Here is a 230,686-nt window from a genome sequence, read left to right as displayed (position 1 = left end):
GCGTGCGAATATTCTCCAACAGGCGGGTACTTCTATGCTGGCACAGGCTAACCAGACGCCGCAGTCTGTATTGTCTCTACTGGGCTAATCCTTTAGCCAGTAATGTCAAAAGAAAGTAACGACGGGGCCAGTAGGCCCCGTTTTTATTTAAGGCAGATATCCAAAATTCGATGTTAATAAGCAGTTGTCGCATCAATCAGATGAGTTACAGTAGTTTACATAAAAAAGAACGGTTTTTTCTAAAGAAGTTGGTGGGGAGGCCGTTAATTATAATAACGGCAACGCAAGTGCCGCTAAGCAGGCCACAAGGCCAGTTAAATTTCGAGGAGCACTCACATGTCTGTAATCAACACCAACATTACGGCCCTGATTGGCCAGAACAACCTGTCTAACTCTCAGTCTATGCTGGCCAAAGCGCAAGAGCGTTTGTCTTCTGGCCTGCGCATTAACAGCGCCTCTGACGACGCTGCTGGCCAAGCCATCGCCAACAAAATGACTGCCCAAATCAAAGGTATGGATCAGGCTAGCCGTAATGCTAGCGACGGTATCTCTCTGGTACAGACCATGGAAGGCGGTCTTGATCAAATCAACGACAACCTGCAGCGTATTCGTGAGCTAGCGGTACAGGGCGCCAACGACACCAACGCTACAGAAGACCGTGATGCGATCGTTACCGAGATCAACGAGCGCCTAGCTGAAATTGATCGCGTAGCTGGCAGCAACAACTTTAACGGTACTAACCTGCTAAACGTAGCAAGTGGTGCCGGCGCTACCCTTAATATTCAGGTTGGCTCCAATACTGAAGCTGAGGACGTTATTAGCGTTTCTAGACTTGATGCCACAGTTGATGGCCTGGATCTAGATACCGCCAGCGGCGGTGTAATTGCTGATGCGGGTAACGGAATGGAGTTTACGCTCCAAAGTGGTGGTAGTGTTGCACATACTGACTTCAAGGCTTTAGTAGATGCAGTTGATACTGCCACTGAAGCGCTAGACACCAATCGTGCGACTCTTGGTGCTACGCTTAACCGTTTTGACTCAGTGATCGATAATCTGGCGACCACTTCTACCAACCTTTCTGAAGCCCGCTCGCGCATCGAAGATGCGGACTATGCGGTGGAAGTGTCTAACATGACACGCGCCAACATCCTTCAGCAGGCCGGTACCTCCATGCTGGCACAGGCTAATCAGACGCCACAGTCTGTATTGTCTCTGCTGGGCTAATACCTTAGTCGGTATGATGCAAGAGAAAGTATCGCGGGGCCAACAGGCCCCGTTTTTTTGCCTGTAGACTCAGTAATTACATTGTAGTTAAGTCATGAAAAAATAGAAATTGTTAGCCATCGATAATTAAGCCCCTTTTTCTTGCTTGCCCCACCTTTAAGTTAGTGCTGATCGAGAGAACACCTACCTAAATACTGGCGGATTCGCGCCTTTGCTCACTGCCCTAGCACAGTAAGCTAGGCACATTGCCATTTTTCCTGTGAGCCGCTTCATGGTTAAGCAAACTCAAGCATCCGCTACTCAAAAACGCAGGCCCCGCATACTTTGGGCCAATCCCTTTTGCTTGTTGGATACCTCCAGCGGCGCCAGCATGACCGTGCGTCAAATGTTGCTGCAACTGGTGTCTCGTGGTTATGACGTTCAAGTGCTGGGCGCGACCGTATTCGATAACCCAAAGGGAATGGGGCGGCTTAAAGAAAAATTCTCTGACCTGAGCGCTCATCTACACCAATTGATAGAAGCTGAAGATGGCGCGCTCACGCATAAGTTGGTGGTGAGTTATAGTCACAATCGAAATCATTTGACGACGCATGAAGAAGGGCTTTGGTATAGTCAGTACCTCTACATGCTGGATTCTTTTAAGCCGGATGTTGTGTGGTTCTACGGCGGCCAAACGCTTGACATGCTAATTGCCGATGAGGCACGAGATCGCGGTATACCTGTTGCTTTCTACCTAGCGAACGGCAACTATAAATCACCACGCTGGTGTCGTGATGTGGATCTGATTCTCACCGATAGCCAAGCTACGGCTGATATGTACCGCAAAAAGGTTGGTTATACCGCCAATCCGGTAGGCAAGTTTATCGCTCCAGAAAACTTCATTGCCGAACACCATGAACGTAAGCGACTATTGTTTGTTAACCCTAGTTGGCAAAAGGGCGCGAGCGTATTTGTGCAACTGGCCGAAAAGCTGGAGCGAGAAAGACCCGATATTGAGCTTGAAGTGGTAGAAGCCCGGGCTGACTGGCCCGCCGTGCTGCGTGAAACCACTCGTCGAATGGGGGAGCAGCGTATCGCGTTAAGTAATGTTGTAGTGACCCCCAACACCAGCGATATGCGCGGCCCTTACAGTCGAGCTCGTGTGGTTGTTGCGCCTAGCCTATGGTGGGAAAGCTCTGGGCGTATGCTGGCCGAGGCGATGCTCAACGGTATTCCAGCGCTAATCACCAACCGCGGTGGCATGCCCGAAATGATTGGCGATGCTGGCCTCTCTTATGATTTTCCGGATGAGTGCTATAAAGAGCCCTACCAACATCTGCTCAGCGATGACGAGCTTCAACCGTTAGTGGATGCAGTCATCAGTCTATTCGACGATGAAGATATGTATCAGGATTTGGTGGCGCGCGCTTGGCAAGTGGGGAAAGAGAAGCACCATCTCGACCGCGCCACGGAGCGGCTAATTACTGCTTTAACTCCGCTGGTAAACTTGCGCGCTGGAAATAAAGACTTTGCCATTATTCAGAAGAAACGCCATCGTCAGCGCTTAGCCTATCTGGCAACTAAACCTGAATTCAAGGTTGATAACTCACTTAAAGAGTTGGTTGGTGCTATCTCTGGAGCCAAGCAGGGCAACGAACCACAAGTTAACCGTTTGTGGCTTACCGATGATTTTACCTGGCAAATAAAAGGTAAAATCATGGTACTCGACAACCGCGCTAGCTTGATCAAAAGCGGCCTTGCTGACCAAATGGCGGCGACGGAAGCCTTTGGTATTGTCGCCTTTGACCCCGCCAGTGAAATAAAGGAGGCCAAGCAATACGAAGGTAGTGAGTATATACAGTTATTTCAGCACGCACTGCTAGGAGATGGAAAGCCGAAAACGCTGTACGCCTGTGTAGCCCCTGAAATGACCAGTATTCTTTCACCGCTACCGCTCGAAAAACTTCCCAAGCGGCACCATCTAGGCGCCAAGCCTTTGGCAGAGCTGCCCATTACTACCGTGGCGTTGGATAGTATCGACGGATTGGGCAATCTTGACTGGCTGATTCTCGATGAGCTAAGCGATACTATGCTTGTGCTCGAGCATGGCAAAAAAACGCTCGCCAATACACTGTTAATTCAGGCGCGTGTCGCGTTTCAACTGACTCATGAAAAACAGCCCAATTTGGCAGAGCTACAGCATTGGGCGAGTCGCAATGGCTTCCGCTTTTACCGCTTTCATAATATTAGCCACTACAGTCATTTGCCAGAAAAGCTAAGCGCCCAAACAGCCTGCGCCACAGAGCAAGAGAGCGGCGATGTGCTCTTTCTACCCAGTCACGAACGCATGGCTACCCTAAGCGAGAAAGAAAGGATGAAGCTCGCCTTTATTCTCAGTTCAGGCTTCGCAGCACATGATGTTGCTTTTGAGTTGATAGCCGATGTTAGCCAGGAAAAAGCGCTGGAATTTTTAGAGGCACAGGAGCTGCTTCCACCTGCGATTGAGAAAGATAATAATGAATTAAATTCAAAATTCGCTGCAAATGAAACCGCCTTCTTGGGGCAAGATGATAATCTTTTTGCATTGCTTGATTGAAGCTTTTAAGGGAACAAATTTCTATGTTTGCTTATGAAAAATTTGATGTTTATGACGAAATTGTTTCCAGCCTACCGGATGGCCACTCATTAACTTATTCTCCACTTATAAGGGAAAGTTTTCAGTTTTGCCTTCAAGAGATAAGCCGAAAAAATATGGCCATCACGAAAGGAAGGCTAACGCTGGTTGGCGTAGGGTCTAGTAGCTACCCAGAGAAAAGAAAAATAAAGATAGTTGGTTATTTTTTTGATGAGGATTTTTTGAAACATATAATTGAAGGGTTTGAGGAAAAGGGAGTTGAGGCAAAAAAACTAGAGCTTCTGTCGCCGCAGTTTAAAAGGGAGTTGAGTAATAAGCAAAAAGAGGAAGTAGATTTTTTTGATTCCAAGTTGAAAGAGAATTTTGGTGTTAGTATTCGAGCTAATATGGAAGAAAGGTTTTATCTTTTAAACGGAATGGTGGCTAAATACTATCAGTTGCTGAAGAATTCAGAAGTTGATGCTCTTGTTGTTAGAGTTTATTATGGTTTGTATTATTTTCCTATTATTCTTGCTTGTAAGATGTTGGGTATTACTGTTATCGACGTTCAGCATGGGATTAATGGTTTCAAACATCCATGTTACTCAAAGTTTAAGAGAAATGAAGTTTGCAGTCCGTTACTGCCAGATGTGTTCTGGACGTGGAGCGGCATGGCAACCAAGATGCTGTTGAATGATAGTGCTTTGGCTGACTCTTGCTTAATCGTTGAAGGTGGTAACCCGGTCTTTAAAGAGGCTGAGGAAGCTGATGCATCTGGCACAGCGCTAGTGTCAGAGAAGGGGAATCGAATTCTCTATACGCATCAGCCTCAGTCAAAAGGTATTCCTGTGCCGGTTGATGAGATAAAAAAAGTTTATCGCATTAAAGGCCAGAAGGTCGTTATCAGGCCGCATCCACTGCATTTGGATGAGGCTAAAAAAGTGCTGGCGCTGTTAAAGAAAGCGGGAGTGAAGTGCGGCCTTGAAGACTCCACCAAAATTTCAATCAATGAGTCACTCGCCAAGGCGAGCGTCCATATCACATATTCATCGACCTGCGCTCTGGATGCGTTGAATTTCGGTATTCCTTCGGTTTATTGCTCTGATTATATTGGTGACGTTGAGGCAGAATTCGCTACAGGTCTTCTTTTTAAAATAAAAGAAGTTGAAAAGGAAAATATTTTGAGAATGCCTGAAAAGGCTATAGATTACAGTTTGGGTTCTAAAGATAAAGTCGCTTATGCTGTCTCTAAACTGCTATCCCAATCCAAGCGAGTGGAGTCTTAAGTGTTTAATGATCAGACAGTACTCATCACTGGTGGCACTGGCTCCTTCGGTCATACGTTTATACCTATGCTTCTGGCACGCTATAATCCCAAGAAAATTATAATTTTCTCCCGTGATGAGATGAAACAATGGGAGATGGCAAAGAAATTTGAAGGTGACTCTCGGGTACGTTTTTTCATTGGCGATGTGCGTGACCGTGATCGCCTTTATCGTGCACTGGATGGCGTGGATTATGTTGTTCATGCAGCGGCTACAAAGATTGTTCCCACGGCTGAGTACAACCCATTCGAGTGCATAAAAACAAATGTTATTGGAGCGATGAACCTTGTAGATGCTTGTATTGATAAAGGCGTAAAAAAACTGGTGGCGCTTTCAACCGATAAAGCCAGTAGCCCGATTAATTTGTATGGCGCGACTAAATTAACGTCAGATAAGTTGTTCGTCGCGGGCAATCATTATGCCGGTCACAGCTCCACTCGGTTTTCTGTGGTTCGCTACGGTAACGTTATGGGCTCACGCGGCTCGGTGATCCCATTCTTTATGTCTATTCGAGATAGAGGCATACTGCCGATTACTGATGCACGCATGACCCGCTTTATGATTTCGCTAGAGGAAGGGGTTGAACTCGTTTGGCACGCCTTCGAGGATATGGAAGGTGGCGAGATCTATGTCAAGAAAATCCCTTCAATGAAGGTGACCGACTTGGCGCGGGTGATCGCTCCCGAAGCCAAGCAGAAGATTGTAGGTATCCGCCCTGGTGAAAAGCTACATGAGCAGATGATCAGTGCTGAAGATGCTTACTATACTTACGAATATCTCGAACATTTTAAGATTCTACCCCAGATCAACAACTGGGACAAAGATGCTAACCGAATTAAAGACGGCAAGCTTGTTCCAGATGGCTTTGTTTACTCAAGTAATAATAATAGTGAATGGATGACAGACGATGATCTTCAGGCCTGGATCAGTCAAAATCGTGAGAAAATCGGAGCTATTTAATGATCCCTTACGGTCGCCAAGAGATTACTCAAGCTGATATAGATGCAGTGGTCTCTGTGCTGAAGTCCGACTTCCTCACCCAGGGGCCGCAAGTGCCTAGCTTCGAGCAGGCAGTAGCCACGCATGTAGGAGCAAAGCATGCCCTGGCTGTTAATAGTGCCACCTCTGCACTACACCTAGCCTGCTTAGCGCTACGGCTTGGTAAAGGTGATTGGCTGTGGACTTCTCCAATCACCTTTGTTGCTTCAGCCAACTGCGGGTTGTACTGCGGTGCCCAGGTAGACTTTGTTGATATCGATCCTCGCACCTATAACCTCTGCCCTAAAGCGTTAGCAGCTAAGCTACAAAAAGCGGAAAAAGAAGGGCGCGTACCCAAGGTCGTTGTTGCTGTGCATCTATGTGGACAACCGTGCGACATGCAGGCGATTAGTGCGCTCAGCCAGCGCTATGGCTTTCACCTAATAGAAGATGCTTCCCATGCCATTGGTGGTAAATACCAAGGAGAGTTCATAGGCAGTGGTCGCTACAGTGACATCACGGTGTTTAGCTTTCACCCCGTGAAAATTATTACTACCGCTGAAGGTGGCATAGCGGTTACTAACAGTGACGAGTTAGCCAACAAAATGGCCTTGCTTCGCAGCCATGGCATTACCCGTGAACCTGCACAGATGACTCATGAAACCGATGGGCCTTGGTATTATCAGCAGATTGACCTTGGCTTTAACTATCGTATGACCGAACTGCAAGCGGCGCTGGGACTGAGCCAGTTAGAGCGCCTTGATCAATACGTTGCTCGTCGCCACGAGTTAGCTATACGCTATGATCAATCACTGGTGAATCTGCCTTTAATTACGCCTTGGCAGCATAAAGATAGCTATTCAGGGTTGCATTTGTATGTGGTTCGCCTTGAAATTGAAAAACTTGCCATTAGTCATCGGAAAGTATTTGAGTCATTACGACAGCAAAATATAGGTGTTAATTTACATTACATTCCAGTTCATATGCAGCCTTATTATCAGAATATGGGGTTTGCTAATGGTGACTTTCCTGAGGCAGAACGCTATTACACTGAAGCGATCAGCTTGCCACTCTATCCAACGGTATGTGAAAAGCAGCAGGATAATATAATCAGGGTGCTGAGCAGTATTCTTCTCAAAGCTTTACGGCGGAAATGAATGTTATGAAAAATTACTTGATTATTGGAACATATCCAGAAAAAGGTTCTAAAAACATAGGGGATAAGTTAATAACTGAATCCGTAATTAAAGGTATGTCAAGTGTAGATCCCGGCTGTAAGTGTGAGGTTGTTTTTAGAGCGGACTCATGGAGTAATGTACAAGCAAAAGTTAAGAAGGCAGATCATATAATATTTGCGTGTTTAGCAGTTAGGTATGATTTAGAGAAAGTTGTGTATCCATTTATACGAAATGTTGTTGATTCAAAAACTCCTTATTCAGTGATTTCATCTGGAACTAGTCTGTTAGTCTCCGAAAGTGAGGATATATATGCTGGGTTAGATAAGGCAACAATAAAGTTGTTGTTAAAGATGGACGAAGAGGCTTTTCTATTTAGCTCACGCGGTGTTTTGACTCAGTTTCTTTTTAGTTACCTTGGTATGAAAAATGCTATGTTAGATGGTGATGTGGCATTTTATTCTCCTGAGAGGCAAGGGCTATCTTTTAGGGTGGGCGATAAGAAGGTAAGGAAAATAATAATTTCGGATCCACATTATGCATCTTCTTATATTGAATCATTCATAGTTTTGTATAGCGGTGTTGTAAGTATATTTCCCATGGCTGATGTTGAGGTGTGTTTGCATGGTATTAATCCGGATGTGGAAAATTTTTGTATCGAGAATGGTCTTAAGTGCAATAAGATATATGAATTAAATAATGGGTTAAATGTCTATGATTCGTGCGATTTACATATTGGATATCGTGTTCATGCACATGTAAGTGCTTTATCAAGAAGAAAGTTTTCTTACCTCATTGAGCAAGATGGCCGCGGTGCTGACTATGGCGCTACAATTACTAGAAAGATAAGCCAGCCATGCTATGTAGGAAATGGAGGAAATGGAGGAAATGGAGGAAAGGGAGTAAATGTAAGTGCTATATACCAATTGCTAGCGATACTCTATAAAGATAAAGAAAGTGGCTTTATTCAGTTTTCAGGGCTTGAGAAGCAGATCGACAAATTTAGTATGGCTGCGCATGATGCTTTTTGTAAGATTGCTTCGGCTTAAATGCTAATGACTATTTGCATAATACCCGCGCGAGGTGGCAGTAAGAGAATTCCGCGCAAAAATGTCAAATTTTTTTGTGGGAAACCCATGATTGCTTGGTCAATTGAGGCTGCCCTTGAGAGTCAATGTTTTGAGCGTGTTATTGTCTCGACAGATGATGGTGAAATTGCTTCAGTTGCGCGTCAATGGGGCGCAGAAGTTCCTTTTATTCGTCCTGAAATATTGTCTGATGATTACACTGGCACTATCCCTGTCATTGCGCATGCGATTGAATGGCTCATTAAGAACGAACAATCTCCTGAAACCGTTTGCTGCTTATATGCCACTGCTCCGTTCGTGCAGCCAAGTGACCTTCAATATGCTCGGCAAGAATTAGCCAATGACTCCATAGCCGATTATGCCGTAACTGTGACTAGCTATGCGTTCCCTATTCAAAGGGCTCTACGCTTGACCCGATCAGGGGGTGTGGCAATGTTTCAGCCCGAGCATTTTACTACTCGTTCTCAGGATTTAGAGGAAGCGTGGCATGATGCTGGACAGTTCTATTGGGGGCGTGCGAAAGCATGGTCAGAAGGGCGTGCTCTTTTTAGCAAGTACACTATACCGATTCGGCTACCACGCCACCGCGTACAGGATATAGATACTCCAGAGGACTGGCAGCGTGCTGAATGGTTGTTCAAAGCATTTTTGACAGAATCATCATGAAACTTATCGCTTTTCGGGTTGATGCGTCGCTTGAAATTGGTACTGGCCATGTGATGCGCTGCCTAACGCTGGCTAACGCGCTACGCGAACATGGCGCTGAGTGTTACTTCCTTTGCCGTGAACATAAAGGCCATTTGATTGAACAAATTGAGATGCAAGGCTTTCAGGTATTTCGGCTTAATTACATTCGGCAGACGGAGATAAAAAAATTCGTTTTGACAGAAGACTTCGCATTGCCTTATCACGCCCACTGGCTGGGAGCTCCATGGCAAACCGATGCAGGTGCCTGCCGGTCCATTTATGAAGATCATGTACCTGACTGGCTAGTCGTTGATCACTACGCGTTGGATGCTCGTTGGGAAGAAGATGTTTGCCCAGCTAAAACTCGACTACTTGTTATCGATGATCTCGCTGATCGGGAACATCTTGCAGATGTATTGCTAGATCAAAATCTTGGACGAGAGGCCGGGGACTATACTGCCTTGGTACCCACGTACTGCCACTGTCTTATCGGCCCAGAGTTTGCTTTGCTGCGCCCAGAGTTTGCCCAATGGAGAGAAGTTAGTCTTGCTCGCCGTCGGAAACAACCCAGATTTAAGCGTTTGCTAGTTAGTCTTGGTGGTGTCGATAAAAACAATGTAACGGGGCAGGTATTGAAAGCTCTCAAGCAGTGTGATCTGCCTGACGGTTGTGAGATTAGCGTAATTATGGGCGCAACGGCGCCCTGGTTGAATGAGGTCAAAGTACAGGCAAACGCATTGCCTTGGCCGACTGAGGTGGTGGTTAACGTCAGTGATATGGCGCGACGTATGTCGGAGGCGGATCTAGCTATCGGTGCAGCGGGTAGCACTTCCTGGGAGCGCTGCTGTCTGGGGTTGCCTACCCTACTGTTGGTGTTAGCGGATAACCAGCGAGCGATTGCCGAGGCTTTTAATAGTGCTGGTGCGGCAGTTTTTCTTGATAGTGTAAATACAAGTGACTTGTCGAGGAAGATGAATAGCCTGTTAGAGAGGGGGATTTTGTGGCAAATGAGCGAGGCTGCTGCCAGTCTCACTACAGGTCAAGGTATTGATTTTCTTTGCCATGTCTTGTTACAAAAAAGTAGAATTGCATGACATACTCAACGAACTTAAGACCCCTGACAGAAGCGGATCTTGCCATGCTGTTGCAGTGGCGCAACGCACCTGAAGTGCGTTGCAATATGTATACGCAGCACGAAATAAGTGAGAGTGAGCACCGTCAGTGGTTTCTACGTTCACAACAAAACCCTAACCGCCACTTACTGATAGCTGAGCAAGATGGTCAACCGTTTGGCTTCGTTAATATCCAACTTATAGACCCAAGGGCGAAGAGAGGGGAGTGGGGGTTTTACCTTTCCCCAAAGGTACCAAAAGGCAGAGGCCATTCATTAGGTATTGCCGCCTTAGAATACGCTTTCATTGAACTGGAATTGCATAAGCTATGTGGCGAAGCGCTCGCAAATAATACGCGCTCAAGAAAATTTCATGAACGTTTAGGTTTTAAACAAGAGTCTTGTCTACGCGATCATCACTTTGATGGTCAGGCCTATCATGATGTCATTGGCTATGCACTTCTCTACAACGAATGGCAAGCATTTTAAGGAGTTAACTTTTATATGATGATAAAAATTGCTGGGCGTGTAATTGGCCCCTCTTGTTTGCCCTATATTATCGCTGAGCTGTCAGCCAACCATAATGGTAGTATTGAGAATGCCAAGAGAATAATTGAAGAGGCAAAGAAAGCGGGCGCCGATGCGGTTAAAATACAGACCTACCGACCTGACACAATCACGCTGGATTGTGCTAACGAAGAGTTCAAGATCAAAGGTGGCCTTTGGGACGGTCGTACACTATACGAACTCTACCAAGAGGCACACATGCCCTGGGAATGGCATGCTCCGCTGTTTGAGCATGCCCGCAAGCTAGGGATAACCATCTTCAGCTCTCCTTTCGACAATACAGCGGTTGATCTTCTAGAGGATCTCAACGCACCAGCCTACAAAATTGCTTCGTTCGAAGCAGTGGATTTACCCCTAATCAAATACGTGGCCAGCACCGGCAAGCCGATGATTATTTCCACTGGCATGGCCAATGTAGAGGAGATTTCTGAGGCCATCGAAGCGGCCCGAGAAGGCGGCTGTAAAGAATTGGCGGTTTTGCACTGCGTCAGTGGCTACCCAGCTCCCGCCTCTGACTACAATCTGCGTACCATACCCGATATGATCGCGCGGCATGGTTTAGTAACGGGGTTGTCTGACCATACTCTTGATAATACTACTGCGGTCACTAGTGTGGCACTTGGTGCTTCAATCATCGAAAAGCATTTCACTCTCAATCGAAATGGTGGTGGCCCGGATGATAGCTTTTCGCTCGAACCTCGTGAACTTGCAGACTTATGCCGTGATACCAAGACGGCCTGGCAAGCACTGGGTGATGTGGATTACGGCCGTAAATCTAGTGAACAAGGTAACGTTCAATTCCGCCGGTCTTTATATTTTGTTAAGGATCTAAAATCGGGTGATGTAATAACAGGGGATTCCGTAAGAAGCGTAAGACCAGGATATGGACTGCCGCCCAAGATGCTTAAAGACATTATCGGAAAGACAGTTGTAATAGATGTGAAAGCTAACACGCCAGTGAAGGAGGCCGTGTTGGGATCTGGGTAATACGTGCCTTCATGATTCTTTTGTGTTCACTGTATTTCATGCCAAGCAGGAGATAGGTGGATAAAAGTGGAGGTCACGGTATTACCTCATTTTCAAGAGAGCACATTCCGACGGTCACCTTGATACTACTGGTTTACGGAAAGTATTGCTCCGGAATTCCATGAAATTTAAGTATTTTCTCTATCAAGCCTTAAAGTTTCGACCACTCCTGCCGTTACTCAATTTAACGAACTGTATACAAGGATGTCCTGAATGGCGGTGATTAATACGAATCTGCTCTCTTTAAACGGTCAGAACCAGCTCAAGCGCTCACACTCTGCCATGGAGACTGCAATCGAGCGCCTTTCTTCGGGGTTGCGTATCAATGGGGCGAAGGATGATGCTGCCGGGCAGGCTATTGCTAACCGCATGGAGTCCAATCTTCAAGCTGGAAAGACGTTAACTCAAGGCATTAACGATGGCATCTCACTGATGCAAACTGCCGAAGGTGGTCTTGATAGTATTAACGATATTTTGCAACGAGCTCGTGAGCTCGCCATTCAATCCGCCAATGGCACCCTCTCTGATGCTGACCGTTCCTCAATCAATGCCGAGTATCAGCAGCTCGCAGAGGAGGTCGACCGACTCGCTTTCATTACAGAGGCGTTTGGTAAGACGCCGCTCGCACCCGCGGAACCACGGCCATTGCCGGTTAAACTAGGCGACGCAGCTCATATTACTGAGCTTCTTGGGCCTGGTTTTGAGAGTTTTACCTCCGGTACAGTTTCATTGGCTTACGTACCTGCGGGTGCGACTAACGTCACGCTGGAGATAAACTCTTTAGGTTTGGATGACGACATTCAGATATTCACTCAAGATGGGAAGCACCTGATAGGGACGCCCATTGATGGGGCTCATCCTGACCATGTATGGCAGTCACAAGACGTTACGGATATTAATGCTTCACTACTCACGGCTGAAAATGGGTTTGAGCCTGGGGCCAGCTACGATGCTAGCCTGCTTCAAGATGCAGCGGGGAGCTATGACCTAAACTCGCCGCCTGTTGAGCTTGATTATAACGACATGAAAATTACCTATAGCGGCGACGGTGATCGGCTTGATGAGGCATCGGCTGATGATGACGGTACCGAGTTTAACAACGGCAATCTATCGGAAAATATGCTGGAGCGAGTAACTTTCGACAAAGTAACGGAAAACCTGATTGTTTTCGTGGTAGGCCAAGGTTCATTTAATGCCAGGGCTACTTGGGACGACATGCCGATTGAATACGACGACCCAGAACCGGTGTCGACCCCCGTTAGCACCCCTACAAACATAGTGGTTAGTGCTGGTGTTGGTCAGAAAATGGATTCCATCACGATCGCTCCCACGCCTTCTGACACTCAATCGTTGGGACTTGAAGGGGTGGCACTGGATCCTATAGAAAAGGCTTTAGAAGCAATGCAGAAGCTTGAGCAGGCAATGGGGCAGGTTGATGGCTATCGAAGTCAGTACGGGGCGCTCAACAACCGCTTTGAATCTGCCATTGGCACCTTGAGCCAGGAGCAAGTGAACTTGGGAGCTGCTAAGTCGAGAATTGAGGATGCTGACTATGCTGTAGAGGCATCTAATATGATGCGTACACAGATTTTGCAGCAAGCTGGCACCTCGATGCTAGCTCAGGCCAACCAGAATCCACAAAGCGTGCTTTCTCTGCTGGATTAATTAACTAGCCGATCGGTGTGTTAATTGTGGGAGCCCCAACACCTACTGGACTTGCTTCTTCTAAAATCTCTACCACTAATGACTTAGCCCGCAAAAATTGATCTTCCCAGCGTTTGCTCGATAATGAGTCGTTATCTTGGCACTCGTCGGCTTGCGGGTGCCCAAATTTTACGTTCGTCATTGGGCAGGAAAACACCCCATGGATCCGCAAAAACTGGCGGTAACCTTAGCGATTGCTGCAGGCTGGTTGAGTTTCAACAGCCTGGTCGTTGGCATGTATTTCTTACTAAGCGGTAGAGGCGTACTCGAAGGCGGAATGTGGCGTGGCGGAGAGTGGCTAAGACTTGGGCAGCCAGCGCCAGCCGATGAGAGCAATGAAACCCCCGTTGAGTCCCCAGCTGTTGCTAAACAGATGAATACCTCCTCTACGTTACCCGAGAGTGAAGATAGCGTAGAGGAGGTGGCACCTGTGGCGGTAGAGGAGAGCACTCATGTACTGTTTGTGATGTTTGATCAACCGGATATCGCACTCAACAAAAAGCTGTTCTCGAGCCTGCAAAAGTGGGAGGCCCACTATGATGCGGCCTTTCAGGTTTACAGCGTGCCAGGCGTTACCCCGCAAAATCCATTGCGGATTGCTAATGCCTATCCACCAGGAGTGATGCCCTCTCCAGAGGCCTTCCTGCAAGAAGAGCACTTAATCGGTGGCGTAAGTGTGATCCTCAAAAAGCCCAAGCGTAGGCGCGGTTTTGATAAGGTGCAGTTGGAGAAGCTGGTTGCGTTTACCCAGGAGTTGGCAGCGTTAGGCGGAAGCGTGTTGGATGCAGAACGCCAAGTTGCTACCCCTAAAACGTTCCTGGCTATCAAACAAAAGTAGCCATGAAGCCCTTTGTGACAGCATATTCAATAAGAGAATAAAAATTAATTTTAATATTCTTTTGTATGCTTTTGTCGTAGGGGTAAAATAGCCGACATTAATGTTTCATGACTATTTGTTTGGCTATTCGCATCGTCGCACTATCGACCAACGAGGAAACAGACTCATGCCACTACCCCGTAAGCTCAATCTCACCCTGGCCGCGCTTTCGTTGAGTGTTGCCAGCGGGTTGTTTGCCGCCGCTGCTCATGCAGATTCGCTCCGTGTGGGCATGTCCGGTGGTTATTTTCCTTTTACTTTCGTTGAGCAGGACGAGCTGCAAGGCTTTGAAGTTGATGTAATGAACGCCGTGGGTGAGATCACCGGTGATGACATTGAGTTCGTTACGGCTAGCTTCTCGGGCTTGGCAGGTATGCTGGAGTCTGGGCGTATTGACACCATCGCTAACCAGATTACGATCACCCCGGAGCGTGAAGCGAAGTATGTGTTCACTTCGCCTTACGTGTATGACGGCGCGCAGGTGGTAGTGCGGGCTGGTAATGATGCCATTCAAGGTGTGGAAGATTTATCCGGCAAAAGTGTTGCGGTTAATCTGGGCTCGAACTACGAGCAGCTACTGCGTGAGCAGCCGAACGCCGATGAAATCGATATTCGCACCTATGAGTCCAACATTGAGCAAGATGTGGCACTAGGCCGTGTTGAGGCGTTTGTCATGGATCGCGTGAGTGCTACGCAGGTCATTAAAGAGAAAGGCTTACCATTAGAACTGGCTGGCCAGCCGTTCTCGACCATTGAGAATGCGCTGCCGTTTCGTGATGACGAGGCGGGTCGTGAGCAACGTGACCGCGTTGACGCAGCCCTTGCTGAGCTTCGCGAAAGTGGTGAACTGCGCGAGATATCCGAAAAGTGGTTTGATACTGATATCACCCAGCCGTAACCGCTGGATTTATCCGTTCTACGCGGCCGTGGCAATGCCACGGCCGTTTGCTGATACGCGATGCGGCGATTGTTAATGGCTATTTTGAATGGCGGTGTTTAATAACTGTGTTTCATAACTGTGTTTCATAACCGTGTTGAATGACTATGTTGAATAACCATGCTTAACCTTGAGTATATGTGGGGGCTGCTGCCGGTTCTGCTGCGCTACTTGCCGCTCACGCTGGAAATGGCGACGATTGCCATGGTGTTTGCGCTGATTCTGGCGTGCTTGCTGGCGGTGGTTCGCGTGTCAAAAGTGCCATTCTTAAACGGCTTTGCGCTGTTGTTTATCTCGTTTTTCCGTGGCACGCCGCTGCTGGTTCAGCTGTTCCTTTTCTACTATGGCTTGCCGCAGCTAATAAGTGCATTGATCTCTATTACCGGCGTTACCGCCGCGGTGCTGGGGCTAACGTTGCACTTTTCTGCTTATATGGCCGAATCCATTCGCGCTGCCATTGTGGGGATTGACCGCAGCCAGACCGAGGCTGCGCTCTCCATCGGCATGACCCAGTCGCAGCTTATGCGGCGTATTATTCTGCCCCAGGCCACCCGCGTGGCAACGCCGACGCTAATGAACTACTTCATCGATATGATTAAAGCGACCTCGTTGGCCTTTACGCTGGGGGTTACCGAATTAATGGGCGCCACGCAAAAAGAGGCCGCGGGCAGCTTCCTCTATTTAGAAGCGTTCTTGCTGGTGGCGCTGATCTATTGGGCGATTGTGGAAGTGCTTTCCTGGGGGCAGCGTCGGCTGGAAATTTACCTGAATAAGGCCTACCAACGATGATCTCGCTGCAAGGCATTACCAAGCGTTTTAGCGGCCACACGGTGTTTAAAGATATCGACTTGAGCCTTTCTCGGGGCGAAATCATTGTGATCATTGGCCCTTCTGGTACGGGTAAGTCAACGCTGCTGCGCTGTATTAACTTTTTAGAGCGCCCGGACGCGGGGCGCTTAACCGTCGGAGATTTAAGTGTCGATACCCAGCGCGCCAGTCGGGCGGATATTTTGGCGCTGCGTCGGCGTACGGCTTTTGTGTTTCAGAACTATGGCCTGTTCGCCAACAAAACCGCGCTGGAGAATATCAGTGAGGGCATGATCGTGGTGGACAAGCTGCCCAAAGCTAAAGCCCATGCGCGGGCGAGGGAGATTCTGGAACGCATTGGCCTGGCGGATAAGGCGGATGCTTACCCGGCTTCGCTCTCGGGCGGCCAGCAGCAGCGGGTGGGAATTGGCCGAGCGATGGCGGCCAACGCCGATGTGATTCTGTTTGACGAGCCGACTTCATCCCTTGACCCCCAATGGGTAGAGGAGGTGTTGAGCTTGATGAAACAGTTAGCGTTAGAGCGCCAGACGATGATCGTGGTCACCCACGAAATGCAGTTCGCCCGGGAAGTAGCTGATCAAGTGGTCTTTATGGATGACGGCGGCATCGTCGAGCAAGCACCACCAGAGGAGCTGTTCACTGCTCCCAAAGATGAGCGAACACGCCACTTTTTACGCAAAATTTTAGCGCCTATGGGGCAGGAGGCACCGTGAGTGAGGTTGCCTGCTGGCTCTATGTTCACATTGACAACAGCTAGCAAGCGCGCCTAGCGCGTGATAGACTACGCCATCCTCTCAGACAAGTCCCGTGAATGGGCAGCTAATTTCGACTGCCTGTTACACACTTTGGTAGGGTGATATCCCAGCCAAAACAATTGGTTGTTGCGGAAACGTCGTGCTGTGACAGCGCAGCCGGCGAACACATATTTAATTTCGTTGCCGTTTTGTCGGCAACCTTTATTCTCCAAGGAGATACCCTGTGGCGAACAGCAAGCAAGCTCGCAAGCGCGCCCGCCAGGCCGAGAACCGTCGCGTCCTGAAATCCAGCCAGCGCAGCATGGTCCGCACCTACATCAAGCGTGTAGTGAAAGCGATCGGCACCGGCGACCACGCCAAGGCAATGGAAGAGTTCAAGGCAATGCAGCCGGTCGTTGACCGTATTGCAGACAAAGACGTGCTGTCTAAGAAGAAAGCAGCTCGCCTGAAGAGCCGTTTGAACAAGCGTATTAAGGCACTGGCGGCGTAAGCCGGCTGGCGCCATAAAAAAAACCGGCTGCGGCCGGTTTTTTTGTGTCTGGATGATTTTTCTAGGTGGTCTTTTTTAGGTGATCTTTCCTAGAGAGTCTCTTCTGGATGGTGTGTTCTAGATGGTTTCTTCTGGATAGCTTATGACGGTGAATAAAGCACCCAATACGTCCCCTAACACCGCGATAGCCCGCCGTGGGCTAATGCGTTCTGGTCTTGTGGTTAGTGCCATGACCATGCTGTCGCGGGTGATGGGGCTGGCACGCGATGTGGTCATCGCTACCTTATTGGGGGCGGGGGATGGCGCCGATGCGTTTTTTGTGGCGTTTAAGATCCCTAACTTTCTGCGCCGTCTGTTTGCCGAAGGGGCGTTTAACCAAGCCTTTGTGCCGGTGCTTTCAGAGTACTCCACCCAGCGTAGCCGTGAAGAGATCCGCGTGCTGCTAAATGCTACTGCGGGTAGTTTAACAGCAGTGCTGGCGTTGATTACCGCTGTGGCTATGCTCTGTGCGCCGTGGCTGATTTGGGTGTTTGCCCCCGGGTTTGGCAGCGAGCCCGAAAAGCTGGCACTGACCGCAGATATGCTGCGCTTAACGTTTCCCTATTTATTGCTGATTTCGCTTACCGCGTTTTCAGGCAGCGTGCTGAATACCTGGAACCGCTTCGCGGTGCCTGCGTTTACCCCGGTGCTGCTGAATCTTTCGCTGATTGGTGCGGCGCTGTTTTTAATGCCGCTAATGGAAGAGCCCGCCATGGCGCTGGCCTGGGGCGTGCTGATTGCTGGGGCGGCGCAGTTGGTTTTTCAGGTGCCGTTTTTACTGCGCTTGGGGTTGATGCCCACGCCATGGCCAAATTTTGCCCATGAGGGCGTGCGACGCATTCTGAAATTGATGGGGCCAGCGCTGTTTGGGGTATCGGTATCGCAAATTAACCTGTTGTTGGATACCGTTTTGGCTTCATTGCTGGCGGCGGGCAGCGTGTCGTGGCTCTACTATTCGGATCGTTTGGTAGAGCTACCGCTGGGCGTGTTTGGGGTGGCGATTGGTACGGTGATTCTGCCCGCGCTGTCTAAACGCCATGCTGACCAGTCCAAAGAGCACTTTGCGGCCATGCTCGATTGGGCTATCCGCATTGTATTGCTGTTAGGCTTGCCTGCGGCGCTGGCGCTGGCGGTGCTGGCCGAACCGTTGTTGATTACGCTGTTCCATTACGGGGCGATGACCGATAACGACATCCAAATGGCGGCCATGAGTCTGCGCGCGTATGCCTTTGGCTTGGTGGCCTTTATGCTGATCAAAGTATTGGCGCCGGGCTTTTTTGCCCGCCAAGACACCAAAACACCGGTAAAGGTAGGTATTATCGCCATGGTCGCTAATATGGTGTTAAACCTACTGCTGATTTGGCCGCTAGCCCATGCCGGGTTAGCGTTAGCCACCGCGCTTTCTGCGTTCTTAAATGCTGGCCTGCTGGGCTATTTGCTGCATAAGCAAGGCGTTTTGGTCTTTCAGCCGGGCTGGAAGCGGTATTCGGTGCAGTTAATAGGTGGCAGTGGGTTAATGTGTGCGGCGCTCTACTTTGTTGCGCCCGACTGGCAGGCGTGGCTTACCTTTGGCCTTTGGCAGCGGGTAAGCTGGGTCACCGGCTTAGTGGTATTGGGCGGATCGCTTTATTTTGCTTGGCTGGCTGCACTGGGTTTGCGCATTCGTCATTTTAAAATGCAATCGTAACTGCACCCCGCCGGGCGTGTTCGTTATAATCAGGGGCTTTATATCCTCCAACGGCTGAGGTGCCATGCGCGTCATTCGAGGTCTGCACAACTTGAAAGCGGCTCATCGTGGCTGCGTTGCGACCATTGGTAATTTCGATGGGGTGCATCGCGGCCATCAAGCCATCCTGCAGCAGTGCCGTGAGCATGCGGCGCGCTGGAGTGTGCCGCTGACAGTGGTGGTGTTCGAGCCCCAGCCGCGGGAGTTTTTTGCCGGTGACCAAGCGCCGCCGCGGTTAACCCGGCTGCGCGAAAAAGTGCGGCTACTGCGCGATTTTGGCGCTGAACAAGTGCTGGTTCTGCCGTTTAACGATGCGCTGCGCAGCCTTACCGGGCGTGAGTTTATCGACCAGGTATTGATCGACGGGCTCGGTGTTAAACATTTGGTGGTGGGCGATGATTTCCGCTTTGGCTGTGATCGCCGTGGCGATTTTGCCTTACTGGCAGAGGTGGGGCGTGAACAGGGCTTTGGCGTAGAGCACACCCGCACCTTTACCGTGGATGACGAACGCGTTTCCAGTTCACGAGTGCGGACGCTGCTTGCCAGCGGCAATTTTTCTGCTGCCGCGCGCTTGCTGGGTCGTGCCTATTCGTTACATGGCCGCGTGGTTCGCGACCAGCAGCTAGGGCGCACCATTGGTGTACCGACTGCCAACCTGCCGCTGATGCCCCAGCCGTTAACGCTGCGTGGGGTCTATGCGGTAGTGGCTGAACTGGAAAATGGAGAGCGCTACCCGGCGGTGGCGAATGTCGGCTTCCGCCCCACGGTGGGCTCAGACCGGCCAACGCTTGAGGTGCACCTGCTGGATTTTAACGCTGATCTTTACGGCCAACGCATGACGGTGTTTCCCTGCGCGCGGCTACGGGGTGAGGTGAAGTTTGACGGCCTTGAAGCGCTTAAAGCGCAAATTGAACGTGACCAGGCCCGCGCTCGCCACTATTTAAGCGCGATGGTGGGTAAGCAAGACTATTCTCTTCCGCTGGCCTCGGCCCCGCTTGGGCGTGAGTCGATGTCTTCAGATACTGGGTCTTCAAATACGATTTCTTCTGATTCTTCTTCGGCGGATGATGCCGCCGATGCTAACAACGGCTGACGAGACCATGGATTATAAGCACACGCTGAATTTGCCTGAAACTGATTTCCCCATGCGCGGCATGCTGCCGAAGCAGGAGCCTGGGCGAGTTTCCCAGTGGCAGGATATGAACATTTACCAGCGCCTGCGTGAAGCGCGTGCGGGGGCGCCGCTGTTTGTGCTGCACGATGGCCCTCCCTACGCCAATGGCAGCATCCATATTGGTCACGCCGTTAATAAAATTCTTAAAGATATTATCGTTAAGTCAAAAAACTTAGCCGGTTTTGATGCGCCCTATGTACCGGGGTGGGACTGCCACGGCTTGCCCATTGAGCACAAAGTTGAAACGACTCATGGCAAACACCTGGCACCAGATCACGCCCGTGAGCTTTGCCGGGAGTACGCTGGTGCGCAAGTAGAAACACAGCTGGCCGACTTTGTGCGTCTCGGTATTATCGGTGACTGGGATCATCCCTACCGCACCATGAACTTCGCCAACGAAGCGGGTGAAATGCGTGCGTTAGCCGAGATGGTCGACGCGGGTTACGTGTTTAAAGGCTTGAAACCGGTTAACTGGTGCTTTGACTGTGGCTCGGCGCTGGCGGAAGCCGAAGTTGAGTATGCCGATAAGAAATCCGACGCTATCGATGTCGCTTTCCCAGTGGAGGATGCCGATAAGCTTGCTGCCGCGTTTGGCTTAACCGAGCTGACGAAGCCTGCAGCCGTGGTTATCTGGACCACCACGCCTTGGACCATTCCGGCTAACCAGGCGCTTAACGTTCACCCCGAGTTTACCTATGCGCTGGTCGATACCGGCGAGCGCCTGCTGCTGCTGGCTGAAGAGCTGGTAGAGAGCTGCCTGGAGCGCTTTGATTTGCAAGGTGAGGTGATTGCTACCACGCAAGGTAAAAACCTTGATCTGATCAATTTCCGTCACCCGTTCTACGACCGCCTCTCGCCCGTCTATCTGGCGGAGTACGTCGAGTCTGAAGTGGGCAGTACCGGTATCGTGCACTCGTCGCCTTCCTACGGCGTTGACGACTTCAATACCTGTCGTGCCTATGGGATGAGTTTTGACGACATGCTCAATCCTGTTCAGGGCAACGGCGTTTACGCCGATGACCTGCCGCTCTTTGGCGGCCAGATGATTTGGAAGGCCAATCCCCATATCGTTGAGAAGCTGCGTGAAGTGGATGCGCTGATGGCGCACAAAGTCATCACTCACAGCTACATGCATTGCTGGCGCCACAAAACGCCGGTGATCTACCGTGCCACGGCCCAGTGGTTTGTGGGCATGGACATTCAGGGCAAAGACGGTAAAACCCTGCGCGAGCGTGCTTTGGAAGGCATCGAAGCCACGGCGTTTACCCCCGCTTGGGGGCAGGCGCGTCTGCACAGTATGATCGCTAACCGTCCAGACTGGTGTATCTCCCGCCAGCGTAACTGGGGCGTGCCGATCCCGTTCTTCTTGCACAAGCAAACCGGCGAGCTGCACCCACGTACCGTTGGGCTGATGGAAGAGGCGGCTAAGCGCGTTGAGCAAGCGGGCATCGACGCCTGGTTCAAACTCGACCCGGCAGAGCTGTTGGGCGCGGAAGCGGCGGATTACGATAAAGTCACCGATACCCTTGATGTCTGGTTCGACTCCGGTACTACCCACCGCCATGTGCTGCGCGGCTCGCACCCCCATGGTCACGAAAGCGGCCCGCGGGCGGATCTATACTTGGAAGGCTCTGACCAGCACCGCGGCTGGTTTCATTCGTCGCTGCTGACGGGGTCGGCCATTGACGGGCATCCGCCGTATCGTCAACTGCTTACCCACGGCTTTACCGTCGACTCCCAGGGCCGCAAGCAGTCCAAATCGCTGGGCAACGTGGTCGCGCCCCAGGAAGTGATGGATAAGCTGGGCGGCGATATTCTGCGCCTGTGGGTCGCCTCGACCGATTACTCCGGCGAGATGGCAGTATCTGATGAGATTTTGAAGCGCACCTCCGATGTGTATCGGCGGATTCGTAACACCGCGCGCTTCCTGCTTTCGAACCTTAACGGGTTTGATCCAGAGAAGAACCAAGTGGCCTTTGGCGATATGCTGGCGCTGGATCAGTGGGTGGTAGATCGTGCTCACCAACTACAGGTGCGGATCGAAAAAGCCTACGAAGAGTACCGCTTCCTGGATGTTTATCAGCAGGTGCATGGTTTCTGCGCCCGGGAGCTGGGTGGCTTCTACTTAGATGTCATCAAGGATCGCCAGTACACCACGCAAACCGATTCCCTGGCGCGGCGCAGTGCGCAAACAGCGCTCTATCATGTAGTGGAAGCACTGAGCCGTTGGATCGCGCCAATTCTCTCTTTCACCGCTGAGGAGATTCACGAGAATATCCCCGGTAAGCGCGGTGACAGCGTGCTCTTGGAGACCTACTACACTGGTTTGGGCAGCCTGGACGACAACGCTGAGTTGGGCCGTGCTTTCTGGGAGCAAGTACTGGAGGTCAAGCACTCGGTCAACAAGTGCCTGGAAGATGCCCGTAATGCCAAAGTCATTAAGGGTAGCCTGGCAGCTGAAGTCACCCTGTATGTCAGCGACGAGCTGCAGGCGACCCTGGCTAAACTGGGCGATGAACTGCGCTTTGTAATGCTAACCAGTGAAGTGACGCTTAAGCCCCTGGCTACTGCAAGTGATGCAGAAGCGACCGAGCTGGATAGCTTGAAAGTCGCGGTTAAAGCCAGCGACAACACCAAGTGCGAGCGTTGCTGGCACCATCGTCCCGATGTAGGCACCCATGCGGATCACCCGGATCTGTGTGGACGCTGTATCAGCAACCTCCCCGAAGGCAGCGGTGAGATTCGTTACTATGCCTAGTCAAACTGATACGCCTGATACAAACACACGGCCGCCAATGCAGCGGCCGCTGCGCTGGCTGTGGCTAGCGGTGGCGGTGATTGCCTTGGATCTGGTCACCAAGTACATAGCCAGTAGCCAGTTGGGCTATGCCCAGCCGGTAACTGTGCTGCCGTTCTTTAACCTGACGCTGCTGCACAATACCGGCGCAGCGTTCAGCTTTTTAGCCACCCATCCAGGCTGGCAGCGCTGGTTCTTCGCCTTGATTGCCGTGGGTGCCAGCGTGGCGCTGACAGTGTGGCTTTCGCGGATCAAGCACGACGAAAAACTGTTGGCGATAGCGCTACCGCTAATCATCGGTGGTGCGCTGGGGAATCTCTACGACCGCTTGGTGCATGGCTATGTGGTCGATTTTCTGTCTTTCCACGCTGCCGGATGGTACTACCCGGCGTTTAATGTGGCGGATATTGCGATTACCCTGGGGGCGGTCGCTTTAATCTGGGAATCCATTATGGGTGAGCGGCGGCGCAAAAAAGCGCATGGGGCTTCCCATTAATCGAACGTTTAGAACGGTATATTGAGAGCTGAAATGAGCGACTATCTGATCGATGAAGGTATGGAAGTGACGCTGCACTTCACCTTAAAACTGGAAGATGGCACCTTAGTGGACTCCACCAAGGAGAAAGCGCCGGCCACATTTGAATTTGGCGACGGCAATCTGCCACCCGGTTTTGAACATCCTATTAAAGGGTTGGCTGCAGGTCAGGAGGGCACCTTCCAGATAACCCCAGAGCATGCCTTTGGCCAGCACAACCCGCAAAATATTCAGACCCTGAAACGGGCAGATTTTGGTGATGAGGCCCCGGAAATTGGTATGGTGATGTCGTTTGCCGATAAAGCGGGAACGGAATTGCCCGGAGTGGTCAAAACCATTGACGGAGAGCGTATTGAAGTGGACTTCAATCACCCACTGGCAGGGCGTACCCTGACGTTTGAGGTCGAAGTGCTCGATGTCAAACCGGTGACAACGCATTAATTCACTAAGCGATGTGCTTACGCATCAAGGCGCCACTATGCAATCGACGCAACCCCAGCCCATTCAGATCAAATTAGCCAATCCGCGTGGCTTTTGCGCCGGTGTGGATCGCGCGATCGATATCGTCAACCGTGCACTGGATGTGTTTGGCCCACCTATCTATGTGCGCCACGAGGTTGTCCACAACCGTTTTGTGGTCGAAACCCTGCGTGCCCGTGGGGCCGTGTTTGTTGAAGAGCTGGATGAAGTGCCCGATGACGTTATCGTCATTTTCTCTGCCCACGGCGTTTCCCGGGCGGTGCAAGCCGATGCGGAACGACGGGGTTTGAAAGTGTTTGACGCCACCTGCCCGCTAGTGACCAAGGTACACCTTGAAGTGCTGCGCTACGCCAAGCGCGGCCAGGAGTGCATCCTGATCGGCCATGAAGGCCACCCGGAAGTCGAAGGCACCATGGGGCGTTACGACACTTCCCACGGCGGCCGGATCTACTTGGTAGAGGACGAAAAAGACGTTGCTAAGCTGGAGGTGAGTGATCCCACCAAGCTGGCTTTCGTGACTCAGACGACGCTGTCGATGGATGATACCGCCAAGGTGATTGATGCGCTGCGCGAGAAGTTTTCCGACATCCAGGGGCCGCGCAATGACGATATCTGCTACGCCACGCAGAACCGTCAGGATGCAGTACGCGAACTAGCCGCCCAAAGTGATCTACTGCTGGTGGTAGGCAGCCCCAATAGCTCAAATTCCAACCGCCTACGTGAGCTCTCGGAGCGTATGGGGACGCCTGCCTATTTGATCGATAACGCCGATCAGATCGACCCGCAGTGGCTTGAGAATGTTTCACGCATTGGCGTGACCGCGGGCGCCAGTGCCCCTGAAGTATTGGTCAAAGGCGTGATTGCCAAGCTGCAAACCATGGGCGCTGCACTACCTGAAGAGCTACAGGGCCGCGAAGAAACCATTACCTTCTCGATGCCAAAAGAGCTGCGCGAAAAGGTGATCGCCAGCAGCTAGCAACCTGCGTCGTGATGCATTGCGTATTGGTTTGCGACATACTGAAATGGTATGAGCCAACTAGTACAGGAGCAGAGCCGCGTGTCTTATGTTTCTCACTTTTTTGCTGGCCATTCGTTGCTGAAGGGCCAGCGCGGCTTTACTCTTATTGAGTTGATGATTGTGCTGGTAATTATCGGCATCGTCGCCGCCATTGCCTACCCCAGCTATACCCGCTACGTGCAAAAATCAGTGCGAACCGATGCCCATGCAGGGCTGATGCAAGCTGCTTCCGAGCTTGAGCGCTGTTATACGCGGTCTTACTCATATAGTGATTGTCCTATCAGCAACGCCTCTCCCGAAAACAACTATGCGATTGCGGTAAGTGTTAGCGGTAACGGCTATTTATTGACCGCCAGCACTCTTCAGAATGACGGCTGCGAAGATGATATGACGCTAAATTCAAGTGGCGAAGGGTTGCCCGGTGCTTGCTGGTAAACAGGCAAAGCAGCGAGGCTTTAGCTTAATAGAGGCGTTGATCGCACTGGTGGTGCTTTCCATCGGCCTGATCGGCGTTGCCGCCATGCAGCTTAAAGCGCTGCAAAGTGCGAATACTGGCTACCTGCGTTCAGTAGCAAGTGTTGCGGCCGTAGATGCGCAAGAGCGGCTTTGGGCGGAGCTGGCAAAAGATGGCGTAGATAGCTGCGCAGATATCGCTATTGAGATTGCTTGGAAGGCCCAGTGGTTTACCAATAGTGATTCGAATCCTTTGCGAAATGTGAATGCGCAAGAGAGCAAAATCGAATCAAACGGTTGTGAATTCACCATTGAGATAGACCTAGGTAGCCGAGCCGGCGAGACCGAATCAGATGTATTTACCTATAGGCTTCGCCTGCCAGAGCTAGAGGGGGGCTAATGAAGCCAGGTATGCAAAAGGGTTTTACCCTCGTTGAGCTGATGGTAGCGATGGTGATAGGTACAGTGATTATCTTAGGGGCTGGACAGCTTTTTTTAACCTCTTTTCAAACGTTTAAGATCGTTGACAAGGTCAGCCGCAAACAAGAGACATTAATTTTTGCGGTAAGTACCCTGACTGCAGCAGGACGCAAAGGGAATATTGGTGACTACGCTATTGTGTCCGATGGACGTCGCTCTGACAGCGGGACGGACTATTATTGTGTTCTGCAAGATGAGGTTCAAAACCAGCCTGTCTTAGATCTTGCTCAGGTTGATGATGAGGCCGGTTGCCCAACGCTTGCTGAATCCAATGGCGATGGCGTATCTCATTTAATCACGCTGCCCATCGGCGATTGCCGAGAGAGCGTAAATATGACGTGCGATGAAATTACCTTGACTATCAGTGAGCGAAATAAAGCAATCTCATTACGAGAGCCTACTTCATGAAACAGCAGCAAGGTGCGGCGTTAGTGATGGTGATGGCTCTGCTCGCCGGTGCATTGATGCTAGGCATGTCAGGGATGCGGAGCGCGTTGATTGATGAGCGTTTAGCGGGTAATTATCGCGCCTCTGTACAGGCTCAAATGACCGCAGAAAGCATGCTGTCGGTGTTTAGAAGCATGGCTTCTCGGCGCCAGTTATTAGAAGACATCTTTAACGCTACTTATACCGAGAGTGATTTTTTAAATGATGTAACTCGCGTCGAGGGATTCGAATCCTTTGATCAGTTGAGCGTCACGTTTGATGTGAGCGGTGATGAAGTGACGATTACAACGCGTGATATGGGTACGCATAGCAGCATTGAGAGCACATCGGTTGCCGTTTATCAACGGGCCAGCCAAACCAGCGGGGCAGGAGACTAAGCGGTTGTGAGGGGCGTTGTGTAAATGCCTGGGATGCCATTCGCCACATGGCATGCAGCACGTTATCATAGCGGTATTTGCTTAAGAGCCTGAAAACCATGAGTCAGCCTTCGAAAACCCGCGTCCTTACCGGTATTAACACCACCGGCACGCCCCACTTGGGCAACTATGTTGGAGCGATCAAGCCCGCCATTGAGGCCAGCCAGGATCCCAGCGTTCAGTCGTTCTATTTTCTGGCCGACTATCACTCCCTAATCAAGTGCCAAGACCCCAAGCGGGTGCAGGAGTCTCGCCTGGAAATTGCCGCTACCTGGCTTGCGCTCGGGCTGGATACTGATAACGCCATTTTCTATCGTCAGTCGGATATCCCGGAAATCCCCGAGCTTGCATGGATGCTCTCCTGCGTATGCGCTAAAGGCTTGATGAACCGCGCCCATGCCTATAAAGCAGCGGTGGCTGAGAACGAAGAGGCGGAAAACCAGGATCCGGATAAAGGCATTACCATGGGGCTTTTCGGCTATCCCGTGTTGATGGCGGCGGATATTCTAATGTTCAACGCCAACAAAGTGCCGGTGGGGCGTGATCAGATCCAGCATATTGAAATGGCCCGCGATATTGCCGGGCGTTTTAACCACCTCTATAAAGGTCAGCACTTTGTGCTCCCTGAGGCGGTAGTAGACGACAAGGTACAGCTACTGAACGGCTTGGATGGTCGCAAGATGTCCAAAAGCTACGACAATACGATTCCGCTGTTTGCCCCAGAGAAAAAGCTGCAGAAACTGGTACGTAAGATTAAGACCAACTCACTGGAACCCGGTGAGCCGAAAGACCCTGATAGCTGCACGTTGTTCCAGATTTACTCCGCGTTCGCGACGGCAGAAGAGACAGCGAGTTTACGTGAGCAGTATGCCAACGGCATTGGCTGGGGCGACGCTAAAAATCACGTGTTTGAATATTTGAATGCGCACTTGAGCGCCCCCCGTGAACGCTATAACACACTGATGGAAGACCCTGCCCATATTGAGGCGGTACTGCAAAAAGGCGCCGAGCGGGCGCGGCAAGAAGCTGCACTCACGATGGATCGTTTACGTTCAGCGGTTGGCCTAGGGCGGTTTGTTTAAACTCTTAGTTTTATTGCAATACCCGTAGTAACGACGAAGCCCCTTCCGGTTGGAAGGGGCTTCGCTTGTTTCAGGCCCTGTTTTTCTTCAGGTCCTATGTTTCCAGGCGTCAACTAGTCTTTGAGCGACTGCTTAGCCTTCGATCGGGGCGCGCCAGTCGTCAGAACCAGAGGTGCCAGCAACAGTGTGTTCCCAATCAATCTTACGGTAAGCCAGTGACACGTCCATCAACTGGGTGAATTCAGATTTTTGGATGTCTTGGGCGTGCGGCATACGCAGATTGATGTCAACGATAGTGGCATCGGTCAGCGTGGTGGTGAAGAAGTGCTCCTGCTTACCTTCAACAGAAGTGCGGTACCACTTCAGCTCAACATTGGGCAGCATTTCACCAGACGCTAGCGCGTTGTACATCAGCGGCACTGCTTTGTTCAGGGCAACGGTAAAGATAAAGGGCTTGTGAGCACGTTGACCAGACGGCTGACCAGACTGCGGATCAGTAGGTACGGTAACGACATGCTTAAATTCTTGCACCAGCATCTGGTCTTCGTGGCCTTCAACGTAGATGTTGCCTACGGAGTCAGGGGTGAAAGCACCTGATGTGATGTTGCCCTGAGTTTGGCCTTCAATGCTGATATAACATGGTGTTGGCATGGTCTGCTCCTTGACTGGAAATATTAAGGTTTGTCACGTGACCCTCTAAGTAAGGCAATGAATGTGCCATTATTTTTTTATCTTTTTTTTTCAGAGACTTATTTTTTATATAGCAGATAATTAATTTTTATTAGGCAATTTGTGGCCTGGTCTGGGCAACTCATTGCTTGCTTGGCAATGGGTTGCTTGATTATTTTGATGTTACATTTGATAAGCCTTAATGAAGTAACGAAATCTAGATTTTTGTTTTATTTTGTAAGGCTAATACGCTAGTTGTTATTTTGATGTCCGAAAAATAACATTTTAACGCCTTAACTTTTAACGTCGATTGGCATTATCAAAATCATTTGTACGTTATTTCTGTCAAAAACTGTAAGAGATTGCCGATAGAGTTTGTAAGAAATTTCTTACAAATTTTAATTAGCCAATTAATTTAAATTAGCATTGGTTCTATCTCCGTTTAAATTCTGCAAAATAGCCGCTAAATGAGATTAGGTTGAATTTATGCTTTCGGGGTGATGGCCAATAGACGTCTCTTGTTCAATCAAGTCGGAGTTGGCACGCACTATGTAATTCGGTACCTTCCCGGGATTGAGAACTATTAACGGTTACATTGATACACTTTTCTCTCCAGGGCTAAATATCATGGCTAAACAAGGAACTGTTGCGCCCAAAGAGCGCATCAACATTAAGTATGTGCCAGCGACTGGCGATCAGCAGGCTGAAACTGAACTGCCATTGAAGTTGTTGGTCGTCGGCGACTTTAAAGGTGGTGAGGAAGAGACCCCTATTGAAGAGCGACAGTCCGTCTCTGTTGATAAGAACAACTTTCAGTCGGTAATGCGCGAGGCTGGCTTAAGCCTGCAAACTGCCGTGCCTAATCGTCTTGATGAGAGTGATGAGCCTACAGATATCGCTGTCAATCTTGATTTTAAGTCCCTGGAAGATTTCTCTCCTGATGCGGTTGCCAAGCAGGTGCCCGAGTTACGCAAGTTGGTTGAGTTGCGCGAAGCGCTGGTCGCTTTGAAGGGGCCGCTGGGTAATGTGCCCGCTTTCCGTGATCGGCTACAGAAGCTGTTAGAAAACGACGAAGCTCGCCAGCAGTTGCTGAATGAGCTGGCATTGCTGGATGCAGATAAAGATCAATAATTCTTCAGCATTAGCAACGTTTTTTTATTGCAAATCAGCGAATTCGAGGCACAGCGATGAGTAAGACAGCAAAGCAACAGAATGCAGTTGCAGAAACTGAAACGGATGTTTCGTTGCTTGATCAAGTGATGGCGCAAACACGTATGGCACCAGCCGATGAAGGCTACGATGTTGCCAAACAGGGCGTGGCGGCTTTTATAGCAGAGCTGCTCAATGGTGACGAGGCGGCGCCAAAGGTCAACAAATCACTTGTTGATAATATGATTGTTGAGCTGGATCGAAAGATTAGTCATCAGGTGGATGAGGTTCTTCACGAAACGAATTTCCAGCAGTTGGAATCGGCTTGGCGTGGTTTGAAGCTGCTGGTCGACCGGACTGATTTCCGTGAAAACATTAAGCTTGATGTACTGCACGCCACTAAGCAGGAGCTACTGGAAGATTTTGAGTTTGCACCTGAAATTAGCCAGAGTGGGCTTTACCATCACGTCTACAACGCGGGCTATGGCCAGTTTGGCGGAGAACCGGTAGCGGGCATTATTGGCCACTATGATTTCTCGCCCTCCACACCCGATATGAAGCTGCTTCAGCATACTGCGGCGGTTGGTGCTATGGCGCATGCACCCTTTATGTCTTCAGTTGCTCCCTCTTTCTTCGGTATTGAAAGCTTTGAAGAGTTGCCGAATATCAAAGATTTCAAGGCTATTTTTGAAGGGCCTAAATATGCTCGTTGGCGCAGCCTTCGTGAGTCTGAAGACGCACGATATCTTGGGCTAACGGCCCCGCGGTTCTTGCTACGGACTCCCTACGACCCAGTAGAAAATCCGATCAAAAGCTTTAACTACCGCGAAGACGTTAGTGAAAACCACGAGCATTATTTATGGGGTAATACCTCTTATTTGCTGGCGGAGCGTCTCACGGACAGCTTTGCCAAGTACCGTTGGTGTCCCAATATTATTGGCCCGCAAAGTGGTGGTGCAGTCGAAAACTTGCCGGTGCATACCTACGAAGCATTTGGCCAGCTGCAGGCAAAAATTCCTACCGAGGTGTTAATTACTGACCGGCGTGAATTTGAAATGGCTGAGGAGGGGTTCATTTCATTAACCATGCGTAAGGGCAGTGATAATGCGGCCTTCTTCTCAGCCAACTCTGTTCAAAAACCCAAGGTTTTTCCAAACACTGCAGAAGGTAAAGCGGCTGAAACCAACTTCAAGCTGGGTACTCAGCTTCCCTACATGTTCATCATTAACCGCTTGGCGCACTACGTAAAAGTGCTTCAGCGTGAACAAATAGGTTCATGGAAAGAGCGTCAGGATCTTGAGCGTGAACTTAATGCTTGGATTCGTCAGTACGTTGCCGATCAAGAAAATCCCCCCGCAGATGTCAGAAGCCGCCGCCCGTTGCGCGCAGCTTCTATCCAGGTGTCTGATGTTGAAGGTGATCCAGGCTGGTATCAGGTTTCCATGGCGGTTCGCCCGCACTTTAAATACATGGGTGCCAACTTCGAACTCTCGCTTGTTGGCCGCCTCGACAAAGAATAAAGGAAAGCAGCGATGGCAACGGAGAGCGGAGGGTTGTTGGGTAGAGCACCGCTAGGAAGTCGCTTGTTTGAACGGCTTGCCGCTCCCGATCAACCCGTGTTGCGAAGGGAGGCCGACGAGTTGATGGAAGTTGTCGAGTCGATCAAGCGTCACCTAGTTGACTTGCTGAACAGCCATCCGGGTAACAGTGCCTGTGCGCCCGAACTTGGCTTGCTCGACTTCAACGATGCCACGATTGGTGTGCTGGATCTGGAGCGCAATATTCAACGCGCGATTTGTCAGTGTATTGAGCGCTATGAGCCGCGGGTCAAACGTGTGGATGTTGAGTCATTACCTAATCATGGTGATCCGTTGCAATTGCGCTTTCAGGTGCATGCCACCGTCGCTTTAGGCAGAGAAAACACCCAAGCGACTATCGATTTGTTGCTTAACAACAAGCGTTATCAGTGTCTCAACTGATATGCCTGAGAGGCACGAATGCTGAATCGCTACTATCGTGACGAGCTCAATTTTTTAAAGCGCCAGGGGCGGGAGTTTGCCGATGCAAACCCCGGCTTAAGCCGCTTCTTGTCCGAGCGCAGCACGGATCCTGATGTAGAGCGGTTATTGGAAGGGTTTGCCTTTCTCACCGGGCGAATGCGCGAGAAAGTTGAGGATGAGTTTCCTGAGCTTACACACTCGCTAATCAGCATGCTGTGGCCGAATTATTTGCGGCCTGTACCCAGCATGACGGTGGTTCAATTTACCCCTAGTTGGTACTCCCTGAGTCAGCAGCAACGGGTTGAGCGTGGAACAGAACTTGCCAGTGAGCCGATAGAGGGCACGCCATGCCTGTTCAGAACTTGCCATGATGTAACACTCTATCCATTGGCGCCGATAGGTGTGGATGCGCGTCATACGCGGGAATCTTCAATCGTAGAGCTGGCGATGGAAGTGCGTAGCGACCAACCGCTGAATGCCATGGGTATCGACTCGCTGCGCTTGCATCTAGGCGGTGATGGTTACACCGCACGCACGCTCTATTTATGGATGAGTCACTATCTTTCACGGCTGGAGCTGGAAATTGATGGGCAGAGGCAGCGGCTACCTTCTGATGCGCTAAAGGCTGTTGGGTTCGAGCGTGATCAAGCGCTTCTACCTTACCCGCAGAATGTTCATCAAGGGTATCGCATTTTGCAGGAGTACCTCTGTTTTCCGGAGGCTTTCCATTTTTTTGATATTTTAGGACTCGGGCGCTATTTGCCAGCTGACACGGCGAGTAACGTCACGCTGCGCTTTGTATTTTCACGTACCTTGCCAACCGATGCTCGGGTGAAGGATGAGCATCTGGCGCTTTACTGTACGCCAGCGATCAACCTTTTCGAGCATGATGCTGAGCCTATTGATTTGAGTGGCGAACGCAGCGAGTACCGAATACGGCCTAATAGTCGCGCCCCTTCACACTATGAAATTTTTAGTGTTGATGACGTGCTGGGAACGCTGGAAGGTGGGCGTACTGAGTGGCAAGAAACGCCGCGCCGCTATGTTCCGTTTGAAAGTTTCCAGCATCAAATTGAGCGTGACCGGGGGAGAGAGTCCCTTTACTACCGTGTGCGAGTGCGCGACAGCCTGCGCAGCGATGGTTTTGATCACGACATCGCCTTTGTTCGGGGGGACGAGCGTGCCTGTCTTGGCCGCCGTGAAACGATTTCTCTGCAGCTGACCTGTAGTAATCGTGAGTTACCTGAGCGGCTAACGATAGGCGATTTGTGTGTGGCAACGGAAGAAAGCCCTGCTTACGCTACCTTCCGCAATATTACCCGGCCGACCCCGGTTCTACGCCCTGCGCTCGATGATGGGCTGCTATGGATATTAATCTCAAATTTGTCGCTCAACTACCTCTCCTTGCTCGAGCGTGATGCGCTGTGCTCGGTACTGCGTGCCTATGATTTCCGAGCTTTAGTGGACAGGCAAGCAGAACGGGTTGCGCAAAAAAGGCTAGCCGGCATTCTTGAAATTGACACCCAGTCTGTTGATCGCTTGCGCAAAGGTTTGCCCGTGCGTGGGCTGCGTTCGGTAATGACATTGGATCAAGAGGCTTTTGGCGATGAGGGTAGCCTCTACCTGTTTGGCAGTGTGTTGGCGCGCTTCTTTTCGCTGTACGCAAGCATTAACTCTTTTCACGAATTACATGTCATTAATCGCCATAACCAAGAGCGCTATCAATGGACCTTACAGGTGGGGCAGCAGCCCCTGATGTAGCGCTGGCGCCGGTTATTCGGGGGGCGCGACGTTACGAATTTTATCAACTAGTAGAGCTTCTGCACCGTCATCACGGCGATGATTTAGAGCAGCGGCATGGCGGTAGCGTGCCCTCATTTCAGCGCGTGCGCTATACCGCCTCAGCGTCGTTGGGCTTTCCGGGCAGCGATGTGCTTGCCCTGAGTGAAAACCAGGCAGGCCAATACGAGATGGAAGTCAGTTTCCTGGGGTTACAGGGTGCGCAATCGCCGCTTCCCGGTTACTACCTGGAAACCTTGGCGCATAACGCCGCTCACCAAGAAGGGGCCGCGGGTGATTTCCTCGACTTCTTTAACCATCGGCTGTTAACGCTCGTGCATCGTAGCTGGCGGAAATATCGCCACTACGTTCGCTATCAAAACGATGCGAAAGATGGTTTTTCTGCCGCGATATTTGCGTTGGTTGGGCTCGCTGACAGTGATCTACGCGGTGAAACACCGATCAACTGGAGCAAAATGCTCGCTTATGCGGGCCTCCTGGCTGGACGGTCGCGCTCGCCTGATGTGGTTAGCGGTATTGTTGGACACTGTTTCGACTTAGCCCAGGTACAGATAGAAGAGTGGGTGCAGCGTTGGGTGGAGATTCCTTTGGATCAGCGCAGTTGTATGGGTGTCTCGGGGATGACACTTGGCGGTGACATGGTCGCAGGCGAGCGTGTTGCAGATGTGAATGGCAAATTTGCGCTTTGCCTGCGCGGTTTAAGCCTAGCGCGATTTAGAGATTTTCTACCTGATGGTGAAGAGCATAGCCCCCTTAAAACGCTGGTGAGTTTTGTACTGCGAGAGCCGTTGGCCTATGACCTCGAGCTTGAATTGCTGGATAGCGAGGTAAAGCCCATGCGTTTGGGCGATGCCGGGTCGTGCCAGCTTGGATGGACCACCTTTGTTGATCCAGAGAGCGACGGCAACACTATGCGCCGTCGTGTACGCATTCAGATGACGAGTTAATCCATGCATTCCAATCAACTAGACGCTATCACCTTGGTGGTCACCAACAGTGAGCAGCTCGAAGGGCGCTCTACCAGCAGCTTTGTCTTCCATAAAGAGGGAGGCACGCTGGGAAGTGGCCTGCAAGATAACTGGTTACTGCAAGATCATAGCGGACGGATTAGGCCCAGCCATGCCGAAATAACCAAAATCGATGGCAAGTTCTGCCTAGTAGATCTGAGTGGACACACCTTTATTAACCGGACGACGCTGCCGATTGGGCGGCATCGAAAGGTAGCGCTACGCGATGGTGATGAGCTGATGATTGGCGAGTATCGCTTGAAGGTACATCTCGGTGATCGTCACGCGTGGCAGCCAGGTGTGCACTCGCTGGCCACGCTAATTGATGAAGAGCATGACGAGGTCTCGACCCAAGGCGCTGTTTGGTCAGCAGGGGGCGGGCATACCTTCAATCATGCAGCAGAAAAAGGCGACCCGATGGAAGCCTTAGGGGGAGCTCTGCCAGGCTCGATTGCGCATGACCCGATGGTGGCGTTAGACCATGAAGATAAGTCGTCGGACGCCATGGAGCCGCTTGAGGCCATGTCGCTCTCACATCGCCAGCAAGCGTATCAAGGGTATGTTTCTCAAGGACATGAGTTTCAAGAGCCAGCATATGCAAATAATCGGGATCAGTGGCAGCAACAAGAGCGCCATGAGGAAGCCTTAAGCCTCCCCGATATCAGAACACCGAAAGGCACAACAACGCAGAGGAGCAGTGGTATGGATGAGCGGCAGATAAACGATTTGGAGCGCTCTGTTGGGGAGCAATTGGAAGATCGCTGGCAAAAGCCAACAACGCAATCGCTTGGACATGTTGGTGCAGACCCTCTGCTGAGAGGGTTAGGCCTTGATTTACCCTTCCGCGATAGCGAGGAGCAGCAAGCATTTCTAGAAGAGGCGGGGCATACCCTACGCGCGACTATAGATGGTCTGCGCTTGCTAAATAAGGCGCAGAGCGATAGTAAGTACCCACTTAGAGACCGCCGTTTACAGCCGATTGAAGATAATCCTCTGCGCCTTGGCCAGTCCTATAACGAGACCGCTGAGACCCTATTCTCTGCCCAGCGTAGCCCTGTACATTTATCAGCGCCTGAGGCAGTAGCAGAGTGCTTGCGTCACCAGGGACAGCATCAAGCCGCCGTGGAAGAAGCCATTGGTCACGCACTGGGCGCCATACTTGATGCGTTCTCCCCTGACGCGCTGCTCAAGCGTTTCCATGCATACCGTGGTGCGGGTAATCGCATTGAAGACGAAGGTGGCTGGGCTTGGGAGATGTACCACTACTACTACAGAGAGCTTAACTCTGGTCGTCAACAAGGCTTTCAAAAACTGTTTTGGGAAGTCTTTGAACAAGCCTATGACCAATCGGTGCGTCGCCAGCAGCGGGAGGAGGCATGAACGTGCACAACATTGCACGGCTTGCCTGGCTGCTTTGCATCATTCTGTTGCTAGCAGGCTGTGCCTCGACCCGTGAAGCCACGGGCAAAGCGTGGCAGGTAATGCGCGATCCATCTATTCCTGTCGGCTACCCCGAAGATCAGCCCACCACAGTTGACTTAAGCATGATTGCTGAGCCAAACGTCAATACCAATGTGGATGGTGAAGGGACGCCGCTGCGTTTTCAGGTGCTGCAGTTAAAAGATGACTCCATGTTGATGGCGGCCGACCTAGGTCAACTGAATAGTGATTTAGAGGAGGCGCTAGGTACTAATTATCTCACCCACGATGACTTTACGCTGCTGCCTGGGCAGTGGAAGTTTTATGAACCTTTCGACGTTGATGAAGAGACGCGTTACATCGGGCTGATTGCTTTCTATGCAACTCCCAACGAGGCCGAGTGGAAGAAGGTCGTCAAGGTGAAGAGCCGTGGCGAGCATTACCACTTACTGGTTCACCTCCGGGGTAGCGAAGTAGAACTAAGGAAGGAGGAATAATGGCCAGCCGAAATCGTGTGGTGTGGAGCGAAGGGCTATTTATTAAGCCTCAGCATTTCCAGCAGCAGCAGCGCAGTTTAGAAGGGTTGATAGATGCACGACTCAAAGGGATTAGCCACTATTTATATGGCTTCCATACGCTAGAGCTGAATAGCGAGTTCCTCAGCTTTGGGCGTATTGCTATTAGCCGTGCCAGCGGCGTCATGCCCGATGGCGTTGCGTTCCAGCTCCCGGCCGATGATATCGAACCTAGCCCGCTAGAAATTAGCGACGCCAGTATTACCAACCAGGTGGTCTACCTGGGACTGCCGTTGGCCACCGACGGTGTGGGCGAAGTGCGTTGGCCGGGCGACGAATTGCCTGCACGCTATCGTCTCTCCTCACGTAGCGTACGTGACCTTCACTCCCGCGATGGTGCTACTGCAGAGCTTGAAGTGGCGCGGGTGTCTCCGCGCTTGCTGTTAGAGAGTGATGACCGCAGCGGTTACGCCTGCCTTTCCGTGGCACGGATTATCGAGCGTCGCCCAGATGGCAGTTTAGTGCTTGATGAGCAATTCTTGCCCACGCTGCTGAATGTGCAAGCGGCTCCTGGTTTGCAGCGTTTTGTCGGAGAAATGGCCGGTTTAATGCGTGAGCGGGCGCGCAATATTGCTCAACGTCTTTCTACACCGCATCAAGCAGGTGTTGCCGACGTCTCTGATTTTATGTTGCTGCAGCTACTGAACCGCGCTCAGCCGCGCTTTCAGCATCTTGCCCGGCTTGGCCAGCTTCATCCCGAGCGTCTTTACGACACCATGCACGAAGTCGCCTGTGAATTAGTGACGTTTACCGATGAATCGCGGTTACCGCCAGAGTGTCCGGCCTATGATCACGATCATCCCGAGCGCGCTTTCCGGCCACTAATGAAGATGCTCCGCCAGGCGCTTTCCACCGTGCTTGAGCCGCGTGCTGTCGCCATTCAGCTACAAGCGCGCCGTTTTGGTCTACTCGTTGCGCCGCTGTCAGACCTTAGCCTCATTGAGTCGGCTGAATTCATTCTTGCCGTTCGGGCGGATATGCCCAACGAGCGGCTGCGTAAGCTGTTCTTGCAGCAAACCAAAGTTGCCAGCGTGGAACGCATTCGTGACCTCATCAGTTTGCAGCTGCCCGGTGTCCCGCTTGAACCCTTGCCAGTGGCGCCTCGCGAGTTGCCCTACCACGCTGGTTATAGCTACTTCCAACTGGACCGCCAGAGTGAAGCGTGGGGAATGCTCAACGGGGCCAGTGGCTTTGCCTTCCACGTCGCCGGTGAATTTCCAGGACTGGAAATGCAGTTCTGGGCCATCAGGAGTTAAGCCATGCAACATCTTGCAACCGAAGATCAACGCTCTGTACGACCACGTGGCGCAAGCGACAAAGTCCGTCATGAAGATCTGATTAATGAGCGTGGCCTGGAACATCTCATCCATAGCCATGCCGAGCAGTTGGATGCCGATGAAGACTACTGGTTTCGTCTACGCGGGCACAATCTTAACCCACTGGTGGATGCGGCTAGCAGCCTGCTTGGCATGGTGGTGCGTGTCCGTCAGCTTGATAGCGCAGGCGATGTTGAGCGTCTCTATCGTCAGGTAGTCGACGAGATCGCTGCCATCGAAATTGAGCTAACTGAGCAGGGCTATGACCGGGCCACACTACTCGCTTACCGCTACGTCCTTTGCTCCTTTATTGATGAAGCCGTCATGGGGATGCCTTGGGGGCGACAGAGTAAGTGGGCCGAGCACTCGCTGCTAACACGTTTTCATAATGAAACCTGGGGCGGCGAAAAAGTGTTCTCCATTCTCTCGCGTCTACAGCAAGAGCCCCAGCGCTACCGCGACATGTTGGCCTTTATTTATCTCTGCCTGTGCCTTGGTTTTGAGGGCCGTTACCGTGTGATGTCCCACGGGCGCGATGAGTACGAGCAAATTGTCCGGGCGTTAGGTGACCAATTAGCCACGCTTGATCAGCCACCTGAGGAAGCGCTTACCCAACCGCTGCGCAATGTCGTAAAAGGCCGCCAAGGCATGCGCAGCGGATTTCCTATATGGGGAATATTTGCCCTATTTGGGATCGCCATGGTGGCAGTGTATTTGGGCCTCTCCTGGTCGCTTGATCAGCAAGCCGAACAGATTACCTCACTTCTTAACCAAATTTACCGTTAGGAGATCCCATGCTCAGGGTAGAGCTACCAGCGCTTATTGGCCGCCTAAACACGATTGCTCGCCAAGGACTTGAACAGGCCGCCGTGCTGTGCGCCCAGCACCAGGCGCCTGAAGTTACCGCCGCTCATCTGTTGCAAGCGTTGCTTGACCAACCGCTCTGTGATGTTCGCTGTTTATGTGAAACATTCGATATTGATGTTGCTGAGTTACGTGCTCAACTCGCTGAAGAGACGCGCCCACCTCAGGATTTAGACGTAACGACACCCAGCTTTTCGCCGCTGCTAGTCGAGTTACTGCAAGATGCGTGGCTGTTAGCCACCACCGAGTACCAGCAAAGTGAGCTACGCAGTGGGGCGGTGTTAACCGCCTTGCTGCATACTGCTGACCGATACCTGGGGGCTGGTTCCGTGCGCATGTTAGCGGATATCAATCGCGAAAATTTGCGCCGTCATTTAGACCGTTTAACAGCAGATTCAGCGGAAGCACCCAGGGACAGTGCGGGCACTAGCCAACGCCAAGCTCCCCATGCCGCGGGCGATGACAGTGCCCTGGCACGTTTTGCCACCTCGTTGACTGAGCAAGCCCGCAATGGTGAGCTTGACCCCGTACTCGGGCGTGATCCGGAAATCGACCAAATGCTCGATATCCTGGGGCGTCGGCGCAAAAACAACCCCATCGTGATTGGCGATGCGGGGGTGGGTAAAAGTGCTGTAGTAGAAGGTTTAGCCGCCCGTATTGTGGCCGGCCAAGTACCCACGGCGCTGGCAGATGTTGAGCTGCTTACCCTTGATCTAGGCGCACTCCAAGCCGGTGCTGCGGTGAAAGGCGAATTTGAAAAACGCCTGAAAGCCGTGATTGATGAAGTGAAAAACGCGCCACGCCCTACGCTGCTGTTCATCGATGAAGCGCATACGCTGATCGGTGCGGGCAATCAGGAGGGGGGCGGGGATGCAGCCAACTTGCTCAAACCTGCCCTGGCGCGGGGAGAACTACGCACTATCGCCGCCACCACCTGGCGGGAGTACAAAAAGTACTTCGAAAAAGACCCGGCGCTGTCGCGGCGCTTCCAGCCCATTGCGCTTTCCGAGCCAAGCGTTGAGCAGGCGCTGGTGATTCTACGCGGCCTGCGCGATGTGTATGAACGCGCCCACGGTGTGCTGATTGGCGATAGCGGCCTGCGTGCAGCCGCCGCGCTTTCTGCTCGTTATTTGGCCGGTCGGCAATTGCCCGATAAAGCCATTGATGTGCTGGACACCGCCTGTACCCGGCTGGCGCAAGCCCTGGATACTCCGCCCCGCAAGCTCAGTCATCTGCAGAGTGAACATATCGCCGCACTGCGCGAGCGCGATCAGGTGGAACGTGAGCGACTGTTGGGGCGCGAACCCGATAGCGAGCTCCACCACGACTTAACCGAACGCTTAGCCAAGCTGGAAGAAGAGCTGGCAAGCCTGGAAGCCGCCTGGCAAGCGCAGCGGGAGTGTGTCGATGCCATTGTGACGCTACATCGCCAACTGCTGGAAGCAACGGATGCCGATACCGTGGATCAACTTCCCGAGGGGGTTCATCAAGCGCTCGCCGAACGTGAGCTGCAGCTGGCCCAACTGCAAGAGACATTTGCCCTGGTCAATCCTAGCGTTGAAGAAGCCCAGATCGCCCAGGTGATTGGCGACTGGACCGGCGTGCCGGTTGAGCGCATGACCAGCGACGAGCTAACGCGACTCACCGAATTGCCCACGCATCTGGATGCGCTCATCCAGGGGCAGAGCAGTGCGATTGAGCGTATCCACCGCCATCTGTTAACCGCCCGTGCTGATCTACGTCGCCCAGGGCGGCCATTGGGCGCGTTTCTATTGGTGGGCCCCAGCGGCGTTGGTAAAACCGAAACCGTGGTGCAAATTGCCGACCAGTTGTATGGCGGCCGTCAGTTTCTCACCACGATCAATATGTCGGAATACCAAGAAAAGCATACGGTTTCACGCCTGATCGGCTCACCGCCGGGGTATGTCGGGTTTGGTGAAGGCGGGCTACTGACCGAAGCGATCCGTCAGCGCCCTTATTCGGTGGTGCTGCTGGATGAAGTCGAAAAAGCCCATCCCGATGTGCTCAACCTCTTCTATCAAGCGTTTGATAAAGGCGAATTGGCGGATGGCGAAGGGCGCGTGATTGATTGCAAAAACGTGCTGTTCTTCCTGACCTCCAACCTTGGCTACGAAGCGATTGTCAGCTACGGCAATGACCCAGCGGCGTTGGACGCCGCGCTCTATCCGGTGCTGGCTGAGTTCTTCAAGCCAGCGCTATTGGCGCGTATGGAAGTGGTGCCTTACTTGCCGCTGGACGGCGATACCCTGCGCGACATCGTGAAGGCCAAGTTGGAGACCTTGGCAACACGCATCCGCGGGCGCCATCGCCAGGCCGAAGTGGTGCTGGATGACAGCCTGGCCGAGGCAATTTGTAAGCGTGCCACGCGGAGTGAAAACGGCGCCCGTATGCTCGAGTCGGTCATTGACGGTGAACTGCTGCCGCCGCTTTCCCGTGCACTGCTCGAACGTATGGCACGGCGTGAGCAGGTGAGTCGAGTAGTGTTAGGTGTGGATGCTGAACAGGGCTCATTCACCGCGGAGGTTGCGTGACGACATGACACTTCAAGCCCTAGACACCTTCGCCGCAAACACCGCGTGTTCACCCTCTCCGCTCGCCGCGATGCCCATTGCGTTAACCCTGGTGGAGAGCGAAAGCACTGAAGCACTGCGCAAGCGGGCAGCTCAGGTGCTATGCGATGGATTAGGACTTGATTGCTCTGAGTGTCTGTATGTTGAGGGGAGTGGTCGTTGGTTGGGTCGCGATGATAATGCGGCGCAGTTTGATTGCAGCGATTTCAGTCATCCTTATGCCCATGTCATCCGCAGTGGTAAAGCGCTCACATTAAGCGTGGGTGATGCCCGTACGCGCTTGGATCATGCTGGGTTTCAAGACCAGGTTGTGCATTTGGCGGCAAAGAAGCGCCTGCAAGTAAGACCGCTGCGTGCCCAGGATGGTGAGAAAGAGTGGCTGGGTGTGCTGTTGATGGTGGGCGAAGGAAGCTTCATGAGCACCCTGGACAATGATCCCGGTATGGCGGCGTTTGAGGCGTTGCTATGCCGGCTATGGGCGCGTTTGTCGCGGGAGCAGGGCGAACGGCATCGTTCGCGGGCACTGCGAGATTCGTTAGTCAAGCTTAACGATGGAGCCCGTCGGCAGGCGTTGGCCGATCAATTAGCGCAGGAGCTACTGGGAAACTCGAAGGCCATGCAAGAACTGCGGCGCCAAGTGGTGCGGGCGGCGGAAACCAACTTGGCGGTGTTATTGCAAGGGGAGACGGGCACCGGGAAGGATCGGGTGGCGCGTGCGCTCCATCAGCTCTCAGGGCGTGCAAAAGGCCCTTTTATGGCCATTAACTGCGCCGCTATTCCCGAAGCGTTGCTTGAATCCGAGCTGTTTGGCCATGCCAAAGGGGCGTTCTCGGGCGCAGACCAAGCCCAGGAAGGGCTTATCAGTCAAGCTGACGGCGGTACGCTGTTTCTGGATGAAATTGGTGATATGCCGCTAGCGCTACAAGCCAAGCTGCTCAGAGTGTTGGAGAGTGGCCGTTACCGTCCGCTAGGCGCCAGCGAAGAGCGCTGCGCGGATTTACGTTTAGTGGCCGCTACCCATCAGCCGCTTCGCGAGCATATTCGTGCGCAGCACTTTCGTGCTGACCTCTACTACCGACTGGGCCAATTTCCGCTCACCCTGCCACCGCTTGCAGAGCGGCGCGATGACATTGCCCAGTTGGCGCAATCGTTCATTGCCGATTTTTGCGCACGTGAAGAGCGTGACGACATGGGCATTACCCCGGCAGCACTGCGCTTACTCAAGCAGCGTGACTACCCCGGTAATGTTCGTGAGTTAAAAAACCTAATCGACTACGCCTGCGCCATGACGCCTCAGGGCGCGGATATTGATGCCTATGTCATACCCGGGGAGCAAGAGAGCGACGCTCAAACGGCACCAAATGCGCAGGTAAGTAGCACGCCGTTCCCTTTGCCGAATGATATCGATGACTTGCGCCAGGCGCTTCGCGATGTTGAAACCGCCATCATCCGCCAACGGTTAATGCATTTTGGCGGCAATCGCGCCCAAGCCGCCGCAAGCCTTGGCTTACCTAAGCGAACACTGGCCCATAAATGTCAGCTGCTAGAACTGGATACCAAATGAGAGTGACGTTACTAATTCGCCAGTGGTCATGCTGGGGACTGCTTATCATCGCTGTTTTGGGGAGTTCGGATGCTTTAGCAGACGAGCACCAAGCAATGCTTGAAAACGCTTTGGCATGTGCTGATGAGCCCTCTCGATTAGAGCGTTTGAGCTGTTATGACGACGTATTTAAAACAGCGACCTCATCGGCTGATGAGCGAGAGCTGCCCGATTTATGGTACGCCATTGAACGCCAGGAGAGTGGGCGCGATGACGATGATTTGGGCGTCATCGTTCAGCACGCCGGTGATGATGTGTTGATGAGCGTTCCTGCGTTGGGAACCACACCGCCACGACCCATTATGGTGATGGCGTGTGAAAAGCAGATCACTCGTTTTCAACTGCATTTGTCAGAGCCCATCGACAATGCACGTGTTGATTTACAGCTACGCACCCATAGCGGCAACGTAAATCAGCAGTGGCGAGTCCGTGATGGTGGTCATGTCATCAATGGTGGTCGAGGGTTGCCCGCCATCGAAACGCTGCGCCAGCTGCTGGGGGCCAATGACGTCACTGTGAATAGCGATGTGCCGAGTCTAGATGGGCTGCGTTTTGATATTACCGATCTCCGCCAACTCATTCAGCCGCTACGCGAAGCGTGTCGTTGGTAAGGGAGAACACTATGCGTATTACAGCTGAAGCTCATCTTGACCCATTATTGGCACCGCTGGCCGGTAACCAACATGACCAGCCGGTGGGTGAACCGCTCGAAGAGTCGAACGACTACCTGGCACTCGATGCTGAAATGATGAAAGTCGGTTCGTTGCAGCACGCTAGCGTCGCCTGGGAAACCGCTGAAACACTGGCTATTCAAATGTTTAGTCAGCGTGGCAAAGACTTGAAAGTGCTAGGCCATTTACTGCACTGCTTGCAGCACGATGGTAACGGAGTGCGCTTTGCGCTCTCACTGCGCTTACTAAGGCGCGCGTTGGAGCAGCCCTGGTGGGAACATGCCTATCCATTTAATGGCCCACGAGGTGCCAAGCTGCGCCCGCGGCTATTTCAGCAATTTACCCAGCGTAGTGTGAAGCTCGCCGCCGGACTTGATTTTCATAACGCTGAAGATGAGTACGAGGCCTGCCAAACCGCACTGACTGAGCTACAGGCGCGAGTAGAGCAGGACTCATTACCCGCAGAAGCATTGAGTGAGCTAAACCGTCAACTAGAGGCTAAGCGGCCGACCCAGCTGTCCTCTTCAGTGAGCGGTAGTAACGCTGCTCAGCAGCAAGAGCGACCCCAAACCTCCGTTAGCCATGATACTCCTCAAGCGGCCTCTGCATTCGCTTCAGACCAAGCGCCCGCAAAAGCGCCAGAGCTGCGTTTAGAGGCGGGAAACGAACGCTCTAATCGCCAGGCACTGCTCAAAATGGCCGATTTTTTGAGCGAACAGTCACCGGGGGAACCGCTTACCTATCGGCTTCGTCGCTACGCAGTCTGGGGGGCAATACAGGCACTACCAGCGGCTAAAGGGGAGGGTAAAACAGAGTTAGCCCCGGTGTCGGCAGACCGTATTGCCGACTACCGTGAAGCACTTGCGCGCGGCGGTGACAGCGAACTCTGGCAACGGATCGAAAACAGCTTAGCGGTAAGCCCTTACTGGCTGGAAGGGCACCGACTAAGTGCTGGACTTGCCAAACAGCTTGGCCATCCACGCTGTGCGGAGGCGATTCGTGATGAAGCGCAACGTTTTGTCGAACGGCTTCCTGGTATCGACGCCCTGGCATTCAACAACGGAACCAAGTTTGTCGACGATGAAACCCAACGTTGGCTATATAACAGCGCATCAGGGGGCAGTGGAGCCGCTGGTAATGGCAGCGATGCGTGGCAGGTGGGTCTCGAGGAGGCTCGCGACGCGGCGGAGAGTGGCGACATTGGTGCCGCGCTAAAAGTGCTCGATCAAGGTTTGAGTTCTGCTCGCTCACCGCGTGAAAGCACTTATTGGCGTTTAGCCAGTGCCGACCTATTGCACGAGACCGGGCTAGAAAGCCTCGCGCAGCAGCACTACCACACCCTGCATCAGAGCGTGACCGAGCTGGCATTAGAGCACTGGGAGCCTGCGCTGGTATCACGCCTTAAAGCAGCGGTTAAAGAGACGCACTCATAATGTTCATCATTAAAGGGACGAGGGACAAAGGCTAATGTGGTCAACATTAAAATCAAAGCTAAGCCGCTGGGTACCAGGCATGTCGCGGGCACAATCAGCTCAAAATCGTGCCCAGGCGCATGGCAATAAGGCCAAAGGGCTATTACGGCTTTCAACGCTGCTATGGGCAGTACTGCTCATTGCGCTACTGATCGCGATTTGGTGGCTGGGGCCTGGCTGGGAAGTGCGTGGTGTCATGCCGCTCGCGCCGTTAACCAATCGCCTGTTAGCCACGCTGGTGGTGGTCACCGTGATCGCCGTGGTATGGGGGGTACGCTTAGCACGGCGCCTTCGGGCGCTGGATGAAGAGCGGCAGCAAGAGGACGCACGCCAGCAAGATCCTATTATGTCGCAAGTCGAGCGTCAGGAAGCCTCGCTTAACAGTGTATTGAGTGAAATTACCGAGAGCTTGGGCGGCGGTAATAGTAGCCGCTACCGCTTGCCCTGGTACTTGGTCATGGGGGTAGAAAACGCGGGCAAAACCAGCTTGATTAATCGCTCGGGCCAAAATTTCGCGCTTACCCACGTCATGAAGGCGTCTGGTCAAAGCAGCAAGCAAGGACAGCTCGGCTTTGACTGGTGGATTGGCGATAAAGCGGTGTTGATCGACCCTGATGGAGAGCTGCTGACACAAGGCGCTATGGAGGGGGGCGAGCCCCAAGCGTTGCAGAGCCGACTGTGGGATCACTTTGTTGATTGGTTAGAGCGCAATCGCGCCCAGCGCCCGCTGGATGGCGTGGTGCTGGTGCTTGATCTCGCCCGTTTGAGCCATGCTCAGGTGGCGGTACGTAAGGGATATGCGGCGCTGCTACGCAGCCGCTTGCGAGAGTTGATGGAGCGCCACGGTACCCGGCTGCCGGTTTACGTGACGTTTAGCAAAATGGATTTGTTGCACGGCTTTGATGACTTCTTTCGTCACTACTCCCGCGAGGCCCGCCGTGCGCCGCTGGGGTTTACTTTTACCCCGGCCTCGATGGAGACCCCAGGTAAGTGGGAGTCGGAGTTTGAAGCTGACTACGACGCCATGCTGGCGCGTTTGAATCAGCTATTGCCGACTATGTTGTCGGAATGCCGTGACCGCGAAGAGCGTGAATCTGTGTTCCGCTTTGTGCGTCAGTTGGCGGGGCTACGCGATGTGCTGTTCGGCTTCTTGACCGAGGCATTATCGAGTGACCGCTTCTCGACCGCCGCGATGGTTCGCGGTGCTTACTTTACGTCTGTGTATCAGCAAGGCGTTCCCGAAGATCCCTTTGTCGATGCCGCTGCCCGACGTTATGGCATGGATGACAGCGTTCAGCCTGCTCATCGCGCTACCCGCAGCGCGCTCTACTTCACCGAAGAATTATTTGAAAAAGTCATTTACCCCGAAGCAGGGCTGGCAGGTGATAACGCCAGAGTTACCCAGCGTCGTCGCCGTGCCCGCAATATAAGCTTAGCCGCGTGCTTGATGATGGGTATAGGCTTGGTGGGGGGCTGGGCACACTTCTATCAAAAGAACAGCGTGTCCCTGGCCGCCGTCGAAGAGCGTGCAGAAACGTTTTTAACCACCCAGCCTGAGGCGTTTCAAAGTGATGACCCCAGTGGCTATGAGTTTTTAGAGCCGTTAGATAGGCTGCGTTATGCGCTGGAAACGTTCTCTGAATACCGTACGCACACGCCTTACCTTGCGGATATGGGGTTGTATCAGGGCCATATCATTGGTGCTCAGATTGAGCGCGCTTACCTCGCCATGCTTGAGCATCAATTCCTGCCCGCCTTGATGATCGGCATCATGGACGATATGAATCGCACCGAAGAGGGTAGCAACGAGAAACTGGCGCTGCTGCGTGTGCTGCGCATGATGTCGGACGCCAGCGGTCGTCAGCCAGAGCGGGTAGAGCGCTTTATGGCCCAGCGCTGGCAAGGCTACTTCCCCCAGCAGGGCGAGGTTCAAGAGCGCCTCTTAACCCATCTGGACTATGCCTTGGCGCATAGCGATTTAGAGGGGCATATTGCTGAAGGGCAGCAGCGCCCCGCCCAGGCGATGGCTCCCCTTCGCGGCAGCTTGAACGCTGCGCAAGAAGAGCTTTCACGCCAACCCATTGATGAGCGTGTATACGCTGCCTTAAAAGCCGCCGGTGACCGCCAGGGTGAACCGTTGGATTTACGCCGTAGTGTGGGCACCTTGTTTGATACCGTATTTATGGCGCGAAATGATGACCCTGAGCATGTTCGTCTGCCCCACCTGGTTACCCGAGATGGCTTTGAAAACTACTTTTTACAAGAGCTGGAGCGGGCCACAGAGCTGGCATTGATTGATGTGTGGGTACTGGGGCAGCGCGATAATATCAACTTTAGTGAGGCCGATAAGCAGCAGTTGCAAACGGCGCTGCGCGAACATTATGTCAGTGACTACCATGTCAGCTGGCGTGATGCCTTGCGCGATACCCAACTAGTCCCCCTGCCGGATATCCATCAAGCCATCGTGGTGGCCGACGCCCTGGTGGGGGCACAGCGCCCGCTTGATCGGCTATTGGCAGCCGTTGAGCGCAATACCAGCCTTTATCCTGAACTACCCGTTGATGATGAGCAGGCCCGGAAAGCGCTGCAACAGTCACAGCGTTACCAGCTTGCGCTAGCCATTGAGCAGCCCTTCACGCCGATTAATCAGCTCAGCCAGGAGCGTAACGACAATCCCTCATCACTGGAGGAGATCAAGACCGCGGTAACGGCGTTGCGTGACTACTTGCTTGAGATTGAAGAGTCGAGCGATGCCGGCCGTGCTGCTTTCATCAATGTGCGAGACCGGCTCTCGCTACGCGGTGATGACCCGATCTATAACCTACAGCGCATTGCTGACAACACCCCCGAGCCGGTAGGCAGTATGTTGCACGACTTGGCCGATCAGAGCTGGCAACTGATGATGGCGAGTGCAACGCGCCACTTGGAGCACCGCTGGCTAGACGATGTCGTAGCGCCTTACCAAGAGCGCTTGGCAGGACGTTATCCGCTCGCCCCCAATGCCAGCCGTGAAGTGGCGCTGAGCGACTTTGAAGACTTTTTTGCCCCAGAAGGTACGTTAGATGCCTTTTATGAAGAGAGCTTAAAGCCCTTTATTGAAGGTGCCCCGGAGTACTTAGTGGATGCCGAGGGTAATTCACTGCTGCGCGATAGCCTGCACACGGCCATACAGCAGGCTGAGCAGATCCGTCGCGCCTACTTTAGCCGCGATGGCGCGCTGGACGTAGAGTTCGCCCTGGAGCCCATCAGCCTAAGCCCCGATAAGCGGCGCAGTGTGGTCAGCGTGGATGGCCAACTGATCGAATATGCTCACAGTGCTAGTCAGCGTGTTTCGATGATTTGGCCGAATACGCTGCGCGGCGGAACGGAAAGCCGCGTCACCATGGTACCCAGTGAGATTAATCGCTCTCCACGCAGCGTGAGCCAAGATGGCCCCTGGGCGTGGTTCCGGTTATTGGAACAGGCCGATATCACCAGTATTAGTGAACGAGAGCTGGAGCTGCGCTTCAACGTAGATGGCGGCACGATGCGCTATCGTTTGTTTGCCGATGGGGCGCCGAATCCCTTTACGCGGCCATTGGTTGAGGGTTTCCAACTACCGTCAGCACTCTACGCGGAACGAGGTGGCAATGCTGACCAAACTTAAGCGCCTGTTTAGTCCGGGCTCGCCCCAGCCCTCTGCTCGCCAGAGGCGACACGGAGCAAAACGTTCTCGTCCATTAGAAGACGCACGCGAAGAGGATATCGATAGTTTTATCGAGGCCGTCTACCGGGCCGACGCTAAGGGGCACTCTCCTTGGGTACTCCGTGACAGCAGTGTGCTGGAAACCTTGCGCCGGGCGCTGGAATTCACCGTTCATCGCGGCCTGTGGTTGCAGCGGGAAGAGGGGCAGGTAGCCCACTGGCAGGGACGTTTGTTGGCCCTACGCCATGGGGAAGGGCCGCCGCTTGGCATGGTGCTCGCCTGTCGGCCAGATGATGAAGCGGCTTGGCAACTGCGCTTTTTCTACATCGGTCAGGAGTGGAAAGGCAGTGGTCACGGCACACGGCTGCTGATGGCGGTGCGCCGTAGCCTTAATGGCGTACCGCTGCAAACACGCCTGCCACTCGCTTGCCACTCGGCAATTGATAGTCTTGAAGCGGCAGGTTTTAGCCGTCAATTCGTAGACGCTTTTGATGTTGCCAGCTATGAAGCGCCCGCCAAGTGGGATGAATAGGTGGGATGAGTAAGCGGAACCGCAATAAAGGAGTATGCACAATGGGTCAGAAGTTTGTATTAGTGGGTGATATGGGCACCGACCACGATGGCTTTCCACCGACACCGGTCACTGCAGGCAGCGGCACGGTGATGATGGACGGCAAGCCGGTCGCCCGCGTGGGAGATCCCCTGGCGCCGCATGATAAACCCAACCATTCGCCGCACCCGCGTGCCATCGCGCAGGGTTCAAGCACTATTTTAATCGACGGCAAACCGGCAGCACTGACGGGCCACTCGGTGGATTGCGGCGGTGTGGTGATTGGCTCTGGTTCAGGGGAGGGAAGTTGATATGACCACGGGGCTACAATTCACGTTAACACTCCCCGGTGTTGAGGATATCGCGGTGATCGACTTCACTCATCGCGAGGCGCTTTCCCAACCCTTTGAGCTGGTGCTCAATCTGGCCAGCCGTGATGGCAGCCTGGACGCCGCGGAGCTGCTGGATCGTGAGGCGGAACTGACTATCTGGCAGGATGGCGAACCGCTGCGCCGAGTGCACGGTATCGTTAGTGAATTTGGCCAGGGCGACCGCGGCCATCGCCGTACCTTCTACTCGCTGGTGCTGCGCCCAGCGCTCTGGCGGCTTTCGCTGCGTCAGAACTCGCGTATTTTCCAAAAGGTCGACCCGCTCACCATCATTAATACCCTGTGCGATGAGCGGGGTATTACCGATGTTGGATTTGCGGTAAACCGCGACCTAGCCGAGCGTGAGTATTGCGTCCAGTACCGTGAAACCGACCTCACCTTTATTGAGCGCCTAGCCGCTGAAGAGGGGCTGTTCTACTTCCATGAATTTGCAAAGGGTAGCCATCGGCTGATCTTCGCCGATGACCCGCAGATACTTACGAACCTCGGCGAACGCACTTACCACAGCCGCGCCGGTGGCACCGCCCCCACACGCCATGTACGCAAGCTTAGTCATACCGCCCGTGTAGCGGCGGCCACCGCCACCCTGAAAGACTACAGCTTTAAAAACCCGGCCTATGCGCAGTTGCATGAACACCTAGGCCGCGATGTTGAGCAGCACGGCCAAAACGCTGACTACGAGCACTACGACTACCCCGGCCGCTATAAGCAGGACGCCTCCGGCAAGCCCTTTACCCGTATCCGCCTGGAACAGCTACGCCGTGAAGCGCTCACCGCCAACGCCGAAAGTGACCTACCCGAACTCGCCCCTGGCCTGCGCTTTACCCTGTCCGACCACGACACCGACAGCCTCAACCGCGACTGGCAAGCCATTGAAGTAAGCCACTTTGGTGAACAACCCCAGGCGTTGGAAGAAGATGGCATGACTCAGGGTGATGCAAACGGTATGACCCGTTATTACAACCAGGTCACCCTCATCCCCGGCGATGCACCCTGGCGAGCAACCCCGAATCCCAAACCGCGTGTGGATGGCCCCCAGGTCGCCTTCGTGGTCGGCCCCGAAGGCGAAGAAATTCACTGCGACGAACACGGCCGGGTCAAAGTCCAGTTCCCCTGGGACCGCTACGCAGAGCCAAATGATACCGCCAGTTGCTGGGTGCGGGTCGCCCAAGGCTGGGCAGGCGGCGGCTACGGCAGTATCGCCATCCCCCGTATTGGCCATGAAGTCATTATCTCGTTTTTAGAAGGCGATCCGGATCAGCCACTGATCACCGGGCGTACCTACCACGCGGTGAATACCGCACCTTATCCGCTGCCGGAACACAAAACCCGCACCGTCATCCGCACCCAAAGCCACAAGGCCGAAGGCTTCAACGAACTTCGCTTTGAAGACGAAGCAGGCGAAGAGCAAATCTGGCTCCATGCCCAGAAAGATCTGGAGCTGTTAACGCTTAACGACCGCACCGAAGAGATCCAGCACGACAGCCACCTCAAGGTGCACAACGACCGCATCAGCGAGATCGACAACGACGATCACCACACAGTACATAATAATCGCCACACCCAGGTAGACGGCGACGACCACCTGATGATCGACGGCACCCGCCATGAGAAAGTCGGCCAGGCGCAGTTACTGGAAGCAGGACAAGAGATTCATCACAAAGCGGGCATGAAGGTGGTGATCGAGGCAGGCGCGGAAATCACCCTCAAAGCCGGCGGCAGCTTTCTGAAAATCGACCCCAGCGGCGTCACCATCGTCGGCCCGCAGGTCAAGATTAACTCTGGGGGGAGTCCTGGATCGGGAAGTGGGCAGGCTGCGCAGGGGCCGCAGCTGCCAAGTCAAGCAACTGCAGAAACACATGAAGCTATTCCACACGTGACGCATGAAGCATTGCTGGAAGCCTCGGCAGTAGAGGCCAGCATCATCCAGTTATGCCAAAAGCAAACCGATGGCAGTTGCCCGCTGGCTGACTGTCCTTGCCTGGCTAGGGTTAGCTGATAATGCGCTACGCAGTAAAATTGCCGGAGCAAAGGAAGCAGCGTTATTGGTTGGTCGATACCGGAAGCCTTCCCGAGGGGGAGGTGTTACGTCGTTACTATGCAGAGGCGACTCAACCCACGTTTCGCTGGCTTTACGACGATACGGCTTATCAAGGGGTCAGAAATAGCGGCCCGGTGTTACTTGATATCACTCAAAATAGCGACTTTTGGCAACAATGCTGCACCGATTGGGTGGGAATAGCCGCGTCGGTAGTGATTGACACAAACGAGACCCTAGATGAGCTGCAACAGCGTTTAGCAACGCATCTAACCATACACACCTCAGGGAATGGAAAGGGATTGCTGCGGTTTCACGAGCCAGCGGTCTTACATCTCTTGCTAGGCGAAGAGCAACTTTCTCCGGCCGGTCGACTGACGCTGATGGGCAAAGACACGACATGGTATTGGGCGCTTTGTCTAAGCCAGGGAACGATCATTCATGAGCATTGTTCCTCAGTTAACAGCGAGGACATTACGCCCAACCAGGCATTAAGGTTAGACGACGTTACCCAACAGCGACTGACCAGCTTGAGGCAGTTTTCCCGATTGATGCCGTTAATGGGTGATGCTATTGATCGTTTCGTTCTGTTGCAAAGTGAGGACGAGATCACATCCCTCTGGCGGGCGCTTGAGCAGTATTGGGGTGCCACTTGGCAAACCCATTTGCCACGCAAGCAAGCCGTTGAAAACGCGCGGGATATGCTGGTAAGCAGTAACGCACTCGAACAATTCATTGATGAGTTGGGCGCGTATGTGCAGAGCTCCTCTCTCGATGCGATGAGATGACAAAGGATACAGAAATGTCACAGAATCATGCGTGCAGCCCAAAGGCCATCTATCTAGAAATGACCGGCCAACATGACGATAACCACCAGAATGAATACTGGCTTTATCAGGGGGACAATGCAGTTGAACTCCTGGCAGAAGGAGATGCGTCAGAGGGGCGTTTCGGGCCCATCGTCGAGTCGCAGAAAGAGTTTTTTGAAGAAGAGCTGGCAGACTATCGACTGGTACAAAAGATAGGCGATATTGAAGTACCGCTACTGGAGGTGGAAGAGGTCTCACAATGTGGTCTGATTCCCAAGCAGCGGGCGTTCCAGCATAACCTCATGGTGTCGACCGTACCCATGCTGTATCTCGACCACCAGGAAATAGCGGGAGGGCCGTGCCGTGGTGGTTTCATTTACGTATTTCTGAAAGGCCGACTAATTCGTGAACTGGTAGTCACCAGCCTCGTGAATGGGGTATTACAATTTCTCGATAGCGATATTGCGACCTACCGTAAGCAGGGCGAGGTACCTACAGTACGTGAGTTTTCTGGGCCTGCCTTGGCGCATCTACACTTGCCTCTTAAGCTCAATGGTGAGACGGCCAATGTGCGGCTAGCCTTCTCTGATCACCCTTGGCCCTGGGCGCATATCGAGCAGTTAGAAGCCAACCCGCACCTCATTGAGAAACGCTGCCAGCCATGGGCAATGAACGAGTCTGCGTTGACCAATATGCTCCAGGGGCGGATGCGTAACTTCTACGCACATGGCCTCGAGGTCAATCGTGACGAATGTAGCGGTAAAGCCTTATTGGACTGGTTGCCGCCCATGCGCCCACGCGATGCGGTATATGAGCAAGCATGGGGTAGCCCAAGAGGCTATATTGAAGACCCGACGGCAGAAGGCTGGAGGACACTAATCGACCAGCTTGAGTCAGAACGTGCCTTTTTCGATTCCGATGAGGAAAACGCAACGCTCCCGGATATCGATATGGCGAAAAGGCAGCGTAATTTCTCGCCAGGGCTGCGTGGGACGCTGTTGCAACAGTGGTGCAACCCCCTAAGGCCTGATAATGAACAGGCCGAAGAAGCACAGTTAGCGCTTATAAAAGCGCCCACAGCGACAAACGATTGTTTAGCACCGTTACGCGATCAGCAGCTCTGCTGTGTCTTCCTACGTGACCCTAAGCAGGCAGCCGAACATCTGATTGCCGACATCCAAGCCACGACCGAATTGCTGATGGTGCTGGCGGAGAGCATGAAGTACCACCCTCATGGCGCCTCGGCGGAGCTAGTACACGCCAATTGTTTTATGGCTGAAGGGCCGGATGGTGAAAGCAACCCGCGCTACCTTGATGAGTGGTTTGACCTTAAGCTTGACCGCGGCCGGGATAGCCTGTTTTGTCGGCTAGTCAAAATGGAAGAGCGCCGCCTTGCTCGGTTAAGGCGCGATGAGGCCCTCGCAGCCCTTGCCGAATTGCTGGATGATGTCTCGCCAGGGGCACTTACTCATGCGTTGCATGATGCCATGCTATTCGATGACCTCAATCTGCTCGAACCCTACGTTATTTTGGCGCGAAGTATCGATATACTGCTAAATGGGTTGCGCCCCTTTGACCCCAAAGGCACCACCGAAGAGCTCGCCGACTACCGCTCCCCCGAGCGTTGTCGAGCTACCCTTGATATCCTCTATGAAGGTAAACATCCCGCCTCAACGTTCTTCTTCAAGGCGGCGCTGTGCGATGTAGATGACAGCTGGGGTGAAGCCTATGAACGAGACCTGGCTCGAATCACTCAGGCTTCGCAGCAAATACTTTCTCAGGAAGCCAGCGCGGCCACGATGACGGCAGATGGCCTGCTGGCCCTCCAGAACCAGCTTGTCGAAGAGACAAACCCCACGGCGGATGCTATGCGCCGTATTCTGAACGGTGCCGATGCTATTGTCATCAGCACATTACCTCCGCTGGTTGCCGCGATTCCCTGGCTCAAGCTTGGCCAGACCATGTCTGTGGATATCGCTTCGGACTATGCTGATCTAAAAGGCGCCTTAGGAGGGGGGCTCTCGATCAAGGCCGAACTAGAGAACGGCAGGATTGTCTGGTTTGCTCCGCGCGAATTCCAAGTGGCTACCGCCGAGATGGCCCAGGCCAGTGCAGCCCTGCAGGCCTCGGCGACCACCAATGCGCTAGGCGGCAATGCTGTCTCATCCCCCGGAAACCAGACTGTTCGAGTAACGGGGCGTGAAACGGGCGAATGGCGTTTTTATGGCGCGCGTACAGGTTATACGGCTTTTTGGGCTGTTTTGGTAGTACTAGAAGCAGGTAACCTCTTGGGAGGGCTTGAGAAAGTAGGCCGCGAGGGGGGAGCTGTAAATGCAGCAAAATTAGGAAGTGCAGTTTTAGATGGTTTGTTGTTAAGTGCCCAAGGGTTAAAGTTGGCAAATAGTCAGTGGGGTTGGTCAGTTCGAATTAATAACGTACTCGATAACCCCTACTTGAAAGATGAAAGCTGGCAAAAGGCCATGGGGGATGCAGGACAAGTTAGGGGAGGCCTGACGCTGATTGCAGGTCTGTTGACCACTATGCTGGTTGCTCATGATGCCCATGAGCTTGCTCAACGTGGCGAACACCGAACTGCACGTTTGACAGCAGCTCAAGCTGGTGCGATGGGTGTAGCTACAGTTTACGGCTCCGGCTTTGGTGAAGCCGCCGAGCGTGTCTCTAAAGCTCAGCTAGCGCGTTATCAATTGCTTAACCGTGTGCTTGGCTGGGTGGGTACATCAAGGCCCGTGCCCATCACCGTGATTAGCCTTGCGGCCTCTGTTTTCTTTCAGTTCCTGGCAACCAACAGCCGTGATGATGGCTTCTCTCTTTGGGTGCAGTACGGACCCTTCGGCAGTCGCCGTGATGAACTGGAATCGCGCTTGGCCCAGCTCGCCGCCCAAGAGGAGGACCAGGATTCAGCCGCCATTCATGATTACTTGGTACAGCTAAAAGGAGCCAGCCCCCATCAAGCTTATTTGTACCTGCTACAGGGGCTGCATGACACCTATGCTGAACTGGTCTCTCCTCGAACGTTAACGGAGCGATCACGACGCTTTGCGGACTGTGATATCGCGGTCAAATTCAGCTGCGCCGGGTTACGCTATGGCGAGTTCCAGCTCCCCCCTCTAGGCGTCAGCGCCGACTACCTGGCGCCGGTGCCTGATATGGGCTTCACCTATCAGTATTACCCTGTCGTAAAGGGTCAGCGTTTAATAGCCTCTGCGGAGGCAGAAGACCCTGAAGATAAAGCTATCCGTTATCTGGGTATTAGCTTGCCCCGCGAATGGCGGCGCATGGGGATTCCCAGCTCACATTTAGGTGTGGACCCCCGCTGGTTGCGCAATAGCCGTGGCCGTTTTCAGCATGAGCCTGATTACAGGCAGGAGTATCACCAGAAAGCCAACTTGGTGCGTCTGAACCTTGATGACCTAACGGGGCAGGGCTCCATTCAGTTCTGGGATAGAGCTAAGAGACAATATCAAACTATCGAGGACGAAATGACCTTTACCACGCACCCCTCGTCGTTAACCTGGGTATGGAATCAGCAAGGAGGCCGCCGGTGAGTTCACACAAGGAACCGCTAACGCCAGCAGATGGCTACGCCGAAACCGCCTACCGCGCCGATGCGCTTCCCGAGCAGAGCTACGCTCCTCAAAATGAGATGTTGCGTGGGCGCATCCTTGAAACCCGCCTGCCTTGGGGCAATTATCTGGGGGTAAACCCCACTAATAATCAGTATTCGGAAATCTGGTTTAAAGAGTATCAATACATTGGTGATGATTATCATGACTACACCATGATCAATGAGTCGCGCTGGTCACAGCGTGTTGATGAAGATGTTAACGATCTTTATCGCATTGCTAGATTCTTTTTTGTTATTTTTTCTCACCTTTTTAGTTTTGTAGGAGGAGGGGGGGGGATACTAACCGGTGTGGCTATAATTACAGCAGTTCTTGGAAGTTTAGCCTCTCTTGTATATGGAAACAGCGAGTTTCCTTGGGGTTTTATAAAGCTGATATTTTGGGTGGCTACTATCTGTGGCATTGCAACTTTATTGCGCTATTTTTGGGAAAAACATTCCATTAAGTTTTATAAGAGAAACCGCAATTGGTCGAATGACTATGCCTTGTGCCGGCATACAGGCATGGTTAAGACGGATATAGGAAACTTTCCTTTTTATGAATTTGATGCCTATATCGAAATGCGGGTAGGTACTCAGGGCTCCCAGTTCCATTCCTTGAAACTGATCCATCGCTACCCCCATCGTAGTCGTCTTCCGCATAGTGAAAGTTCCCTTGAATTTGATTTTACTGTTGGTGGCAGCATTGCCCAGTTATACGCCACTTGGGATATGCTTCAGCGCTATATGGATGTCTCTCAGCCATTGCCAGATATTCCTCAAGTTGAACCCTTCCGTCATCTAGACCCGACCACCAAGGCCTACGACGAAGCGGGTAAGCGTGGTCGTCCCGCTACCTACTGGCGTGATTTATATACCCATAGCAGCGAGGAGGAGCTCAAGGCATTGCGCGAGGCGCACCGCGCCGAGGTGGATGCTACCCACTGGGGCGGTCGCCCAGACCTAATGGAACTCTCCGTACCCAACTACCGCGAAACCCGCAAGGGCGAGCCGGAAGACGTCAACGACTTTGGGCGCTTTCCCTGGAAGGCGGGCAAGTTCGTTGACCGGCCAGAAACGACCCCGTCTGAGGATTCACAGGATCAGCAGCAGAACGACGCCCCTCCGCGCTGAGAGCTAAACCAGCACACATGCATTGGTTATCCGCCTGGGAAGGCAGCAATTGCCTTCCCAGGCTGTAGCGTGGGTATTCCCAGGTAGACCCACGCTGGTTGCGCCATAGCCGTGAGCGTTTCCAGCATGAGCCTGATTACAGGCAGGAGTATCACCAGAAAGCCAATCTGGTGAGGTTGTATCTTGATGACCTAACAGGCCAGGGTTCCATACAGTACTGGGACCAGGCAAATAGACAATATCAAGCTATCGAGGACGAAATGACCTTTACCACGCACCCCTCGTCTTTAACCTGGGTATGGAATCAGCAAGGAGGCCGCCGGTGAGTTCACACAAGGAACCGCTAACGCCAGCAGATGGCTACGCCGAAACCGCCTACCGCGCCGATGCTATCCCCGAGCAGAGTTATGCGCCCAAAAACGAGAGGCTGCGTGGGCGTATTTTGGAAACTCGTCTGCCTTGGGGCAGTTATCTAGATATAAACCCTACTACTTATCAATACTCGGATCTTTGGTTTAGGGAGTATCAATATATCGGCGATGATTATCATGACTACACCATGATCAATGAGTCACGTTGGTCTAAACGAGTCGATGAAGATGTCAACGATCTATACCGAATCGCTAGATTCTTTTTTGTCATTTTTTCCCATGGCTTTAGTTTTAAGGGGGGGGGGAGGCTGGTTTATTTTTGGTGTGACGGCTGTTTGTACACTGCTGTTCATATTTGCAGCTGATACATTACTCCAAGCATTTACTCCCTTAGCTATCGTAACTGCGGTTTGTGGTACGGCAACTCTCCTCCGTCAGCTTTGGGAGAAGCATGAGATAAGATTTTACAAAGGCAACCGCAACTGGTCGGATAATTATGCTTTCTGTCGTCGTACAGGTTTGATCAATACAGAAATTGGTAACTTTTCATTTTACGAATTTGATGCTTATATTGAAATGACTGGGGGCGCCCAGGGGTCGCAGTTTCATTCCTTTAAATTAATTCATCGTTACCCTCACCGAAGCCGTCTTCCTCATACCAAAGATCCACTTGAGTTTAGCTTTGCTGTGGATGGCAGTATTGCCCAGCTATACGCTGCTTGGGATATGCTGCAGCGCTATATGGACGTTAGTCAGCCGCTACCGGATATCCCCCAGGTAGAGCCCTTCCGTCACCTCGACCTCACTACCAAGGCCTACGACGAAGCGGGTAAGCGTGGTCGTCCCGCTACCTACTGGCGTGATTTATATACCCATAGCAGCGAGGAGGAGCTCAAGGCATTGCGCGAGGCGCACCGCGCCGAGGTGGATGCTACCCACTGGGGCGGTCGCCCAGACCTAATGGAACTCTCCGTACCCAACTACCGCGAAACCCGCAAGGGCGAGCCGGAAGACGTCAACGACTTTGCCCGCTTTCCCTGGAAGGCGGGCAAGTTCGTTGACCGGCCAGAAACGACCCCCTCTGAGGATTCACAGGATCAGCAGTAGAGCGACGAACACCCGCGCTAAGCGCTAATAAGGCAAAAATTCATTGGTTATCCGCCGGTAGGCGGCGGTTGCCTTGCTAGGCGCTGCAGCCCAATTAAATACTCACCAGCCTAGGCGAACGCACCCACTACAGCTTCGCCAAGGTCTATCTCGAAGAAACGTCACCTTCAGCTTGAGGTAATAGGCGTGTCAGGCCGAGAGTATGCTCGACGGTATTGAATCAATAACCCAGCAGAGGAGAATTAAAGCAGTGAATGAAAAAGAATCTATTGAAAAGCAAGATAAAGCCTTAATTGAAAGCATTGATTTTGAGTGCCCCGCATGTGGCTGTTGTTTTTGCGAGGAGTCACAGTGGATTACCGAACTTTTGAAAGCCGATATGGCCACTTGCCCGCATTGTGAAAGCGATCTATTAATCGGAACCGAAGACAAGGATCGTCTAACGAGCACTATGAAGAAAAAAGAGCGATTCGGAAAGGCAATGTTTGTCTTTATGGTGCCCTACATCATCGTAGGATTTATCGTCTCCCTCTCATTCGGCGGACTCGGCTTTATGCTTTATATGCCCGTCGGACTTTTGGCTTTTTCTTTACTGAAAATGCTATTTGATAATCAGCCGGATCTAACGATAAGTCTGAAATCAGCCACATAACTGAAAGCTATCTATTCAATCGAAAGTTAGGTGCTCGGCACCATTTTAAGGGGCGTTTGCGTGTTTCCATTAAGTTTTAAGAAGTCTTTTGACATTGAGTTTATCCAATCGCTGTATGACCGGCTAGTAAGCCATGATGACTCTCTAAAGCTAATACTCAGAACAAAGAGTGGGCGAAAGACCGATGATCCCAGCAAGGCCGGCATTGGCGAAATTCGCAATGCCAGCAACAAGCAGCTGTTTGGGATGAGTGCGAAGGAAGGCATAGTCCACACGAAGCAAGCGGGGGTGCTCCAAGCCCCTTTGTTTGACTTTCTGAGTGAGCGTGGCATCCACCAACAGGAGGTCAGTCCGGATATCGGCGTCGCTTGTGTTCTTCTTTATGTTGTTTTGGTTGCCGGCGGTGGGTTGCTATATACCACTCACAATAATGCCGAGTTTCTCTACCCCTATCTGCTGGGCTGTGTGGCCTCCGTCCTCTCAGGACTCGCATTGATATCTTATGCTTACAAGCCTGGCCAAAAGAAGTGGTCCATCCCCGCTATGGTACTCCTCGCTATCGGTGCCTTACCCACCGCCCCTTCGAGCCTGCTGGCATTACCGATGATCAATTACCTGGGGCGGGCCAAACTACATAAGATACTTAACCAGGGTGAGACAGACACAAAGACAATCAATACTTAGTCTCATGCATGCAGCAACCAATACCACGCCGTCCTCAGGAGCAGTTGTGCCTCCCGCTTTGCACTGACGGTTCCCATAACCCTGGAAGAGTGAGGATATGTGTATGTGGTTTATTCAACCCAGGCGGACTATAGCGTCCAAATACCCTGAAGCATGTGAACGCATGCACCAACGGCTAAACAGAAGGCTCATTCCACGAGTACCTTCCTGTGAAAGCTAGCGAATATTCCATAAAGCTATAAGCACCTTTCAATAAAGAATTTCCCGCGCTCTACAGCTATCGTTAGGCTTATAACTATTGTCCATGTCTTCCAAAAGCGCCTGTTTGTTAACAGGCGCTTTTGGTGCTGCTAAAGGTGAATATATGTCTACAACGACGGTTGCTGCGCCGCAGAGCTATCGCGTGCCGCTGATCGCCACGGCGGCGATTGTTTTAGGCGCGTTGCTGGTGGGCGTGGTGTTTGACGCCAATATTGGTCTGCTGATGATTGTCGGTGGTCTATTTGGCATGGTGCTGTATCACGCGGCGTTTGGTTTTACCTCAGCGTGGCGGGTATTTATTACTGAGCGGCGGGGGCGTGGCCTGCGCGCGCAGATGGTGATGCTGGCCATCGCCGTGCTGCTGTTTTTCCCTGCCTTGGGGGCAGGCACCTTGTTTGGTAACGAGGTGTCGGGCTTTGTGGCGCCCATTGGTATCTCCGTGCTGGTGGGGGCATTCCTGTTCGGTGTGGGCATGCAGTTGGGCGGCGGCTGTGCCTCGGGCACGCTGTTTACCGCGGGCGGCGGTAACGCTCGTATGTTGATTACGCTGGTGTTCTTTATTGTCGGCTCGGTGATTGGCTCCGCGCATTTTGCCTGGTGGCAGAGCTTGCCCGCTTTTCAGCCGGTATCACTGGTCAACGTCGCTGGGGTAAGCGGGGGCGTGGCCATTAGCTTGGTGCTGTTTGCTGCTATTGCGGCGTTTACCTGGGTGATGGAGAAGCGTCGCCACGGTCAGTTAGAGCAGGCGCCTAACGTTGATAAACATGGTTATGAGCGTTGGCTGACGGGGCCTTGGCCGTTAGTGGCGGGCGCGGTGGCGCTGGCGCTGCTCAACTTTGCCACTTTGGCGCTGGCAGGACGCCCTTGGGGAATTACCTCTGCGTTTGCGCTGTGGGGGGCTAAAGGCTTTGAGCTGGTGGGCGGCGATGTCAGCCAGTGGGGCTATTGGCAGTCTCCGGGCAATGCCGCGGCCCTTGAGGCCAGCGTATGGAGCGATATTACCACGGTGATGAACGTGGGCATTATGCTGGGCGCGCTGGCTGCGGCCAGCTTGGCAGGTCGCTTTGCACCTAACTTCAAAATCCCGTTGAAATCTATCTTAGCCGCGATCATTGGCGGCCTCCTGCTGGGCTACGGTGCACGCTTGGCGTATGGCTGCAACATTGGCGCTTACTTCAGCGGCATTGCGTCTGGCAGCCTGCACGGTTGGGTGTGGCTGGTAGCGGCATTTGCGGGCAACATGTTTGGCGTTAAGCTGCGGCCGTTCTTCTTCGCTGGTGTGGAGGGGCGTAAACCCACCGCTAAAACGAGCTAAGAGATCGCTAGATCGCTAATTTAATATCGGCATCACGCCTCGGTTTAGGTCTCCTAAACCGAGGCGTTTTTTTATCAACATGGCCTCTCTCTTCCACCTTTGTCGCAGGAGCATGTTACATTACGCTCAAACGCCGCAAACGCCCGATGTTGCTGCATTGCAGCAGTGATTGACATAAAAAAGAGAGTGCTTATGACTACCCAGAGTAGACGCCCCCTATACCTTCCTTACGCCGGTCCTTCTTTGCTCGAAATGCCGCTATTGAACAAAGGCAGCGCGTTTACTCAGCAGGAGCGCTTGGCGTTTAACCTGATTGGTTTACTGCCACAAAAGGTGGAAACCATTGAGGATCAGCTGGAGCGGGTCTATCGCCAGTACCAGCAATGCCATAGTGATCTTGAAAAGCATATTCACCTGCGTGCCATTCAAGATGACAACGAAACGCTCTATTTCCGCTTGGTCTCCCAGCATCTAGAAGAGATGCTGCCGATTATTTACACCCCGACGGTGGGGCAGGCGTGTCAGGAATTCTCCAATATTTATCGTAACCACCGCGGCCTGTTTATTAGTTACCCTGACCGCGAACATATGGATGACATCCTGCGCAGCGCCACCAAAGATAACGTCAAAGTGATCGTAGTGACGGACGGTGAGCGTATTCTTGGCCTGGGCGACCAGGGTATCGGTGGCATGGGTATCCCGATTGGAAAACTGGCGCTGTATACCGCCTGTGGCGGTATTAGCCCCGCCTATACGCTGCCGATCATGATTGATGTGGGCACCAACAACAAAGCGCTGCTGGATGACCCCATGTACATGGGCTGGCGCCACGAGCGAGTAGGCCAAGAAGAGTATGATGCTTTCATGGCGGAGTTTATTGCTGCTGTGAAGCGCCGCTGGCCGAACGTACTGCTGCAGTTTGAGGACTTTGCTCAGGCCAATGCGGTGCCGTTGCTAGAGCGCTACCGCAACGAGCTTTGCTGCTTCAACGACGACGTGCAGGGAACTGCTTCCGTGGTCGTGGGTACGCTAATGGCGGCTTGCCAGGCTCGCGAAGAAACCATTGCCCAGCAGCGGGTGGTGTTTGTGGGCGGTGGCTCGGCGGGTTGTGGAATCGCTGAGCAGGTGGTCGTCGCGATGGAAGCCGAAGGCTTGACCGAGAGCGAGGCACGGGCGCGCATTTTCGTTGTTGATCGCGATGGCTTGATGACCAGCGATCAAGAGTGGCAGCGTGACTTCCAGCGCCGTTTAGCCCACGACCCTTCGCTAGTGGCGGAGTGGAATGGCCAGGGGCTGGAAGAGACGATTGCTCAGATCAAACCAACAGTGCTGATCGGTGTTTGCGGCCAGCGCGGTATCTTCACCGAGCAGGTGGTGCGCACCATGCATGCGGGCTGTGAACATCCGGTCATTATGCCGCTGTCTAATCCTACCTCCCAAGCAGAGGCGGTGCCGGAGGATGTTATCCGCTGGACCGACGGGCAGGCGTTAGTGGCCACCGGCAGTCCCTTCGCGCCGGTTGTTTACAATGGCCGCACTTACCCGATTGCCCAGTGCAACAATGCCTATATTTTCCCAGGTATCGGTTTGGGCGTGATTGCTGCCAGTGCCAATCGAGTCACCGATGAGATGCTAATGAGCGCCTCGCGGGCGCTGGCCCGTGAAGCGCCGCTGGTGAAAGAGGGCAAAGGTGCATTGCTGCCGCCGCTGTCGCGTATTCGCGATATCAGCAAGTCGATTGCTTTTGAAGTGGCGGCGCAGGCGCAGCAGAACGGTGTGGCGTTAAAAACCAGTGGTACGACATTGCGCGAGCTGATCGAAAAAGCGTCCTGGTCGCCGGATTACCGTACCTACCGTCGTCGCGCTTTTTAAGCACTCGGCTAAAAAAAAGCCCCCACCGAAGTGGGGGCATGCAAGCATTGGTAGGTTTTACCCTTTAGGCTGCGCCGATCATCTTGCGCAGCACGTAGTGAAGGATACCACCGTGACGGTAGTAAGCCAGCTCGTTTACCGTATCAATTCGGCACTTGGCATCAACGCTACGTTCCCCATCGGCATTTTTGATCACGATTTTGACCGTGCCACCCGGCGTCAGGTCGCTTAATCCGGCGATCGAAATCTCTTCATCGCCGGTTAATCCCAGCGTTTGACGGCTTTCGCCTTCGGCAAACTGCAGCGGCACAACGCCCATGCCGATCAGGTTAGAGCGGTGAATGCGCTCAAAGGATTCGGCAATCACGGCACGAACGCCCAGCAAGCGGGTACCTTTGGCCGCCCAATCACGCGAGGAGCCGGTGCCGTACTCTTTACCGGCGATCACGACCAGCGGTTTGCCTTCCTCTTTGTACTTCATGGCCGCATCGTAAATGGCCATCTGCTCACCGCTGGGTACGTGGCGTGTTTCACCACCCACCACGCCATCGAGCATTTCGTTTTTGATCCGCACGTTGGCGAAGGTGCCGCGCATCATGACTTCATGGTTACCCCGGCGCGAGCCGTAGGAGTTGAAGTCGACCGGCTTAACGCCGTGCTCTTGCAGATAGCGCCCGGCGGGGCTGTCGGGTTTAATGGCACCCGCAGGGGAGATATGGTCGGTGGTCACCGAGTCACCTAACATGGCGAGTACCCGGGCACTGTGCACATCTTCGATGGCATCCGGCTCGCGGCCCATGCCTTCAAAGAAGGGCGGATGCTGAATGTAGGTGGATTCAGGCCACTGATAGACCTTACTTTCTGACACGTCGATGGCTTTCCAAACGTCGTCACCCTCAAACACCGCGCCGTACTCTTTACGGAACATGGCAGTGTTGACCTGCTCAACGGCGCTGGCAATCTCCGCTTGGCTGGGCCAGATATCTTTTAGGTAGACGGGTTCGCCGTCACTGCCTTCGCCAATCGGCTCCTTGGTTAGGTCGCGTTGAACGTTACCGGCCAGGGCGTAAGCCACCACCAGGGGCGGTGATGCGAGCCAGTTGGTTTTCACCAGTGGGTGAACACGGCCTTCGAAGTTACGGTTACCGGAGAGCACCGAGGCGACGGCAAGATCACCATTGTTCACCGCTTTCTCAATTTCATCCGGCAGTGGGCCAGAGTTACCGATACAGGTGGTGCAGCCGTAACCGACAAGGTTAAAGCCTAGGGCGTCCAAGTCGTCGTTTAACCCAGCGGCGGCAAGATAGTCGGTGACCACTTTCGAGCCAGGTGCCAGGGATGTCTTCACCCAGGGTTGGGTGTTCAAGCCTTTTTCTCGAGCCTTGCGTGCCAACAAGCCTGCAGCCATCATCACGCTGGGGTTGGAGGTGTTGGTACAGGAGGTGATCGCCGCAATCACCACCGCGCCTGGGTCGAGGCTGAAGTCCTGATCATTAAGCTTAACGGCTTGGCTGGTGTCATGTGCAAAGCTACGTTTCACTCCCACAGCGGTTTGGCCGCCTTCAGAAGAGAGCTTGCCCTTTGCTGTGGAGTCCGCGTTGGTATCTTCCTGCAGGAACTTATCAAAGGCCGCCGCCATGTCTTTCAGCGCCACGCGATCCTGCGGGCGTTTGGGGCCAGCCAGGCTGGCTTCTACCTCGGTCATGTCCAGTTGCAGCGCATCGGTAAAGATCGGCTCGTCGCTGGGTTCGCGCCACAGCCCTTGGGCTTTGCTATAGGCTTCCACCAGCGCGACTTGCTCATCTTCACGTCCGGTTAGGCGCATGTAGTTCAGGGTTTCTTCATCCACCGGGAAGAAGCCACAGGTAGCACCATACTCGGGGGCCATATTGGCAATAGTGGCGCGATCCGCCAGCGGCAGATCTTTCAAGCCGTCGCCGTAGAACTCAACAAACTTACCCACTACGCCTTTTTTGCGCAGCATCTCGGTAACGGTGAGTACTAGATCCGTGGCGGTAATACCTTCGCGAAGCTTGCCGGTTAGCTTAAAGCCAATCACTTCAGGGATCAGCATTGAGACCGGCTGGCCGAGCATAGCCGCTTCGGCTTCGATACCGCCAACGCCCCAACCCAGTACGCCCAGGCCGTTGATCATGGTGGTGTGTGAGTCGGTGCCGACGAGGGTGTCGGGGTAGGCGAAGGTTTTGCCGTCTTCGTCCTTGGTCCATACCGTTCTGCCTAGGTACTCCAGATTGACCTGGTGGCAAATGCCGGTACCAGGCGGCACCACGCTAAAGTTATCAAACGCCTGCTGGCCCCAGCGCAGAAACTCGTAGCGCTCGCGGTTACGCTGCATTTCGATATCGACGTTCTCTTGGAACGCCGCCGGGTTGCCAAATTTGTCGACCATTACCGAGTGGTCAATAACCAGATCGACAGGGGAGAGCGGATTGATCTTTGCAGGGTCTTCGCCCAGGCTTTCTACCGCAGCGCGCATGGAAGCGAGATCCACCACACCAGGTACGCCGGTGAAGTCCTGCATCAATACCCGCGCTGGGCGATAGCCGATTTCACGGCTGGATTTGCCCTCGGCCTGCCAGTCGACCAGGGCCTGCATGTCTTTTTGATCTACGCTTTCGTCGTCGGCGAAGCGTAGCTGGTTTTCGAGTAGAATCTTGAGCGTTTTGGGCAGCCGGTCAATATTGCCGAGTGTCTCGGCCGCTTGGGGTAGGCTGTAGTAGTGATACGTTTTACTGCCAACCTCTAGGGTGCTCAGCGTATCGGGTATCTTGCTCATGCCATTCTCCTCTTATTGCTGGTTACTTAGTGACTTAACATTCACTAGGCGCGACGGTCACGGTCTTCCTTTCTAGTATGGCTTACCATAGTAAGAATACATGCGTCTTTGCACAGCCGCTTTCAAGGTTTCTTCGCCTAATAGCGTAGACGAAACCTTGCAATAGCTTGTACTTGGCACCATTTCAGGCAGACTCTGTGGCTAATTTTTTATAAAGCTATTTACACAGCTATCGACAAAGCTATCAGTCAAATCTTTACAAGGTGGTGTCATGGAAACTCGTCATGAGCGTTTGATAATTCTTGGATCCGGCCCGGCAGGCTATACGGCTGCTGTCTACGCCGCACGGGCAAACCTGAAGCCGTTGCTGATTACCGGTATTCAGGCGGGTGGCCAACTGACCACCACAACCGATGTGGATAACTGGCCGGGTGATGCCCAAGGTGTACAGGGGCCGGAGTTAATGGAGCGCATGAAACAGCACGCCGAACGCTTTAATACCGAAGTGCTGTTTGACCATATCAATGAGGTTAGCCTAGGTGAAAAACCCTTTACCTTAAAGGGTGATAGCGGTGTTTATACCTGCGATGCTCTGATTGTGGCCACCGGGGCCAGCGCGCGTTACCTGGGCCTGCCCACTGAACAGCAGTTCATGGGTCAGGGGGTTTCGGCCTGCGCTACCTGCGATGGTTTTTTCTACCGCAACCAGGAAGTCATTGTCGTGGGCGGCGGTAATACCGCTGTAGAAGAGGCGCTGTATCTGTCAAACATTGCGTCTAAAGTGACCCTGGTTCACCGCCGTGACACCCTGCGGGCGGAAAAAATCCTCCAAGATAAGCTGTTTGAGAAAGCCGAGGCAGGCAAAATCGCCCTTGAGTGGTTCCAGGAAGTTGAAGAAGTGCTCGGCGATAACTCGGGCGTAACAGGGATACGGGTTAAATCCACCCAGGATGGCTCAAGCAAAGAGATTCATGCGCCTGGGCTGTTTATTGCCATCGGCCACAGCCCCAATACGGGCATCTTTGAAGGCCAACTGGCAATGAACGGTGGCTATATCAAAGTGACCTCAGGCCTGGAAGGTAACGCGACGGCCACTAGCGTGCCGGGTGTATTTGCCTGCGGCGATGTGATGGATCACATTTATCGTCAAGCGATCACTTCAGCGGGCAGCGGCTGCATGGCGGCACTAGACGCTGAGCGCTATTTAGACGGTATTGCTTAAAACCATTGTCACAACGCCGTGAATGAGTTGAAGCGCCTAATGATTAACAGTTGATAGGCGCTTCATCAATCCTTAGCCGCCCTAACTGGCTAAGTACCAGCTTTTTACCCTTAGCGCCCACGGCGCCGCTGGTTGAGCAAATAGCAAAACTGCCGTTGTAACCGCTGGTATAGCCTAACGGGCTGTAACGGATGCGCGACCAACCCCGGCTATAGGCCACTTTCGTGCCCTGTTGTGCGGGCACAATGCGCAGAATATCGTCTTCGCTGATGCTATCGGTTTTATCCCCTCGCACGATCATTAGCTCTCCACTCCAGTCACGGGTGCAAGCCTTGCGACCCTCATCGACAGGGCAAAGGGTAATCTGGCGGCGTTGGCTAATGGCCGTATTTCGCGCTAATGAAAACGCGCTTTGCAATCGATTTACGGCGCTACTCTGCGCCGTTCGCTGCCCCAAGGCTTGGAAGCTGGGTAGCCCCCAAGCGGCGATAATACCCACCAACAACAGCGTAATCAGTAGCTCAAGCAGCGTGAACCCGCTTTCAGGTGTGGTGTGCATCTTGATGTGGCAACCGCTCATTGCCTCTCCTCACTTGACCTGGTTATTGCCCGCGCTATGCTCACTCTCCGTCACTCAAAGCGAACATCTCGTTGTTAATAGGTCATCCTAGGCGACGCTACGCTTTTTTTATGTAAGCCAAAACGGACAATTTTGTGAGCGATTTCTTAATTATTGGTGGCGGTGTGATCGGTATGATGACAGCGCTGCAGTTAGCCGATGCTGGTCAGCAAGTCACGTTGGTGGAGCGGGGTGAGTGCGGTAAAGAGGCCTCCTGGGCCGGTGGTGGTATCGTTTCGCCGCTCTATCCCTGGCGCTATGACGCCGCAATATCGCAGCTCTCCCGCTGGTCGGAAGGCGTGTACCCCTCGCTGGCGCTGCGCTTGTTGGAAGAGACCGGCATTGACCCTGAGTATCGTCAGAAAGGGCTGCTTTACCTAAATGTGGACGATGCCGACGAAGCGCTGCGCTGGGCACGCCAACTGGGTAAACCGCTTGAAAGGGTAGCGGCAGACTTTGTCCACGCTAAAGAGCCCGGCGTGGTAATGGCGGGCGACAGCGCGCTGTGGATGCCTACGCTGGGCAGCGTGCGCAACCCGCGTTTAGCCAAGGCGTTGAAGGCGCGGTTAGCCGCGATGCCCCAGGTAACTCTGAAAGAGCAGTGTGAGGTTAGCGGCTTTATTCAAAAGGGTGGCCAGGTGGAAGGTGTGGCGACTTCCCAAGGATCATTCAAAGCGGGACGTATCGTGGTGTGTGGCGGTGCCTGGGCCGCGCAGCTATTGTCCCAGCTGAATGTGCAACTGCCGGTAAGGCCTGTGAAAGGGCAGATGATTGCCTATCAAGCGCCTAAAGGTCTCGTTCAGCGCGTAGTGTTAAAAGATGGTCGCTATATTATTCCGCGTGCGGACGGCCTGCTGCTGGTTGGTTCTACGCTGGAAGAGGCGGGTTTTGATAAGAGCACCGATGAAGAGGCGCTGGCGTCTTTGCAGCAGAGCGCTGAAGCCATCCTACCCGCTTTGGCAACGTGCCCGGTTGCGTACCAATGGGCCGGGCTAAGGCCTGGATCCCCTGCGGGTATACCGTTTATTGGCGCGCTCCAGGAATGGCCGAATGTGTTCGTTAATGCCGGGCACTATCGCAACGGCTTGGTATTGGCGCCGGCTTCGACCCATTTGCTGGTGGATCAACTGCTGGGGCGCGAGCCACTTGTTGACCCCGCGCCTTACCAGCCCAAACCAGAGCGGCTAATACACGCTTAAGGTCAGTACAAGCTTAAGGGGTTCCGTCTTTATCCTGCTGCTCTTGCAGAAAACGGTCACGATGGGCGCCAGAGCAGAACCATTGTTCCTGGTCGCGCAGTGCTTCGTCTTCCGGAACGTGTACTTCACACCAGCGGCAGCGCACCATTTTGCCGCCCTCGTGGCGATTGACTTTTTTATGCTGCGCTTCATGCTCAAGCTTGCGTTGCCGGTAGATGCCGTAGAGTTTTAAGCCAGCATAAAATATAACGGCAAAAATAATCAGCCGAATGATCAAGAGGTTCATCCTTTTGTGTCTCCCAAGGTGGGAATCTAAGTATTAGGCATTGGCAAAGGCTCGCAGCCTTTGCCAGTTGGCGGCCCTTGCGGGACAATACGGCTATGACGGTGTAACCCTATTTTAAAGATTCTCAAGAGATTTTGACGCCCATGCAAGACTTAACGCTGGTAATGGCCCAACTTGATCCTCTGGTCGGAGATATTCCCGGCAATGCCGCACGCGCGATTGAAGCAGTGCGCGAAGCGCGGATTGAGCATGGGGCGGATATTGTTGTCTTTCCTGAGCTTTTTTTGTCGGGCTACCCGCCGGAAGATTTGCTGCTGCGGCCCTCAATGGAAACCCGCCTGCGTGAAGCCCGCGCACAAATGGCTTCGAAAATTTCCCGCGATGTGCTGGTGATTATTGGCTACCCCGGCGTACGCGAAGGCCGCTGCTATAACTTGGCGGGCCTGCTCTACAATGGCCAGTGGGAGGCCGAGTACGCCAAGCAGGCGCTGCCAAACTATCAAGTGTTCGACGAGCAGCGCTATTTTACACCGGGTACTGAAACGCTCGTCTATGAGCACAAAGGGGCCAAACTGGGTATCGTAATCTGCGAAGACCTGTGGGATGGCGTACCGGTTAAATCCGCCGCAGACGCGGGGGCTGAGATGCTAATCACCTTGCATGCATCACCCTATCACCAGGACAAACCCGCGGAGCGGTTGCGCTTGCTGGAGAAGCACGCCCAGGACACGCAACTTCCCATTGTGTATGTGAATACCATCGGTGGCCAAGATGAGCTGGTGTTTGATGGTGGCTCCTGTTGCGTTAACGCCAGCGGTGAGCTGCAAGTGCTGGCGCCATACTGGCAGGCGGGCCTAATGCCCATTCAGTTCCTGCAAACCAGCGCGACGGTGTGGGAACCCCAGCCCGGCGAGATTGATCCCGAGGTAGAGCCGGAAGAGAGCCTCTACTGCGCGCTGGTGACCGGGCTACGTGATTACGTCAACAAGAGCGGTTTTGATGGCGTGGTGCTGGGGCTTTCTGGCGGCATCGATTCGGCGCTCTCATTGGCCATTGCAGTAGATGCACTGGGCCCACAGCGGGTACAGGCGGTGATGATGCCCTATCACTACACCGCGGATATCTCTAAACAGGACGCTGCAGAGCAGGCCAACATGCTTGGCGTGCACTACGAGATCATGCCGATTGAGCCCATGGTAGAAGCCTTTATGGGTACGCTGGCGGAGAGCTTTGTGGGAACTGAGCGAGATACCACCGAAGAGAACCTGCAGTCCCGCTGTCGCGGCGTGCTGCTGATGGCGATCTCCAATAAAAAAGGCTTGATGGTACTGACCACCGGTAACAAGAGCGAAATGGCGGTGGGCTACGCCACGCTGTATGGGGATATGGTGGGCGGTTTTAATGCCATTAAAGACGTCTATAAAACCTGGGTGTACCGCTTGGCTCGCTGGCGCAATACCCAATCTCCGGCAATCCCTGCGCGGGTCATCGAGCGCCCACCCAGCGCCGAGCTGGCGCCGGATCAGCAGGATAGTGACTCCCTGCCTGATTACGATACCCTCGACGCTATCCTATTAAGCTATATCGAAGGTGATATGAGCGCGGAAGCGATTATCGCCGCCGGCTTTGACGCTGAAGATGTCTATAAAGTGGTGAAGCTTGTCGACCGCTGCGAGTATAAGCGTCGCCAGGCGCCAATTGGTGTGCGTGTTACCCCGCGGGGCTTTGGCCGTGACCGCCGCTATCCGATCGTCAATGGCTGGCAGCCCGGCGAGTAAGCCCGACGCGTAAGTCGGGCATAGTACTTGGGAACCGGTACTTGGGAACCGGTACTTGGCAGGCTGCTATGCCAACGCAGGAGGAGGGGCGAGGCATAAGCCTGCCATCTCCTCCGCCGCTACTGGCTTGCAAAAATAGTAGCCTTGGTAGGCATGACACTGGTGTTGGTTTAGGTAGCGCCAGTGCTCGCGGGTTTCCACCCCTTCGGCAATCACGTTAAGGTTTAGTGCCCGCCCCATGGCGATAATGGTCTGCACAATCGTTCTGTCGTCGGAGTCCTGGTCAAGATCGCGCACAAAGGATTGATCAATCTTGATTTGATCAAGTGGCAGGCGTTTTAAATACTGCAATGATGAGTAGCCGGTGCCGAAGTCATCCATAGCAAAACTAATGCCCAGAGCTTTGAGCTGATGCATACGGGCAATGGTTTCTTCTATTTTGCCAATCACGCTGCTTTCGGTGAGTTCAAGTTTGAGCTTGTGAGAAGGAGCCCCGCTGGCCTCTAACGCATTAGAAACCTCTTCAACAAAATTTGGCTGCTGGAACTGCTTGGCGCTGACGTTAACGGCCAACACCAGATCTTTTGTATGTTCAAACGCTTGCCAAGCCACTAGCTGTTTGCAAGCGGCATGAAGCACCCAGGTGCCTATCTGCACAATTAAGCCGGTTTCTTCGGCGAGGGGGATGAAAACCCCAGGGGAAACCATGCCTTGTGTTGGGTGCTGCCAACGGATGAGTGCTTCAGCGCCAATGGGCCGCCCGGTATTGTCGACTTGCATCTGATATACCAGTACAAACTCATCCCGTTCGATCGCTAGGCGTAAATCGCGCTCAAGCTCGTTGCGCGCTTCTAGTTCTGCTTGTACCGCCGGGTCGTAAAAACGAATAGCGTTTGTCCCGGTTTGCTTGGCAATATGAACTGCCGCATTGGCATACTGGAAGAGATTATCGACACTCTGATCTGAAGAATTAAATAGCACTAATCCTTGGGTCAGACTCAGGAAGCAGTAATTGCCGTTCAGACAGTAGGGTTGGGTTAATAAATGGCGCACTTTTTCAGCGAAGAGCTCGGCTTTTTCAGCTGCTTCAAGCTGCTCACTGGCTAGCCCGTCGATAATGATGCAGAACTCATCGCCGCTAACACGTCCAATGGTGCAGCCGTCATGGTTTATGTCGCTCAAGCGCTTAGCAATATGCCGGAGAATAATGTCGCCTGCACTGTGTCCGTTACCATCATTAATGCGCTTGAAATCATCCACATCAATATAGATGAGCGCGCCATAGGACGTATTTTGATGGCTGATTTCCAGCGAATGTTGTAAGTGCTCTTTCATCAAGCGCCAGTTGGGTAACTCGGTGAGCGTATCGTAATAGGCAAGTCGGTGGATCTTCTGTTCAGCTTCACGGCGCTGTTGCTCGGCATCCCGAAGCGTGATCAACGCAGAAGTGATGCGCTTTAAGGGGCCACTATGCTTTTGCCTCAGCTTCTCTATCGCGTGGAAATCCGGCAGCGGCTGTCGGCGCTTAGAGAGCGATAAAATGGCATCCCCCACCACCATCAACCGCTTATTGATGCGCCAGGAGGCAAAAAAAGCCGCGCTGATAAGCACGCCCATCATGGCAATACCCAGCCAAAGAGTGGTGTCGTGGGAGCGAGCAAGCGCATCAAAGGAAAGGCTATGACGCTCCCTGGCACGTAGCGTTAAGGCTTCGAATATTTGCTGGGAGAACAGCGTAAAAGTGTTGAAGTGGGTTTGTGCTTCTTTCAGGAAAAGAGACGGGTCGCCCAATTCTCGCGCTGCCGATTCATTGGCCATACTGACAAAGCGTTGATATTGCAGAAACGTTCGCTGAAGGGCGGCGGCACTGTCTTGGCTTAAGTCGATCAGTAAGGGGGAGCTAGCCAGGCTGTCCACGCGTTGACCTATCTGGGTGAGCTCTTGCGCAATCTGACTATAGGACGAATAGCGTTGAGTAGCGCTTAACTGTGTTTCTTCAGTATCGATCAATAAATTGGTGATACGTTGATGTAAGTCACTAAGCTGTCGATCAAAGGTGGCCATTTGCACCAGAGTATCTAAGTCATTGGACTGTAAGAGATTGCTTTGTAATGATTTCTCTTCCAGCACCTTCATGGAGATTGATAGCAGCAGTAGTGCAGGTAGTACCACCATTAAAATGGGTAACAAAAAAACCATTAACAGGCTTTGGGTGGATTTCATCGTAACCTCGGGGGATAGCAATGAAGAACGGCCCCTAACCATTAGGAGCCGTCTCTCTCTAAACTATATAACGGCCAAAACCGTTATAAGTTTAGAAGTTTTCCCACTCAGGTTGTGACTGCTGACGTTTTGCCACGGGCAGTGCAGACTTATTCGAGGCAGTAGTGCGTGCAGGCGAAGGGGCTAATGCAGCACGCGACGGCTGGGCGTTTGGGTGCGTATTCGGCAACTTAAAGACTTCCATGACATTGAGCAGCGAGTGAGCGTTTTTGCGCAAGTTGTTAGCAGCCGTGGCGCTTTCATGTACCAGTGAGGCGTTCTGCTGGGTGACTTGATCCATCTCGGTCACCGCGCGACCCACTTCCTGAACACCGGTGCTCTGTTCGGCGCTGGCGTGGCTGATCTCCTGCATAATGCTGGTCACTCGCTCGATAGCCGCGACGATCTGTTCTGTCGATTTACTGGCTTCTTCGGCGCGCTCATTGCCGTGGTTAACCCGCTCAAGGTTGCTGGAAATCAGAGTGTTAATCTCCCGGGCGGCATCGGCGCTGCGTTGGGCTAATCGACGCACTTCCTCGGCGACGACCGCGAAACCGCGACCATGTTCACCAGCACGGGCGGCTTCAACCGAGGCATTAAGCGCCAGAATATTGGTCTGAAAGGCAATCGCATCAATCGTCGAGATAATGCCGGCAATTTCCTGAGAACTCTTGTTGAGATCATTCATGGTGGCAACGACCTGATTCACCGCTCCGCCACCTTGCTTGGCGGTGCTAGATGCGCTGGAGGCTTCTTGACTGGCCTGCTCGGAATTTTCAGCGTTAAGTTTTACGGTGCTATTGAGCTGTTCCATTGCCGAGGCGGTCTCGGCTAGCGCGCTGGCCTGCTGCTCAGTCCGTGAAGAGAGGTCGTTATTGCCTTCAGCAATTTGCTCACTGTTGCTGGCTACCGCTTCTGCAGAGGCGCGCACCTGGGTCACAATGGTTTGTAGCTGATGCGCCATGGCAACCTGCGACGCCATAATGCTGCGGGTATCACCCTTCTTGAGCTGCCCATGGCTGGTTAACTCGCCCCGGCCAATCGCTTCCGCAAAGGCTTTGACTTCGTAAGGTTCGGCGCCTAATTCACGTAGCAGCTGGCGAGATAAAAACACCGCGATCAAACCACCGATCAGTAACGCAAAGAGTGTTAGCCCCAACATCTGCATTTGAAAGCCGGAGGCAGTATCACGGGCGCTCGCTGTGGTGGCGTCGTTCAACTGTTGTTGAAGGTTGATAAACTGGTTAATTCGATTAAGCCATTCGGCATATGCAGGGCCTGCTTGTTCGAGCAGTAAGGTCTCTGCATCGGCAAATTGATCTGCTTGGCGGGCGGCAATGACTTGCTGTGTCAATTCGAGGGTTGTAGCGGCTTGGGCATCGATACTGGCCAGAATAGTCTGCTCTTCCTGGCCACTAGGGTACTCGCTAGTTATTTGGTGCTCGCCTTCAGACGCCGTCACGTAATCGCTGCTGAGGCTCTCAATCTCACCGAGCAATGCATCAAATTTGCTATCGTCTTGGACAAGTACTATGTCGCGCATGGCAATAGCGCGATCATGCACACTGCCGCGCATATCCACGGCAAACCCCAGCTTGGTGCCGTTAACATCATTGATGGTGGTTAAGTCCCGGTCAATTTGATTGACTTGGTAAATACCTACAGCGGTTAACAGAACCAGCAGCCCAAGGAGGGCAGCAAATCCGAGCGTTAAGCGCGTGCTAATTCTGGTGTTGCTGGAACGTGCTTTAAAAAATGACATTGATTGCTCCCTGAGGTGCCGTTAAGGCACTTTATTATGCAAGATGAGTAAATCATATATTATTGTATAGCTATTGTATAGAAATTATTGTTTGTTTGTACGGCCCTGGTTTTTCTTATGTTGTTTTTATAAATCAATTGGTTAGTTTTTTTGAATAAAAAAACCACGCCGAAGCGTGGTCAGATAAATAGATGCTGTACAACTTTTAGCGGTTGAGCACCGTCAAGTTTTAATCATTTTGGCCTAAGTGCTTAGGAACAAAACGACTGCCCTGCAGCTGCTCATGGTCGGGCGCGTTCTCACGCAGCACCGCAAGAACTTCGTTGGCGCGGTCATCCATGTCGAGGCCTTGATAGCCTTCCACCATGGTGGCTAGGGCATCTCGGGTAGCGTTGGATTCGGGATAGTTTTCGATTACCCAGCGGCCACGCTCAACGGCTGCTAAGTAAGCGCCACGGCGTAGGTAATAATCGGCGACGTGGAGCTCATGGCGGGCCATTAGCTCACGCAGGTAGACGATGCGCTGCTGGGCGTCAGCGGCATATTCACTCTGAGGATAACGCTGAATCAGTTCGCGGAAGTCATTGTAGGCATCCCGCGAAGCCCCCAAGTCACGTTTGGAAATATCGATCAGGCGCAGCCGCTCTAAGCTGAAACGACCCGCCTGCCATGCGGAAAGGCCGCGCAGGTAGTAGGCATAGTCCACTTGCGGGTGGTCAGGATGCAGGCGAATAAAGCGACTGGCCGCCGCTCGGGCTTCTTCCCAATCGCTATTTTCATAGTAGGCATAGATCAGCTCAAGCTGCGCCTGCTCGGCATGTGCACCAAACGGATAGCGGGTATCAAGCGCTTCCAAGCGCTCTATCGCAATCGGGTAGCGGTTACTGTCCAGGGCCGTGCGGGCCAACTCATAGAGCTCACGCTCCTGAACCCCAGCAAATTCATCTTCCTCTTCTTCACTGGTGTCGTTACTCGCACAGCCCGCTAAAAGGGCAAGGCTTAGGGCTAGAACGCCAAAGCGGTTGGCAGCTGAAAAAACGCGCATCATCATCCTCGTTGCTAACAAGCCTCAATCACCAAAAAGCGGCGATGGCCATAAGTAGAAATGGTAGAATAGGTCGCAGTTCGCCCACTATAAAACACCTCGGCTTAAAACGCAGGCTTAGCGACGTTTCGTCGGGTGTCGTAAACGCTTATTTTTCCATGCGGGGGCTGATTTTTCGCCTTGCTGGGGTTTTTGCGTCTAAAAGAGGTTTTTCATGTCTCGAATAGTTGAAGACACGCACCGCGTGCCCGCTACGTTAGCCGGTGCGCGGTTAGACCAAGCGGCGGCGGAGTTGTTCAGCGATTACTCCCGTGAGCGCTTAAAAGCGTGGATTAACGCCGGTGAATTAACCGTTGATGGCGCTCACGCCAAGCCGAAAGCCAAGCTGCATGGCCATGAAGTGCTAGCGCTGCAGGCCACCATCGAAGACGATACGCGCTTTGAGGCGCAAGATATTGCCTTGGATATCGTCTATGAAGATGAGACGTTGATGGTGATCAACAAAGCGGCGGGAATGGTCGTGCATCCTGCTGCAGGCAACCCTGATGGCACCCTGTTAAATGCTTTGCTGCACCATCACCCGGCGATTGCTGAAGTGCCCCGTGCCGGTATTGTGCACCGCTTGGATAAAGACACTACCGGCTTGATGATGGTAGCCAAAACGCTGCCTGCGCAAACCGCGCTGGTCGATCAGATGCAGGCACGCAGCGTGTCACGCCAATATGATGCAGTGGTGATTGGTAAACCTGTATCGGGCAGTACCATTGACGCGCCTATTGGCCGTCACCCTAAAGATCGTAAGCGTCAGGCGGTAACCGCATCGGGCAAACCCGCGATTACCCATTTTCGCGTGGTTGAGCGCTTTCGTGCTCATACCCACGTGCGCTGCAAGTTGGAAACGGGGCGCACCCACCAAATCCGCGTGCATATGGCCCATGCCCGTTATCCCTTAATTGGTGACCCCATGTACGGCGGTCGCGCCAAGCTGCCGCCGGGTGCTGCGGAGCCGTTGAAGGAGATCCTGCGTGAGTTTCCCCGTCAGGCGCTGCACGCGCGTAAATTAATTTTCAAGCACCCGGTCAGTGGCGAAACATTAACCTTTCAGGCAGACCTCCCCGATGATTTGTTAATGTTGTTGGATTACCTGCGCGAAGATAATGAGACGATGCGATGAGCGATGCCATTAATTTACGGCCGACGCTTTTAGTGCCGGACTGGCCTGCACCGACTAACGTACGCGCCTTTGTGACGACCCGGGAATCAGGGCCTAGCCAGGGTGATTTTGCCGCTTTTAATACCGCCTTACATGTGGGCGATAATGCTGATCATGTGGCGCTTTGCCGTCGTTTGCTGCAAAAGGAAATAGGCGACGAGCGGCCTCTGCTGTGGCTGAACCAGACCCATGGCGCCCGCGTGCAACAGGTTTATCAGTCCGAGGCTGCCGACGCGGACGCGGCCATTGCCACGTCCAGTGAGTATGCCTGTGTAGTGTTAACAGCCGATTGCCTGCCGGTGATGTTCTGCAATCGAGCGGGTACCCAGGTGGCGGTTGCCCATGCTGGTTGGCGTGGTCTGGCGGGTGGTGTGCTGGAGGCGACCATTGCCGCCATGAACACTGACCCCGACGATATTTTGGTGTGGTTAGGTCCTGCGATCTCTAACGCCCAGTTTGAAGTGGGGCCGGAAGTCTACGGCGCCTTTGTTGCCGTTCATCCAGATACCGCTGACGCCTTTGACCATAGCCCTTATCGTCTGGGCCATTACATGGCCGATTTATACCGTCTGGCGCGCTTTCGCTTAGAGGCGCTGGGGGTCAATAACATTAGCGGCGGCCACTTCTGCACCGCCTGCGAGTCGCGTTTCTACTCCTACCGTCGCGATGGTGGTAAGACAGGACGTATGGCCAGCGTGATCTGGATCAATTAACGTCAATAAAAGCTTCTTTTAAGCCAGCGGTTTGCGCCGCCACCTCTTGAAAAGCGTCGAACTGACGCCATTTAACTTGTCAAGCTAAGAGTGATTTAGCACGTCTAATGACACGTTATCGGGTTACGCGGTGCGTCCAAACGCACGGCTACCCCAGGAGGAATTCCATGCGTTTTGATAAATTTACCGCCAAGCTCCAGAGCGCGATTGCCGAGGCGCAGTCGCTGGCTGTGGGTCGCGGCCATAATCAGCTAGACCCCGCCCATTTGCTGCTAGCCCTGCTCGACACCAAAGACACCGGTATTAAAGCCCTGATTGAAAAAGCCGAGGGCAGCCCTTCGCGCTTGCGTGATGGTTTGGTACAGCAGTTGGATAACTTGCCCAAGGTGGGGCAGTTCGATGGCGAAGTGCAGCCATCGCGGGATTTCATCAAGCTTTTCAACTTAACCGATCGCGAAGCGCAGAAGCGCGGTGACCAGTTTATTGCCAGTGAGCTTGTGCTGCTGGCGGCGCTGGAAATGAATTCGGCGATTACCAAACTGCTCAAAGAAGCCGGGATTAACCGTAAATCTCTTGAGGCCGCCATTAACAGCCTGCGCGGCGGTGCCACCGTCGACGATGCGAACGCTGAAGATCAGCGTGAAGCACTCAACAAATACACCATGGACCTTACCCAGCGTGCGCTGGACGGCAAGCTTGACCCGGTAATCGGTCGCGATGATGAAATTCGCCGTACGATTCAAGTGCTGCAGCGGCGTACTAAAAATAATCCGGTACTTATCGGCGAGCCGGGCGTGGGTAAAACCGCCATTGTCGAAGGCTTGGCCCAGCGCATCGTCAACGGTGAAGTGCCGGAAGGCTTAAAAGATAAACGCGTGCTTTCGCTGGATATGGGCTCGCTGCTCGCCGGCGCGAAATTTCGTGGTGAGTTTGAAGAGCGCCTAAAAGCCGTGCTCAAAGAGCTCTCCCAGGAAGAGGGGCGGGTGATCCTGTTTATCGATGAGCTGCACACCATGGTCGGCGCGGGCAAAGCCGAAGGCGCCATGGATGCGGGCAATATGCTCAAGCCTGCCCTGGCGCGCGGCGAGCTGCACTGCGTCGGGGCGACTACCCTGGATGAGTACCGCAAGTACATCGAGAAAGATGCCGCGCTGGAGCGCCGCTTCCAGAGGGTGTTGGTGGATGAGCCTTCCGAAGAGGACACCGTGGCCATTCTGCGCGGCCTGAAAGAGCGCTATGAAGTTCACCACGGCGTGGATATTACCGACTCCGCTATTATTGCCGCGGCTAAGCTCTCGACACGCTATATCACTGATCGTCAGTTGCCTGACAAAGCCATCGATCTCATCGATGAGGCCGCCTCGCGGATTCGTATGGAACTGGACTCCAAGCCAGAGTCGATGGATCGTCTTGATCGCCGCTTGATCCAACTCAAAATGGAGCGGGAAGCGCTTAAGAAAGAGACCGATGAAGCGACTAAAAAACGCCTGGAAGCACTTAATAATCAAATACACGAGTTAGAGCGCGAATACGCCGACTTGGATGAAATCTGGAAAGCCGAGAAAGCCAGTATTCAGGGGGCTGCGCAGTTTAAGGCCGAGCTTGAGCAGGCGCGCATTGACCTGGAACAGGCCCGCCGTCAGGGCGACTTGGGCCGTATGTCGGAAATTCAGTACGGCAAGATTCCAGAGCTCGAGAAGAGAATTGCTGAAAGCGGCGAGGGGGAAGCGGATACCTCCAGCCACCAGCTGCTACGCTCCAATGTCACTGAAGAGGAGATCGCCGAGGTGGTTTCCCGCTGGACGGGCATTCCGGTCTCCAAGATGCTCGAAGGCGAGCGCGATAAACTGCTGCGTATGGAAGAAGCGCTGCATCAGCGGGTGATTGGGCAGGATGAAGCCGTCGAGGCGGTCGCTAACGCGGTGCGTCGCTCTCGGGCAGGGCTTTCCGATCCCAACCGGCCTAACGGCTCGTTTCTGTTCCTCGGCCCCACCGGGGTGGGTAAAACCGAGCTATGTAAGTCGCTGGCCAACTTCCTGTTCGATACCGAAGAGGCGATGGTACGTATCGATATGTCGGAGTTTATGGAGAAGCACTCCGTGGCTCGCCTGATTGGTGCACCTCCCGGCTACGTCGGCTATGAAGAGGGTGGCTACTTAACCGAGGCCGTCCGCCGCAAGCCTTATTCGGTGCTGCTGCTGGATGAGGTGGAAAAAGCCCACCCGGATGTTTTCAATATTCTGCTGCAGGTATTAGAGGATGGCCGCTTAACGGACGGTCAGGGGCGCACGGTGGACTTCCGCAATACCGTGATCGTGATGACCTCTAATATGGGCTCGGACATTATCCAGCGCATGGGCGGCGACGTTAGTGCTGATAAAGACAGCGACTATGAGGCGATGAAAAACATGGTCATGGAGGTGGTGGGTAACCACTTCCGGCCTGAGCTGATCAACCGTATCGATGAAGTGGTGGTGTTCCACGCCCTGGGCCAAGAGCAGATTCAGGCGATTGCCGGTATTCAGCTTGAGCGCTTAAAAGTGCGCCTCGCCGAACACGACCTGAAGCTTGAGGTTAGCCCAGAAGCGATGGCGCAATTGGCGGTCGTAGGCTTTGACCCTGTCTATGGGGCCCGGCCACTCAAGCGGGCGATTCAGAGCCGTATCGAGAACCCGCTGGCCCAAGACCTGTTGGGGGGTAAATTTGCCCCTGGTGATACCATTCATATCAACGCGGAAGACGGAAAACTGGTGTTTAGCTCATAATTGATGTCGCTACTTCGCGCAATTGAATAGGTCAAAAGCCCCGCTAGTAAAGCCAGCGGGGCTTTTTTTATGGCTTCTTGCGACCTTTGTTGCGTTTGGCCTGATCGGAGGTTGACAGGCTGAGGGCGCTAATGGAATCTTGTCGGTTCCTGATTTGCGGGCGCGGACTCAACGGGCAACCCCTAATTACCGCGTGAAGGGTAGGCGAAAGCCTCTACCCGCCGAAGGACTTCCGGGCTTGGGCTAACCGCCCAACCTGGCCAACGCCCCGACACGGCGAACTGCCGTGAAAGGGAACGACTGATTTATGTTTGGCATACATCGGCGTTCCCGATAAGAGTGCAGGCCCTAACCGGGCCTCCTGCCAGGGTTTGGCATCAGGTGTCGGCAAGGGCCGACAGCGGCATACCGCCGCACTCGACACCGTGCCCAGTTGGGTACGGATCGCACTCGAGACCTTCAGGGGAGAAATACAGTGGAACTGCTTTCCGGCGCAGATATGATCGCCCGCTTCTTGCAAGATGAGGGCATCGAATACATTTATGGTTACCCCGGCGGTGCAGCGCTGCATATTTACGATGCACTCTTCCGCCAGGACAAAGTGAAGCACATTCTGGTGCGTCACGAACAAGCGGCTACCCACGCCGCCGATGGCTATGCCCGCGCTTCGGGCAAGCCCGGCTGCGTACTGGTCACCTCAGGCCCCGGTGCCACCAACGCCGTTACCGGTATTGCTACCGCCTACATGGACTCGATTCCCATGGTAGTGCTGTGTGGCCAGGTGGCGAGTCATCTGATCGGTGAAGATGCCTTCCAGGAAACCGACATCGTTGGTGTGACGCGCCCGATCGTGAAGCACAGCTTCTCGATCCGTCATCCGTCTGAAATCCCGGAAGTGCTCAAAAAGGCCTTCTACTTGGCATCTACCGGTCGGCCAGGCCCGGTGGTGGTCGATATCCCTAAAGACATGACCGCCCCCACCGAACGCTACGAGTACGTCTACCCGAAAAAGGTCAAGATGCGCTCGTACAACCCGGTCACGCGCGGTCATACCGGGCAGATCAAAAAAGCCGTCGAGATGATGCTTAAGGCCAAACGCCCGGTGTTTTATACCGGCGGCGGTGTAGTAACGGGCAAAGCCAGTGAAGGCCTGACTGACTTGGTCAAACAGCTGGGCTATCCAATTACCACCACCCTGATGGGTATCGGCGCGTATCCTCAAAGTGACCGTCAATGCTTAGGCTGGCTGGGCATGCACGGCTCCTATGAATCCAATATGGCCATGCACCACGCCGACCTGATTATTGCCATTGGCGCGCGGTTTGACGACCGCGTCACCAACAGCACGTCGAAGTTCTGCCCGACAGCTAAAATCATCCATGTGGACGTCGACCCAAGCTCGATCTCTAAAACGGTGCGTGCCGATGTGCCTATCGTGGGCCCGGCCTCCAGCGTTATCAATGAGATGATCAGTTTGGTGCAGGGGCATAAAATTGCCCATCCTGAAGCACTGACTGAGTGGTGGGAGAAGATAGATGGCTGGCGTGCCGACCGTGAAGGCAAGCTTTATGAGCCTTCCAAGGTGGGTGAAGCGCTTAAGCCACAGGAAGTTATTGAAGCGCTTTGTCGGGTAACCCGAGGCGAAGCCTACGTGACTACCGATGTTGGTCAGCACCAGATGTTTGCTGCCCAGTACTACAAGTTTGATAAACCCAACCGACTGATCACCTCAGGTGGTTTGGGCACCATGGGCTTTGGTTTCCCCGCCGCCATGGGTATCAAACAGAACTACCCGGATGATGACGTAGTGTGCGTCACCGGTGAAGGCAGCTTCCAAATGATGATGCAGGAGCTCTCTACCTGTAAGCAGTACGGTGTAGGCGTTAAGATCGTCAACCTTAACAATGCGTCGTTGGGTATGGTGCGTCAGTGGCAGGACTTGAACTATAAGTCACGCCACGCGCACTCCTATATGGAGTCTTTGCCGGACTTTCATATGCTGATTGAGGCGTATGGGTTTACCGCTATTACCGTCAATACCCTTGATGAGTTGGAGCCTGCGCTGGAGCGTGCCTTTGCTGATAAGCACGAGCTGGTCTTTCTTGACGTGAAGGTCGACCCTTTTGAGCACGTCTATCCGATGCAGGTGCCGTTAGGTGCCATGCGCGACATGCTGCTGTCTAAAACGGAGCGTACCTGATGCGTCATATCATCTCGATTCTGTTAGAAAACGAACCGGGTGCGCTGTCACGTGTAGTCGGGTTGTTCTCGCAGCGTAACTTCAACATTGAAACGCTTAACGTAGCGCCCACTGAAGACCCGTCGCTCTCGCGCTTAACAGTCACCACCGTGGGCGACGACCGGGTGATCGAGCAGATCACCAAGCATCTCAATAAGCTGATTGATGTGGTCAAGCTGGTGGATCTCACTGAAGGTAACCATATCGAGCGCGAGCTGATGCTAGTGAAGGTGAAAGCGCTCGGTGCGGCCCGCGATGAGGTGAAGCGCACCGTGGATATCTTCCGTGCTCAGATCGTCGACGTATCGCCGAGCCTGTACACCGTGCAGATTACTGGCGATGCGGGCAAGCTGGATGCCTTCCTGCAGGCCATGGCGCCAGTGGGTATTCTAGAGGTCGCCCGTACCGGGGTCTCGGGTATTGCTCGGGGTGATAAGGTGTTATCGCTCTAAGTGCCCGTAGTGCAACACTTTAAATGAAGTGAAAGCGCCGCTTCCATGGTTTGCATGGAGGCGGCGCTTTTTATGGATGGCTGTATGGTCGTTCGCTTTTACGCTTATGTTTGCCTATACCTAGGTGCAATTGGCTGGCTGGGCAGCACTCACCGTGTAGAATGAAAGCGATCACTGTTCCCGTGACTTCACTTTTAATGGATGAAACCTATGACACAGGACGCTCGCGATCAAGAGCATGCTAGCTCGGATCAGCCAAACTCAAGCCCAGGTCAGGAGGGCTCTTCACAGCCAGACAGTACTCAATCAGGTAGTGTTCAGCCTAATGGTGCTCAGTCAAACAATGCTGATCAGTCAGATAGTTCTGATCAGTCAGAAGTAGTCGGTAATGAGGACTTGGCGGCGGCCTTCTTGCGTGAGACGGAAGTGGTCGAGGAGACCGTAGAGGACGGCAAAAAGATTCGTCGTCGGGGTATCTATTTACTGCCTAACTTATTTACCACTTCGGCACTTTTTGCCGGGTTCTTTGCGGTGGTGGCTGGCATTAATGGTGAGTTTACTTCGGCTGCCGTCGCGATTTTTATTGCTATGGTGCTGGATGGCTTGGATGGCCGTGTCGCACGAATGACCAATACGCAAAGCGAGTTTGGCGCTGAGTATGACAGCCTGGCCGATATGATTTCATTCGGTATGGCGCCTGCTTTAGTCGCCTTTACCTGGATTCTGCAAGACATTGGTAAAACCGGCTGGGTGGTTGCCTTTCTTTATGTTGCTTGCGCGGCACTTCGTCTTGCCCGCTTCAATGTTCAGATCGGTAGTGTCGATAAAAAGTGGTTTATCGGCTTACCAAGCCCTTCTGCAGCGGCGCTAGTGGCAGCCAGTGTGTGGACCTTCCATAGCTTTGATGCTGACGCCTTTGGCTTCAAACTGCTAATGCTGGTAGTCGTGGCGGCGGCAGGCGTGCTTATGGTGAGTAATATCCGCTACTACAGCTTCAAAGATCTCGACTTTAAAAAACCGGTACCTTTTGTTGTGCTGCTGGCCATCGTGCTGGCCTTTGTAATGATCTCGGTTGAACCCTCTGTAATGCTGTTATTGCTGTTTGGTGCCTACGTGGCTTCAGGCCCTGTTTTAGCCGTTATGCGTAAGGCAAAACCCAAGAACTGATTTTTACCCTATCTTCATAAAATTGTTTTTACAAAAGCCCTTGCCAACTCGGCAGCGAAGCCTTAAAGTACGCATCCGCTGCCGGGGACGCCAAGCGTTACCAGCGGTGCATAAGGTGTAAAAGCCTTGGTTTGTCAGGCAGTTAACGCTTTTGCAAAAGCAAGCGGTTTTGGATGTTGATTGATCCGCATCGAAAACAACGCCCTTGACAAACGCCAGGAAATGCGTAGAATACGCCTTCCTCGCTGAGGCAGGCCAGTTCAACGGCAGCCCGGTTACTTTCACAGTAACCAAGCAGCGAAACAGCTCTTTAACAATTTGATCAGGTAATTCATGTGGGCGCTTGCTGATGTTGGTGACAAATCACCAAATATCAAGGCAAGCGACTCAAGCAATAAGGTTTTAAAGGATTCGTCCTTTGGGATCTGTTTTGAATGAATTCGTTTGAACCTTGAGCCAAGTTTGGTTCGCTTCTGTCACTTTCGAGTGGCGGGTAAGAACCGCATAGATCTTAAACTGAAGAGTTTGATCATGGCTCAGATTGAACGCTGGCGGCAGGCCTAACACATGCAAGTCGAGCGGTAACAGATCTAGCTTGCTAGATGCTGACGAGCGGCGGACGGGTGAGTAATGCATAGGAATCTGCCCGATAGTGGGGGATAACCTGGGGAAACCCAGGCTAATACCGCATACGTCCTACGGGAGAAAGGGGGCTTCGGCTCCCGCTATTGGATGAGCCTATGTCGGATTAGCTAGTTGGTAAGGTAATGGCTTACCAAGGCAACGATCCGTAGCTGGTCTGAGAGGATGATCAGCCACATCGGGACTGAGACACGGCCCGAACTCCTACGGGAGGCAGCAGTGGGGAATATTGGACAATGGGGGCAACCCTGATCCAGCCATGCCGCGTGTGTGAAGAAGGCCCTCGGGTTGTAAAGCACTTTCAGCGAGGAAGAACGCCTATCGGTTAATACCCGGTAGGAAAGACATCACTCGCAGAAGAAGCACCGGCTAACTCCGTGCCAGCAGCCGCGGTAATACGGAGGGTGCAAGCGTTAATCGGAATTACTGGGCGTAAAGCGCGCGTAGGTGGCTTGATAAGCCGGTTGTGAAAGCCCCGGGCTCAACCTGGGAACGGCATCCGGAACTGTCAGGCTAGAGTGCAGGAGAGGAAGGTAGAATTCCCGGTGTAGCGGTGAAATGCGTAGAGATCGGGAGGAATACCAGTGGCGAAGGCGGCCTTCTGGACTGACACTGACACTGAGGTGCGAAAGCGTGGGTAGCAAACAGGATTAGATACCCTGGTAGTCCACGCCGTAAACGATGTCGACCAGCCGTTGGGTGCCTAGAGCACTTTGTGGCGAAGTTAACGCGATAAGTCGACCGCCTGGGGAGTACGGCCGCAAGGTTAAAACTCAAATGAATTGACGGGGGCCCGCACAAGCGGTGGAGCATGTGGTTTAATTCGATGCAACGCGAAGAACCTTACCTACCCTTGACATCTACAGAAGCCGGAAGAGATTCTGGTGTGCCTTCGGGAACTGTAAGACAGGTGCTGCATGGCTGTCGTCAGCTCGTGTTGTGAAATGTTGGGTTAAGTCCCGTAACGAGCGCAACCCTTGTCCTTATTTGCCAGCACGTAATGGTGGGAACTCTAAGGAGACTGCCGGTGACAAACCGGAGGAAGGTGGGGACGACGTCAAGTCATCATGGCCCTTACGGGTAGGGCTACACACGTGCTACAATGGCCGGTACAAAGGGCTGCGAGCTCGCGAGAGTCAGCGAATCCCTTAAAGCCGGTCTCAGTCCGGATCGGAGTCTGCAACTCGACTCCGTGAAGTCGGAATCGCTAGTAATCGTGAATCAGAATGTCACGGTGAATACGTTCCCGGGCCTTGTACACACCGCCCGTCACACCATGGGAGTGGACTGCACCAGAAGTGGTTAGCCTAACGCAAGAGGGCGATCACCACGGTGTGGTTCATGACTGGGGTGAAGTCGTAACAAGGTAGCCGTAGGGGAACCTGCGGCTGGATCACCTCCTTAAACGATGCGTCACAGTCGGTAAGCGTCCACAATGAATTACCTGATCAGATAGCTGTTGATGCGCAGTGATAAGCCAGCCGCCTACGGCGTTGCCTTATCACTGCGTATAGCAGTCGCTCTTTAACAATGTATATCATGCTGACAAGAACATACCGCAAGGTATGGTCTTAAATTGTGATACGTCTCAAGCGTATCCGGCAAAATGAAACGTGATCATTGCGACATCCAGACTCCTTCGGGTTATAGGGTCAAGCAATGAAGCGCACACGGTGGATGCCTAGGCAGCCAGAGGCGATGAAAGACGTGGTAGCCTGCGATAAGGCTCGGTGAGGTGGCAACAACCTGTGACCCGGGCATTTCTGAATGGGGAAACCCACTCATCATAAGATGAGTATCGTGCACTGAATACATAGGTGTACGAGGCGAACCAGGGGAACTGAAACATCTAAGTACCCTGAGGAAAAGAAATCAACCGAGATTCCCCTAGTAGCGGCGAGCGAACGGGGACCAGCCCTTAAGCATGTGACTGATTAGGCGAACACGTTGGGAAGCGTGGCCGTAGCGGGTGATAGCCCCGTAGTCGAAAATCTGATCATGTGAAATCGAGTAGGTCGGGGCACGAGAAACCTTGACTGAAGACGGGGGGACCATCCTCCAAGGCTAAATACTCCTGGCTGACCGATAGTGAACCAGTACCGTGAGGGAAAGGCGAAAAGAACCCCGGAGAGGGGAGTGAAATAGATCCTGAAACCGTGTGCGTACAAGCAGTAGGAGCAGACTTGTTCTGTGACTGCGTACCTTTTGTATAATGGGTCAGCGACTTATATTCAGTGGCGAGGTTAACCGTATAGGGGAGCCGTAGGGAAACCGAGTCTTAACTGGGCGACACAGTCGCTGGATATAGACCCGAAACCGAGCGATCTATCCATGAGCAGGGTGAAGATTGAGTAACATCAATTGGAGGCCCGAACCAGGATCTGTTGAAAAAGATTTGGATGACTTGTGGATCGGAGTGAAAGGCTAATCAAGCTCGGAGATAGCTGGTTCTCCTCGAAAGCTATTTAGGTAGCGCCTCACGTAGTACCGCCGGGGGTAGAGCACTGTTTCGGCTAGGGGGTCATCCCGACTTACCAACCCGAGGCAAACTCCGAATACCGGTGAGTAACGCGTGGGAGACACACGGCGGGTGCTAACGTCCGTCGTGAAAAGGGAAACAACCCAGACCGTCAGCTAAGGTCCCGAAATCCTGGTTAAGTGGGAAACGATGTGGGAAGGCTCAGACAGCTAGGAGGTTGGCTTAGAAGCAGCCATCCTTTAAAGAAAGCGTAATAGCTCACTAGTCGAGTCGGCCTGCGCGGAAGATGTAACGGGGCTAAACCAGGTACCGAAGCTACGGGTTCATCCTTTAGGATGAGCGGTAGAGGAGCGTCGTGTACGCCAATGAAGGTGGATTGAGAAGTCTGCTGGAGGTATCACGAGTGCGAATGCTGACATGAGTAACGATAAAGGGAGTGAAAAACTCCCTCGCCGGAAGACCAAGGGTTTCTGTTCGACGCTAATCGGAGCAGAGTGAGTCGGCCCCTAAGGCGAGGCCGAAAGGCGTAGTCGATGGGAAACGGGTCAATATTCCCGTACCGGACATGGTTGCGATGGGGGGACGAAGAAGGCTAGGTGAGCCAGGCGTTGGTTGTCCTGGTGAAAGTGAGTAGGCTGAGGGTTTAGGTAAATCCGGACCCTTTCAAGGCCGAGACACGAGATGAACTGACCACGGTCAGGAAGTCACTGATGCCACGCTTCCAGGAAAAGCCTCTAAGCTTCAGATCATGTGCGACCGTACCCCAAACCGACACAGGTGGTCAGGGTGAGAATCCCAAGGCGCTTGAGAGAACTCGGGTGAAGGAACTAGGCAAAATGGTGCCGTAACTTCGGGAGAAGGCACGCCGGCGTAGGGTGAAGAGACTTGCTCTCCTAGCCCGAACCGGTCGAAGATACCAGGTGGCTGCAACTGTTTATTAAAAACACAGCACTCTGCTAACGCGCAAGCGGACGTATAGGGTGTGACGCCTGCCCGGTGCCGGAAGGTTAAATGATGGTGTTAGCCGCAAGGCGAAGCTCTTGATTGAAGCCCCGGTAAACGGCGGCCGTAACTATAACGGTCCTAAGGTAGCGAAATTCCTTGTCGGGTAAGTTCCGACCTGCACGAATGGCGTAATGATGGCCACGCTGTCTCCACCCGAGACTCAGTGAAATTGAAATCGCCGTGAAGATGCGGTGTACCCGCGGCTAGACGGAAAGACCCCGTGAACCTTTACTATAGCTTCACACTGGACGCTGATGTTGCCTGTGTAGGATAGCTGGGAGGCTTTGAAACTCGGACGCCAGTTCGGGTGGAGCCAACCTTGAAATACCAGCCTGGCATCATTGGCGTTCTCACTCAGGTCCGTTATCCGGATCGAGGACAGTGTGTGGTGGGTAGTTTGACTGGGGCGGTCTCCTCCTAAAGAGTAACGGAGGAGCACGAAGGTACCCTCAGCACGGTCGGACATCGTGCATTGAGTGCAAGAGCATAAGGGTGCTTGACTGCGAGACAGACACGTCGAGCAGGTGCGAAAGCAGGTTCTAGTGATCCGGTGGTTCTGTATGGAAGGGCCATCGCTCAACGGATAAAAGGTACTCCGGGGATAACAGGCTGATACCGCCCAAGAGTTCACATCGACGGCGGTGTTTGGCACCTCGATGTCGGCTCATCACATCCTGGGGCTGAAGTCGGTCCCAAGGGTATGGCTGTTCGCCATTTAAAGTGGTACGCGAGCTGGGTTTAGAACGTCGTGAGACAGTTCGGTCCCTATCTGCCGTGGGCGTTGGATGTTTGAGAAGGGCTGCTCCTAGTACGAGAGGACCGGAGTGGACGACCCTCTGGTGTTCCGGTTGTCACGCCAGTGGCATTGCCGGGTAGCTATGGTCGGACGGGATAACCGCTGAAAGCATCTAAGCGGGAAGCCCCCTTCAAGATGAGACATCCCTGAGGCCTAGAGCCTCCTGAAGGGCCCAGCGAGACCAGCTGGTTGATAGGCACGGTGTGGAAGCGCTGCAAGGCGTTGAGCTAACGTGTACTAATGGCCCGTGAGGCTTGACCCTATAACACCCAAGGGGTCTGGTCGTAATGATGACGCAACATTAAAACACCGGATACGCAGCGTGTGGCCTGACTCAAACGAGCAGGCGGCACAATGAGACGATCACAAACAGCATGATGTACATTAACAGTTACGCCTGACGACCATAGCACGCGTGAACCACCTGATCCCTTGCCGAACTCAGAAGTGAAACCGCTTAGCGCCGATGGTAGTGTGGGGTCTCCCCATGCGAGAGTAGGTCATCGTCAGGCACTTATTACGAAAAATCCCCCAGGGCTGATGCCTTGGGGGATTTTTTTTGTGTTGGGTGAAGGGTAAGTCGTGAATCGTGAGTAGAAAACGTTGGTGAATGGGGGTCTCCCCAATATCCTGTTCCGCCTCACACCTCACACCTCACACCTCACACCTCACACCTCACACCTCACACCTCACACCTCACACCTCACGCCTCACGCCTTAGCTAGATAAATGCTATGATGCGCCCCAATTAATTAGGCAGCCCTCACCGTTTGTGATGGGCGGAATCGAGGTGAAGAGGTGAGTGAAACGGTACCTACGTCATGGTTAGTTTACTGCCGTCCTGGGTTTGAGAGTGATGCGCTGGCAGAGCTACAGCATCACGCAGCATTACAGGGCATTCCCTGTGAATCATCTCATGGGGAAGGGTGGGTAAGCTTAACGCGTGTCGATGGCGAAGCGGTGAATGATTTACACCGTCAGGCAGCGTTTAAAAAGCTGATTTTCGCGCGCCAGAGCTTAGCGGCCTTGCCTGCGCTCACTCTTTCACGTGACGACCGTCTTACCGCGATCTTGGAACAGGTCAAAGCCAGCCGCTGGAGCTTTGAAGAGATTTGGCATGAAACGCCGGATACCAACGATGGCAAAGCGCTGGCCGGGCTGATTAAGGCGCTTACCAAGCCACTGGAAAGTATGTTGAAAAAGCGTGGTGCGTTAAGGCGCAGCGCGGGCGCACGACGCTTACATATTTTCTGGACTGATGGTGATCAAGTGCAGCTGGCGATGAGCTTCCCAGGCAATCGCAGCGATTTAATCAATGGTATTCGTCGATTGCGCTTTCCCTCTCGTGCCCCCAGCCGCTCAACGCTTAAATTGGAAGAGGCGTGGCACGAGTTTATCCCTAGGGAAGAGTGGGAGACGCGCCTTGCACCGCATATGCAGGCAGCTGACTTGGGGGCTGCCCCGGGCGGCTGGACATGGCAACTGGTTCAGCGGGGCATGTATGTGTACGCCATCGATAATGGCCCCATGGACACGCAGTTGATGAAGACTGGGCAGATAGATCATCTTAAAGAGGATGGCTTTACCTGGGAGCCACCACAGCGTTTGGACTGGCTGGTGTGCGATATTGTTGATAAACCAGTGAGAGTGCTAGCCATGGTGGAGCGCTGGCTAATTCGTAAATGGTGCAAAGAGGCGATCTTTAACCTTAAACTGCCCATGAAAAAGCGTTGGGATGAGGTCACACGCTGCCTAACGGCACTGGAAGAGTCGCTGGAAAAAGCAGGGGTGCATGCCAGTATCTCGTGCCGTCACCTCTATCATGACCGTGAAGAGGTGACGGTGCATGTGCGGTTAAGAGATTGATAGATTAAGCAAAAGCTATTTAATAGCCAGGCTCGTAAATCCGGATAGTTTCATCTTCAGTTAATAGCGGTAAAATACGCTGCATGGCCATTGCCCGCGCTTCGCTTGAGTGCCACTCCTTCCAAGCGCGGATGTCACGCCATTTGGTAATCATCAGTCGACGATCGGTATGACCAAGTTCTACCAGTGTTTCACCACCGATGAAGCCCCTTACGCCTAGAGAAACGCGCATTGCCTCCCGCGCTGCTTGTTCAAATTCTTCTTCAAGACCGGGCATAATTCGCCGTTCGATGATAACTTTAATCATACTTTCTGTTTCCTACATCGAGGATATTGATGGCTGATAATACGGGTACGTTACCCAGCTTTGACGCGGTATTAGACACCACGGGGCTCTACTGCCCAGAGCCGATTATGCTGATGCATAACAAAGTGCGCGATATGACATCAGGCCAAGTGCTCAAAGTGATTGCCACCGACCCGGCTACCACGCGAGATGTGCCCAAGTTTTGTCAGTTTTTAGGGCATGAACTGCTTGAGCAGAACACCTCCTCTGTGAATAACTACCTCTACTTTATTCGTTTGGCATAGCCCTTTGAGTTAGTCCTTTGGGATAGCCTTTCTAAACAGCTCTTAGAAATAGCTCTTCAAAATAGCGCGAAAACCCAAGCGAGGCCCACATCAACTAATTGATATTGGCCTCGCCGATGGTCGCAGAGCTAAGTCATAGCACTAATTTTGCCCAGTTAATCACTAGCCACTACCATCATGGCTAGCGCATCAAGCGTTGCTGGATCTTCTTCCAGTATACGATTGGCGATATGGCGCTGGAAAAAGTAAACCGTTTGATGGCGGGCGTGGGCACTGTACAGGCACTTATCCCCTAACAAAATCGGCGTCATCGCCGCTTTATTCTCATCTGCAAGTAGCGCGTCTAGGCTGCCGTCGCTGTAGAGGCGCCAGCCGTAAACGGGCTTCATATGCCAGGGTGAGTTGGGGTGATTCATGCACAGTGCGTGGGTGCCCAAGGTATCAGGGATTTGCTGGATGAGGGTCACTTCGCCAGAAGACTCATAATCAAAGTATTCAGCTGCAGCGACTAGCTCGTGGTATTTGTGATCTGGTGGTGTATCAAAAATTTCCTCTGTTTCAGGATCACGATAACCCACAAAATAGCCGTTCTCCTGGCTATTCAGATCATGGCAGGCTGCCAGGGTTTCCATCCACGGCACCAAGCCGATGACGCTACCATCCTCCCTTAACCCCCAGGCCAAAATAGGCAAGCCATAGTAGGTATCGGGACTCGCAGCGAGTTGGTACACCATCTCTAGGCCATCTAGCTCAGGGGCTAAACGGACTAGGCACTTTTGCGCCTGCTGACGCTGGCGCACAGTTTCCAGGTCGATGACCTGGGCAGAGCGGGGTGACAGGGATGCGCCCATTGTGTCCCTCCTTGTGCTGCGTGGTCATCACATTGGTGAAGCAGATGCTTAGTTTGCGTCTTTATTCACCTAGCTTCATTACTCACCAATAGCACATGTTGCTCATAAGGTTAAGGGTTCTGCGATTTTTAATTGTTTGAGCAAGGTGCAAAGCGCGCTCGTAGCGTTTGATGTTCGGTGAGTGCTCGCTGAAACTGGCCCCAGGGCGCTTGGGCATTATTCAGCGAGAGCCAGCGTGTTTGATAGCGTTGGATCGCCAGTGGTTTGTCTACCTGTTGCGCGTCAATTAAACGATTGATCGCTGTTAACCACTGCTTGGCTGTACTTGCTAAGGGCTCAACCGACGGTGTCTCCCAGCCCCTTAAACAGTGTGTGGCATCGCTGTGCTGAGTTAGCAATGCATTTGCTTCTGTTAAGCGTTGAGAGGCGAGTAGCAGGGTGCGCAGCACTTCGGCGGTTAGGGGCCGCTCTTGGAGGGTTTTTAAATGGTTCTCAAGCGTTGCAGAGTCTTGCTGCCAGTCAAGATCAAACTGGTGGTCAGTCATTTTTTGCAAGTATTCGATGGCGTCAAGCTGGCTGGTAAGAGCGACTTCATCAACATTGCTTAAAGGCTGGCTTGCCCGTGCAAAGCTTTTAACCCACTCGCTGGAGTCAAAAATAGCGTTCCAACTTACCGCGGGCAGCTGGGCTGTTTTAGTCGCTGTTAATTGTTCTAGGCGGGTTCGGTCTTCATCGCTTAACTGATCGGGGACTTGGCTATTTAAGCAGGCGCTTAGTCGCTGCCATAGCGTGCGCTCATATAACCACTGTTGGCTGGGCGGCGCGACACGCCCCAGTTGGTTGTTACGTGCGGCGACTAGCGAAGTGATTTGACATTCGCGCAGTGCGTAAACATTCAGCAGGCTATCTCGCGTTTCGGGAATGTCAATAAGCCGCTCTGAGCGCTCAGGGAAGTCACCAATATTAACTGGGTCAGCTCGTTCAATGCCTGGCTGTGCGAGGTCATCGGCGAGTTGTTGGTGGTAGGCCTGCCACTGCTGCTCAGCGGGGTTGTCGCCACAGCCAACCAGCAGGGCGCTTAGCGCTATTGCTAGAGAAAAAATTCTCCATCGAGCCATGCCTACCCCCGAATACTAATGCGCTGTAAACGCCAGCCAAGTAGCAGTGCCGCAGTGCTTAAGCCAGCAATCAAGCCAATCCAGTAGCCATGAACGCCGAGTGGGGCTAGGTCACCCACTCCAAGAGAGCCCAGCCAGTGTCCACCACCCAAGCCTACAATCCAGTAAGAGAGCACCGTAATTACCATGACAATGCGGGTATCTTTATAGCCACGCAATGCGCCCGCTAAATTGACCTGCAGCGAGTCAGAAAGTTGAAAAATAACCGCTAGGGCAATGATCGACAGCGCTAGCGCTTGAATCTCGGCATTCGAAGTGTAAAGCGAAATGACCGGCACAGCGGTTACCCATAGCAGGATGCTGTTAAATACGGCGACACAAACACTGACCACAATACCGTTCCAGGAAACTTGGCGGGCTAGCGTCAGACGCTGCTGTCCAAGTGTATTACCCACCCTGACGGTCAGCGCCATGCTCAACGACATAGGCAGCATAAACAAAATGGTGGTGAAGCTAAGCGCTATTTGGTGAGCGCCCACGGTGACTTCGCCAAAACTGGCAATAAACAGCGCAATAAAGGTAAACAGGGTAACTTCGACAAAAATAGCCACGCCAATGGGAACACCCACCACTATGAGCTCGCGAATGCCGACCCATTGGGGAGGCGTTAGCTGCTGCCATATAGCGACGCTTTTATAGGTACGTCCTCGGCGCGTGTAGTAGGCCATCGCGAGTGCCATCGTCCACATTGAGAGGGCCGTCGCAATACCACAGCCAAATGCCCCCAAGGCAGGCAGTTGTTGCAGGCTACTAGGGATCCAGGTGCCGAAGAGATTCACTAACCCCTCGCCGCCGTAGATCAATAGGTAGTTAGCAGGAATATTGACCGCTAAGCCGACCAAGCTAATCCAAAGGGCTGGCCGGGTATGGTTCATACCATCGGAAAAAGCCCTAAGCGCTTGAAAGAGGGCAATGCCCGGCATACCAAAGGCGACGGCAGAAAGGTAGGCAGCAGACTGATCCGCGACCGCAGGAGGCACGTCCATTGCCTTGAATATGGGCATAACGGCAGACCAGAGCAGCACTGCTGCTACGGCACCTAACAGTAGCGCAATCCAAAGCGCCTGATGAACTGCCGGGCGAATAGCAGCGTGGCGCTGGCCGCCCAGTAAATGCGCAACGATGGGCGTAAGGCCCATCAGCGTGCCGGTTATAAACAGCATCAACGGCATCCATAGGCTAGAGCCTACCGATACGGCGGCGAGTGACGTTGCATCATGTCGGCCTGTCATCATTACATCGACGACACTCATTCCGGCCTGAGCCAGCTGAGCGCCGCAAATAGGCAGCGCTAAGAACATCAAAGAGCGTGTTTCTGGCCAGTAGATCGATTTCAGTTGTTGAGTAAAGCCGCCCACTTGTTGGCTCCTGATGGGGAAAATTATTCACGAAAAGTCGTTATATTAGCAGGTGCGTCACGCTTATGGTGGCTAGACGTTAGCTTGCGTCAACAGGGCAGGTATAATGCGCCAAAATCGATGACAAATGAGGTCAATGTGAGTGACACGCAGGATCGATGGACGCTTGCCGATATTACCGCGCTTTTTGATGGGGTTTTTGCTGAGCGTTATCAAACTCGATTGATTCGCGGCGGCGATGAGCCACTCTATCGTCCCGCCAACGGCGAAACTCCCTATCACCAGGTAATTTTCGCTCGTGGCTACTATGCCAGTGCGCTGCACGAAATCAGCCATTGGTGCATTGCAGGGGCAGAGCGGCGTCAGCTCGAAGATTACGGCTACTGGTATTGCCCTGATGGGCGGGATGCTGAACAGCAAAAAGCGTTTGAGCAGGCTGAGATTGCGCCACAGGCGTTAGAGTCTATCTTCACCCGTGCCTGCGGTCGCGATTTTCATGTCAGCGTAGATAATTTAGGCGGCGATATAGAGGTAGATGTTGAGGCCTTTGCGGCGCGAGTAGAGGCCCGCGCCCAGCGCTACTGGGAAGATGGCTTGCCAGCCCGGGCCAACGCCTTCCTGATGGCGCTTGAGCGCTTCTACTGTCACCAGGAGACGCTTGCAGAGGCGGTGGCCCAGGCGCATGCCACGATGGATAAAATGGATAACACGGACTCTGCGGTCACTGCATAGTCGTTTGCTTAGCGCTGTGCCTAGTCCTCTTCTGTTAAGCGTTGATGCATCGATAGCATCACTTCCAACTCATGTTCAGGGCGCATCGGCTCTAATCCTAGCTCGCTGAACGTTTCACGCCGCTGGCGGTGCCATTCGCCTGGGGTGAGGGAAGGGTAAAGCACCGAGGCTGGGGCTAACTCCACGAAAGGGTCTAACCCATAGGTGTCAAACAGCCGCGCCAGCGCCGCTTCGTCGTCGCCGTTGTCGCTGGTATACAGGGTAGCGGAGAAGTGATCGTTCTCCAGCTCGCGGATGACCTCTAGCGGGCTAACCCCCAGGCTCTCCAGCTCTTCCATGCTGTAGGCGCCCATGGCATTGGTATCTTCTTTGATCCAGCTATCGTCTGGCTGAATCAATGTTTGCTTTACTCGGCCATCGGGCAGTGACCAGGCAATGGCTAGCGGGAGGCCATCGTCTTCGCCCGTTTCAATGGCTATAAATCCTGGATAATCGGCCACGCTAATACTCCTGTTAAGATTCCGTGGGTAGACGGAAAAAACGCTGGGCGGTCTGTGTGGTTGCCGCCCCTAACTCAGCTTCGCTAATACCGTGCCACTGGGCAATCTCGCGGACAATCCACGGCAGCAACGCCGGTTCGTGTCGACGACCCTTTAGCTTCGCCGGGAGGTTGCGGGGCAGCAAGTACGGGCAGTCGGTTTCTACCATCAAACGCGTTAATGGAATATCACCTACTAATGAGCGTAGATGATGTCCGCGTCGCTCGTCGCAAATCCAACCGGTTAGGCCTATATGCAAGTCTAGGTCGAGATAGCCAAACAGCGTATCGCGATCGGCGGTAAAACAGTGCACCACTGCGTGACTGATATCATCTCGCCACGCATGCAGTATTTCACGCATCCGCTGGCCCGCATCTCGCTCGTGTAAAAACAGCGGCAAACCGCTTTCCACCGCAAGCGCCAACTGTGCTTCAAAGGCACGCTCCTGTTGCTGGGGCGTTGAGAAATTGCGATTGAAATCCAGCCCGCACTCACCCACCGCGACGACTTCTGGCATGGCATGCAGAGCCCCCATGGCGCGCTCAAGGGGTTTGTCCCACTGGCTAGCGTCATGGGGGTGAACGCCTGCTGTGGCGTAGAGGCCAGGATACTGCTTGGCCAGCGCAACCGCTTGCTCGGCGTGGGCAAGGTCGGTGCCGGTGACGATCATGGTCGTTACCTGCGCCGCCTGGGCGCGCTGGATAACCGCCTCAAGATCGCGACCAAAGCTTTCATGAGTCAGGTTTGCGCCAATATCCACCAAGGGTGTGTCAGGACGAAACTGGAGTGCTTCGGGTAAAAAGTCATCGGCATAAGCGGTGGCCAAAGGTGTCTCCCGTTCAATAGGCAAAAGTACCATTGTAACGGTATGCGCAAGCATCGACTAATGGTGTGTTGAAACTGGCAAGGGTGTAGATATGGCACGAATTGCAAAAAATCTGGCTTGATAGGTAAACAGCCATGGCTTATTACCGCCTAAGATGAACCCAAGCTATTGCGTGTTACGTCACTGCGATTGATTCAATGACAACCCTTAATAACAACAAAAGAGAGCCACATAACAATGCAACTATCTTATCGTTCATCTCATCGTTCATCTTACCGCTTTGCTACTTCAACTCTCGCTGCTGCCGTTCTGATGGCCAGCTATGCACCTATTGCCGTTGCCGCTGAGAATATTTCTGATAACGAAATACGCATTGGCTATTTAGCCGATATGTCCGGCGTTTATCGCGACCCCATTGGTCCCTTGGGTGAAGATGCCATCAACATGGCGATTGAAGATGTGGGCGGCAGCGTCAATGGGGCCAATATTGTGGTGTTTAGCGCAGATGATCGTAATAGCCCGGATGTAGGCTCAAGCGTCGTTCGTGAGTGGATCGATGAGCGGAACGTCGATATGGTCACCGGGCTGGTGGCATCTTCTGTCACCTTGGCCGCAGTGAGCCTATTGGAAGAGGCGGATAAACTCGGGCTGGTTAATGGTGCTGTTTCGTCAGGCATTACCAATGAGCACTGCTCACCCAACCATATTCACTGGGTTTACGATACCTGGGCAATGTCCAACGGTACTGCAAAGGCGATTACCGATGAGGGGCATAAAAACTGGTACCTGCTGAGTGCCGACTACTCCTTTGGCCACGCACTGGAAGCGGATGTCACTCGCGTCGTGACTGAAAATGGCGGCACCATCGTGGGTAGCGCCCGCCACCCTTTCCCCAGCAGTGATTTCTCCTCGTTTATGCTTCAGGCCCAGGCGTCCGGTGCTGATGTTATTGCGCTGAATAACGCTGGCGGCGATACGATTAACGCGGTGCAAACAGCAGGTGAGTTCGGTATTACCCAAGCGGGTCAGATTTTGGCGGGGATGGTGCTGTTTAGTACCGATGTGCGCAGCATCGGGCTGGAAAACGCCCAAGGCCTACAGTTCACCAAAGCGTGGTACTACGACTTGAACGACGAAACCCGCGCCTGGGCGGAGCGCTTCCGTGAGCGTACCGGCAGCATGCCCACCATGGTACATGCGGGTCTTTACTCCAGCACGCGCCACTACCTTGAGGCGATTGAAGCCACTGGAACTGATGATACGCAAACCGTTCGTCAGCAAATGGCCGATACCCCCATTAACGATATCTTCGCTACCGGTGGCTACATTCGTGAGGATGGTCGAATGGTTCACGATATGTATTTAGTGGAAGTTAAAACCCCCGAACAGTCCCAAGACGAAGATGACCTCTTTCACATCATCCGTACCATTCCGGCAGAAGAGGCCTTCCGTCCGCTATCAGAAAGTGTCTGTCCGTTGGTTAACAGTTAAGTCGCTGCCAATTTACTACAAAAACTCAGAGGATTTGGCATGTCTGAAACGTCTGTTATTCAGCAAAATACCATCGGGGCTGCTCTAAACCGCAGCGCTCGAAAATATTCACATCAGCTGGCGCTGGTATTTGGCGAACGTCAATGGCGCTACTCAGCACTCAACCAAGCATCTAACCGCGTTGCCAACGGCCTGCTGGCAGCAGGGCTTACCCCAGGAGATCGACTAGCGGTGTATGGCAAAAACTCCGACGCCTACGTCATCGCCTGGTTGGCCGCTACGAAAGCGGGTTTGGTGCATGTGCCAATCAATTTCGCATTAAGTAGCGATGAGTTGCGCTACATTCTTGACCAGTCGGGGGCAGGGGGCTTGCTAAGTGACCTCAGCCTCGCCGACAAAGTGAGTGCCGCGACCGAAGGCTTGGATCTAGCCCTGATGGGCACCCTGCATGCGGCTCAGGAGCGGGGTGCAGAAGGCTTTGATGTCCTCGCTCATGCGCTTTCTGAGTTCAATAGCGAAGAGCCAAATGTGACGGTCGACGGTGCTAGCCTTGCTCAATTGCTCTATACCTCGGGCACCACCGCCGCGCCGAAGGCCGCGATGATGACCCATCAGGCACTGATGGCCGAATATATGGCCTGCATGGTCGAGCTGGATATCAAAGGTAGCGATGCCATGCTCGCCGCGCTGCCGCTATACCACTCGGCGCAAATGCACGTCTTTCTCATGCCTGCACTGTTACTCGGTGCGCCCGTCTATTTGCTAGAGGCGCCGCTTCCCGAGCTGTGCTTAAGCGCCATCACTGAGCATCAGATCGCATCATTTTTTGCCCCGCCCACGGTTTGGATCAGCTTACTGCGTCATGCTGAATTTGATCGCTTTGACCTAAGCACCCTCAACAAAGCCTATTACGGTGCCTCGATTATGCCGGTGCCGGTACTGGAAGAGATGCAGCAGCGGATACCGGGCGTAGGGCTCTATAACTGCTATGGGCAGAGCGAAATCGCCCCCTTGGCGACCGTTCTGCGCCCTGAAGAGCACGCCGAACGGCCCGCTTCAGCCGGGCGGCCCATTTTGACGGTGGAAACCCGCATTGTTGACCTTGAGATGAACGATGTCCCTCCTGGCGAACATGGAGAAATCGTCCACCGCTCACCCCAGCTTATGAAGGGCTACTGGGATAAAGCGGCGATGACCGAAGAGGCGTTTCAAGGCGGCTGGTTCCATTCGGGGGACGTGGGCTACTTCGATGAAGCGGGTTACTTGTATGTCGTCGATCGCATTAAAGACGTGATTAATACCGGGGGCATACTGGTGGCTAGCCGTGAGGTAGAGGAGGGGCTGTTTAAGCACCCGGCGGTATCCGAAGTGGCGGTGATCGGTCAGCCCGACGAGAAGTGGATCGAAGCCATCACGGCGGTAGTAGTATTGAAAGAGGGCCAAGAGGCAAGCGAGGAGGAGCTGATCCATCACGCAAAAACGCTGATGGCGCCTTATAAAGTGCCTAAATACATCCTCTTTGCCGATGCGCTGCCCAAAAGTACCGCAGGCAAAATCCTTAAACGCCATCTACGTCAAGACCTTAAGGGGTAAGCATGGACGCGCAAACGACCGAACTGTTTCACGCCATGATCAAACGCTGCCTCCGTCAGGAGGTCGCCCCTTACTATGATGAGTGGGAGGCCTTAGGCGAAATACCCCGCTCACTGTGGCATGCGCTGGGCGCTGCGGGCCTGCTCGGTATTGACCTGGACGAACAGCATGGCGGATCGGGCGCTGATATTGCCATCACCCAGCTGGCGCTGGAAGAGTTGTCCCGCCAAGGGTTTGGTGGCCTGGCCAGCGCTTATAATATTCACGCCAATATCGTGATGCCCTACCTACAAAATTTGGGAACAGCTGCTCAGCGGGAGCAGTGGCTGCCTGCCATGGCTCGTGGTGAATATCTTGGCGCCATCGCGATGACCGAACCCCATGCGGGGAGTGATCTTGCGTCAATGAGGACCCGCGCAAAGCGCACTGCCGAGGGCTGGGAGTTAAACGGCAGCAAAATCTTTATCACCAACGGCCAGTTTGCCGACTTAGTCATTGTGTGTGCCAAAACGGATCCCGCCGCCGATGCCAAAGGGGTCTCGCTGTTTTTGGTCGATACCCACTTATCTGGCTTCTCGCGGGGTAAGCCGATTAAAAAGATCGGTCAGCACGCCAGCGACACCGCCGAGCTTGCCTTTGATCAGATGCAGCTACCCCATGATGCGCTGCTGGGTGAAGAGGGTGCTGGGTTTCGCTACTTAATGCAGGAGCTACCCCGTGAACGCCTGGGCGTAGGAGCGCAGGCGTTAGGTGCCGTAGAGGGCGCGCTGGCGTTGACCTTGGAGTACGTGCAGCAGCGCCAAGCATTTGGTCAGCGGGTCGCGGATTTTCAAAATACCCGCTTTACCTTAGCCGAGATCAAAGCCCAGTTGGACGTCGCTCGGGCCTACTTTGAGCACTGCGTCGAAAAGTACCGCCAAGGCACCATGAGCAGCACGGATGCGGCGATTTTAAAACTGCAGCTAAGCGAGATGCAGTGCCAAGCGGTGGATCGTTGCCTGCAGTTGTTTGGCGGTTATGGCTACACCCACGACTACCCCATTTCACGCTTCTATCTAGATGCTCGGGTGCAGACCATCTACGCCGGTAGCTCGGAGATCATGAAAGAAGTCGTCGCGCGTTCGCTGTTGGGCAAAGTGGCCTAGCGAAGCGCCCTGGATATAGCGAAGCGCTTGAATACAGGAGAGCACCATGCGGTTGGATGATGTAGTAATTTTAGGCGGTGCGCGTACCGCGATCGGTGGTTTTGGCGGTTCGCTGTCAACAATGGCGCCGTTTGAGCTGGGGGCGATCACCGCCAAAGAGGCGTTGCGGCGGGCAGGCGTTGAGGGTGGCGATATCGACCACTCGGTATACGGCCACATTATTACCACCGGGCCCCAGGATGCCTATCTGGCGCGCCATATTGCGCTCGAAGCAGGTGTGCCGAAAGAGGCGGGGGCCTTCAACGTCAATCGGCTGTGTGGTTCAGGTGTACAGGCGGTGGTCTCAGCCGCCCAGCAGATTGCTATGGGCGACAGCCGCTTAGCGCTGGCAGGTGGCGCTGAGTCAATGTCGCGCGGGGCTTATCTGCTGCCTCCTCAAGTGCGCAACGGCGTGCGTATGGGGGATGTGAATGTTGAGGATTTAACCCTAGGCATTTTGAGCGACCCCTTTGGCAGCGGCCATATGGGCTGCACCGCCGAGAACATCGCTAAACAGTATGGCCTAAGCCGTGAGCAGTTGGATCAGTTTGCCCTTGAGAGCCATCAAAAAGCGGCGCGTGCCATCGCGGAAGGCCGCTTTGACGATCAAATCGTAGCAGTGGAGGTCAGTCGCGGTAAGCAAACGGTACTTTTCTCCCGCGATGAACACGTGCGCGATGGCGTCCAACTTAGCGATTTGGCGCGGCTCAAGCCAGCCTTCCAAAAAAATGGCATGGTGACCGCAGGCAATGCCTCGGGTATCAACGATGGGGCCGCCACGTTAGTGCTGGCCCATGCCGATGAAGCCGCACAGCGTGGCTTAACGCCCAGGGCGCATCTTCGTGTTGCCACCAGCGCAGGCGTTGAGCCAACGCTAATGGGCCTTGGGCCGATTCCTGCAGTGAAACGTTGCCTGCAGCAGGCGGGGCTTAGTATCAACGATATCGATGTGATTGAATCCAATGAGGCCTTTGCTGCCCAAGCGATGGCGGTGGCGGAAACGCTCGGGTTCCCGTTAGCGAAGCTAAATCCCAACGGCGGCGCGGTTGCCTTGGGGCATCCGGTGGGGGCCACCGGGGCTATTCTGATTCTCAAAGCGCTACACGAGTTGGAGCGCATTAATGGCCGCTACGGATTGATAACGCTATGTATTGGTGGAGGGCAGGGCATCGCCCTTCTTATCGAGCGCGGCTGATCCGAATCGATTGCTACAAGAACAGTGTTATAAGAAAAAAGTTATAGGAGTTTTTATGCCTTCAGTTACCCCGAAAATTTTACCCGCCGCGGCCTCTGCGACAAACCCTGCCTTGATGATTGGCGACCTGCTGGAGGCGGGCGTGCGCATGGCGGGCGACAATCAGATTGTCTACCGGGATCAGAGCCGCCACAGCTATGAGCGTTTTCGTGAGCGGGTGCACCAACTGGCCCATACGCTGACGTCTCAGGGCGTACAAGCAGGCGATGTGGTGGCGGTGTTGGATTGGGATAGCCACCGCTACCTGGAGTGCTTTTTTGCCATTCCGATGATCGGCGCGGTACTCCATACGGTGAACGTGCGCCTAGCCCCGGAACAAATTCTCTACACCATGGAGCACGCCGAAGACGCATTTGTGTTCGTGCACGAAGAGTTTGTGCCGCTGCTTGAGCCGCTGGCCGATAAGCTCCCCCAGGTGCGTGGCTATCTGCTGTGCCAGGAGGCTCCGCAAGCAGTCGATACCACTCTGCCACTGGTAGGCGAGTTTGAGGCACTGTTAAGCCAGCAGCCCACCCATTACGATTTCCCAACCTTTGATGAAAACGCCGTTGCCACGCTGTTCTATACCACCGGCACTACGGGTAACCCCAAAGGGGTTTTCTTCACCCATCGCCAGTTGGTGCTGCATACCTTGAACGAGGCCAGTGCTTTTCAGGCCCCCGGTTTTGAGCTGCTCAACCGCGACAAAGTGTATATGCCGATTACCCCCATGTTTCACGTTCATGCCTGGGGGGTGCCGTATACCGCCACGCTGATGGGGGCTACCCAGGTTTACCCAGGCCGCTACGAGCCGGAAATGCTGGTCAAGCTATTGGTCAGCGAGAAAGTTGATTTCTCCCATTGTGTGCCAACGTTGCTCAACATGGTGGTTAGCGCCGAAGCGATTGCGTCAAAACAGGTCGATCTCTCAGGCTGGAAAGTGTTGGTGGGCGGTAGTGCGTTAACCCAAGCGCTGGCAAGCAAAGCATGGGCACTGGGGATTGATACCCGCAGTGCTTACGGTATGTCGGAAACCTGCCCGCTGCTCACCGCCGATATTCTACCGCGGGATATTGGTGACGCTGATTTTGAGACCCAGCTACCCTGGCGCTGTAAAGCGGGCCTGCCAATTCCGCTGGTCAAGTTGCAGGTGGTTGACGCGGACGGCGAGCCGCTCCCCAACGATGGTAAAAGCGTTGGGGAAGTGCGAGTTCAAGCGCCCTGGCTGACCCAGGCTTACTACAAAGAGGAGAAACGCAGTGCGGAGCTGTGGCGTAACGGCTGGCTGCATACCGGGGATGTCGGCTCACTCGATGAGCGGGGCTTTTTGACCATTAGCGACCGCATTAAAGATGTGATTAAAACCGGCGGCGAGTGGCTCTCATCGTTGGAGCTGGAGAGTTATATCAGCCAGTGCCCAGGCATTGCCGAAGTGGCAGTGATTGGGGTGGCGGACGATAAGTGGGGGGAGCGACCGGCCGCGCTAGCCGTTCCTGTTGATCTAAACAACCCACCGACGACGGAAACCGTGCAGGCGTTTCTAGAGCAGTTTGTCGCCCAAGGCAAACTCAACCGCTGGGCGATTCCCAGTATGATTCGCTTCGTCGATGAGATACCCAAAACCAGCGTGGGCAAGCTGGATAAAAAACGTATTCGTACCGAAATTTAGATATTCTTAGTGAGTTACTACTCTTACAAGTGCTCATTCACAGGGTACGAGGGCAGGTTTCCGCGAGGGCGCTGTGAATCCATCCGTGGACGCTACTTTTTCCATCCATGGAAAAAGACCCTCGCTCCAACCTGCCCTCGACACTGATGTATGCAGGTAGGTAACTGCTATATCTCTATGCGATTAGCGAACATTCCCTACCGTGCGTGCTTTGCGATACGCGGCGGGGGAGTTGCCTGTCCAGGTTTTAAAAGCACGGCTAAAACAGGCTAGATCCTCGAAACTCAATGCTTCTGCAATATTGACAAGGGGCTTCTCACTGCAGGTGAGTGCCTGAATAGCGACATCGCGGCGGTACTCATCCTTGACCGCTTGAAAGTGGGTACCCTCCATTTTTAAATGCCGCGCCAGCGTGCGTGCAGACATATGTAGCGCATCGGCAGCGCTGTGCACCGAACCTGCCGTCAACAAATGACGTGAAAGGTGCTCCCGCACCCGGTGAGTGAGCAGGCGATCGGCAAACGACACATAGAACCAGTCCGCCGGGGCGCGCTTTAGAAAAGCGCCCAGGTGTTTCTTTGTCTGCCGAATAGGGTGATCAAGCAAAGTGCGATCAATATAGATAGCGGTTTGCGGCTGCTCAAAGCGCACCGTGCCAGGATAAAAGTAAAGATAATCAGCACTGTGGGGCGGCTGGGCGTAAGCGCATTCCATCAAAATGGGCGGTATTTTACGCGCAATCATCCACGACGCGATGCCATGAAACAGCTTGAGCATTAGCTCATGAATTAAGATGCGGCTGCCCACCAAGGGCGCATGCTCCACCAACGCCATGCGGGCCAAGTCATCTTCAAGGGTAAACGCATAGCCAAAGTCATCAAGCAGTATACGAAAAAACTGCGTATAGCGATGCAGCGCCACCTGCAGGTTTGGTGCATCCAGCATGCTTAAACAGAGCAGTTTTAGGGTGCCACCACGCAGCGGGCGGGAGAAAAATCCAGGCGTTTCGTCATCCAGTTCGTTGACTAGTCCGCGGTAGAGTTCGGCAAACTGCTCAACGGTGACGCGACCATGGGGAGCCGAAAGTAAAAAGGGCGAGATCCCCGCTCGTTCCAGGTAGCGGGTGGGCGTTGTATCGCTGTTGGGTAAACCTTTAAACAGCTCATTTACAAAATGCATCGAGACGGTCACCGTCACTGTCAGCCCGCCTTTAAAAAAATGTCTTTTAATAGGGTTACTTTATTTGCTGGGAAAACGTTACCACGCTGGTGGTCTCTGCTCCATACGGTTCAGTGCTATAACGTTCCCCCTCCCGGCGCGCTCATGCGTTACACTGTGCGCCTCACGATTAAGGAGGACACCGCGTGACCCTGTTACGACTCGAACAGCTGCAACTCGCCTACGGCACCCATGTACTACTCAATCGCGCCGACCTGACGGTTGAAAAAGGCGAGCGGCTGGCGCTGGTCGGGCGCAACGGCACCGGCAAGTCCACCCTGCTGAAGCTGGTCGCGGGGGATATCCTGCCCGATGACGGCTCTATCTGGCGCGCACCTGGCCTGAAAATAGGCGTACTGTCTCAAGAGTTACCTGAGTCATCCGGTCTAACCATTTTTGATATGGTGGCCCAAGGCCTGCCGGAAGCGGGGGAGCTGTTGTCGGAGTACGATCATCTTATTAACGATCCCGACCCCGATATGAATCGCATGGCGACCCTGCAAACGCGCCTGGAAGCCATTGATGGCTGGTCGTTCCACCAGCGTATCGACACCGTGCTGACCCGCTTAGGCCTGCCCCCCGCGGCTGAGATGAGCTCGCTCTCCGGTGGTTGGCGCCGCCGTGTAGCGCTGGCGCGCGCGCTGGTGGCCGAACCTGATCTGCTGCTGCTCGACGAGCCTACCAACCATTTGGACCTAGACACCATTGCCTGGTTGGAAGAGCAACTGCTGGCCTTTAATGGCGCGGTACTACTGATTACACACGATAGGGCGTTTCTTTCCAAACTAGCGACCAATATTCTTGAACTGGACCGCGGCCAACTAGGGCGTTACCCCGGCAAGTACGAAGAGTATCAGGCCCGCAAGCAGCATGAACTGGAAGTGGAAGCGCGGGAGAACGCCGAGTTTGATAAAAAACTCGCCCAGGAAGAAGCCTGGATTCGTCAAGGTGTTAAAGCCAGGCGTACCCGCAACGAAGGCCGGGTGCGGGCGCTGGAAGCGATGCGCAACGAGCGCAGCCAGCGTCGTGAGCGCCAGGGTAATGCCAACCTGACGGTAGATCGTGGTGAGCGCACAGGCAAGCGCGTTGTTGAACTGCAGGGCGTTACCCAGCGGTTTGGCGATGAGGTGATCTTGCGCGATATTAACCTTGAAGTGCTGCGCGGTGACCGTATTGGTTTCCTGGGGCGCAACGGTGCGGGCAAGACAACCCTGCTGAAAATCCTGCTGGGCGAGTTGGAACCCAGTGAAGGCAAGGTTCAGATGGGGACTAACCTAAAAGTGGCCTATTTTGACCAGCTGCGCGCCGGGCTTGAGCTGGAAAAAACGGTTTATGACAACGTTGCCCAGGGCAGCGATCGCGTTAGCGTAGGCGGCAAAGATCGCCATGTAATGAGCTACTTGCAGGACTTTCTATTCACGCCCGAGCGAGTGCGTCAGCCGGTAAAAGCGCTCTCTGGCGGCGAGTCAAACCGCCTGCTGTTAGCCAAGCTGTTCACCCAGCCAGCTAACGTGCTGGTGCTCGATGAGCCGACCAACGATCTCGATATGGAAACCTTGGAGCTGCTTGAAGAGCTGCTGCTCGATTTCGATGGCACGCTGCTGCTGGTCTCCCATGACCGAACCTTTATGGATAACGTGGTCACCAGCATGCTCGCCTTTGAGGGCGACGGCGTGGTGCGTGAATACGTGGGCGGCTACACCGACTGGATTCGCCAAGGTGGCAAGCTGCCACCGGCGCCTTGGGAAGGCGCGGCACGTCAGCGTACCGAGCCTACTTCAGAGGCGCCCAAAAAGGTCGCTGAAGCACCCGCTATGCCAGCGAAAAAGAGCGTCAAACTTTCTTACAATGTGCAGCGTGAGCTAGATGCACTGCCCGCTGAAATCGAACGTCTTGAGGGGGAAATAGAGGCGTTAGAGAGTGAAATCGGTGACCCTGCGTTTTATCAGCAGGATGCCGACGCAGTGACGGCTAAGCTGCAAACGCTTGAAAAAGTGCAAAAGGCGTTAGAAGTTGCCATGGAGCGCTGGATGGAGCTGGAAGCGATGGCTGCAGGGGAATAGGCTAAGTAACGTTAAAAGGCGCCGTGTGGGCGCCTTTTTTGTCAGCGGTATAACGCCGTGGATTACTCGTCGCTTTGTTCGCCTTTTTTACCTACGCGCACCGCGAGTACGTCGCACTGGGCGCCGTGCAGTACACCGGTAGAGGTTGAGCCCAACAACAGGGCGAAGCCGTGGCGGCCATGGGAGCCCACTACGATCAAGTCCACATCGTGCTCTTCGGCAAAACGGTGGATTTCGGTATCGGGCATACCAACGACAACGTGCTGATCAGGCTCGGCAATATGTGGGGCGGCAATTTCGGCCAAGCGTTTTTTAGCGTGTTCATCCAACTGGTCTTGGATGCTGGTCAAGTCCATGGGGATATCGCCACCGTAAGCAAACCCAAGCGGTTCCAGGGTATGCATAATGGAGATTTTGGCTTGTTCGTTACGTTCAGCGATCGCAACGGCACGTTCCAGAATCTTGTGGGAGTCTTTGGTTAGGTCAACGGCAACTAAAATGTGGTGATAGCTCATGGCGTATCTCCTTGGCATGGATAGCACTAGTTAACAAAGAAAAAAGCTCTTTGTTCAATGACCTTTACTTTAGATGGCGTGTCCTTTTTTAACAATAGCAAGCGTTTTAACAATGACTTGAGTCAAAACAACGGCCTGAGCCATGGTTTTTAGAGTAGTGTAATACAGTGTGGCTTATGTAGGAGGAAATGTAGAGATGGATTGGTTCATTATAGTGTTTATTTTGATGCTGGTAATCGCGCCAGTGATGTGGCTAAAGCCCAGCCCGCGGCAAAAACGCCAACAGGCGCTGCGTTCGCAAACCTCAAAGCAGGGGGTTAGCATCAAACTGGAAAAGCCGCCGCTACACTATTTTAGAGGCACTATGCCTGCGTACCGTTGGCACTTTCCCCAGGAAGGGCCCGGCCCGGATTTTCTGCTGGTAAGAGACAGCAATGCCAGCGAGGCTTTAGCACCCTATTACGCAGGCTGGCGTTGGCGAATAGCCCCCTTGCGTCCGCTACCCGATAATGCCGCGATACCTTTAAAAGCGTTGCTGGAACGTTTACCGCAAGACGCACTGGTGGTGCAATCAACGCCTTATGCGCTGACGCTTTGGTGGTGGGAGTCGCAAACCGCGGAGCGATTCGCGACCTATCTACCCGAATTTCAGCAGCTGCGAGATGCACTGCGTGGCCATGCCGACCAGCCTTTCAGCCAGCCACTGAAGGGCACTGAGCCGGTGTCGCTCAAAGCCAGTGATCAAGAAGCCGGGCTGTCTTGATCCCGTGCTTGTATTGCCAGTCCATTCGCTTCAATCACCGCCAACCAGTCGTTGAGTTGCTCAAGGTTCTCCTCACTTAAGCCGGCGAACATCTCTTTGCGCGCCTGTTGGGCAACGTTGTCGATCTGCTCCAACAGCGGCATAGCGGCTGGGGTAAGATAAATACGCTTGCTGCGGCGGTCATTGTCGCAGGCGCGTCGCTCAACCAGGCCTTGCTCCTCAAGCTGTCCAAGGGTGCGCACCAGCGAAGGTGCCTCAACCCCAATAACGCGGGCGAGATCGCACTGCGGGTGGCCTTCGCCCAGCCGCCACAGGTGGTACAGCGTCACCCAGCGTGTTTGGGTTAAACCCAACGGCGCTAAGCGTCGATCCAAGATGGAGCGCCATAAATGGGGCAAGCGTGCGATGCGAAATCCAATCGTTGAAGCCATAGGTAACTAGCTGCCAATAAGTGTGAGTATAGGAATTGTCATAAGCTGCGCCGCTGAATGCAAGGTGCTTAACCCCTCAATCTTCCGGACGCGCTTCTTCATCATTAGAGCGACCCGGTATAAATCGCCGTAAGTTTAATCCACTTAGGCCACTGGCGCTTATTTCGCCATCTGCCAGTGAAGCGTGCTGAGGATCTGCTGACACCTCAAAACGTATCAACCCTAAGCGCTGGCCAGTCCCCGTCATGATGTCGATGCGCCAATCCCCAGTAGGGTCTTCAGGAAAGTTTTGTTTATGACTCCACGCGCGATAGCCCTGCTCGCGGCCACCATCGATATTAAGCTCCACAACGTCCATTTCCTCACCATTATGATGCCAAGCATGGGTAATGGTTTCACTTAAGCCGCGTGGTGCCCGAATAGCGGTATAAACATAAAGGCCATTCTCGCTAATCGCTTGCGGTGTTAATGCCATAGAGCCCTGAGGTAGACGCTGTTCCACATCAAAACCGGGAGACAGCGCGCTGCTGGTCATCCATAGGCTGGCGGGTGGGACCCAGATACGTCCAAGCCAAGCGCCATAGGCAAGTAGCAGCGTCAATACAAAAAAAGCGCACCAGCGTTTGAGCGAGCGCTGCTTAAGCAAGTGCCAAAAGCTTGGCAGGGCTACCAAAATGGTGATTCCCAGGGCCAGTAGCAGACTTTGGCCAGTGGTGAGATGCACCATGATGGGTAGCGTGACCAGCAGTACCAGGAAAACGCACTGGGCATGAAAGACGAAATATAGACTGCGCCAACGCTCCGCGACCTTGAAATAGAGCGGATCGATAATCGACAGGATCGCCATGCCGCCGACCAGCAACGCAAACAGCGTCTGTCCGCTATTCCACACGGTGGTGACTAAAATAAACGGCAGCGTGAAGAAAAGTGTTTCCTGGTGAATCATTTGAGCAATAAAGGTGGTCACGCCACGCGGGGGTGTGGGATGTCCACGTCGCGACAACCAGCGGCTGATCAAACTTTCGGAAAGCAGTAGTGTCCAGGCGAACAGTAATCCCAGCGCTAACGCAGCGCCTAACCACTGCTGGCGATCGACCAGAAAGAAGCTACCTAAACCGGCAGTGAACGCCATGGGCGGCCACATCCAGCTCCACGGCTTTAGCCGTTCGACAATGCTTTCAATACGCCGCTGAACGGCCTCAATGCGCGATGGCGTGAGCAGTGTGCCCATAACAAGGTAACCTACAAAATTAAAAGAAGCGTGATCCTAGCAGTATGAACGCACACAGGGGAGTGCTGGTCTCACTAGATGGGTAAATTAGCCAAAAGTCTGGGCTTGACGTTGCCTGGCAACTCAACCAAGCTAAGGCAATCAAACGACCGTATGAAAGTCTATAGAAGCCGTATGAAAAAACGTGGCGGGTTCTCTTTTCAGAGCCAGCCCGAAAATGTGGAGAGAGCGCGGATGATTTATCAAGGCAACGCCATCACGGTGACACGTCGTGACACCCCGAGTGGCAATGATATCGCAATGCTCACTTTCGATCTGAAAGATGAGTCCGTTAATAAGCTCTCCAGCGCTGTGATAGCAGAGCTGGATGAGGCGGTGAAGGCCATTCAAGCTGAAAACGGCTTAAAAGGCTTGCTGATTGCTAGCGGGAAAGATGTGTTTATCGTGGGCGCCGATATCACCGAATTTCACAGCCTGTTTGATAAAGGCGAAGCCTACCTGGAGGAGATGAACCTCAAGGTACACGCTATCTTTAACGCTATCGAAGATCTGCCGTTCCCCACTGTTACGGCGATTAATGGATTGGCGCTGGGTGGTGGCTGTGAAGTATTGCTGACCACCGATTTTCGTGTGATGGGCGAGAAAACCAAGATCGGCCTGCCAGAAACCAAACTCGGCATTCTGCCCGGTTGGGGTGGCTGTGTTCGCCTGCCGCGTATTATCGGCGCCGACAATGCCATCGAGTGGATTGCCGGTGGCACCGAAAACCGCGCCGATGCCGCGCTAAAAGTAGGTGCCGTGGATGCGGTGGTGACGGCCGAACAGCTGGAAGAGGCCGCGCTGGATATTCTGGATCGTGCCAACGCTGGTGAGCTGGATTATCAAGCTCGTCGCGCTGAAAAGACCAGCCCGCTGAAGCTCAACCCCATTGAGCAGATGATGGCTTTTGAAACCGCTAAAGGTTATGTCGCCGGTAAAGCGGGGCCCCATTATCCGGCGCCGGTTGAAGCGATCAAAGTGATCCAAAAAGGCGCAGGTGAAGAGCGTGGCCGTGCCCAGGCGATTGAAGCCAAAGCTTTCGCCAAACTGGCGCTAAGCAGCGTAGCGTTTAACTTGGTGGGCCTGTTCCTCAACGACCAAGTGGTCAAGAAGAAAGCCAGCAAGTATGAGAAGCAGGCGCAGCCAGTTAAGCAAACGGCTGTGCTGGGCGCAGGCATTATGGGCGGCGGTATCGCTTATCAGAGTGCCTCTAAAGGCACGCCGATTCTGATGAAAGATATCAAGGACGACGCCATCGAACTGGGGCTTAAAGAAGCCCGTAAGCTATTTGCCAAGCAGGTAGAGCGCAACAAGCTGACCACTGAGCAAATGGCTGAAAAACTCAGCAATATTCGCCCAACGCTCTCTTACGGCGATTTTGGCAATGTTGATCTCGTCGTCGAAGCGGTGGTTGAAAATCCCAAGGTTAAAGGCGCTGTGTTAGCGGAAGTGGAAGAGAAGGTGAGCGACAACACTATTCTGACCTCTAACACCTCGACGATTTCCATTAACCGCTTGGCGCAGAACCTCAAGCGGCCGGAAAACTTCTGTGGCATGCACTTCTTTAACCCCGTGCACCGTATGCCGCTGGTGGAAGTGATTCGTGGCGAGAAAACCTCGGATGCCGCCGTTGCCGCTACCGTGGCCTACGCGCGGGCAATGGGTAAAACCCCGATCGTGGTTAACGACTGCCCCGGCTTCTTGGTCAATCGGGTACTGTTCCCTTACTTTGGTGGCTTTAGTTTCTTAGTTGAGCAAGGCGCGGACTTTCAGCGCGTCGATAAAGTGATGGAGAAGTTCGGCTGGCCCATGGGCCCGGCCTACTTGCTGGATGTGGTCGGTTTAGACACCGCTGTTCATGCCAACGAAGTAATGGCTGAAGGCTTCCCTGATCGTATGGCTCGCGACGGTAAAACCGCCATTCAGGTCATGTACGACAATGATCGTTTAGGCCAGAAGAACGACAAGGGCTTCTACGCCTACGAAGAGGACAAAAAGGGTAAGCCGAAGAAAGTCACCGACGAAGCGGCTTACGCCTTGGTTAAAGAGGTGGTGAAAGAGCATAAAGAGTTTTCCGACGAGGATATTATCGCTCGCATGATGGTACCACTCTGCTTGGAAACCGTGCGCTGTTTGGAAGATGGCATCGTGGCCACGCCAGCTGAGGCGGATATGGCGTTGATTTACGGCATTGGCTTCCCACCGTTCCGCGGTGGTGCGCTGCGCTACATCGACGCCATGGGCGTGGCGGAGTTCGTCAAGCTGGCTGAAGGCTTGGCCGACGAGTTGGGGCCGCTTTACGCGCCCACCGATAAGCTGCGTCAGATGGCTCAGAACAACGAGCAATTCTATCCAGGCAATCAGTCTGACGCTAAGTCTGCCAATCAAGCCTAAACCACCACGCACAGGAGAAATATGATGAGTTTGAATCCGAGAGATATTGTGGTGGTAGACGGTGTACGTACCGCCATGGCGAAAGCCAAAAACGGCGCTTTCCGCAACGTTCGTGCTGAGAACCTTTCTGCTGCGGCTATGCAGGCGCTGTTTGCTCGTAATCCTAATCTAGATCCTTCTGAAGTCGATGATGTGATCTGGGGCTGTGTGAACCAGACGCTTGAGCAGTCGATGAATATTGCCCGCAACGCGGCCATTATGACCGGCATTCCCCGCTCGGTACCCGCACAAACCGTTAACCGTTTGTGTGGCTCTTCGATGACGGCGCTGCATATCGCCGCTGCCAATATCAAAGCGGGCATGGGCGACTTCTTTATCATCGGCGGTGTGGAGCACATGGAGCACGTACCCATGGCCCACGGCGTTGATGTAAACCCGGCGGCTAGCAAGTATGCGGCCAAAGCGGCGATGATGATGGGCCTGACCGCCGAGCTTCTGGGTAAGATGCACGGCGTTTCCCGGGAAGAGCAGGACAAATTCGGCGTGCGCTCTCACCAGCGCGCCCAGGCGGCGATGGAGAAGGGCTACTTCGATAACGAAATTATCGGTGTCGAAGGCCACGACCAGCGCGGCTTTAGAGTCATGGTTCAACGCGACGAGGTTATTCGTGGCGACTCCACCCTTGAATCCATGGCGAATCTGAAGCCGGTGTTTGATCCGCGCAACGGTACTGTCACGGCGGGCACCTCCTCGGCGCTCTCTGTGGGCGCCTCGGCGATGGCGGTGATGAGCTACGAGCGCGCTCAAGCACTCGGCCTAGAGCCCATTGCGAAAGTGCTCTCTACCGGCGTGGCAGGCTGCGATGCGTCCATCATGGGCTATGGCCCGGTGCCCGCGTCTAAAAAAGCGCTGAAAATCGCCGGCCTCTCCGCGGCGGATATTCAAACCGTTGAGCTCAACGAAGCTTTTGCCGCTCAGGGTATCCCGGTGCTGAAAGATCTCGGCTTCCTGGATGCAATGGATGACAAAGTGAACCTGAACGGCGGCGCGATTGCCCTAGGTCACCCGCTGGGCTGCTCGGGCTCACGTATCTGCACCACGCTGCTTAACGTGATGCAGCAGCGCGATACCACCCTGGGCTTGGCGACCATGTGCATTGGTATGGGGCAGGGCGTTGCGACGGTGTTTGAACGTTTGAAATAACCACCGCGCTCTTCATTGCTTCAATTCGACACTACAAAACGGCACCTCACACCGCGAGGTGCCGTTTTTATTAGCAAACCTTTTATTCAGAAAAACGCTATTCAGATTGAAACGCCGTGCGGTGGAAATCTGCCGCGGCTTGGACTTCCGCAATGCCGCAGGTATCAGGGACTGGAACAGTGTTGCCTGCTAGCACGGAGAGTACTGCTCTGGTGCCGTTGGCCAGGGACTCCAGGTTGTAGCCGCCCTCTAATACAAACACCAAACGACCATCGCAATGCTGTTCAGCTAGCTGCTGTAAAAAACCGGTTAGCGCGCCAAATCCTTCATAGGAAACATTCAGCGCTAAATCGTGCCAGTGCGGGTCAAAGCCGGCGGAAACTAAAATAATATCGGGCTTAAACCACGCCGCGGCCGGGGCGAGAATATCGCGAAATGCCTTTAGAAATGCCTCATCGCCAGCGCCCGCCGGTAACGGTACGTTGATGGTGGTGCCTTCAGCTAAACCAGCGCCCACCTCTTCCAAGTGCCCTGAGCCAGGGTAGAAGGGCGCGGCGCGGTGTATATCAAAGAACATCACGTCGGGCTCTGCCCAAAAGATATCCTGGGTGCCGTTGCCGTGGTGGGCGTCCCAATCGACGATCAGTACTCGTTCACAGCCCAGCGCGCTGCGTGCATGGGCCGCTGCCACCGCAACGTTATTGAATAAGCAGAAGCCACGAGCACGCACGGGTTCCGCGTGGTGGCCCGGTGGGCGTACCAGGGCAAAGGCGCTTTTAGCGCGCTTCTCCATCACCGCTTCTACCGCGGCAATGGCCGTTCCTGCGGCGACTTCTGCAGCATCTACGCTGCCCGGTGAGACCGCCGTGGTGTCGACATCCAGCCAGGCATTTTTGCCGCGCAAACTGAAAATATCGCTTAGATAAGAGGTGGTATGCACCCGGGCGAGTTGTTCATGGGTGGCCGCTTTGCCCCCTTCAGTTTGAAGCCCCGCAATGGGTGCTCGCTCGAGCAGTTGTTGAATGGCTTTCAAACGACCGGGATGTTCGGGATATTTCCACGGCACCGGGAGCCCTGCCAGCAGGTGTCGAATGCGCTTATCGATCCGTTGGGGTAAAAAGTCGGCATCAATGTTGGGCTCGTGAGCGAGAACGCGATCATCATAGAAGGCAATGACGTTATGCATAATGGCTACCTAGTGTATGTGCGTTGAGTCACCGCAGTAATGTAAGCAAGGCGCTGCCGTCTTTTAATCGCACAATGGGCACGAAAATGCTTAGCTACAGTAAGGCAGGCTAGGCAGCGTTATACAATGTCACATTTCAAACAATGCCACTCTCAACACTAAACGCCAGGGTCATACTGAGTTCTTCTACTTGATCTGCAAACGAAGGCTGCCACTCGCCGAGCAAAATGAGCGGTGGCTGTACCCACCGCCAGCGCAGGCCCGTAATGATGCTTTCCACTGCGCGCTGGGTGCCAGTGCCATCATGGCCGGCGCGGATATAAAGCGCGCAGGGCAGTCCCTGCTTCTCTTCAAGCACAGAGTAGTAGCTGCGATCAAAAAAATCCTTGAGCGCGCCGCTCATATAGCCCAGGTTTTCCGTAGTGCCGAGCAGAATGGCATCGCAGGCCAGCACATCGTCTGGGCGTGCTTCCAAGGGAGCCTTGACCACGCAATGCATCTGTTCGAGATCAGGATGGCAAGCGCCTCTGTTCGCAGCCTCGCGTAGAGATTGCGTATTTGCTGAAGGGGCGTGGGCCACAACCAATAGCTGTTTTTTGAACTCAGATGTCATAACAGTTGCCTATAAGCGGTCAATATCAGAAAGGTTGCACCCAACGTTGAAAATGCCACACTGCTTCAGTGACGCTAAGTAGAGAGCCTATATGCCCAATGAGCCATCGATCAATGTCTTTTACGATGCCCAGTGCCCGCTGTGCCGGCAAGAGCGGCGACGCTATGAGCGCTGGTCGGGCCGCCACGCAGATGACATTGGCTGGCTAGATGTGAGCGAACATCATCAGGCGTTGAGGGAAAAGGGCGTTGACTCTGATACAGCGCTGCGATCTCTACATGTCGAAACCGCGCAAGGCCAACTGATTGAGGGTATCGATGCTTACCGCCTGTTAATGGCGCGTATCCCTTTACTGGTGCCGGTCGCCTGGATCATTGGCCTGCCGGGAATTAAATCAGGACTGCGAGCGCTTTATGACGTCTGGGTTAAGCGCCGCTTGAAGAAACAAGGCCGGTGGAGTTGCTAGACTGGGTGCGAAAGACGCATCAAATAAACCAAGGAGATAAAGCATGGCATTTGCACTTTCATCAATGCAGGTTACCAGCTCGGCGTTTGCCGACCATCAAGCGATCCCCTCCAAGCATACCGGGGAAGGTGAAGATGTTTCGCCAGTGCTTGCTTGGCAGGGCGCGCCTGAAGGAACCAAGGGATTTGCGGTGATCTGTCACGATCCTGACGCACCGCTGGTCAAGGAAGGCAGCTACGGCTTTGTCCACTGGGTGCTTTATAACCTGCCTGGCGATCTTCATGAATTAACCGAAAAGAGCGCTGCGGGCACCGTTGGCGCTAATGATAAAGGCGGTACAGGTTATTGTGGCCCGATGCCGCCAGAAGGGCACGGTAAGCACCTTTATTATTTTTGGGTGCTGGCGCTGGATCACCAAACCTCGCTGCCTGAAGGACTTACGCTGGCTGAACTGCTCAAAGAGGTAGAGCCTCACCTGCTGGGCATGAACCGTTTGGTTGGCACTTATCAGCGCGATTGATCTAGCCTCTGGCTGGACATTTTGCGTAACCCGTGTAGGCTCCATCGCTTTCTTAGACCTTGTATTAGTCTTATTTAATAGCCATGTGATGGAGCCGTCTGATGAGTGATCTGCCTAACTGTCCTGCCTGTGCCTCTGAGTTTAGCTACGACGATGGATTGCAGTATGTCTGCCCAGAGTGCGGCCACGAGTGGTCAAAGGTGGCAGAAGAGGAGGGCGCTGATGACGCATCAGGCGTACGCGACGCCAATGGCAATATGTTAGCTGACGGCGATAGCGTCACGGTGATTAAGGATTTGAAGGTTAAAGGCAGTTCACTGGTGGTCAAAGTGGGCACCAAAGTGAAAAGTATCCGCTTGGTGGACGGCGATCACGATATCGACTGCAAGATTGATGGTATCGGCCCAATGAAGCTTAAATCCGAGTTTGTTAAAAAAGCTTAAAACGACTACCGATAGCCAAAAAAAAGCCCTCTGGCGTTAGTCAGGGGCTATTTGCTTATCTACCGTCAATTAGTTACGCAGTGGTATTAATCTGCGTGCCAACGCTGCCACTGGTGGCCAACTGTGCCTCCATGGCGCCGTCCATTAGTGCCGTTATCTGCGCTGCTTGTCCGTCTAACGCCTCTTTAAAAACGCCGAACTGAGCCTCTTGGATGGCTTGTGCCTGCCTCATATCCAGCGTTGCGTTTACCATGTTGTTGACTGCTGCATCCATAGTCTGCTTCTCCAAATATCTCGATGCCTCACACAGTAGGGGCATCTAATACGCCTTGAAACTAGCAGAGACGGCTAATCAATGCAAAGCAGCAGATGCAGAGGTAATAGCTTTTCTAAATGATAATGATTGCTGTTTTTGATGTGATCAGCGGCGAACGTGCTGTTATTTTGCGTAAATTGTTATCCATTTTGCTCAAGGGCTTCACATCAAATTTATACAGGACTAAAATGGTACTCAATTGACGTGGCGACCATATGGTTAGCGGCGTACTGATGACATAAAGGGAGTCGACATGCTTAAGCTTTCTCGGCTGACAGACTATGCCGCGGTGGTCATGGCGCAAATTGCCCGCCACCCCCAGGCGTCGCATGCAGCGACAGAGTTAGCTGAGGCCGTGCAGTTGCCCCATCCGACGGTGAGTAAAACGCTCAAAATGCTGGTGCGGGCAGGGCTGCTGGTTTCCCAGCGTGGCGCCCAAGGCGGTTACCGCCTTGCCCGGCCCGCATCACAGATTACCGCCGCCGATATTATTGCGGCAATTGAAGGCCCTGTCGCCATGACCGAGTGCAGCCAAGCAGAAGGCGATTGTGAGCTTGTGGCTACCTGCGGTGTGGCCGACAACTGGCAGCGGGTCTCATTGGCCATGCGCACGCTGCTTGAAAGTGTGACGTTAGCGCATTTAGCCGATACAGCGCCGATTAAGCTGCCGGTGCAACTGCCTATTCAAACGATCAGCCTGTCGGCAGCGTCTGCCTAACAGCAGCGTAAGCACAGCAGGCCTAATTTATTATTAAAGGCGATGACCTCGCCACCCAACTGCCCGGAGGGTATCACCATGGCAAGCGAAGAAATGGAACAGTTGGTTCGTCGCGAATACAAAGATGGCTTTGTAACCGATATTGAGAGCGACACCCTGCCACCTGGCCTGGATGAAAACACCATCGCCTTTATCTCCAAAAAGAAGGGTGAGCCGGAGTGGATGCTGGAGTGGCGTCTGGATGCCTACCGCCAGTGGCTGAAGATGAAAGCCCCTTCCTGGGCGCATCTTGACTATCCGCCGATCGATTACCAATCGATCTCCTATTTTAGTGCGCCGAAACGCCCGGAAGATCGTCCTCAGAGCCTGGATGAAGTGGACCCCAAGCTGCTGGAAACCTATGAGAAGCTGGGTATCCCGCTGCACGAGCGCGCCGCGCTGGCGGGTGTCGCGGTCGATGCGGTATTTGACTCGGTGTCGGTAGCGACCACCTTCAAAAAACAGCTGGGCGAAGCGGGTGTTATTTTCTGCTCGATTTCTGAAGCTATCCGCGACTACCCAGAGCTGATCAAACAGTATTTGGGCACCGTGGTTCCCGTGGCAGATAATTACTTTGCCGCGCTGAACTCTGCGGTGTTCACCGATGGCTCCTTTGTGTTTGTGCCGGAAGGCGTGACTTGCCCGATGGAGCTGTCTACGTACTTCCGGATTAACGCGGCCAACACCGGCCAGTTTGAGCGCACGCTGATTATTTGTGAAAGCCGTGCCCAGGTCTCTTACCTGGAAGGCTGTACCGCGCCGATGCGCGATGAGAACCAGCTCCACGCCGCCGTGGTAGAGCTTGTGGCGCTGGATGATGCTTATATCAAATACTCCACCGTGCAGAACTGGTACCCCGGTGACGAAAATGGCGTCGGCGGTATCTATAACTTCGTCACCAAACGTGGCGACTGCCGCGGCGACCGTTCACGGATTAGCTGGACCCAGGTAGAAACCGGCTCGGCGATTACCTGGAAGTACCCCTCCTGCGTACTCCGCGGCAAAGACAGTATCGGCGAGTTCTACTCCGTCGCCGTTACCAATGGTCGCCAGCAGGCCGATACCGGCACCAAGATGATTCACATTGGCGAAGGTACGCGTTCGTATATCGTCGCCAAAGGTATCTCAGCGGGTAGGAGTGACCAGTCCTACCGTGGCCTGGTGAAAATTGGCCCGCGGGCCAAAGGGGCGCGTAACTTTACCCAGTGCGACTCATTGCTAATCGGTGATAAGTGCGGTGCGCACACCTTTCCTTATCAGGAAATTGGTAACAGCACGGCGACCATTGAGCACGAGGCGACCACCTCGAAAATCGGTGAAGACCAGTTGTTCTACTGCCAGAGCCGCGGTATCTCGGAAGAGGACGCTGTCAGCATGATCGTCAACGGTTTCTGTAAAGACGTCTTCCAAGAGCTGCCCATGGAGTTCGCCGTTGAAGCCGAAGCGCTGCTCAACGTGACCCTGGAAGGCGCAGTCGGCTAACCGCTGGTCATTTATTCCACTTAATTACAGTAGTGTCGCCGTAGCGACTCGCCAGAATCAGAAGGTAATCAATATGTTGCAAGTGAATGATTTACACGTCTCCGTCGAAGGTAATGAAATCCTCAAAGGCCTGACCCTGACCATCAAGGCGGGTGAAGTGCACGCCATTATGGGGCCGAACGGCGCGGGTAAATCGACTCTATCCGCGGTGATTGCCGGTAAAGACGGCTACGAAGTCACACAGGGCACGATTACCTTTGAAGGCAAAGACGTGCTGGAGATGGAGATTGAAGAGCGCGCCCAGGCCGGCTTACTGCTGGGTTTCCAGTACCCGGTGGAGATTCCAGGGGTTAAAAACATCTACCTGCTGAAATCTGCGCTTAATGCCCAGCGGGTAGCCCGCGGCGAAGGCGAAATGCCCGCACCGGAGTTTATGAAGCTGGTCAAAGAGAAGCTGGGCTATATGAAAATGGACGCCAGCTTCCTCCAGCGCGCCGTTAACGAAGGCTTCTCCGGCGGCGAGAAAAAGCGCAATGAGATCCTGCAAATGCTGGTGCTTCAGCCGAAGCTTGCCATGCTGGATGAGATCGATTCCGGCCTGGATATCGACGCCATGAAAATCGTCGCCGACGGCGTTAACAGCCTGCGCGCTGAAGACCGCGCCATTCTGTTGGTCACTCACTACCAGCGCCTGCTGGATTACATCGTGCCGGATAAAGTTCACGTCCTGGTCGATGGCCGTATTGTCAAAACTGGCGACGCCGAGCTGGCTAAACAGCTGGAAGCCAACGGGTACGAAGGTATCGAGGAGTCTGTGGCATGAGCGATACGCAAACCTTTTTAGATACGCTGAAGGCGCGCAGCTCGAACTACACGGCGGAACCCACCTGGATCGCCGCGCGTCGCCAAGCGGGTGCTGCGCGTTTTGAAGCGCTGGGTTTTCCTACTCGTCGTGACGAAGAGTGGAAATACACCGATGTGCGCTCGATCGCCCAGGGAAACTTTGCCCTCGCCGACAACGCTGAGTTCTCCCAGGCCAGTGCCGCGGCGCTAACACTGCCGATTGATGCTTACCGCTTAACCTTTGTGGATGGCGTTTTCTCATCGGCGCTCTCGGATGTGGATTCACTGCCGTCAAGCGTTCAGGTGTTACCGCTCTCCAAGGCGCTAGCAGAGAACCACGAAGCCGTGGGTGGGCCGCTGGGGCGTTTAACCGGGGTTGATTTCTCACCCTTCGCGGCGCTAAACACTGCCTTTATGGAAGAGGGCGCCGTGGTTCGCATTGCCCCGGGAACAGTGGTTGAGAAACCCATCCTGCTGCAGTTTCTGTCCCGTGCCGGTCAGCCGGTAATGTGTCACCCGCGGGTGCTGGTAGAAGCGGGAGGCCGCAGTGAGGCCACGCTGATCGAGCATTACACCGGCGAAAGCGAAGCGACTAACTTCACCAATGTGGTTGGCGAGCTGATGCTTGACCGTGGCGCGATCCTGGCCCACTACAAGCTGCAAGAAGCGCCGCTGGGCGATATGCACGTGGCTAGCATTCACGTGGAGCAAGCCCGCGATACCCGCTACACCTCCTACAACCTGAGCCTGGGCGGCGCGCTGGTGCGCAACGACCTGATCAGCGATTTGAATGGCCAGGGTGCGGAAACCAACTTCCTGGGGCTGTTCTTTGGTCAGGGTCGCCAGCACGTCGACAACCACACCAAGGTAAACCACAATGCGCCGCTGACGTTCTCCAACGAGAACTACAAGGGCATTCTGGATGACCGCGCCCATGGGGTGTTTAACGGCAAGGTGTACGTCAAGCGTGATAGTCAGAAGATTGAAGGCTTTCAGAGTAACCAAAACCTGCTGCTATCGGATCGCGCCCACATCGATGCCAAGCCGGAGCTTGAGATCTATGCGGATGACGTCAAGTGCTCACACGGCACCACCACGGGTCAGTTAGACGAAGAGGCAATCTACGCGCTGCGTACGCGCGGTATCGATGAAGCCACTGCCCGCGGGCTGCTCACGCTCGCTTTTGCTGGCGAGGTGTTGGACAAAGTTACTCTGGATGAGATTGCCGAGCGCGTTGAATTAGCGGTTGCTGGCAAGCTGCCAGAGCGCTTCAACCTTGCCGGGCTTGTCGAAGCGGCGGTTTCACTTAACGACTAGCGCCACTACCCAATCAGGAGCGTCTGATGTCACATCCCGTTATTGAGCCAACGCACAGCCCTTTGCAGTCGAGTTCTTTGCAAGAGAGCCCTACGCAAGCGACCTTTGATGTTATGCGCCTGCGCCAGGACTTTCCGGTGTTGGCTCGTCAGGTGCACGGCAAGCCGCTGATCTATTTAGACAATGCGGCCACTAGCCAGACACCTCAGCAGGTGATTGACGTGTTTAGCGATTACTACTCGCGCTATAACGCCAATATTCACCGCGGGCTGCATACCCTCGCCGATGAGGCGACGGCGGCGTTTGAAGGCACGCGCCAACAGGTTAAGGCGTTTCTTAATGCGGAAGATGCGCGTCAGATCATCTTTACCCGCGGCACCACGGAAGCGATAAATCTGGTCGTTCATAGCTGGGGGCGCACAAACCTTGCTCCCGGTGATGAAGTGCTGATTTCGATGCTTGAACACCACTCCAACATTGTGCCCTGGCAACTTCTGGCCGCCGAGATTGGCTTTACCATTAAGGTGATTCCCGTTGAGGCCAACGGCGCATTGGATATGGCTGCCTATCGCTCGCTGCTGAGTGAGCGCACTAAGCTGGTGGCGGTGAATCATGTTTCTAATGCCCTGGGAACCATTAACCCGGTGCAAGAGATGGCAACCCTTGCCCATCAGCAGGGTGCGCTGATTCTGATTGATGGTGCTCAGGCAGCACCTCACCAAGTGGTCGATGTGCAGGCCATTGATGCCGACTTCTATGCCTTCTCTGGCCACAAAGTGTACGGGCCGACAGGCGTTGGCGTGCTCTACGGCAAGCAGGCACTGCTTGAAGCCATGCCACCCTGGCAGGGCGGTGGCGAGATGATCAGCACCGTCTCTTTTGATGCGGGCACCACCTTTGCTGCTATTCCGCATAAGTTTGAAGCGGGCACGCCCGCTATTGCGGAAGTGATCGCCTTAGGGCGAGCTATTGAGTGGATGGAGAGCATCGGTATCGCCGCCATTGGTGGCTGGGAAGGGCAGTTACTTGAGCACGCGACCCAGGCCGTTGGCCAAATCGATGGTCTGCGTATTTTAGGCACCGCGCCGCAAAAAACAGGGGTACTATCGTTTGTGGTGGAGGGAGCTCACGCGCAAGATATCGGCCTGCTGATCGATCAGCTCGGCGTCGCTATTCGTACCGGCCACCATTGCGCACAGCCCTTGTTGCATCATTTCGGGGTAGACGCGACGTGCCGTGCTTCATTTGCGGCGTATAATACCCTCGATGAAGTGGATCGCTTTGTAGAAGCACTCCAACGTGTCATTGGTATGGTGCGTTAAGGTCGATTCTTTAAGAATCGTCATTTAAGGACAGTTATGGATCTTGAGCAAGTTGCCAGCCTCGAACGTGGCCAACAGTTACCGCTCCAGCGCGATGTGGAAGCTATTGCCATTCCGTTTGGTAGCACGGAAACATTGGCCGAGGATAGCGTTGTAAGCGTTATGCAGGCGAAAGGTAGTACGGTAAGCGTCGGTTTTGAGGGGCGCCTCTACTTGATAGAGGGGCGCAACCTGGATGCTTTAGGGCTTGAGTCGCTACCACGTCCTACGCTGCCAGAAACGGCTACCGAGGAAGAAATAGAACAGTTCGTGTGGGAACAGCTACGTACCTGCTTTGACCCAGAGATCCCGGTCAATATCGTTGACCTGGGCTTGGTTTACGGCTGCCGCATTGAGCGCCTTATCAGCGGCGAGCGGCTTGTTACTATTCGCATGACGCTCACGGCCCCAGGATGCGGGATGGGCGATGTGATTGCGGCGGATGCGCGCAATAAGATTCTCGGTGCGCCGCAGATCAGCAAAGTGCACACCGAAATAGTCTTCAGCCCACCCTGGAGCCGTGACATGATGAGTGACGAGGCCAAGCTTGAACTCGGCATGTTCTAATCCCGGCTGGGGAGCTGGATGCATAACGTTTTGTTAATATGGCTAAAGCGTTTATTAATGTCGCTAGGAGCACTATTGCTGCTGGCGACATTGCTGTTTATAGGTGGTAATTTTTGGGTTCTCGCGACGACTGCGGCTTATATTGAGCGTCAGCCACAGCAGTGTCGCCCGGCAGAAGTGGGGATCGTCTTTGGCACGTCTCACTGGACGCGCAGAGGGGGGCGAAACCCGCACTTCCATGCGCGTATGCGAACCGCTGCTACCTTAATTGAACAGTCCCAGGTCGAGCATCTGTTGCTTTCAGGGGATAATCGTACCCAGGCGTATAACGAGCCACGGGCAATGTGGCGCGAGCTGTATCGACGTGGGGTCGCGTCTGAGCAGTTAACCATGGATTTTGCAGGCTTTAGTACCTATGACACGCTGGCGCGTGCCCGGGATGTCTTTCAGTTGGACAAGGCCCTGCTGATCACCCAGAGCTGGCATCTTCCCCGCGCGGTCTATATTGGTCGTGAGCTAGGTATCGACGTTACTGGCTGCGTGGCAGATGACCCTAATGTAACGGTGGGATGGCGTTTAAAGCTGCGCGAATGGGCAGCGCGTGTGGCCACCCTGGGAGATCTCTATGTATGGGGGAGGGAGCCCTATTTTCTCGGTACGCCCGAGCCCATCGAGTTACCTAGGCGGGCGCCCTTCGATCTTATTCTGCCTTCACTAAACGAGCGCTTTGCAGTCCCTTAACGGTGCGTTTTGCGCTTTTGCAGCGCATACAGCTCGCGGATAAGCTTACGGCACCCCTGCATACACTCTTCTACCACCGGTTCGATCGGATCGGGTAGTGGGTGGGTATACAGCGAGGAGAGGGCCTGCATTAACACCCGCTCTTGCTCCAATAGCTCATTGATCAATACTTGGCTATCGTTGCCGACGAAGCTTTTTAGGCGACTCCACAGCCATAAAAAATCATCGCGCTCAACGTCCGCGTCCCGGGGCAGCATTTTTAGATGCGCACGGGCAAGATCCTGCAACTGGCGCATCTGCTTAAGCCGTGCTGTGTAATGCGGCTTTAAAGCGTCACGCAGCGAGGGGCGCAGGCGTTCAATATTGTCTTGGAAATAATCAATGCTATCGGCCAGCGCTTCCAATACGCTGTCCATCGCCACTTGGCGATTATCGAGAAACATGAGCGTCTACCTCCTTCGGTGACGCAGATTGTGGGGGTGACAGCGACGATTTGCCACCCCTGAATCGGATTATTTTTGCAATCTTGCCTTAGCCTTTAGGCTTGGGCGGCGCTTTACGGGCTGGCGTGGCGTTTCTTTCAATGTGTTCAATGATCATTCCCGCAATATCCTTGCCGGTGGCGTTCTCAATGCCGAACAAACCAGGCGAAGAATTGACCTCCATTATCACCGGGCCGTGATTCGAGCGTAGCAAGTCGACACCGGCGACGCGCAGGCCCATGGCCTTGGCGGCGCGAATAGCCGTTGAACGCTCTTCAGGGGTGATCCGGATCACGCTGGCGGAGCCACCGCGGTGAAGATTCGAGCGAAACTCGCCATCCGCCGCCTGACGCTTCATTGAGGCGACGACCTTATCGCCGATCACAAAGCAGCGAATATCGGCGCCACGCGCCTCTTTGATGTACTCCTGCACCATGATATTGGCTTTCATGCCCATGAACGCCTGAATCACCGATTCTGCGGCCTGGTTAGTCTCCGCCAATACCACGCCAATCCCCTGGGTGCCTTCAAGCAGCTTGATGACCAGCGGTGCTCCTTTGACCATGGTGATCAGATCAGGAATATCGTCGGGGGAGTGGGCAAAGCCGGTAATCGGCAACCCCAACCCTTTGCGCGACAGCAACTGCAGTGAGCGCAGCTTATCCCGTGAGCGGGTAATAGAGACGTTATCGTTGATAACGTAGGTGCCCATCATTTCAAACTGACGCAACAGCGCGCAGCCGTAAAAGGTGACGGAGGCACCAATGCGCGGAATCACCGCATCGAAAGGCTCAATCTCTTGGCCTTTATAGTGAATCGAAGGGTGGTGCGAGGTGATGCTCATATAGCAGCGCAGCGTGTCCACCACGCGAGCGGTGTGCCCACGCTGCTCTGCGGCTTCAACCAGGCGGCGGGTAGAGTACAAATTGCGATTACGTGACAGCAGAGCGATATGCATATAGAAGACTCCGAGCCTAGATTAAGGCGACTAAATAAGGGGTTAAGGCTCACCGTGCAAAAATGCAGCACCCGGAGCAACCAGCAGGCGGCGCATGGCGCGGCGTCCTAGTAGCATCGGGTGACGCATATTGCTGCGGTCAGTAAGCGACAGTTCAACAGGAAAATTCAAATCGCCCATCTGCATGGGAGTACGTATCACATAACGCCACTCGCTATGACCGTTGGAGCTGGTGACCCGGCGCCGATCATGCAAGTGCAAACTGTAGCGGTGGGCCGGCGTTGCCGGGCCGCCACTGTGGGTAATAAAACTTACCCACAGTTGACCATGTTCATCTTCATGTGTCTCTATCTCTTCTGCATGCAGCGCAGAAGTGCGTGCGCCGGTGTCTGCTTTGCAGCATAGGTGAAGCCCTAGCTCAGGTAGCGTCACCATCTCGCGGCGGCCAATGACCGCTTTGGCCTGATAGGGTAATTCCTTCACGGCTCACTCCTTGCAATTAAAAGTGACAACATCAAATCAAGCATTTCTGTGTGACATCATCAGGTTCAAACGGCGTTGAATAGGCGAGCCTTCAGGCGCATCCCGCAATGCCATCATGACCGGTAAGCGTAGCCGTGGTATTAACGCAATATCACGCACTACGGCGGCAAAATCGCTACGCTCATCTTCTGCTAAGCGTTGCAGAAAAAGAGGCAGGCGCTGCGCGTCTTCCAGATAACCCCAGCCGCGCCCGGCGATGGCCGCCAGAACATCCGGCCCACAGGCCGCTGTGTCATTGAGTAAGGCCGTGTACCAACTGCCCACCGCTGATGCCTCCGTATTACCCACTGCGCGCAGACAGGCACACAGGGTTTCAATGTCGCCCGCTTGGGCGGCGGCTTCGCCGCGACGCTGCAGTGCGGGGACTAACGCCTGTGGCAAGGGCTTGTGCTCTAAACAGTAGCACAGGGAGTGAATAACGGTGGTCGGCAGGTCAGGCAGCCGCAGCGCTAGCGATTCAGCGTCAGCCGTTTCCATACGCACAGCGTAATCGGCAATCCCCTGTAACCCCAAGGCCTGCCAATCAATCGTTTGCTGGCCGCTCAAGTAGGCCTCAACCGGCTCAAAATGCTGGCTGGCTGGCAGCCCCTTGTCATGGGTCGCGCGGGCATTGAGCATGGCTTGGAAGGTGACACTAGGGGTGAAGGCGAGAGGATTATCCTTCATTAAGTGATCCACGTCCGCTGTTTCTTCACGGCCTACCTGGGAAACTGCGCGTCCTAGCGTTTCCAACAGGCGATTTAAAAACGCATCGCGCTGGGCGGGAGCAATCATTCCCTGCTCATCCAGCGGCAAGGCCAAGAACCAAATGGCCGGTTCGGGCATATCGCCAAGGCGAAACACAATGGCTAAGCGCGCCTGGCCCTGCCATGGCTCTGGCCAGGCCATTTCGCCACTTTCAAAAGTCGACAGTGATTCCCGCTGGCAGGGAACGACGTGTCGCCCCATATGGTAAAGGGAAACCTCGCCGCCGCTGCGGGTAAAAAACTCATCAAGGGTTTGAATCGGTTGCATGACATCCTTCCGCGTTGCAAGCCTGCACTCTACCTTGCTGATGTGGCACTGTCAGCCGCAGTGACTGATAAACATGGTGTTAATGACAGTGCCTTAAGGCATTAGCATTAATGACAATACGGTTAAAAATTAATCAACTTTGCCAAAGCCCCATGAGAGCAGGCGCTGCGACACCTTTCCATAGTTTATCCACAGGCTCGTGCAGGTTTTCTGTGAGTCTATGGATAACTTCCCGCAAGCGTTGATAGGTGGCAAGGCGCCCGCTGAGTGGGGATAATGGGCAGACGATACACTTACTTCATTTTCCAAGGTAGTGACAAGCGACTTTATGAGTACTTATCAACCGCTGCAGACAGCGCTTCTAGAGCTTGAGGCGTCGATGAAAGCCGCCGATTTATGGCGCATGCCAACACCCGATGCAGAAGCATTCGCCAGCCAGCAGCCGTTTTGCATCGACACCATGTCGCTGCCGCAATGGATACGCTTTGTGTTTATTGCCCGCTTGAATGCCCTGATGGATGCGCGTGCAGCCATGCCCGCAAAGTGCGAGGTAGCTCCCGCCGTGGCAGCCTACTTGCAGCAGGAAAAAACACCCGCTCACCACCAGCTGCTGATTGTGCGTGCGGTAGAGAAGGTCGACCAGATCGTCACTGAAAGCACTTAAAGCGGCATGCGGCTAAACGCACAAAGCCCACCGTGAGGCAGGCTTTGTGTATAACATACGCTAACGGTTTTGCAGGCGGCTTAGAAACGGTAACTGAGGCCTGCCATCACCACGAGAGGATCGATCTCAACGATACCTACTCCCGCACCGTTAACGCTGGCATCGGTATCAATATCGATGTACCAAGCCGCGGCGTTCAGCGCCCAGTGATCATCAATAAGCAGATCAACACCTACCTGGCCCGCCGCCCCCCAGGAATCATCCAGGTCTAAATCACCAATCGTCAGCTCTTCATCGGAGAAGTGGGTGTAGTTAATGCCCGCACCGACATAGGGCTGTACGCGGGACTGAGTGCCACCCAGCGGGTAGTACTGCAGCGTTAAGGTCGGCGGCAGGTGCTTGGTTGAGGCGATATTATCGCCGTTCAAATGGATGTCGTGCTCAAACGGCAGCGCCGCCAGCAGCTCCACGCCGACTTTATCGTGGAAGCGATAGCCCAAGGTGAACGCGAAATCGGTTTTATCCTGTACATCCACGGACAACGCACCGTTGGCCAGTGAGCCGTTGTCGCTTTTAGGGGCGACTTTGGCAACACCCACGCGAGTAAAAAAATCACCAGCGCCGTAGGCAAATGCCTGGCTGCTGGTCATCATCGCCGCAGCGGCAACAGTGGATACAAGTAGGGTAGGCAGGGCGGCTTTACGCATGGGTTCACTCCTGGTGTTAAAGCAGATAGTTTCAAACGACTAGTTGCAAAGCTGGGTGGCTATTCGATAGCCGCTTAACGATGCAGCCAGTGTAGCGAGAGCCAGGGAGTGGATTATTGATCCAGGGCAAGGGTTATTAGACAAACGTTATTGGGGGAGTGGTGGTGCCCAGGGAGGTCGAATTCAGGAGCGGGCTGCTGGCCACTTGGCTTGCCCATTTGTATGGCTGCATGCACAGCGATATGAAGTATTTTTAGTCATTAATGCGCGTTTTTCTGGTACGCTCAGCAAGAGGTATGCTCAAATTTTCCGGAATATTTTTATAAAAATCAATTGAAACAGGAAGTTGTAAAAAATCTGCCCGTGTTTATAGGCAATGCGGAAAAGATGGTCAGAAGTGATTATGAGCATGCTCTTTTTTCTAGCAAACTTTGCAGTGGGGGTTGAAGATTTTCCATTACTATCAATATCTTGAAGATTTTTTTATGGTGTTAGGTTTTCTAGAAAAATACGCATGCGTAGAAATAAACTGTTAAGTGTACTCACATGGAATTGTAATGGATTCATATTTAGACGTTTTGCCTAAAGGCTCTACTGCTGTTGCAGTCAAAACACAGGGCCACAACTTTTTTATTGATTACAGCGGTATTTCATCTACTGGTTGCTGGGTAGTATCAAAATATAGAGTCGATGATTATGTAATCGTATTTCATCAAACAAGCACCGAGAATCATGTTTATATAGGTGAGCTTGTAGGAAAAAACGCAGAAGAGCATACTGAACGCAAAGGCAAGCAATATCCGCGTTATCGAATATTTATTAAAAATATAAAGCTTGCTCTGAAAACACATACAAACTGGACTTCTTTCGTCGGCAAAAGTAATGGCGGATTTGAGCGTATATATTTAGAAAATGAAGGCCAAGCAAAGCCAAAATACCTAGACCCTGACTCTGCAGAAGCCGAAGAAGGGTACCGTAAAGATTCAAGTCGTATGACTAGCGTCAGAGATAGAAAATTAGCTAATGCGCGAAAGAAAAGGGATAATTACACTTGCCAGTCTTGTAAAAAACAATATTTTGTGAACGATAAATATGTAATCGACTGCCATCATTTGAGCCCAATAACTTTAGGTAAAAGAAGAACAAAAATTGAAGACCTTGTGTCGTTGTGCCCTACGTGCCATCGAATAGCACATACACGAATTCCTCCATACTCTTTGGGGGAGTTGAGAGAAATAGTTAAACAGTACACTTAACAAGTCGCTGAATAGCGACGCAGAAAAACGCGCGCATTAGCGAGGCGTTACATAGAGAGAAGGCATTGAACCATAGTGAATACTCTTCTTTTCGAGAAAAGCTCGTTGAGCATCTTTTCATTGGCGAACTACTAAAGCTTTCCTGGAAGGAATTCGGCTGCACGCTAGAGATGGCGAGTCCAGAAGTTGATAACGCTGGCTACGATCTAATAGCGGAAGATAATGGGGTCGTGAGGCATATACAGCTTAAAGCTTCATACGTTGGCGGCAAAACAGCCAGCCAGAAAGTTCATACGAGGCTTTTTGGAAAGCCTTCTGGGTGTGTTATTTGGATTTATTTCAACGAAGATACCTTGGAGCTGGGGCCATTTCTCTTTTTTGGTTCTCTTCCCGGCGAGAAATTGCCTAGCCTTGACGGGCTAAAGGTTGCAAAACATACCAAGGGTGACCAGGGCGGATTCAAAGCCGAGCGCCCTAACATAAGGGTTTTGCCAAAAGGTTGGTTCAAAAATATCAGTTCCATTGATGAGGTCTATGAGGCCTTATTTGGGGCACCACTTAGCTGCCTGCATAATACACGCGTATGATGCGGCGCTAGGCGGAAGCTCAATATCCAATCCCGCGCGTACTTTAGGCGCTATGCACCAAAGGCGGCGTTCACATCCATGCTCTTGTGTAATATGCGAATTATTCTTATTTTATGGCTTCCGGTTTGTTGGTAAAAAATAACATGGCTGCCCTGCGGAAACTTGCGGTAATTCTGGCGAATTTCGTCACACGATTTTCCGATATCAGGGGTTTCTGCCAGTAACCAGAATGAGTCATCAAACTGGTTTAAGTAGACGTTCCGCTGCTTTTTACCCCAACGGCGCTGAGTAAACAAAGCAATGTCTCTTAAATCCATTTTGGCAGCTAGCGTAAGTGTGAATAGCGTCATTAGTTACTTTTTTCACTATCAAGCTCATTGATAAAGCTGCTGAGGTCATAGTCAGCGTCACCGCTTTGCTCACCCTCGATAAGCAGTTGCCTGAGTGTATGTAGTTTGGTTTCCTGGTTTTCGAGTAGACGTAGGGCTGAACGAATGACTTCGCTCGTAGAACCGTATCGACCACTTTGTACTTGAGTGGTAACAAAATTTTCAAAGTGGTCACCAAGTGTGATGCTTGTATTTTTAGCCATGTCCTAGGTCTCCAGTGATACCAGAATATACCTGATTATGGTATAGGGTTGGGCTGTCGGCAAGGTGCCTAACAAGGCGCTGCTAGCGTCTTTCTAAACCTATTCATGCGCGAGGGAACTTAGTTCAAGAGAGTGACGGGCGCGACGCGATTAGCAAAATAAAAAGCAGCCAGAGAACCCGGCTGCCTAATAAAAAAGCCGCTAACGAGTAGCGGCTAAATAATGATCGCTGAGACATTGATCAGCGTTTGCTTAGCCCAGGAGGAGGGCGAGAGGCATTAATCCGCCCGCTCACCTCCTAAGCCAACACTTAGCGCCGATCTACTCGGCGGTTGCCAGCAGGCTGGCGTTGCCGCCCGCTGCGGTGGTGTCGATGCACAGATGGCGTTCCACCACGTAACGATCCGGCGAGATGGTCTGGGTCTCGAGCGGTATTATCGCGCCGTCGCGCTTGGCCAGCGCAATGCGCAGTTCACGTGTCCAGTCGCTGTCACCCGCGGCGGCAACCGCTGCAATGCCTTTGACCTCGCTCAACGACTCGGCTGAAACGCTGCCATCAAGGCCGGCTATCGGCGCACCGGCATCGAGCAGCGGTTTCACAGCCTGCTCGGCACCTGGGGCGACTACGACGGCCCCGCAGCCTGCGCCGAGGGCTTGCGCAGCCTGGGCAATGGCGATGTCCAGGGTTGGCCCAAGGCACAGCACCACGCCCTTGGGATACATTGCCAGGCGGTTGCTTTCGCCCGTTGGCCCCGGCAGCGTCTGCGACGTCATATCCAAGGCTGCTGTTTCGGCGAGCGCCTTGCGGATCACGCCGTTTTTGCCGGAGAGTGCCTTGCGCAGTACCTCAATGCGATTGGGACGTACCGCCCAGTTACGGGCGTCCAACCCATCAAGGGCCGACTGGAGATCGCTAAGTGATACGGCTTTGCCTTCTGGCGCTTCAACGTGCTCAGCGTCAGCGGTGCGGCGGAAACGCGTTACGTAGAGCGGGCCACCGGCCTTGGGCCCGGTGCCCGAGAGGCCCTCGCCGCCGAATGGCTGAGAGCCAACGATAGCGCCGATCTGGTTACGGTTGACGTAGACGTTGCCAACATGGATGCGCTCAACGATCTGCTGCACGCGGTCGTCGATGCGGGTATGCAGGCCGAAGGTCAGCCCGTAGCCCTTGCCATTGATGTCATCGACGACCTTGTCGATGTCCCGTGCCTTGAAGGTGGCGACGTGTAGAACCGGGCCAAAGATTTCCCGTTCGAGATCCTCGATGCCGCTGACGTCGACTACCGCAGGGGTAACGAAAGTGCCTGTGTCCGGCGCCGCCAATTTCTTCAGTACCTTGCCGTTCTTCTCGTGTGCCGCCACGTAGTCGTTGATCTCGGTCTGGGCATCGGCATCAATCACCGGCGATACGTCGGTATCGGTGTTCCAGGGGTCGCCAATGGTGAGCGCGTCCATGGCGCCGTAGAGCATGTTGAGCAACCGATCCCGCGCCTCTTCCTGGACATACAGCATGCGCAGCGCGGAACAGCGCTGGCCAGCCGACTGGAAGGAGGAAATCAGAATATCGCGCACTGCCTGCTCGGTCAGTGCCGTGGAGTCCACGATCATGGAGTTGAGACCACCGGTCTCGGCGATCAGCACGGCATCAGGCCCGGCGTTCTCGGCCAGCGCTTTGTGGATAATCTGGGCCACCGGAGTTGAACCGGTGAAACAGACACCGGCGATGCGTGGGTCGCTGGTTAGTGGGCCGCCTACTGTTGGGCCGTCGCCAGGCAACAGCTGTAGGGCCGCTTCCGGCAAACCGGCTTCGCGCATGAGTTCGACGGCGCGGGCGGCGATCAGAGGTGTCTGCTCAGCGGGCTTGGCGAGTACCGCATTGCCAGCCACCAAGGCGGCAGCGATCTGGCCGGTGGTGATGGCCAGGGGGAAGTTCCACGGGCTGATGCAGACGAAGATGCCGCGGGCGCTGCCGGGCTCTTCTGCTTCCAACCGCTCGCCTTCGTTGGCGTAGTAGCGCAGGAAATCCACCGCTTCGCGAACTTCGGCAATACCATCGAACATCATCTTGCCCGCTTCGCGGGTGGCGATCACGGTCAGCTCGGCGATGTGTTCCTCGTAGAGGTCGGCGGTGCGGCGGAGTACCGCGGCGCGTTCGGCGGCCGGGCGCGCCGACCACTCTTTGAAGCCTTGCTCGGCGGCGTCGAGGGCAGTGGCGACCTCTTCCGGGGTGGCCTCATGCACCTTGCCGATCACCCGTGAGCCGTCGGCGGGGGAGACGGCATCGCGCGCTGGGCCCCGGGGAGCGGGGCTGCCCACCAGCATGGGGCCTGCGGTCCAGGTAGCGTCGGCAAATGCTTCGCGGGCATTGAGCAGCGGCAAAATCGAAGCGGGTTCGTTGATGCGGTAGCCCTTGGAATTCTTACGCTCAGGCTCAAATAGCTCGCCGGGCTGGCGGATCAGCGGGCTTGAGACGTCGTTGCCGAGTTGCTTAAACGCTTCAATGGGGTCCTTTGAAACGTCGCTTGGCGGAATCGAGCTATCCACTACCTGGTTGACGAACGAGGAGTTGGCCCCGTTCTCCAGCAGGCGGCGTACCAGATAGGCCAGCAGGTCACGATGCGCGCCGACCGGGGCGTAAATGCGGCAGTGGGTGCCTTCCGACTCTTTAACGATGTGGTGCAGCGATTCGCCCATACCGTGCAGGCGCTGGAACTCGTAGCTGTCCTTATCGCTGCCCGCCATTTCTACAACGGCGGCGCAGGTGTGGGCGTTGTGGGTCGCGAACTGCGGGTAGATGCGGTCGCGCCGGTCGAGCAGCATCTGCGCGCAGGCCATGTAGCTGACATCGGTGTTGACCTTGCGAGTGAAGACCGGGAAGGTCTTGACCCCCATTTCCTGGGACAGCTTGATCTCAGTATCCCAGTAGGCGCCCTTAACCAGCCGCACCATAATCTTGCGGTTAAACCGCTCGGCCAGCTCGTAGAGTGTCTCTATCATCGGCGCGGCGCGGCGCCCGTAGGCTTGCACGACCACCCCGAAGCCGTCCCATCCATCAAGACTGGGGTCGGCCATTAGAGCCTCAATCACGTCGAGGGAGAGATCCAACCGATCCTGTTCTTCGGCGTCGATATTGAAACCGATATTGGCCTTGGCTGCCTGCTGCACTAGTTCCTTGGCGCGCGGTACCAGTTCTGCCATCACCGTGTCGCGGTGGGTGTATTCATAGCGCGGGTGCAGCGCCGAGAGCTTTACTGAGATGCCGGGGCTTCCGCGCACGTCGCCCTTGGCCTGCTCGGCAATCGCGGTGATCGCCTCTGAATAAGCTTGGTGATAGCGGACGGCATCTTCGTCGGTGCGTGCCGCTTCACCCAGCATATCGTAGGAGTAGGTATAGCCCTGTTTCTCAAGTTCGCGGGCATTCTTCATGCCTTCTTCGATGGTCTGACCAAGCACGAACTGGCGGCCGAGAATCTTCATCGACTGGCCAACCGCCTTGCGCACCACCGGCTCGCCCATGCGGCGAACCAGGCCGCGCAGCGCCCGTGTGGGGCCCTTGGGGTCTTCTTCCAGCACCTTGCCGGTTAGCAGCAGCGCCCAGGTCGAGGCATTGACCATTGAAGACGAAGACTTGCCCAGGTGGGCGCCCCAGTCGGAGGGCTCAATCTTGTCGTGGATCAGGTCGTCGATGGTTTCCGCATCGGGCACGCGCAGCAGCGCTTCTGCCAGACACATCAAACCGACGCCTTCGGTGGTCGAGAGCCCGTACTCGGCTAGGAACGCCTCCATCATTGAAGGCGATCTTTCCTTACGCACACGCGCTACGTAGTTGGCGCCAACGGCGGCGACCTTCTTGCGGTCATCCTCCGACAGCTTGATACGCTCGACCAGCCCGTGCAGCACATCTGCCTCGTTGGCGTCGTAGTTGGTGCGAATGCGTGAGCGTAGATCACTCACGTCGCTATGCAGATGGTCGTTCATACAGGGTCTCTCCTTGCTAGCCGACACTTAGGCATTCCCGCGTCGGTTAGGGTGTAGTCATACTTTTTGCAGTTAACACAAAATAACTAACCTAAAGAGGGCTCCCGCGGGAGCCCTCTTGATACGCTCAATGTGGTTGAGCGCTTACTTGCGTTCGATATGCTGATATTCACCGGCATCGTCAGTCGCATTGCTGACTACGATGATGGCGATGAAGGACGCGATGAAGCCAGGAATAATCTCGTACACGCCAGGGCCACCCAGGAATTCACCGTTCCAGCCCAGTGAGATCCAGATCATGACGGTGAGAGCACCCACGACCATGCCTGCGATGGCGCCATTGCCATTGGTGCGTGACCACATCAACGACAAGATAATCAACGGGCCAAACGCGGCGCCGAAGCCTGCCCAAGCGTTACTGACCAGCCCCAGAACCTGGGAGTTTTCGTCAGAGGCAATAATCGCTGCCACAATGCCCACAAGTACTACACAGACGCGGCCTACGGCGACACACTGCGCTTCCGTTGCATTCTTGTGCAGGAAAAGGCGATAGAAGTCTTCGGTCAGTGACGAAGACGCCACCAGAAGCTGGCTTGAAACGGTGCTCATAACCGCTGCAAGCAGTGCCGCATAGAGGAAGCCGGTAATCAGCGGATGGAACAGTAGATCTGCCAGGATGATAAAGATCGTTTCCGGATCTTGGACATCAATACCGTTGCGGATCGCATAGGCCCGGCCGAAGATGCCCAAAGAAACGGCACCAATCAGCGAGATAAGCATCCAGCCCATGCCAATGTTGCGGGCAATGGGCACATCCTTGAGTGTACGGATCGCCATGAAGCGCACAATGATGTGCGGCTGGCCGAAATAACCCAGGCCCCAGGTCACAGCCGACAGCCACCCGATGAAGGTCAGCCCCGACGTCCAGGAAAGCAGGGTGGGATCGACTTCATTCAGGGTCTGCGTGGCCTGCGATAAACCGCCGCCACCTTCGCCAAACAGCACCACCGCTGGCATGATCACCAGTGCCAGCATCATGATGCAGCCTTGCACGAAGTCCGTCATGCTCACGGCCAGGAAGCCACCAACAACCGTATAAATAAGCACCACGCCCAGAGTGATCATGACGCCCATGGCGTAGTTGCTCATGTCGCCGAAGTTGTAAATGCCAGTAAACGCGCTTTCAAACAGCTTGCCGCCAGCCACCAGGCCTGAGGCGGTATAGACTGCGAAAAAGATCACGATAACGATGGCAGACACTGTGCGCAGCGACATGGAACGGGTGGGGAAGCGGTTTGCCAGAAAAGCAGGGATGGTAATCGCGTTGCCGTAGTGAACGGTCTGTTCACGTAGACGAGGGGCGACCAGAATCCAGTTGAATAACGCCCCCACGAGCAAACCAATACCGATCCAGGCGGAACCTAAGCCAGATACGAACATTGCCCCAGGCAAGCCCAACAGCAACCAGCCGCTCATATCCGACGCACCGGCCGACAGGGCAGCTACTTTTGGGCTGAGGGTACGACCACCCAGCATGTAATCTTCGGAGGAAGAGGTGGATTTGCGCATCGCATAAATACCGATGGCGACCATGAGCGCAAAATACGCTATGAGACTGATCCAAACACCAATAGCCATGTAATTTCTCCAGTTCGTCAGGACGGAATTAGCTCCGACCGGTTAGCGCCGTTACCGTGCAGAATCCGGTAGTGGCCCGCATTATTTTTTTAACTTCGTTTGCTATTACGTTACGAGGCCTAACGAGCGCCTACTAGAGATAGTGTCAGAAAAGTTGATGGCACGTTTATCAGCAATGATCCCACTATTATTTTCGACCATGAGGTAGTTCCCTGTTCAGGAGTTTTGGTTTGTCGTTGATGAGCTACTCACTCATCGCCTAGCGCCAACAGCGACGCGTTCCCGCCTAACGCAGCGGTGTTATTAGTAATCGTTTTTTTCAGTCATAAAGCGTTGCAGATAAAGAACAAATGAGTAACAAGGCGTTTCGCCCAAACCAATAACTGAATGTAGAGTGCCGCCACCTCGAGTGTATGTTGGTTCCGCGGCAAAACGTGTCAATTTCGCGGCAAGAGCAGCATTTATACGACTTTAGTAGAGTTTCTGCTGGCCTGCTAGCGGCCCTAAAACAGCATTTGACGGGCTCATGGCGACCGGTGGTACATCCGCTTGGCGCAGTTTGCGCGGCGACAATCCGTAGCTGCGGCGAAATGCATGGGAGAGCGCGCTTTGATTGGCAAAGCCGGTTTGAATGGCAATATCGGTGAGGGGAAGACGGCTTTGTAGGACCAGTTGGCGGGCCGCATGCAGACGCTGGCGCTTAACGTACTGCCAGGGCGACAGGCCGGTTTGGGCGCGGAAGCAGTCGGAGAAATGGGCTTCGCTTAAACAGGCGAGTCGGGCTAAATCGGCGACGCGCAGGTCTTCGGCGAGGTGCTGACGAATAAAGCGGTTAATGCGCGTCAAATCCAGGCGCTGCTGGTTGCTGTTGGCGGTGGTGCCTAATCGCGCCTTCAGTGAGCCTAGCAGCGTGGCAGCCAAGCGGTCTTGCTGAAAGGAGTTAGTCGAGGTGTCAAACCCTTGAGCAAGTTCGCTTTGCATAAATGCTAAATAGTGTTGCAGCGCGTTATCTAGGCCAAAAAAACGCGGCGCATCAAACAGCGCTACCAATTCGCGGTTTTCACCGGTGAGCGCGGGGGCGTCTTCGGGTAGGTCAAAAATTAATTGCCGATTGTGGCCGTAACCCGAGTAGTAGTGCTCGTGATTAGCAGGCACGATACAGCCCGAAAAGGCATTAACTCTGCCACCTAAGCCTTCAATTTCAAATTCTGATGAGCCACACAGCGTAATCACAATCTGATGAAAGTCATGGGTATGATGGTGCGTTGCGCTGGCTAGCGGAATTTGTCGAATGGTACTGGGCATGCAGGTCTCCTTAATCGCAATAGGTCTGCTGAACCGCTACTGCTCGCGGAGGGCCGTGTGGGCGGATAAATGGTCGCGAAGGGCCTGCAGTTCTGCCTGCCCCTCTTGATTGAGTAACGGTTTGCCTTGAGCAATCATCCAGCGTCGCCCGTGCTGCTCCATCAAGTGCGCGGCACGGCGTCTAATGCCGTCCAGGTACTCATTGTGTCGAATAGGGTAACCGATCATCGCATTCCACTCGGTTTCGCTTACTTGGCTGTTGAGCGCTTTATCAAACAACGCCAGTAAGTCCTTGGGTTCTGTGCGGTAGCGGGGGGTACTTGAGGTCATTAGCACCAGCATTACCGCACCAATCACCAGCAAACACACTCCCAACACCAATAGATACAGCGCCATTCGCGGTGCTCCCAGGCATCATTAATTAAAAAACTGCCCCTAAATTATACGCTTGACGCCGCCTGGGTCGAAATTTTTACTTTTTTGCGAACTTTTCCTTCATCGCGTGTCTGAGTATGTACAGGCAACATCGCGATAGCAGTCGCTAAAGTTGTTGTTCTGGCTCTATTGTTTTGATCCCTTGCCTCCGCTACTCACTGAGTAGCGGCTTTTTTTTGGCTGAAGATTTTTCTGTCGAATGCTTACCTAGAACGTTTAACAGCCCTGCTAATGGCGGCGTATAGCTAATAGTGCTATCAGGATATCACGTCGTGTCACGATTCCTACCAGCCGCTGCTGCTCAACCACCGGGTAGACTTTAGGTTTTGAGCCAAGCATCTCCTGGGCCAAGTCGGTTATGCTTTTAGTGGGGGAGACGCTGAGCACTTCGTGGCGCATCATCTCTTTTACCAATGGTGCTTCGTCATCATGGTAAATACTGTCCAGCACACGGCCCATAACATCCTGTTCTGAAATAAAGCCAATTAAACGATCGGCATCATCCACGACCGGCGCGCCGGGCAGGCGGTGCAGTGCCAGTCCTTTAGCCAAGGTGGTGACCGAGGCGTTGGGTGAGACACGGTAGCAATCCCGGGACATGATATCGCGGACAATGCTGGGGGTTGCTCTATTCATCATGGACACTCCTTGCTCATCGTAGTAATCGCTATGGCAAGCAGGGCATCGCAAGCAAAGCGATCTGGTCTAGGTGCTAAAGTAGCAGCGACTCTTTCACTGTAGGTGATTTAATCCGCAGTGTTTTGTCTGCAAGTCGTCTTTATTCAACGCTGTAATTACTGAATTTTCTGAGCCGTTAATTTTCTAACCACTCAAATGATCTGTAAATTAACGCATTAAGGAGCCACCCATGGATGCACGTGAGTACTTAAATCGCAAAGGGGTGGGGCTTGACCGAGACCCTGACCGGCCGAACACCTTGGAGGAGAAAGCCTGGGAGCGTGCGCGGGGTTCCGGGCACCAACGGCCAAAATCGGGGACGCCTCACGATTGGGAAGATTGGGAGCGTCACCACGATGATCTTGCTGAAGGGGCTGAAACCCTAGAGCAGAAAATTGATAAAGAGGCCCATCGGCTTGCCCAAGAGCGGGCCGCTAAGGCCGCAGCTGAGCGCGCTTCCAGCACTGTGGAGCACTTCACACCGCCGCCCAACGCTGAATCAGTGGCTGCACAGGTCGAACCCCCCGAAGCGACTCCTGGGCCGCAAGCAGAGCAAGCAGTGCCAGAGCCTGGCGCGTTAAAGCTTGCCTATTATGCTTTGGCGTTACTCCTGCCTCCGCTGGCGGTGGGTTTAACCCTGGGGGGCGGCAAACGTGTAGGCTTAGCCGTGCTACTCACGCTAGCAGGATGGCTGCCTGGCGTGGTGTATGCGGTTTGGTGGTTGCAGCGGCGTTAACTAACGCCCCCTAAAGACGTTTACCGCTTGGCAGCCTCATCCAAGTGCGTATAATCCGCGTAAACTAAATAATAGATTGAGGTTTACGATGGGTTGTCTGATCGGCGTCACTGCCCTATGGGCCTTCTCCTTTTCGCTGATAGGGGTTTATCTAGCGGGCCAGGTCGACAGCTACTTCGCGGTGCTCCTGCGGGTAACGCTTGCTACGCTGGTGTTCTTGCCGTTTTTACGCCCCAGCCTGCTGCGTGGTAAACAGCGGCTGGCGCTGATGGGTTTAGGCGCCATACAGCTGGGGGTGATGTACACCTTCTTCTATCAATCCTTTTTGCTGCTATCGGTACCTGAAGTCCTGCTGTTTACTATCTTTACGCCTATTTATATTGCGCTGCTGGATGATCTGCTGTTTGGGCGCTTCACGCCGATCTATATTGTGACCGCGCTGCTCGCTGTAGTCGGGGCGGGGGTTATTCGCTATGACGGTGTTGATAGCGGTTTCTGGGCAGGCTTTTTAGTCGTGCAGGGGGCAAACCTCTGCTTCGCGCTTGGCCAAGTAGGCTATCGTCGCCTAGCCGCTGATTTACCGCCTACCCTGGCATGGCACAATGTGTTTGGCTGGTTTTTTATTGGCGCGATGGTGGTGGCCCTGCCCGCCTATTTACTCTTTGGTAACAGCGCGGCACTGCCGACCACGTCACTACAATGGGGCGTACTCGCATGGTTGGGGCTAGTAGCGTCTGGTGTGGGCTATTTCGCCTGGAATCAGGGTGCCACCAAAGTGGATGCAGGCACACTGGCCATTATGAACAATGCGCTGGTACCGGCGGGTCTAATCGTCAACCTAGTGATTTGGAACCGCGATGCGGATATCCCCCGTTTGTTGCTGGGTGCGCTGATCATGGCAGCCTCACTATGGCTCAATCATTGGTGGTGTCAGCGCCGTCAAGTGGCCGTTAGCTAAGCCTGTTTGCCCGATAGCAGAGGTGTCTCCATAATGGCGACTTACGTTAGCGAGAGTCGGCCCATGAGCAACACCTTATCAGCAGACGCTAAGCCAGGGACTGTATCCCCCTCCGGCGATCAATCAAGCAGGCCCTTTAAAACTATCGGGCTGATTGGTCGGCTGGGGAGCGACAAAGTGGTCGACTCCCTCCAGCGTCTGGTGACCTACCTGACTGCCCATGATTATTCGGTGTTGGTGGAAGACCGCACCGCCACTGCCTTGCCGCACCACGGCCAACCGGAAGCGAGTCGCCGTATGTTGGGTGAGCTGTGCGACTTGGTAATTGTAGTGGGAGGCGATGGCAGCTTGCTGGGCGCAGCACGTGCCCTATGTCGCAGTGGTACGCTGATTTTAGGCGTTAATCGCGGCCGCCTGGGGTTTCTTACCGATATCTCCCCAGATGAGCTGGAAACCCGCGTCAGCGAAGTGCTGGCGGGGGAGTTCGAGGTTGAGCAGCGTTTTTTACTCGATACTGTGCTTTATCGTAATGGCGTTGCCGTGGGTAATGGTGATGCACTGAACGAAGTCGTCCTGCACCCCGGAAAAGCGGTGCGCATGATTGAGTTTGAGCTGTTTATTGATGGCCAGTTCGTGTATAGCCAGCGCAGCGATGGCTTGATTGTCGCGACCCCCACCGGCTCTACGGCCTATGCACTTTCTGGCGGCGGGCCGATTATGCACCCCAAGCTCGATGTGGTGACGCTGGTGCCGATGTTCCCTCATACGCTGTCGAGTCGCCCCATTGTGGTTGATGCCGCCAGCGAAATACGCATTCATATTGGTGAAACCAATCAATCCTATCCGCACATCAGCTGCGATGGACAGACCCGGGCGGTGGCCAAACCCAACGATGTGTTGGTGATTACCCGCAAGCCTGAGCGTGTCCAACTGGTGCATCCCATCGGCCATAATTTCTACGAAGTGTTGCGCAGCAAATTAGGCTGGAGCAATCGGCTGGGGGATTGAGTATGGAGGGCTACGACCTTATTGGGGATGTTCACGGCTGCGGCGCTACGCTTGCCTCGCTGCTGGAAAAACTGGGTTATCACCAGCGCAACGGCGTGTATCGCCACCCCCGGCGCAAAGTGATATTCCTGGGCGACCTGATTGATCGCGGCCCAAGAATTCGTCTGGCGGTCACCATTGCCCGACGAATGGTCGAGCAGGGCGAGGCGTATATTGTCATGGGCAATCACGAATATAACGCCCTGGCCTATACCCACCCAGGACCCGCTGGTAGCCACAAACGCTGGTTGCGCGAGCATACGCCGCGGCATAATCGTATTATTCAAGACACCCTAGAGCAGTATCGCGACTTCACTAATGAGTGGGAAGACACCCTGGCGTGGTTTAAAACCATCCCGCTGTGTTTAGAAATCGATGGTATCCGCGTGGTGCATGCCTGCTGGGATGAGACGCTGATTGATGAGCTTAAACAGCGCCGCCCAGATGGCTGCATGGACACCCAGTTTCTGATTGAGTCCACCGACCCCACCACCCAGGCGTTTCGGATCTTAGATCGCCTCACCCGAGGCCCGCATGTCTCGCTGCCCGCGGGCATTGCGATACACTCCGGTGATGGCTTTACGCGGAAAAGTTTTCGCGCTCACTTCTGGGCCGAGGCTCCAAAGCAGTGGGGAGATGTGGTCTTCCAGCCGGATAACTTGCCCGGTGATCTTGAAACCCGCGAATTGACCGACGAAGAACGACAGAAACTTAGCTATTACGGGCCAGAGCAGCCGCCGCTGTTTATCGGTCACTATTGGTGCGAAGGCATACCGGCACTGCCGGCCCATAATATTGCCTGCCTGGACTATAGCGCCGTCAAATATGGGCGTTTAGTGGCTTATCGTTGGAGTGGTGAGTCGGTCTTAAATGCTGATCATTTTGTCTGGATTAAAGTGCCAAAAGAGGAGCGGGCGCTGCCTAAACCCTGGGAAATCGACTTTGATTAACCGCGCCGATTAACAAATGTTTCTTTTTATTACATAAAATTACATATTTTTTTCAAAACGGCTGAACTAACCCTGCCGTCGGCTATCTGAGTAAGTGTTCCCTTGAATGATCCCTTGCTTTTATTCTCCGGCGGTCCCCACCGCCGGTTTTTTTTCGCCTGTATGTTGGCAGCCGTGCGGTACATTCAGTCGTTATCTTCAATAGCTACCCGCTGCGGTCAGCATGACGTCAGCGCTTTGATTAGAGGGATGTTATGCATCCAGTGATGCTTCTGCCCGATCACGCGGATACGAGCAAACTGCGCCAGGCGCTTTGGCGCCATCGCATTGGCCACCGCATTACCGATGAGGCCGACGGCCAACTGCTATGGGTCGCCGACCCGCGCCAACTAGATGCGCTTAAAGCCTTGGTTGAACGCTGGCAGCAGGGGGAACCCCTGGTGCTCCAGCAGCCTAATCAGCATCCACGCACGATGGCCAACTCCTTGGCTGCGCTAAAACAAGTGCCGGTGACGGCGCTGATGATTGTGATTAGCCTGGTGATATTTGCACTGATTAGTGTTTTTGGCGACCAGTTGATTGTTACTTTAACCATCGTGCCGATAGGTATTTCGGGTGGTGAACTTGTGTTCGGCAACCTGACGCAAACGCTTACCTCCGGGCAAGTATGGCGCTTGCTATCGCCCGCTTTTCTGCACTTTGGCTGGATGCATTTAATCTTCAATTTGATGTGGGTGTGGTATTTCGGTCGCCAGGTCGAGGCCCTACAGGGCAGCCGTACCATGCTACTGCTGCTTGTTGTGGCGGGCATTGGCGCTAATGTGGCGCAGTACGCAACCGGTACCGTGCTATTTGGTGGCATGTCAGGCGTTGTTTACGCCTTGCTGGCCCACGTTTGGTTGATGTCACGACGGGTTCCCCAAAGTGGCTTCTTTGTGCCCCAGATGTTGGTGGTATTTATGCTGGGGTGGATGGTGTTCACCATGACCGATATGGCGGGCAGCGTTGGCTTTGGCAATGTCGCTAATGAAGCGCATTTGGGCGGTTTACTCGTGGGGCTGGTCACAGGCTGGTATTATTCATCCCGCCGTTTGAAAAATCGTTAAGAGGCCTGCAATGAGCGAAATGACGTTCGAAAAAATGATCAATCAGATGACCCCAGCGATTTACGAGAGCCTTAAACAAGCCGTATCGCTGCGTAAATGGCCCGACGGTCGCCGCTTAACGCCGGAGCAGACCGAACTCTGCCTAGAAGCCGTTATGCGTTTTGAGGCGGAGAATAACGTGCCTGAGGAGAACCGCGTTGGGTATCTAGAGCAGCGTACCTGCGGGGCGGCGGCTACCGGTGCTGGCGTAACGCCTGAAATGGCCGGCTTGGCACGGGATGCCACGCGTGATTGAAGCGGCAGTACCGGGCTTTTCAGTACAGGGCTGTTTAAGCAAAATGGCGGCAGCGCTACCTGGCCGCCAAGACCAGCCAGTGGTTTACCACTTGCGCGCGGGTGAGCACCGTGTTGCGCTTAACGAGCGTATCGGTGAGCCGCTTAGCTTGCGTTGGACGGGTGCCATTGCCTGTACCCACTGTGGGCGGGCGACCAAGAAAAGCTTTGCCCAGGGCCACTGCTACCCCTGCTTCAAGCGGCTAGCCCAGTGCGATACCTGCATCATGAAGCCGGAAACTTGCCACTATTTCCAAGGCACCTGCCGTGAGCCGGAGTGGGGCGAGCGGCACTGCTTCCAGCCGCATATTGTCTATTTGGCTAATTCGTCGGGGCTCAAAGTCGGCATTACTCGCAAAACCCAAATGCCTACCCGTTGGCTGGATCAAGGCGCGATTCAGGCGCTGCCGATTCTTGAAGTGGATACTCGTCAGCAGTCCGGCTTTGTCGAAATGCTGTTTAAACAGCAGGTGGCTGACCGTACCAATTGGCGTGCGATGCTCAAGGGCGATGTCGAAACCATGGATTTAAGCGCCGAGCGTGATCGTTTGCTGACTTTGCTAGCCGATGGATTGAACCAACTGCGTGAGACCCATGGCGCGGAGGCGATTCGCACGCTGGAAGCGGTGCCGCAGCATTTTCACTACCCCGTCAGCGTTTTCCCCAAAAAAGTGGTCTCGCATAATTTTGATAAACAGCCGCTGGTGGAAGGCGTGCTGCACGGCATCAAAGGGCAGTATTTGATCCTTGATAGCGGGGTGATTAATCTCCGCAAATTCACGGGTTACGAGATACAAGTGAGTTAGGCGGCTAGCCAGATGAGGGTGTTTTGACTAAGGTTAGGGAGTGATCTGATCCCGCCTTATGCAACGCAAGGAAGCCCCGATGCCTTGGCTTAAACTGCTTCACATTGCCGCGCTAGTGATCTGGTGCGGCTCACTGCTTTATTTGCCTGCCTTACTCAGCCAGGCACTGCAACTGCGCAAAGACGCGGGCTTCGCCCAGGGCACGCCGCCCATGCCGCGCTTCTTTTATAACTCTATTGCTACCCCAGCTGCCCTGGTGGCGATTACCTCAGGCACGCTGCTGTTTCTCGTGCATGGCCTGCTGGGCGGATGGCTGATCTTAAAGCTGGGTGCCGTCGTGGCCATGGTGGCTGCGCACGGCTGTTTTGGCTGGTTAATACTGCGCCTTGAGATGGGCCACTACCGCTGGGTTAAGCCCGCCAACTGGACGGCGCTCTGTTTAGCCCTGGCAGGCATTCTAAGCGTGCTGGGGTTTGTGTTAGCAAAACCACTGGATTGGAGCTAACACGATGACTTTTAACGTATTAGCGTTAATCCTCAACCTCGACACCCACCGCGTGTTCATACACCAGCTGGCCACCCAGCCAGCCCGCCAGGGCGATCAACGCCGCCGTGACCAGCGAGACCGCCAGCCCCCAGGGCAGAATCGCGCTGGGGTCGTTGAAGCGCAGCAGCCAGTTCAGCGACGCCAACGAGAGCATGACCACCGCGACGATGGCGTGGCTCCAGCCGGTAATCAGGCGGCGAATGCGCGGCACGGTGACCAGATCGATAATGCCCGCCGTACTGGCAATCCAGCCGCCAAACGCGCCGACGCCTGCCAGCCACAGGCTAGCGCGCAACCAAAAGGGATCGCCGCTCAGCAGGTAACCGATATCGCTTGCCACCAGCGCCATCAGGGCTGCGACGGGAAAGTGAATCATCACGGGATGAAGCGGGTGGCCGGCGAGGGACGCGCGGCTTTTAATCGAGCGCTGACGAGGTTTTGCCATGGTCACTTCCTGTGGGCCGAAACAGCAATTCAAAGGGTAAGACACACTATTCAACGCTTAACCCCGCAGCGGGTCAACTCACTTGGCGTAACGCTAGCGCTGTTTGCGGGGCTGTTGCTAACCGGCTGCGCGGGGGATAAGTCTATTCTAGACCCGGCCGGTCAGGCCGCGTGCGATGTGGTGATGATCTGGTGGGTAATGCTGGGGTTTGGCAGCGTGGTTTTGGTGCTGGTCACCGCTTTTTGGCTGTATACCTTCAAGCGCAAAGAAGTAACGCGAACGCCTGCCGAGGAGCGAACAATAGCTCGTCGCTGGATTATTGGCGGCGGCATTTTGCTGCCGGTGGCAAGCATTACCACGCTACTGGCCTTCGGGGTGCCCACTGGGCAGCGTTTATTGCCGCTACCGTTGGGAGAACCACCGGAAGTCATCGAAGTTATCGGCCATCAATGGTGGTGGGAAGTCCGCTACCCAGGGGCGGAAGGGGGCGAGGTGGTGACCGCTAATCAACTTATTATGCCGGCGGGAGAACCGGTCGATTTTCACGTCACCGGTGCCGATGTGATTCACGCCTTCTGGGTGCCCCGCCTGGGTGGAAAGATCGATATGATTCCCGGGCGGGTGAATAAAATTCGTCTGGAAGCGGATGAACCGGCGGTATTTGGCGCCCAGTGCGCCGAGTTTTGCGGTGCCCAGCATGCCCAAATGCAGCTCTATGTAGAAGCCGTCGAGCGCGACGAGTACGAGGCTTGGCTGGCCGCTCGCGAAACGGACGCATTGTCGTCGCTAGCGGAAAACGATCAACAGCATGAGCCGGCCAGGGAGGCCTTTATGACCCATTGCGCGAGCTGCCATCGGGTAGCGGGACTCTCCTCGGGTGGGGAGGGGCCGGATCTTTCCGATCTTGGCAACCGCACCAGCCTTGGGGCGGGCATTATGGCCATGGAAGAGGGGGCGGTAACCCGCTGGCTACAGCACCATCAAGATTTAAAGCCGGGCAACAAAATGCCGCCCCACGATGATATTGAGACGGCCACCTTGGAGAGCCTGGGTGCTTGGCTGGAGACGCTCACCCCATGACCACTATCAACCGTGAAGCGACCCCCGAAGGCGATAACATCAAAGGTCCCCATCAACTGCACAGCGACTTGCACGACATATGGGGCAATCCGCGGGGCTTAAAAGCCCTCACCATTGTTAACCACACCACGCTCGGCCTACGTTTTATGGTTACCGGGATGGTGTTCTTCTTGATTGGTGGCCTATTGGCCATGCTGGTGCGCACCCAGTTGGCGCTCCCCGATCAAGACTTTATGTCCCCGGATATCTATAACCAAGTCACCACCATGCATGGCACGGTGATGATGTTTCTGTTCGCCATCCCAATGCTGGAAGGGTTGGCGATTTATATGATTCCCAAGATGATCGGCGCCCGTGATCTGGTTTGCCCACGGCTTACATCGCTGGGTTACTGGTGCTATCTGTTTGGCGGCATCATCCTATCGTTTAGTCTGGTGCTAGAAATGGCGCCGAATAGCGGATGGTTTATGTATACCCCGCTAAGCAGCAGCGAGTACTCCCCGGGATTGGGCTCGGATTTTTGGCTGCTGGGTATTACTTTTGTTGAGATCTCCGCGCTCTCTGCCGGGGTAGAACTGGTGGTTTCGATACTGCGTACCCGCACCCAGGGCATGGCGCTGCACAAAATGCCGCTGTTTGCCTGGTATATCCTCGCCATGGCGCTGATGATCGTGGTCGGTTTCCCGCCGCTGATTCTGGGCAGTATTCTATTGGAGCTTGAGCGCGCAGTCGGGATGCCCTTTTTCGAAGTGGCGGGTGGCGGTGACCCGATTCTTTGGCAGCACCTCTTTTGGCTGTTCGGCCATCCTGAGGTTTACATCATTTTCCTGCCTGCGGCGGGCATTGTCTCCACGCTGATACCTGTCTTTGCTGGCCGTCCGATTGTTGGCTATGGCTGGGTGGTGTTTGCCATTGCCGTGACAGGCTTTATCAGTTTTGGGCTTTGGGTTCACCACATGTTTACCGTGGGCATCCCTCAACTGGCCCAGGCGTTCTTCTCCGCCGCCAGTATGTTGGTGGCGGTGCCCACGGCGATTCAGGTGTTTGTGTGGCTGGCCACGCTATGGCTGGGCAAGCCCAAAATGAAACTGCCGATGCTGTGGATCATGGGCTTCCTGATTATCTTCGTGTGTGGTGGCTTGACTGGGGTGATGCTGGCGCTGGTGCCGTTTAACTGGCAGGTGCACGACACCCATTTTGTGGTGGCGCATATGCACTATGTGCTGGTGGGCGGGATGTTCTTTCCGCTGATTGCCGGGCTTTACTACTGGCTGCCGCTGTTTTCCGGACGGATGCCGTCTGAAACCTTAGGCAAATGGGGCTTTTGGCTGACCTTTTTAGGCTTTAACGGCACGTTCTTAATCATGCACTGGACGGGCCTGCTGGGTATGCCGCGGCGGGTTTACTCCTATGAAACGGGCATGGGCTGGGATATTTTCAATCTGCTCTCGTCCATGAGTAGCTTTATTATGTCGGCGGGGATTGCCATGGTGCTGCTCGATTTTGCGCTGCATTTCCGTTTTGGCAAACCCGCTAAGCATAACCCCTGGAATGCTGACACTCTTGAGTGGGCTAACAGCATGCCGCCCAGCGCCTATAACTTTGTCAGCCTACCCAGCGTCGAGACGCGTCATCCGCTCTGGGATAATCCCGACCTGCCACGCACCATGGCAGAAGGGCAGCATAGCCTGGCGGTGGCGACTCACGGCCGCCGTGAAATGTGGGGCAGTGACCCATTAACGGGCAAAGTGCGCGAAATCATTCACCTTCCGGGTAATTCCTGGTGGCCGCTGTTTGCTGCCATGGCGCTGGCGGTTGTATGTATTAGCTTGCTAACGCGCCTTTATCCCTTGGCGGGCATCGCGGTGGTTATCGCTGGGCTATTTTTGCTGCGCTGGTCGTGGGAGAACGGGGCGCATCCAAAAGCCGCCCCGGATGCAGAAGTTGCTCCCGGCGATCCACCACTGCACTCGCGTACCATGGATGGCCCCGGCCTATGGGCCATGTCGATCACGCTAATCGCCAATGGCTCGTTCTTTCTCTCGTATTTGTTTGGTTGGTTTTACCTGTGGACGGTGTCGCCGGAGTGGCGGATGCCTGAGTCTTCACCGCTCTCCTTGCTGGGGTTGATTCTTGCCGGGGCAGCGCTAACCGCTGGCGCAGGAATTCTCGAAAAACTTGTTAGCGGTTTGCGACAGGGTAGGGATGCGGGGCTGGCAGTGGGCATGTATGGCATCAGTGCCCTTGGATTTGTGCAGGTAGCGATGACGCTGTGGGTGCTGTTAAGTGCAGACTTGGCAGTGACCGAGACCTCCCATGATGCAATCATCATGGTTGGCTTAGCCTATGCGCTGCTACATGGCGGTTTAGGCGCCGTGCTTGCCCTGCTTCAAGGCCTGCGGGTGGGCTATGGCTATGTGGGTGCTCATGCGCCTTTCGAACCCGCTGTGGTTGCCCAATGGTGGCGCTATAACCTGGTGACCTTCTGGATACTCGTGGGCGCGCTTGCCGTGTTGCCTCGTGTAATAGGGAGCTAATCTGATGTGGAAACCGCCTACAATGCAGCGCCTACACCTTACCCATCCACTACATTTCGTCATTGGCCTAACGCTGTGGTGTATCTGGTTTATAGTGGTTTATGGTGGGCATGCGGTTGCCTGCGCAGTCGCACCGCCTGCTCCCGAGCAGGGCGTATTCACCCTGGTGAGCGCTATGCTGCTTGCCGTCAGTGTCGCAGCGATTGCGTTACTGACGGCATTAACGGTGGGCTGCTGCCAGATGGCCAAGCGCCAGGTCGGGCGGCTGCGTTTTAATGCTTCGGTGTCCGCCGGGCTGTATCTTTTCTCTACCTTAGGCGTTGTGTTTGCGGCAATGCCGATTATCGGCATTCCGCCTTGTTTGTGAGTGGCATGACTGACGGCAACGCGGAAAATCTCTATACCCTCCACGGTATGTGGTGCACCAGTTGCGCCCTAGCCGTGGAGGGTTCGCTTAAGCGGCTTGAAGGCGTGCGTGAGGTTAGCGTGCACTACCCAAGCGCAACGCTTTGCATCAGCGGCACGCCTGCCGCTACCCAGCTCTCGAATCTCGCTGCAAAGGTTAAGCGTCTGGGCTACCGACTGACGGAGCTTGAGCCGGTGGCGGACGCCCATGCGCGTTTAGAAGAGGAGAGCCGCTACTTAACGCTTAGACTAATGGTCGGCTCGTTGTTCGGCATGTGGACGATGCTGGCTTCTCTACTGATCTACGCCGGTGCGCTGCCAAGCGAGCAGGTTGAGCAGGTAGTCGCTTGGGTTTCAGGGGCGTTTTCACTGCCCGTTGTGCTGTTTGCCGGCGTGCCGTTTTACCGGGCTGGGTGGCGCACGCTGCTCGCCAAGCGCCCCGGTATGGATGTGCTCGTCAGCCTTGGTGTTATTGGCGCGGTGACGGTGTCGGTATGGCTGCTATGGCGCGGCTCTGCAGAGGTCTACTTTGATACGGCGGTAATGCTGATCGTGCTTTTACTCGTTGGGCGGCTGGTGGAAACGCTGTGCCGCCACCGGGGGTTAAAAGCATTGGATGCCCTGACGCTGCCGGACGTGAATATCACTGCTTGGCAAGAGGAAGCCTGGATATCGCTGCCCGTAGATGACGTGAAAACGGGAATGCGCGTTGAGCTAGCGCCCGGTGCGATGGTGGCTCTCGACGGCACCCTTGAAGAGCCCGGCTGGATCGACACCGCCTCACTGACTGGGGAAAGCTTGCCGCGACATTTTCAAGCAGGGCAGAAGGTATACGCGGGCTGCCGTTATTTGGGTGCCACGCCTATCGTCATGCAGGTCAGCGCTGGGGTAGGCCAGCGGCGACTGGATCGGCTGTGTGATGAAATGCGCCGCTATCAGGCCAAAAAAGGTGAACTGCAGAAGCTCGCTGACCGTTTTGCCGCCTGGCTAAGCCCGCTAGCACTAGGGCTCGCGTTACTGACACTGCCCGCTGCACTGTTATTCGGGTTGGGGTGGGAGGATGCCTTAGTGCGCGCGCTTTCCGTATTAGTCGTGGCATGCCCCTGCGCCGTCGGGCTTGCAGTACCGCTGGCAAGCCTGGCAGGGAGCGGTCAGGCAATGCAGCAAGGGATTGCACTGCGCGACCCCGCCGCGCTTGAAACCCTGGCACGTATTCGCTCGGTCGCACTGGATAAAACCGGCACTCTGACCACCGGTAGCCACGCAGTGCTTCACTGGCAAGCGCGTGAGGGTGTTAATGAACAGGTGTTACAACGCAAGCTCAGCGCCGCCGTTGCGGGCAGCGAACACCCCTTAGCACAAGCGCTCGCTCGCTGGGCGAGTAACCCAGGCGATCAGCGACCTGAACAGTGTATAGAGGTCAACGAATCGCCTGGGGAAGGACGCCGCGTGCAGTTAAGTAGCGGCGAATGGCTGACGGTAGGCAGTGCCAATTGGTTGGCTCGCCAGCGTATCGTGCTGCCTGCCCAAGCGGAGGACGCAACGCTGGCCTTTGCTTCTCAAGTGGTGATAGCTGATAAGGTGGGTTGGCTAGCCACGCTCTATCTCACTGATCAACCGGTGGGCGACGCCGAGCCTAGCGTGAAACATCTGTTAGCGTCAGGGTATGTGGTGGCGATGATTAGTGGTGACCGGCAGGGCGCGGTGAGTTGGTTAGGCGAGCGTGTGGGGCTTGCCCGTGAAGCTTGCTATGCACAGCGCTCGCCGGAAGCGAAAGCGCGTTTATTGCGGGGGCTACCATCGCCAACGCTCTACGTGGGGGATGGCTTAAACGATACCTTGAGCCTGGCCGCAGCAGATGTGGGTATCGCGCCACTAAGTGCCAGCGAAACCGCCCGGGAGGGGGCTGCTGCCCAGCTTATGGCACCAGGAATTGGCGGGGTAGTGAAACTGCTTGGCATTGCCCAACGCACCCGGCGCATCATGGCTCAAAACCTGTTCTTTTCAGCGCTGTATAATACTCTGGCGCTCGGTTTGGTGGTCGTGATGGCAATACCCCCGCTAATCGCGGTGCTCGCCATGGCAGCAAGCTCGCTGACAGTTACCCTTAACGCTGCACGATTAGCCTGGGCTGAGCCGGATTAAGAGGGCTAACTAAATGAAGAGAGCTAAATGGAATAGCCAAGTGCCTGTTTAAGCCGCTCTGCATTGGTAGCCACCCAACGTGGATCAATCGCGCCCCAATTACGTATCTGGTAGCGGCCAATGTTGTGGCGCTCGCCGTCATCTTTAGTAAATACACACTCGATATCCAACTCGGCCAGGGAGGCGATCGTATCCTGGGCGGTGCGCCGGGGCATACCGGTGGCCTCGATCAACGCAGGCACGCTGGCAGCACCTTGTTCGATCAAATGGGCGACGTATAAACGGCGGTAAAAACTTGATTTGGTTTTGCTAAGAGCGGGCATTGGGCTTCCTTTTCAGCTAATTGTTGCATATGCCGCTTAGCTTAAATGAATAAATCCTGCTGCGCTCGTGGCGGGCGAAAATCCCGTGTATTCAAGCCCTGCTCGGTGCGATCCTGCATGTTCCACTGGCGGCTGGCACGGGCAAAGCGCTGGGCGATTAAATCCGCAAATACCCCTTCACCGCGAAAGCGCTTACCAAACTTGGCATCGTACGCCTTACCGCCACGGCACTGACGTATTAGGCTCATCACTTTCGCAGCGCGCTCTGGGTAGTGTGCTTCTAACCACGCTTCAAAAAGCGGCGCCACTTCATAGGGTAAGCGCAGTAGCATCCAGGCGGCAGTGCGCGCCCCTGCACGGCTGGCAGCTTCCAAAAGGTTTTCGATTTCATGATCCGTCAGTCCCGGAATAACTGGCGAAATCAGCGTACCTACGGGAATGCCCGCGGTATTCAGTTCCCGAATGGCTCGTAAGCGCGCCTGGGGAGATGCCGCCCGCGGCTCTAATGTGCGTTTCAAGTTGGCATCCAGGCTAGTCAAACTAACAAATACGCGCACCAGCCGGTGCTCAGCCATTTCGGCCAGGAGTTCTAAATCGCGCAGCACTAAGGTGCTTTTGGTCACTAGCGTTACCGGGTGGCGACACTTCAGTAGCAGCTCAAGTAACTGCCGAGTGGTTTGATGTTTGGCTTCAAGCGGTTGGTAGCAGTCGGTGTTGCCGGAAAGGTTGATGGGGCGGCACACATAGTTGGGATGACAAAGCTCTTCAGTTAACCGCTCCACTAAACCGCTGCGGGCAATCAATTTGGTTTCAAAATCCAACCCCGGCGACAAATCCCAGTAGGCGTGGGAGGGGCGGGCATAGCAGTAAACGCAGCCGTGCTCACAGCCACGATACGGGTTTAGTGATCGATCAAAGGGTAAATCCGGCGATTTGTTCCAGGAGAGTGCGCTTTTGCTGACTTCCTCACGTACTTCGGTGGCGATAGTGGTGGATGTTTCCTCCCGCCACCAACCGTCGTCTTCCGCATTGCTTTGGGTGGGCGCAAAACGGTTATGCGGATCGTACGTTGCCCCGCGACCTTTACGCACGGCTGACGCATGAGACGCTTGTTCGGGAGTCGTCATTGGCCACCTCACCTCTAAATGCTATTGATGTATGCATATGGTTATATATACAGTATATGGCGTTTATAAAAAGACGCAAGCAGAGGGGTAGGAGCTTAAATGCTAAATTCGGGGGATGAACAGACGCTCCGTTATTTCATACTCTTAACTAGGGCCTGTTGGCGTTTCACTCACGGCCACGCTGGCGCCCATATTGAAAGAGGCGATATGACCTATGGAGCTGCAACCACATTTTGAGCTGATGGCATCCTATAACCAGTGGATGAACACCAAGGTATACGATGCTGCCAGCAGGCTGACGACCGCTGAGCTTAGCGAAGAGCGTGGCGCTTTCTTCGGTTCGATTTTTGGCACGCTAAATCATGTTGTGGTCGCCGATACCATTTGGCTTAAGCGGTTTGCAGCGCATCCCGCGTCTAGCGCAAGAACGCTTGCGGTAATAGTCGACCTCCCTACGCCACAGCGGCTTGATGAATTGATGTTTGATGACTTGGAAGGCCTGAAAGCGCATCGCCGATGGCTTGATACTGTAATTATTAACTGGGTGGGCGCGCTAACTGATGACGATTTGAGTACCACGCTGAGTTATCACAACACAAAAGGAGTGGCCTCAAAACGACGCTACTCAAGCCTGATTCTCCACTTCTTCAATCACCAAACCCACCATCGCGGACAGGTATCTACTTTATTCTACCAAGCCGGGGTGGACATTGGTGTCACCGATCTGCTGGCGCTGATTCCGGACGAAGCATCAATATGATGTTTAACCACCTTATATGGTGGAAAACGGTGAAGGGAGAAAGGCCATGCATATTAGATATATGTATACTGAAGATCATTGATAGCGGTCACTTACATTGAAAGGTTTCACATTAATTAAGACGGTTGCGAGCACTAGATGATCAAGCTAGAAAAACTTGATGCAGCGGATGTGGCTGAAGTGCGCAACATCGCGGTGCGCGATGATCAGGTGAAATTTGTGGGGACCGCTAAGGAGTTTCTCACTGATCGACATGAAGCGACGCATCTGCATGTGATTAAGCACGATGACCAGTTGGTAGGATGCTTCAAAATCGATATAGCCTACGCTGATGACTATGATTTTTGTACGGAAGGCAGCATAGGCCTACGCGCGTTTTTCATTGACGCCAAGCAGCAGGGTAGAGGGCTTGGGACGTTGGCGGTAAAAGCGCTGTTTCCCTACCTAAAAGAAAACTATGCGAATTATCCCCGAATCTACCTGACGGTGAACGCCAAGAACCCTGCGGCTCACACCTGTTACCAAAAGGCGGGCTTCCATGAAACAGGTGAGCACTACCTGGGCGGGGCTGCGGGGCCTCAACATATAATGTATTGGGACCTCCAGTGATCAGAACGTTTACCCCAAGCGATAGTGAGTCAGTTCTGACTTACTAGTTCGTTGATGTTATGTAGCTTGACGTATAAGGGCGAGCATAAACGCCTTGGTTTTCTCAAACCAAGGCGTTCTTTTTTCTACCCGGTTAGCAAGCTAGCCTAGCGCTTCTTCTTCGCGGGTTTCTTACCGGCACTGGCTGGTGCGCTTTCCTTCTCACCGCTACCGCCATTAGGGAAGTGCGCACGCACCAGTTCCAGCAGACCTTGCGTTGAGGCGTCGAAGTCGGCGGCGTTGGTGTCGATGCGCTCGCTGATTTCACCGGCGATGCGCTTGCCGAGCTGTACGCCCCACTGGTCAAAGGAGTTGATGTTCCAGATGACCCCTTGCACGAACACCTTATGCTCGTAGAGCGCGATCAGCGCACCCAGGTTTTTCGGCGTTAGTTCGTCCAGCAGCAGTGTGCTTGATGGTCGGTTGCCGGGGCAGCTGTAGGGGTCGTGTTGGCTAAGCTCTTTGCTGTCCCCCTGGCTGCCTTCCATAAAGGCGTTGGCCTGGGCGAGCATATTGGTGAGCAGTGCGAAGTGGTGGTCTTCAACGCCGGGCTCGGGCTTAAGCGAAGCAATAAAGTCGATAGGTACGTAGCGCGTGCCCTGGTGCAGCAACTGGAAGAAAGCGTGCTGGCCGTTGGAGCCGGTCTGGCCCCAGACAATCGGGCCGGTTTTGTAATTCACCGGGTGACCGAAAATATCCACCGATTTACCGTTAGACTCCATATCCAGCTGCTGCAGGAAAGAGGGTAGTTGGTTCAGCGCCTGGTCGTAGGGCACGATGGCTTGGGTTTCGGCGCCAATAAAGTTGATGTACCAAATACCAATCAGCGCCATCAGTACCGGCATATTCTCGGAGAAGGGCGCGTTGATGAAATGGTTATCCATCTCGTGAGCGCCCTCCAGCAGCTCAATAAAGCCCTCAAAACCGATCGAAAGCGCGATCGGCAGACCGATCGACGACCACATGGAGTAGCGCCCGCCCACCCAGGCCCAGAATTCGAACACGTTCTCTTCGCGAATGCCGAATTCCATGGCCGCTTTGCGGTTGGTGGAGGCGGCAATAAAGTGCGCGCCCACGTCGGCGTCTTCACCAGCGTTCTCCAGGAACCAGCGCCGCGCGGTTTTGGCGTTTAGCAGTGTCTCCTGGGTAGAGAAGGTCTTGGTGGAGACGATAAACAGCGTGGTGGCGGGGTCGAGGCGCGAAAGTACCTTCTGAATATGGGTGCCGTCCACGTTGGAGACGAAGTGGAAGTGCAACTCCGGGTGGCGATATTTGAGCAGCGCGCGAACCGCCATATTGGGCCCAAGATCCGAGCCGCCAATACCGATATTGACCACGTCTTTAATGCGTTTGCCGCTGTAGCCTTTCCACTCACCGCTGCGCACCGCTTCGGAGAACAGCTTGATCTGCTCGCGAGTGCGGGTGATCTCCGGCATCACGTCTTCGCCGTCAACATACACCGGCTCATCGCCTAAGTGGCGCAGGGCAGTGTGCAGTACCGGGCGGTTCTCCGTCACGTTGATAATATCGCCGGAGAACATCTGTGCTCGGCGCTGTACCAGCGCGGAGTGGTCGGCTAGCTCGATCAGCTTGTTAAGCACTTCATCGGAGACATGGTGCTTGGAGTAGTCAAGAAACAGGCCGCCCACCCGTAAGCTCATTTTCTCAAAGCGCTGCGGGTCATTAGTGAAATAGTCACGAATGCGGTCATTAGCGGTTTTGTCGCGTAGGCGGTCAAGCGCCTGCCAGGTAACACTGCGAGTGAGCTGAAACATAGGGCGATCCGTTTGTTATAGATGAATTGGGTGATCAGAATCGAAAAAGTATATGTAAAAATACTACATAAAAAACGGCAGATAGTAGAGGGTATTTGTGATCTGAAAAGGGTTAACTGCGTAAAACTACCAACTTTTTTTGAGGGACAGTTGTGAGGGCAGGGCAGGCGCTATGCCTACCCTTCACGTTTAACTAAAAGATGTTAAGTGGCAACGGCGACTTGGGCCGCGCCGCGTTTGATAAACGCATAACCTAACCCTGTTACCAGTGAGCCTGCCACAATAGCGCCAAGATAGAGCAGCGCTGGGGTGATGGCGTTGGGAATCAACAGTACGAAGATGCCACCATGGGGCGCCATCAATTTAGCACCCACCAGCATAGAGAGCGCGCCTGTTAGCGCCCCGCCAGCGATACAGGCCGGAATCACCCGTAGCGGGTCTTTCGCCGCAAAGGGAATCGCGCCTTCACTGATAAAGCAGAGGCCAAGTACAAACGACGCCTTACCTGCTTCGCGCTCCGGTGCAGAGAACTTGTTGCGCGCTACAAAGCTGGCAATCCCCATACCAATGGCAGGTACCATCCCCGCCGCCATAATCGCCGCCATGGGGCCGTAGGTTTCAGAGGCCAGCAGGCCCACGCCAAAGGTGTACGCGGCTTTGTTGACCGGGCCGCCCAGATCGAAACACATCATCGCGCCCAGCAGAATACCTAATAGCACCGCGTTGGTGGAGCCCATGGATTCCAGGAAGCTGGTCAGGGCATTCAGCAGCGCCGCGACCGGTTCGCCAATCACGTAGATCATGGTCAGGCCGGTGACCAAGCTAGCGACCAGCGGAATAATCAGAATCGGTTTGAGTGACTCAACGCTGGAGGGCAGTTTGACGTAGCGTGTTACCGCCAGGGCCACATAGCCCGCCAGGAAACCCGCCAAAATACCGCCGATAAAGCCGGAGCCGATATTGGCCGCTAGCATGCCGCCAATCATACCCGGCGCGATACCGGGGCGGTCGGCGATGGAGTAGGCGATGTAGCCGGCCAGTACGGGAATCATCAGGGCGAAGGCGGTGCCGCCACCGATCTGCATCAGCGCGGCAGCCAGGGTGCCTTCCTGCTCAAAGGCTTCAATGCCGAACACAAAGGAGAGCGCAATCAGCAGGCCGCCCGCCACCACCATCGGCAGCATAAAGGAAACGCCGGTGAGCAGGTGCTTATAAACGCCTTTCTCTTTGACGCTCTTATTAGCGCCGCCCGCACTGTTGCTGCCACTCTCTATAGCGGCCTCGCTGAGCGCGGCTTCAAGTGTAGGGCGGGGCTTTTTCAGCGCGTTGCCGGTCGAGGTGCGGTAGATGCGCTTGCCTGCGAACCGCGTCGGGTCAACGTCGATATCGCAGGCCAGCACGACCACATCGGCGTCGGCGATCTCTTCTTCCGTCAGCTGATCTTGGGCGCCTACCGAGCCTTGGGTTTCCACGCGAATGGCGTGGCCCATGGCTTTGCCTGCTTCCGCTAGCGCTTCGGCAGCCATAAAGGTGTGGGCCACGCCGGTGGGGCAGGCGGTGACGGCGACGATTTTCTTACCACCGGCGCTGGTGGGAACGGGAGATGCGGAGGCTGCCGGGGCGCTATAAATCGGCGCTTCTCGCTTAGCCTTGGCCAGAAAATCGCTGGGGTCGGGGAGGGCGCTGGCAATCGGTGCTTGGAATAGGCGCTTGCCTTCAAAACGCTCTGGGGCCGGTACATGGTCGGCGGCGACCACGATTAAGTCGGCGTTGGCAACCTGTTCGGCGGTCGCGGCTTGCAGCGGGGCGACTTCGCCGTGCATTTCCACGTGCACCGTCCAACCTTGGCGCTGGGCGGCTTGTTCCAGGCGCTTAGCCGCGAGGAAGGTGGTCGCCATGCCGCTGGGGCAGGCGGTAATCAGAATAATATTCATAGCGTGGCTCCCTCGGTGATGGTGTCATCAAGACGCCGTATCCGGGTGTGTTGTTGGAGTGAATCGAAATCGGCTGCATGGGGATTGCCCACACCCACGTGGCGCACTGCTTCGGCAGACAGCGCCGTGGCGAAGCGAAGGGTGTGCTCGGGGGCATGGCCACTCAGCAGGCCGTGGAGGATGCCAGCGAAAAACGTATCGCCAGCGCAAACGGTATTGGTCGCGGTCACCTTGGGCGGTGTCGCGTGCCAGGCGCCCTGGGCGCTGACCCATAGCACTCCTTCGGCGCCCGCTGAAATCAATGCATTGGCGATGCCGCTTTCATGCAAGCGCTTGGCAGCATTCAAACGTGCATCGGAAGACGTCATGTCTTCGCCCGACCATTCGGCCAGTTCGCTTTCATTGGGCTTCACCCCTGCAGGGTGGGTCGCTATCGCGGCGTTGAGTGCTGGGCCGCTGGTGTCCACCCACAGCGGCACGCCGCTGGCGTTTAAGTGGCTTAACAGTTCGCTGAAATCTTCCAGCGAGAGCCCTGGGGGCAAGCTGCCCGCCACTACGACAGCATGCGGGGGCGTGGCACTGGCCAGCTTGGCATTCAGGGTGTCGATCAACGCCTGCCAATGCTCGGCATCTATCGGCATACCGGGGCCGTTAATGTCGGTAACACGGCCGCTCTGTTCCGCAATTTTGGCATTAATGCGAGTTTCACCCGGCACGCGCACAAAGGCATCGGTTAAGGCGTATTTGGCAAAGGCCAATTGGAAGGGGGCGTCGTTATCGGCACCTAAAAAACCGCTGACGGTAACGTCGTGGCCCAGCCCTACCAGCACCCGGGCAACGTTAACACCTTTGCCCGCGGCTTCTAGCTGCGCGCTGGTGGGGCGATTGACGCTGCCCAACACCAGAGCATCAAGGTTAAACGCCAAATCCAGCGCTGGGTTGAGGGTAATACACAGCACGCGTGCCATTAGCGCGCCTCCAGTGCATCGCGCACTTCATCGCTGGTCGCTTGGGAAAGCGCCAACTGAGCACTGGCCTGGGCATCCGCAAAATCAAACTCGCGCAGGCGGGCCTTGACCAGTGGAATCTGCCGAGCGCTAACAGAAAGTTCGTCTACACCAAGGCCGACCAGCACCGGAATGGCCACGGCGTCCGAGGCTAGTTCGCCGCACACGCCGACCCATTTGCCTTGGCTGTGGGCAGCCGCCACGGTCATCTGAATCAAACGCAGCACCGCAGGGTGCAAACCATCGGCCTGGGCCGAAAGCTCCGGGTGGCCGCGGTCGATGGCCAGGGTGTACTGGGTTAGGTCGTTGGTACCTACCGAGAAGAAGTCCACTTCAGCGGCAAGGCTGGGCGCTAGCAGTGCACTAGAGGGTATTTCAATCATTACCCCAAGCTGCACATCGGTAGCGCGCTGGGAAGTCGGGATCTCTTGGAGTAGGCGATCGTAGATGACTTTAACTGCGCGGAACTCGGCAATGTCTTTGACCATCGGCAGCATAATGCGCAGTGGTTGATCCTTTCCTGCCATTAGGAGCGCGCGCAGCTGGGTTTCGAGTACTTCCGGTTGGGTCAGCGCCAGGCGAATGCCGCGCAGGCCCAGGAAGGGATTGTCTTCCTGGGGCACCGGCCAGTAGGGCAGCGGTTTGTCACCGCCGACATCTAACGTGCGGGCGACCAGCGGGCGACCCTCAAGGGCATCAATTGCCTGGCGGTATTCGCTAACCTGAGTGGCTAAATCCGGAGCGCTGGCGTGGGCCATAAACAGGAATTCGGTACGCAGTAGACCCACGGCCTCGGCACCACGCTCTACGGCATCGGCCGCGTGGGCGGTGTTGCCCAGGTTAGCGGCGACTTCGACACGGTGCCCGTCGCGGGTTTGGGCGACCTCAAAGCGGCTTTCCCAAGCATCGGCTTCGCGCTGCTGGAGGTCGAGCAACTGCTGCTCGGCGCGCTGTAGGCGCTCTTCGGAAGGCTGCGATGTGACTCGGCCGCGCTCACCGTCCAAAATCATCATGCTGGCGTTGTTGAGCGCCATCACTGCTTGCCCTGCGCCCACAACAGCGGGGATACCCAAGGCGCGGGCCAGAATAGCGCTGTGTGCCGTGGCACCGCCGCGTACGGTGAGCAAACCGCGCACACGCGTCGTGTCTAAGCGGGCGACATCGGAAGGGCCGATATCGTCCATGATCAGAATGTAGGGGTGATCTGGCGGTTCGGGAAGCGTCACATCGCAGAGTACGCCCAGCACTCGGCGGCCGACGTCGCGCAAATCGGCGGCGCGTTCGGCCAGCAGGCGGTCAGCGAGCATCTCCTGGGCGTGGGCCGCGGTTTCAATCGCTTCCCACCAGCCCGCTTCCGCCGAGCGTCCTTCACGAATGGCATCCGTCGCCGCGTGATGGAGCTCCGGGTCGTCGAGCATCTCTTCGTGCATCGAAAGAATATCGGCGACTTCGCCACCGGGGGCCTTACGCACCAGGGTTTCCAGTTGGGCGGCGCCCTCTTTTAGCGCGCTGTTTAAACGACTGATTTCGTGTTCAGCGTCGCTGGCGTGCTCGGCGTAGTCGAACTGCATCGGGCGAATCACAAACACGGGCGCAATGGCCAGGCCGGGTGACGCGGCTACGCCCGCATGGGGAGTATCGGCAGTGAGGGGGGCGATATCCGGTTGGGGAGTGCTCGCTTGCGGCGTGCTGTCAAAGCCGCCGTCAAAGGGCGACACTTTCTCCCCCAGGCCCGATTCAACCGCCTCAGCGACTGCCGCTAGTGCTGCGCTCGCCTGCTCGCCTTCGGCTGAAAGTACCAGCCACTGGCCGCGTCGTGCACCCAGGCCAATCACCTTGGTCAGGCTGGCGGCGGAAACCGGGGTGGCGCTGCCCTCTTCCAGGCGCGCCTGAATCGGCATAGCCTGGGCACGGGCAATTTGCACTAACTGCTTGGCGGGGCGGGCGTGAAGGCCGTGAGGGTTAAGCACCCGCACGCGGCGGGTCTGGGTGCTGGCGGTCTCGCCCGCCAGGGTGGCCAGCAGTTGCGCGCTGGTTTTGCCCACTAAGCTTTGGCTTTCGCCGTTCTCTAACACCGCCATGAGTTGCTCAAGCAGTGGGCGATGGGCGTCGCCATGGGCGGCCAGACAGAACAACGCATGCACCGGATGGCCCGCACTTTCCAGGCTTTGCTCCGCTGGCGTGGCGACCCCCAGCGCGGGCTGGTTAACCCCCTGGGCGCTGCTGGCCAGCCAAATGCCTTTGCCTAACCAGGTCGGCTGTGCTGCGGCGACGGCGGTAATGAAGGCGTTATCGACACAGCCACTTTGGCGTAAACGGGCAGCCGCCGCCAAGGCGAGTTCTTGTGGGTCGCGGGCGGGAAAATTGACGCACAGGGTGTCGGCGTCCAGGCGGGGCTCAAGTGCCGGTTTGGAAAGCAGGCGCGCGACATCGGCCGCGGAGGTGGCATTGGCCAACTGCTCGGAAACGCCCTCTTTGTCGAGTACGTGGGTCAACTGGCGCAGAATATCCAAGTGTTCATCGTTTTGGGCAGCAATCGTGACCAGTACGTGTACACGCTGGCCGTCGTGCCATTCGACCCCGTTGGGAAACTGCAGCACGCGCACGCCCGTTTGCTTTACATACTGACGGCTTTCCGGCGTACCGTGGGGGATCGCAATAGCGTTGCCTAGAAACGTGGATGATTGCGCCTCGCGGGCGTGTAGGCCGTCGCGGTACTCGGCCTCAACCAATCCGGCGTCTACCAGCGCCTCAGCGGCACTGTCCAGCGCGGTTTGCCAGCTGTCAGCGTTGCGGCCTAGCAAGATGTCATTGGGGCCGAGTGTCAACATAGGTGTCTCCGTGTAGAACCATAGTCGTAGCGCATCAAAGTGAGCTAGATGAATTGTCTCACCTGTGTATAGTTGGCTATGCTGAATCGATTCACTGAATGACACAAGGTTTGTGCTTTTAGACTTTGGTCTGGTAGGCGCTAACTTGCTGATAAACTGCCCGATCACACCAAGGGGAAACCGCATGACACTTGCCGATATTGCCCGGCTAGCCGGCGTCTCGCGCACGACCGCTAGTTACGTGATTAATGGCCAGGCCGAGCAGCGGCGCATTAGCGCAGCGACCATCGATAAGGTGATGGCGGTGGTGCGCCAGCACCGCTACCACATTGACCCCCAGGCGGCAGCGCTGCGCCGGGGCGCTAGCCGTTTGCTGGGGCTTATCGTGCCGGATCTGGAGAACATCAGTTACGCCCGGCTCGCCAAGCGCCTTGAACGTGGCGCCCGGGAGCAAGGGTACCAACTGTTGATCGTAAGCTCGGATGACTGTGCAGAGAGCGAACGAACCCTCGCCTTGGCGCTGCGTGCCCAGCGCTGCGAAGTCTTGATCACCGCCAGTTGCCTGCCTAGCGACGACACTTTTTATGCCGATCTGGTAGACGAGGGCTGGTGCGTAGTGGGTATGGACCGTGGTCTTAATCCGGCGCGTTTTGCCAGCGTCGTGAGTAACGACCAGGAGGCGGCGGAGACGTTGACGCGCTCGGTGATCGGCGAAGCAACCAAGCGCGTTGCGTGGTTGGAGGCGATGCCAGATCTGTCGGTGAGTCGCGAGCGGCGGGCGGGCTTTCAGACGGCGCTTAAAGGCACTGCTATAGAGCCGCTGTATCTCACCGGATCGCACTATGAGCGCAGCGAGGGGGCACGTTTGGCAGCTGAGTTACTGGATAAGCAGGGAGGTGCCGACGCGCTGGTGACCGCGTCTTACACACTGCTTGAAGGGGTGTTTGATGTGTTCTTGGAACGTGGCGGCTTACCGAACAATATTCGTTTGGCGACCTTTGGCGACCACCGGCTGCTGGATTTTCTTCCTCAGCCAGTGAACTCGGCGCTACAGGATTACGACCGTATCGCCGAGTTAACGTTGAGCTGCGCACTCACTGCCATGAGCGGACACTATGAGTGTGGCCAGCAAGTAGTAGCGCGTCATCTGCACACCCGATAAACACCAAGCCCAGGCTACAAACCCAAGCGACAAGACCTGGTGCATCGTGGTCTAGACCGTTCTGGCTTGGGCCCAGGCGGCAGCGTCCGGTATCGACATGTCGTAGCTCTCGCTTAAGTAGGGCGAGGAGAGCAGGAAGTCCGCGCTCGCCGCATTGCAGGCAACGGGCACATTCCATAGCGCCGCTAAACGCAGCAGCGCTTTAACATCCGGGTCGTGAGGCTGGGGTGAGAAGGGATCCCAAAAGAAGATCAGCACATCCAGCTGCTGCTCCGCTATCCGTGCGCCAATCTGCTGGTCACCGCCCAAAGGGCCGCTCATCAGCCCTTCGACTTCAAGTCCTAACGCGGTTTTAAGCCGCTTAGCGGTGGTGCCTGTGCCAATCAGCTCGTGCTGGCTCAGTGTCTCCTGCCAGCGAGTGGCCCACTCAAGCATTTCACTCTTTTTGCCATCGTGGGCAATCAGCGCAATGCGCTTGCGCGCTTGTAGGGTGCGGATAGCCTGGCGGGGCGGTTGCGCGTCACTCATGTCGTCACTTTCCTCTTGAGTTTTTTGCTTTTGAAAGGTCGCTAAAGATAAAGCTCGCTACAGAGGTTAGCCCGTTACTCGCTATCCAGAGCAAGGATTTTCATTGTATTGGTGCCCCCATGAGCGTTCATATGGTCGCCGCGGGTCAAAATCACATGCTCACCAGGGTGTACAAACCCTTGCGTTTGCAAGCACTTCAAGGCCTCTTGGTTGAGGTTGGTAGGGTCCATGTCGGTGGTGTCGAAAGGTATCGAGACAACACCACGATAAAGTGCCATCCGCCGCTGGGCGATAGGGCTGTGGGCCAATCCTACGATAGGCAAGCCGGAGCGAATGCGCGACGCAATCAGTGGTGTATAACCGGTGGAGGTCATGCAGGCGATGACGCTAACGCCGGATAAGTGGTTCGCCGCATACATTGCCGACAGCGCAATGGTTTCATCGATACGCTCAAAGCCTTCATGAATCCGGTGGCCTGACTCCTGAGCGAGACGTTCACGCTCGGCGCCCAGGCATACGCGGTTCATCGCCTCAATGGTTTCCACCGGATAATCACCCGCCGCGGTTTCCGCTGACAGCATCACCGCGTCGGTGGCGTCGAGCACTGCGTTGGCCACGTCGAAGACTTCGGCGCGGGTGGGTAGCGGCGACTCAATCATTGATTCCATCATCTGGGTGGCGGTAATCACCGCACGATTAAGTGTGCGCGCATGTTTGATAATGCGCTTCTGAGTGCCGATTAGCGCGGCGTCGCCAATCTCCACGCCCAGGTCGCCCCTCGCCACCATGACCGCCTCCGAGGCTTCGATAATGCCATCCAGAGTGGCGTCGTCGGCAACCGCTTCGGCGCGTTCGAGCTTAGCCACTAAGCCAATTTCTTGACCGGCTTCGCCAAGCAGTTCGCGGGCTTCCTGCATATCCGCGGCGCTGCGTGGGAAGGAAACTGCCAAATAGTCAACGCCGATCTCGATAGCGGTTTTCAGGTCGGCCTTATCTTTCTCAGTGAGGGCAGGCGCGGATAGACCGCCGCCCTGTTTGTTGATGCCTTTATTGTTGGAGAGCTTGCCACCCACGTGAACCCGGGTGTGGACTTCCTGTCCAATTACACGAGTGACATCCAAAACCAAACGGCCGTCGTCGAGCAGTAGGCGGTCCCCTTCCACGACATCATCGGGGAGGGTTTGATAGTCACAGCCGACGCGTTCTGCAGTACCGCTGTTGGCATCTAGCGCCATGTCCAAGACAAATGGCTGGCCGACATCAAGTTTGACGGCACCTTCAACAAAGCGCGCGATACGAATTTTCGGCCCCTGAAGATCGCCCAGCGCAGCAACACTGCGACCAAGCCGTGCAGCGATTTCGCGCACTTCACCTAAGCGACGACGGTGGTCATCTGCCGAGCCGTGGGAGAAGTTAAGCCGCACCACATCCACACCGGCTTTGAGCATCGCTTCCAGCACGCCGGGGCGATCGCTGGCGGGGCCAAGGGTGGCGACGATTTTGGTGCGCCGCAATGGGCTGTGAGGGCTGGTCTGCGTGTGGGAAAGAGGGCTAGTAGACGTCTGAGCTGCTGTGTTCGAGGTAGCATTTGTCACGAGGGCGCTCTCCTTATACAAGGGTATTGTTGGTAATTTAGTATTGGACTACGATAGCGTTTATATAGTAATTTTACTACATATTGGATATTTACTAGCCTTTTGGGGCGGTTAAAACGCTGTTTATCGGCCTCATGAAGCTTAAATACGTATTTTTAGTAATTTTTTTACTAAAAGTACCTCTCATTATTATTGGTTAATTGAGGAGCTATCATGACAATAAGAGTTGCGATTAATGGATTTGGCCGTATTGGCCGCAATGTGCTGCGCGCCCTTTACGAAAACAGCTACCGTGACCGCATTCAGGTGGTCGCCATTAACGATCTAGGCGATCCCTCGCTAAATTCTCACCTACTGCGTCACGACACCGTGCATGGCCACTTTCCTTTTAAGGTAGAACACGACGCTGAGAGCATCACGGTAGATGGTGATCGTATCGCCATCTCCTCAGAGCGCGACCCAGCGCAGCTGCCGTGGGCATCAATGAATATTGATCTGGTGATGGAGTGCACAGGGTTATTTACCAAACGTGAGGCAGCGGCTAAGCATATTGAAGCGGGCGCCAAGCGCGTGCTGATTTCCGCACCCAGCCCTGATGCCGATGCCACTATCGTGTATGGCGTCAATGATGATGTGCTGACTGCCGAGCATACGGTGGTTTCTAACGCTTCTTGCACCACCAACTGTTTAGCGCCGGTGGCCAAAGCGTTGAACGATGCCGTCGGTATTGAGAACGGTTTGATGACCACGGTGCACGCTTACACCAACGATCAGAACCTGTCGGATGTTTACCACTCTGACCCCTACCGGGCACGTAGCGCGACGCACTCGATGATCCCGACCAAAACCGGTGCTGCCGCAGCGGTAGGCTTAGTGCTGCCGGAATTAGCTGGTAAGTTTGACGGCTTGGCGATTCGCGTGCCGCTGATCAACGTCTCGCTAGTGGACCTGACCTTTACTGCCGGACGCGATACCAGCAAAGAAGAGATCAACGCCATCGTCGAGAAGGCTGCCGCCAACTCACCGGTATTGGCCATTAACGCCGAGCCCCTGGTGTCTATCGACTTTAACCACGATGCCAACTCGTCGACCTTTGATGCCAACCACACCCGCGTGAATGGCCGTCTGGTTAAAGTTATGGCCTGGTACGACAACGAGTGGGGCTTCTCTAACCGTATGCTGGATACTGCGCTTGCCATGCAGGAGACTGCCAAGTAATACCCTCCTTTATTAAGGGCTAAGGGCAGGTATCGCCCAGCAGCAGCTCCGTTTGCAGCAGCTGCTGGGCGAGGGGAATGCGGCCAAGAATCATCTGCGCGGCGACCCGTCCTTTGCCCACGCTGTCCTGGCGCACCGTGGTTAAACGCGGTGCACGGTATTGCCCTTCGGCAATACCATCAAAGCCGGTAATGCGCAGCTCTTCCGGTACTTGAATACCGCGCTGTTCCGCGAGCGTTAGCGCTGTGAGCGCAATGCGGTCAGACATACACAGCAGCAGATCCGGCCGCTGCTCTTTGGGCTGGTCGAGAATCTCAGCAATGACTGGCGAGCAGACCTCAAAGGTATTCTCCTCGATATTCCACAGCGGCACCTGTTCCGCATCCACTCCTCGTTCACTCAATGCGCTATGAAAGCCTTCCAAACGGGCGCGGCTGATTGTGCTGGTGTTGGGCAGCAGGGTGTGCTTGGGTGTCACACGGCCGTTGCAAACCTCTTTGGTTAAGCGCAGGTTGATAATCGCCGGGCGTTTGGGCAACTGGCTCAACGCATGGTGGGCGATTTTATAGCTGGCGGCGGTATCGTCGATATGCACCGTTGGGCAGCCTTCAATATCAAAATCGACGGCCACCAGGGTGCGCTGAGCGGGTAGTTCATCGAGCAGCTTATTGTTGGGCATTAGCCCATAGACGATAAAACCATCGGCGATATTGGCCGAGCCCGGCGGTTGAGAGGCGTGGCCCCGGCCCGGCAAGAGCAGCAGGGTATGGCCATGGGCATCAAGGACTTCGGCAACCCCGGAAAGAAACTCGCTGGCCACGGCGTCGTTCAAACTGTAGGTAAGGCTTTCGGCAAGAATCACCGCAATAATCCGCGAGCGGCCAGTGCGCAGACTGCGTGCTTTGGCATCAGGGCCGCTGTACCCCAATTGTTTGGCCTGCTTAAGTATCCGCTCGCGCAGGGCTGGGGAGAGCTGATCCGGCCGGTTAAAGGCATTGGAAATTGTCGCAGTGGAGACATTGAGTTCCTGCGCAAGATCCTTGAGTGTCATTCGGCGCTGATCAGTCACGGTACTTCCTTTGCAGGCTAATTATTAAGAACTTAATTATTTAAAATCTAGCTATTTAAGCCCTGGCTCTTCAAGTCCTGGCTTTTCAAAACAGGGTTATTCAACCAGCCGCCCAAATAAAATCGACCCGCTGGGTGTTGCCATTCCCCATGATAAGCGAAGGGGAGGTTAGGCACACACAGAGGGTCGTTATGCGATAACTTGCGTGTCTGTGTGATTAAGCTGCCGCCTGCTGTTCAGCTAATTTCAGCGCCGTACCGCTGTCATCAAACAAGTGGACTTTTTCCCAATCCGCTGCCAGCGACACCTGCTGGCCTTCCTGCCACTGGCTGGGCGCTTCGCTGCGATGAATCAGCAGTGTATCTCCCTGTTTGGGCTCAAGGTAAACGTAAACCTCGTTGCCCAAATACTCGACGTTGACGATATCAAAGCAGTTTTCATTGGTAGGTGCCGCCAAGCATAGATGCTCTGGGCGAATACCGAGCGTCAGCGCTTCACCACTTTGCCGTTGCTGGGCGTCCTGGGGTAGGGCGAGTTCTCCAATCCCTGTGGCCCGCACGCGACAGCCGTTGGCGTCGCCAGCGAGTAGCTCTGCGGGCATGAAGTTCATGGTGGGTGAACCAATAAACCCGGCAACAAATTTCGTCGCTGGGCGCTGATAAAGCTCGTGGGGGCTACCGACCTGCTCCACATGACCACCATTGAGCACCACGATTTTGTCGGCCAGGGTCATGGCTTCCACTTGGTCGTGGGTCACGTAAATCATGGTGGAACCGAGACGGTTATGCAGTCGGGCGATCTCGTTACGCATCTGCACCCGCAGCGAGGCATCCAGGTTGGAGAGTGGCTCGTCAAACAGCAGAATACGCGGTTCACGCGCCATGGCACGGCCCATGGCCACCCGCTGGCGTTGGCCCCCGGAAAGGGCTTTTGGCTTACGGTGCAGCAGCTCTTCAAGCTGCAAAATCTTTGCTGTGCTCATGACCCGCTCGTGCACGGTCTCTTTGGCGGTCTTGGCCAGTTTCAGGCCAAACGCCATATTGTCGTAAACGGTCATATGCGGGTAGAGCGCATAGGATTGAAACACCATGCCCACACCGCGTTCCCGCGGTGGCAAGTCATTGACCACGGTGTCATCCATGCTCAGGTCGCCATCGCTAATCGATTCCAAACCGGCGATCAGGCGCAAAAGGGTCGACTTGCCGCAGCCGGAGGGGCCAACGAAAACCACAAATTCGCCGTCGCCAATATGTAGGTCCACATCGTTAATAATGTGATCGCTGCCAAACACTTTGTTGATCTTGCTAAGCGTAACACTTGCCATAGGTAACTCCTTGCCGACCTCAATGCTTATGTCTTCTGGGTCGGCCTGTTGTTGTTTAGAGCTTATGAGACGACGCGCATAAATGCCGCTTGATACCCCGGTAGCGTCAGGCTGTCACCATCGCGCTGGGTGATAAAGCCGTGGCCCTGCAAATCGCTGTCTATCGCTAGCGGCAGGTTAACCGTCTGCTTCTCAGCGGTGAGGTTGAAAACGCACAACAGCTTCTCATCCGCTTTTTGGCGGGTAAAACCGAGCAGCGTTTCACCCACATCGACCAGCATTAAGTCGCCATCGAACAGCGCCGGGTGCTGGCGACGGAAAGCCAGCATGTTGCGCAGCGCGTTCAAGGTGGAGTTGGCATCATCCTGTTGGCGGCTTACCGCTAGATCGCGATGACGGGGCTCCATGGGGAGCCAGGGCTCAACGCTGGAGAAACCGCCGTGTTCGCTGTCGTTCCAGGGCATGGGCGTGCGGCAACCGTCGCGGCCTTTAAATTCCGGCCAAAGCACTTTGCCGTAAGGATCCTGGATGCGTTCAAACGGCACGTCGGCTTCCGGCAGGCCCAACTCTTCGCCTTGATAAAGGCAGACGCTACCGCGCAGCGAGCAGAGCATAGCCAGCGCCACTTTAGGGTAGGCGCTAGGGTCTTTGCCTGCGCCCCAGCGGGTGGCGCTGCGCACTACATCGTGGTTGGAGGTCGCCCAGCAGGGCCAGGCATCGCCTGCCAGGCGTTGAAAGCGCTCCAGCACTTCATGAATATAGCGCGCCGAGTGGGGTGTGTTGAGTAGGTCGAAGGTGTAGGCCATATGCAGCTTGTCGCCGCCTGCGGTGTACTCGGCCATGCGCTCCAGGGGGTTATCATCACCAATTTCACCCACTGTCGTGGCGCCCGGATATTCATCCATTAACGCCCGCAGGTCTTTCAAGAAGTCGAGATTCTCCGGGCGGCTAAGGTCATAAACATGACGCTGCCAGGTGTAAGGGTTGGTTTCCGGAGCGCCCAGGGTTTTGGCTTCGCCTTTGGGAACCGGCGGATTGTCGCGCAGCTCGGCGTCGTGGAAGTAGAAGTTAACCGTATCGAGGCGGAAGCCATCAACGCCCAGATCCAGCCAGAAGCGCATATTATCCAACTGCGCCTGCCGTGCTTCCGGGTTATGGAAGTTTACGTCCGGCTGGCTGGTTAGAAAGTTATGCATATAGTACTGCTGGCGGCGTGAATCAAACGTCCACGCCGGGCCGCCGAAAATCGACAGCCAGTTGTTGGGTGGCGTGCCGTCCGGCTTGGGGTCAGCCCATACAAACCAGTCGGCCTTGGGGTTGGTGCGGTTTTGGCGACTCTCCTGGAACCAAGCGTGTTGATCCGAGGTGTGGCTAATCACCTGGTCGATCATCACCTTAAGGCCAAGCGAGTGGGCTTTTTCCAGCAGCGCTTTAAAGTCCGCCAGGGTGCCGAACATGGGGTCGACGTCGCAGTAGTCGCTAATGTCGTAGCCAAAATCGAGCATTGGCGAGGTGAAAAACGGCGATAGCCAGATACCGTCCACGTTTAGTGACGCCACGTAATCAAGTTTTTCAGTAATGCCGTTAAGATCGCCAATACCGTCACCGCGGCTATCCATAAAGCTACGCGGGTAGATCTGGTAGATAACGCCGCCGCGCCACCAGAGTGTGTTGTCTTGCATCTTAGTATCCATCGTTGACATAAACATTCCTTAGCCTTTAACGGCGCCTGCGGTAAGGCCTGACACAATGCGGCGCTGGAAGATAATCACTAATACGACCAGGGGCACCGTGACCACCACAGAAGCGGCCATAATCGGCCCCCAGGGCAGTTCGTAGGCGCTGCCGCCTGACAGCAGCGCGATGGCGACGGGCACCGTGCGCTGGGTGTCGGTGAGTGTGAAGGTGAGGGCAAACAGAAACTCGTTCCAAGCGGCGATAAATGCCAGCAGTCCCGTGGTCGCCATGGCGGGCCACATGAGCGGCAGAAATACCTTGGTAATGGTCACCCAGGGTGTGGCGCCGTCCATAATGGCGGCCTCTTCCAGCTCCATGGGTAGCTGCTTCATAAAGGTGGTCAGCACCCACACGGTGAAGGGCAGGGTGAAGATGGTGTAGCTTAAAATCAGCCCGGCGGGGTTGTTGTAAAGGTTGAGCGCACGAATCACCTCAAACAGCCCGGAAAGCACCGCCACCTGGGGAAACATCGAAACGCCGAGAATCACCAGCAGCACCGTAGAGCGCCCGCGAAAGCGCACGCGGCCCAAGGCGTATGAAGCGGTAATGCCGAGTAGCAGGGCAATGAACACCACGCTAAACGCGACGATGATTGAGTTGAAAATAGCGCGCAGAAAGCTGGTCTGGGTGAAGATGCTGATGTAGTTATCGAAGTTCCAGTTCGAAGGCCATAGCTCAACCCGGAACAGGTCGCTCGACGGTTTTAACGAGGTGACCACCGCGTAGTAGAAGGGAAAAACGGCATACACCATGATCAGCACAATCAGCGCCCAAAACCCGATGCGCTTGGCTATTTTGGCCAACTGACGCGTATTCATTAGTCGCCTCCCAATTGGATTTGTTTACGCCCAACGTAGAGGTAAGCCACGGTAGCCAGGGCAATGATCAAGAACAGCAGGGTAGAAGCGGCGCTGCCGTAACCGACATCCTGAAACTCGACCAGCTGTTGGCGGGCGTATACCGACATCGACATGGTGCTGGTGGAATTAGAGGTCAGTACGTAAATCACATCGAAAACGCGCAGTGCATCCAGCAAGCGGAAAATCACCGCCACCATCAGCGCCGGGGTAATCAGCGGTAGCGTGACTTTGAAGAACACCCGCAGCGGGTGAATACCGTCTACTTCGGCGGCCTCGTAGCAATCCTTGGGCAGCATCTGCAGAGCAGCAAGCACCAGCAGCGCCACGAAGGGGATGGTTTTCCACACATCGACCATAATCACCGCCCACATGGAGTAGGTGGCGTTGGCCGTCCAGGCGATGGGAGCGTCAATCACGCCCAGGCCCATCAGCATATGGTTGATGATGCCGAACTGGTCGTTGAGCATCCACGCCCACATTTGCGCAGAAACGATGGTGGGGATGGCCCAGGGAATCAGCACCGCAGCACGCACAATGACGCGACCCTTAAACTCGGCGTTCAAAATCAGCGCCACAATCACCCCGAATACCACTTCCAGGGATACCGACACCACCGAGAAGTAGACGGTGTTCCATACCGACTGCCACCACACCGAGTCGGCCAGAACCCCATACCAGCGGCCATCGTCATAGACGAGGTAGTTCTCAAAGCCAATCAGGTTGGCGGCGCCTAAATCTGACAGTGAGGCATCGGTGAAGCTGAGAAAAAACGTGCGCACCAGCGGCCAGCCAGCCACCAGCGTTAGCGCAATCAGCATTGGGGCTAAAAACAGCCAGGCGGCTTTCACTCGCTGACGGCGAACTTTAGTGCCCCGACGCGGCTTGGTAGTGAAAGAACGCGCCCCGGCGGGCGCGTCATCATGCTTGATGGAGGTCGACATGGAGGGGCTCCAGGGTTACCAGTTGCGACGCTTCAGGCGAGCCAATTCGTCTTCAAGGTCAGCGACCGCTTGAGTGCCATCTTTAGTGCCGGAAAGCACATCATGGGAGGTGCTGAAAAAGGCGTTGCTCACCCGGCCATAGGCATCGCCGGTGGGGGCGGAGGGCCGTGCAACAGCGTTAACAAAGGTTTCGTAGAGGGTGCCAAAGAAGGGCACCGCTTCGAGCACTTCCTCGTCCTGGTAGAGGGCGTCGATAGTGGGGTTGTAAGAGGCTTGAATGGCGCGGCGCTTCTGCTCCTCTTCACCGGTCAAAAAGGCGACCAGATCAGCGGCTAGTTCCGGGTGCTCGCTGTAGCGCGATACGGCTAAGTTCCAGCCGCCTAGACCCGCGGCACTTTGGCCATTTTCACCACCCGCGGGCAGTTGGGTTACCCCCACTTTGCCGCGAACGTCACTGTCTTCGCTTTGGGCCAGCGACCAGGCGTAGGGCCAGTTGCGCATAAACACCGCGCCGCCGCTCTGAAAGACACCACGCGCTTCCTCTTCGGTGTAATTGAGCACGCCGTTGGGCGATATATCACCAATCCAGGAGGCGGCAAGATCAAGTGCCTCGGCAGCGTGTTCGTTGTTAATGCTAATCTCGCCATCAGTTTCGACGATGTTTCCGCCACCAAAGCTGGCCACCCACTCAAGGGCATTAACGGTCAAGCCCTCATAAGCACGTCCCTGGAAGACATACCCCTGCATGCTGTCTTTGCCCTCAGCGCGTTCGGCGTCTTTGATCTCGCGGGCAATTTCGGTGAGTTCTTGCCAGGTTTTTGGCACTTCATGGCCATACTTTTCCAGCAAGTCTTCGCGGTAGTAGAGTACGCCCGCATCGGTGAACCAAGGCATGGCGACTAAGCGGTCATCGATGGTGTTATTGGTGACGATGGTGTCAAAGTGCCCAGCGGCTGCGTCATCGCCAAGCACCTCACGTAGATCCAGCAGGTGGTTGGCGAGCAGACCGGGCCACACCACGTCGATCTGCATCACATCGATATCGCTGGAGTTAGCCGAAAGGATCTGCTGATAAAGTGAAAGGCGTTCGGTGGATGAGTTGGGCGTTGAAACCACGTCGACGCTATGGCCGGTTTTCTCCTCCCAGGCGGCGACACCCTCCTGGCAAAGCGTTAGCTCCGCGCCTACCGCACCACATGAAATGGTGAGTTCTTCAGCCTGAACCTGGCTTGCCGCGCTCAGCGAGCTGGCCACGGCGATAGCGGTAGTGATTAAAGTCTTTTTCATAACGGCGTACCTCGACGTTTATTGTTGTGGATGGTGTTGCATCAAAATCAGCGTTGAGCAGCTAACCAATCTATACCTTAATCGCTTTCTTAATCGATTAAGATTGTGCCGCTCAGTTAGCCGCTTGGGCTGGAAAAGTTCAATAGCGACTTTTGTCTAACGGGATTGTTCAGTTTTCACTAAATAAAATCGTTCCTTAGACATTAGTCGCTAATTAGCAACTAGCCGTTGGCAATAAGCGACTTAATCGATTAAGTTTTGGCTATCTTTCCTTAAGCACCGTGGCGTTTAATGACCGCCGCTATCCCCGCTGGGCGAACTGTGCAAGGGAAGTGTTATCGATATGACCTTAATCGATTTAGATATAGGCGATTCAAAATAGTCGCTTAAAAGACAGCCGCTTACCAATAACAATAGGGTACTCAAAACAATGCATAAAATGACATTCAAAACGCCGTTAGCCATTGCGATTGCCGCCGCCAGCTTAGGGATGAGCGGTGTTGCCTCTGCACAAATGACCATGGAGCAGCGCTTTGCCGAACTGGAAGCCCGCATTGAAGCAGCGGAACAGCGTGCCGATGCCGCCGAGCGCCGTGCCGAGATAGCCGAGCAATCACAATCGACCGCCGTGGCGACAGAGAGCGACGCGGAGATCGAAGAGCGTCTGGCCCGGGTGGAGCGGTATGCCGATGGCGAAGAGGGTTTCTCGTTTAACGTTTATGCACGTTCAGGCTTGCTGATTGGTGAAGATGGTAAAAGCGAAAATGCTGGCCCTTACCTGACACCCGCGGGTGGAGAGGGCGGCGCCGTTGGGCGTTTAGGTAATGAGCCGGACACCTACGCCGAAGCGATTTTCAACTACCGTATGCAGTTTGATAACGGCGCCAAAGCGCTTTACCGCACCATGATTGCTGACGGCACGACCTCCAGCAATGACTGGACTGGCGGCGAGTCCGATCTCAACGTGCGCCAAGTGTTTGCTGAATTCAGCGATCTTCCCAGCTTTACCGGCGCCTTTGAAAACGCCTCTATCTGGGCCGGTAAGCGCTTTGACCGCGATAACTTCGATATCCATTGGCTCGACAGTGATGTGATTTTCCTGGCCGGTACCGGTGGCGGTATCTACGACATGCAGTTGGCAGACAACTGGAAATCTAACCTGTCGATTTATGGCCGTAGTTTTTCTGACTATCCGATCGTTGACCGCGAGAACCCCGGTCTTGAAGGCGATACCGACAACCTGATCCTGACCTCCAACAACTACTTCGGCAACTGGCAGTGGATGGTCAACGGTATGTCCGCTGCAGACAACGACGAGCGCGACATTGATGTCGGCCAAACTGCTGCTGATACCGGTTTCCACACCATGATTGCTTATCATGGAGACAGCTTCTTCGGCATGGGCGAGGGTAGTTTCAAAGCGGCTGTGTTGCATGGTCAGGGTTTAGGCGCCGAGACTAAAAGTATTGGTTCACGGGGTGATCTAACTGATGACGCTACCGCCACGCGCCTAGCGCTCTATGGCACCACTTATATTGCACCGCAGTGGCGCGTTGCCCCCTCCATTCTGGCTGAAACCAGCGAAGACCGTTATGCCCAGGGCGATAAGTACAACTGGGCAGGGCTTAACGTGCGCCTAGCCAACGAGTTAACGCAGAACTTCGAAATGCAGTACGAAGCGGGCTATCAGTGGATGGATCTCGATCCCCAGGGGTATAGCGGTCGTAACGCCGTGGATGGTGGCTTCAGCAAATTCACTATTGCGCCCACCTTCAAGCCTGAAGTCGGCGGTTTCTGGCAGCGCCCTGAGATTCGTCTGTTCACCACCTTCAGCGATTGGGACGATGACCTCAACAACTACGGTGCCAGCTCACTGGGCAACGAAGGCTTTACCGGCGGCCAGTGGACCTTCGGCGTTCAGACCGAAGTGTGGTTCTAAACGATGCGAGTTGCTTGATGTAACTGTTTCTTCTCCAATGCACTTTGCCCGCGATCCGTCGCGGGCTTTTTTGTAGGGCTTTAATCGCATTGGTGAACGGTCAGCAGGGCTGCCCAGGGGAGAGCCTATGTCACTTCTACAAGAGAAACTAAAAGCGCCGTTACTGCCGCTTAGCGTGGTAGCCCGGCCGCGCCTAAATGATCATTTCGGTTTAAATGAGCATGTTCGTTTACTGATGGTGCAGGCCCCTGCCGGCTATGGCAAAACCACGCTGCTGGCCGAGCGGCTACCGGCGCTGGAGCAGGAAGCCGCTTGGCTACGCTTGGATCAGCGAGATAATCAGCCCGCGCGATTTTTAGCCTATTGGCAGGCAGCACTCAATGCGCTGTTGGATGACAAAGCGCCGCTGTCACCTGTGGCCGAAGAGGCCGATTGCGTTGAGCAGTTAGAGCGCTGGCTTGGCGAGTTGCCCGAGCAGCGAACTCCGTGCCGGCTGGTGGTGGATGAGTTTGAACACCTGACGCATCCCGATATCTTAGCCGGGCTGGCTCACTGGCTGCGCCACCAGCCGCCCTGGCTGACCTTAACGCTGGCGAGTCGCTCGCGTCCCGCCCTAGGGCTAGCCAGCTTACGGTTACGCGGCGAGATTGAAGAGATCGACCTCAGCGCCCTTGCCTTTGATAGCGAAGAGGCGCAAACCCTGTGCGCAGAGCAGCTCAGCTTTCCACCCACACGAGTAAGCCTGGAGCGTGCGCTACGCAGAAGCGGCGGTTGGGTCATGGTGCTGAACTGGTTAGTGGAGCGCACCACCACCCGGGCGGGGTTTGACGCCCTGGTTGATCGATTAAGTGGCGCTCACCCTGACTTTGTCGCCTGGTTTGACGAACTGCTCTCCGCTGCACTGCCTCTGGAAGAGCGCGAGCTAATGTTGCAACTGGGGGTGCTGGAGCGTTTTTCTCCTGAATTAATGGCGCGGCTATTAGAAGGTGAGCGTTTAACCCAGCGGTTGGAGGCCTTTGAGCAGGCGGGGCTGTTTATTGAACGGACCGACCCTCACGCCCAGTGGTACCGCTTTCAGCGCTTGTTTGGTGAGTATCTTCGCCACCGTCGTCACGAGCTAAGCCTTGCCACCCAGCGCACGCTCCACCAGCGTGCCAGCCAAGCGTGGCTTGCGCTCAACGACCCGGTGATGGCGCTGCGTCAGGCAATTCTCGCCGAAGCTCCTGAAGGCGTGGCCAGTCTACTGACCGCAGAAGGGCCAGCCCTATTGGCAAGCGGGGCCTACGCACTGTTGGCCAAGAGCTTTGCTCTGCTCGGCGAGCCGCGGCTCACCGCCTGCCCAGAGCTTGCACTGCTGTATGGCTGGGTCTCTCATGCTCAGTTTCAGTTTGACATTACCGCCCGGGTGATTGGCTGGATTGAAGCGCAACTAAATACGCCCGAATGGCAACGGCTTAGCGCTGAATTTGCCACCCTGCGCGCGCAGCTGGCGATTAACCAGGGTAATGCCGAGCGTGCCGCACCGCTGGCGGAACAGGCGCTGGCCGTGCCCGCCCGCTATTTAGCCTCAACGCCGCTCACCGCTACCGCCATATTGAGCGAGGCGCGATTTGTGCAGGGGTATTTAGACGAGTCGCTGCAGCGAGTTCGCGAGGTAGAGCGCCAGTCCCGCCAACGTGAAGACCACCAGCTGCTGCTGTGGTCGTTTTGTCATCAATCCGAAGTGCTGGTTGCCCAAGGTCGCCTACAGGCTGCCTACGATATTCAAGAGCGAGCCTTTGCCCACTTAGAGCGAGCTGAGCTTGAGCATCTCCCCGTGGCAGAATTTCTTTACCGGATTCGCAGCCAGGTGCTGTGGGAGTGGCACCGCCTGGATGAGGCCGAGCAGGCTGCCCTGAAGGGGATTGCCGTGCTGGACAGTCAGGGCGAGCGCTGGACGCTGCAGTGCCATATTCAACTGGCAAAGGTTGCCCAAAGCCGTGGCGACCAGGCTCAGTGCGCCGACCATATTCGTCGGTTGCGTAAGATTCTTGCCGAAGGTGATTACCACATCGACTGGGTCGCGAACGCCCACGCTACGCTGCTGGCCTGGTGGCACTCGACCCATGATATGGATGCCGTAGAGCGCTGGCGTCAGGAAGCCCCGGCACCGCTTATCGATAGTGCCACCAACCACTTTTCCCAGTGCAATGTGCGTAACCATGCCCGGGCGCTTACGCTGTTGGGCGGCTACGACGAAGCCCACACGCTATTGGAAGCCCTTGAAGCGCATACTCAGCGTTTGGGACTGGTGACTGATGCCAACCGCAACCAACTCTGCCTGGCGGCGGTTGCCTGGCATCAAGGTCAGTTAGCGCAAGCCAGCCAGCATATGCAGCAGGCGCTTAGCTTAGCTTCTCGCACCGCGTTGGTCGGCAGCTTTTTACGCCTGGGTAAGCCGCTTGGAGAACTGCTGACCAGATTAATCGCCAGCGGCACGCTGGCGCCTTTAGAGCAGGCAAGGGCAGAGCGACTGCTAACGCTTGCTGGCCGACAAAAGGACTTTGGCAGTGCCCGACGCTTAATGCTGGATGAAACGGTAATTGCCGATATCGTCGCGAGGCCAGATGTGCCCGAGCTGATCCGCACTTCGCCGCTGACTCGTCGAGAGTGGCAAATCCTGGGGCTGATTCATGCCGGTCTTTCCAATGAGCAGATCGCTGAACAGCTATCGGTGGCGCCGACGACCATCAAAACCCATATCCGCAGCCTCTATCAAAAGCAGAATATTCGCCGCCGGGACGAAGCGATTGCCCTGGCCGGGCAGCTCTTGGCACAAATACAAGGGGAGTGACGGTACCTCCACTTGTGCTTTTACACCTCCTCCTTGCGTCTACGCCTAGTACCACCCCAGGGGGAGGATTTTATCTGGCGGCCTAGCCTGCATCATGCCCACTATCGGTAATAACTCAGTCGTTGATAAAACCGTCGGCAATAACAAGGATAAGGACTCACCATGATGCAGACACCTTCTACTTCTCACTACGTTGGCAGCCAGGGAGCCGACTGGTGGCGAGGGGCCGTGATTTACCAAATTTATCCACGTAGCTTTATGGATAGTAATGGCGATAGCACTGGCAAAGGGATTGGCGATTTGAAAGGCGTGATCGATAAGCTCGACTACATCGCCTCGCTTAACGTCGACGCTATTTGGCTGTCGCCGTTCTTCACCTCACCGATGAAAGACTTCGGTTACGATATCAGCAACTACCGCGATGTTGACCCGATGTTTGGCACCCTGGATGATTTCGACCGTTTGGTGGAGGCCGCCCATGCCAGGGGGCTGAAGGTGACGATCGATCAGGTGATGTCCCACACCTCCGACCAGCACGCCTGGTTTGAAGAGAGCCGCCAGAGCCGCGATAACCCCAAGGCTGACTGGTACGTATGGGCCGACCCCCAAGCCGACGGCGCACCGCCGACCAACTGGCAGTCGGTATTTGGCGGCAGTGCCTGGCAGTGGGACACTCGTCGCTGCCAGTATTACCTGCATAACTTCCTGGCCAGCCAGCCGGATCTTAATTTCCGCACGCCAGCCGTGGTAGATGCCATGCTGGAGGAAGTGCGCTTCTGGCTAGAGCGGGGCGTGGATGGCTTCCGGTTGGATGCGGTGAACTTCTGCACCCATGGCGAGCTAAAGGATAACCCGCCGCGCCAGGAGATTACCGAAAGTTTTCTAGGCGTTCGCCCCGACAACCCCTACGGCTACCAGCTCCACCAGTACGACAAAACCCAGCCGGAGAATCTTGTGTTTCTGGAGCGGCTGCGCGCTCTGTTGGATGAATACCCCGGCACCACCAGCGTGGGCGAGGTGGGCGACGACGACGCCTTGGGCGTGATGGCGGAATACTCCCAGGGCGGTAAGCGGCTGCACATGTGTTACTCGTTTAACCTGCTTACCGATAAAGCCGACCCCGGCTACTTGCACGAAACGCTAACCGAAATGGAAGCACGCATTGGCGATGGCTGGCCCTGCTGGGCGCTGGGCAACCACGACGTGACGCGGCTGGCAACTCGCTGGCAGGCGGAAGGGCAGCTCGATAAGCTGCGCCTTTATATGGTGTTTCTACTCACCCAGCGCGGTAGCGTATGCCTTTATCAAGGTGAAGAGTTGGGCCTGCCCGAAGCTCAGCTAACGTTTGAGCAGTTGGTTGACCCTGCGGGTATTACCTTCTGGCCTGCCTATAAAGGCCGAGACGGCTGCCGAACGCCGCACCCCTGGCAGGCCGATGCTCATCATGCGGGCTTTAGCAGCGCCACACCCTGGCTGCCGGTGCCTAATACTCATGCTAATCTCGCCGTTGACCAGCAAGATAACGACACCGATTCATTGCTCAATGCCTATCGCGATTTTTTAGCCTTCCGCCGTACTCAGCCTGCGTTGGTGAAGGGCGATGTGCGCTATCACCCTGTGCGCGACGATGTGCTTTGTCTTGAGCGCACCTACCAGCAAACGCGCTTACTGATTGCACTCAATTTTAGCGGTCAAACGGTTACCCGTGCAGCACCTGAGGGCGCTGAAGCCATCGCCGATGCTCCCACGTGGCTTAACGGTGAGTGGCAGGAGGGTGCGCTGACGCTACCTCAACTGTCCCTTCCGCCCTATGGCGTGGCGATTGCCCGTTGCCCGCAATCCCAGGAGGACGCGCCATGGGACGTTTAACCCTAAGCGGCATCGGTAAATCCTTTGACGGAGTGGAAATCTCCCGGGATATCGATCTCACCATCGAAGATGGCGAGTTTGTGGTGTTTGTCGGGCCTTCCGGCTGCGGTAAATCCACCCTGTTGCGCATGATTGCGGGCCTGGAGGATATTACCGAAGGGGATATGCAGCTGGATGATCAGCGGATCAACGAGATTCCGCCCCAGGAGCGGGACATCGGCATGGTGTTCCAATCTTACGCGCTCTACCCACATATGAGCGTGGCAGAGAACATGGCATTTGGCCTGAAGCTGGCGCGGACTGACAAGGCGGAGATTCGCCGCCGCGTCCAGCATGCCGCTGAGATGCTGCACCTCACCGAGCTCCTGGAGCGAAAGCCCAAAGACCTCTCCGGTGGCCAGCGCCAGCGGGTAGCCATTGGCCGCACCCTGGTAAAAGAACCGGCGGTGTTTCTATTTGATGAACCGCTCTCCAACCTGGACGCCGCGCTGCGGGTGGATATGCGGGTGCAGATTGCCGCGCTGCATAAGCGCTTGAACGCCACCATGATCTACGTGACCCATGATCAGGTAGAGGCGATGACACTGGCCGACCGCATTGTGCTGCTATCCAAGGGCCGTATTGCCCAGGTGGGTGCGCCGCTGTCGCTTTATCACTTCCCTAAAACGCTGGAAGTAGCGGAGTTTATCGGCTCACCGCGGATTAATACCTTCCCAGTGACGGTGGTAGACCCTGGCGAGCGTCAAACGGTGGTGCGCCTGCATAGCGGAAGCGAAGACACACTGTCGGTGGCGGTCAATGGCCAACATCTTCACTCAGGCGAGCGCGCCACACTGGGGTTGCGAGCAGAAGACTTTGTTGCACCTGAACAAGCCGAAGCCACGCTAAGTGCTACCTTAATGGTGGCAGAAAAGCTGGGCTACGAAACCCTCGCCCATTGGCAGGTGGTGGGTATCGACACTCCCTTAACCCAGCGCCTGGATGGCTTAACGCAACTAACCGAAGGTCAAACGGTCGCTTTGGGCTTAGCGGGCCAGCACTGTCATCTTTTTGATCAGCAGGGGAACGCCTGCCCACGGCAGGTGGTGGTCGATGGGGTTAGCCAATAATTTTTTTTAAAAGAGTGCATCCAAAACGTCTCCTCGCGGGTATTCCCTATACAGCCGCTATTTAAGGCAGCTGATAATAAACTTTTAGGAGACTGAAAATGACCATTCATCATCTAACGCGGGCTACCCTGGCCGCCACTCTGATTGCATCCTTCAGTCATGTCGCGCTGGCAGATATGACGCCTGCGGATGTCCAAGTGCCTGACGGCAACACCGTTGCGCTCGAAACCGTCGGCGTTGGCGCGATCACTTATATGTGTGAAATGAATGACGAAGACACCATGGCTTGGGTTTTTAAAGGCCCGCACGCTGCGCTTAATGATAGCGACGGCAGCCAGGTTGGCAGTTACTACGGCCCGCCCGCCACCTGGGAAGCGTTGGATGGTTCAAAAATCACCGGTACTCAGCTAGCCACGACGGCCAATGGCGATGGCAATATTCCGCTCCAGCTGGTTGAAGCCAACCCCGCTGAGGGCGAAGGCGCGATGACCGGCGTTAGCTACATTCAGCGTTTGAACACCCAGGGTGGCGTTGCCCCGGATGTGGCCTGCGATATGGATCACGACGGTGCCACGGCTGTTGTTACCTACCAAGCGGACTACATCTTTTGGACGGCTGAATAAGTCGACGAGAGCGCTAATTCCGCTGGGGGCTCGTTTGTCGAGCCCCCAGCGGCTATGCTGTCTGTGAAAACGACGACTGGCGTCGGCGCCGTCACCAGGGAGCTAGGGTTTGACTGACGAGTCTTCAGAATTTGATCATGCTGCGGCATTAGCCAACTGTGCCCGTGGCGAGCATGACGCCTTGCACCAACTCTACGTTCATGAGGGTGCCCGACTATTAGGTGTTGTTGTAAGAATCGTTAAAGATCGCGGTATGGCCGAAGACATTGTCCACGATGCCTGTCTTAATATTTGGCAGCGTGCCGACAGTTTTGACCCTGATAAGGGCTCGGCAAGGGCGTGGATATTTAGTGTGGCACGCCACCTGGCACTCAATGCCATCCGGTACCGTGACCGGGAAGTCACTTTTGATAGCACTTTTGACAGTAATGATCCGACCGAGTTAGACCACCCAGAACATTTCCAGCACGCGACGGTTGCCGAAGATATCTTCGATTGGCAGACCGGCCAGCGGATGGATAGCTGTTTAGAACAACTTGAGCCAGAGCGGCGTAACTGCGTACTTCACGCCTATGTGGATGGTCTTAGTCACGCGGAAATTTCAGCGCATACAGGGGCGCCGCTAGGCACCGTTAAAGCCTGGATCAAACGCAGTTTGCTGCGCCTACGGGAGTGTATGACATGACTCGCCCCAGTCAGCACGAACCAGAACACGACGATGACCATACCTTGGCGGGTGAATACGTGCTGGGTACGCTGTCGTTAGAGCAGCGCAAAGCGTTAGAAGCGCGGTTACCCAATGAGCCTGAGTTGCAAAAAGCGGTGATGGCGTGGGAAGAGCGTTTCTTACCCTATACCGCTATTACCGATCCGGTAACGCCCTCCGACTATTTATGGCCGCGGATTGAACGCAGCTTAAAAGCACGCGAGACGTCCGCTAAACGGGCCGGTTCCGCTAGTGCGCCGCGAAGACCCGGTCGCATGCTACACAGCCTGCCACTTTGGCGTGGCGCTGCCGGGTTTGGCTTAGCGGCGGCGTTAGTGATGGGCGTGATGCTGGCTAATGAAGTCACCGAGCCAACTATTTCAACGACGCCCGAGTACATGGTGGTGCTGCTGGCCCCGCAAACGCAGTCGGCTGGTTGGGTGGTCCAGGCCTCCTCGCGGCAGGAAATCGAGTTGATCCCACTGGGCACCTTCGAAGTGCCTGAAGGTAAAGCGCTAGAGTTCTGGACTAAAGCAGACGAATGGCAGGCACCGGTATCGCTGGGTTTAGTGGAGCCAGGCCAGCCGATTCGGATGCGCTTAGACCAATTGCCGCCACTTGAAGATAACCAGCTGTTTGAGCTCACGCTGGAAGACGAAACCGGTTCGGCCACCGGCTTGCCTACGGGCCCCATTGAATTTATTGGCCGAGCGGTCGAGATTTAACCTGCGTTAAAGCGTCTGTTCAGCGTGCCTTTAAAAGAATGATAAGCCGACTTGGAACAGGCGCTCCACATCGCGAATGCGGCGTTTATCGACCACAAACAGAATCACGTGGTCGCCGCTTTCTACCTTGACGTCGCCGTGAGCAATGATGACCTCTTTGCCGCGCACAATCGCACCAATGGTCGTGCCGTCGGGCAGGTCGATCTCGCGAATCGTACGGCCCACTACTTTAGACGACTGCTTATCACCGTGGGCGATGGCTTCAATGGCCTCGGCCGCACCCCGGCGCAGTGAGTGAACGTTAACGATATCGCCCCGGCGTACGTGGGTGAGCAGGCTGCCGATGGTCGCCTGCTGGGGTGAAATGGCGATATCGATCTCGCCGCCTTGCACCAAATCCACGTACGCGGCGTTGTTAATCAGCGTCAGCACCTTCTTCGCCCCTAAGCGCTTGGCGAGCAGCGACGACATAATGTTGACCTCGTCGTCGTTGGTCAGCGCGCAGAAGATATCGCACTCTTCGATGTTCTCTTCTTCCAGCAAACGCTTGCTCGTGGCGCTGCCGTGGAGCACCACGGTGCGATCCAAGCGCTCAGAGAGCGTGGTGCAGCGATCCAGGCTGTGTTCGATGATTTTAACCTGGTGACTATGCTCCAAATGCTCCGCCAAGCGTTCGCCGATATTGCCGCCCCCGGCAATCACTACCCGACGGAAGTCCCGCTCGACGCGGCGCAGCTCGCTCATTACCGCGCGAATATCCCGCCGGGCAGCGAGGAAAAACACTTCGTCGTCGGCTTCGATGACCGTATCGCCACGGGGGATAATCGGCCGATTACGCCGGTAAATCGCCGCCACGCGAGTATCCACGTTGGGCATATGGCGGCGTAGAAAGGCCAGGTCTTGGCCCACCAGCGGGCCGCCGTAGAAGGCCTTTACCGCCACCAGCTGAACCAAGCCACCGGCAAATTCAAGCACCTGTAGGGCCCCAGGGTGCTCGATCAGACGGCGCACATGGTCGGTCACTACCTGCTCGGGGCTAATCAGTACATCAATGGGAATCGCTTCGTGGGCGAACAGCCCTTTGCGGGTTAAATACGCCGTGGCACGCACCCGGGCGATCTTAGTGGGGGTGCGAAACAGCGTATGGGCGACCTGACAGGCGATCATATTGATCTCGTCGCTGCTGGTCACGGCGATCAGCATATCGGCGTCTTCGCAGCCTGCCTGGCGCAGCACAATGGGGTAGGAGCCCGCCCCGGTAACGGTGCGAATGTCGATTTTGGTGTGCAGCTCACGCAGTTTCTTGGCGTCAGTATCAACGACAGTGATGTCGTTCTCCTCACGGGCGAGGTGCTCTGCCAATGTGCCGCCGACCTGGCCGGCGCCCAAAATAATAATCTTCATAGGTAGTTAGATCACTTCGGCGACATGTAAATACAGATACTCACCTACTAAGGGAAAACTGTCGAGTGAAGGGAGCCTTAGATCTCCTTTTGCCCGACGGAAAGGGCTTTTTTTACGCCTTTTTGACGGCTAATGCCTTAAACGCCATCGAATTTTTACGCCTGCAATCTCTAAGCTCAAGGTGCCAATCAAAGGAGGCACTTCCATGAATATTGCATTGCTAATCATCGCGACCGGCACAGCGGCGTATCTGTTTTACGCGCTCATCTGTCCCGAGCGTTTTTAGGAGATCGTCATGAACGATATGATCGCTATTTACGCCTTAGTGGCTCTGCTTAGTGTGCCCTTGGGTATCTATATTGCTTTTGCATTAAGCACACAGACGAACCGGCTCGATACGCTGTTTGGCGTGATCGAAAAGCCTATCTACCGGTTGGCGGGCGTTAAAAGTCAACACACCATGACGTGGCAAGTGTACGCGTTAGCCATCCTTAAGCTGCATGTGGGCTTGATACTGCTGGCATGGCTGGTCTTTATGTGTCAGGGCTTATTGCCACTCAACCCGGACGGCATCCCCGGCATGCCATGGGACACGGCGCTGCATACAGCGGTGTCCTTTGCTACCAACACTAACCAGCAGCACTACTCTGGCCAAGCGCAGCTTTCGCATTTAAGCCAAACCTTCGCCATTGTCACGCTGCAGTTCTTAACCCCCGCCACGGGGCTTGCGGTGTTGGTTGCGATTGCCCGCACTTTATTCGTCGCTAAGCCTGCCAAGGTGTTAAACGGCGTTGGCAACTACTACCACGATCTTACCCGCACCCTGGTGCGCGTTATGTTGCCACTGGCAGCGGTTGTCGCACTGCTGCTGACCTGGCAGGGCGTACCGGCCAGCTATCAGGCCGCCCACCAGGTAGACATGCTGGATCCCCAGGTAGAAGAAGTGCAGTCGATTCCCTTAGGCCCGGTGGCGTCCATGGTGGCGATCAAGCAGCTGGGTACCAACGGCGGTGGCTGGTATGGACCCAACTCCACCGTGCCCCTTGAGAACCCCACGCCGCTGGCGAACGTTATCGAAACCGCTTCGCTCACGCTTATCCCCGTGGCGCTGCTTATCGCGATTGCTCTGATCAGCGGTCGACGTCGGCTAATGACGGGCATTGGTGCCGTGATGATCGCGTTCTCTCTGATTTCCACCTCGGTGGTGGTCTATTCGGAACGCATGCCCAATGCAGCCCTGGTCGAACTCTCCCAGCCGGGGGCCAACTTGGAAGGCAAGGAGCTGCGTTTTGGCACTGACCTTTCTGCTCTGTGGGGCAGTTGGACGACACAAACCTCCAACGGCTCAGTCAACGCCATGCACGATAGCTTCAACCCCATGGGCGGCATGATGCTGCTGATGGATATGTTTGTGAACGTAACGTTTGGTGGAGTGGGCGTCGGGCTGATTGGCTTCTTCCTCTACCTGATGTTGGCGGCCTTTGTGGGCTCGTTGATGGTGGGCAGGGCGCCCGAGCTGTTTGGTAAACCGTTAGAAACCCGCGAAATACGCTGGATTTCACTGGCGATTCTGGCTCAGCCGCTGGTCATCCTGGGGTTGAGTGCGCTGACCGTTGCGATTCCAAGCGCGGCAGCCAATTCCAACCCAGGGTTCCACGGCTTATCCCAAGTGCTTTATGAATTCACCTCTGCGTTTGCCAATAACGGCTCTGGTTTTGAAGGGCTGGGCGATGACACGCCCTGGTGGAATATCGCCTGCGTGGTCGCCCTATTGATTGGCCGCTTCTTACCCATGCTAGTGCCATTAGCGGTAGCCGGTTGGTTGGCAGCTAAGCGCACGGCACCGGCGGGGCGCGGCACCCTGCCCATGGATAGCCCCGCCTTTATGGGCTTAACCGCAGGGGTGATTGTGATTGTCAACCTGCTTGGCTTCTTACCGGCGTTAGTGCTTGGCCCGATTGCAGAATCCGTCGTGCAAGGCTTCTAGGAGAAAAGAGATGTCACATACAGAGCTTGCTAAACAGCCGCGTCGTTCGCTGCCTATTGGCCAAGTCGTCACCGGCGCGGTAAAAGGGCTTGCGCCCCATCTACTGGCTCGCAACCCGGTTATGGCGGTGGTCGCCATTGGTACGGTGGTGTGTTTCGGGCTAACGCCGATTGCTTTCGCCCAGGGCGAAAACGGCGGCTTTGCGCTCACCATTGCGCTACTGCTGCTTGCCACCGTGCTTTTTGCCACCGGTGCGGAGTCACTGGCAGAGTCCCGGGGTAAGGCTCATGCTGGCGCGCTGCGCAAAACCAAAGGGGAGCTCAAGGCGGCTAAGCTAAACGCTGACGGCACCACCAGCGCCGTGACCGCCGACTCACTGTGTAAAGGCGACCGAGTGAAAGTGGTGGCGGGTGAGCTGATTCCGGCAGATGGCGATATCGTCGAGGGTGCGGCGTCTATCAACGAGTCGGCGGTAACCGGTGAGTCCGCGCCGGTGCTGCGTGAAGCGGGCACCGATAACAGCGGCGTCAGCGCAGGCACCAAAGTGCTCTCGGATCAGCTGATCATTGAAGTCAGCGCCAACCCCGGTGAATCCCTGCTGGATCGTATGATTGCCTTGGTAGAGGGCGCTAGCCGTCAGAAAACGCCTTCCGAGCTGGCGCTTTCGGTGCTGCTGGCGATGCTCACCCTGGTGTTCCTGATCGTGGTGGTCACGCTGGTGCCCATGGCCGCTTTCGTAGGAGTAGAAACCTCGACGGTCATGCTGGTAGCGCTACTGGTGTGCTTGATTCCTACCACCATTGGCGGTCTTTTACCCGCCATTGGCATTGCCGGTATGGAGCGCGCCATGCGGGCCAATCTGGTCGCCAAGTCAGGCAAGGCAGTAGAGATCGCCGGTAGCATCGACACGCTGTTACTGGATAAAACTGGCACGATTACCCTGGGCGACCGCCGCGCGACGGAGTTCGCCCCCTGCCAGCAGGTGCCGCGTCAACGGGTACGCGATGTAGCGTTTTTAACCTCTCTGGAAGACCCTACGCCTGAAGGCCGCTCGATTGTGACGCTGGCCACTGAGCAGGGTGTGGATGTGCAGCTTAGCGAAGAAGCGGATGGCGCAACCTTTGAAGCCTTCAGTGCTGAAACCCGACTTTCAGGGGTGGATCTAACCAGCGGTAAAAAGCTACGTAAAGGTGCCCCCAATGCCATCGCCGAGTGGGTAAAGGCGCAGGGCGGCGATATCCCCAGCGACTACAACCAGGTCATTGAGCGTATATCCCGCGATGGTGCCACCCCTATTGCAGTAGCGGAAAACCAGCAGATCCTGGGCGTGGTAGCGCTTTCTGACGTGATCAAAAGCGGCATCGCGGAGAAGTTTGCCGAGCTGCGCGCTATGGGCATCAAAACCGTGATGATCACCGGTGACAACCCGATTACCGCCTCGGCCATAGCCGCCACGGCAGGGGTCGATGACTACATCGCCGAAGCCACACCTGAGCGTAAGCTGGCGCTGATTCGCGAAGAGCAGGCCAGTGGCCGTCTGGTGGCCATGGTCGGTGACGGTACCAATGACGCTCCGGCGCTGGCCCAGGCCGATCTTGGTCTGGCCATGAATTCCGGCACCCAAGCCGCCCGCGAAGCGGCCAATATGGTCGATCTGGACTCCGACCCCGGCAAGCTCATCAGTGCGGTGGAAATTGGTAAACAGCTGCTGGTGACCCGAGGCGCACTGACCACGTTCTCTTTGGCGAACGATGTCGCTAAGTACTTCGTGATTCTACCGGCACTCTTTGCGGCAAGTTTCCCGGCGCTGGGCGTGCTGGATGTAATGAACCTGCATTCACCCACCACGGCGGTGCTGGCAGCCGTGCTGTTCAATGCGTTGATTATTCCCGCACTGATTCCCTTTGCGCTACGTGGCGTGTCCGTAAAAGCCGCATCGGCGACGGTGCTATTGCGCCGCAACCTGCTGATCTACGGTCTTGGTGGGCTGCTGCTACCGTTCCCTGCCATCAAGCTGCTCGACATGCTGATTGCGCTGTTTATCTAGGAGAAGCGTCATGAATATAGGTATTAAAGATCCCGCGGCGATTAATGACGAAGAGCAGCAGGCACCAACGTTTGAGGCAAAAGCCACTTGGGGCAGTGCGTTGCGCTTTATGGTGGTGATGGCCGTTCTGCTTGGGCTGGTGTACCCCTTAGCGACGACAGCGGTCGGTGGCTGGTTGTTTCCTGAGCAGTCGCAAGGCAGCTTGGTTCGTGACGCCGAGGGTCGGGTGGTAGGGTCAAGCCTGGTGTCACAAACCTTTGTCAGCGATGAATACTTTATCGGTCGCCCGTCAGCGGCGGGTAACGATGCGGGCGGGGTTTCAGGGTCTAACCTGGCTCCTAGCAATGAAGCGCTTCGTGAGCGTGCCCAGGCCGATGCCCAGGCGATTGCCCAGCGGGAAGGTGTCAGCGTCGATCAAATCCCGGTTGATCTGATCACCGCGTCGGGCTCTGGGGTTGACCCGCATATCTCGTTACCAGCCGCTGAATTACAGGTCGCAAGGGTAGCGCAGGCGCGTGAAATCGACGAAGCTAGCGTCACTGAACTGATCGACCAAGCGCTTGAAAACACGGGCTGGCTGGGGTCGCCAGTGGTCAACGTATTGCGATTGAATGTGAGTTTGGATGAGCGTTTTCCCGTCGCCACCACCACGTCGTCTGTCACCCCTGTGGAGTAGCTAAATGTATTCAGCGGATCAGCGACCCGATCCCAATGCATTGCTAAAAGCCGCGCGCCGAGAGGCGCGCGGCTGTTTGCGTGTATTTTTGGGAGCCGCCCCCGGCGTAGGCAAAACTTACACCATGCTACGCACTGCCCGGGAGCGAGCAGAAGAGGGTGACGATATCGTGATTGGCGTGGTTGAGTCCCACGGCCGCGCCGACACCGAAGCTCTCTGCGAGGGGCTGTCACGTATTCCGCTGGCGCCTTTACAGCACCATGGCCGAACGTTTTATGAATTTGATATTGATGCGGCCCTAGAGCGGAAACCCACCATTCTACTGGTAGATGAGTTGGCCCACCGCAACATTCCCGGCAGCCGACATCCAAGGCGTTATCAGGATATTGAAGAACTATTGGATGCGGGGATCGATGTCTGGACCACAGTGAACGTCCAGCATTTGGAAAGCCTTAACGACGATGTGGCCCGGATTACCGGCATACGCATGCGCGAAACCGTTCCCGATACGTTGTTGGAGCGCGCCCGGGATGTGTCGCTGGTGGATTTAACCCCGGAGGAACTGCTTGAGCGTTTAAGGCGCGGCAAGGTGTATATCCCCGAGCAGGCACGCGCCGCCATGGAGGGCTACTTTAATGAGTCGAACCTCAATGCGTTGCGCGAGCTGGCGATTCAAACCATGGCCGAGCGGGTGGATGCCGATGTAAAAGTGGCTATGGATGCTAGCGGCAGAGCAGGCCCTTGGCCGGTAAGGCCGCACCTGCTGGTGGTCGTCAACGGTAGTGAAGACGATGTATCCCTCGTGCGCGCAGCCCACCGAATGGCAGAGAGGCGCCTGGCCGTATGGCGAGCGGTCTATGTTGATAAGGGTGTCGACTCGCCCGAGCAGCAGCTAGCGGTTGAGAAGATATTTAGCCTGGTGACCCGGCTGGGAGGCGACCCACTTCGCTTGCAAGGACATAGCCAGCTAGACGAAGTGATCAACTACGCCCGCTCGATTAATGCCACCACAATTATGGTAGGCCGCGACGGCAAGCGTCGCTGGTGGCCGTGGTCGCGGCCGCTTGCCCAACGTTTGATCGCGCAAACCGATGTCTTTGATATCGTGGTAGTGGCTCAGGGGAGCATGAAGCAAGGTATGCGTAAGCAGCAGCCTGGCTGGAGAGTGCGCCCACCCCAGCTACTCGCCACCAGCTTAGCGGTGATGGCCTCACTGGGAATAGCCCACCTGCTAGAACCTTGGCTGGAGCTTGCCAATCTGTCGCTGGTGTTTTTAGCCGCCGTGCTGTTCAGCGCTATCTGGGCGGGCACCGCTATGGCCATGTTCAGTGCCGTGGTGGGCTTTTTGGTGTTTAACTTCTTCTTTACCGAGCCGCGTTTGACCTTTGCCATGGTGGAACGGGGGCAACTGTTGACGGTGGTGTTCTTCTTTTTGGTAGCGCTAGTGGTAGGGCAACTGGCGGGTCGTGGACGCCAGCGCTTAGTCGCACTGCGGGCCAGCCGCGACCAGACCCAGCTTCTGCTGCGCTACGCCGAGCAGCTTTCTACCGCCACCGACAGTGCCAGCGCCGCCAAAGTGGGTGTCGATACGCTGGTGCAGTGTTTTGAAGTCCCCGTTATCTTTATTGAAACGGCGGAAAGCGCTAGTGAGGTGCAAGTGGTCTACGCGCTACCGGATTCCGAGCGTTTGGACATGACCGCCAAGCAGGCAGCGGTATGGAGTTGGCAGCACCAAAAACCGAGCGGTCAGGGCACACAAACATTGAGCCAGCAGGCGTGGCGCTTACTTCCGCTCGCGGTGCAGGGAGAAAAAGTGGGGATGCTGGCGCTCAAACTGTCGGCCAGCCCAAAGGCACTCAACCATGAGCGTGAGTCGCTGATTGACACCCTGGTGCGCCAACTCAGTATGGCCCTGGAGCGCACACGTTTGGTGGCCGAGTTGAATACAACGCGGGTGTCCGAAGAGAACGAGCGGCTGCGCTCCGCGTTACTCTCGTCGGTTTCTCATGACTTGCGCACGCCGCTGTCATCTATCATTGGTGCCACCAGCTCCCTGATTGAGCTAAAACCCCAGCTCAGTGAAGACGATCAGCGCGAGCTGCTAGACGGCATATTATCCGAGAGCGAGCGGCTCAACCGCTATATTCAAAACCTGCTCGATATGACGCGGCTGGGGCACGGCACGCTGAAAATAGAGCGTGACTGGGTGTCGTTTGACGACGTTATCAACTCAGCGCTGAAGCGGCTGGGGCAATCGCTGAAACACGTCGTGGTAAGGAAACAGTGGCCTACTACGCTGCCGCTGTTGTACGTTCATCCCGCGCTGGTGGAACAGGCGCTGGTTAACGTGCTGGATAACGCCCAGCGCTTCTCGCCACCCGGTGGGGAGCTGCTGATTAAGGCCCACCTTAATGAAGGTGATCCAGCCACATTGGTAATCACCATTGAAGACCAAGGCCCAGGGATTTCCCCCGAGCTGCGCGAGCAGGTATTTGATATGTTTTACAGCGGCGGCGACGGCGATCGCAGCGCCCATGGCAGTGGCCTTGGCTTGGCCATTTGTCGTGGCATGATTGGTGCCCACGGCGGCACGATCAACGCTGACACAGGCGAAAATGGCCGAGGCACCGCTATTGTCATTACGCTGCCACTGTTAGGTGCAGATATGAGGAAGATGGATGAAGAATGAGGGTAACGGGCGCATTCTGATTGTTGACGACGAACAGCAAATTCGCCGTTTTCTGCGTATCAGCCTAGCCTCCCAAGGCTACGGTGTGCTGGAGGCAGAGAACGGTGAGCAAGCCTTGGCAGCGGTATATACCCAATCGCCCGACGTGGTGCTGCTTGATCTTGGCCTACCCGATATGGATGGCCACGAGGTGCTGCAGGGCATCCGTGAGCACAGTGCTGTGCCGGTAATTGTAGTATCCGTGCGGGATAGGGAGGAGGAGAAGGTCTTATCGCTGGATAACGGCGCCAATGATTACGTTACTAAACCCTTCGGCATCCAAGAACTGCTTGCTCGCATCAGGGCCGTACAGCGTCAGTCGCAGCAAGCGAGGGGGGAGGTGGCCGCTAGCTACTATGTTAGCCAGGGGCTGGTGATCGATCTTGAGTTAAGGCAGGTTTCTCTACAGCAGGAAGGTGTGCATTTGACCCGCAAAGAGTTCGCCGTGCTGGCCCGTCTTTGCCGCTATGCCGGGCGTGTTGTTACCCAGACCCAGTTGCTTAAAGAAGTATGGGGGCCGACCCATGTAGACGACACCCATTACCTGCGTATTGTGGTCAGCCGCCTGCGCCAAAAGCTCGGCGATGACCCCCAAACACCCGTACTGCTTCAAACAGAAGCTGGGGTCGGCTATCGGCTGCTGGTAGAGCCAGCGCAGCGACCTGCAGCTTCTTAGTGATCTGAAAAACAGTAGCTATCTGAAAAGCAATAGTGATCTGAAAACATTAGCGACGCCAGAACATCGGCGTCATCAGCACGACCACCGTCAAAATTTCCAGGCGGCCCATCAACATACCGATACACAGCAGCCATTTTGCCGCCTCGGGAAGCGACGAAAAGTTGCCCGCTGGGCCAATAGTGTCGCCAAGGCCGGGGCCGACGTTGGCCACCGCAGTGGCAGCACCAGAAATGGCCGTCACTAAATCCAGCCCAAGTGCCGAAAGGCTTAGAGCCAATGCCGCGATGGTAATAAAGAAGAAGAACGAGAAGGCCACCACGCTTCTGGAAATGTCGCTGGTTACCGGCTGGTGGTTGTAGCGAGTAGTAAACACGCCGTTGGCATGTATGAGATAACGCAGTTGGTTGAGCAGCATCAGCATGGCAATTTGAAAGCGGAAGATCTTCATACCACCACTGGTAGAGCCACTACAGCCGCCCACAAAAGTGAGATAGAAAAAAGCAGTCACCGGTAACGCGCCCCATAGCGTGTAGTCGTCTGAGGCGTATCCGGTGGTGGTCACCACTGAAATCACGTTAAAAGTGACGTGGGTAAGGGAAACAAACCAATCATCGCCTTGCAGCACCCGCCACCCGCTAAGAACCACTATCGCGGTCAGTAACAGCTTTAAAAGTCCGCGTACCTGCTGGTCTTTCCACAGGGCGGTGCGCGATGTGCGAATAAAACGAATGTATAAAACAAACGGCAACGCCCCGCTTAGCATAAAAAAGCTGCCCATCCACAGTAGCCATGGCTGCTCGGAGTAGGCCCCAAAGGAAGCATCCGAGTTGGCAAAGCCACCGGTAGCCAGGGACGTCATGCCGTGGACAACGGCGTCAAGCGGTAGCATGCCTCCCGCCCAATAACTCACCATGGCCGCAAGCGTTAGGGCTACATAAATACTTAGCGTCGCTTTGGCAATGCCGCCTGTGCGGGGCATGACTTTGTCAGACCAGTCGGAAGACTCGGTATGAAATAGTCGCATACCGCCCACTTTCAGAAACGGCAAAATGGCAATGCCCATAACGATGATGCCGATGCCGCCCATCCACTGCATTAAGCCGCGCCATAGCTTCAATCCGTCGGAAAAATGCTCAATCCCCACCATCACCGTCGAGCCGGTGGTGGTGATGGCAGAGACGGATTCAAAGACGGCATTGGTCACGCTGAGCTGCGGTGCGCCTAAAATCAGCGGTAGGCTCGCAAAACCTGTGATGCTTGCCCAACTGGCTGCGGTGAGCACAAACATTTGCCAGGGCTTTAGCTCTAGCGACACCTTACGCGTGAGTAACCAGGTTGTGAGAGTGGCGCTGAGGACAATCAGAATAGACACACCAAAGGCAGGTGCATCAGGATCATTTTCCACCAGCAATACGACCCAGGGTATCGCCATAAACATGGCAAGCACTAGCCACAGTACCGCCATGATTTTAAATATTTGCGCCCAGTTACGGTAAGCGTCTCGGTAGTAAAGCTTGCTGGGAAAAATGGTCATATTTCCGCTCTTAATTTGCCCTAATGTTCAGCGTGGTATCTCACCATGGCAATTACTAAAAGTCTGTAAAATTCTCCTAAAAAAATGATGTTAGGCTAAAAAAATCGGCCCCAAAGGAGCCGGTCGTGAGCATATTGTCCAAGCGAGAGTAGCTTTGTTGTCAACGAGTATAAAATTAACCTTTAACGCCTCCGGCGGTTAACCCACCAATAATCCAGCGCTGGCAGATCAGGAAGGCCACGGTGATTGGCAGCCCCGAGAGTACGGCAGCGGCGGCGAAGTCTCCCCAGCGCTGATTATGGTCGGCCAAGTATTGCTGGGCGCCCACCGCAAGGGTGAGCTTATGCTCATCCACGAGCAGTACAGACGCCATGGGGTACTCCATGATGCTCATCACAAACGCCAGGATGAACACCACCATCAGAATTGGCACCGACAGCGGCAGTAGGATGTAGCGAAACGCCTGCCAGGTGCTTGCCCCGTCCACCATGGCAGCTTCTTCGAGCGACCCGTCGATGGATTCGAAGTAGCCCTTGATCGTCCAGATGTGCAGCGCCACCGCGCCGAGCGAGGCGACAATCAGCGCGCCATGGGTGTTGATCCCCAGCCAGCCGACGAACTGACCCAGCCGGTCGAACAGCGCGTAGAGCGCCACCAGCGAGAGCACGGCGGGGAACATCTGGAAAATCAGCATGCCTTTCAACAGCGGCTCCTTGCCCTTAAAGCGCATACGGGCAAAGGCGTAGGCGCTGGTGGTTGCTAACATAAGAATTAATACCGATGACACGACTGCTACTTTGATGGAGTTCCACAGCCACAGTAGTACCGGAAAGGGGGGCTGGACGATGCTACCGTCCGGGCGCTCCCAGGGAATACCCAGCGCCAGTGACCAATGCTCCAACGAGAAGCGCTCGGGGATCAAGCTCCCCGAGGCAAAGTTTCCCTCACGAAACGAGATTGAAATTACCAACAGCAGCGGAAACACGATCAGTGAAACAAAGCCGATCAGCGCCAAATGGGCGCTCCATCGCCGTGCGCGAATGGAGCGGGGTTGAACCATCGCCATCGTAAACCTCCTAAACTTTAACCTTGGAAAGCCGCAAATTAACCACCGACATGCCCACCACCAGCAGGAAGATCAGCGTTGCAATCGCTGCCGCCAGGCCGAAGTTCTGGCCGGCATCCTGGAAGGCGATGCGGTAGGTGTAGCTCACCAGCAGGTCGGTGGTGCCCGCGGGCGTGCTGGCACCCAGAATGTCCGGGCTGCCCCCGGTGAGCAGCGCAATCAGTACGAAGTTATTGAAGTTAAAAGCAAAAGCGGCGATTAACAGCGGCGTGAGTGGCTTGATGATCAGCGGCAGAGTGATCTTCATCAGGTTGGTGATCGGCCCGCCGCCGTCTACCGCCGAGGCCTCGTACAGATCGCCGGGGATCGACTGAATCAGCCCCATGCACAGCAGCAGCATGTAGGGGTAACCCAGCCAGGTATTGACGATCAGCAGCATGGTTCGGGCTAGCCAGGGGTCGGTAAACCACTCCGGCGAAATGCCGAACAGCGCCTCCAGAATCATGTTTACCTCACCAAAATGCTGATTGAACATGCCTTTGAAAATCAGAATCGAAATAAACGCTGGAACCGCGTAGGGCAGTATCAGCAGCGTCCGATAGACCGCCTTGCCCTTGAGCTGATCCCACTGCAGCAGCGAGGCGAGGACAAACCCCACGGCCAACGTGAATAGTACGGTGAGCCCGGCAAACACGAAGGTCCAGACAAATATCTTCATAAACGGCCCGCGTATATCCGGGTCGGTGAAGATCTTGGTGTAGTTGGTGAAGCCCACGTTCACCGGCCACCCAGGGGTGATGCGTTCGTCGTTCTCGGTGACGAAAAAGCCGATATCGTTATCCGGCGTCAGCACCTGACCCTCCTGCTGATCATAAAGGCTGCCGTTGTCACGAATCTCATAGCGGTCGATCATTGGCGCGAACTGGCGCAGGCCCGCCATGCGTAGCTCGGTGCCCCCGGGCGTTTGCAGGCGCAGCGCCTGGAGGGCGTCGCGGGCCTGAATGGCTTCGCGCATGGGAAGCGGCTCACCTTCGGGCGGGCCGTCTACGGCTTGGGTTGGAGCGCGACGGACTTCGCTGTTAGTTAGGTTGATCGCGGCGGATAGTAGCCGGTCGTTATCGCCCGCAGGAGCGTCGCTTTCCAGATAAAGGCGCACCAGCTCGTCCTGCTGGTAAAGCGAATAGGAAAAGGCAGCGCCCTCTGCCTGGTAGCTTTGATCGGTCAGTTGTGCGCGCACGCGCTCCTGGCTGAGCAGATTGTCCGAGCTGTAGTTACTGAAGCTAATGCCGACGGTATACACCAGCGGGAAAATAACGAAAACGCCAAGCCCGGCCACTGCCGGGAAAATATACCGGTGGCTCATCAGCGAACGGCGGCTGAACACCACGCCCAGCGATGTGCCAAGCACTAAAAATAGCAGCGCAAACACCCATTGGCCGTGCATATAAAAAGCCATCACCAGCCAAAGCAGGGCCAGTACCATCAGCCCGATCACGCTGCGCATTGCCCAGCGAGAATAGCGTTCGGCCACATGACGGGAGCGGTGGCGGGGCAAGCCCCGCGAAGCATTCGTGGTAAACATGAAAGATGTCCTGCGAAACTTCCCGGCTTTGCCAGCGGTGTGCCATGGCCGGTCAGTGAAGGAAAGGCGAGTGGCTACTGGCGCATACGCCGCGCGGCGGCATCCAGTGCTTCCTGGGGGGACTGACGCCCGCTGCCGATGTTTTGCAGCGCGGGTTCCATGGCTGCCCAGAAGGCGCCCATTTCAGGAATGTTCGGCATCGGCATACCGACTTCGGCGTTATCGAGGGTGGCCGCGATGTTGGGGTTGTCGGCCAGTTCCGCCTGATAATCGATGTGTGCCACGGCCCCCAGCGACCCATCGCTGTTGAAGGTGCGCATACCCTCCTCGCTGAGCAGATAGTTTTCCAGGAACTCGACGGCCAGGAAATCATTGGGCGACGCAGAGTTGATCATTGCCGTCATAACGCCAAACATGGGCTTGGCACGTTCTTCGCCCACCTTGGGCAGCAGGGCGACGCCGTAATCAATGCCGCTGCGCTCAAGGTTCGGCCAGGCCCAGGGGCCGCTAATCATGGTCGCCACTTCGCCCTTGTTAAAGCGATTATCCATGATGCTGTAGTCGGTTCCCCGCGGTACCACGTCGCTTTCGATCAGCTCGACCAGCAGCTCAGCACCCTGCACGGCGCCTTCGTTGTTAACGCCAATATCGGTAACGTTGTAGCCTGCGTCAGTTTGTTTAAATGGGTAGCCACCGTTAGCGGCTAGCAGTGTCCAGCCGTAGTAGGGCTCGCTGTAGTCGAACAGGATGGCTTTTTTACCCTCTTGAGAAAGCGTCTCGTCCAGCTGCATTAGCTCGGCAAAGCTCTCCGGCGGGGTGTCCACCAGGGCTTTATTATAAATGAGCCCGAGTGATTCCACTGAAATGGGGTAGCCATAGGTTTCGCCATTCCACAGGGCAGCTTCCCAGGAGAAGTCATAAAAAGACTCACGGAAGCTGTCACTAGGCGCTATCTGTTTTAGTAGGCCGCTTTGTGCCCACTCGCCAATCCGGTCGTGGGCCCAGATCACGATGTCCGGCCCTTGGCCACTGCCCGCCGCCTGTTGAAAACGGTCGGTCAGGTTATCTGGAAAGACCACCTCAACTTCGATGCCCGTCTCTTCAAGAAACTGATCGGCCAGCAGCTGAATACCTTCCTGGCCTTTGTTGTCGCCCATCCAGATGGTTAAGCGGTCATCTTCAAACGCGAAGGCTGGCAAAGTTGCTCCTGCAAGCAGGGTGGCGGTGATTAAAGGCGTAAATCCGGGCCGATGTCTTGCCATCATTTAAAAAGCCTCAATTTTTGTTATAAGGGATGGTGGCGTTGCCACCTGAACAGTCTTAGCCTCGCCAATTCAGTCGGCAGCCACCTCATCCTTGAGGGGCGTAGTGATGGCGTATATCAGGGGCGTAGAAACATTAAATAGAAGTAGGGGGGCTAAAACCTGTTGCAGGCTCTACCAAATGCGCTTTTGAGGGCTCTCGCTCAGACTAAATGCAAAACAGACGCCATGCATAATTAGCCAACTGGAAATTCAGTTGTCGCATATTTGACATGCGATTTGTGACGTACAGTCAGCGTATAACCTAGCGTTAGGGGGCCAAGACGGCCAATAAGCATTACGGCCATGATAATTAGCTGGCCCGCGGTACCCAGTTCACTCGTAGTGCCACGCGATAATCCTACGGTGCCAAAAGCAGAGACAACCTCGAACGCTATATCTAAGAAGTCGTCTTTTACAAAAATCGTCAGCATAAAAACAGCTATGAAAATGGTTGCCATACCGATAGTCGCGGTAGCTAAAGCTTTTAGTAATGTTTCTCGACTTAGTGAGCGACCAAAGAAGCTTACGTTTAAATTTCCTTGGAGAAAAGATTTTGTCGCCGTGATTAAAATGAAAAAAGTAGAAATCTTAATGCCGCTAGCGGTTGAGTTCGGTGCGCCGCCAATAAACATAAGTAGAAGCATTAGAACACTAGTGCCTGCTGTTAGAGCACCAATCTCGAGCGTGTTGAAACCAGCCGTTCTAGGAGTGACACCTTGAAACCATGCGGCCAGTAGCTTGCTCCAAAAGCCTTCTAGCATGCCTAGCGTGTTGGGGTTGTTAAATTCCAAAATCAAAACCGCCGCGGTAGCGAACAAGTTGAGAAATAAAGTGGTGGTTAAGATAATTTTTACGTATACCGAAAGCCGAGGCCATGAACGCTTTTCCAATAATTCCATAATGACGATATAGCCAAGTCCTCCAGTAACAAAAAGTGCTGTGACAGATAGCGTGATGCCGGGATGAGAAACGTAATTTGATAAGCTATCTGGAGATAGCGCAAAGCCCGCATTATTAAATGCGGAAATGGTATAAAAAAGCGCATTATATAGCCCGTCACCCCAGCCGAGTTCGGGAATAAAAAAGTAGCTAAGTACAATAATCCCAATGGCTTCGCTGGCAATGGCAAATAGCGCAATAGAACTCCCCGCTTTTCTAGCCGTTTGAAGGGAGACTTCATTAAAAGCTTCTTGTGCCACCAACTGTTGCTTTAGGCGTAACTTAAAACCAAGCGCTAGAGCGGTCAGTACTGCAAAGGTCATCAACCCTAGTCCGCCTAATTGAATCAGGCATAGGATGACGAGCTGACCGAAGGTCGTGTATTGACTGCCTGTATCGACAACCACAAGGCCCGTTACCGTAACGGCGGAGGTGGCAGTAAATGCTGCTTCCATCCAAGAAACCGGAGCGACGGTGGCAAATGGCAGCTTTAGTAAGCATGCTCCAATGAAAATTAATATGAGAAAAGACTCAAGCAATAGCCAAGGGGGCTTAATGCTACGTTTACGCTTTGGCCCTTTGACGATCGTTTGGTGAGGCGTCTGGTCTTGTAAGCTTGCTTTCATAAGTTTTTAACAAGTTTTCTTAATTCATCAAGCCAGCCGCCAAGTACTAAGCGATCACCTCTGCGTATTTCCCAATCGAGGTCAGGGTGTGCATGCACTTCTGTATTTCTTTTGACCACTAAAGCCGCTACATCAACATCTTCGATGATTTTTCCAATGGTTTTTCCAATTAAGTCCTCTGTTGTATGGAATTCTACGACAACATAGTCCTTCCCCAGGTTTAAGTAATCATGAACCATTGGGTAATTCAATTCCTGAGAGATTCGTACACCCATTTCATATTCAGGTGCAATAATACGTGTTGCACCAAGCCGTTCAAGGACTCTGTGGTGTTGATTCGTCAGTGCTTTCGTCCATACCTTTGTCACACCTAACTCTTGCAACTGAAGCGTTGCCAACATCGCTGCCTCAACGTTTCTGCCTATCGCTACCACTGCTGCGTCATAGCTGCCCGCATTTAGCTCTATAAGCGCGTTTTCATCTGTTACGTCAGCAATGACTGCGTGAGTGATCTCATCTGCTAATCGATTGACACGCAGCTCATCAGCGTCGATCCCCAAAACCTCATGACCAAGCTGAGTTAGCTCACGCGCAATAGTCGCGCCGAATATGCCCAGACCAATGACGATAAATTGCTGTTTTTCAATCATGATAAAGCGCGGCTCCACAGCTTTGAATTACGTAAATTTATATGCTGTAGCTCTATTGCACAATAGCTGTTTAATCCTACGTTAGCAGACGTAAAAATTGCGTAAAAAAATTGCTTCAATTGAGTCGCATGTACCTGCGTATGGTTAAATTATAAATAAATACTCTTTTAATGGGGGGAATATGGCTGTGGGGTTATTTCAAACAAATCCCAATTCGTATTTTCGTATTTTCGTGTTACTCACTTGGCTATGGGGTCTGGCGGTATATAATTATCATGCTGAAAATCCGGTTATATCCATATTTCCGTATCTTATACCAGTCATTTTGATTGCATGGGGGCATGGTGTTAAGTGGGGATTCGTAGTTGCAGCTTTGGCAACATTGTCTGCTATGTGTGCAGATTATGCGGAAATTTACACTCAAACAGAGCTGATCTATTCTGGTATTGCTACCTATGCGAAATTAACAGGCGCCGCTATTGGTTTCTCTTTGGCAAAAATAATTCATAAAAACATAAACCCAATGTGATGCCTCTTCCTTTGTCATCAGCCCAAGTTGGTGCTTTATGCACTGCCTGATGAATTAAAGCATACTTCATTATTGGCTCATCTAGCTCGCCTCCTCCTTAGGGAGCGTAGCAGTAGCGCATATCAAGGGCGTAGAGTGAGAGTGGAAATTCCTTGAACAATCACAGCTGTAAACGCATCGAAATAGAAGCGGTAGATGCCATTTTGTAGTAAAATTACACGAATTATTGCGTATAATGCCCCCTTTACGGTAGATTTTAGGTAATCTAACTACATTAGATGCCTAATTATAAATAGGAGCGACGATGAGCCAGTCCACTGCTTCCCAAGGTGCACCGCTGGGCGATCCGAATCACGCTATTGATTTAGCGCTGTTTGGGGCGCTGGGTGATCTTGCCATGCGCAAGCTATTTCCTGCCTTATACCATCTTGATCGCGAAGGCTTGATGCCTGAAAGCACGCGCATTATGGGGCTGGCCCGCCATGAGCACGACGTTGCGTCATTTCGCAAAATGGTTAACGACGCGCTGCAAAAACGACTGAAAAGCAGCGAGCAGGATAAGCAGAGTATCGAGCGCTTTCTCGCCCGCTTGGATTACCTAAAACTCGATTTTTCAAGCGTTGAGGGTTACGACGCTATTCGTCAGTGGCGCAAAGGCTCACCGCGCCCAATGGTGGTCTACCTTTCCGTTGGTGCATCTATTTATGGCGATATCTGCCGTCATCTGCAGGCCAGTAAAAGCCTGGACGATGAGGCCCGCGTGGTGGTGGAGAAACCCATCGGCTACGACCTGCACTCATCCATTGAAATTAACGACGCTATTGGTCAAGTGTTCCCCGAATCGCGGATTTACCGTATTGACCACTATTTAGGTAAAGAGACCGTACAGAACCTGATTGCGCTGCGTTTTGCCAACCCGCTGTTTGGTACCCAGTGGAACCAGAACAATATCTCCCATGTGGAAATTACCGTTGCCGAAAAAGTGGGCATCGAAGGGCGCTGGGGTTATTTCGACCAAGCGGGTCAACTGCGGGACATGGTGCAAAACCACTTGCTGCAGCTGCTGTGCTTAATCGCCATGGATCCGCCTTCCAATCTGGATGCCGATGCCATTCGCGATGAGAAGGTGAAAGTGCTTAAAGCGCTCAAGCCGTTTGTGGGCGAAGCGCTTGGCCGAGATGTGGTGCGCGGCCAATATATCGCCGGTACTAGCGATGGCCAGTCGGTGCCAGGGTATTTAGAAGAAGAGGGCGCCAACACCCAGAGCCAAACCGAAACCTTTGTGGCCATGAAAACCGAAGTGGCTAACTGGCGCTGGGCAGGCGTGCCGTTTTACTTGCGCACCGGCAAGCGCATGCCGGATAAGCTCTCACAGATCGTTATTCACTTTCGCCAGCAGCCGCACTATATCTTCGACCCGGATCAACGCGGCATCGCCTCGAATAAGCTGATTATTCGCCTGCAGCCGGAAGAGGGTATCGCCCTGCAAGTGCTGACCAAAGATAGCGGCTTGGATAAAGGCATGCGCCTGCGCCCCGGCCCGCTGCATTTGGACTTCAACAATGCCTTTCCCAAATCGCGGATACCCGATGCCTACGAACGCCTGCTGCTCGAAGTCATGAAAGGCCAGCAGTATCTGTTTGTCCGCCGGGATGAAATCGAACACGCCTGGCGTTGGTGCGACCAGCTCATTGATGGCTGGAAAAAACGCGACACCCCACCGCGCCGTTACCCGGCAGGCTCGTGGGGCCCCGTCGCCTCCATCGCCATGATTACCCAAGACGGCCGCAGCTGGTACGAGGATTATTAATATGAGCCAAGCACGCCAACAGTTGGCTGAGCAGCTTGCCGAAGCCGTTTTTCAGGCGCTGCACGACGACTTAAACCATCAAGAGCGCGTCCTGCTGGTGGTTTCAGGTGGTTCCACCCCGGTGCCTTTCTTTAAGGCGCTGGCGGCCAAACCGCTACCCTGGGAGCGCATTGACGTAACGCTTGCCGACGAGCGTTGGGTCGATGAGCAGAGCAGTGATAGCAACGCCAAGTTGGTGCGTGAGCACCTCCTTCAGGGCGACGCTGAAGCGGCTACTTTTATACCGTTAACTTGCGGCGCGGCGACCCCCGAAGAGGGCGTAGATGAAGTGGTCAAGCGAGCGGAATCACTGGCCTGGCCTGCCAGCGTGGTGATTTTGGGGATGGGGGGAGACGGCCACACCGCGTCACTGTTTCCCGATAGCCCTGAGCTGACCCTGGCGCTTGCCACGGAAGAGCTGTTAGTGGCAGTTAGAACGCCTAGTCAGCCGCAGCCACGGATTACCTTTTCGGCCGACCGCCTGCATCAGGCACGGCGGCATATTCTGCATATTACCGGTGACGATAAACGCGCCGTGTTGGCCAAGGCATTAAACGGCGACGACGTTCGTCAGTTGCCTATTCGTGCCTTTTTAACCTGCCCATTGGCCATTTATTGGGCGCCTTGAGCGCCAGCCGGTTTAGCCAATAATAAGTTGCTTGGAGACTCACTAATGACTATCGACAAACAGTTACCTTCTACCCGTACCGCAGAGCTGGATAGTATCTGCTCAAAAGCTGAAGTGATTCCTGTCATCACGATTGAGCGCTTGGAAGACGCAGTACCGCTAGGGCGCGCCCTGGTGGAAGGCGGCTTAACCGTGCTGGAAGTTACCCTGCGCACCGATTGTGCCCTGGACGCCATCAAGCGAATGAAAGAAGCGCTGCCGGGTGCCAGCATTGGTGTGGGCACCGTGCTAACACCCGCGCAATATCGCCAAGCCGAGCAGGTGGGCGCTGATTTTGTGGTGACGCCGGGCGCCACTGACGCGCTTTACCGCTATGGCGTGGAAAGCCCTGTGCCAATGCTACCAGGCGTGTCGACCATTTCTGAGCTGATGACCGGCTGGCAGTACGGCTATCGTCGGTTTAAGTTCTTCCCCGCTGAATCCAGCGGCGGCGCTAAAGCAATCAAAGCGTTTGGCGCACCGATTCCAGAAGCGCGTTTCTGCCCCACCGGTGGCATTACCGTGGACAACGCAGACGCCTACCTGTCACTGCCGAACGTGATGTGTGTAGGCGGCTCCTGGTTGACGCCGAAAGCAATGGTCGATGCTGAAGATTGGGACGGCATTCGCGAACTGGCCCGTCAATCAGCGGAGCGCTTTCATCACTAAGCAGGCATCACTCAATAGGCATCCTTAAGCAACCTATCGCAGGTTGTGTAAATGCTGGCCCTAGTTATGGTTTTTAACCATTGCTAGGGTTTTTTTATAGCGAAATTTTGTCATTCGCGTATGGTACCCGCCTGCGTACGACCAAAGACGTATAACGGGCTATATTCAGCTCAACTAAAATGGCGGGACGATTTGTCTGACATTTCGCTATACGCGCATACAGTAACGTGCGTGCCACTTACAATGATCATGAGGTGAGTCAAAATGCACGCTTTGACCCTGGCGTCCTTCCTGTTTTTTACAGGGCTTGTCGCCTTTATCACTTGGCGAATCACCCGCCGAGATGACCACTCAAGCACCAGCGGCTACTTTCTAGCAGGGCGTACGCTAACCTTTCCGCTGATCGCTGGCTCTCTGCTAATGACCAACCTCTCCACCGAGCAAATGGTGGGGCTCAATGGGGCGGCCTTTTCCGATGGGTTAAGCGTGATGGCCTGGGAAGTGGTGGCGGTTATCGCACTGGTGGCGTTGGCGCTCTTCTTCCTGCCGCGGTTTTTGAAAAGTGGCATTGCCACGCTGCCGCAGCTGCTCGAAATACGCTTCGATAAAACCACCCAGCTAATCACCAATATCATCTTCTTGATCGCTTACGCGGTGATTCTGCTGCCGATTATTCTCTATTCCGGCGCCATCGGTCTGCAGGGGATGCTCGATCTTCAAGGGCTAACAGGTATCGAGTCTTCGGCGACGCTGCTTTGGCTAACGGTGTGGATAGTTGGCATTATCGGTTCGGTCTATGCACTGTTTGGTGGGCTACGCACGGTGGCGGTTTCGGATACGCTTAACGGCGTCGGGCTATTGATCGGCGGTTTCGTGATCGTCTATTTCGGCCTGCAGGCCGTGAGTGACGGCAGCGGCATTATGGAAGGTTGGAGCATCCTCAAAGAGAGCGACCCGGATAAGCTTAATTCGATTGGCGGCGCTGATCAGCAGGTGCCTTTCTTTACCCTGTTCACCGGTGTTTTCCTGATTAATCTATTCTACTGGAGTACCAACCAGCAGATTATTCAGCGTACCTTTGCGGCCAAAAACCTGGCTGAAGGCCAGAAGGGTGTTCTGCTGACCGGTCTATTTAAACTGCTGGGCCCGCTGTATCTCGTGCTGCCGGGCATCATTGCTTACCATCTTTATGCCGATCAAGGCGTGCGTGCTGATGAGGCCTACGGTCACTTGGTATTTAACGTACTGCCGCCGTATCTAACCGGGTTTTTCGCCGCGGTGATGGTCGGTGCGATTCTTTCGTCGTTTAACTCCGCGCTGAACAGTACTACTACGATTTTCAGCCTGGGCATCTATAAAGGTGTACTGAACAAAGAGGCGACGGAAGAGCAGGTGGTGAAATCGGGTAAGGTCTTCGGCTGGATCATGGCCATTATTACCATGATTATCGCGCCGTTGTTGGCAGGCCAGGATAGCCTGTTTGGTTACCTGCAGAAGATGAACGCGATCTACTTTATTCCAATTCTTGCCGTGGTGCTGGTCGGGCTGCTAACCAAACGTGTTCCGCCGATGGCAGCTAAAATTGCCCTGGTGGGCGGCTGTTTATTGATAGCCGCCGGTTACTTTGTGCCACCCTTTACGCTGCTGCCGCAGGTTATGCACGAGTTCCACTTCGTGGCGATGGTGTTTGTGTTGTTGGTCGTCGTGATGCTGATCATCGGCAAGCTGCGCCCACGGGAAACCGACTGGATTCAGCAGCACAGCGGCGATGTGGATCTAACACCCTGGAAAGGCGCAGTACCGGCCGGTATTGTCCTGGTCGTGTTAGTCATCGTGATGTATATAAGCTTCGCCGGTTGAGTGCCAGCGCTAGTCGCTAAGAGGTAAAGCCAGAAAGTGGCCCCGCTAGTATCCGCTAGCGGGGCCTTTTGCTGTGAGGTTTATAAGAGAGTTATGCCAGGCGCAGCGGCAGTTCGGTCAATCCTTTGATGCCGGTTTCGACCCTATACAGCGAGCCTGCAGTGGGCTCCTGGGCTAGCTGTTCAGCGCTAAATCCCTCTTGCGCCGTAGTGATATACAGCGTTTTTAGATCAGGGCCTGCAAACGCTGGGCAGGAGGGTTGGCTGACCGGTAGCTCAACGCGGCCTATTATTTCGCCGTCATGATCCAAACGCACCACTTGCCCAGCTCCCCACAGCGCTAGCCATAGGCAGCCTTCGCCATCCATGACGGCACCGTCGGGGTTGCCCTGGCTGGTAAAAAAGTCTGCCCAGGGTTGCGGCTCGCCCTTCGGCCAGCCGTCGCTATCCAACGCCCAGCGCATCACCACACCCGTCACCGTATCGGTAAACCAGGCAAACTCGCCATTTTCAGCAAAGCAGATAGCATTGGGAATGGTCAGCCCTGAGCGCAGCCGCGACAGCTCGCCGCGGTGCAGGCGGTAAAGGCTGCCAGCGTTTCTTTCAGCGCTTTTACCCATGCTGGAGAGCCACAGGCTGCCGTGGCGATCAATGCGGGCGTCATTGCTGCGGGTGACCGGGTTATCGGCCTCGAAATCACACAGCTTTTCTACCTTGCCGCTGCCTGGGTTGAAGCGGCTTAAGCGGTCTTCGCCGACTAACAGCAGGCCTCCTTCTTCAAGGGGCGCAGCCAGTGACACCCGATGTTCAAACTGATAGTGGCCGCTTTCTCCAGTGGCGGGGGATAGCCAGTGCAGCTGCTTTTCAAGAATGTCGCACCAATAAAGGCGCTGATTTTTAGCGTCCCACTGCGGGCCTTCACCTAGGGTGCAGCGGCAATCGACCGCTAACTCTGCCTGCCACGTTGCAACATGCATACCTGTATTCATTGTTATTGGATCTCCTTATTGTTCTCCTGCCAACCAGGCCTCGACGAGGGCTTGTGCCTGTTGACCTACCTGGGAAGCGCTTTGGCCGGGTTTGTATAACGCGCTGCCCAGCCCTGCACCATCGACACCCGCTGCGCGCCAAGTGGCGAAGTTATCGATCCCAACGCCGCCGACAGCATACAAAAGGGTGCCTGTGGGCAGTACTGAGCGCACTGCCTGCATGCCCTCTAATCCTACCTGCACCGCTGGGAAGAGTTTAAGTCCGGTGGCACCGGCATCGAGTGCATCGAAGGCCTCAGAGGGTGTCACAATCCCCGGCCAGCTCGCCATACCGAGTCTATGCGTCTCTTCAATGACTGCAGGCCGACAGTTGGGAGAAACGATCAGGCGTCCACCCGCAGAGTGAACTTCACGCACCTGAGCCGGAGTGAGTACCGTGCCTGCACCAATGACCGCGCGCTTGCCAAATGCGTCTACCAAGCGGCGAATGCTCTCCAGCGGGTTGGGTGAGTTAAGCGGTACTTCAATCTGGGTGATGCCCGCGGCCAGCACCGCTTCCGCGATATCCACGGCCTCATCAGGCGTTACACCGCGTAAAATACCAATTAGTGGCAGCGACATAGCCAATTTCTCCATGCTTAAATTATGTTAACGCGTGATGGGCGAGGCGCAGACCTGCTAAGACGGCGGTGTCGCCATCCACATGCTGCGTCTGATAGCCGATCGTATTGAGCGCCAGCGTATAGCGCTGGCTCAGGGCTTGGTTACCAATCAACATGATCGGCTTATCGGTGGGGCATTCACGGCAGGCGCCAGCAAGCTCAAGGCCAATGGCGAGCCCAGAGAGCCTGGCCGCCAGTACGGCTCCACGCGTGTCGCCTGCAGGTAGCCGACCATCGAGTAAATCCTGCGCGCGCAGGCCGAAAAGACGGCTACTAAAAGTTTCGGGCGCCGCGTAGATCTCGCTAACTGCCGAAATAAACGCCTCACGGCAAGCGGGGTCTTGAAGCTCATCGGTGCCGATTGAGTGGCGCAAGACCGATTGGTTGGCCAATAGCTGGTAAAGCTCGCCGGTCAGGTAGGTCGAAAACCCACTCACCGCACCCGCTTCAAGAGTGGCCCATTTGGCGTGGGTACCCGGCAAACAGGCGAGACCCGTAAAGTCAGGTGTGTTAGCGACGAGGCCTGCTAACTGGGTCTCTTCCCCACGCATTACATCAAAGTGGGTTGCAGCACTGCGGGTTTGGCTTAAACCGGGTAGCAGGTAAACACGTAGCTGGTCGCCTGTAAGCGTTGGCGTTACTGCGCCCTGGCTAAGCTGGTCAAGCCGCGTGGGTACCGGCAAATAGGCGGCTTCCAGCCAGCCCTGACGGGCGCCCGCCATGCCGCACACCATCACATCGGTGTGAACATTGGCAGGCAGCCAATCGCCCACTAGCCGCCGTAGCTCGCGCTCATAGTCGGCGGGGGTAAGCGACAGCATGCCCTTGTCGCTACTGGCTTGGGCAATCACTTGGTCGTGTTGATTGAGGCCCCAGGCGCGCAGGTTGCTGGAGCCCCAGTCCACGGCAATCCACGCCAGCTGTTGCTCTAACGATGCAGTCGTCGCGCTCATTGGGTAAGTCTCAGCGTTGATTGCATGGCTTACCACTCCGCAATAGAGCCGTCTTCGTGAGTCCAGACCGGGTTGCGCCAGCGGTGGCCCACCTTGGCGCGCTCCTCAACGAACTCTTCGTTGATCTCCACGCCAAGCCCAGGGCCCTGGGGAATGGCACAGAAGCCATCTTCAATCGCCAGGGCTGATTTATCGACCAGGTAGTCGAGTACATCGTTACCCTGGTTGTAGTGAATACCCATGCTCTGTTCTTGAATAAAGGCGTTGTGGCTCACCGCATCCAGCTGTAGCGAAGCGGCTAAGGTCAGCGGGCCAAGCGGGCAGTGGGGCGCCAGGGCGACATCGTAGGCGGATGCTAGGGCGGCGATTTTGAGACCTTCGCTAATGCCGCCACAGTGGGAAATATCCGGCTGGATAATGTCGATCATGCCATCGGCCAGCAGGTCGCGGAACTGAAAACGGGTATGCAGCCGCTCGCCGGTGGCTAGCGGGTAGCCAAGCCCGCCAGCAATATCCTTCAAGCAGGGCAGATGTTCGGGGGCGACCGGCTCTTCCACAAACATGGGGTGAAAGGGCTCTAGCTCGCGCAGCAGTGCTTTGGCCATAGGGCGGTGCACGCGGCCATGGAAGTCGATGCCGATGCCTACATCTGGCCCAACGGCGTTGCGGGCTTCTGCCACCCGGGCAACGGCTTCATCGACCTTGCGGTGTGAATCGACGATTTGCAGCTCGGGGGTGCCGTTCATTTTGAAGGCCGTGAAGCCTTTTTCGACCAGCGCTTTGGCACCAGCGCCCACGTCGCTTGGGCGGTCGCCACCGGTCCAGGCATACATGCGCATTTTGTCGCGCACGGCACCGCCTAACAGCTGGTGAACGGGCACACCCAGGTCGCGACCTTTAAGATCCCACAGCGCCTGGTCAATACCGGCAATTGCACTCATCAGAATCGGCCCGCCGCGGTAAAATCCAGCGCGGTACATGATGTTCCAGAGATGCTCGATGCGGTGTGGATCCTGGCCGATCAAGTAGTCGGAAAGCTCGTGTACGGCGGCTTCAACGGTTGCCGCGCGGCCTTCAATTACCGGTTCACCCCAGCCGTAGCAGCCTTCATCGGTTTCGATCTTGAGAAACAGCCAGCGCGGGGGGACTTGCCAGGTCTTGAGTTTGGTGATTTTCATTAAATCAGATCCTTATTAATTGACGATGCCAAGATCGATGGCGGTACGGCGCAGTACTTCACGTGCGGCACTCTCTGCGCCGCTGGCATCGCGGTTGCGTATGGCGTCAAGCACCTGACGGTGGCGGGCAAGGCTGTCGTCTAGCGTATCGGTGCGGTGCTGCGAACGGTGTATCAGCGCCATGATTGAAGGGCGCAGTAAATGCCCCATTTGCCGCCAGACTAAATTGTGGCTCGCCCGGTAAGTGGCATCGTGAAAGGCGACGTCGTACTCGGCATGCTCAGCACGGGCTTCAACACTGCCTGCGCTGCTCTCCATGCCTGCAAAGGCGCTCTCAAGGCGCTCTATGTCTTCAGCCTGGGCTGCCTGCGCCGCCAGGCCTGCCACCACGGGTTCGGCAGAGTAGCGAAAGGCGTAAATAGCCCTGACCAGCTGCGGGTCAAGGTTGATCAAGCCGGTCATCCATTCGCTCATCAGCGGGTCGAGCAGGTGCCAGTCGCCGATTTCGCGCACCAACGTGCCGCGCCCCGCGGTGCGCTCTAATAGCCCTGCAGCGGTGAGGCTGGTGAGTGCGTTACGCACCTGGTTACGGCTAACGGCAAAGTGTTTACCGATATCCAACTCGCGAGGAAAAACATCGCCGGGCTGCCAATGGCCTGCCAGCAGTGCCTGGGCAAGTAAACGCGCTAACTGTTCAGCGCCACCCTGGTGGGTAGGTAGAGCATCCAGCGTCATCGGTTGTCTCTTATTATGTGTTCGATGACCGCTAGTCTAGTAAATGTCTGACATTTCCACAAGCGAACTGCTTTAGACAAAAGTCAGAGCTTAATTTGACGTCTAGTCACCCCAAATCAGGTACAAAAAAGGCACGCCTACCCAGGCGTGCCTTATGTTAATAGCTTATAGGGCGACTTATTTAGCTAATATCTGCTCGCGTTGGCAGTGCGGCGTAAGCGCCTGGCCGAGTAACGGCATGGGCGCCGCAGCGGCAGGCGGTAGCTACTGCACGGTGTAGAAAGTCAGCATCGCTCTGCCAGTTTTCATTGATGCCGTGGGTCGAAAGCTCGGCCAGAAGACCCCCAATAAAGGCGTCGCCACCGGCGGTGGTATCGACTGCTTCCACTTTAGGGGGGGCAATTCGCTGGTCGATGCCGATACCTTTTAGCACCACATCGTTGGGGCCGTCGGTAATCAAGATAACCTTCACCCCAGCCGCCAAACGTTCAGAAAGCCACGATTCTGCAGGGTGATCAGCACGCAAGTAGTCGAGTTCTTCCTGGGAGAGCTTGAGCAGCTCGGCGCCGTCTAGTAGTTGCGTGACTAAGCTGGCGTCTGCTTCACCGCCGGGCCATAGATTGTGGCGTAGGTTGGCATCGACGCTGACCAGGCAGCCTGCGCGCTTGGCCATGGTGGCCATTGCCAGAGTAACGTCGGCGATCTCGGGGTCGGTCAGGCTGTTACTGCACAGGTGCAAAATAGCAGGATTCTCAAATACGCCCTGGGGTAAATGCTCAAGGCGGTAAAGCAGATCAGCTGCGGGTGGACGATAAAAATCAAAAGTGCGCTCGCCCACTGCATCCCGGGAAACGAACGCTAGCGCCGTACGGGATTGTTGGGTGTACACAATGCCGCTGGTGTCTACACCGTGGCTATTAAGCTCACGCACCAAAAAATGCCCAAAAGTATCGTCGCCTACCATGCCTAAAAACTGGCTAGGCACACCCAGGCGGGCGCAGGCGACCGCCACGTTCGCGGGAGCGCCACCGGCGTAGGGCGTAAAGGTTTCCTGGGCATCAGTGGCGGCACCCAAACGACTGGAGAGCATATCAACCAGTGCTTCCCCAAAGGCGATAACTGGTGTCATCTGTGGCTCCTTATTATGATTAGTGTATTTGTTTTAAAACGAGCGGTGTTGCACGGAACAGTTTTATGCCACGCAATGACCGCGCGCGGCTTCAAGCAGCTCATACCACGCTTCCCGGGGTAGCGTTGCGGGGGCATTCAGCATGTCGCTAATTCGCTCAGGTTTAACGCTGCCAATCACCGGTATCGGCGAGTTGGGCAGGCTGCGCAGCCAAGCCAGCGCTAAGGCGTTGGGCGAGCTATCAAGCGTAGTTGCCCACTTACCCAAACAGTCGCCCACGGAGCCCTGCATCAATTGCCCACCTGCCAGCGGCGACCACGCCATGGGCGAGTGGCCGTCGGCGCATAGATCATCAAAGCTACCGTTAAACAGCGGCGTGGTATGGGCGATTGAGAGCTCGATCTGGTTGGCGCTTAATCGATGATGCATGGCTGCTTGCAAACGGCGCCACTGGCTAGGCAGGTGGTTGGAAATTCCCGCGGCGCCAATTTTGCCTGCTTCAATGGCGTTGTCCAGCGCGCGGCCGGTGGCTTCAGCGTTCATTAGCAGGTCGGGGCGGTGAATCAGAAAGTGGTCGAGACGTTCGACGTTTAAACGCCCAAGCGAGGCGTCGATGGCGCTATGTAGATAATCCGGGCTAGCGTTGTAGTGCTTTACCTTACCCGAACCGGGCGCGGGGTTGTCGTTAGCAATGCTCGCTTTGGTGACGACCTTGACCCGCTGAGCCAGGGCAGGGCGCGCCCGTAGTGCGGCGCCAAAAAGCGTCTCTCCTTGGCCGCTGCCGTAAATGTCCGCATGGTCAAACCAGTTAAGGCCCTGTTCCAGGCGTGCTTCGATCCAGTCTGCCAACCGTTCAGGGTCGTGCATGGCGGGAGTTTCGTGCAGACGCATCATGCCGAGAAGAAACGGCACATCAAAGGTGGCAGCGGGCATAGCAGATTCCATATTGATGTTGTTAGAAATTGTTATCAGAAAACTTCTTCGTTATGCAGTGCTTCGGCGGCACCCAGCAGGCCCGTCCAGGGGGCAGTCACCACCCATACGGGGATGTCAGCGTTATAAGCACCCATACGGCCTTTATTGACAAAAGCGGTGCGCAGTTCGCTCTTCGGCAGCCACTCCAGCAAGCGGGGAAGAATGCCGCCACATAGATAAACTCCACCCCTTGCGCCCATGGTTAGGGTGGCATCGCCACACACATCGCCGAGGATTTTGAGAAAGCGCAGCAGGGCAGCGGTGGCGAGGCTATCGCCCTCGTTGGCCGCTGTGGTCACCTCGGCCGGGCTGGTTAGGCGAGGTTCAATTCCCTCAAGGCTGCAGTGCGCCTGGTAAAGCTCGAGTAAGCCCTGACCGCACAAAATGCGCTCTACGCTCACCCGCTTGTGACGCTGCAGAAATACATCCAGCAGCGCCCGCTCGGTGCCATCCGTGGGTGCAAAAGTGACGTGGCCGCCTTCGGTGGGCAGTGGTATCCAGGCGTGCTGCCCGGGAAATACCCCAGCAACGCCCAGCCCGGTGCCAGGGCCGATGATTAAGCGTGTGGAGTGCGCCTGGGTTTGACCCGGCTGAACCTCGACCAAATCACTGGCTGCCACATGGGGAACGCCCAGCGCCTGGGCGGTAAAGTCATTAATCACTTTGAATAGCGATAGATTCAGCGCTTGCTGAACGTCGCTTTTCAAAAAATCCCAGTGGTTGTTGGTCATTTTGACCCGCTCAGCGTGAACAGGGCAGGCGAAGGCTAAGCAGGCTTCTTGAGGCGCGTTGTCACCGGTGGCGCCCACGCGATTCAAGTAATCCTGCACCGCTTCTACAACGCCGGGGTAGTCGGTGCAGGGTAGGTTCAAAATGTCGTGCGGGGTTATTTCACCGGGAGACACCAATGCCAGGCGTGCGTTGGTGCCCCCAATATCGCCGATGAGTGCCGGTCGCATCAGGCATCCTCTTGTGAGATTTGCCCCTGCTGGCGGGCGAGATCATCGGCTTCAAAACCACCAAACACGCCAGCGCCCTCTTCACCGCGCATGGCAAGGTGACGGAAGCCGCCAAACAGCTCGCGACCCAAGCCCACGTGGTAGTGATCCAGGTTACCGATGGCTAGTTGCCGATCAGCCCAGCTGGCGGGGTCAACTTTGGCTTCCAGCGTGCCCGCATTGGCATCCAGGCGCACAATATCGCCATCGCGCAGTTTGGCCAGCGGGCCACCATCCAGGGCTTCCGGACTCATGTGGATAGAAGCCGGTACCTTGCCCGATGCGCCCGACATGCGGCCATCAGTGACCAGCGCCACTTTATAGCCACGGTCCTGCAGCACGCCCAGGAACGGCGTTAGTTTGTGTAGCTCGGGCATGCCGTTAGCTTTGGGCCCCTGGAAGCGTACAACCACGATGACATCGCGGTCTAAATCGCCAGACTCAAAAGCCGCTTTCATTTCATTTTGATCTTCGAAGATTTTTACCGGCGCTTCAACAATGCGATGCTCTTCGGCGACTGCTGAGATTTTAATCACACCGCGTCCCAGGTTGCCTTTCATCACTGTTAAACCACCCGTTGCCGCGAAGGGCTTAGCGACAGGTCGAAGAACGTCTTCATCAAGACTTTTTTCGGGGCCTTCATGCCAGACGACTTTGCCATCTTCCAGGAACGGCTCCTGGGTGTAGGCGGTTAGGTCAGTGCCAAACACGGTGGGGATATCGCCGTGAATCAAGCCTGCGCCCAACAATTCCCGGAACAGGTAGCTCATGCCGCCCGCCGCCTGGAAGTGGTTGATATCCGCCTGGCCGTTAGGGTAAACCTGCATCAGGCTGGGAGTAACCGCCGAAAGGTCGGTGAAGTCATCCCAGTTCAGGGTAATGCCCGCAGCGGCGGCCATGGCGATCAGGTGCATCGTATGGTTGGTTGAACCACCGGAAGCCAGCAAACCCACCACGGCGTTAACAATCGCGCGCTCATCAATCTGTTTAAAGAACGGGCGATAGTCGCCGCCGGGTTCGGTGTTACGGATGGCCTGCTCTGTGGCGTAGCGGGTCAGTGCTTCGCGCATCTCGGTGCCAGGGTTTACAAAAGAAGTGCCGGGCAGATGTAGGCCCATCACCTCCATCATTAGCTGGTTGGAGTTGGCGGTGCCGTAGAAGGTGCAGGTGCCGGGGCTGTGGTAGGACTCCGACTCGGCTTCTAGCAGCTCGGCGCGGCCCACTTTACCTTCTGCGTAGAGTTGGCGGACGCGCGCCTTCTCTTTGTTAGGCAGGCCACTGGGCATTGGGCCCGCGGGGACAAACATGGCGGGCAGATGCCCAAAGCGCGCGGCAGCGATGAAAAGGCCTGGAATAATCTTGTCGCATACACCCAGATAAAGGGCAGCATCGAACATATTGTGCGAGAGGCCAACGGCCGCGGACATGGCAATCACATCGCGAGAAAACAGGGAAAGTTCCATCCCCGGCTGGCCTTGGGTCACACCGTCGCACATGGCGGGCACGCCACCGGCAAACTGGGCGGTTGAGCCCATGGCACTGGCGGCTGCTTTAATCGTTTCAGGAAACGTCTCAAACGGCTGGTGCGCCGAGAGCATATCGTTGTAAGACGATATAATCCCTAAGTTGGCGCTGTTCATCAGCTTGAGTTCGTTCTTATCACGCGGGTTACAGGCCGCGAAACCGTGGGCCAGGTTGCCACAGCTTAGTTCGGCACGGTGCACACCACGTTTGTGCTGGTCAGCCATGCGCCGCTCATAGAGGGCGCGCCGCTCAGCAGAGCGCTCACGAATGCGCTGGGTAACCTCAGCAACGGTAGGGTTTAAAGTGGCAGGTGTTGAGCTCGGCATAGGGACCTCTGCGTGATAGAGACGGTGAGTAAATATTGTAGTTATTTTACATTTTTTAGCGTCGATTTAAGAGACTTTACGGCAATAAAAACCACATTTGTAGTTTTATTACCCGAATGTAGGCTGTCAGTCACCTTACGTAAAATAGGCGATGGTATTTATGGAACCCTGACAGGGTGGAAGCATCGCCAGTGAAATAGCAAGTATAGCACCCAGGCTTTTGCTACCATTTTGCGCTTTGCCTTTGAATGTTTGATGACCCCTACTAAGCCGGAGCCTGCATGCACGCTATTGTTGACCACATTCAGCCTGTTGATCTCAATGCTGGGGAAGAGGCTCGTCGCTACTTGGATACGCTCACCAAGCCGCCGGGTAGCTTGGGTGCCTTGGAAGAGTTGGCGATACAGCTGAGCGCCATCACTGGTCAGCTCAAGCCCAGCGTGACGCCGCCGGCGGTCATTGTGTTTGCTGCAGATCACGGCGTTGCCGTCGAAGGGGTATCTGCCTTTCCCCAAGAAGTGACTGCCCAGATGGTGGCTAACTTCGCCAATGGAGGGGCGGCCATTAATGTGTTTGCCCGGCAGATAGGGGCGCTGGTTGAGATAGTCGATGTTGGCGTGGCTGCGACGTTAACAATGGCAGGCGTAACCGCTGCTAAAGTGCGCCATGGCACTGCCAATATGGTGGAAGAAGACACCATGCAATCGGCTGACGTCATTAATGCTATGGATGCGGGCGTGGCTGCCGTTGAAAGGGCAAAAAAGGCCGGCGCAAAATGCCTCATTGTCGGTGAAATGGGCATTGCCAATACCACCGCCAGTAGTGCGATGTTAGCAGTACTAACGGGTGAGTCGGTAACAAGCGTAGTCGGTGCGGGAACCGGGATTAATCCCCAGCAGCAGGTGCACAAAGTGGCGGTGATTGAACGCGCTATCGCTGCGCGTAACGCTGACCCACAGGCCCCTTTAGCGGTGCTTGCAAAATTGGGCGGCCTGGAAATTGCTGCCATGACCGGCGCGTATTTGGCAGCAGCGGCCAATAGGATGCCAGCCATTGTGGATGGCTTTATTGCCACAGTGGCCGCGTTGACCGCCTGCCGAATCTGCCCCGCGGTACGCGGCTACCTTATTTTTGGCCATCGCTCCCAAGAGCCTGGGCATGAAGTCGCATTAAGGGCTTTAGAGGCTAAGCCGCTACTCGATATGGGCATGCGGCTAGGCGAGGGCAGTGGTGCCGCGCTGGCGTATCCGTTAGTGAAGGCGGCGACAGCGATGGCGGCGGAGATGGCGACCTTTAACGATGCCGGCGTTAGCGATAAGGCTAGGCTATGAGCGCAAGTGCTACATTAACGGGCGTAGCGCTGATCGCTTTAGCGATCATGATTGATTTAATCGTTGGTGACCCACGCTCAATACCGCATCCGGTGGTGCTGATAGGGCGCTTTATTAGCGCTTTTGAGCGGCTGTGGAATCGCGGCACGGCGCAGCAGCGCAAGCTCAGCGGCGCGTTGTTAACCGTTGTTGTGGTCGGCGGCGTATGGCTTGTTAGCGGGTTAGCGCTGGCGCTGCTAGCACGATTGCACCCCGGGCTGGCGTTGATTGCTGAGCTTTGGCTGCTATCGACTACGCTGGCGATTAAAGGCTTGGGCGATGCGGCACGCGCCGTGGTTAAGCCGCTGACAAAAGGCGATTTGCACGCTGCACGCAAGGCGCTGGGAATGATAGTCGGGCGCGATACGCAACGCTTGGATGAAGCGGAAATTACCCGGGGCACGGTGGAAACCGTGGCGGAAAACACCGTTGACGGCATTACCGCCCCACTATTTTTTGCCCTGATTGGCGGGGCACCGCTAGCGCTGGCGTACAAGGCGGTGAATACTCTGGATTCGATGGTAGGCTACAAAAACCAACGCTATGCCGATTTTGGTTTTGCCTCCGCGAAGCTGGACGATGTCGCCAACTGGATACCCGCACGCTTAACCGCGCTATGCCTGTGGCTTGCTGGCCTGCTACTGGATATTTCAGGCGTTTTGAACCTGCGCTGGAAAGGCGCACTGAGCAGTACTTGCCGCGATGCGCCGCGTCATCCAAGCCCCAATGCTGGCTGGCCGGAGGCCATGGTGGCCAGGCTACTCGGGGTTCAGTTGGGCGGCACCAATGTCTATCAAGGTGTGGTGTCTCAGCGCGCTACCCTAGGTGAGCCGCTTGAAGTGCTGCAGGTAACGCATATCTCTGCTGCGGTGCGTTTAATGCACGGTGCCTGGATACTGTTTATGGTGCTGTCAGTGGTGGTAATAGCGGGCATATTATTCATTTTTAAGGGGCTACTATGAGTCAATGTATGTGGCCCAGCCACGGCGGGCAAGCCGAGGCGCTATTAGCGCACTTCGGTTTGCCCGCCGATCACCGTCTGGAAGATTTTAGTGCCAACCTCAATCCTTTGGGGCCTCCGGCCTGGGTCAGCGATTGGTTAACGAGGCAGTTAGCCTGTCTGGAGCGCTACCCGGCACCCGATTATTGCGCTGCTCGCCACGCTATTGCCGCCCACCACCAAGTCCAGCCCGAGCAGGTGCTGCTAACCAACGGCGGCGCCGAGGCGATTTTCCTGGCTGCCGCGGTGCATGCAGGCAAGCGGGCGGCGATTATTACCCCAAGCTTTGGCGAGTATGCCCGCGCCTGTCGTGCTTATCGGCTCTCCGTCACTGAGATCGCACTGCCCGCGCCGCACTTTGTGCTGGATGTTGGTTCTTTGTTGACCGGGCTTAACGGCACTGAGGTGCTGTTTTTATGCCGCCCCAATAATCCTACCGCTACGCTAATTGATATTTCGGCAATGGAAACGCTGCTGGATCGCAGCGCAGCCATTGGCTGCCATGTGGTAGTCGATGAGGCCTTTATTGACATGGTAGGCGAGGCGACCCAGCAGGCCTCGTTGGCTCCGCTGTTGGCGCGCTATGCGCACTTGACGCTGCTGCACTCCATGACCAAGTTTTATACCCTGCCAGGGCTGCGGTTGGGCTATATGCTGGCGGATGCGGCAACAATAAACGCCGCCGCGATCCATCAGCCAGCCTGGAGTGTTAATCACTTGGCGGCGGAGCTGGTGGCGCCGTTGCTGACGGATGATGCCTTTGCCCGGCGCACCCAACGGTGGTTGGCCAGCGAGCGGCCGCGTGTGGCTCAAGCGCTTACCGAGTTGGGGTTGGACGTTGTGCCCAGCCAGGCGTGTTTTTTTCTTATCCGCCCCAGTGCTGCGCAGGAAATCACCACGGATGCGCTATTTGAGCAGCTACTGCGCCAGGGCATTTTAGTGCGTCATAGCCACAATTTTGCCGGGCTTAATGGCGAATGGCTGAGAGTAGCGCTGCGCGACGAATCTGCCAACCGGCGGCTAGTTAATGTGCTGAAAAAGGTACTGCATGATTGTCTTCGTTAGCGGCGGCGCACGCTCCGGCAAAAGTGATATTGCCGAGCAGCGGGTAGTGGACGCAGCGGGTAGCTCACCCTGTTACTACTTAGCGACCGCAGCCGTATACGACGCAGAGATGGCTGAGCGAGTGGTACGACACCAGCAAGCTAGGAACGGTCACGGACAAGCCGCTCGATGGGTAACGCTAGAAGCGCCTGTGGATATAGATCAAGCGCTGGCCGAGGTGCCCGATGGCAGTGCGGTTCTGCTGGACTGCTTAACGCTATGGTCCAGCCAAGTGCTGTATGGCAGTGAGCTTAGCGACGACGGTGGCCTGGCGCTGCTGACAAATACGTTATCGGATGCTCGCGCGCGCAGTATTTATCTAATGATTGTCTCTAACGATATTAACGAATCGCTGCCGCCCACAGATACGCAAACCTGGCGCTACCTGGCGTTTCTTCAGCGCGCTCACCGCTGGCTAGCGGCGGAGGCGGACTCGGTGCTAGAGGTGCTCGCAGGCTGCGCCATCGAATGGAAAAACCACGGGAAGCTGCTGTGAAAGAGGGTGCTGTGAAAAATGCTCTGTTCGGTCTCCTGCTGGCGCTGCAGTTTCTGACCCGGATCCCCATACCAATAGCCGTCCCCTGGACGCCCGATACCCGCCGCTGGGCGGTGCGCGCCTACCCTTTGGTGGGCCTGTTGATCGGTAGCGTGCTGGTGCTGCTAGCGTTTGCGATGCACAACGCCCCCACACCGATCACCGCGCTGGCGATATTAAGCGTGTGGGTGGCGCTTTCCGGTGGGCTGCATTTGGATGGCGTTATGGATATCGCCGATGCGCTGGGCAGTAATCAGCCGCTGGCGCGCCGCTGGGAGATTATGAAAGATCCGCAAATCGGCAGCTTTGGTATCTTGGCGCTGGTGTTTCTACTCGCCTGGAAGGGCGTGCTGCTATGGGCATTGCTCACTTATCAAGCGCCGCTCTGGTGGCTGCTGGTGGTGCCCGCGCTAGGGCGCTGGGCGGGCGTTGCCTTGCTGGTTCTGACCCCCTGCGCCCAGCCGAAGGGCCTGGCTTGGAGCTGGCAGCAGTCGCTTAGCGGCCAGGATGTGGCACTGGCGCTGGTACCGCTGGCGGTTGTCGCGCTGTTCGCCCCTGCGCTGGTGCTGATGGGGCTCTTGGCGGCTGTCTTTGTGGCGCTTTCACGCGGGTTTATGGTGCGACTGTTTAACGGCATTAACGGCGATATGGTAGGCGCCACCATCGAAGGAGGAGAGCTTTGGCTACTGATCTTAGTGTGGAGCTGGTGGCAGTTCGCCACGGTATCACCGCTTGGAATTTAGAACGTCGTTATCAGGGCCAACAAGATATACCGCTGCTGTTGCCTGAAGCTGAAGAGGGGCTACTAACGCTGCGGGAGGCATTGGCAGATGAGTATTTTGATGCCATCTACTCAAGCGATCTTAACCGCTGCCAACAAACGCTGAAGTGGGCGGAAGTCGCCAAACCAGGCGTGCCCCTTACGCTTGAGCCACGCCTGCGGGAGCTCGATTTTGGCGAGTACGAAGGCAAGGTTTACGACGAACTCAAAAACCTATCCCACTACCGCGCCTGGATCGACAGCGTCGGTGAGCTGAAAATCCCAGGTGGCGAATCAGCGGCCCAGCTGCGCGCACGTTTGTATGCTTGGCTTGATAATGTGGCCGTCAATGCTCAATCGGGGGGGCACAAAAAAATTCTAGCTGTCACCCACGGCGGTGTGATTCGCGAGCTGCGCCGTCGTTTTGAAACCATCCACTTCTGGGATGGCTCAGTGAGTCAGGCCCAAGGCAGGCGCTGGAAACTCACTTATTACACCGATGCGAATGGACAAGGAGAATGGCAATGCAGCTCTTCATCGGCGGTGCCTGCGCTGGCAAACGAGACGTTGTAGCCGCACGCTTTCTCAAGGCGAATTGGTGGCAACTGGATGCTGCTAAGCCCTTCAGCGATAGCCAGCAAGCGCTCGTAGCCGATACGCCGCTTGTTCTCACAGGTGTGCTTGAATGGCTTGGCGCTGCGCTTGAGCGTGACGATAACGATGCCCTGCGCCAGCAGTGGCAGAGCGATATGGCAGCGCTCTGCCAGCACGCCGACGAGCTAAACGCGCCGTTAATCATCATTGCCAACGAAGTTGGCCGTGGGATTGTGCCCATGCAGCCTGAACAGCGCCGCCTTCGTGATCTCAATGGCTGGTTTGTTCAGGATGCCACTACTCAAGCTGAGCATGTGTGGTATGTCCGGCATGGGTTGGTGATGGCGGTTAAGTAATTAGCTAAGCCTTGCTCCGCCAGCGCTGCTGCCAACCAATCATCAGTAGATGCACTGGCAGGTAGACTATTATGGGCCAGAGCAGCGTGAGTAGGAACAGATAGAGCAACGGGTCGAGGCTCTCCTGGGACTGGCCGAAGGGGCCATGCACCCAGTTGATATTGCGCTCGGCTTCGGTAAGCAGATAGGTCAATGGCACCACAATCCACGTTAGCAGGATCTGCCAAAGCAGGGCGCGGCGTGCATAGCCAAGCCTGGCTATGCCGATACCCGCCACCAGCGTTAGCACCACGTGGTAGAGCGACATGGCTCGCGCCATGGGTGGATGCTCCGGGTCGAACATATACTCGGTGCCGCCGATAGGATGCACGCCAGTGAGCGCCGCCGTGGCGACGTCCAGGCTCCATAAACTGCCGACTAGCGCCACCGCCAGCCATTGCATCGACATCAGGGTGCGGTGTTCACTCCACAGCGCCACCAGCAGCAGAAAACTCGCTACGTTGCACAGCCAAAAGAAGTTCTGTGCCCCCAGCAGCACTACGTAGCTTGGTGCCCAGACCAGGATCCACAGTGTAAAAGCCAGCTTTAACCAGCGTGGCACGCCGGCTGGTGAGGAATCGACCATGATCGTCTCCTGTTCCGTGCGTTGTCTATACTCTAGCAGCTCATCATGAATTGACCGCCCTCCAACAAGTTGCTAGCTTACGCCCACTCTCAGGTGCTGGCGGTGGATCAAGCCGCTAGTGAAACGGGAAGTTGGTGAACGCCTTGTGTGATTCCAACGCTGCCCCCGCAACGGTGATCGAGATAAGAACGGCTAAGACGCCACTGTGCTTATGCACGGGAAGGTGGTCGTTCGGAAAGGCGCATTGTTAGATGCTGCCTTTCGCTCGTCAGCCCGGAGACCGGCCCGAGAGTAACGGTTCAACCTGAACCGATACATGCCGAGGCGCGGTGGGTGCTCTCAAGGCGATTAACGGTGGAACAATGCAATCATACAGTGCGACCGTGATTTCCTTGTCTTGTCCTGCGCTCGGTCAATAAAACGACGTTGTGCGGGTGAGCACGACGAGCAAGGGATCCCTCCATGAACCACCGTTTCCACACCACCGCCCAACGGGCGGCGTTGAGCATGGCTGCTTTACCACTCGCCATCTCCTTTTCAGCCCAGGCCCAATACGCCGCCGCGACGACTGATTTAGCCACGCTTGATCCTGTCGTGGTTACCGCTGCGTTAGCGCCGCGCACTGCCAACGAAAGCCTTTCATCGGTTAGCGTGCTGGACACAGCCTCTTTTCGCCGCCAAGACCCCACCAGCCTCAGCGATCTGCTGCGCGGCCAGCCGGGCGTTGATGTCACCAGCAACGGCAGTTTTGGTAAAAACAGCAGCGTTTATCTACGCGGTGCGCCCAGCGATGCTTCCGTTCTGATGATCGATGGTATTCGGCTGCGATCTGCCACGGCAGGCGGCGCCGCTTTTCAGTATCTAGACCCACGCATGTTTGACCGTGCAGAAATCGTGCGCGGCCCCCGCGGTAGCCTTTACGGTGCGGATGCCGTCGGTGGTGTCATTCAGCTGTTTACCCCGGAGGGTGACGAAGAGGGCTCGCACCCTAGCATTTCAGTCGGTGGTGGCTCCTTTAATACCCAGCGATTAAGCGCAGGTATTTCTGGCCGCGAGGGAGGCACGCGCTACAGCTTCGCCGCTAGCCATTTCAATACTGATGGCCAACCCATTCGACGCGGCGGTGAAGACAAAGGCTATGACAACACCTCGGCGCTTGCCCGCGTTGCGCATACCTTTGAGAGTGGTGCTGAGGTGGGTGTGCTGGCACTGCGCGCTCGCGGTAACAACGAATATGACGATGGAGAGAATGACTTTGTCCAGCAGGTGGCAGGTGTTTACGGCGAGGTGCCAGTTACCGATACCTGGCAGAGTCGCCTGACCCTTAGCGAAGCCCGCGATGAGCTGGATACGCTGGATAATTTTGGCGACTCGATCATTGATACCCGCACCCAAACTGCCCGCTGGCAGAACAATCTTCAGTTGGGTGCCCATGAGTTAATTGCTGGCGCTGAAATCAGCGAAGACCGCGTTTCAAGCACCAACGACTTTGACGTCACCAGCCGCGATAACACCGCCGTGTTTACCCAAGGGCTGCTCGACTTCTCTCCGTTTGCCATTCAAGCAAGCTTGCGTTATGACGACAACGAAGCCTACGGCGATGAGGTTACCGGCAGCTTGGCGCTGGGTTATCAAATAGATAACTATCACACGCTGCGCGCAAGCTTAGGTACTGCTTTTAAAGCACCGAGCTTTAATGACCTCTATTGGCCGGATTCTGGTAACCCTAATCTCAATCCAGAAAAGTCTGAAACCGTCGAAGTGGGTGTTCGAGGCCAATACAACCGATGGTTCTGGGACTTGGCCGCCTTTCAAAACGAGTACGACGACATGATTGCCTGGGCGCCGACGTCGAGTGGTTTATGGGCGCCGCAGAACATCAACAGCGCGCGTATTCGTGGGGCGGAGTTTGCAAGTGGTGTGGAAATGAATGATTGGACACTGCAAGCCGCCTTTACCTATCTGGATCCGGAAGACCGAGATACCGGTAATCGATTAGCCCGTCGGGCCACTCAAAGTGTGCGTCTGGATGCCGATCGGGAGCTTGGCGATTGGTCGCTGGGGGGCTCGTTAATCGCGCAGAATCACCGCTACGATAACGTCTCCAATACCCAGCGTTTAGGTGGCTATGGACTGGTTAACCTGCGCGCGGGATGGCAGTTTGCGCCGCTCTGGACGGCTCGTGTTACGCTAGAAAACGCCTTTGATAAAGAGTATTCAACCAGCCGTGACTATATTAACGCTGGCCGAGCAGGGTTCTTAAGTGTTCACTTTGGCCAATAGTAAACGTGGTGTTGCGCGCGGGGCCTTGGGCCTCGCGTTGTTATTAACAGCGGCTACTTCGCATGCCCACGATCACTCGCGCTGCGTAGTGGATGATCGTGGCCGTGAAGTGTGCCTGTATAATGCTGCTCAGCGCATAGCCACGCTCTCGCCCGGTGCGACTGAACTGACCTACGCGGCTGGCGCAGGAGATCAAGTGGTCGCCGTCGTTGCTTACAGCGATTATCCGCCGGCAGCCAAACAAGTGACGTCGGTGGGAAGCCATACCCGGATTGATCTAGAGGCGCTGGTAGGGCTTGCGCCCGATATAGTCATTGGTTGGGTGACGGGCAACCCAGCTGAACAGCTTGAAACCCTCGAAGCCTTGGGTATGCCGGTGTTCTATATCGAGCCCCGGGATGTAGAGGGCGTGGCCAGTGCCATTGAGCGTTTGGCACGGCTGGCGGGTACAGAAGCGGCCGGGCAGTCGGTGGCAGACAATTTCCGTGACACCATGGCCGCGCTTGCGTCGCGCTACCGTGATCGTGACCCGGTAACCACGTTCTACCAAGTGTGGGATGAGCCGCTAATGAGCGTTAACGACCAGCACCTTATCGGCCAGGTGGTCGAGATTTGCGGCGGTGAAAATGTGTTTGGCGAGCAGGCGCGACGGGTGCCTCGCATAGACGATGAAGCCGTGCTGGCAGCGAATCCTGAGGCGATTGTGGCCGGGGGGATGGGCGAAGAGAACCGCCACTGGCTGACCCACTGGGAGCAGTACTCCAACCTGACGGCGGTGAGCGAAGATAATCTCTTCTTTGTGCCGCCTTCGCTGATTCAACGGCCCACGCCGCGGCTGATGGAGGGCACCCAGATCCTCTGTGAGAAGCTCGATATTGCGCGCCAAAAGCGTGGACGCCGTTAATGCTCGCACGCCTGGGGCTGCCGCTTAGCCTGCTATTACTAGCGGCGTTGGCTGCGCTGATTATTTCCCTTGGTGTTGGCAGTGCGCAGATTTCTCCGGCGCAAATTTGGCAAGTGGTGCTGGGTAATCTTGGTTATATAGGGCAAGGCGAGAGCGATGCGTTGGCGCGTACCATGGTGATGGAGCTGCGCTTGCCCAGGGCGCTCTCGGCGTTTGCCGTCGGCGGTTTGTTGGCAGTAGCGGGGGCGTTAATGCAGGTGCTGCTGCGCAATCCGCTTGCTGACCCTTACGTGCTTGGCCTATCCGGTGGCGCCTCTATTGGCGCATTGGCAGCCATGCTGGGAGGGTTCGGCGGGCTGGCGATTTCTGGTTCGGCATTTGGCGGCGCGCTATTTTCGACATTTTTAGTGTTTGGTTTGGCCCACGGCAGCGGCGGCTGGACCCCTTCGCGGCTGCTGCTCACCGGCGTAGTGGTCGCGGCGGGGTGGGGCGCGGTAATTACCCTAATGCTGGCGATGAGCCCCGCCGAACGCCTGCCAGGCATGCTCTACTGGCTGATGGGCGATCTCTCCTATGCGCGTACCCCTTGGCCGCCGCTGCTATTGTTGTTGGCTACCTGCGTGGTACTGATTCCGCTTGGGCGTAGCCTGAATGTGTTGGCCCGAGGCCCTCAGCAGGCCGCCGCGCTGGGCGTTGCGGTTAGGCCGCTGGAGTGGTGTATCTATATTGCCGCCAGCCTACTCACCGCAGTGGCAGTGACCACCGCTGGCAGCATTGGCTTTGTCGGTTTAGTGGTGCCGCATATGCTGCGCCTGCTGTTAGGCAACGACCAGAGGCTGATACTGCCCGCCTGTGCGTTGGCGGGGGGCACGCTATTGGTGTTGGCGGACACACTAGCGCGCACCATGATCGCCCCGGAACAGCTGCCCGTAGGCGTGATCACTGCGCTGTTGGGCGTGCCCACCTTCCTGTTTCTGCTCTACCGGAGCCGCTGATGAGCGTACTGGCTACCCGAGACCTCATCATCGACGTGCCGGGACGTGAAGGTGGCACACCGCTTAATTTAACCGTTGAACCAGGCCAAATGTGGGGTGTGTTGGGCCCTAACGGGGCGGGTAAAACCACTCTGCTGCATACTTTGGCGGGGCTGCATGCCCCACGTTCGGGCAGCGTTCAGCTCAACGAGTCAGCGCTTGGTCAGCTGCGCCGCCGGCATATCGCCCAGTGTTTGGGATTGGTGTTTCAGGATCGGCAGGATGGCTTTCCCGCAACCGTGCTGGAAACCGCGCTGATTGGCCGTCATCCCTATCTCTCGCCGTGGCAGATGGAGGGCGCCGATGACTACGCCCGTGCCGAAGCTGCGCTTGAGCGATTAGATGTGGCGCATCTGCATGACCGTTTAGTCAGCACGCTTTCCGGCGGCGAACGCCAGCGGGTAGCGATTGCCACCGTGCTGACCCAGGCGCCCAACCTGTGGCTGGCCGACGAGCCCACCAACCATCTTGACCTTCACCACCAGAGCGCCGTCATGGCGCTGATGGCAGAGCAGGCTGCCCAGGGGCAGGCGGTCATCATGTGCTTACACGACCTAAACCTGGCTGCCCGGTGGTGCGACCATATTTTACTGCTCTACCCCAATGGCGAGGCGTGCTGGGGCCCGCGGGATAGCATGCTGATGCCCAGTGCTTTAGAAAGCCTCTACCGCCAGCGGCTAGCGGTGGTCGAGGTGGATGGGGCACCGGTGTTTGTACCGATAAAAGAGTGATACCTAGTGCTCCAGCTCATCCCGCCAGGAGTGGCGTGGTGTAAAGCCGACCAGACGGCGCGCTTTTTCATTAGTGTAGAAAGTCTCAAATTCGCCCATTTCGCGCTTGATCGGTACGCCAGCGTAGAAGCGTTCGATGATTTCTGGATTGGTCAGGCCCACCGAGAGATCGTCATTGGCGACGTTGAATATCTGGTAGCCCAGGCCATCCGTTTTCAGGCAGCAATCGACCATCTGGCCCAGGTCGCGGGCGTCGATGTAGGCGAAGATATTGCGGCGGCGCAGGGCGGGATCATTCATGTAGGCTGGGAAATCCTGACGGTATTCGTGGGGCTCGATAACGTTGTTGATGCGGAGGCCGTAGATGTCGATGCCCGAGCGCGCCTGGAAAGAGCGCGCCGTTACCTCGTTTACCACCTTGCTCATGGCGTAGCTATCTTGAGGCACGGTGGGGTGCTCTTCATCGATGGGGAGATAGTCCGGTTTCTTCTCACCATCGGCAAAGCAAACGCCGTAAGTGGTCTCGCTGGAGGCGAAGATGACCTTGGGAATGCCCAGTTTGGTGGCAGCATCGAGAATATTGTAGGTACTTAGCGTATTGATGCGATAAGTCTCGTTGTCCGGTCGATGGAGGATGGCGGGTATGGCCGCAAAGTGGACAATCGCATCGTAACGCGGCACGCCAGTGCCTGGCTCCAGTTCGTCGAAATCGGCGTAAGCCCGGCAGGCATTGAATACCTGGCCTGCATCGGTCAGGTCGGTCTTTAGGGTGGTAATGCCGGGTACGTCGGACGCCACCCAATCCAGGTTGGTGACTTGGTGACCTTGGTCGCGAAGATAAGCCGTCGCATGACGGCCAGCCTTGCCACTGCCGCCGGTGAATAAAAGTCGCATATGGAACCCCGCCAATTAGTAGAGTGAGCACCCACCTTAGCAAAGAAAAATCCTTACCTCCGAAAATGATTTTATGTTCTACACTAAAAATGATTCGGAATCTTATTGATCCAATCGATCAACGTCTGACCCTAACAACAGAGCATCTACAAAACCGGGAGGTCGTTATGATCCATCATGTTTGGGGGCTCCTCCATCATCCTGAAAGAGAGTGGCATTCGATCCGGGGCGAGCATGAATCTATCAGTCATCTGTATGCCCACCATGTCCTTTTACTCGCTGCTATTCCTGTCGTCTGTGCGCTGATAGGCACTACCCAGGTCGGTTGGACCTATGGTGGCCCTGAAACCTATCAAGTCTCTCTTGCCAATGGTATTGCATTAGGCGTGGCTTTTTATGCGTTGATCCTAATGGCTGTGGCCGTTGTGGGCAGTATGATCCATTGGTTGGCCCGTCGTATAGATAACCGCCCCAGCCGCCGTGATTGCCTTATTTTCGCGGGTTACATTGCGACACCGATGTTCCTGTGTGGCGTTTTTGCACTCTACCCGGCTTTTTGGTTCTGTATGCTGGGTATGGTGATTGGACTGCTCTACAGCGCCTATCTACTCTATAAGGGAACACCCAGCTTTTTAGGCATCAGTCATCAGCGTGGGTTTATTCTGTCAACAACGACGCTGGGTGTTGGTGTTTTGGTGCTAGAGGCACTAC

Annotated in this window: 199 protein-coding genes, 3 rRNA genes and 1 riboswitch (2 of these 203 running past the window's edge); of the genes, 137 read left to right on the top strand and 65 right to left on the bottom strand. The window is 55.0% G+C overall.

Annotated features, from left to right (window positions below; all coding sequences use genetic code 11):
* From U738_RS11565 to U738_RS11430, 28 genes are all read left to right on the top strand, one after another.
* On the top strand, positions 1 to 88 hold the final stretch of the coding sequence (locus U738_RS11565) for a flagellin N-terminal helical domain-containing protein (protein WP_035580520.1). The gene continues 800 nt to the left of window position 1, outside the view; 88 of the gene's 888 nt are visible here — the last part of the coding sequence; the start codon falls outside the window, past its left edge; its stop codon occupies positions 86 to 88.
* Positions 89 to 336: 248 nt separating this feature from the next.
* A complete protein-coding gene (locus U738_RS11560; protein WP_035580516.1) occupies positions 337 to 1,224 on the top strand; it encodes a flagellin N-terminal helical domain-containing protein in 888 nt (295 codons plus the stop codon).
* 271 nt (positions 1,225 to 1,495) lie between these two features.
* Positions 1,496 to 3,799, top strand: a complete 2,304-nt coding sequence (locus U738_RS22960; protein ID WP_081899091.1) for a glycosyltransferase — start codon at positions 1,496 to 1,498, stop codon at positions 3,797 to 3,799.
* Between the two features lie 23 nt (positions 3,800 to 3,822).
* The gene (locus tag U738_RS11550) at positions 3,823 to 5,103 is read left to right on the top strand and encodes a hypothetical protein (RefSeq protein WP_035580515.1); all 1,281 of its coding nucleotides are present in this window, start codon (positions 3,823 to 3,825) and stop codon (positions 5,101 to 5,103) included.
* Positions 5,104 to 6,102, top strand: a complete 999-nt coding sequence (gene pseB, locus U738_RS11545) for a UDP-N-acetylglucosamine 4,6-dehydratase (inverting) (protein ID WP_035580513.1) — start codon at positions 5,104 to 5,106, stop codon at positions 6,100 to 6,102. It begins immediately after the preceding gene.
* Positions 6,102 to 7,277, top strand: coding sequence for a UDP-4-amino-4,6-dideoxy-N-acetyl-beta-L-altrosamine transaminase (pseC, locus tag U738_RS11540; protein WP_035580511.1), 1,176 nt, complete (start codon positions 6,102 to 6,104; stop codon positions 7,275 to 7,277). The genes pseB and pseC overlap by 1 nt, the downstream gene beginning before the upstream one ends.
* A gap of 5 nt (positions 7,278 to 7,282) precedes the next feature.
* Positions 7,283 to 8,344: a polysaccharide pyruvyl transferase family protein gene (locus tag U738_RS11535; RefSeq protein ID WP_035580509.1), complete on the top strand. Its 1,062-nt coding sequence runs from the start codon at positions 7,283 to 7,285 to the stop codon at positions 8,342 to 8,344.
* Positions 8,345 to 9,049, top strand: coding sequence for a pseudaminic acid cytidylyltransferase (gene pseF, locus U738_RS11530; RefSeq protein WP_327050254.1), 705 nt, complete (start codon positions 8,345 to 8,347; stop codon positions 9,047 to 9,049).
* On the top strand, positions 9,046 to 10,164 hold the full coding sequence (gene pseG / locus U738_RS11525; RefSeq protein ID WP_035580507.1) for a UDP-2,4-diacetamido-2,4,6-trideoxy-beta-L-altropyranose hydrolase: 1,119 nt from the start codon (positions 9,046 to 9,048) through the stop codon (positions 10,162 to 10,164). The genes pseF and pseG overlap by 4 nt, the downstream gene beginning before the upstream one ends.
* Positions 10,161 to 10,670 (top strand): UDP-4-amino-4,6-dideoxy-N-acetyl-beta-L-altrosamine N-acetyltransferase, encoded by a 510-nt coding sequence (gene pseH, locus U738_RS11520; protein ID WP_081899090.1) that lies wholly within the window; start codon positions 10,161 to 10,163, stop codon positions 10,668 to 10,670. Before pseG ends, pseH begins: the two co-directional genes overlap by 4 nt.
* A 15-nt stretch (positions 10,671 to 10,685) precedes the next feature.
* On the top strand, positions 10,686 to 11,735 hold the full coding sequence (pseI, locus tag U738_RS11515) for a pseudaminic acid synthase (RefSeq protein WP_035580505.1): 1,050 nt from the start codon (positions 10,686 to 10,688) through the stop codon (positions 11,733 to 11,735).
* A gap of 252 nt (positions 11,736 to 11,987) precedes the next feature.
* A complete protein-coding gene (locus U738_RS23590; RefSeq protein ID WP_035580503.1) occupies positions 11,988 to 13,439 on the top strand; it encodes a flagellin N-terminal helical domain-containing protein in 1,452 nt (483 codons plus the stop codon).
* Between the two features lie 199 nt (positions 13,440 to 13,638).
* On the top strand, positions 13,639 to 14,316 hold the full coding sequence (locus U738_RS11505; RefSeq protein ID WP_035580501.1) for a hypothetical protein: 678 nt from the start codon (positions 13,639 to 13,641) through the stop codon (positions 14,314 to 14,316).
* Between the two features lie 166 nt (positions 14,317 to 14,482).
* Positions 14,483 to 15,253, top strand: a complete 771-nt coding sequence (locus U738_RS11500) for an amino acid ABC transporter substrate-binding protein (RefSeq protein ID WP_035580499.1) — start codon at positions 14,483 to 14,485, stop codon at positions 15,251 to 15,253.
* A 159-nt stretch (positions 15,254 to 15,412) separates the two neighbouring features.
* Positions 15,413 to 16,081 (top strand): amino acid ABC transporter permease, encoded by a 669-nt coding sequence (locus U738_RS11495; protein WP_035580497.1) that lies wholly within the window; start codon positions 15,413 to 15,415, stop codon positions 16,079 to 16,081.
* On the top strand, positions 16,078 to 16,833 hold the full coding sequence (locus U738_RS11490; protein ID WP_035580495.1) for an amino acid ABC transporter ATP-binding protein: 756 nt from the start codon (positions 16,078 to 16,080) through the stop codon (positions 16,831 to 16,833). Before U738_RS11495 ends, U738_RS11490 begins: the two co-directional genes overlap by 4 nt.
* Positions 16,834 to 17,098: 265 nt before the next feature.
* Positions 17,099 to 17,365: a 30S ribosomal protein S20 gene (rpsT, locus tag U738_RS11485; RefSeq protein ID WP_022521977.1), complete on the top strand. Its 267-nt coding sequence runs from the start codon at positions 17,099 to 17,101 to the stop codon at positions 17,363 to 17,365.
* Positions 17,366 to 17,507: 142 nt separating this feature from the next.
* On the top strand, positions 17,508 to 19,091 hold the full coding sequence (murJ, locus tag U738_RS11480) for a murein biosynthesis integral membrane protein MurJ (RefSeq protein ID WP_035580493.1): 1,584 nt from the start codon (positions 17,508 to 17,510) through the stop codon (positions 19,089 to 19,091).
* A gap of 64 nt (positions 19,092 to 19,155) precedes the next feature.
* Positions 19,156 to 20,223 (top strand): bifunctional riboflavin kinase/FAD synthetase, encoded by a 1,068-nt coding sequence (gene ribF / locus U738_RS11475; protein WP_035580491.1) that lies wholly within the window; start codon positions 19,156 to 19,158, stop codon positions 20,221 to 20,223.
* The gene (gene ileS, locus U738_RS11470) at positions 20,207 to 23,062 is read left to right on the top strand and encodes an isoleucine--tRNA ligase (protein ID WP_035580489.1); all 2,856 of its coding nucleotides are present in this window, start codon (positions 20,207 to 20,209) and stop codon (positions 23,060 to 23,062) included. The genes ribF and ileS overlap by 17 nt, the downstream gene beginning before the upstream one ends.
* A complete protein-coding gene (gene lspA / locus U738_RS11465; protein ID WP_035580487.1) occupies positions 23,055 to 23,597 on the top strand; it encodes a signal peptidase II in 543 nt (180 codons plus the stop codon). The genes ileS and lspA overlap by 8 nt, the downstream gene beginning before the upstream one ends.
* A 33-nt stretch (positions 23,598 to 23,630) precedes the next feature.
* Positions 23,631 to 24,077, top strand: a complete 447-nt coding sequence (gene fkpB / locus U738_RS11460) for an FKBP-type peptidyl-prolyl cis-trans isomerase (protein WP_035580485.1) — start codon at positions 23,631 to 23,633, stop codon at positions 24,075 to 24,077.
* A gap of 37 nt (positions 24,078 to 24,114) precedes the next feature.
* Positions 24,115 to 25,092: a 4-hydroxy-3-methylbut-2-enyl diphosphate reductase gene (gene ispH / locus U738_RS11455; RefSeq protein ID WP_035580483.1), complete on the top strand. Its 978-nt coding sequence runs from the start codon at positions 24,115 to 24,117 to the stop codon at positions 25,090 to 25,092.
* 51 nt (positions 25,093 to 25,143) lie between these two features.
* Complete coding sequence (locus U738_RS11450) at positions 25,144 to 25,569, top strand: type IV pilin protein (RefSeq protein WP_081899089.1); 426 nt, start codon at positions 25,144 to 25,146, stop codon at positions 25,567 to 25,569.
* Positions 25,556 to 25,987: a type IV pilus modification protein PilV gene (gene pilV / locus U738_RS11445; protein ID WP_035580481.1), complete on the top strand. Its 432-nt coding sequence runs from the start codon at positions 25,556 to 25,558 to the stop codon at positions 25,985 to 25,987. Before U738_RS11450 ends, pilV begins: the two co-directional genes overlap by 14 nt.
* Entirely contained in the window at positions 25,987 to 26,475 is a 489-nt protein-coding gene (locus U738_RS11440; RefSeq protein WP_035580479.1) for a PilW family protein, read from the top strand. Before pilV ends, U738_RS11440 begins: the two co-directional genes overlap by 1 nt.
* Entirely contained in the window at positions 26,472 to 26,891 is a 420-nt protein-coding gene (locus U738_RS23455) for a pilus assembly PilX family protein (RefSeq protein ID WP_050713110.1), read from the top strand. Before U738_RS11440 ends, U738_RS23455 begins: the two co-directional genes overlap by 4 nt.
* 98 nt (positions 26,892 to 26,989) lie before the next feature.
* A complete protein-coding gene (locus U738_RS11430; protein WP_035580477.1) occupies positions 26,990 to 28,012 on the top strand; it encodes a tryptophan--tRNA ligase in 1,023 nt (340 codons plus the stop codon).
* Between the two features lie 132 nt (positions 28,013 to 28,144).
* Here the strand turns inward: U738_RS11430 and U738_RS11425 are convergent, their stop codons facing one another.
* Positions 28,145 to 28,663 (bottom strand): Hcp family type VI secretion system effector, encoded by a 519-nt coding sequence (locus U738_RS11425; RefSeq protein ID WP_035580474.1) that lies wholly within the window; start codon positions 28,661 to 28,663, stop codon positions 28,145 to 28,147.
* A 645-nt stretch (positions 28,664 to 29,308) separates the two neighbouring features.
* On the opposite strand from U738_RS11425, the gene tssB reads away from it, so the two are divergent.
* The 26 genes from tssB (at position 29,309) to U738_RS11295 (ending at position 63,637) form a co-directional block, all read left to right on the top strand.
* Positions 29,309 to 29,812, top strand: coding sequence for a type VI secretion system contractile sheath small subunit (gene tssB, locus U738_RS11420; RefSeq protein ID WP_035580472.1), 504 nt, complete (start codon positions 29,309 to 29,311; stop codon positions 29,810 to 29,812).
* A gap of 56 nt (positions 29,813 to 29,868) precedes the next feature.
* On the top strand, positions 29,869 to 31,350 hold the full coding sequence (gene tssC, locus U738_RS11415) for a type VI secretion system contractile sheath large subunit (RefSeq protein ID WP_035580470.1): 1,482 nt from the start codon (positions 29,869 to 29,871) through the stop codon (positions 31,348 to 31,350).
* Positions 31,351 to 31,362: 12 nt separating this feature from the next.
* Positions 31,363 to 31,809 carry a type VI secretion system baseplate subunit TssE gene (gene tssE / locus U738_RS11410; protein ID WP_035580468.1) on the top strand — a complete coding sequence of 149 codons (447 nt, stop codon included), beginning with the start codon at positions 31,363 to 31,365 and terminating at the stop codon, positions 31,807 to 31,809.
* A gap of 18 nt (positions 31,810 to 31,827) precedes the next feature.
* Positions 31,828 to 33,591, top strand: coding sequence for a type VI secretion system baseplate subunit TssF (gene tssF / locus U738_RS11405; RefSeq protein WP_035580465.1), 1,764 nt, complete (start codon positions 31,828 to 31,830; stop codon positions 33,589 to 33,591).
* On the top strand, positions 33,555 to 34,577 hold the full coding sequence (gene tssG, locus U738_RS11400; RefSeq protein ID WP_035580462.1) for a type VI secretion system baseplate subunit TssG: 1,023 nt from the start codon (positions 33,555 to 33,557) through the stop codon (positions 34,575 to 34,577). The genes tssF and tssG overlap by 37 nt, the downstream gene beginning before the upstream one ends.
* A gap of 3 nt (positions 34,578 to 34,580) precedes the next feature.
* A complete protein-coding gene (gene tagH / locus U738_RS11395) occupies positions 34,581 to 36,017 on the top strand; it encodes a type VI secretion system-associated FHA domain protein TagH (RefSeq protein ID WP_035580460.1) in 1,437 nt (478 codons plus the stop codon).
* A complete protein-coding gene (gene tssJ, locus U738_RS11390; protein ID WP_035580458.1) occupies positions 36,014 to 36,553 on the top strand; it encodes a type VI secretion system lipoprotein TssJ in 540 nt (179 codons plus the stop codon). The genes tagH and tssJ overlap by 4 nt, the downstream gene beginning before the upstream one ends.
* Entirely contained in the window at positions 36,553 to 37,887 is a 1,335-nt protein-coding gene (tssK, locus tag U738_RS11385) for a type VI secretion system baseplate subunit TssK (protein WP_035580455.1), read from the top strand. Before tssJ ends, tssK begins: the two co-directional genes overlap by 1 nt.
* 3 nt (positions 37,888 to 37,890) lie before the next feature.
* Positions 37,891 to 38,733 carry a type IVB secretion system protein IcmH/DotU gene (gene icmH, locus U738_RS11380; protein WP_092490811.1) on the top strand — a complete coding sequence of 281 codons (843 nt, stop codon included), beginning with the start codon at positions 37,891 to 37,893 and terminating at the stop codon, positions 38,731 to 38,733.
* Between the two features lie 8 nt (positions 38,734 to 38,741).
* Positions 38,742 to 41,363, top strand: a complete 2,622-nt coding sequence (gene tssH / locus U738_RS11375) for a type VI secretion system ATPase TssH (protein WP_035580451.1) — start codon at positions 38,742 to 38,744, stop codon at positions 41,361 to 41,363.
* A gap of 4 nt (positions 41,364 to 41,367) precedes the next feature.
* Entirely contained in the window at positions 41,368 to 42,966 is a 1,599-nt protein-coding gene (locus tag U738_RS11370) for a sigma-54 interaction domain-containing protein (RefSeq protein WP_081899088.1), read from the top strand.
* 95 nt (positions 42,967 to 43,061) lie between these two features.
* Entirely contained in the window at positions 43,062 to 43,616 is a 555-nt protein-coding gene (gene vasI, locus U738_RS11365) for a type VI secretion system-associated protein VasI (RefSeq protein ID WP_235208642.1), read from the top strand.
* 11 nt (positions 43,617 to 43,627) lie between these two features.
* Positions 43,628 to 45,109 carry a type VI secretion system protein TssA gene (gene tssA / locus U738_RS11360; protein ID WP_035580448.1) on the top strand — a complete coding sequence of 494 codons (1,482 nt, stop codon included), beginning with the start codon at positions 43,628 to 43,630 and terminating at the stop codon, positions 45,107 to 45,109.
* 79 nt (positions 45,110 to 45,188) lie between these two features.
* A complete protein-coding gene (gene tssM / locus U738_RS11355) occupies positions 45,189 to 48,794 on the top strand; it encodes a type VI secretion system membrane subunit TssM (RefSeq protein WP_231896809.1) in 3,606 nt (1,201 codons plus the stop codon).
* Positions 48,778 to 49,365, top strand: a complete 588-nt coding sequence (locus tag U738_RS11350) for a hypothetical protein (RefSeq protein WP_035580441.1) — start codon at positions 48,778 to 48,780, stop codon at positions 49,363 to 49,365. The genes tssM and U738_RS11350 overlap by 17 nt, the downstream gene beginning before the upstream one ends.
* A 41-nt stretch (positions 49,366 to 49,406) precedes the next feature.
* A complete protein-coding gene (locus tag U738_RS11345; RefSeq protein ID WP_035580438.1) occupies positions 49,407 to 49,694 on the top strand; it encodes a type VI secretion system PAAR protein in 288 nt (95 codons plus the stop codon).
* Between the two features lies 1 nt (position 49,695).
* Complete coding sequence (locus U738_RS11340) at positions 49,696 to 51,771, top strand: type VI secretion system Vgr family protein (protein WP_035580435.1); 2,076 nt, start codon at positions 49,696 to 49,698, stop codon at positions 51,769 to 51,771.
* A 2-nt stretch (positions 51,772 to 51,773) separates the two neighbouring features.
* Positions 51,774 to 52,598, top strand: coding sequence for a DUF4123 domain-containing protein (locus U738_RS11335; protein WP_035580432.1), 825 nt, complete (start codon positions 51,774 to 51,776; stop codon positions 52,596 to 52,598).
* 14 nt (positions 52,599 to 52,612) lie between these two features.
* A complete protein-coding gene (locus U738_RS11330) occupies positions 52,613 to 56,185 on the top strand; it encodes a hypothetical protein (RefSeq protein ID WP_035580430.1) in 3,573 nt (1,190 codons plus the stop codon).
* Entirely contained in the window at positions 56,182 to 57,375 is a 1,194-nt protein-coding gene (locus tag U738_RS22680) for a hypothetical protein (RefSeq protein WP_050713119.1), read from the top strand. Before U738_RS11330 ends, U738_RS22680 begins: the two co-directional genes overlap by 4 nt.
* A gap of 322 nt (positions 57,376 to 57,697) precedes the next feature.
* Positions 57,698 to 58,111 (top strand): hypothetical protein, encoded by a 414-nt coding sequence (locus U738_RS11320; protein ID WP_035580426.1) that lies wholly within the window; start codon positions 57,698 to 57,700, stop codon positions 58,109 to 58,111.
* A 322-nt stretch (positions 58,112 to 58,433) separates the two neighbouring features.
* The gene (locus U738_RS22675) at positions 58,434 to 58,853 is read left to right on the top strand and encodes a hypothetical protein (protein ID WP_152561134.1); all 420 of its coding nucleotides are present in this window, start codon (positions 58,434 to 58,436) and stop codon (positions 58,851 to 58,853) included.
* 202 nt (positions 58,854 to 59,055) lie between these two features.
* On the top strand, positions 59,056 to 59,505 hold the full coding sequence (locus tag U738_RS11310) for a hypothetical protein (RefSeq protein WP_035580422.1): 450 nt from the start codon (positions 59,056 to 59,058) through the stop codon (positions 59,503 to 59,505).
* Positions 59,506 to 59,565: 60 nt separating this feature from the next.
* The gene (locus tag U738_RS11305; protein ID WP_035580416.1) at positions 59,566 to 60,189 is read left to right on the top strand and encodes a hypothetical protein; all 624 of its coding nucleotides are present in this window, start codon (positions 59,566 to 59,568) and stop codon (positions 60,187 to 60,189) included.
* 364 nt (positions 60,190 to 60,553) lie between these two features.
* Entirely contained in the window at positions 60,554 to 61,765 is a 1,212-nt protein-coding gene (locus U738_RS11300; RefSeq protein WP_035580413.1) for a YeeE/YedE family protein, read from the top strand.
* Between the two features lie 192 nt (positions 61,766 to 61,957).
* Entirely contained in the window at positions 61,958 to 63,637 is a 1,680-nt protein-coding gene (locus tag U738_RS11295; RefSeq protein WP_035580410.1) for an NAD-dependent malic enzyme, read from the top strand.
* A 64-nt stretch (positions 63,638 to 63,701) separates the two neighbouring features.
* On the opposite strand, the gene acnA is transcribed toward U738_RS11295, so the two are convergent.
* Complete coding sequence (gene acnA / locus U738_RS11290) at positions 63,702 to 66,434, bottom strand: aconitate hydratase AcnA (protein WP_035580407.1); 2,733 nt, start codon at positions 66,432 to 66,434, stop codon at positions 63,702 to 63,704.
* A 271-nt stretch (positions 66,435 to 66,705) separates the two neighbouring features.
* Here acnA and trxB point away from each other — a divergent pair, with 271 nt between their 5' ends.
* Positions 66,706 to 67,656: a thioredoxin-disulfide reductase gene (gene trxB / locus U738_RS11285; RefSeq protein WP_035580404.1), complete on the top strand. Its 951-nt coding sequence runs from the start codon at positions 66,706 to 66,708 to the stop codon at positions 67,654 to 67,656.
* A 43-nt stretch (positions 67,657 to 67,699) separates the two neighbouring features.
* Here trxB and U738_RS11280 read toward each other — a convergent pair whose 3' ends face one another.
* Entirely contained in the window at positions 67,700 to 68,236 is a 537-nt protein-coding gene (locus U738_RS11280) for a GspH/FimT family pseudopilin (RefSeq protein WP_035580401.1), read from the bottom strand.
* Between the two features lie 134 nt (positions 68,237 to 68,370).
* On the opposite strand from U738_RS11280, the gene thiO reads away from it, so the two are divergent.
* Positions 68,371 to 69,474, top strand: a complete 1,104-nt coding sequence (gene thiO / locus U738_RS11275) for a glycine oxidase ThiO (protein WP_035580398.1) — start codon at positions 68,371 to 68,373, stop codon at positions 69,472 to 69,474.
* Positions 69,475 to 69,487: 13 nt separating this feature from the next.
* Here thiO and U738_RS11270 read toward each other — a convergent pair whose 3' ends face one another.
* Positions 69,488 to 69,760 (bottom strand): PP0621 family protein, encoded by a 273-nt coding sequence (locus U738_RS11270; RefSeq protein WP_035580395.1) that lies wholly within the window; start codon positions 69,758 to 69,760, stop codon positions 69,488 to 69,490.
* Positions 69,761 to 69,903: 143 nt separating this feature from the next.
* Between U738_RS11270 and U738_RS11265 the strand changes: the two genes are divergently transcribed.
* Entirely contained in the window at positions 69,904 to 71,538 is a 1,635-nt protein-coding gene (locus U738_RS11265) for an NAD+ synthase (protein ID WP_035580393.1), read from the top strand.
* Positions 71,539 to 71,604: 66 nt separating this feature from the next.
* Here the strand turns inward: U738_RS11265 and U738_RS11260 are convergent, their stop codons facing one another.
* The 3 genes from U738_RS11260 to U738_RS11250 all read right to left on the bottom strand — a co-directional run bounded on the left by U738_RS11260 (position 71,605) and on the right by U738_RS11250 (position 76,607).
* Positions 71,605 to 73,761 (bottom strand): putative bifunctional diguanylate cyclase/phosphodiesterase, encoded by a 2,157-nt coding sequence (locus U738_RS11260; protein WP_035580390.1) that lies wholly within the window; start codon positions 73,759 to 73,761, stop codon positions 71,605 to 71,607.
* 91 nt (positions 73,762 to 73,852) lie between these two features.
* Positions 73,853 to 75,562, bottom strand: coding sequence for a methyl-accepting chemotaxis protein (locus U738_RS11255; protein ID WP_035580388.1), 1,710 nt, complete (start codon positions 75,560 to 75,562; stop codon positions 73,853 to 73,855).
* A gap of 229 nt (positions 75,563 to 75,791) precedes the next feature.
* Positions 75,792 to 76,607 carry an outer membrane protein assembly factor BamD gene (locus U738_RS11250; RefSeq protein ID WP_035580385.1) on the bottom strand — a complete coding sequence of 272 codons (816 nt, stop codon included), beginning with the start codon at positions 76,605 to 76,607 and terminating at the stop codon, positions 75,792 to 75,794.
* Positions 76,608 to 76,821: 214 nt separating this feature from the next.
* Between U738_RS11250 and rluD the strand changes: the two genes are divergently transcribed.
* From rluD to rlmM, 10 genes are all read left to right on the top strand, one after another.
* The gene (rluD, locus tag U738_RS11245; protein WP_035580382.1) at positions 76,822 to 77,781 is read left to right on the top strand and encodes a 23S rRNA pseudouridine(1911/1915/1917) synthase RluD; all 960 of its coding nucleotides are present in this window, start codon (positions 76,822 to 76,824) and stop codon (positions 77,779 to 77,781) included.
* Entirely contained in the window at positions 77,778 to 78,533 is a 756-nt protein-coding gene (gene pgeF, locus U738_RS11240) for a peptidoglycan editing factor PgeF (RefSeq protein WP_035580377.1), read from the top strand. The genes rluD and pgeF overlap by 4 nt, the downstream gene beginning before the upstream one ends.
* 167 nt (positions 78,534 to 78,700) lie before the next feature.
* The gene (gene clpB, locus U738_RS11235) at positions 78,701 to 81,298 is read left to right on the top strand and encodes an ATP-dependent chaperone ClpB (RefSeq protein WP_035580374.1); all 2,598 of its coding nucleotides are present in this window, start codon (positions 78,701 to 78,703) and stop codon (positions 81,296 to 81,298) included.
* A gap of 475 nt (positions 81,299 to 81,773) precedes the next feature.
* Positions 81,774 to 83,498, top strand: a complete 1,725-nt coding sequence (locus U738_RS11230; RefSeq protein WP_035580372.1) for an acetolactate synthase 3 large subunit — start codon at positions 81,774 to 81,776, stop codon at positions 83,496 to 83,498.
* Positions 83,498 to 83,989: an acetolactate synthase small subunit gene (gene ilvN, locus U738_RS11225; protein WP_035580370.1), complete on the top strand. Its 492-nt coding sequence runs from the start codon at positions 83,498 to 83,500 to the stop codon at positions 83,987 to 83,989. Before U738_RS11230 ends, ilvN begins: the two co-directional genes overlap by 1 nt.
* A 201-nt stretch (positions 83,990 to 84,190) precedes the next feature.
* The gene (pssA, locus tag U738_RS11220; RefSeq protein ID WP_440870485.1) at positions 84,191 to 85,156 is read left to right on the top strand and encodes a CDP-diacylglycerol--serine O-phosphatidyltransferase; all 966 of its coding nucleotides are present in this window, start codon (positions 84,191 to 84,193) and stop codon (positions 85,154 to 85,156) included.
* Positions 85,157 to 85,669: 513 nt separating this feature from the next.
* Positions 85,670 to 87,202: ribosomal RNA gene (locus tag U738_RS11215) — 16S ribosomal RNA — on the top strand.
* 246 nt (positions 87,203 to 87,448) lie between these two features.
* A 23S ribosomal RNA gene (locus U738_RS11210) occupies positions 87,449 to 90,340 on the top strand.
* 134 nt (positions 90,341 to 90,474) lie between these two features.
* A 5S ribosomal RNA gene (gene rrf / locus U738_RS11205) occupies positions 90,475 to 90,590 on the top strand.
* Together the 16S, 23S and 5S rRNA genes form the textbook arrangement of a ribosomal RNA operon.
* A 286-nt stretch (positions 90,591 to 90,876) precedes the next feature.
* Entirely contained in the window at positions 90,877 to 91,944 is a 1,068-nt protein-coding gene (gene rlmM / locus U738_RS11200; protein WP_035580364.1) for a 23S rRNA (cytidine(2498)-2'-O)-methyltransferase RlmM, read from the top strand.
* A 19-nt stretch (positions 91,945 to 91,963) separates the two neighbouring features.
* Here rlmM and U738_RS11195 read toward each other — a convergent pair whose 3' ends face one another.
* Entirely contained in the window at positions 91,964 to 92,251 is a 288-nt protein-coding gene (locus U738_RS11195) for an antibiotic biosynthesis monooxygenase family protein (protein ID WP_007113141.1), read from the bottom strand.
* Between the two features lie 29 nt (positions 92,252 to 92,280).
* Here U738_RS11195 and tusA point away from each other — a divergent pair, with 29 nt between their 5' ends.
* On the top strand, positions 92,281 to 92,535 hold the full coding sequence (gene tusA / locus U738_RS11190) for a sulfurtransferase TusA (protein WP_035580361.1): 255 nt from the start codon (positions 92,281 to 92,283) through the stop codon (positions 92,533 to 92,535).
* Positions 92,536 to 92,690: 155 nt separating this feature from the next.
* Here tusA and U738_RS11185 read toward each other — a convergent pair whose 3' ends face one another.
* From U738_RS11185 to U738_RS11175, 3 genes are all read right to left on the bottom strand, one after another.
* Positions 92,691 to 93,386 carry a hypothetical protein gene (locus U738_RS11185; RefSeq protein ID WP_035580358.1) on the bottom strand — a complete coding sequence of 232 codons (696 nt, stop codon included), beginning with the start codon at positions 93,384 to 93,386 and terminating at the stop codon, positions 92,691 to 92,693.
* 128 nt (positions 93,387 to 93,514) lie between these two features.
* Positions 93,515 to 94,504 carry a DUF3080 family protein gene (locus U738_RS11180; protein WP_035580355.1) on the bottom strand — a complete coding sequence of 330 codons (990 nt, stop codon included), beginning with the start codon at positions 94,502 to 94,504 and terminating at the stop codon, positions 93,515 to 93,517.
* Positions 94,505 to 94,506: 2 nt separating this feature from the next.
* Complete coding sequence (locus tag U738_RS11175; protein ID WP_035580352.1) at positions 94,507 to 95,922, bottom strand: MATE family efflux transporter; 1,416 nt, start codon at positions 95,920 to 95,922, stop codon at positions 94,507 to 94,509.
* Between the two features lie 138 nt (positions 95,923 to 96,060).
* Between U738_RS11175 and U738_RS11170 the strand changes: the two genes are divergently transcribed.
* Positions 96,061 to 96,654 carry an elongation factor P hydroxylase gene (locus U738_RS11170; RefSeq protein WP_442905673.1) on the top strand — a complete coding sequence of 198 codons (594 nt, stop codon included), beginning with the start codon at positions 96,061 to 96,063 and terminating at the stop codon, positions 96,652 to 96,654.
* Between the two features lie 20 nt (positions 96,655 to 96,674).
* Here U738_RS11170 and U738_RS11165 read toward each other — a convergent pair whose 3' ends face one another.
* Both U738_RS11165 and U738_RS11160 read right to left on the bottom strand, forming a co-directional pair.
* Complete coding sequence (locus U738_RS11165) at positions 96,675 to 97,154, bottom strand: hypothetical protein (RefSeq protein ID WP_022522953.1); 480 nt, start codon at positions 97,152 to 97,154, stop codon at positions 96,675 to 96,677.
* Positions 97,155 to 97,167: 13 nt separating this feature from the next.
* Positions 97,168 to 98,019, bottom strand: coding sequence for a TatD family hydrolase (locus U738_RS11160; protein WP_035580345.1), 852 nt, complete (start codon positions 98,017 to 98,019; stop codon positions 97,168 to 97,170).
* A gap of 237 nt (positions 98,020 to 98,256) precedes the next feature.
* On the opposite strand from U738_RS11160, the gene U738_RS11155 reads away from it, so the two are divergent.
* Genes U738_RS11155 through U738_RS11135 form a run of 5 tightly spaced genes read left to right on the top strand, consistent with a single transcriptional unit; the run spans position 98,257 to position 105,190 of the window.
* Positions 98,257 to 99,510 (top strand): ABC transporter substrate-binding protein, encoded by a 1,254-nt coding sequence (locus U738_RS11155; protein WP_035580340.1) that lies wholly within the window; start codon positions 98,257 to 98,259, stop codon positions 99,508 to 99,510.
* Positions 99,511 to 99,549: 39 nt separating this feature from the next.
* Positions 99,550 to 101,103: a fatty acyl-CoA synthetase gene (locus U738_RS11150; RefSeq protein ID WP_035580337.1), complete on the top strand. Its 1,554-nt coding sequence runs from the start codon at positions 99,550 to 99,552 to the stop codon at positions 101,101 to 101,103.
* A 2-nt stretch (positions 101,104 to 101,105) separates the two neighbouring features.
* Positions 101,106 to 102,248 carry an acyl-CoA dehydrogenase family protein gene (locus tag U738_RS11145; RefSeq protein WP_035580334.1) on the top strand — a complete coding sequence of 381 codons (1,143 nt, stop codon included), beginning with the start codon at positions 101,106 to 101,108 and terminating at the stop codon, positions 102,246 to 102,248.
* A gap of 46 nt (positions 102,249 to 102,294) precedes the next feature.
* A complete protein-coding gene (gene bktB / locus U738_RS11140; protein WP_035580332.1) occupies positions 102,295 to 103,482 on the top strand; it encodes a beta-ketothiolase BktB in 1,188 nt (395 codons plus the stop codon).
* A gap of 55 nt (positions 103,483 to 103,537) precedes the next feature.
* Positions 103,538 to 105,190: a fatty acid--CoA ligase gene (locus tag U738_RS11135; protein WP_035580329.1), complete on the top strand. Its 1,653-nt coding sequence runs from the start codon at positions 103,538 to 103,540 to the stop codon at positions 105,188 to 105,190.
* Positions 105,191 to 105,373: 183 nt separating this feature from the next.
* On the opposite strand, the gene U738_RS11130 is transcribed toward U738_RS11135, so the two are convergent.
* Positions 105,374 to 106,369, bottom strand: a complete 996-nt coding sequence (locus U738_RS11130; RefSeq protein ID WP_050714153.1) for an AraC family transcriptional regulator — start codon at positions 106,367 to 106,369, stop codon at positions 105,374 to 105,376.
* 185 nt (positions 106,370 to 106,554) lie between these two features.
* On the opposite strand from U738_RS11130, the gene U738_RS11125 reads away from it, so the two are divergent.
* Entirely contained in the window at positions 106,555 to 108,471 is a 1,917-nt protein-coding gene (locus tag U738_RS11125) for an ATP-binding cassette domain-containing protein (RefSeq protein ID WP_035580322.1), read from the top strand.
* A gap of 62 nt (positions 108,472 to 108,533) precedes the next feature.
* Here the strand turns inward: U738_RS11125 and U738_RS11120 are convergent, their stop codons facing one another.
* A complete protein-coding gene (locus U738_RS11120; protein WP_035580319.1) occupies positions 108,534 to 108,986 on the bottom strand; it encodes a universal stress protein in 453 nt (150 codons plus the stop codon).
* 196 nt (positions 108,987 to 109,182) lie between these two features.
* Here U738_RS11120 and U738_RS11115 point away from each other — a divergent pair, with 196 nt between their 5' ends.
* Positions 109,183 to 109,749: a hypothetical protein gene (locus U738_RS11115; RefSeq protein ID WP_035580316.1), complete on the top strand. Its 567-nt coding sequence runs from the start codon at positions 109,183 to 109,185 to the stop codon at positions 109,747 to 109,749.
* On the opposite strand, the gene slyA is transcribed toward U738_RS11115, so the two are convergent.
* Positions 109,728 to 110,180, bottom strand: coding sequence for a transcriptional regulator SlyA (slyA, locus tag U738_RS11110; protein WP_035580313.1), 453 nt, complete (start codon positions 110,178 to 110,180; stop codon positions 109,728 to 109,730). The genes U738_RS11115 and slyA overlap by 22 nt on opposite strands.
* 76 nt (positions 110,181 to 110,256) lie before the next feature.
* The gene (locus U738_RS11105) at positions 110,257 to 111,411 is read right to left on the bottom strand and encodes a DUF5924 family protein (protein ID WP_035580308.1); all 1,155 of its coding nucleotides are present in this window, start codon (positions 111,409 to 111,411) and stop codon (positions 110,257 to 110,259) included.
* Between the two features lie 234 nt (positions 111,412 to 111,645).
* Between U738_RS11105 and fadB the strand changes: the two genes are divergently transcribed.
* Together fadB and fadA are read left to right on the top strand one after the other, a co-directional pair.
* On the top strand, positions 111,646 to 113,844 hold the full coding sequence (gene fadB / locus U738_RS11100) for a fatty acid oxidation complex subunit alpha FadB (RefSeq protein ID WP_035583476.1): 2,199 nt from the start codon (positions 111,646 to 111,648) through the stop codon (positions 113,842 to 113,844).
* Between the two features lie 24 nt (positions 113,845 to 113,868).
* A complete protein-coding gene (gene fadA, locus U738_RS11095; protein WP_035580305.1) occupies positions 113,869 to 115,047 on the top strand; it encodes an acetyl-CoA C-acyltransferase FadA in 1,179 nt (392 codons plus the stop codon).
* 97 nt (positions 115,048 to 115,144) lie between these two features.
* Here the strand turns inward: fadA and U738_RS11090 are convergent, their stop codons facing one another.
* On the bottom strand, positions 115,145 to 116,233 hold the full coding sequence (locus tag U738_RS11090) for a histone deacetylase family protein (RefSeq protein ID WP_035580302.1): 1,089 nt from the start codon (positions 116,231 to 116,233) through the stop codon (positions 115,145 to 115,147).
* A gap of 136 nt (positions 116,234 to 116,369) precedes the next feature.
* The gene (locus U738_RS11085; RefSeq protein ID WP_035580299.1) at positions 116,370 to 116,846 is read right to left on the bottom strand and encodes a flavodoxin family protein; all 477 of its coding nucleotides are present in this window, start codon (positions 116,844 to 116,846) and stop codon (positions 116,370 to 116,372) included.
* A 91-nt stretch (positions 116,847 to 116,937) separates the two neighbouring features.
* On the opposite strand from U738_RS11085, the gene U738_RS11080 reads away from it, so the two are divergent.
* The 3 genes from U738_RS11080 (at position 116,938) to U738_RS11070 (ending at position 118,275) form a co-directional block, all read left to right on the top strand.
* Positions 116,938 to 117,312, top strand: coding sequence for a thiol-disulfide oxidoreductase DCC family protein (locus U738_RS11080; RefSeq protein WP_035580296.1), 375 nt, complete (start codon positions 116,938 to 116,940; stop codon positions 117,310 to 117,312).
* 43 nt (positions 117,313 to 117,355) lie between these two features.
* Positions 117,356 to 117,832, top strand: coding sequence for a YbhB/YbcL family Raf kinase inhibitor-like protein (locus tag U738_RS11075; protein ID WP_035580293.1), 477 nt, complete (start codon positions 117,356 to 117,358; stop codon positions 117,830 to 117,832).
* A gap of 101 nt (positions 117,833 to 117,933) precedes the next feature.
* Complete coding sequence (locus U738_RS11070) at positions 117,934 to 118,275, top strand: zinc ribbon domain-containing protein YjdM (protein WP_035580290.1); 342 nt, start codon at positions 117,934 to 117,936, stop codon at positions 118,273 to 118,275.
* A gap of 73 nt (positions 118,276 to 118,348) precedes the next feature.
* Here U738_RS11070 and U738_RS11065 read toward each other — a convergent pair whose 3' ends face one another.
* Positions 118,349 to 118,549 (bottom strand): putative motility protein, encoded by a 201-nt coding sequence (locus U738_RS11065; RefSeq protein ID WP_035583474.1) that lies wholly within the window; start codon positions 118,547 to 118,549, stop codon positions 118,349 to 118,351.
* A 295-nt stretch (positions 118,550 to 118,844) separates the two neighbouring features.
* Between U738_RS11065 and U738_RS11060 the strand changes: the two genes are divergently transcribed.
* The 7 genes from U738_RS11060 (at position 118,845) to U738_RS11030 (ending at position 125,659) form a co-directional block, all read left to right on the top strand.
* A complete protein-coding gene (locus tag U738_RS11060) occupies positions 118,845 to 119,309 on the top strand; it encodes an SUF system Fe-S cluster assembly regulator (protein ID WP_035580287.1) in 465 nt (154 codons plus the stop codon).
* A gap of 78 nt (positions 119,310 to 119,387) precedes the next feature.
* A complete protein-coding gene (sufB, locus tag U738_RS11055; RefSeq protein ID WP_035580285.1) occupies positions 119,388 to 120,830 on the top strand; it encodes a Fe-S cluster assembly protein SufB in 1,443 nt (480 codons plus the stop codon).
* A 73-nt stretch (positions 120,831 to 120,903) separates the two neighbouring features.
* Positions 120,904 to 121,653, top strand: coding sequence for a Fe-S cluster assembly ATPase SufC (gene sufC, locus U738_RS11050; RefSeq protein ID WP_035580283.1), 750 nt, complete (start codon positions 120,904 to 120,906; stop codon positions 121,651 to 121,653).
* The gene (sufD, locus tag U738_RS11045; RefSeq protein ID WP_035580281.1) at positions 121,650 to 122,990 is read left to right on the top strand and encodes a Fe-S cluster assembly protein SufD; all 1,341 of its coding nucleotides are present in this window, start codon (positions 121,650 to 121,652) and stop codon (positions 122,988 to 122,990) included. Before sufC ends, sufD begins: the two co-directional genes overlap by 4 nt.
* A 26-nt stretch (positions 122,991 to 123,016) precedes the next feature.
* Positions 123,017 to 124,312: a cysteine desulfurase gene (locus U738_RS11040; protein WP_035580279.1), complete on the top strand. Its 1,296-nt coding sequence runs from the start codon at positions 123,017 to 123,019 to the stop codon at positions 124,310 to 124,312.
* Between the two features lie 36 nt (positions 124,313 to 124,348).
* On the top strand, positions 124,349 to 124,918 hold the full coding sequence (gene sufT, locus U738_RS11035) for a putative Fe-S cluster assembly protein SufT (protein ID WP_035580276.1): 570 nt from the start codon (positions 124,349 to 124,351) through the stop codon (positions 124,916 to 124,918).
* Between the two features lie 18 nt (positions 124,919 to 124,936).
* The gene (locus tag U738_RS11030) at positions 124,937 to 125,659 is read left to right on the top strand and encodes a SanA/YdcF family protein (protein WP_035580273.1); all 723 of its coding nucleotides are present in this window, start codon (positions 124,937 to 124,939) and stop codon (positions 125,657 to 125,659) included.
* Here the strand turns inward: U738_RS11030 and U738_RS11025 are convergent.
* From U738_RS11025 to U738_RS11010, 4 genes are all read right to left on the bottom strand, one after another.
* Entirely contained in the window at positions 125,656 to 126,102 is a 447-nt protein-coding gene (locus tag U738_RS11025) for a hypothetical protein (RefSeq protein ID WP_035580270.1), read from the bottom strand. The genes U738_RS11030 and U738_RS11025 overlap by 4 nt on opposite strands.
* Before the next feature lie 88 nt (positions 126,103 to 126,190).
* Entirely contained in the window at positions 126,191 to 127,099 is a 909-nt protein-coding gene (gene rimK / locus U738_RS11020; RefSeq protein WP_035580267.1) for a 30S ribosomal protein S6--L-glutamate ligase, read from the bottom strand.
* 42 nt (positions 127,100 to 127,141) lie between these two features.
* Entirely contained in the window at positions 127,142 to 127,582 is a 441-nt protein-coding gene (locus U738_RS11015; protein WP_035580264.1) for an ATP-dependent zinc protease family protein, read from the bottom strand.
* Between the two features lie 36 nt (positions 127,583 to 127,618).
* Positions 127,619 to 128,656, bottom strand: coding sequence for a DUF3549 family protein (locus U738_RS11010; RefSeq protein ID WP_035580261.1), 1,038 nt, complete (start codon positions 128,654 to 128,656; stop codon positions 127,619 to 127,621).
* Positions 128,657 to 128,984: 328 nt separating this feature from the next.
* Between U738_RS11010 and U738_RS11005 the strand changes: the two genes are divergently transcribed.
* Entirely contained in the window at positions 128,985 to 129,320 is a 336-nt protein-coding gene (locus tag U738_RS11005) for a YqcC family protein (RefSeq protein ID WP_022522982.1), read from the top strand.
* 80 nt (positions 129,321 to 129,400) lie between these two features.
* Here the strand turns inward: U738_RS11005 and U738_RS11000 are convergent, their stop codons facing one another.
* A complete protein-coding gene (locus U738_RS11000) occupies positions 129,401 to 130,027 on the bottom strand; it encodes an OmpW/AlkL family protein (protein WP_035580258.1) in 627 nt (208 codons plus the stop codon).
* 557 nt (positions 130,028 to 130,584) lie between these two features.
* Between U738_RS11000 and U738_RS22955 the strand changes: the two genes are divergently transcribed.
* Positions 130,585 to 131,283 carry an HNH endonuclease gene (locus U738_RS22955; RefSeq protein ID WP_081899087.1) on the top strand — a complete coding sequence of 233 codons (699 nt, stop codon included), beginning with the start codon at positions 130,585 to 130,587 and terminating at the stop codon, positions 131,281 to 131,283.
* Positions 131,284 to 131,348: 65 nt separating this feature from the next.
* A complete protein-coding gene (locus tag U738_RS10995) occupies positions 131,349 to 131,870 on the top strand; it encodes a hypothetical protein (RefSeq protein ID WP_035580255.1) in 522 nt (173 codons plus the stop codon).
* Between the two features lie 50 nt (positions 131,871 to 131,920).
* Here the strand turns inward: U738_RS10995 and U738_RS10990 are convergent, their stop codons facing one another.
* The 7 genes from U738_RS10990 to U738_RS10960 form a co-directional block, all read right to left on the bottom strand.
* Complete coding sequence (locus tag U738_RS10990; RefSeq protein WP_035580252.1) at positions 131,921 to 132,220, bottom strand: type II toxin-antitoxin system RelE/ParE family toxin; 300 nt, start codon at positions 132,218 to 132,220, stop codon at positions 131,921 to 131,923.
* A complete protein-coding gene (locus U738_RS10985; protein ID WP_035580249.1) occupies positions 132,220 to 132,462 on the bottom strand; it encodes a type II toxin-antitoxin system ParD family antitoxin in 243 nt (80 codons plus the stop codon). Before U738_RS10985 ends, U738_RS10990 begins: the two co-directional genes overlap by 1 nt.
* A gap of 321 nt (positions 132,463 to 132,783) precedes the next feature.
* The gene (gene putA / locus U738_RS10980) at positions 132,784 to 136,440 is read right to left on the bottom strand and encodes a bifunctional proline dehydrogenase/L-glutamate gamma-semialdehyde dehydrogenase PutA (protein WP_051912767.1); all 3,657 of its coding nucleotides are present in this window, start codon (positions 136,438 to 136,440) and stop codon (positions 132,784 to 132,786) included.
* A gap of 144 nt (positions 136,441 to 136,584) precedes the next feature.
* Positions 136,585 to 138,078, bottom strand: a complete 1,494-nt coding sequence (gene putP, locus U738_RS10975) for a sodium/proline symporter PutP (protein ID WP_035580246.1) — start codon at positions 138,076 to 138,078, stop codon at positions 136,585 to 136,587.
* Between the two features lie 471 nt (positions 138,079 to 138,549).
* Complete coding sequence (locus U738_RS10970) at positions 138,550 to 139,383, bottom strand: AraC family transcriptional regulator (RefSeq protein WP_035580243.1); 834 nt, start codon at positions 139,381 to 139,383, stop codon at positions 138,550 to 138,552.
* Positions 139,384 to 139,419: 36 nt separating this feature from the next.
* Complete coding sequence (locus U738_RS10965) at positions 139,420 to 139,779, bottom strand: hypothetical protein (protein WP_035580240.1); 360 nt, start codon at positions 139,777 to 139,779, stop codon at positions 139,420 to 139,422.
* A gap of 267 nt (positions 139,780 to 140,046) precedes the next feature.
* Positions 140,047 to 140,454: a CBS domain-containing protein gene (locus U738_RS10960; RefSeq protein WP_035583471.1), complete on the bottom strand. Its 408-nt coding sequence runs from the start codon at positions 140,452 to 140,454 to the stop codon at positions 140,047 to 140,049.
* Between the two features lie 232 nt (positions 140,455 to 140,686).
* Between U738_RS10960 and U738_RS10955 the strand changes: the two genes are divergently transcribed.
* The 8 genes from U738_RS10955 to U738_RS10920 all read left to right on the top strand — a co-directional run bounded on the left by U738_RS10955 (position 140,687) and on the right by U738_RS10920 (position 146,937).
* Entirely contained in the window at positions 140,687 to 141,232 is a 546-nt protein-coding gene (locus tag U738_RS10955; RefSeq protein WP_035580237.1) for a YqaE/Pmp3 family membrane protein, read from the top strand.
* Positions 141,233 to 141,320: 88 nt separating this feature from the next.
* Positions 141,321 to 142,190 (top strand): carboxylate/amino acid/amine transporter, encoded by an 870-nt coding sequence (locus U738_RS10950; protein ID WP_035580234.1) that lies wholly within the window; start codon positions 141,321 to 141,323, stop codon positions 142,188 to 142,190.
* Positions 142,191 to 142,253: 63 nt separating this feature from the next.
* Positions 142,254 to 143,198, top strand: a complete 945-nt coding sequence (locus U738_RS10945) for an NAD(+) kinase (RefSeq protein ID WP_035580231.1) — start codon at positions 142,254 to 142,256, stop codon at positions 143,196 to 143,198.
* A 2-nt stretch (positions 143,199 to 143,200) separates the two neighbouring features.
* Complete coding sequence (locus U738_RS10940; RefSeq protein WP_035580228.1) at positions 143,201 to 144,187, top strand: metallophosphoesterase; 987 nt, start codon at positions 143,201 to 143,203, stop codon at positions 144,185 to 144,187.
* Between the two features lie 254 nt (positions 144,188 to 144,441).
* Entirely contained in the window at positions 144,442 to 145,293 is an 852-nt protein-coding gene (locus tag U738_RS10935) for a rhomboid family intramembrane serine protease (RefSeq protein WP_035580220.1), read from the top strand.
* A 10-nt stretch (positions 145,294 to 145,303) separates the two neighbouring features.
* Entirely contained in the window at positions 145,304 to 145,588 is a 285-nt protein-coding gene (locus U738_RS10930; protein ID WP_035580217.1) for a YeaC family protein, read from the top strand.
* 43 nt (positions 145,589 to 145,631) lie between these two features.
* Entirely contained in the window at positions 145,632 to 146,432 is an 801-nt protein-coding gene (locus U738_RS10925) for a DUF2797 domain-containing protein (protein WP_235208662.1), read from the top strand.
* 79 nt (positions 146,433 to 146,511) lie between these two features.
* Positions 146,512 to 146,937, top strand: a complete 426-nt coding sequence (locus U738_RS10920; RefSeq protein WP_035580213.1) for a CopD family protein — start codon at positions 146,512 to 146,514, stop codon at positions 146,935 to 146,937.
* Between the two features lie 25 nt (positions 146,938 to 146,962).
* Here the strand turns inward: U738_RS10920 and U738_RS10915 are convergent, their stop codons facing one another.
* On the bottom strand, positions 146,963 to 147,424 hold the full coding sequence (locus U738_RS10915) for a DUF2231 domain-containing protein (RefSeq protein WP_035583470.1): 462 nt from the start codon (positions 147,422 to 147,424) through the stop codon (positions 146,963 to 146,965).
* Positions 147,425 to 147,433: 9 nt separating this feature from the next.
* Between U738_RS10915 and coxB the strand changes: the two genes are divergently transcribed.
* Genes coxB through U738_RS10895 form a run of 4 tightly spaced genes read left to right on the top strand, consistent with a single transcriptional unit; the run spans position 147,434 to position 153,591 of the window.
* Positions 147,434 to 148,504, top strand: coding sequence for a cytochrome c oxidase subunit II (gene coxB, locus U738_RS10910; RefSeq protein ID WP_050714157.1), 1,071 nt, complete (start codon positions 147,434 to 147,436; stop codon positions 148,502 to 148,504).
* Positions 148,501 to 151,041, top strand: a complete 2,541-nt coding sequence (gene ctaD / locus U738_RS10905) for a cytochrome c oxidase subunit I (protein ID WP_035580210.1) — start codon at positions 148,501 to 148,503, stop codon at positions 151,039 to 151,041. The genes coxB and ctaD overlap by 4 nt, the downstream gene beginning before the upstream one ends.
* A 4-nt stretch (positions 151,042 to 151,045) precedes the next feature.
* A complete protein-coding gene (locus U738_RS10900; protein WP_231896835.1) occupies positions 151,046 to 151,408 on the top strand; it encodes a hypothetical protein in 363 nt (120 codons plus the stop codon).
* A gap of 5 nt (positions 151,409 to 151,413) precedes the next feature.
* Positions 151,414 to 153,591, top strand: coding sequence for a heavy metal translocating P-type ATPase (locus U738_RS10895; protein ID WP_035580208.1), 2,178 nt, complete (start codon positions 151,414 to 151,416; stop codon positions 153,589 to 153,591).
* 23 nt (positions 153,592 to 153,614) lie between these two features.
* On the opposite strand, the gene U738_RS10890 is transcribed toward U738_RS10895, so the two are convergent.
* Together U738_RS10890 and U738_RS10885 are read right to left on the bottom strand one after the other, a co-directional pair.
* Positions 153,615 to 153,914: a winged helix-turn-helix domain-containing protein gene (locus U738_RS10890; protein ID WP_035580204.1), complete on the bottom strand. Its 300-nt coding sequence runs from the start codon at positions 153,912 to 153,914 to the stop codon at positions 153,615 to 153,617.
* A gap of 41 nt (positions 153,915 to 153,955) precedes the next feature.
* Positions 153,956 to 155,041 carry a PA0069 family radical SAM protein gene (locus U738_RS10885; RefSeq protein WP_035580201.1) on the bottom strand — a complete coding sequence of 362 codons (1,086 nt, stop codon included), beginning with the start codon at positions 155,039 to 155,041 and terminating at the stop codon, positions 153,956 to 153,958.
* Between the two features lie 214 nt (positions 155,042 to 155,255).
* On the opposite strand from U738_RS10885, the gene U738_RS10880 reads away from it, so the two are divergent.
* Together U738_RS10880 and U738_RS10875 are read left to right on the top strand one after the other, a co-directional pair.
* Positions 155,256 to 155,801 (top strand): DinB family protein, encoded by a 546-nt coding sequence (locus U738_RS10880; protein ID WP_035580198.1) that lies wholly within the window; start codon positions 155,256 to 155,258, stop codon positions 155,799 to 155,801.
* Between the two features lie 138 nt (positions 155,802 to 155,939).
* Positions 155,940 to 156,410, top strand: a complete 471-nt coding sequence (locus U738_RS10875) for a GNAT family N-acetyltransferase (RefSeq protein ID WP_035580195.1) — start codon at positions 155,940 to 155,942, stop codon at positions 156,408 to 156,410.
* Positions 156,411 to 156,556: 146 nt separating this feature from the next.
* On the opposite strand, the gene pgi is transcribed toward U738_RS10875, so the two are convergent.
* The 4 genes from pgi to ptsP all read right to left on the bottom strand — a co-directional run bounded on the left by pgi (position 156,557) and on the right by ptsP (position 163,996).
* Positions 156,557 to 158,224, bottom strand: a complete 1,668-nt coding sequence (pgi, locus tag U738_RS10870; protein ID WP_035580193.1) for a glucose-6-phosphate isomerase — start codon at positions 158,222 to 158,224, stop codon at positions 156,557 to 156,559.
* Positions 158,225 to 158,427: 203 nt separating this feature from the next.
* Positions 158,428 to 160,158, bottom strand: coding sequence for a PTS fructose-like transporter subunit IIB (locus U738_RS10865; RefSeq protein WP_035580191.1), 1,731 nt, complete (start codon positions 160,156 to 160,158; stop codon positions 158,428 to 158,430).
* Positions 160,155 to 161,126 (bottom strand): 1-phosphofructokinase, encoded by a 972-nt coding sequence (pfkB, locus tag U738_RS10860; RefSeq protein ID WP_035580189.1) that lies wholly within the window; start codon positions 161,124 to 161,126, stop codon positions 160,155 to 160,157. The genes U738_RS10865 and pfkB overlap by 4 nt, the downstream gene beginning before the upstream one ends.
* Positions 161,126 to 163,996, bottom strand: coding sequence for a phosphoenolpyruvate--protein phosphotransferase (gene ptsP, locus U738_RS10855; RefSeq protein ID WP_035580188.1), 2,871 nt, complete (start codon positions 163,994 to 163,996; stop codon positions 161,126 to 161,128). Before ptsP ends, pfkB begins: the two co-directional genes overlap by 1 nt.
* Before the next feature lie 184 nt (positions 163,997 to 164,180).
* Here ptsP and cra point away from each other — a divergent pair, with 184 nt between their 5' ends.
* Complete coding sequence (gene cra / locus U738_RS10850; protein WP_035580185.1) at positions 164,181 to 165,158, top strand: catabolite repressor/activator; 978 nt, start codon at positions 164,181 to 164,183, stop codon at positions 165,156 to 165,158.
* A 51-nt stretch (positions 165,159 to 165,209) separates the two neighbouring features.
* Here cra and U738_RS10845 read toward each other — a convergent pair whose 3' ends face one another.
* Together U738_RS10845 and pyk are read right to left on the bottom strand one after the other, a co-directional pair.
* A complete protein-coding gene (locus tag U738_RS10845; protein WP_035580183.1) occupies positions 165,210 to 165,686 on the bottom strand; it encodes a methylglyoxal synthase in 477 nt (158 codons plus the stop codon).
* 74 nt (positions 165,687 to 165,760) lie between these two features.
* Positions 165,761 to 167,281: a pyruvate kinase gene (gene pyk / locus U738_RS10840; protein ID WP_081899086.1), complete on the bottom strand. Its 1,521-nt coding sequence runs from the start codon at positions 167,279 to 167,281 to the stop codon at positions 165,761 to 165,763.
* Positions 167,282 to 167,494: 213 nt separating this feature from the next.
* Here pyk and gap point away from each other — a divergent pair, with 213 nt between their 5' ends.
* Positions 167,495 to 168,499: a type I glyceraldehyde-3-phosphate dehydrogenase gene (gene gap, locus U738_RS10835; protein WP_035580181.1), complete on the top strand. Its 1,005-nt coding sequence runs from the start codon at positions 167,495 to 167,497 to the stop codon at positions 168,497 to 168,499.
* A 19-nt stretch (positions 168,500 to 168,518) separates the two neighbouring features.
* Here the strand turns inward: gap and U738_RS10830 are convergent, their stop codons facing one another.
* The 6 genes from U738_RS10830 to U738_RS10805 form a co-directional block, all read right to left on the bottom strand.
* A complete protein-coding gene (locus U738_RS10830; RefSeq protein WP_231896836.1) occupies positions 168,519 to 169,568 on the bottom strand; it encodes a LacI family DNA-binding transcriptional regulator in 1,050 nt (349 codons plus the stop codon).
* A 217-nt stretch (positions 169,569 to 169,785) separates the two neighbouring features.
* Positions 169,786 to 170,892: an ABC transporter ATP-binding protein gene (locus U738_RS10825; RefSeq protein WP_035580178.1), complete on the bottom strand. Its 1,107-nt coding sequence runs from the start codon at positions 170,890 to 170,892 to the stop codon at positions 169,786 to 169,788.
* A gap of 62 nt (positions 170,893 to 170,954) precedes the next feature.
* Positions 170,955 to 172,574 (bottom strand): alpha-glucosidase, encoded by a 1,620-nt coding sequence (locus U738_RS10820; protein ID WP_035583463.1) that lies wholly within the window; start codon positions 172,572 to 172,574, stop codon positions 170,955 to 170,957.
* Positions 172,575 to 172,604: 30 nt separating this feature from the next.
* Entirely contained in the window at positions 172,605 to 173,447 is an 843-nt protein-coding gene (locus U738_RS10815; protein WP_035580176.1) for a carbohydrate ABC transporter permease, read from the bottom strand.
* Positions 173,447 to 174,430 (bottom strand): carbohydrate ABC transporter permease, encoded by a 984-nt coding sequence (locus tag U738_RS10810; RefSeq protein WP_035580168.1) that lies wholly within the window; start codon positions 174,428 to 174,430, stop codon positions 173,447 to 173,449. Before U738_RS10810 ends, U738_RS10815 begins: the two co-directional genes overlap by 1 nt.
* Before the next feature lie 15 nt (positions 174,431 to 174,445).
* A complete protein-coding gene (locus U738_RS10805) occupies positions 174,446 to 175,717 on the bottom strand; it encodes an ABC transporter substrate-binding protein (protein WP_035580165.1) in 1,272 nt (423 codons plus the stop codon).
* Positions 175,718 to 176,147: 430 nt separating this feature from the next.
* Here U738_RS10805 and U738_RS10800 point away from each other — a divergent pair, with 430 nt between their 5' ends.
* From U738_RS10800 to U738_RS10770, 7 genes are all read left to right on the top strand, one after another.
* A complete protein-coding gene (locus U738_RS10800; protein ID WP_035580163.1) occupies positions 176,148 to 177,656 on the top strand; it encodes a carbohydrate porin in 1,509 nt (502 codons plus the stop codon).
* Positions 177,657 to 177,783: 127 nt separating this feature from the next.
* Complete coding sequence (malT, locus tag U738_RS10795; protein WP_035580153.1) at positions 177,784 to 180,489, top strand: HTH-type transcriptional regulator MalT; 2,706 nt, start codon at positions 177,784 to 177,786, stop codon at positions 180,487 to 180,489.
* A 162-nt stretch (positions 180,490 to 180,651) separates the two neighbouring features.
* Entirely contained in the window at positions 180,652 to 182,358 is a 1,707-nt protein-coding gene (locus U738_RS10790) for an alpha-amylase family glycosyl hydrolase (RefSeq protein WP_035580152.1), read from the top strand.
* Complete coding sequence (ugpC, locus tag U738_RS10785) at positions 182,346 to 183,467, top strand: sn-glycerol-3-phosphate ABC transporter ATP-binding protein UgpC (protein WP_035580150.1); 1,122 nt, start codon at positions 182,346 to 182,348, stop codon at positions 183,465 to 183,467. Before U738_RS10790 ends, ugpC begins: the two co-directional genes overlap by 13 nt.
* 98 nt (positions 183,468 to 183,565) lie before the next feature.
* A complete protein-coding gene (locus U738_RS10780) occupies positions 183,566 to 184,090 on the top strand; it encodes a DUF3455 domain-containing protein (protein ID WP_035580148.1) in 525 nt (174 codons plus the stop codon).
* A gap of 109 nt (positions 184,091 to 184,199) precedes the next feature.
* Positions 184,200 to 184,775 carry a sigma-70 family RNA polymerase sigma factor gene (locus U738_RS10775; protein WP_035580141.1) on the top strand — a complete coding sequence of 192 codons (576 nt, stop codon included), beginning with the start codon at positions 184,200 to 184,202 and terminating at the stop codon, positions 184,773 to 184,775.
* A complete protein-coding gene (locus U738_RS10770; RefSeq protein WP_035580133.1) occupies positions 184,772 to 185,521 on the top strand; it encodes an anti-sigma factor in 750 nt (249 codons plus the stop codon). The genes U738_RS10775 and U738_RS10770 overlap by 4 nt, the downstream gene beginning before the upstream one ends.
* Positions 185,522 to 185,551: 30 nt before the next feature.
* Here U738_RS10770 and trkA read toward each other — a convergent pair whose 3' ends face one another.
* Positions 185,552 to 186,925, bottom strand: a complete 1,374-nt coding sequence (gene trkA, locus U738_RS10765; RefSeq protein ID WP_035580132.1) for a Trk system potassium transporter TrkA — start codon at positions 186,923 to 186,925, stop codon at positions 185,552 to 185,554.
* Between the two features lie 205 nt (positions 186,926 to 187,130).
* On the opposite strand from trkA, the gene kdpF reads away from it, so the two are divergent.
* The 6 genes from kdpF to U738_RS10740 are packed head-to-tail and all read left to right on the top strand — an operon-like array spanning position 187,131 to position 195,039.
* The gene (gene kdpF / locus U738_RS23815; RefSeq protein ID WP_081742537.1) at positions 187,131 to 187,211 is read left to right on the top strand and encodes a K(+)-transporting ATPase subunit F; all 81 of its coding nucleotides are present in this window, start codon (positions 187,131 to 187,133) and stop codon (positions 187,209 to 187,211) included.
* A 9-nt stretch (positions 187,212 to 187,220) separates the two neighbouring features.
* Positions 187,221 to 188,912, top strand: a complete 1,692-nt coding sequence (kdpA, locus tag U738_RS10760; protein WP_035580131.1) for a potassium-transporting ATPase subunit KdpA — start codon at positions 187,221 to 187,223, stop codon at positions 188,910 to 188,912.
* 10 nt (positions 188,913 to 188,922) lie between these two features.
* Positions 188,923 to 190,959 carry a potassium-transporting ATPase subunit KdpB gene (kdpB, locus tag U738_RS10755; protein WP_035580130.1) on the top strand — a complete coding sequence of 679 codons (2,037 nt, stop codon included), beginning with the start codon at positions 188,923 to 188,925 and terminating at the stop codon, positions 190,957 to 190,959.
* 10 nt (positions 190,960 to 190,969) lie between these two features.
* Positions 190,970 to 191,635, top strand: coding sequence for a potassium-transporting ATPase subunit KdpC (gene kdpC, locus U738_RS10750; RefSeq protein WP_081899085.1), 666 nt, complete (start codon positions 190,970 to 190,972; stop codon positions 191,633 to 191,635).
* Positions 191,636 to 191,639: 4 nt separating this feature from the next.
* Positions 191,640 to 194,324, top strand: a complete 2,685-nt coding sequence (locus U738_RS10745; protein ID WP_035580128.1) for a sensor histidine kinase — start codon at positions 191,640 to 191,642, stop codon at positions 194,322 to 194,324.
* On the top strand, positions 194,314 to 195,039 hold the full coding sequence (locus U738_RS10740) for a response regulator (RefSeq protein ID WP_035580126.1): 726 nt from the start codon (positions 194,314 to 194,316) through the stop codon (positions 195,037 to 195,039). The genes U738_RS10745 and U738_RS10740 overlap by 11 nt, the downstream gene beginning before the upstream one ends.
* Positions 195,040 to 195,088: 49 nt before the next feature.
* Here U738_RS10740 and U738_RS10735 read toward each other — a convergent pair whose 3' ends face one another.
* The 6 genes from U738_RS10735 to U738_RS10710 all read right to left on the bottom strand — a co-directional run bounded on the left by U738_RS10735 (position 195,089) and on the right by U738_RS10710 (position 202,743).
* Positions 195,089 to 196,576 (bottom strand): TrkH family potassium uptake protein, encoded by a 1,488-nt coding sequence (locus tag U738_RS10735; protein WP_035580124.1) that lies wholly within the window; start codon positions 196,574 to 196,576, stop codon positions 195,089 to 195,091.
* A 175-nt stretch (positions 196,577 to 196,751) separates the two neighbouring features.
* A complete protein-coding gene (gene malG, locus U738_RS10730; protein ID WP_035580122.1) occupies positions 196,752 to 197,642 on the bottom strand; it encodes a maltose ABC transporter permease MalG in 891 nt (296 codons plus the stop codon).
* Positions 197,643 to 197,652: 10 nt separating this feature from the next.
* On the bottom strand, positions 197,653 to 199,224 hold the full coding sequence (gene malF / locus U738_RS10725; protein ID WP_035580120.1) for a maltose ABC transporter permease MalF: 1,572 nt from the start codon (positions 199,222 to 199,224) through the stop codon (positions 197,653 to 197,655).
* A 74-nt stretch (positions 199,225 to 199,298) separates the two neighbouring features.
* Positions 199,299 to 200,486, bottom strand: coding sequence for a maltose/maltodextrin ABC transporter substrate-binding protein MalE (gene malE / locus U738_RS10720; RefSeq protein ID WP_035583459.1), 1,188 nt, complete (start codon positions 200,484 to 200,486; stop codon positions 199,299 to 199,301).
* A 236-nt stretch (positions 200,487 to 200,722) separates the two neighbouring features.
* Positions 200,723 to 202,093 (bottom strand): TrkH family potassium uptake protein, encoded by a 1,371-nt coding sequence (locus U738_RS10715; protein ID WP_035580119.1) that lies wholly within the window; start codon positions 202,091 to 202,093, stop codon positions 200,723 to 200,725.
* A complete protein-coding gene (locus tag U738_RS10710; RefSeq protein ID WP_035580113.1) occupies positions 202,090 to 202,743 on the bottom strand; it encodes a potassium channel family protein in 654 nt (217 codons plus the stop codon). The genes U738_RS10715 and U738_RS10710 overlap by 4 nt, the downstream gene beginning before the upstream one ends.
* A gap of 181 nt (positions 202,744 to 202,924) precedes the next feature.
* Here U738_RS10710 and U738_RS10705 point away from each other — a divergent pair, with 181 nt between their 5' ends.
* From U738_RS10705 to U738_RS10685, 5 genes are all read left to right on the top strand, one after another.
* Complete coding sequence (locus tag U738_RS10705; protein WP_035580111.1) at positions 202,925 to 203,272, top strand: hypothetical protein; 348 nt, start codon at positions 202,925 to 202,927, stop codon at positions 203,270 to 203,272.
* Positions 203,273 to 203,576: 304 nt separating this feature from the next.
* On the top strand, positions 203,577 to 205,082 hold the full coding sequence (gene zwf / locus U738_RS10700; protein ID WP_035580110.1) for a glucose-6-phosphate dehydrogenase: 1,506 nt from the start codon (positions 203,577 to 203,579) through the stop codon (positions 205,080 to 205,082).
* Position 205,083: 1 nt separating this feature from the next.
* Positions 205,084 to 205,749 (top strand): 6-phosphogluconolactonase, encoded by a 666-nt coding sequence (gene pgl, locus U738_RS10695; RefSeq protein WP_035580108.1) that lies wholly within the window; start codon positions 205,084 to 205,086, stop codon positions 205,747 to 205,749.
* A gap of 45 nt (positions 205,750 to 205,794) precedes the next feature.
* Positions 205,795 to 206,457 carry a bifunctional 4-hydroxy-2-oxoglutarate aldolase/2-dehydro-3-deoxy-phosphogluconate aldolase gene (locus U738_RS10690; protein ID WP_035580106.1) on the top strand — a complete coding sequence of 221 codons (663 nt, stop codon included), beginning with the start codon at positions 205,795 to 205,797 and terminating at the stop codon, positions 206,455 to 206,457.
* A gap of 264 nt (positions 206,458 to 206,721) precedes the next feature.
* Complete coding sequence (locus U738_RS10685) at positions 206,722 to 208,317, top strand: solute:sodium symporter family transporter (protein WP_035580099.1); 1,596 nt, start codon at positions 206,722 to 206,724, stop codon at positions 208,315 to 208,317.
* A gap of 91 nt (positions 208,318 to 208,408) precedes the next feature.
* Here U738_RS10685 and U738_RS10680 read toward each other — a convergent pair whose 3' ends face one another.
* From U738_RS10680 to edd, 9 genes are all read right to left on the bottom strand, one after another.
* Complete coding sequence (locus U738_RS10680) at positions 208,409 to 209,305, bottom strand: SMP-30/gluconolactonase/LRE family protein (protein WP_035580096.1); 897 nt, start codon at positions 209,303 to 209,305, stop codon at positions 208,409 to 208,411.
* 15 nt (positions 209,306 to 209,320) lie between these two features.
* The gene (locus U738_RS10675; RefSeq protein WP_268746284.1) at positions 209,321 to 209,941 is read right to left on the bottom strand and encodes a 2-dehydro-3-deoxy-6-phosphogalactonate aldolase; all 621 of its coding nucleotides are present in this window, start codon (positions 209,939 to 209,941) and stop codon (positions 209,321 to 209,323) included.
* 7 nt (positions 209,942 to 209,948) lie between these two features.
* The gene (locus tag U738_RS10670) at positions 209,949 to 210,920 is read right to left on the bottom strand and encodes a 2-dehydro-3-deoxygalactonokinase (protein ID WP_035580085.1); all 972 of its coding nucleotides are present in this window, start codon (positions 210,918 to 210,920) and stop codon (positions 209,949 to 209,951) included.
* 29 nt (positions 210,921 to 210,949) lie between these two features.
* Entirely contained in the window at positions 210,950 to 212,098 is a 1,149-nt protein-coding gene (gene dgoD, locus U738_RS10665; RefSeq protein ID WP_022523040.1) for a galactonate dehydratase, read from the bottom strand.
* Between the two features lie 15 nt (positions 212,099 to 212,113).
* Positions 212,114 to 212,833 (bottom strand): FadR/GntR family transcriptional regulator, encoded by a 720-nt coding sequence (locus tag U738_RS10660; RefSeq protein ID WP_035580081.1) that lies wholly within the window; start codon positions 212,831 to 212,833, stop codon positions 212,114 to 212,116.
* A 181-nt stretch (positions 212,834 to 213,014) separates the two neighbouring features.
* Positions 213,015 to 213,962 (bottom strand): carbohydrate kinase family protein, encoded by a 948-nt coding sequence (locus U738_RS10655; protein WP_035580079.1) that lies wholly within the window; start codon positions 213,960 to 213,962, stop codon positions 213,015 to 213,017.
* Between the two features lie 63 nt (positions 213,963 to 214,025).
* Positions 214,026 to 214,895 carry an aldo/keto reductase gene (locus tag U738_RS10650; protein WP_035580076.1) on the bottom strand — a complete coding sequence of 290 codons (870 nt, stop codon included), beginning with the start codon at positions 214,893 to 214,895 and terminating at the stop codon, positions 214,026 to 214,028.
* Positions 214,896 to 214,930: 35 nt separating this feature from the next.
* Positions 214,931 to 215,896, bottom strand: a complete 966-nt coding sequence (gene glk / locus U738_RS10645; RefSeq protein WP_035580074.1) for a glucokinase — start codon at positions 215,894 to 215,896, stop codon at positions 214,931 to 214,933.
* Positions 215,896 to 217,785 (bottom strand): phosphogluconate dehydratase, encoded by a 1,890-nt coding sequence (gene edd / locus U738_RS10640; RefSeq protein WP_035580071.1) that lies wholly within the window; start codon positions 217,783 to 217,785, stop codon positions 215,896 to 215,898. Before edd ends, glk begins: the two co-directional genes overlap by 1 nt.
* A gap of 281 nt (positions 217,786 to 218,066) precedes the next feature.
* Here edd and cobT point away from each other — a divergent pair, with 281 nt between their 5' ends.
* Genes cobT through U738_RS10605 form a run of 7 tightly spaced genes read left to right on the top strand, consistent with a single transcriptional unit; the run spans position 218,067 to position 223,504 of the window.
* The gene (cobT, locus tag U738_RS10635; protein ID WP_035580069.1) at positions 218,067 to 219,116 is read left to right on the top strand and encodes a nicotinate-nucleotide--dimethylbenzimidazole phosphoribosyltransferase; all 1,050 of its coding nucleotides are present in this window, start codon (positions 218,067 to 218,069) and stop codon (positions 219,114 to 219,116) included.
* Positions 219,113 to 220,117: an adenosylcobinamide-phosphate synthase CbiB gene (cbiB, locus tag U738_RS10630; protein ID WP_035580067.1), complete on the top strand. Its 1,005-nt coding sequence runs from the start codon at positions 219,113 to 219,115 to the stop codon at positions 220,115 to 220,117. Before cobT ends, cbiB begins: the two co-directional genes overlap by 4 nt.
* Positions 220,114 to 221,220: a threonine-phosphate decarboxylase CobD gene (cobD, locus tag U738_RS10625; protein ID WP_035580065.1), complete on the top strand. Its 1,107-nt coding sequence runs from the start codon at positions 220,114 to 220,116 to the stop codon at positions 221,218 to 221,220. Before cbiB ends, cobD begins: the two co-directional genes overlap by 4 nt.
* Positions 221,204 to 221,755: a bifunctional adenosylcobinamide kinase/adenosylcobinamide-phosphate guanylyltransferase gene (locus U738_RS10620; RefSeq protein WP_035580062.1), complete on the top strand. Its 552-nt coding sequence runs from the start codon at positions 221,204 to 221,206 to the stop codon at positions 221,753 to 221,755. Before cobD ends, U738_RS10620 begins: the two co-directional genes overlap by 17 nt.
* 11 nt (positions 221,756 to 221,766) lie before the next feature.
* Positions 221,767 to 222,537, top strand: a complete 771-nt coding sequence (gene cobS, locus U738_RS10615; RefSeq protein ID WP_035583450.1) for an adenosylcobinamide-GDP ribazoletransferase — start codon at positions 221,767 to 221,769, stop codon at positions 222,535 to 222,537.
* Positions 222,474 to 223,127 (top strand): histidine phosphatase family protein, encoded by a 654-nt coding sequence (locus tag U738_RS10610; protein ID WP_035580059.1) that lies wholly within the window; start codon positions 222,474 to 222,476, stop codon positions 223,125 to 223,127. The genes cobS and U738_RS10610 overlap by 64 nt, the downstream gene beginning before the upstream one ends.
* Positions 223,079 to 223,504, top strand: coding sequence for a bifunctional adenosylcobinamide kinase/adenosylcobinamide-phosphate guanylyltransferase (locus U738_RS10605; RefSeq protein WP_035580056.1), 426 nt, complete (start codon positions 223,079 to 223,081; stop codon positions 223,502 to 223,504). Before U738_RS10610 ends, U738_RS10605 begins: the two co-directional genes overlap by 49 nt.
* A 4-nt stretch (positions 223,505 to 223,508) precedes the next feature.
* On the opposite strand, the gene U738_RS10600 is transcribed toward U738_RS10605, so the two are convergent.
* A complete protein-coding gene (locus U738_RS10600; protein ID WP_035580054.1) occupies positions 223,509 to 224,129 on the bottom strand; it encodes a hypothetical protein in 621 nt (206 codons plus the stop codon).
* A gap of 74 nt (positions 224,130 to 224,203) precedes the next feature.
* A riboswitch (cobalamin riboswitch) is annotated at positions 224,204 to 224,432 on the top strand.
* Between the two features lie 159 nt (positions 224,433 to 224,591).
* On the opposite strand from U738_RS10600, the gene U738_RS10595 reads away from it, so the two are divergent.
* Genes U738_RS10595 through U738_RS10580 form a run of 4 tightly spaced genes read left to right on the top strand, consistent with a single transcriptional unit; the run spans position 224,592 to position 229,081 of the window.
* The gene (locus U738_RS10595; RefSeq protein ID WP_035580051.1) at positions 224,592 to 226,412 is read left to right on the top strand and encodes a TonB-dependent receptor domain-containing protein; all 1,821 of its coding nucleotides are present in this window, start codon (positions 224,592 to 224,594) and stop codon (positions 226,410 to 226,412) included.
* On the top strand, positions 226,393 to 227,316 hold the full coding sequence (locus U738_RS10590) for a cobalamin-binding protein (RefSeq protein WP_035580047.1): 924 nt from the start codon (positions 226,393 to 226,395) through the stop codon (positions 227,314 to 227,316). The genes U738_RS10595 and U738_RS10590 overlap by 20 nt, the downstream gene beginning before the upstream one ends.
* Positions 227,316 to 228,311, top strand: coding sequence for a FecCD family ABC transporter permease (locus tag U738_RS10585; protein WP_035580044.1), 996 nt, complete (start codon positions 227,316 to 227,318; stop codon positions 228,309 to 228,311). The genes U738_RS10590 and U738_RS10585 overlap by 1 nt, the downstream gene beginning before the upstream one ends.
* Entirely contained in the window at positions 228,311 to 229,081 is a 771-nt protein-coding gene (locus U738_RS10580) for an ABC transporter ATP-binding protein (protein WP_035580041.1), read from the top strand. The genes U738_RS10585 and U738_RS10580 overlap by 1 nt, the downstream gene beginning before the upstream one ends.
* Positions 229,082 to 229,084: 3 nt before the next feature.
* On the opposite strand, the gene U738_RS10575 is transcribed toward U738_RS10580, so the two are convergent.
* Positions 229,085 to 229,975: an NAD-dependent epimerase/dehydratase family protein gene (locus tag U738_RS10575; protein ID WP_035580038.1), complete on the bottom strand. Its 891-nt coding sequence runs from the start codon at positions 229,973 to 229,975 to the stop codon at positions 229,085 to 229,087.
* Positions 229,976 to 230,142: 167 nt separating this feature from the next.
* Between U738_RS10575 and U738_RS10570 the strand changes: the two genes are divergently transcribed.
* Positions 230,143 to 230,686: the 5' portion of a Yip1 family protein gene (locus tag U738_RS10570; RefSeq protein WP_172821668.1), read on the top strand. 68 nt of this gene lie beyond the right edge of the window; 544 of the gene's 612 nt are visible here — the first part of the coding sequence; it begins with the start codon at positions 230,143 to 230,145; its stop codon lies beyond the right edge, outside the window.

It is taken from the genome of Halomonas sp. TG39a (assembly GCF_000744395.1).
Classification (GTDB): Bacteria; Pseudomonadota; Gammaproteobacteria; order Pseudomonadales; family Halomonadaceae; genus Vreelandella; species Vreelandella ventosae_B.
This window is presented reverse-complemented; position numbering and strand designations above follow the sequence as displayed.

Bases quoted from the DNA above. Each gene is read 5' to 3' on its own strand.
- U738_RS11560 (WP_035580516.1), top strand. From the start codon at position 337: ATGTCTGTAATCAACACCAACATTACGGCCCTGATTGGCCAGAACAAC.
- U738_RS22960 (WP_081899091.1), top strand. From the start codon at position 1,496: ATGGTTAAGCAAACTCAAGCATCCGCTACTCAAAAACGCAGGCCCCGC.
- U738_RS11550 (WP_035580515.1), top strand. From the start codon at position 3,823: ATGTTTGCTTATGAAAAATTTGATGTTTATGACGAAATTGTTTCCAGC.
- pseC (WP_035580511.1), top strand. From the start codon at position 6,102: ATGATCCCTTACGGTCGCCAAGAGATTACTCAAGCTGATATAGATGCA.
- U738_RS11535 (WP_035580509.1), top strand. From the start codon at position 7,283: ATGAAAAATTACTTGATTATTGGAACATATCCAGAAAAAGGTTCTAAA.
- pseF (WP_327050254.1), top strand. From the start codon at position 8,345: ATGCTAATGACTATTTGCATAATACCCGCGCGAGGTGGCAGTAAGAGA.
- pseG (WP_035580507.1), top strand. From the start codon at position 9,046: ATGAAACTTATCGCTTTTCGGGTTGATGCGTCGCTTGAAATTGGTACT.
- pseH (WP_081899090.1), top strand. From the start codon at position 10,161: ATGACATACTCAACGAACTTAAGACCCCTGACAGAAGCGGATCTTGCC.
- pseI (WP_035580505.1), top strand. From the start codon at position 10,686: ATGATGATAAAAATTGCTGGGCGTGTAATTGGCCCCTCTTGTTTGCCC.
- U738_RS23590 (WP_035580503.1), top strand. From the start codon at position 11,988: ATGGCGGTGATTAATACGAATCTGCTCTCTTTAAACGGTCAGAACCAG.
- U738_RS11505 (WP_035580501.1), top strand. From the start codon at position 13,639: ATGGATCCGCAAAAACTGGCGGTAACCTTAGCGATTGCTGCAGGCTGG.
- U738_RS11500 (WP_035580499.1), top strand. From the start codon at position 14,483: ATGCCACTACCCCGTAAGCTCAATCTCACCCTGGCCGCGCTTTCGTTG.
- U738_RS11495 (WP_035580497.1), top strand. From the start codon at position 15,413: ATGCTTAACCTTGAGTATATGTGGGGGCTGCTGCCGGTTCTGCTGCGC.
- U738_RS11490 (WP_035580495.1), top strand. From the start codon at position 16,078: ATGATCTCGCTGCAAGGCATTACCAAGCGTTTTAGCGGCCACACGGTG.
- murJ (WP_035580493.1), top strand. From the start codon at position 17,508: ATGACGGTGAATAAAGCACCCAATACGTCCCCTAACACCGCGATAGCC.
- ribF (WP_035580491.1), top strand. From the start codon at position 19,156: ATGCGCGTCATTCGAGGTCTGCACAACTTGAAAGCGGCTCATCGTGGC.
- ileS (WP_035580489.1), top strand. From the start codon at position 20,207: ATGCTAACAACGGCTGACGAGACCATGGATTATAAGCACACGCTGAAT.
- lspA (WP_035580487.1), top strand. From the start codon at position 23,055: ATGCCTAGTCAAACTGATACGCCTGATACAAACACACGGCCGCCAATG.
- fkpB (WP_035580485.1), top strand. From the start codon at position 23,631: ATGAGCGACTATCTGATCGATGAAGGTATGGAAGTGACGCTGCACTTC.
- ispH (WP_035580483.1), top strand. From the start codon at position 24,115: ATGCAATCGACGCAACCCCAGCCCATTCAGATCAAATTAGCCAATCCG.
- U738_RS11450 (WP_081899089.1), top strand. From the start codon at position 25,144: ATGAGCCAACTAGTACAGGAGCAGAGCCGCGTGTCTTATGTTTCTCAC.
- U738_RS11440 (WP_035580479.1), top strand. From the start codon at position 25,987: ATGAAGCCAGGTATGCAAAAGGGTTTTACCCTCGTTGAGCTGATGGTA.
- U738_RS23455 (WP_050713110.1), top strand. From the start codon at position 26,472: ATGAAACAGCAGCAAGGTGCGGCGTTAGTGATGGTGATGGCTCTGCTC.
- U738_RS11430 (WP_035580477.1), top strand. From the start codon at position 26,990: ATGAGTCAGCCTTCGAAAACCCGCGTCCTTACCGGTATTAACACCACC.
- U738_RS11425 (WP_035580474.1), bottom strand. From the start codon at position 28,663: ATGCCAACACCATGTTATATCAGCATTGAAGGCCAAACTCAGGGCAAC.
- tssB (WP_035580472.1), top strand. From the start codon at position 29,309: ATGGCTAAACAAGGAACTGTTGCGCCCAAAGAGCGCATCAACATTAAG.
- tssC (WP_035580470.1), top strand. From the start codon at position 29,869: ATGAGTAAGACAGCAAAGCAACAGAATGCAGTTGCAGAAACTGAAACG.
- tssE (WP_035580468.1), top strand. From the start codon at position 31,363: ATGGCAACGGAGAGCGGAGGGTTGTTGGGTAGAGCACCGCTAGGAAGT.
- tssF (WP_035580465.1), top strand. From the start codon at position 31,828: ATGCTGAATCGCTACTATCGTGACGAGCTCAATTTTTTAAAGCGCCAG.
- tssG (WP_035580462.1), top strand. From the start codon at position 33,555: ATGGACCTTACAGGTGGGGCAGCAGCCCCTGATGTAGCGCTGGCGCCG.
- tagH (WP_035580460.1), top strand. From the start codon at position 34,581: ATGCATTCCAATCAACTAGACGCTATCACCTTGGTGGTCACCAACAGT.
- tssJ (WP_035580458.1), top strand. From the start codon at position 36,014: ATGAACGTGCACAACATTGCACGGCTTGCCTGGCTGCTTTGCATCATT.
- tssK (WP_035580455.1), top strand. From the start codon at position 36,553: ATGGCCAGCCGAAATCGTGTGGTGTGGAGCGAAGGGCTATTTATTAAG.
- icmH (WP_092490811.1), top strand. From the start codon at position 37,891: ATGCAACATCTTGCAACCGAAGATCAACGCTCTGTACGACCACGTGGC.
- tssH (WP_035580451.1), top strand. From the start codon at position 38,742: ATGCTCAGGGTAGAGCTACCAGCGCTTATTGGCCGCCTAAACACGATT.
- U738_RS11370 (WP_081899088.1), top strand. From the start codon at position 41,368: ATGACACTTCAAGCCCTAGACACCTTCGCCGCAAACACCGCGTGTTCA.
- vasI (WP_235208642.1), top strand. From the start codon at position 43,062: ATGCTTGAAAACGCTTTGGCATGTGCTGATGAGCCCTCTCGATTAGAG.
- tssA (WP_035580448.1), top strand. From the start codon at position 43,628: ATGCGTATTACAGCTGAAGCTCATCTTGACCCATTATTGGCACCGCTG.
- tssM (WP_231896809.1), top strand. From the start codon at position 45,189: ATGTCGCGGGCACAATCAGCTCAAAATCGTGCCCAGGCGCATGGCAAT.
- U738_RS11350 (WP_035580441.1), top strand. From the start codon at position 48,778: ATGCTGACCAAACTTAAGCGCCTGTTTAGTCCGGGCTCGCCCCAGCCC.
- U738_RS11345 (WP_035580438.1), top strand. From the start codon at position 49,407: ATGGGTCAGAAGTTTGTATTAGTGGGTGATATGGGCACCGACCACGAT.
- U738_RS11340 (WP_035580435.1), top strand. From the start codon at position 49,696: ATGACCACGGGGCTACAATTCACGTTAACACTCCCCGGTGTTGAGGAT.
- U738_RS11335 (WP_035580432.1), top strand. From the start codon at position 51,774: ATGCGCTACGCAGTAAAATTGCCGGAGCAAAGGAAGCAGCGTTATTGG.
- U738_RS11330 (WP_035580430.1), top strand. From the start codon at position 52,613: ATGTCACAGAATCATGCGTGCAGCCCAAAGGCCATCTATCTAGAAATG.
- U738_RS11310 (WP_035580422.1), top strand. From the start codon at position 59,056: ATGCTCGACGGTATTGAATCAATAACCCAGCAGAGGAGAATTAAAGCA.
- U738_RS11300 (WP_035580413.1), top strand. From the start codon at position 60,554: ATGTCTACAACGACGGTTGCTGCGCCGCAGAGCTATCGCGTGCCGCTG.
- U738_RS11295 (WP_035580410.1), top strand. From the start codon at position 61,958: ATGACTACCCAGAGTAGACGCCCCCTATACCTTCCTTACGCCGGTCCT.
- acnA (WP_035580407.1), bottom strand. From the start codon at position 66,434: ATGAGCAAGATACCCGATACGCTGAGCACCCTAGAGGTTGGCAGTAAA.
- trxB (WP_035580404.1), top strand. From the start codon at position 66,706: ATGGAAACTCGTCATGAGCGTTTGATAATTCTTGGATCCGGCCCGGCA.
- U738_RS11280 (WP_035580401.1), bottom strand. From the start codon at position 68,236: ATGAGCGGTTGCCACATCAAGATGCACACCACACCTGAAAGCGGGTTC.
- U738_RS11270 (WP_035580395.1), bottom strand. From the start codon at position 69,760: ATGAACCTCTTGATCATTCGGCTGATTATTTTTGCCGTTATATTTTAT.
- U738_RS11265 (WP_035580393.1), top strand. From the start codon at position 69,904: ATGCAAGACTTAACGCTGGTAATGGCCCAACTTGATCCTCTGGTCGGA.
- U738_RS11260 (WP_035580390.1), bottom strand. From the start codon at position 73,761: ATGAAATCCACCCAAAGCCTGTTAATGGTTTTTTTGTTACCCATTTTA.
- U738_RS11255 (WP_035580388.1), bottom strand. From the start codon at position 75,562: ATGTCATTTTTTAAAGCACGTTCCAGCAACACCAGAATTAGCACGCGC.
- U738_RS11250 (WP_035580385.1), bottom strand. From the start codon at position 76,607: ATGCGCGTTTTTTCAGCTGCCAACCGCTTTGGCGTTCTAGCCCTAAGC.
- rluD (WP_035580382.1), top strand. From the start codon at position 76,822: ATGTCTCGAATAGTTGAAGACACGCACCGCGTGCCCGCTACGTTAGCC.
- pgeF (WP_035580377.1), top strand. From the start codon at position 77,778: ATGAGCGATGCCATTAATTTACGGCCGACGCTTTTAGTGCCGGACTGG.
- clpB (WP_035580374.1), top strand. From the start codon at position 78,701: ATGCGTTTTGATAAATTTACCGCCAAGCTCCAGAGCGCGATTGCCGAG.
- ilvN (WP_035580370.1), top strand. From the start codon at position 83,498: ATGCGTCATATCATCTCGATTCTGTTAGAAAACGAACCGGGTGCGCTG.
- pssA (WP_440870485.1), top strand. From the start codon at position 84,191: ATGAAACCTATGACACAGGACGCTCGCGATCAAGAGCATGCTAGCTCG.
- U738_RS11195 (WP_007113141.1), bottom strand. From the start codon at position 92,251: ATGATTAAAGTTATCATCGAACGGCGAATTATGCCCGGTCTTGAAGAA.
- tusA (WP_035580361.1), top strand. From the start codon at position 92,281: ATGGCTGATAATACGGGTACGTTACCCAGCTTTGACGCGGTATTAGAC.
- U738_RS11185 (WP_035580358.1), bottom strand. From the start codon at position 93,386: ATGGGCGCATCCCTGTCACCCCGCTCTGCCCAGGTCATCGACCTGGAA.
- U738_RS11180 (WP_035580355.1), bottom strand. From the start codon at position 94,504: ATGGCTCGATGGAGAATTTTTTCTCTAGCAATAGCGCTAAGCGCCCTG.
- U738_RS11155 (WP_035580340.1), top strand. From the start codon at position 98,257: ATGCAACTATCTTATCGTTCATCTCATCGTTCATCTTACCGCTTTGCT.
- U738_RS11150 (WP_035580337.1), top strand. From the start codon at position 99,550: ATGTCTGAAACGTCTGTTATTCAGCAAAATACCATCGGGGCTGCTCTA.
- U738_RS11145 (WP_035580334.1), top strand. From the start codon at position 101,106: ATGGACGCGCAAACGACCGAACTGTTTCACGCCATGATCAAACGCTGC.
- bktB (WP_035580332.1), top strand. From the start codon at position 102,295: ATGCGGTTGGATGATGTAGTAATTTTAGGCGGTGCGCGTACCGCGATC.
- U738_RS11135 (WP_035580329.1), top strand. From the start codon at position 103,538: ATGCCTTCAGTTACCCCGAAAATTTTACCCGCCGCGGCCTCTGCGACA.
- U738_RS11130 (WP_050714153.1), bottom strand. From the start codon at position 106,369: ATGCATTTTGTAAATGAGCTGTTTAAAGGTTTACCCAACAGCGATACA.
- U738_RS11120 (WP_035580319.1), bottom strand. From the start codon at position 108,986: ATGAGCTATCACCACATTTTAGTTGCCGTTGACCTAACCAAAGACTCC.
- U738_RS11115 (WP_035580316.1), top strand. From the start codon at position 109,183: ATGGATTGGTTCATTATAGTGTTTATTTTGATGCTGGTAATCGCGCCA.
- slyA (WP_035580313.1), bottom strand. From the start codon at position 110,180: ATGGCTTCAACGATTGGATTTCGCATCGCACGCTTGCCCCATTTATGG.
- U738_RS11105 (WP_035580308.1), bottom strand. From the start codon at position 111,411: ATGGGCACACTGCTCACGCCATCGCGCATTGAGGCCGTTCAGCGGCGT.
- fadB (WP_035583476.1), top strand. From the start codon at position 111,646: ATGATTTATCAAGGCAACGCCATCACGGTGACACGTCGTGACACCCCG.
- fadA (WP_035580305.1), top strand. From the start codon at position 113,869: ATGAGTTTGAATCCGAGAGATATTGTGGTGGTAGACGGTGTACGTACC.
- U738_RS11090 (WP_035580302.1), bottom strand. From the start codon at position 116,233: ATGCATAACGTCATTGCCTTCTATGATGATCGCGTTCTCGCTCACGAG.
- U738_RS11085 (WP_035580299.1), bottom strand. From the start codon at position 116,846: ATGACATCTGAGTTCAAAAAACAGCTATTGGTTGTGGCCCACGCCCCT.
- U738_RS11080 (WP_035580296.1), top strand. From the start codon at position 116,938: ATGCCCAATGAGCCATCGATCAATGTCTTTTACGATGCCCAGTGCCCG.
- U738_RS11075 (WP_035580293.1), top strand. From the start codon at position 117,356: ATGGCATTTGCACTTTCATCAATGCAGGTTACCAGCTCGGCGTTTGCC.
- U738_RS11070 (WP_035580290.1), top strand. From the start codon at position 117,934: ATGAGTGATCTGCCTAACTGTCCTGCCTGTGCCTCTGAGTTTAGCTAC.
- U738_RS11065 (WP_035583474.1), bottom strand. From the start codon at position 118,549: ATGGATGCAGCAGTCAACAACATGGTAAACGCAACGCTGGATATGAGG.
- U738_RS11060 (WP_035580287.1), top strand. From the start codon at position 118,845: ATGCTTAAGCTTTCTCGGCTGACAGACTATGCCGCGGTGGTCATGGCG.
- sufB (WP_035580285.1), top strand. From the start codon at position 119,388: ATGGCAAGCGAAGAAATGGAACAGTTGGTTCGTCGCGAATACAAAGAT.
- sufC (WP_035580283.1), top strand. From the start codon at position 120,904: ATGTTGCAAGTGAATGATTTACACGTCTCCGTCGAAGGTAATGAAATC.
- sufD (WP_035580281.1), top strand. From the start codon at position 121,650: ATGAGCGATACGCAAACCTTTTTAGATACGCTGAAGGCGCGCAGCTCG.
- U738_RS11040 (WP_035580279.1), top strand. From the start codon at position 123,017: ATGTCACATCCCGTTATTGAGCCAACGCACAGCCCTTTGCAGTCGAGT.
- sufT (WP_035580276.1), top strand. From the start codon at position 124,349: ATGGATCTTGAGCAAGTTGCCAGCCTCGAACGTGGCCAACAGTTACCG.
- U738_RS11030 (WP_035580273.1), top strand. From the start codon at position 124,937: ATGCATAACGTTTTGTTAATATGGCTAAAGCGTTTATTAATGTCGCTA.
- U738_RS11025 (WP_035580270.1), bottom strand. From the start codon at position 126,102: ATGTTTCTCGATAATCGCCAAGTGGCGATGGACAGCGTATTGGAAGCG.
- rimK (WP_035580267.1), bottom strand. From the start codon at position 127,099: ATGCATATCGCTCTGCTGTCACGTAATCGCAATTTGTACTCTACCCGC.
- U738_RS11010 (WP_035580261.1), bottom strand. From the start codon at position 128,656: ATGCAACCGATTCAAACCCTTGATGAGTTTTTTACCCGCAGCGGCGGC.
- U738_RS11005 (WP_022522982.1), top strand. From the start codon at position 128,985: ATGAGTACTTATCAACCGCTGCAGACAGCGCTTCTAGAGCTTGAGGCG.
- U738_RS11000 (WP_035580258.1), bottom strand. From the start codon at position 130,027: ATGCGTAAAGCCGCCCTGCCTACCCTACTTGTATCCACTGTTGCCGCT.
- U738_RS22955 (WP_081899087.1), top strand. From the start codon at position 130,585: ATGGATTCATATTTAGACGTTTTGCCTAAAGGCTCTACTGCTGTTGCA.
- U738_RS10990 (WP_035580252.1), bottom strand. From the start codon at position 132,220: ATGACGCTATTCACACTTACGCTAGCTGCCAAAATGGATTTAAGAGAC.
- U738_RS10985 (WP_035580249.1), bottom strand. From the start codon at position 132,462: ATGGCTAAAAATACAAGCATCACACTTGGTGACCACTTTGAAAATTTT.
- putA (WP_051912767.1), bottom strand. From the start codon at position 136,440: ATGAACGACCATCTGCATAGCGACGTGAGTGATCTACGCTCACGCATT.
- putP (WP_035580246.1), bottom strand. From the start codon at position 138,078: ATGGCTATTGGTGTTTGGATCAGTCTCATAGCGTATTTTGCGCTCATG.
- U738_RS10970 (WP_035580243.1), bottom strand. From the start codon at position 139,383: ATGCCCAGTACCATTCGACAAATTCCGCTAGCCAGCGCAACGCACCAT.
- U738_RS10965 (WP_035580240.1), bottom strand. From the start codon at position 139,779: ATGGCGCTGTATCTATTGGTGTTGGGAGTGTGTTTGCTGGTGATTGGT.
- U738_RS10960 (WP_035583471.1), bottom strand. From the start codon at position 140,454: ATGAATAGAGCAACCCCCAGCATTGTCCGCGATATCATGTCCCGGGAT.
- U738_RS10955 (WP_035580237.1), top strand. From the start codon at position 140,687: ATGGATGCACGTGAGTACTTAAATCGCAAAGGGGTGGGGCTTGACCGA.
- U738_RS10950 (WP_035580234.1), top strand. From the start codon at position 141,321: ATGGGTTGTCTGATCGGCGTCACTGCCCTATGGGCCTTCTCCTTTTCG.
- U738_RS10945 (WP_035580231.1), top strand. From the start codon at position 142,254: ATGAGCAACACCTTATCAGCAGACGCTAAGCCAGGGACTGTATCCCCC.
- U738_RS10940 (WP_035580228.1), top strand. From the start codon at position 143,201: ATGGAGGGCTACGACCTTATTGGGGATGTTCACGGCTGCGGCGCTACG.
- U738_RS10935 (WP_035580220.1), top strand. From the start codon at position 144,442: ATGCATCCAGTGATGCTTCTGCCCGATCACGCGGATACGAGCAAACTG.
- U738_RS10930 (WP_035580217.1), top strand. From the start codon at position 145,304: ATGAGCGAAATGACGTTCGAAAAAATGATCAATCAGATGACCCCAGCG.
- U738_RS10925 (WP_235208662.1), top strand. From the start codon at position 145,632: ATGGCGGCAGCGCTACCTGGCCGCCAAGACCAGCCAGTGGTTTACCAC.
- U738_RS10920 (WP_035580213.1), top strand. From the start codon at position 146,512: ATGCCTTGGCTTAAACTGCTTCACATTGCCGCGCTAGTGATCTGGTGC.
- U738_RS10915 (WP_035583470.1), bottom strand. From the start codon at position 147,424: ATGGCAAAACCTCGTCAGCGCTCGATTAAAAGCCGCGCGTCCCTCGCC.
- ctaD (WP_035580210.1), top strand. From the start codon at position 148,501: ATGACCACTATCAACCGTGAAGCGACCCCCGAAGGCGATAACATCAAA.
- U738_RS10900 (WP_231896835.1), top strand. From the start codon at position 151,046: ATGTGGAAACCGCCTACAATGCAGCGCCTACACCTTACCCATCCACTA.
- U738_RS10895 (WP_035580208.1), top strand. From the start codon at position 151,414: ATGACTGACGGCAACGCGGAAAATCTCTATACCCTCCACGGTATGTGG.
- U738_RS10890 (WP_035580204.1), bottom strand. From the start codon at position 153,914: ATGCCCGCTCTTAGCAAAACCAAATCAAGTTTTTACCGCCGTTTATAC.
- U738_RS10885 (WP_035580201.1), bottom strand. From the start codon at position 155,041: ATGACGACTCCCGAACAAGCGTCTCATGCGTCAGCCGTGCGTAAAGGT.
- U738_RS10880 (WP_035580198.1), top strand. From the start codon at position 155,256: ATGGAGCTGCAACCACATTTTGAGCTGATGGCATCCTATAACCAGTGG.
- U738_RS10875 (WP_035580195.1), top strand. From the start codon at position 155,940: ATGATCAAGCTAGAAAAACTTGATGCAGCGGATGTGGCTGAAGTGCGC.
- pgi (WP_035580193.1), bottom strand. From the start codon at position 158,224: ATGTTTCAGCTCACTCGCAGTGTTACCTGGCAGGCGCTTGACCGCCTA.
- U738_RS10865 (WP_035580191.1), bottom strand. From the start codon at position 160,158: ATGAATATTATTCTGATTACCGCCTGCCCCAGCGGCATGGCGACCACC.
- pfkB (WP_035580189.1), bottom strand. From the start codon at position 161,126: ATGGCACGCGTGCTGTGTATTACCCTCAACCCAGCGCTGGATTTGGCG.
- ptsP (WP_035580188.1), bottom strand. From the start codon at position 163,996: ATGTTGACACTCGGCCCCAATGACATCTTGCTAGGCCGCAACGCTGAC.
- cra (WP_035580185.1), top strand. From the start codon at position 164,181: ATGACACTTGCCGATATTGCCCGGCTAGCCGGCGTCTCGCGCACGACC.
- U738_RS10845 (WP_035580183.1), bottom strand. From the start codon at position 165,686: ATGAGTGACGCGCAACCGCCCCGCCAGGCTATCCGCACCCTACAAGCG.
- gap (WP_035580181.1), top strand. From the start codon at position 167,495: ATGACAATAAGAGTTGCGATTAATGGATTTGGCCGTATTGGCCGCAAT.
- U738_RS10825 (WP_035580178.1), bottom strand. From the start codon at position 170,892: ATGGCAAGTGTTACGCTTAGCAAGATCAACAAAGTGTTTGGCAGCGAT.
- U738_RS10820 (WP_035583463.1), bottom strand. From the start codon at position 172,574: ATGCAAGACAACACACTCTGGTGGCGCGGCGGCGTTATCTACCAGATC.
- U738_RS10815 (WP_035580176.1), bottom strand. From the start codon at position 173,447: ATGAATACGCGTCAGTTGGCCAAAATAGCCAAGCGCATCGGGTTTTGG.
- U738_RS10810 (WP_035580168.1), bottom strand. From the start codon at position 174,430: ATGTCGACCTCCATCAAGCATGATGACGCGCCCGCCGGGGCGCGTTCT.
- U738_RS10805 (WP_035580165.1), bottom strand. From the start codon at position 175,717: ATGAAAAAGACTTTAATCACTACCGCTATCGCCGTGGCCAGCTCGCTG.
- U738_RS10800 (WP_035580163.1), top strand. From the start codon at position 176,148: ATGCATAAAATGACATTCAAAACGCCGTTAGCCATTGCGATTGCCGCC.
- malT (WP_035580153.1), top strand. From the start codon at position 177,784: ATGTCACTTCTACAAGAGAAACTAAAAGCGCCGTTACTGCCGCTTAGC.
- U738_RS10790 (WP_035580152.1), top strand. From the start codon at position 180,652: ATGATGCAGACACCTTCTACTTCTCACTACGTTGGCAGCCAGGGAGCC.
- ugpC (WP_035580150.1), top strand. From the start codon at position 182,346: ATGGGACGTTTAACCCTAAGCGGCATCGGTAAATCCTTTGACGGAGTG.
- U738_RS10780 (WP_035580148.1), top strand. From the start codon at position 183,566: ATGACCATTCATCATCTAACGCGGGCTACCCTGGCCGCCACTCTGATT.
- U738_RS10770 (WP_035580133.1), top strand. From the start codon at position 184,772: ATGACTCGCCCCAGTCAGCACGAACCAGAACACGACGATGACCATACC.
- trkA (WP_035580132.1), bottom strand. From the start codon at position 186,925: ATGAAGATTATTATTTTGGGCGCCGGCCAGGTCGGCGGCACATTGGCA.
- kdpF (WP_081742537.1), top strand. From the start codon at position 187,131: ATGAATATTGCATTGCTAATCATCGCGACCGGCACAGCGGCGTATCTG.
- kdpA (WP_035580131.1), top strand. From the start codon at position 187,221: ATGAACGATATGATCGCTATTTACGCCTTAGTGGCTCTGCTTAGTGTG.
- kdpB (WP_035580130.1), top strand. From the start codon at position 188,923: ATGTCACATACAGAGCTTGCTAAACAGCCGCGTCGTTCGCTGCCTATT.
- kdpC (WP_081899085.1), top strand. From the start codon at position 190,970: ATGAATATAGGTATTAAAGATCCCGCGGCGATTAATGACGAAGAGCAG.
- U738_RS10745 (WP_035580128.1), top strand. From the start codon at position 191,640: ATGTATTCAGCGGATCAGCGACCCGATCCCAATGCATTGCTAAAAGCC.
- U738_RS10740 (WP_035580126.1), top strand. From the start codon at position 194,314: ATGAAGAATGAGGGTAACGGGCGCATTCTGATTGTTGACGACGAACAG.
- U738_RS10735 (WP_035580124.1), bottom strand. From the start codon at position 196,576: ATGACCATTTTTCCCAGCAAGCTTTACTACCGAGACGCTTACCGTAAC.
- malG (WP_035580122.1), bottom strand. From the start codon at position 197,642: ATGGCGATGGTTCAACCCCGCTCCATTCGCGCACGGCGATGGAGCGCC.
- malF (WP_035580120.1), bottom strand. From the start codon at position 199,224: ATGTTTACCACGAATGCTTCGCGGGGCTTGCCCCGCCACCGCTCCCGT.
- malE (WP_035583459.1), bottom strand. From the start codon at position 200,486: ATGGCAAGACATCGGCCCGGATTTACGCCTTTAATCACCGCCACCCTG.
- U738_RS10715 (WP_035580119.1), bottom strand. From the start codon at position 202,093: ATGAAAGCAAGCTTACAAGACCAGACGCCTCACCAAACGATCGTCAAA.
- U738_RS10710 (WP_035580113.1), bottom strand. From the start codon at position 202,743: ATGATTGAAAAACAGCAATTTATCGTCATTGGTCTGGGCATATTCGGC.
- U738_RS10705 (WP_035580111.1), top strand. From the start codon at position 202,925: ATGGCTGTGGGGTTATTTCAAACAAATCCCAATTCGTATTTTCGTATT.
- zwf (WP_035580110.1), top strand. From the start codon at position 203,577: ATGAGCCAGTCCACTGCTTCCCAAGGTGCACCGCTGGGCGATCCGAAT.
- pgl (WP_035580108.1), top strand. From the start codon at position 205,084: ATGAGCCAAGCACGCCAACAGTTGGCTGAGCAGCTTGCCGAAGCCGTT.
- U738_RS10690 (WP_035580106.1), top strand. From the start codon at position 205,795: ATGACTATCGACAAACAGTTACCTTCTACCCGTACCGCAGAGCTGGAT.
- U738_RS10685 (WP_035580099.1), top strand. From the start codon at position 206,722: ATGCACGCTTTGACCCTGGCGTCCTTCCTGTTTTTTACAGGGCTTGTC.
- U738_RS10680 (WP_035580096.1), bottom strand. From the start codon at position 209,305: ATGAATACAGGTATGCATGTTGCAACGTGGCAGGCAGAGTTAGCGGTC.
- U738_RS10675 (WP_268746284.1), bottom strand. From the start codon at position 209,941: ATGGAGAAATTGGCTATGTCGCTGCCACTAATTGGTATTTTACGCGGT.
- U738_RS10670 (WP_035580085.1), bottom strand. From the start codon at position 210,920: ATGAGCGCGACGACTGCATCGTTAGAGCAACAGCTGGCGTGGATTGCC.
- dgoD (WP_022523040.1), bottom strand. From the start codon at position 212,098: ATGAAAATCACCAAACTCAAGACCTGGCAAGTCCCCCCGCGCTGGCTG.
- U738_RS10660 (WP_035580081.1), bottom strand. From the start codon at position 212,833: ATGACGCTGGATGCTCTACCTACCCACCAGGGTGGCGCTGAACAGTTA.
- U738_RS10655 (WP_035580079.1), bottom strand. From the start codon at position 213,962: ATGACACCAGTTATCGCCTTTGGGGAAGCACTGGTTGATATGCTCTCC.
- U738_RS10650 (WP_035580076.1), bottom strand. From the start codon at position 214,895: ATGCCCGCTGCCACCTTTGATGTGCCGTTTCTTCTCGGCATGATGCGT.
- glk (WP_035580074.1), bottom strand. From the start codon at position 215,896: ATGCGACCGGCACTCATCGGCGATATTGGGGGCACCAACGCACGCCTG.
- edd (WP_035580071.1), bottom strand. From the start codon at position 217,785: ATGCCGAGCTCAACACCTGCCACTTTAAACCCTACCGTTGCTGAGGTT.
- cobT (WP_035580069.1), top strand. From the start codon at position 218,067: ATGCACGCTATTGTTGACCACATTCAGCCTGTTGATCTCAATGCTGGG.
- cbiB (WP_035580067.1), top strand. From the start codon at position 219,113: ATGAGCGCAAGTGCTACATTAACGGGCGTAGCGCTGATCGCTTTAGCG.
- cobD (WP_035580065.1), top strand. From the start codon at position 220,114: ATGAGTCAATGTATGTGGCCCAGCCACGGCGGGCAAGCCGAGGCGCTA.
- U738_RS10620 (WP_035580062.1), top strand. From the start codon at position 221,204: ATGATTGTCTTCGTTAGCGGCGGCGCACGCTCCGGCAAAAGTGATATT.
- U738_RS10605 (WP_035580056.1), top strand. From the start codon at position 223,079: ATGCAGCTCTTCATCGGCGGTGCCTGCGCTGGCAAACGAGACGTTGTA.
- U738_RS10600 (WP_035580054.1), bottom strand. From the start codon at position 224,129: ATGGTCGATTCCTCACCAGCCGGCGTGCCACGCTGGTTAAAGCTGGCT.
- U738_RS10595 (WP_035580051.1), top strand. From the start codon at position 224,592: ATGAACCACCGTTTCCACACCACCGCCCAACGGGCGGCGTTGAGCATG.
- U738_RS10585 (WP_035580044.1), top strand. From the start codon at position 227,316: ATGCTCGCACGCCTGGGGCTGCCGCTTAGCCTGCTATTACTAGCGGCG.
- U738_RS10580 (WP_035580041.1), top strand. From the start codon at position 228,311: ATGAGCGTACTGGCTACCCGAGACCTCATCATCGACGTGCCGGGACGT.
- U738_RS10575 (WP_035580038.1), bottom strand. From the start codon at position 229,975: ATGCGACTTTTATTCACCGGCGGCAGTGGCAAGGCTGGCCGTCATGCG.